Origin of the sequence: Marinoscillum sp. MHG1-6 (assembly GCF_024714475.1) — a bacterium.
Classification (GTDB): domain Bacteria; phylum Bacteroidota; class Bacteroidia; order Cytophagales; family Cyclobacteriaceae; genus JAMZMI01.
This window is the reverse complement of record NZ_JAMZMI010000002.1, coordinates 57,672-288,357: the sequence shown is the minus strand read 5'-3', so window position 1 is coordinate 288,357 and position 230,686 is coordinate 57,672. Positions and strand designations below refer to the sequence as shown.

Sequence of the window (230,686 nt, the reverse complement as noted above, 5' to 3'; positions counted from 1 at the left end):
GCGAGGGTGTTCATAAGGCAATTGAGATAATGCCCAGTTTGATTATCAGTGATATCATGATGCCGGAATTAGATGGGTTAGAGCTATGTAAAATTCTAAAACAAGACCCCAAAACCAAACATATTCCGATTGTATTGTTAACTGCAAAAACCGCATTTGATCAAAAAATGCAGGGTTTGCAATTTGGAGCAGATGAATATCTCACTAAGCCATTTAGTATCACAGAATTAAATATCAGGATAAACAACATCATTGAGTATCAGAGATCGGTTCGAAAACGCGTACATAAAGAAGAGTTCCTTTCGGTAGAAAATCTTAATGAATTATCAGCCGATGAGAAGCTTTTAGATGATTTGGTAGCGCTCGTGAAGGAAAAAATGGCGGATACCAAAATTAGTGTGGCCTCACTAAGTAAGGATATGGGAATCAGTAGGGTGCATCTTTTTAGAAAAATTAAGCAGCTGACAGGTATCGCTCCTGTTGAATTGATTAGAAAGATTCGGTTAAAAGCTGCAGCGCATCTTCTTGAGCAAAACAAGCTAAACGTTAATGAAGTTTGTTACAAAACCGGATTTCAGGATACCGGATACTTTAGAAAATGCTTTAGAAAGGAGTTCGGAGTTTCTCCGACCGAATACCTGCAATCCAATAGAGTCACCCCTGAGAACTTTACTATTCGGGAAATACTCAATAAGGATTAAGGATCATTTCTTTCGATTTATTAAAACCAATCAAGGAAACAGTCTTCCTTGAAGATTGAGATAGAGCATTTCTTTGGCTTAATTATAGTTTTATGTCAACAAGCCTCAAAAACCAAAGGGTATATAAGGTCCCTGAAAAAGGTAGCTCATCTAAAAATACTGATAATCAAAAAAGCCTGAATGTCTTGCAGGCATGGTATAACTAAAACATATCCAATCAGAAACCTGCAATAACTTTTGAGTGTTGATCTTCAAGAATAGGAGTCAAAACAATTTTTCACAGTGTGCAAATCAATTCACTGTATTGATCAGTCGAATTGTGCGATGTATCGAAATGTTTCAGCTTTTATTAATACGGCTAACTAAATTCTAATCTATGGGGAAGGTATGAATTGATTTTTTCTTAAAAACGCACGAAATATTAGGGCTAATAGTGCTAAAAAAGCAATCAGGATTCAAAAAGACCGATTTCGGAAACAAAAGTACCTGATGAAAACCTGGTTTTGAAGGGAACTTGCTGGTATTCTAAATTAAAAATTTACAACATGAGAAAACCATACAGTTTATGCAAAAAGCTAAAAAGATACAGGTTGGTGTTAAGCACCCTTGTATTAATAGTGCTTGCCGTGAATTCGGCTTTTGCACAAGCAAGTGTTATCAAAGGTAAAGTCACAGATGCTAGTGGCATTGGGTTACCCGGTGTTAGTATTCTTGTTGAAGGCACCACTCAAGGAACGGTTACGGACGTTGATGGTAATTATTCCATCACTGTGTCAAGTGACCAGGATATTTTGGTGTTTTCTTTTTTGGGCTTTATCAGTGAAAAGCGGGCGGTCGGAAACAATTCACAAATTAATGTCGAATTGGCTGAAGATCTCCAGGAATTATCCGAAGTAGTAGTAGTCGGTTATGGAGAGACCAACCGGCGTGACCTGACGGGCTCGGTTGGTTCTGCTCCACTTTCCGAAATGTCAAAGGCTCCTGCTGGGTCAGTTGATCAGGCGCTACAAGGTAGGATAGCTGGTGTACAGGTAACCACAAGTTCAGGACGACCAGGTACCGCTGCAGATATACGGATCAGAGGAGCAAGCTCTATTACCGGTTCAAGTGCTCCACTATGGGTGGTAGATGGTTTTATTTTACCGGATTTTGATCCTACAACGATAGATCCATCAGATATTGAAAACATGGAGGTTCTGAAAGGCCCTTCAGCGATTGCCATTTATGGAACAAGAGGTAGTAATGGTGTGATCATGGTCACCACCCGGACCGGAAAAAAAGAACAGGTTAATGTGAACTACAATGGATTTGTGGGAGTTCAGGGTGTTACTAAAACACTGGATGTTCTTACTCCTTATCAATTTGTCGATCTGCGATATGAGGTAGATGGTGAAACAAATGCTATGAGAGCTTTTGGGCCGCTGGAAGGCTATGAAGCAGTTGAAGGTGTTAACTGGCAGGAAGAGGTGTTTAGAAATACACCGGTTGAAAGTCATACGTTTACTGTTAATGGTGGTAATGAAAGCACGAGGTATGCTTTGGCTGCTACCTCTTATAATACAGAAGGTTTGATTGAAGGGAGTTTGTTCAATCGAAAATATCTGAAGTTGAAAATAGATCAGGATTTGTCGGATAAATTGGTTGTGGGGACGAATATTTCTTACTCAAAGTCACAAACTGATGGGATTTTTACCTCGGCCAATATTTTGAATAATGATGGAAGTGGGTCGAGCAACCGCTTTGGGTATTTAAAAGATGTAGTACAGTCGAGACCCACAGGAGGATTGGCACTGACGACTGAGGAGCTACTGACACAGCAACCTAATCAGGATCAGGCTGGTACTGCCTTCGTATTGAATCCACTCGTTACGGCACGAACAATGGATCGATTCCGGGAGGATAACCAGTTAATTTGGAATGGCTATGTGGATTATAAGATTATTAAAGGACTTAAAATGCGGGTCAATGGGGGGCTTTCACGAAATGTAAGGGAAAGTAGAGCATTTAATCATATAAATAGCCCTCGCTACATTCGAGATGGTTTTACAAGTGGTTCGGTTGAAAATCGTGTCCGTGAATATTATAATGTTGCCAGCTACTTGACCTACAAAAGGAACTTTGGTACGGAGCATGAAATGACCGCCATGTTAGGTACAGAATATAATGAGTCCGTTGGGACGAACGTTGAGGTGTTGGCACTCGAGTTTCCAGATGTAAATAGTGGTCTGGATAACCTTTCTGCGTCACCATCGGTAACCGCAGATTCTTACAGGTTACGAACTAATAAATTGATTTCCCAATTCACCCGGGTGAATTACATTTTTAGAGACAAGTATTTGTTTACAGGTACTTTGCGACGTGATGGATCATCCAAATTTGGTTCTCTTAATAAATTCGGAATTTTCCCTTCTGTATCCGGAGCCTGGAGATTCGGGGACGAAGATTTTGTTCAGAACCTGGGAATATTTGCTGACGGTAAGTTGCGCGTTGAGTGGGGTCAGGTAGGTAACGACCGAATTGCATCGGGATTGTCCGGATCCTTATTGGGATCATCAGGATACGGATTGAATAATTCAATTGCAGCGGGTGTAACAGCCCTTAACAAAGCCAATCCGGAAGTAAGATGGGAAAAACAGGAGCAAGTGAATATTGGACTGGATCTTGGGTTTGTGAACAATAGAATAACTACGGGGTTTGATATTTACAGAAAGGATTCTAAAGACCTTTTGCTAATATCTCTTCTACCACCGAGCTCAGGTTTTTCGGATATCACAGAAAATGTTGGAAAAATACGAAATGAGGGTGTAGAGCTGTCTCTTAACGCTATTATCATGGATAAGGAGTTTAAGTGGACAAGTAACTTGAATATCAGTAAATACAGAACTGAAACTTTGAAATTGACGGGTGATCAGGATAGCCTTTTGCATTCTTCTGGCTGGGATGCCAGACCAGATGAAAGTGCTTACGCTGGGGATTATATCACCATATTAGGACAGCCTTTTGGTCAGATGTATGGTTATGTGGCAGATGGTTTATTCCTGCCGCAAGATTTTGATACCGAAGGAAACCCCATTTTAGATATAACAGCTGTTGCAGGTGAAGCCGCTCAAACGGGATATCGCAAGTATGTGGATATGAATGGCGATAGCGTGATTAATAGTGAGGACAAAGTAGTGCTGGGAAATACCGTTCCAAAATTCTTTGGAGGTATTACTAACAACTTTTCCTATAAGGGAGTGGATTTGAGTGTGTTTTTGACTTTCTCCGTGGGTAACAAAGTATATAACGCCAATAGAATTCTCTACACTTCCAATTTGGAAAGAAACCGAAATGTGTTGGCTGAAGTAAACAATCGCTGGAGGACAGATTTGACGGTAGATGAAAACGTGGCTAACAATCCTACATTTAGAAGTGCAGATGATAAATCGGCTGTTCTTACCAATGAATACATTGAAGATGGTTCTTTCTTGAGACTTCAGGTAGTATCGCTAGGCTATACCTTTCCTAAGGCAATTACGAGCAAAGTCAACTTGAACAAAGTACGGGTCTACGTAACAGGGCAAAACCTGGTAACCTGGACTAAATATTCCGGATTTGATCCTGAAGGCAATAGCAGAGGTAATGGTTTAACCTCCGGTGTGGACTATGGTGCTTATCCAAGGTCCAGAGCGCTAATAGGAGGTGTTTCAGTTAGTTTTTAAGATTTTAAAAAGATAAAAATGAAAAGTAAGAATAAAAGAGGCCATTTAGGTGGTATTTTGGAAAATCGCCTTTTCAGGTTACTGGTTTTGGTAGCCGTCTTTACCGGTATTTCATCTTGTGAAGACAGTTTACAGGAGGAAGCACCGAGTGAATTTGACTCGTCTGATTTCTATAAGGATGCTGCTACGGCTGAGATGGGTGTGATGGGGATATACAATGCCATATCTCATGAAGATTTCTATGGCAGATGGATGAGCTATGAGCTACAGGGACCCACTGATATCAGTAGGTTCAACCGATCCAACAGGGATAGAAATGCTGCTCATGGTCAGGTAAACGATCATATATTTACTGAGGATAATCAGGCCATATCTCAGGCTTGGGCCAAAGGATACGAAGCGATTTATGCGGCAAATCTGGCAATAGATGGGATTAGACCGCTTTATGAAACCACATCGGATGAAGACATCAAATTTGCATACGCAGAGGCTCATTTTCTAAGGGGTGTTGTTTACTTCGAAATGGTGAAAAAATGGGGGGATATACCCTTGAAGACGACAACTATAGAGACTGTAAGTGAAGCCAAAGTAGTAGCCCGGACTCCACAGGTTGAAATCTACGAGCAAATCGAGAAGGATTTGAAATTTGCTGCTGAGAATCTGCCATGGGCATCATCCGGTAAGTTGGGAAGAGCCAGCAAAGGAGCTGCTTTAGGTATGTTGACGAGGGCATATCTGGCATGGGCTGGTAAGCCGATAGAGGATGCGACCAAGTATGAAGATGCTCGGTTGGCAGCCAAGGAGATCATCGAAAGCGGTGAGCATCAATTATTGACTGACTTTGAGTTCATTGAACCTACTGCTGATGGTTTTAGAGGCGATCGGGCAGAGATGTTTGATAACTACCCTGAGCTTTGGTGGAATATTGCCCTGGGAGTTACCGATGATACGGAGATCATGTGGGCGATTCAATACTTGTACACTGCAAATCAGGATGATAGTGGGTGGATTGGTGCCTGGCATGGAGTTGGTACTGCGGATAAGAGTGCCGGCGGTCCTGGAAGGGGTGACAACAGAATGCCTCTGACCTGGTCGTTCTATGATTCGTTTGAGGCATCAGATTCCATTCGTAGAGATTATTCATGCTTTTTATTTCGAAGCCGGGGTTCGGGAGGCGTTAATGCCTGGTACGATCTTCCTACAAATAGTTCGGAAGGTACCCCATACTATTGGGGTATAGGTAATGGTAAATTCAGAAGATACCTGATGCCAGAGGTCTCTGAAAACAACAACAAAGAGAGTATGGACTGGCCGGTGATCAGATATGCAGATGTGTTGCTCATGTATGCTGAGGCAGCTCTCATGACCGGGACAGATGTGGCTGATGGTTTGGAAAAACTCAATATGGTGCGAAGAAGAGCTCATAACCTTCCTGTCAATACAGCTTCAGCTATTGATAAGGGGTCATTGACCCTGGATGTGGTGATTGATGAGCGCGCATGGGAGCTTTGTAGTGAAGGGCTGAGAAAGCATGATTTGATCAGATGGGGGATTCTAAAGGAAAGAATCATGGCAGCCGGAGCAGCATTTGAGACCAGATGGTCCGCCATGGCTCCTGCAGATAATGGATTCTATGTGGGACATCTCAACTTCAAGGATCATCATGTTTTGTGGCCTATACCGAATTCAGAGTTTGTGCCGAACCCATTCATCCTTTCAACCGATCCAACGAATAATGGATACAGGTAGTGTTTAATTATAATTCGAATGAATATGAAATACATTGAAAAAAATTATAAAATGCTTGTACTGGCCCTGTTGGTCATTGGTCTGGTCCTACAAGCTTGTGAAGTAGATCGCGATATTCTTGCGGACACTAGTAAAAATAATGAACCGCCTGCTGGGCTGGGGGTGGGAGCAAGTACCCTTGTGGCACTGGAAGGTGAAGCGACTGAGTTTTATATTTCCAGTACCAAGACCTTGCTAACGGATCACACTTTTAACATTGTAGATAGTACCGGCAGGGGAGGATATACTTTGGTGGATGAGGACGGCTCAACAGGACCGTTTACGCTTCCGGCAGGAGAGAAGTCCCTAAAGCTGTTTTTTACCTTTACAGATGATGACAACTGGACTCCAGTGTCTTCTGCGGATACGGTTATTTTAAAGTTGGATGCATTGGAAGGTGAAGGGGCCTTCCTGACAACGGTTCGACTCGGTGATGAAGATGATGGAAATGAGACTTATTTTACCACAACGGTAGTTAAATTGGAACGTTCACCATCACCTCCTACAGTAAACATGGCAGCGACTTCAGCTTCTTTCAATGAAGATGATGGTTATGTGCTGCGTCTTGAAATGAGTAAGCCAAGTGGTGAAGATGGTACCATTGATTTGGTTCCTACTTTTGTGTCTGATAAGGCCAAAGTCAACGATTACACCACAAGTGCGTTTGCGATTGATGGGAATGGCGTTATTACCGTTAATGTTGCCAAAGGAGCTGAGTATGTAGATATTCCATTGACCACTGCTGATGTTTTGAAGGAATATAATGATGTGATCAGTTTTGAACTGGCAAATCCTGTTAAAACCAATTTGGGTGCTAACAGAACCATAGAGTTGACCATTATGGATGATGATCGTGCAACGGATTATCGGGAAATTCCGGTTTCATCTGACGGTACAGGCAATGGTTCTAATACAAACAATGAGGGTATGGATGGTAACTTAGAACCAGCTAGAAGAGATGCAACAGCAGATAATGTTGACTCTCCAAATGACAATCGATGGTCTTTCCTTCAGTACCAATTACCTGCTGAACTGGACAAGTCTAATGTGATTTTCGCCAGGATATCTATTACTTCTGCAAGATCTGGTGATGTTCAAGGTATCCTTGATGCACTTGAGGTAGAAAGTGTTCCAATCGGTGTGACTACCGTTCCGGATATTTATGATGTTACTGATTTCGATGATGCTGGTTTCAATTATCAGGTTTTCAAAGACTGGACTAAGGGAACGCTTATAACTACTTTCGATTTTAGAGCATATGAGGACCCAAGTGCCGAAGTGAAAGTTAGTTTCTCAACTGATCAAATTGATGTAAAGGCGGGCATAGAGGCTGATGGAAATGATATTTTTTCCATATCCCTTTATCCAGAAAGAGATACCCATGTGAGACCGGATGGTTCAACTGGTAATCCAAGAATGTTCATGGCAAGTGAAACTACTGATGACCGTAGTGTGCTTTACTTGAGCTGGTACACAGAGGGTGTAGAAGAGTAAGGTTTGATTTTAGTTTGGGTTTTTGATTGATTATAAAAGAGAGCAATCATGATTGCTCTCTTTTTAAAACCCATGTTAGGGTTTGCCCAGTTAAAATCCTAAGTTATAGTGCAAGACATCTCAGGTTAGCATGGTCCAATCGTGTGGGTTTTGACTATAACAATAGGTAAAAAATACATACTGAATTGTTTCCTGTAAAATATTGAGGAATAGACAGAACCAGTAAAGGAGAACGTTAATTGGCAATTTGGAAAAATGTTTCCCCAACGTTTAATAGATATGATTATGAGATATTTGGAATCCCGTTTTTTAAGGTGTGTTATATTCTTATTGGCGTATTGTGCCATGTCATCAAACCTGCTGGCCCAGCTATCCGGCACCCGATATCCTCAGCTAAAAGAGACGCTCACCCCGTTTAGGTTACCGATGGCGCATCCGGATTCAATAAGCTATATTTTTCTGGATGATGATAAAGATCCCGATGGGATCAAAGCAACCCTTCTAAACGGCAAAAAGGTCCTTTGGATTGATGACGATGATGATATGAAAATTGGTGATCTCGAAGGGGACATGGACAATGATGCCTTGCTTATTGATATAAACAATGATGGGCTTTACAGCGATGAAGAAGATATTATTCTGGACTATTTGGATGAAGATGGAGATGGGAAAGCAGATTATATGGCTTTGCTTGAAAATGGGTTGAGAGAATTTGAAACCGAATGGCTGACCTGTCACTATATATGGATGATTGATGAGGATCAGGATGGGGTTTTTGGTCATATGAACTGGGATACCTTCACCTTCGAAGCATGGGATCATGCAGGTCGGGCTAATTTCTTTACCGATTACAATGGAGATGCCATCTTGCTGAAAGCCCACAATGAGCCATGGAATATGGAAAACTTATCCTACAATTGGGAAAATCCATTTTTACATTTTGACGAGGACAATGATGGTTTATCTGAAATGGCCATTCGAATGCTGGATAGACCTCAGGCAATTGAAAATACAAAAGACTTCATCACACTGAAGTTCAGTGAGAGCGTGTCTTCCGTTCAGATGGGATTTGATCTCGATAATGATACTGAGCCCGGCAATGAGCTGGATTTTGATATGAGTTTGAAGTTCTCAGGAAAGGGTTTCCAGTATCAGGATCAGGTTCACCCGTTCAAATCTCACCCTATTGCTGAGGGTTCTGACCAGTTTTTTACCGATCCCCGGTATAGACATTTGACCGAACTCATTTACCCTGGACGAGAAAATGCTTATGACTTGACTTTTGATCGAGGAGAATGGGAATATTGTTGGTTTGTTTTTGATGAGGATGATGACTGCAACAGATGGGAGCGTGTGGAGTTTTACGACCCTAAAGATCCATTTAAGATAGGCTCTGGAAACGGAGGCCTGGATGATAATCCACAGGCGGATGCAGCAGGTGACAGAGGAGAATGGGATAGTGATTTTTCAGGAAAGGGAAATTTGTACATCTCACCACTCGACGGAAAAATTCATTTGTATGGAGCAGAAACCGGCTATTGGAGAATAGATCAACATGCCTTGTTTTTCCAGGGTTGGCAGGGCTGGAGAGGGGATAACCTGCAGCCAGAAGATACTGATCCTGTGGAGCCGGAGAGATTTGCTACCGTAAAATATGAGGACACGGATAACAATGGTTTCTTTGATAAGATTAGCTATGATATGGATGGCGATCAGGTGTTTGAAGAAAGCTTTTCTCTTTGTGATGCAAAGCAGCCTGACAAAGGAGAGATTTTCGTTACCGCTGATATGGAATATGAAGACTACAGCAATCTGTTTAACAAGGTCGCCAGGGTTCAGTCTACAAAAGCAGTCCAGATGCTTGCTCTTGCCAGGCAAGCCGGGTTAAATACAGATTATTACAATTTCTACAAAAACCCACGAAGCGTCAATGAGCAATACAATCATGGATATTGGTTGTCCTATTACTTGCTTAGAGATATAAAGCAACTGAAGGTCATCAATCCAAAGGTCAAGGGCATCGACGAGGATAGGGTGTATTATAGTTTACCAGAGTGGACAAGAGACCTTTAAGAGGAAAAAGGACTCTTATCATTTGTCAGTGCTATTGGTAACATCTGACATCCTGAAAGGTTTCATCCTCCGGTAACTTTACATGGTTGTTTGAATGATGGTCTCTTAGGCTTTTGATGAATCTAAATGGCGAGAATTAGATATAAACGTCTATTAATAATGAACAAAATATTATTGAACAATAAGAGTAACCCTATGTTTCGCATGCTGGTAATGTGTTTAGTTGGGTTGATTAGCCAGGGAGCGTTGATCTTCAATTTGCAAGCTCAATCACGACCGACTACTACTCAACTTCTTGAATATGCACCTAAGCTGGCGGGAAGTCCCTCAATAGCGATACACGATGGTTATGCTTACATGCTTTATACCGATGGAAACGACTTTATGGGTAAGATAACCCGATATAACCTTTCGGATGGTACATCGGCAAATTCAGGTCCTTTGTTTGAGACGATTGGCGAAAATGATGCAGGGCACAACGATGCTGCCCTTGCCGTAGACGGGAATGGTTATTTACATGCGGTGATAGGTGTTCATAATGATAAAATCAGGTATTATAAATCTACCGGGCCAGGCACTTACGACAGTTTTGAGGAATTGAGTTCCAGCATGCCAGGATACAATGATACAGGTGTAGATATAAAGGAGTACACCTATCCCGTGGCAGAAACTGCGTCCAATGGTGATGTGGTTTTTGTGATGAGAAGAAATGGTTATTACGTTGATGGAGGCGGTTCCCAGCATTTTGAGAAGCAGGATCTCTATCACTACGACTTGTCCACGGGTCAGTGGAGCATGCTTTGGGTTAAGGGAAAAAATTCAGACATCAGTAATGAAAGATACAAAAACGCCTACATGAGTAGAATTCATGCTGACGGTGATAATAATATTCATATTGTCACGGCCTGGTCATGGTATCACAATGGTTCGAATACATTTCAGAGAGGTACATATTTGAAGTATGATGTCGATACCGGCAAATGCTATAAAGCCGATGGCACGGACGTTACTGCTAACCTGCCAATCTATGTAGACGACACAGATGGTTCAGTAGACTTTTTCTTCAATAGTGGTTTGGAGTGGGGTAAGCTGACCATGGAAATCCAAACACCTCATGTGACCTTAAATCAATTTGGGCACCCTGTTGTTTCGTTTGCCAGAAACTGGGAGCCTGGCTTAACCAAAGAAGCAGATGATAGAGACCCCGATCTCCCGGAACCGATCATGGAGCGAACGATATCGGCATGGGATGGGACTCAATGGGTGTTGAAGGACCATTTGTCAGGAGAGAAACCCGGTGGCCGACCATTGATCGCTTACACCGGGGAGCAATTAAATACCTATTCAAGAGATAACAATGGTACACGATACATTCTAAGTTCAATTGACGGAGGTTTTTCATGGCCTGGAAACTACGAAGAGGGAGGTACCTCATGGATGCCTGCAGTGGCCAAACTCAGTGAAAATATCGATTTACTGTTGGCTGGTTTTAGGTTATTTAAGGTTGAGTACCCTGAAAAGAGCCCGCCACCAACACTGGTTATAGATACTCCGGTTGATGGAGAACGATTTCTTGCACCTGATCAGGTTGCCACTATTCAGGCTACAGCTACAAGCGAGGCGGGTGTAGATTATGTTGATTTCTATATCAATGGCGTACTAGCGCATACTGACGCTAGTAGTCCGTATGAATACGACTGGCAGCCCTCGGGGTATGGTAGTTTTGAGATCAAAGCTATTGCCACGGATATCAATCAAAAAGCTTCTGATCCGTTTGCATTGGATATTATTGTTGACTCAAGAATTAACCTGGCAGCAGGTGAGAATGGAGGAAGCGTTTCAGGGCTATCAGGAGAACAGAACGATGCCAACGGCTATTACCCTGCAACAAATCTTATAGATAATTCAGCAGTTGAAACGGATCGTTGGTCGGTAACAGGTTTTCCCAATTGGGTGGAAATTGACCTTGGATCGAATAAATTCATAAGCAGAACAGAACTTATTGCCTATGAGGACAGGGCCTACCAGTTTATCATAGAAGCCAAAGTAGATCAGGGAGAGTATGTGCAAATTGTTGATCGCTCTGCCAACGTCACGGCGGGTGCGGTGGATGCTCCGATTGCGGATGAGTTTAGTCCCACAGAGGCCAGGTTTGTGAAGCTAACGGTGCAAGGGGTTAACCAGAATATATCCACCTGGACTAGCATATTGGAATTCAGGGTTTTCGGCAAGGAAAGTGTTGATTCAAACCCAACATTATCATGGAACAGCCCAATACACAATCAACTGTTTTTCGAAGGGGATGATGTGACGCTGAGTGTGAATTCATATGATGATGGTAGTGTCACCCAGGTTGAATTCTTTAACGGTTCAGAATCGCTAACAGTAGATACTTCAGCACCTTACGAATACAAATGGACCAATCTGCAAAGTGGTTATCATGTTGTCAAAGCCGTGTCGACCGATAACGATGGAAATAAGACTTCCAATCAGCTTAATATCAGGGTTGAGATCATTCCCAATGCGGCACCGGAAGTGTCTATTTCAAGTCCATCAGAAGGAGCCGTCTATACCACAGGAGAGACCATTACAGTGTTGGCCACAGCCACTGACAGCGATGGTTCGGTTTCCAGGGTTGAGTTCTATCTGGGCACGGAGTTAATAGCTACAGACAACACAGCCCCATACTCGATGGATATCGAAAATGCATCCGCCGGTTATTATAACCTGAAGGCAATTGCCATAGACGATGATGGAGCATCGGGAGTCTCTGTTCCTGTTTTGATAACCGTGGTGGATCCACTTCAGGTAAGTAGTGAGTATATCTACTCATATTGTGTATATCCTAACCCGGTTTCAAACGTTCTAAATATTGAATGGAGGGGACAGCGCGATCAACATGTTCTAAGTAGGATCGATGTAGTGGGAATGGATGGTAGAATTGTTAAAGCAATAACACCTCAAAATGAAATGGATGTAATTAGGATCGATGTTTCAAATATGCCGGTTGGGTTATATATTCTGAACATTGTTGGCTCAGATAACAACATTCTGGGACATTATAAATTCCTTAAGAACTACTAATGGGATTTAATCAATTATTTGCGGTTTTACTGGTTGGGTTAGTTGGGCTTTTAGGCTGTAATGCGCCAGTAAATTCCAATGAAGGTTTATCCCAGCCAAACATCCTTTTTATAGTAGTGGATGATTTAAATGACTGGGTTGGGCATCTGGGTGGCCATTCACAGACGATCACCCCTAATTTGGACCAATTGGCTGCGAGTGGGATGGTATTTAACAATGCACATACCAATGCGCCTTTATGTGGACCTTCCAGAGCCTCTATGCTTACTGGTCTCCGGCCATCCACCAGTGGAGTTTATTTTCATATATCAGATCATGACCTCGTTAGGCAAATTGAAATGGACTCTATCAGGGCCGTTTTGCTACCCGATTATCTCGAACAAAATGGGTACAAGACGATGGGGGTAGGAAAGGTCTTTCATCTGGGCGATGGCGGTGGTGTTTTTGATGAGTATGGTGGTTTGGCAGACTTCGGTCCACGACCAGAAAAGCATTTTAAGTATGATCCTACCTGGCTGGATAAACCAAAAGGCACTTCGACTGACTGGGGAGCATTCCCCGAACACGATTCCCTTACATTTGATCAGAGAATCGCAGATTGGTCGATTGAAAAGCTTGGAGAAAAACATGATAAGCCCTTTTTTCTAGCAACAGGGTTCATGAGGCCTCATGTGCCCTGGTATGTGCCTCAAAAATGGTTTGACCAATTTGGCCTGGACACGATTCAAACTCCTCCCTATTTTCAGGGGGATTGGGATGATATTCCTGAAATGGCTGGCAAGATTACGGATTGGCCCATGATGCCCGAGATGGAGTGGATGTTGGAAGAAGGCTACTGGAAGGAGGCGGTGCAAGCATACCTAGCAAGCGTGCACTTCGTGGACTATCAAATTGGGCGCTTACTGGAAGCTCTGGAAGCCAGCGATTATGCTGACAATACCATTATTGTGCTGGTTTCAGATCATGGATATCACATGGGTGAAAAGGGACTGTTTCAAAAGGGAACCTTATGGCAGAGATCAACGCACATTCCCATGATATGGTCAGGGCCAGGCATAGCAAAAGGCACTACCAATGAACCGGCATCCTTGTTGGATATTTATCCCACGCTACTTGATTTTTGCGGGTTGGAACAAGCCGACCAGCTGGAAGGTGCTTCACTTGTGCCCATACTGGGAGGAGAGTCTGAAACAATCAATAATGTAGCAATAACCACCTATGGTCCCAATAACCATTCAGTGATTGATGGTAAGTGGCACTATATCAGATACAATGATGGGGCGGAAGAGCTTTACAATCTGGTTGATGATCCTAATGAATGGAGCAATCTGATTGGTCAGGTGGGTGCTATTAGCGATGAAGAACTTGAACATCACCTACCTAAAAATAATCAACCCAACAATCCGGATAGTCATGTTCAATCCACACCCTATTATGCTGAGTATTCCACCGCAAACTGATGGATGAATACGTTTAGATAAAGTTAAAATAAGATAACTCAATCAACGATGAGAAAGATATATAATCACATGCGCAGGGTGATTGGCCTGGGTGCGATAGTGATGTTGGTTTTTGTATTTAACAAATGTGGGGTTAGCCAAGGCGAACCAATCAAAAAGCCAAACATCCTTTTTATTATGAGCGATGATCATGCGGCTCATGCAATTACTGCATATGGAGGTATTTATGATGAATACCTTCAGACACCAAATATAGATCGTATAGCCAATGAGGGAATCAGGTTCAATAATGTTTTTTGCACCAATTCCATTTGCGGTCCCAGCAGAGCAACCATCCTTACAGGGAAATACAGTCACAGGAATGGCTATTATAAAAATGAAGGTGGAGGAAAATTTGATTCTTCTCAATGGACATTCCCACCAGTCTTTCAGGAGAATGGATATACTACGGCCTTATTTGGAAAATGGCATTTAGGAACGCAACCGGCAGGTTTTGATTATTTCAAATACCATGATAACGCAACACAACAGGGGTATTATTATGATCCTGTTTATAATGAAAATGGCCAAAAAGTAATTGAAAAAGGATATGCAACAACCCTCACTACCGATTTCGCTATTGACTGGCTTGAAGGTTTTGATAAGGATACAAAGCCATTCCTGATGATGCTTCAATATAAAGCGCCTCACAGAAACTGGTATCCCGAGGAAAAGTACGTAGATCTATTTAACGGTATTGAAATGCCTTATCCGCCAACATTCGAAGATGATTATCAAGGCCGTGAGCAAACTGCCGGTGATACCGACATGACCATGGACTTTTTCAATAAAAAGGACATGAAGATGACGCCTCCTGAAGGTTTGAGTACATCTGAAATGGAAAAATGGGTAGACTGGGGTAATAGACGAGGTTTTGGAGAGGGCTGGTTGCCACATGACTCCATGTCCGTTGAGGAGGCCAGAAAATGGAAATATCAGCGATATATCAAGGATTACCTGGCTTGCGTAAAATCTGTTGACGATAATGTGGGACGTGTGCTTGATTATCTCGATGAAAATGGTTTATCTGAAAATACCATTGTTATTTACACTTCCGACCAGGGGTTTTATCTTGGTGATCACGGTTGGTTTGACAAGCGTTTTATGTATGAGGAATCCTTACGGATGCCATTCCTTATGAGATATCCACAAATTGTTAAGGAGCCAATTGTAAACAATGATGTTATCTCAAACATTGATTTTGCTCCTACATTATTGGATTTGGCAAGGCTGGAAGTACCATCAGATGTGCAAGGAAATAGCTTCAAATCTCGCATTGCCGGCGATACCTCGGAAGAATGGGATCAGTCAATGTACTACCATTATTATGAATTTCCAACCTGGCATCATGTTCAGCCACATTATGGAATTCGAACCGATCGCTATAAACTGATTCACTTCTATTACAACGTGGACGTGTGGGAGCTTTATGATTTGGAAAATGATCCCCATGAATTGAATAACCTGAGCGGTCAACCTGAGTATTCTGGGATTTTGGATAATCTAAAAATGAAGCTCCTTAAACGGCAGGCCGAATACGGAGATTATGGATCTTTGGAATATTTCAGGGAGATAACAGATAAAGATTTTGGTAATATTTCAGGATAAGGCCATTAAATCATGCACCATAGTTATGGTAAAAGTTGAATGTTTTGGTGGTTGGTAGAAACTAAAAACCCTCTAAAAATTAATTTTAGAGGGCTTTGAATGATCTAGGGATTTAAAAGTCGGGGTGACTGGATTCGAACCAGCGACCTCCCGCACCCTAAGCGGGTACTCTAACCGGACTGAGCCACACCCCGTAAGCTCAAAACAAATCTCTCTAAAACTGGTGAGATATCCATATCTGAATTAGCATAAGTGGTGATAAAAGAAGGTGCCTAAAAGGGGAAGTATTGTTAAGGCGGTAGGATTACTTTATAGTGATTCATTCTTTCGAAAATTCCGAGAAAAGTCTGCCTTTACATGGCACTTTTTCTTTTTACTCGCTCACTCAATCAAGCTTGAATCGCTGTAAAAAGAAAAAGCCCGAAGACTTTGTCTTCAGGCTTTTCTCTTGTCGGGGCGGCAGGATTGAACGCGCATGGCTAGTGCTGCGACCCCGGTCACAAGAAGATAATATATTCTTTCGATCCATTCTTTCGAAAATTCCGAGAAAAGTCTGCCTTTACATGGCACTTTTTCTTTTTACTCGCTCACTCAATCAAGCTTGAATCGCTGTAAAAAGAAAAAGCCCGAAGACTTTGTCTTCAGGCTTTTCTCTTGTCGGGGCGGCAGGATTCGAACCTGCGACCCCCTGGTCCCAAACCAGGTACACTAACCGGACTGTGCTACGCCCCGAACAATTTCCCCCAGACATCTGTCTGAAACGGAGTGCAAATGTAGAATTTTTTCTAATTAATAAAAGACCCCCTTTAGAGATTTTCTAAAAAATTATTTCATGCAATAAAGTTGCATAAGTACTACCTTTGTAATCATGGAATTAAATGTGCTAAAAGGCATACTGAAACAGCATGATTTAAGGATTACAGACTGTCGTTTAGACGTGCTGGATTTCTTCATTCAATCAGAACATGCCATCTCCACACGAGCATTAGAGACACAGTTTGGCCAGTACGATCGCGTAACCCTTTATCGTACGATTAACTCATTCACCGATAGTGGAATCATACATAGTATTCCTGATGACAGCGGATTTGCGCGTTATGGCTTATGCCATGAAACCTGCAACCCTAAGGACCATACTCATGATCACGTCCACTTTAAATGCATCCGGTGTGGCCAAATCGAATGCCTACCTGATCACCACGTACCCACAGTTTCAATTCCGGGGTATACGATCCGGAATACTGAATTAATTATTAACGGAATTTGTAAAAGCTGCAATTCATAATTCAGATAGATTCTTGAGAGGTTTATTTATCATTTTGGGAATTCTTCTGACATGGGTTGTTGAAGCTCAGGTTCAGGACTCATGCCGCCAGGCGGTGAGTGGTTATGTATATGATATTACGACTAAGGAGCCATTGCCCCTGGCGAGTGTTCGGGTGGTAGGAGAAAATCGAGGGGCCAATACCAATACTGAGGGTTTCTTTGAATTTAGTACCAGGTGCAATGAGGAGCTTGACCTTGAGTTTTCTTACCTGGGATATAAAGCTGTCATCCATCATCACGACCCATATCACGAGATTCCAAATATTTACCTGGCAGAGGAGGGCGTATTGTTGGAGAGCGTGGTTATCGAAGGGAAGGAGGAAGCGTTTATGAACTCCACCAGTAGTTCATCTTTGGATATAAAAGAACTGGATGCTAAGAGGTCGGGTAATCTGGGACAATTGGTATCGGAACTTTCCGGTGTGACAACTTTATCTTCCGGTCAAAACATTGTAAAGCCGGTAATTCATGGGTTACATAGCAATCGAATTTTGATCATCAATGATGGAGTGCGCCATGAGTTTCAGAATTGGGGTGTAGAGCATGCGCCTGAAATAGATCCGGCCCAGGTGGATAATTTGGAAGTAGTAAAAGGAGCTGCCACTGTTAAATATGGACCTGATGCACTTGGAGGAGTATTGTTGATCAATCCTCCGCAACTGGACTTAAGTGCTCCATGGGAAGGTCATGTATTGACCAGTGCGAGTAGTAATGGCGGGGCAGGTCATGGAGAAATAGCTTTGCAAAAGGGATTAAGGCACATGGCCATGTATCTTCAGGGGTCGGCAACCAAACAAGGAGATCTACATACACCGGCTTACAACCTGACTAATACTGGCAAAGAAGAATTTGGATACTCAGGGGCTCTACGTTGGCATGAGGGGAAATTTGACCTGACATGTCGATATTCCAGGTTCAATCAGAAACTGGGCCTCCTGAAGGGGTCTGTCAACGGTAATCTAACAGATCTTCAATTGGCACTAACGAGCGAGCCACCTCATGAAACAAGATCTTTTTCATACGGCCTTCGTCAGCCCTACCAGTGGGTGGACCATCAGATTTTTCAGGCCGAGGGCGGCTACCGATTGGGAGGTCATTTATTGAATGCCAGGTATGCTTACCAGGTTAATCATAGACAGGAGTACGATTTGAGAAAAGGGACATCCAGCCCGACTCCTAACATCGATTTACAGCTTGCATCGCAGTCTTTGGACCTGGATTGGGTCCACCCTCGAATAGGACGCTTAAATGGTCAGGCAGGCTTGCAATGGCAGTACCAGGATAATGATAATATACCGGGGACGAGAACTGCGCAGTTTATTCCTAATTACAATTATCAGCGACTGGGCGTGTTTGCCATTGAAAGTTGGGAAAGGGACCGAATGACCATAGAGGCCGGATTGCGTTATGACTATCACCATACATCTGCACGAGGTGTGTTCCAGGCCAGGAGATATTCTCAGGAGCTATCTTATCATAATTTGACTGCCAGTTTTGGTTTTAAAAACCAGGTTTCGCAGCGTGTAATTTGGAGAATGAACCTGGGAAGTTCATGGAGGCCGCCTAATATGGCAGAGCTGTACAGCTTTGGCAGGCACCAGTCCGCATTTGATTACGGTTTTTGGACCTATTCTATTGATGAAACGGGTCAGCCATTGATTGCTGAAGAGGCGTTAACCAATCAAGAAAAAAGGGTGAATCCAGAGTCAGGGTATAAATGGATTTCTTCCATAGAGGTAACCGGGGAACGATTACAATATTCATTTACTGTTTATACTAACTACATAGCTAACTACATCTACACCAGGTCCGCAGGGGTCACTCAAACCGTGAGAGGGGCGTTTCCATACTTTATTTATGATCAGGACAATGCATTCTTCACTGGATTTGACGCTGAGGCAAAATTGGACCATAATGAGTTGCTTTCCAGTCAGGCGTCAGCAAGCTATGTCTACGCACGTAATATGGGGCAAGGTGGTAGCTATTTTGTGGGTACGCCACCTGCTCAGATAAACTATTCATTGTTTATAGAACCAGATTTGCCTTTTGGAGATTTGACCAGGTTAACCCTGAAGGGGAGGTATTATTTTCATCAATGGTTGGCTCCACGAGTGATTTCAGTAGATCAGATTTTGGAGGCGGATGCTAATGGTGAAAATCTGTTTTCGAGCGATAATAGTGCCTTTGATTTAATGAGTCCCCCTAAAGGCTATTTTTTAATGGACCTTGGGTATAAAATGGTTTTTGGCAAACTTCATGTTTCGTTCGTGGTAGCGAATGTACTCGATATTTCTTATCGAAATTACACGGATCGCATGCGGTATTTTGCTGATGAAATGGGTAGGAACCTTACGCTATCCTTGAAATGGAAACTTTAATATTTATCATTCCACAATTTTGAATGTAGTATAAATGCAATAATATTGCATCTTCAAAAAAAAGGATTCATAGATGTCTAAATTCTGGCCCATTGTCGCCCTTACCTGCATTTTATTTTACTCTTGCTCAGATAATGATGAACCGATTATTGAGAATGAGGAAGAGATCATAACTGATGTCATTCTAACGTTCAAAAGTGACTCACAAACAGTAACTGCAAGTGCGATTGATCCCGATGGTGTGGGTTTTGGAAATCTGGAGGTGGTTGATACGATTCGATTAATTTCAAATACTGACTATTCGCTTACAATTGAACTGGAGAACAGTGTAAATCAGGAAATCATTACTGAAGAGATCAAAGCTGAGGCGGATGAACATCTTTTGTTTTTTGGGTTCACAACCGATTTTTTCACAAGTCCCGGAGGCGATGGAAATATTGATGACCGATCTCATCCTATCAATTACCTTGATGCCGATGATGGTGGATTACCCCTGGGATTAAATACGGAATGGACGACCGGGGCTGCTAATAGTGGCATTTTTAGAGTTGTCCTAAAGCATCAGCCAGGATTGAAATCGGCGGTAAGCAACATACAGGATGGTGAGTCTGAGGTAGATATACAATGGGTGATTGAAATTGCCGACTGATTATTCAGGTATTGGTCTGCGATTAGCTTTAATGATTGTTTCACTACGTTTTCGGTCGAGTTCGGCCTTGAAGTCATCATTAAGCTTTTTGATCTCCTTTTTGTTGTTCTTAGCACCAATGCTGCTAACCACACCACTGAGTAGCGCTTTAGCCCAATAATTGAAAATAGCTTTGCTTCCGTCTCGATGATGGAAAATATCACCTTCACGTACAAATAGGAGGTGAGGGTTTTTCTTACTGACGACGAAAGTGTTGGCAAAGAAGGATTTGATGGATGCGCCATGTCCTTTGTTACCCTCATCATCAGGATTGAGTACCCGTATCTTGAGATCGTCATAGTAGAACTTCATATCGCCAATCGCATAATCCTCATTGGCTTCAAAGTTGAAAGTGACATGCTTATTGTATCCATCCCTTATTCGAACGAAAGCTGTATGCTCAAGTAACCTGTTCAACTCCGTGAGGTCCATATCGTTTAGAGTGCCCTGAAAGAAAAAGAACTGCCCTGCATCAAGTAGGTCGAAGTCGACGGTAACATCAAAATTTCCCGTATTCATCATTACCCCTCGAGAATTAAACGTCATGATGCTATTCAAGGCCAAACGGTTACGGTCATTCGAAATATTCTTTAATTCGGCATCAATGTCCCTAAAGAAAATATTTCCGGGCCGTGTACCGCTCTCGGAAAATTCAGAGTGCGATACAAATCCGTTTTTGATCCTGACTTTATTGATGAAAAAGGGTTGGTCAATGTTCATGAGCATTTCCTGAGGTAATGGACGCTGAACATCTGGCTCAATAGGAAGGCGTTTATCCCTGTGAGTATCCAGGTTTAAATTAACGATTTCAATTTCCTCAAGCTCGAGATAATCCTCTTCAATCATTTTCCTCTGATCCATATTCTTGAGCCGAATTTCATCGATGTGTAAGTCCAACCAATCCTTTTGATAGGTAATATGGCGTTGGAACTGAGAACGACTATAAAGCGGGTCGAGTAGGATATTGTGTATGATAAATTCATTTGTTTCACCATCGTAGTCAATACCTGCTACCCTGAACTCGTAAAGGCTGTCAGGGGTAGTAATCGCGATCTGGCTGGTAGATAAAGAACTACTTGGGAGTAGTTCCGGTAGGCTGCTCATGGTAGTGGTAGAATCGATCGAGAGATCATCGACTGCAAATACAATGTCTCCAATGGACAGTGGTTGTGCGTGATTAAGCCCTTGTTTGGTCACAGAAAAACGTCCGTGATCCAGTAAGAAATACTTTGAGGTGATCGAAGGGATGCCAGGGTTAGTATTTTCGTCTTGTTGGTCAGGTTGCTTTCTCAAGTCCAAATCTGCTGACGGATTCCTAATGATTAAGGAATCCATTACCAGGCGTTTCTCGTGTGCGAGTATCTCCGGATCTAAGCCTGAAATTCTGATTTCCGGAATATCAAGGGACGAATGGCTGGTTGGATTGAGGGAAATGTTTTGGATTTTGATATCCCCTTCTTTCGTGTTGATAAGGGCAGATTTGATATTAACCGAGTCTTCCTTTCCATAATGTCTAATGGAAAGGTCCCTAACGTCAGCCAGGTAATTCTTCGCAGAAAAAATGGTAGAATCTTTCCCCAGATCAAAATTGGCAATGAGCAGATTGAGATGCCTGACATCAGTCATTAAGCTTCGATTCTTAATGTGGTTTTCGAAGTGAATAGATCCATTGGAAACATTTAGTGATCCAAACTTGAGGAGGTCTTTCTCCAGGTTTGTTGGCTTCTTTGCCTTCTGATACAACTTGATATTCGCTTTTGGGGTAAGTACGTACCCCGTGTAGAAATGGAGCTGTTTTTCATTGATCAAATGATGAAAATTGATCTGCCTAAGCTTAAATTCATGACTGCTGACATTGATTTGGTTGGAGGAGGTGTCTGAAAGGGAGATCAATTCCAGTTGCTTGATATCCAGTGTGCTGTCTTTGATAGAAATGGATAGTTCGTACCCGGTCAGTTGGTGGTTGATTTTCGGTAAAAACATGTACAGTGAATCACTTCGGTATCCTATGGTAGTGAAATATTCATCCTGAATGGAATCGTAATGAAAGTGGGACAGTTCAGCGTCGAAGTTGTACATATGGGCCAATACCTTTCCATCAGGAGAATGGTGGGTGAGCATGCCATTAGTGAATTTCACCTCCCTAAATTCCGTGTGATGAGCCCAGTGAACTAATTTTTTTCTATCGGATTCTGATTTTTCGTGAGGATGTATGGCAATATTTGGCTGGTCAATGATCAATGTATCGAATGCCAGAAGTTCATTTCGCAAGAAGTGATCAAGATCAAATTCGGTGACACTTACCTTTCCAAATGTAAATGGCTCATCCATTTCTTTGGATTGCATAGAAATATTGGCAGCATGTAGTGTTTTCCAGTCAATTAGGTCTAGTCTGTGCAGGTCCAGATCAATTTTATCAGAAGAAAGGTTAAGGTCCTTGAGGGTGATGTGTGCGTTTTCGGTAAGGTTGCTGAAGTAGAAACCTATGGAGTCAGCAGTCTGGTAGTCAATTTTGGAAAGACTGGCTGAGGCGTGATTAACTAAAAGTGAGGTTATACCATCATGCAAACGAATATTTCCATCAATATATCTGAGTTCTTCTATGTTGATGTTTCTTAAAAAACCCAACCCCTTACCGGTTCCCATTGATTTGTTTCTGATATCAATATTGGTAATTGGTTTCACGATCTCCAGTGTTTTGGCCATAATGTTACCATTGATCAGCTCATCCATGGTTGCCATTTCCAGCACTCTCAAACTATCTATTTGAAAGTTGATTTCAATATCGGAGGATCTGCCAACCGGGGTAACAGCCAATCCGGCAAGGTTTGCACTGGACGTTTTATTTGAATACTCGAAATGATTGATCTTAACCGTATGCGAGCTGTCGATTATGTGAGCGAAGAGTTCATTCCCATCCAGATACATGTATTTATAAATATTGGCGAGGTCAGAGAGGGAGGAGTGGGTAGAGTCGATATGTAGATTATCTAGACGCAGGTTGATCTCCTTTCCACGATAGCTGGCAAGATGTTGCTTGTCGGGAAGGTCCAGAAATAGGGTTGCTTTATCCACATAAAGACGCTGAACTTTAATGTCAGAAAAAAGTACTGTGGATAGTTTCATGAGATTGAGCTCTTCCTTATCCTCGAGTTTTGCTTCTTTACCCGACTTAAAGACTTTAACTGTCGGACTAAGTACTCTAACAGAATCCAGTAGGAGCGCATTATTTGAATAAGCACTTCCAAAGTCCAGTCCTCTAAAGTTGAATTCCGGAATGTCTATATCATAGTAGGTATCTAATTCTTTAATGTCTATCCCTTTTTTCGGATTAAGGCTTAAGTTCTTGAAAAGGACGTCACCTGTTCCTGTAGAGATATGAAATTCATCAAATGATATATTATGAATACTGTCCCCCAGGTTGAAGGTTTGATCGGTAATGATCAACTCAATCTTATCTGTATATAGGAACTTAGAGCTGTCGCTTACAGACGAAGCACTATCAAGCTGGAAGTTTTTGATCAGGAAGTCAATTTGATCTACCTGAACACTAAAGTCATTACTTGGCTTTTGATAACGAATGGTAGCATTGTCAATTTCGAAATCTTGTATGCTGAACGACCTTAGATAATCAGAAATGCCTTCATATAAAGATCCTGTCTCAATTGAAAGGGTAGATCTCTGACCTTTTGAATTGGTTTTATTTATCCCAATTTTGGGGTCGTAGATTTTAATACCGGTTATTTTCAGGTCACGATCAAAGTAAAGGTTCCAAACAGATCCGAAACCAATTTCGATTCTCGGAATATGAATGTCATAATTTGTAGTTGTATCTAATAAAGTCGTAGAATCTCGGTGGATATGCAACTCACTAATGTGAATATGCTTAGCCAGCAGTTGAAGATTGAGTTCATTGAAATCTACAAGGTATCCATTCTTGCTTTTTTGGGCGATTTGCTCCTTGATAAGCATTTCAACCAATCTCGTTCCATACTGAGACAAAAACACGATTAAGCCTGTGATTACCACAGTGAAAGCTGTGGTCAGGATGATCCAGGTATATGATTTCTTTCGTGTTTTGATAGGTGGTGAGTTTTGAAATTTGAATTTAGAAATATTATTTCTAATAATCAGAGATGACTTTTTCGTTTGAAGGCGAAAATAATATCACTTTCAGTGATTCTTTTACTTTTGTTCTTAACTGTCTGATAATGAATGTGTTTTTGTTGTTAGTAACGGAACATTAAAGTGCTTTGATTTCTACGTAATATCAAATGATATAAAATTGACACTTAAAAATTTTGAAAAACTATCAAATGATAGTATCATTGTAACGGAATAGAGAGTATCTATTTTCCATAGCTGGTTCTTAATGAGGGAGGGTTGCATCATGTAACCCTTTCTTTTTCTAAATCGTCCTATATTTGAACCTTAATAGTTGTTGATGGAAATAAATGACAGAATTTCGGAACTTATTACGACACTACAATTGAATCCGAATTCATTTGCAGATGCGATAGGAGTGAAAGGGACAGTCATTTACAACATTGTTAAGGGGAGAAGAAGCAAGCCGAGCTACGATGTTCTTCAGAAAATATTATTGGCATATCATGGAATCAATGCCAATTGGTTGTTGAATGGCGAAGGTGATTTATGGAAGGACGGAGTAGAGATTCCTGCGGAAGTTCAGCCGGGATATGTTCTGATAGAAAACAGACTGGAAACCCTGGCAGCCCAACTTCGAGAGGATTTTGGCGAACATCCGGCCATTGATGAGATAGAGGAGCTTTGTTCAAAACTCATCGAGGAAAATGTTGAGCAGCGTTATAAGATAATTTCTCTCTATGAGAAGCAGGATCAGATTCTTGATGTGATCCGTAAGAAGCTCTCAATCGATCTTTAATCTCTTTTTTTAGTGGTAGATGCTTTTCGCTTGTTTCTTAACAAACAGGTACTTAAAGCTATTTCCTGAGGCTGCCGCCAATCCTCCACAAATCCCGCCGATAGCACCTGATATGATCAAAAGATAAATGCCATTGTCTACAGGGAAGAGTTCAATCATTTTCTGAGTGAAGTCTGAGTTGGATTGATAATCCAGGATAGCGGCATATGAGATCCAAACCAAACCCGCTCCCAAAAAGCCACTTACAAAGGTGCTTACACCAGATCCGTGAATAAGGAATCCAACGATGAAAGAAACCACCATCAGAATCCACCAGGGCAGATATATTGACAATAAATAGGTCAGCACAGCAATGAGTAATATTCTGATCAATAACTTCATCTCTTTGGTAGTAAGGTGACTGTTTGCTTAATGTTTTTAGAATCTTTTACCTGCGGTCCGAAGGTGAGCTTGTAATACTTACCGGCAGCCCAATCATTGATCATGCCTCCATAGGATTCGTTTCCGGGGTTTCCGGATTGGCTTCCAGGATAAATTCCCCAGGCTTCCGGACCATCAGGTCCCATATCCACAATCATTCGCCACGAAGGGCCGGCAAATTTACTCGCCGCATTGACGATGCTTTTGCCTCCACCAATTTTCACATTCTTAAAGGAGAAAGGGTCTAATTGAAGCAGGTGATTGATTTCTGTTCCCTTTACCAGGTACCAAACAAAATCAGTTTCGTTTGCCTCATCCCATGCCTCCAGCGAATCTACTGCCTGATCGAACGATATTTTGATAAGATCGGAGGCGTTCTCCTCTTGAGGGGTTGATAGCCGGTTGAAGTATTTTAGGTCAGGTTGATTTTTGATAAGGTACGAAGCAATAAACTTGTCGGGATAAGTAATCGCAGAGGTAATCGTATCCAATTCGTCCCATGTATTGCGATAAAGTATGTCCCACCACAACTTATACATAGAAGGGGCTTTCAATTCAGCTTCATTGAAGTAATCCCACTTTGAAAGTGCCTGGTAATAACTCCAGTGTCTCGGAGTGAATGTGGTGGTATCCAGGCTGTCCAACAGCGTAGGGAGAATTTCTGAAGCGTGATAGTTGTAGTTATCGTTTTGTAGCTTCTTAAAGTCTTTCACATCTACCTGACCAAGTTTTTCGAGTCGGTCGTTTACCCTTCTATTGCGATAGAATTCATAATGATGATCATAATAATAATAGGGGTAGGTGGAATCTGCAGGATGTTGGTTGGCGGAGCTTAAAAAGCCTTTTTCCGGATTCTCATATTGCAGCATGTGTTCGAAAGGAATCATTGTTGAAAATTCCTGTGAAGGTGAGGAGCCATCCATGAGAAATTTACCCGCACCTCTGGATTTGATTGGAAATTTTCCAGGCAGATAAATGCCAATATCTCCTTGAGCTGTCCCAATTAAAATGTTGTTAGGAGGACCCTGAAAGGTTTTTAGGGCATTCTTAAAATCTGCGGCACTTTGAGAGCGGTTGATGTTATAGAGTGTTCTGTAAGAGTTTCCTTCTAAATGAGCCACCCATCGCATGGCACAGTTAAGCTTTCCATGATTGGAGTAGAAATTTCGGTCATACACTACCGGGCCATGATGCACATAGACGACCGTGTCCATAAAAGGGTCTGAACCCCTGATCTTAATTTTTTCAATAACCTGCTCAGTTTTAAACCACTGATTGTTGTACCAGTACTCCTTTCTTTCATCATTTTTGAACTGAACAGTATACCAGTCGACCTGATCTCTTGGGCTATTCGTTAGGCCCCAGACGAGTGAGTCATTGAAACCTATCAGAATAACCGGAGTTCCGGGTACCGTAACCCCCATTGTATTGATGCCATCAGCGTTTAGATGCGCGGCATGCCAGATCGAAGGCTGATCTAGTTTTAGGTCTGTTTCATTGGCAAAAAGTACGTTGCCGTTTGTTGTTTTTTGACCTGATGCGACAAAGTTGTTACTGCCGTACAATGGGCTTGGTTTATCGATGGTCTTTTCAATGGAGGCCATCGGATTACGAACAGTGGAACTGAATGTTTGTGCCGGATCAAAATCCCATTTAGTTCCTGTAGGAATGATGGGGTCAAGATTACCGAGCTGATCCGGAAACAGCAGGTCAAAATCTTTTTTGCCCAGCACTTTTAAGAGGTTGGTATTTTCTAAATCGGATTCACTTCTGCTGAGCGTATTGCAAAGCATGGCATAAGCCATGCACGATTTGAGCGGAGACCACTTCTCAGGTTCATAGTCAAGCAGTTTAAATTCGATTGGATATTTAGCGTAGGAGAGCTGATCAATATAAGCATTGACGCCATCCGAATAGGCCACGATCATTTCTCTGAGCTCCTCGTCCTTTTGGACCGTTGACCATAGATCATGGGTGATTTTCTTTAGTCCGATCCGTCGGTTAAGTCTATCGAAATTAAGTGCTCGTTCACCAAGGACTTCTGATAATCTTCCCAAAGTCATTCGAGCAAAGATGTCCATTTGCCAAAGTCGATCTCGTGCAGTCAGGTAACCTTGAGTGAAGTAGAGGTCGTGATTGTTCTTAGCATAGATATGCGGGATTTGAAGATCGTCAAATTGGACTTTAACTGATTCGGAAAGCCCATCAATATTCAGTGACTCATTAATAGAGTAGGTAGATTCAATGTTTTGCAGGTATCCTTCAAATGGGCTCAGAAGCTTTGCGAGAGGAGGAGTTTCTCCGAATTTGGAATTAAGACTGATAGCCACGGCTAAGGTGATAGCTAACAGAATAAGGAATCTAATCGTCTTCATTAAAGGTGTTCAGTGTCCGCTTTTTATACTTTCTCGGTAGGCAGGTGAATGCAGCCACAATTTGCAAATTATTCTGCGTATTTTCCATTATCTGGCTAAATAGAAATGGCCATAGTACATTTGATCAATGAACCAGTCACCCGGATCAGTTTATGTTCGGTTTTGGAAACCGTTAATCGACCGTTTTTTTGCGTTGTTAGGGCTGGTGCTGTTTTGGCCGTTACTGGTGCTTTTGCTGGCGATCAATTATTTCATCGGACTGCCGGGGCTGTTTATTCATCAGAGACCAGGAAAGAATAGCAAGCCCTTTTTACTATTGAAGCTATGTACGATTCATCCGAAAACAAGTGAGATTTCTCGTTATGGGCAGTTTCTCAGAAATTGTTCACTAGATGAATTACCCCAGTTAATTAATATCCTCGCCGGTCATATGAGTTTCATTGGTCCGAGGCCACTGCTGATGGAGTATCTCGAAGCATATGATGAACGTGCACAAAGGAGGCATCAGGTGCTGCCTGGGATAACAGGGTGGGCGCAGGTCAATGGGAGAAATGAATTGTCACTGGAAGCGAAGGTTGATTTGGATCTGGAGTATGTTGATCAGCTTTCATTTGCTTTAGATGTGAAAATACTAATGAAGACATTTGTCCAGATGCTTCGATTTGATCAGGCTGATGGACATGATCGGAAAGTGGGGCATGAAAGCAGGTCAGCCGCCTGAACCTTTTTTGAATAGAGGGCCATTGCCACTCAGTAGATCCGGGGGTAAATAAAATTCTAGCTGAAAGTTGATGAACAGGTAGGAGTCCTTTGTTTTTGGGTTACCTCTGCGACCACCTTCAATTAATATGTTGTCGTAAGCGTCCTGGTTGATCACAGGTATTTCATCTTTTCTATTCGATACCAACTCAGTGGTCAGGTCAGGGTATGCGGAAGGGTAGCGCCGGGATACATCATCCAGGTAATCTGATGTGGTAAAGTGATAACTAACCTCTGCGTTTAGGTTCATGAACGTATTAAGTCTCAGCTTAACACCCATCCCTACAGGAAATGAAAGGGCCCATTGACTATAGTCTACACCTTCAGTCTGTAATTCTGCAAGAGCTATGGTTTGCTCCGAAATGCTGGTTTTAGGGTTAAAGTGGCTAGCTCCTACTCCTGCGAAGAGATAAGGTTCAGCGCCTTTTCTTCGATAGTAGTCCCCCGAATAGTTAAAAATATAATAGACTCCCTGTAGGCTGATCTCCCAGTTGTTGCCGTTGAAGGAAAGATTTCGCTGGCGAGCATAGGTGCTGTCCTTTGCTTTAGCATCTGTACCTTTCAGTCCAAAATAAGCAACCTGAGCACGTGCAGAGACTTTACTCAGTAGACGAGTCTCAAGTCCGAAATTGAGGTTAGAGGCCGCTTTACGAATGTGGCTATCGTGCTTGAGGTCTCCAAAGTATGTAGCGGAGCCAGTTCCAATATGCAAGGAAAAGTATCGGTCGTTAAGCTGCCATGACAGAAAGTCCTGGGCCATCAGCGAGGATGACAACAGAGTAAAGCAAATGAACAGCCGAATGTTTTTCATAAGGGCTCAAAATAACTAAACCTTACAAGCTTTCAAATAGTGCTCGTTAGGTTTAGTTGGAGGTTCCGGGCAGATGAGTATTCTCAAACGATGCAATTTGTAACAATACTTGAAAAACGAGGTTGTCGCATCAACGTTCAGAAAGTAAAAACCCCGATTTCTGTCAGAAATCGGGGTTTTGTGTGTTTAGAGGTTCCAGGCGGATTCGAACCGCCGTAAAAGGTTTTGCAGACCTCTGCCTAGCCACTCGGCCATGGAACCATTTTAGGATCGCAAACTTATGCGAAGTTTAGAAAACAGGGAAGCGAATGCTTCCCTGTTTTTCAAATATTTAATCTTCAGAAGTCTCTTCTCCTTTTTCTTCTTCTTTTGGAGCTTCTTCAGCTTTCTTTTTAGTCGCTTTTTTAGCGGCTGGCTTAGTAGCTGCTTCCTCCATTTGCTCTTTTAGAGCAGAAAGTGCTTCGATATCACCTAGAGTTGATTTCTCTGACTCTTTGTTGATTTTAGCAAGTGTGTTGCCACCTTTTGCTCCAGCTTTCTTCTTAGGAGCTGGCTCAACTGGCTGCTCTGCACCCTCTTTCCAGATAGAAGTGTGAGAAAGAACGATTCTCTTGTCGTCTTTTGAGAACTCAAGCACTTTGAAGTCTAGTGTTTCACCTTCACTCGCGTAAGACTCATCTTCTTTTTGAAGATTTTTAGAGCTTACCTGACCTTCAAGACCGTAAGGAAGTTCTAGGAATGCTCCTTTATCGTTCTTAGAGATTACAGTACACTTGTGAACAGAACCTCTTGTGAATACAGTTTCGAAAGTATCCCAAGGGTTTTCTTCAAGATGCTTGTGGCTAAGTGCCAAACGTCTGTTATCAACGTCTAGTTCCTGAACTACTACCTCAAGGTTTTCACCAACTTTCACAAATTCAGATGGGTGTTTAACCTTTTTAGTCCAGCTAAGATCAGAAACGTGTACCAATCCGTCGATACCTTCTTCCAATTCGATGAATAGACCGAAGTTGGTAAGGTTTCTAACGATACCAGTATGCTTGGTTCCAACAGCGTATTTAGTTAATAGATCTTGCTTAGTCCATGGATCTTCAGTCAATTGCTTGATACCTAGAGACATTTTTCTTTCTTCTCTGTCGATAGTCAAAACAACTGCTTCAAGCTCATCACCTACATTCATGAAATCCTGAGGATTTCTTAGGTGCTGAGACCATGACATTTCAGATACGTGGATAAGACCTTCAACACCAGGGATGATCTCAAGGAATGCACCATAATCAGCAACATTTACGATCTTACCTTTTACTTTAGATCCTATCTCGATACCAGCGTCAAGTGAATCCCAAGGGTGAGCAGTCAATTGCTTCATACCCAAAGAAATTCTCTTCTTATCATCGTCAAAGTCAAGTACTACAACGTTCACTTTCTCATCTAGCTTAAGCACTTCCTCAGGGTGGTTGATTCTACCCCAGGAGATGTCAGTGATGTGAAGTAGACCATCAACACCACCCAAGTCGATGAATACACCGAAGTTGGTCATGTTCTTGATCACACCTTCTAGTACCTGTCCTTTTTCAAGGTTGTTAAGGATTTCAGCTTTTTGTTTCTCAATGTCTTTCTCGATAAGGACTTTGTGAGAAACTACAACGTTATCGTTAGTGTAGTTGATTTTCACAACTTTCACTTCCATTTTCTTACCTACAAATACATCAAAGTCTCTGATAGGCTTAACGTCAATTTGTGATCCGGGAAGGAAGGCTTCAACACCGTAGATATCTACGATCAAACCACCTTTGGTTCTTCTCTTAACCAAACCTTCGATCACACTATCATTGTCAAGAGCACCCTGGATGTTCTCCCATGCCTTAACGATTTTTGCTTTTCTTCTAGAAAGTACAAGCTGTCCGTTAGCATTTTCCTGCTCTTCAACGTACACCTCGATTTCGTCGCCTTTTTTCAAGTCAGGAAGATCCCTGAATTCTGAAAGGGCTACCAATCCGTCTGATTTGAAGCCGATGTTTACAATAACATCTCTGTCAGTGATACCTACGATGGTACCGGTCATTACTTCTTTCTCTGTGATTGAATTCATGGTAGAGGCATAAAGCTCTTCCATTTTCTTTCTGTCTGCTTCTGAGTATTCTTCACCAAAACCATCGTCAGATGAGGTGTCCCATACGTCAGTTTTTTCTGGAGTGGCCGGAGCTACAGGAGTTTCTTCTACTGCAACTTCTTGTGCTTGAGCTTCAGTGTTTTCAGTTGTCTCCTGAACCTCTTTTTTTTCTTCTTCTGCCATAATAATTGTGACTCTAATTATACACTACCAACTGCGAGTCTACAGTACGAGCGTTTTTGTTAAACATTGTTGAATGGTTGAACCCAAACAACCCATTCACTCGAATGGAGGCGCAAAGTTAGTGATAATATTGATTAAATAATGAGCTGAATTCATTTTTATAAAGGGTTTTGAGCAGGGGAAACCCTTCAATGGCAATATGAGTAATTGCTAACGTTATTTTTTGTGAACTCAGACAGCAAATTTAATTCTCTGACTACTTTTGGCGGAGATACTCCTCAACTAACTACTATAGTCTTGCTAGAAGAACGCCATGCCAGCTTAAAAGCCTACAATACCTTTCGGTTAGATGTTAAGTCGGATTATTTGATGCGAATTACCGATGTCAATGATTTGTCGGAAATCTACGAGTCTCAACAATATAAGCGACTAAAAAAGCTGATACTGGGTGGAGGATCGAATGTGCTTTTTACCCGTAATTTTTTAGGAATTATTCTAAAAATGGAGATTAGTGGTATTAAAGTAGAAGAAGATTCGAGCGACTCCGTGATCGTGAGTTTTGGGGCCGGAGAGAACTGGCATCAATGTGTGCTGTGGGCCATCGATCAGGGACTAGGGGGAGTCGAAAACCTTTCTTTAATCCCGGGAACAGTAGGCGCAGCTCCAATTCAAAATATTGGGGCGTATGGAGTAGAGCTCAAAGAGGTCTTTCATTCGTTGGAGGCTTACGAGGTTAAAACAGGAAAGATTGTTCGGTTTTACAATGAAGACTGCAAGTTCGGTTATCGCTATAGTGTTTTTAAAGGAGCACAGAAAGGAAAATACGCGATCACAAGGGTATATCTGAGACTTTCGAAAAAGCCGACGTTCAACATAGAGTATGGTAACCTGAAGCAAAAGCTGGAGGAAATGGGAGTGGAGGAGTTGAGCTTGAAAAGTGTTAGCCAGGCAGTGATTGATATTCGACAATCCAAACTCCCTGATCCTATGGTCATCGGCAATGCCGGAAGCTTCTTTAAAAATCCGGTCATTGAAAATGAACATTTTGAATCGTTGAAAGCGGCCTTTGATGATATACCGGGCTACCCTGCCGACGAGGAAAGCACGAAGGTTCCTGCCGCGTGGTTGATTGATCAATGTGGATGGAAAGGCAAGCGCTTTGGTGAGGTTGGCGTACATGAAAAACAAGCATTGGTACTGGTGAACCATGGCAATGGAAAAGGTAGGGACCTTGTTCATTTGTCGAAGGATATTCAGAATTCGGTATTCAAGAAATACGGGATCAATCTTGATCCTGAAGTGAACGTCATTTAGTTCCGCTCAAAATTTCATCAGAAACAAGCCCTATTTTTGAACCTGATGAAACTCCTGATCATAGAAGATAATCCATCACTGAGTGATAATATCAAAGCATACTTATCCAGGGAAGGGTATGTATGTGAAGTGGCACTAAACTATAGAAGCGCCAGCGAGAAGTTGTATGGCTATAAATATGACCTGATTGCACTGGACCTTATGCTTCCTGATGGGAATGGTCTGGACTTACTCAAAACGATTAAGGGCAATTGGCCGGACATGGGAGTGCTTATTATTTCAGCTAAAAACGCTCTTGATGATAAGATTAGTGGACTGGACCTTGGAGCCGATGATTACCTTCCAAAACCTTTCCACCTGGCAGAACTGAATTCGAGGTTGAAGGCGATATTTCGGCGTAGAAATCAACAAGGCGAAACCAAGGTAGTATTTGAAGAGATCGTTATTAGCGCTGAAACGTTCGAGGTCCGGGTGAACGACCAAGTGCTGGATCTGACTCCTAAAGAATTTGATCTTATTCATTATTTCGTAGTCAATCAAAACCGGGTTTTGACTAAACAGGCCATTGCCGAACATCTATGGGGGGACTATATGGATGCGGCAGATTCTTTTGATTTTGTTTATCAGCATATCAAAAACATAAGAAAAAAGATCACCGCAGCGGGAGGTGAGGATTACATTCATACGGTTTATGGTCTGGGCTATAAATTCAAAAAGGAGTAACCATGCGACTGATCTTAAAAATCACACTGCTTTATGGGCTCATTGCATTGATTGTATTTCTGATTGGAGCCTACATCAACTTTCGGGTGATGAGTCGGGAAATTGATAAGGAACAGCGTTTTTATATCGAGGAGCGGCTAGAGAAAGTCATCGAGCGCATTGAACGTCGACCTCCGACGTCTGAATGGGTACGGGATAAACTAAAAGTTACTCCGTTGCCAGAATTGGTACCTGATGGCAAACCGCAGTACTCGGATACCCTGGTCATGCACAGTGGATTACAGCGGATAGAGCCACATATCAAATTGGAACTCATCAAAAACATCAATGACCATAGCTATAAGATCATGTTGTATGATTTGATCGTTGAATCAGATGATATCGAAGATGCCGTAAGGGAGTCCATGATCAAGACTTACCTGATTCTCATGATTGCCGTGATAGTCCTTGGTTTTATCGTTTCCTACTTCTTTTTTAAGCCGTTTTATCAAACCCTGGAGGTGATTCGATCCTTTTCGATTAAAGATAACCGACCTTTTAAACTGGATAAACCTACTACCTGGGAGTTTAGAAAGTTGAATCAGTTTATTGAGGATATGGGGCAAAAGGTGAAGCAGGATTATCAGTCCCTAAAGGAGTTTTCCGAAAACGCTTCACACGAAATTCAGACGCCACTGGCCATTGCCCAGGGTAAACTGGAGCTGCTGATGAGTACCTCCGATCTGACCGAAGAACAGTTGGGGTTGATCACATCTGCGCAGAGCTCTTTAAGACGCCTGAGTAAGTTAAGCCTGTCACTGGGTCTCCTCACAAAGATTGATAACCAGGAATTTTCTGATTTGGGGACAGTAGATCTCTCAAAAATTACCAAATCAATTCTTGCTGAATATAAAGAGTTGATTGAGTTGAAGGAACTATCTCTCGAAGTTGAAATTGAAGAGCAGATTACTGTTACAGGCAATGTCGCACTTTTAGAAATCATGATCTCCAACCTGCTGACCAATGCGGTCAAGCATAACACAAAGGAAGGATTTATCTATGTCAAGCTAAATTCTCATCAATTAGTGATTGAGAACTCCGGGGAGCCCTTAAATGCACCTGCGTCAGAGCTCTTTGGTAGATTTAAAAAGGGATCAGATAACCCGGATTCCTGGGGGCTCGGATTGTCTATAGTGAAGAAAATTGTAGATCAGCATGGGTTTGAGATAAACTACAGCACTCAGGAACAAAAACATTTTGTGGTTGTTGCCTTTAAAGAATCTTAGACTTCAAAATTGCTTCAGGTATGGTCACTAAATTTGGGCCTGCAATTAGATATTAGATGCTTAAAAAATTCTTTTTTCCTTTTTTTCTGTTTGTATTCACCGTGGAACTTTCAGCGCAGAGTGGTTCGCTTGTAAGTGGTCAGGTCGTTGATGGTGATACAAAAGAAGTCCTTGAATATGCGACAGTGAGCCTATTGGCTTCGGAGGACGAGTCTTTGGTTACAGGTGGAGTTACGGATGCCGATGGACAGTTTTCTATTTCGATTGAGCCGGGAAGCTACATTGCCAGAATTCAATTCATTACTTATGGGTCTCGTGATATCCCGGTTACTGTAGCTAAAGGGAATCAATCGTCTCTGGGGATGATTGGTCTGGAGTCAATGAGCGAGGAATTGGAAGAAGTGGTTGTTCGAGGTGAAAAGACACAAATGGAGTTGACCCTTGACAAGAAGGTTTATAATGTAGGTCAGGATTTGAGTAACCTGGGAGGAAGTGCGACGGATATACTAGCCAACCTGCCGTCTGTGACGACCGATGTTGAGGGTAATGTTGAACTGCGTGGTAGTTCGAATGTGAAAATCCTGATCGACGGTAAGCCCTCAGGACTTGTTGGTCTGAGTTCAAACGATGCGTTGCGTCAGTTACAGGGAAACCTGATAGAGCGAATAGAAATCATTACAAACCCTTCCGCCAGGTATGACGCAGAGGGAATGGCCGGAATAATCAATATTATCCTGAAAAAGGATTCGAAGAAGGGAGTGAATGGTAGTTTTCAGGTAAATACCGGTTACCCTCATAATCATGGGGCTTCTGTAAATATGAACCTCAGAAGAGACTGGATAAACTTTTTCATAAATTATGGAGTGAATTATCGCAACGCTCCCGGTGGAGGAAGTGCGAAACAACGCTATGATCTTGATGCACCGGCGACTACAACTGGCCTGTCACAATACACCACAGATTTGAGAAGAAGTCACGACAGAGCAGGTCTGAGCAACAATGTGCGATTTGGGGCAGATTTCTTTATCGGAGAACAAAGCCAGATTACAGCAGCATTTCTTTATCGCTACTCAGATGAATTAAATGAGACCGTGCTCAAGTACTATGATTATGACCTGAGTGGAAACTCGATTGGTTATACGAGAAGGAATGATGAAGAGAATGAAGGAGACGAAAATCTTGAGTATTCGATCAATTATACGAGAAACTTCGCAAGAAAGGAGCATAAACTAACCGCGGATATTCAGTACCAAAACAACTATGAGGTCGAAAAATCGGATATCATTCAATATGTAGGGATGAGTTCTGCGGATGCTACAGCGTCACTGTTCCAAAAAGTAAAGAATGATGAGGGTGAAGATCGACTCATGATCCAATCCGATTACATTCATCCATTTGGTGCTGACGGGAAGTTTGAGCTAGGCTTCAGAAGCACCATTCGAAACGTAAAAAATATTTATGATGTCGCTCAAAAGGAAAATGAGGTGGATGCTTATACTCCTTTGGCTGCTTTTAGTACCGATTTTGCTTATGACGAACGTGTTCATGCTGCTTATGGAATTGTGAGCAATAAGTATGAGAAGTTCTCATGGCAAGTGGGGGTAAGGTCGGAGATGACTGATATAGGGACTATCCAAAAGGAAAGTGAAGTGGAGCGCTCCTGGAAGTATGTTAATTTCTTTCCTAGCGTATTTGGTACTTATAAAATCGGGAAGGATTTACAGCTTCAGCTCAGCTATAGCAGAAGAATCAATCGCCCCAGATTCAGAGAACTAAATCCATTTAGTTCCTTTTCGGATAACAGAAATTTCTGGGTGGGTAATCCTGAACTTCAGCCGGAATTTACAGACTCTTACGAGTTTGGGCTCCTGAAAAGCTCGAATAAATTCACCCTTTATTACGGCGTTTATTATCGCTATACAGATGACCTGATCAGGCGTGTTACGCTTGTTCCTAATGAGAACGGCGAGCGATATCGAAGGCCGTATAATATTGGGGAACGCTCGGATTTAGGGCTGGAAGCCAATCTTTCTTTTGAGGCGAGTTCGTGGTATAGAATGGCGGGCAATTTCAATTTCTATCATGGGCAGACTAAAGGTGCAGTAGGAGATTCCATCAACTTGTCTGCCAAAACCATCACCTTCAATACGCGATTAAGTAATAATTTCAAACTTGGACCTCAAACTGATGCCCAGTTAAATATTAACTACCGTGCCCCTCAAAAAGTCTCACAGGGGAGAAGGGACTATATGGCCTCTGTGGATATGGGAGTATCCAGAGATGTGTTCAATAAAAAAGGAACGTTAGCTTTCAGTGCTACAGATCTTTTCAATACCAGAAAGTACCGATTTGAAACCGAGATCGAGGGTTTCTATGAGCGTGGTACCTGGCAATGGCGAAGGGGGCCTTCACTTCAGCTGACGTTCACTTATAGACTCAATCAAAAAAAATTAAGACCTCAGAGAGATGGTAATAATGGTGGGTTTGGAGGCGATGATGGCTTTTAGATCATAGCCGTCACATGGCTAATCTCTCCTTCATATTTTTCAACAGTCACCCCAAATTTCCGCAGAAAGTCGACACCCTCATCATTTGAGATGCCCTTATACTCGGCATAAGATTTTAGGAATATAACTTTCTCTATGCCTGCACTGTAGATGATTCTGGCGCAGGCCAGACATGGGGAAAGTGTTACGTAAAGTGTTGCTCCCTCAATATCTGTTTTGTTCTTTACTGCATAAAGGATTGCATTTTGCTCGGCATGGATAGCCAGAGAACAGCCGCCTTTCGAGTCGCGAGGACATCCTGCCTCCGGGTATTCGGTGTCGCAGTTATGTGTTCCGGCAGGAGGACCATTATAGCCGATGGATATGATGCGTGTATCCTTTGTTAGTACCGCTCCAACATGTCGTTTGATGCAGTGACTTCTTTTGGCCAGGTTTACGGCCAACTCCATAAAAATATCGTCGAATTCTGGTCTCTCCATTTCAAAGGCTAAGGTAATGCCTTAGATAAACAAAAGACAGATATGTGTATTTTTAGACAGGGTAAATTAAGCTGATCATGAAAACTACACTACTGTTTTGGCTTTTTGGGCTGATGTGTTTCTTCACTCATAGTCAAAGTCTGATGGAGCTGGATACCACGGAATATTTCGATTTCTGGGTAGGGGAGTGGCAGGTCGCCTGGGATGAAGGGAATGGTGTGGAGGTGTTAGGAACTAATACAATTGCCAAATCCCTGGATGATAAAGTAATCATTGAAAATTTTCGAATTACCCGGGGTAAGAGTGCCGGATTTAAAGGGATGAGCATGTCAGTTTATCAGAAAAGATTCAAACGCTGGAAGCAGGTATGGTCTGATAATCAGGGTGGGTATTTTGATTTTACCGGCGCTGTTGATGGGGACAAGAGGATGTTTGCAACGGCAGTGACTGAGAAGAACGGAAAACAACAACAACAACGAATGGTGTTCTATGATATCGAAGAAAATAGCATGACCTGGGATTGGGAAAAGACCGAAGATGGAGGAAAGACATGGTCATTGCTGTGGAGGATATTCTATACCAGAAACGATTAGCTCAAATAGTTAAAGAACTGATTTTTGTCAGGAAGTTGGCTTTCGGTAGTCATTGGGCTCTGCTCTCGCTTTCCCAATCTTTGAAAGATGGAAAGCAATTTGATTAGAAAGTATAATATTCCCGGGCCTCGATACACCAGCTATCCAACGGTTCCCTTCTGGGATTCAGAGTCTTTTAGTATCGAGGGATGGAAGGATGCGATTAACCATACATTCTGGACTTCAGGTAAGGAAGTGAGTATCTACATCCATTTGCCTTTTTGTGAGAGCTTGTGCACCTATTGTGGATGCAACACACGAATAACAAAGAATCACGAGGTAGAAATTAAGTATATCAATGCCGTTCTGAAGGAATGGGCAATGTACGTGGCCAGTTTTCCGTCCAAACCGGTAATTAAGGAAATTCATCTTGGCGGAGGTACACCAACATTTTTCTCTCCTACACATCTTGAACAATTGATTCTGGGGATATTAAGCTTTGGTAATGTGTCGATGGATCATGAGTTTGCTTTTGAAGGGCATCCTAATAACACTACACAAGAGCACTTGGAAACGCTTTACCGGTTAGGTTTTCGTAGAGTCTCTTTTGGTATACAGGATTTTGACCCGTATGTTCAAAAGCTAATTAATCGTGTTCAGCCTTACCATAAAGTCAAAGAAGTTACGGAGACAGCCAGGGAAGTTGGTTTCACTTCGGTTAACTATGACTTGATTTATGGTTTGCCGGGTCAAACATTAGAAACGGTTAGGAGGACTATTGAGCAGACCTTGAATTTGAGACCTGATCGAATAGCCTTCTACAGCTATGCACATATTCCTCATTTAAAACCTGCGCAGAAATCATTTGAAGAGCATTTACCTGATAGTAGTGAAAAATGCAGTTTCTATGAATTGGGTAAAGCAATGTTGACTGAAGGAGGTTATAAGGACATAGGAATGGATCATTTTTCCTTGTCTGATGATGCGTTATTTAAGGCATATGAGCAAGGAAACTTGCATCGAAATTTTATGGGATATAGCCTCCAGCATACAGAACTGGTTATTGGGCTTGGAGTAAGTGCGATTGGTGATTCTTGGGCTTCATTTGCTCAGAATGTGAAGAACGTGGAAGCCTATTATGAAAAAATAGAAGAGGGGCAATTGCCTATTCTGAAGGGACATCACCTGACCACGGAGGACCTGATCGTCAGGAGCAAAATCCTGGACTTAATTTGTCGTTATCAGGCTTCCTGGACTGAAGAGGAGCTTCATGGGTTTGGGCTCAACATCAACTTTGAAATGTTGGATAATCTTAAAGAGGATGAATTAATTGAACTCAAAGACTTTGGTATAGAAGTAACAGATAAGGGAAGGCCTTTTATTCGGAATATATGCATGCCCTTTGATGTCAGAATGTGGAAAGCAAAAGATAAAAAGTTACCAACCTTCAGTAAAACAATCTAAAAGAGTAAGCTGAAGATAAAAGCCAGAGAGATGATTTCAGATCTTTTGAGTACTTCCCGAAAGGTCTGTAAGGCAAGTGTGAGATGTGATTCGACGGTTTTTACGGATATGCCCATCTTATGAGCAATTTGTTTGTTTGTCAGGCCCTCAAACCTGGACATTTCCAGTACCAACCTGCGTTTATCAGGCATTTGTTCCAGTTGAGTTCTGATCAGGTCCTTAAGTTCGTTGAAGATTACATCATTTTGAGTACTATTAACAGGCTGAAGTAAATGAAGTTGATGTTCCTCTGCGGCTTTTTGCTTTATCCTGCGCCTAAATTCATCAAGTATGGTGTTTTTGGCTATAGAATAAATGTAGGATTGGATATTGCCCTGGGCATTCAAAGAACTACGAACTCTCCATAGCTTAGTAAACACCTCCTGAACAATTTCTTCGGCGCTCCCCTGATCTAATCCCTTTTGAATACAGAAGTAGAAAATCTTTTTATGGTAAAGATGAAAAACATGGTCAAACCCACGTTGGTCATCGTTCTTAAGTTTCTCTATGGCTTCTTCTAAGGTCAATGCTGCAAACGATTGTTCTGTGAATGTAGCGAATATATTTTGAAGTGAGATTTGAACAGGCTCACCTGGCTGGCGATTAAATTGGCTAGTCATTGTGACTACATGTTAATACTTCATCTTTCGTTGATGGAATTTCAAAATTCGGTACAAATTGAGATGAATTTCGTAAAAAAGACTGCACCGGAAATTCGATAAAAACTGTGTAGTATTTTCGTGGAGCTTGCGAATTTGCGACATGAAAACATCACTTAAAGCAAGGGTTTATTCTTTGAAAATATTTGATTGGAAAAGGATTTATTTAAGTGAAATCATAAAATATGGATAAATCGGATCGATTTTTTTGTCATATTTGAATGTTGCTAACTGAGCGAAAATCGTGAAAAAAGTTCTCACCGTTAAATACAAAAAGCCCAACCTCGAGGATAAAAAATACTTCGAGGAGGTGTATCGTGAGTACTTTGATAGACTCTTTGCCTATGCGCTTGTGATTACCAGATCTGAGTCGTTGGCAAAGGATGTTGTATCCGATGTATTCTTTAACCTTTACAACGCTCAAACTAATCTACGCTCAATCAGAGAGCTGAAATCCTATCTTTTTACGAGCACAAAAAATCAGGCAATCCGATGCCTTTCTCAGGACCCGCTGCAGTTCGAAAGTGAAAACTTCGATCAGGTTGCTAATTCAATAGATAAAGTCAACCCTGAAGATTTAATGGTGGGCAAAGAATTGGATGAGTTTTTACACCAGGTGATAGCTGATCTCCCTGACACCTGTTCACTGGTATTTTCTCTTGTTCGTGAAAAAGGGATGAAATATTCGGAAGTAGCAACAGAATTAGGAATATCCGTAGACACGGTAAAGTATCACGTCAAGACCGCATTGAAGAAAATTAAGAGTGAGCTGGAGGGCAGGTATGATGACTCGAAGGTAATTGACTGGTATAGTACAGGGCTAATGATGCTTATGATTGGTTCTGATAGTGTTTTGAATTCCTGATAATATTTCCCTGAATAATCGCTTAAACATTATGTTATTTTTAAATAACACTCATTTTATTGATGTGATTTTTAAATAAGAATTCTTTTTATTGAAAAGAGTACATTTCTTTTACCTCAACCTACCCGCTTAGTCCCTTTCAGACTCTTACTACCGAGTTTCGTCATATCGAAACGACAGTTTGCAGAATGGAAGATATAATTATCAAAGAATGTACGAATGAAGGGTTGACTGCTGTTGAGCGTTTGCAGCTCGATAGATGGTTAAGTAGTAGTACTGCAAACCGAAGACTTTATCATCAGATCAGGTTGGCGGTAATGAATCCTCCTGCCGAAAAAAGAGCTTCGATTAAAGAAGAGCTTTGGAACGGGCTGAATGAAAGAATAAATGGAGATCATATCATCAGCAGTCCTTCGACCAGACCTATGGTTTCCTATTGGATGAGAGCAGCAGCGGTGATTTTGCTGGTTTTGGGAATGGGGGCATTGAGCTTTAGTCTATTAATTGATCAGGCCTCACCAACTCAGGTGGTGGAGGTCAAGCTCATTGAAAAAATGTCGATGCCTGGTCAAAAGATAACTACCTATCTGCCGGACGGGACTATGGTGAAGCTCAATAGTGGGAGCCGCCTGATTGTTCCGGATATCTTCTCAGGGGACGAAAGAAGAGTAGTACTCCATGGTGAGGCGTTTTTTGATGTCAAAAGAGATGAGAGCAAGCCTTTCATTATCGAAACAAAAGACGTTGGTGTCAGGGTGTTAGGGACAAGTTTTAATGTGAGATCCTATGCCAGTGATGAATCTTCCACGGTGGCTGTTGCAACGGGTAAGGTAGCTGTTAGTCAGGGTAAAAGCACTGAATACCTGATCCCAGGAGAGAAAGTGATTTACTCAGTTGAAAATGGATTAGGAAGCAAAACAGCTTTCGACAAGGATGAGGAGTTTGGATGGAAAGACAACCTGCTCATGCTTGATGGAAAGAACCTCGATCAGATTATTGATATACTGGAAAGATGGTACGGGGTGGAGTTTCAGGTTGAGTCAGATCAACTAAATCGAGAAAAAATATTTTCAGGAAAGTATAAAGACCCTAGTTTGAAAATGGTACTGGAAGGACTTTCCTATGTCTATAAAATGAATTACGAAATCAACAACAAAACCGTCACAATAAAATGAACAGCACTTAAAAAGACCCCATAAAAAAAGCCCGGAAGTTACTGCATCGCCAAATGTCAAAATAGCTCCCGGGCCAATCACAATGATAAATTCTTACCAAAAATGATTAATTCATGAAAACAAAATTACTACAAACATTTCTGAAAATGTCCAAGTATGCGTTTTATTGCATGATTCTACAGAGTTCACTGTACTCTTTTGCGCTTTCGCATATTTCCGAAGCTCAGAATAAAAAACTGAGTGAGATTGATCTTAAACTGAATCTGATTGAGGTTTCATTATCTGAATCCTTTGAAAAGATTGAGGGTGAAACTGATTTTATATTTGCCTATTTGCAAGAGGATCTTCCTGACGCCAAGGTTACGATTAAATCAGGTAAAAAATCGATGGAAGATATCCTGTTATCTCTATCTACTCAATCGGGAGTGTCATTTCGACGTGTAAATGAAACTATTCACGTGAGAAAAACTAATGAGGGTAACGATCGCCTTGAGGAAATAATTGAAGCCGTTCAGCCAATTAAAATTACTGGTAAAGTATTGGATGAAAATGGTTTGGGGCTTCCCGGTGCCACCGTCGTGGAGAAGGGCACCACCAATGGAACCATTACTGATGTAGATGGAAATTACTCCATTAATGTTAGTGAGGGGGCCACTTTACTGATTTCATTTGTGGGGTATAAGTCAGTTGAGGTCGCAGTAAATGGTCGATCCTCAATTGATGTTCCGATGGAAGTAGATGCCGAGCAACTTGATGAAATTGTTGTGGTAGGTTATGGGGAGCAAAGAAAAGAGACGTTAACCGGTTCGGTTGTCAATGTCTCAGGTAAAACTATTGCAAAGAGTCCTGTTCCAAACATTACAAATTCACTTCAGGGACGACTTCCTGGAGTAATAGCAACGAATGGAACAGGTGAACCAGGGCGAGATGATGCTCAAATTCTGATCCGTGGTCGAAGCACATTTGGTAACACGCAACCACTATTGGTTGTAGATGGAGTGATTCGGCCAACAGAAGGTTTAGGAAGAATTGACCCTCAAAACATAGAAAGCATCACAGTTTTGAAAGATGCATCAGCGGCAATTTATGGAGCCAGAGCTGCTAATGGGGTTATTTTGGTGAAAACTAAGAGAGGAAGCACTGGAAAACCTGAATTTGGTTTCAGCTTTAATCAGGGATTCAGTCAGCCGACAAGAATTCTGGATGTGCTTGATGCAGCGACTTACGCCGAAGTGCGAAACGAAGCTGAAATGAGAAATGGAGGAACCACTCCGATCTATACCGCCGATGATATCCAGAAGTACAGAGATGGTTCAAGCCCATTAACACACCCTAATACTGACTGGGTGAAGGAGACGCTTAAACCATGGTCGCTTCAGAATAAAATGAACCTTTCGGTTACCGGTGGTAGCCAGGAAGTACAGTACTTCATAGCATTAGGGTTGCAAAACCAGGAAGGCCACTTCAAGAACAACCCTACGAGTTATAACCAGTTCAACTTAAGGTCTAATATCGATGCGCAGATCACTGAAAACTTCAAGGTGTCATTGAACATTGCCGGAAGATTGGAAAAAAGAAACTATCCTTCTACTGGCACATGGGTGAACTTCGTTAATATTCTATCAGCCGAGCCGACTCTTCATGCCAAATATCCAAATGGATTGATTGCAGCGGGTAGGTTTACAGAAAATCCGTTGTTAAGGGATCAGGTTGGTTACATCAAGCAGGAGAGTAATCCAATCCAAAGCACTTTAGTATTGGATTATAAGCTGCCATTCTTAGAAGGCCTGTCGGTTACTGGTTCATATAGCTACGATTTTACTAACCAGTTTAATAAAAAATTCGAAAAGCCTTATTACTACTGGCAGTATGATCAGGCTACTGGTGAGTATGAAAGATTGCTGTCAAATGTAATCTCAAGTCCTACTGTAACTGACGATTTTAGTCGTTCTTTTGTAACTACCTATAATCTGAGATTCAACTATCAAAGACAATTTGGTGATCATGGGGTAGGATTTATGATTGGTGCTGAAAGGGCAGAAAACAAAGGAAATAGCGCTTCTGCTTTCAGAAAAAATTTCCCTACAACAGCGCTTCCTGATATCAACTTTGGTAGCTCAAGCCTTGCGGATCAAAGCACGTCAGGGTCTTCTTATATAACAAGACGTGATAATTACTTCGGTAGAGCTAATTATAACTACAAAGAGAAGTATCTCGCTGAATTCCTTTTCAGATATGATGGATCACCGGTTTTCCCGGAGAACAAGCGATACGGTTTCTTCCCTGGTTTTTCTTTGGGATGGAGATTGTCAGAAGAGGATTTCATGAAGGGAATTGCAGCAATCGACAGATTGAAAATCAGAGGTTCATATGGACAGCTGGGTAATGATAATATTGAAGAGTCTTATGCTTACCTAAGTTCTTATTCAATTGGAAATGCTTACACCTTTGGAGGGGTAGATGCACTGGGCTTATACCCTGGAGTGTTGCCTAACCCTAATTACACCTGGGAGGTATTGAAAACAACTAACCTTGGTTTGGATGCCTCCTTCTGGAACTACCTATTGGGAATCGAGCTGGATCTATTCAAGCAAAACAGAACCAATATTCTTGCACAAAGACAGTTAAGTATCTCAAGCACCTATGGTTACCCTGGACTTCCACCTGAAAACATCGGAGAAGTTGAGAACCATGGTTTTGAATTGACATTGTCACACGAGAATCACATCAGTGAATTTGGTTACCGACTAAGAGGTAATATGTCCTTTGCGAGAAACAAGTATGTGTATTTTGATGAGGTACCTGCTGGTGAGGATTATCAGAATCAAACAGGTAAGCCAATCGGGGCTTATCTAATCTGGCCGACTGATGGTATTTATCATACACAGGAGGAAATCGATGCTTCTGTTCACCTGGACAATGCGAAACCTGGTGATGTGAAATATGTAGATAAGAATGGTGATGGATTCATCAATGGTGATGATCAATACAGAACTGATCTGTCAAACACACCTGAAATCGTATTTGGTCTGGACATGAACTTCATGTACAAAAACTTCGATTTCACATTGTTCTTCCAGGGACAGGCAAGAGCAATTTATTTCCCGGGAGTTACAAGTTTGGGAGGAGCAAGCAACAGTGCAGTGATGAGAGCTAAAGACAGATGGACCTCGGAAAATACAAGTGGTTCAATGCCTGCTTCAGGCGGAAATTTTGCTCAGCTTAGTGAATTCAACATGTACAGTGCTTCTTTCGTCAGATTGAAAAACATGGAAATTGGTTACACTTTGCCAAAGTCACTGGCTGATAGAGTGAACCTTAATGATCTGCGTGTTTATGTGAATGCGTTTAATGTTTTCACCATTAGTGAAATCGATTTCATGGATCCGGAAGGTAGAGCGGATGGAAGTGATCCAAACTCTACACGTACAGATGCCAACTACTACCCACAGTTAAGGGTGTTCAATGTTGGAGTTAATTTCTCATTTTAAAATTTGACTAACATGAAAACGAAATTATTATACATCATAGTTCTAAGTACATTTCTGGTTAGTTGTGATAAAGATTACCTGGACATTACACCTAAGGATCGAATTGTATCGGATGCAGTTTGGTCAGATGCAAATCTGGTGGAGCTTTATGTAAACGGCCTTTATCAGGGAATTCCACACGGATTCGAGCGACATATGTGGGCCAAATACACTGACGAAGCTTACGGAGATAACACCTGGCTAACCGGAACATGGAACCCAGATAACATTTCAGGATTCGGACAGAACAGTAATTGGATTGATTATTACGAAAGGGGATATCAATACATTCGTCAGGCCAATGTTTTTCTAAGCGAAATAGAAGGGTCTGCAGTTGATGCTGCAAGCCAACCTGAACTGATTGCCCAGGTTCGATTTATCAGAGCTTTTATTTATTCAAATTTAATCTGGAGATACGGTGGTGTGCCGATTGTTGAGGGTGTTTTTTCATTAGGAGATGAGACTACTTTTAGCAGAAGCACCTACGATGAGGTGGTAGACTACATTGTTGCAGACCTGGATGCTGCTATGCCAAATCTTCCCGATATGTATGCAGTTGGCGATGCCAATTTAGGTAGAGCTACACAGCATGCAGCTATGGCCCTTAAGTCCAGACTTTACCTTTATGCGGCGAGTGATCTGGCCAATACAACAGCGGATGTAACAAAGTGGGAGCTGGCTCGTGACGCAGCAAAAGCGGTGATTGATCTAAATGCCTATAGTCTAGAGGCAGATTATGGAAGCACATTCCTGCAGGAGAATAATGAGCAAATCTTTGTTCGTACATTCAATACCACTACAGGTCACCTGGTAACATTTCTTAATACCAACCATACTTACGGAGGTTGGGGAGGCTGGGGAGGCCGTAATGCTCCTTCTCAAAATCTTGTTGAGGATTATGAAATGACCAATGGCGAATTGCCTTATCTGGATGATGGATCTGTGAATCCGGCATCAGGATATGATCCTCAGAACCCGTATGTTGACAGAGATCCTAGATTCTACGCAACAGTGATTTATCAGGGAGATGAGTTTAGACCTGAGTTGAGACCAGCGAGTGATCCTGCATACGATGTAAGCCAGGAGGCTAGTGGTCTGGATGGAGATGGAAATCCTATTGTAACTGGTACTGTTGGTATAGATTGTTACAAGGTGAATGGGGATAACTCACGAACCTCCTACAGCATGAAGAAATTCATCGATCAAAGTCTACCAATCAGTAGATCTAATGGTGGCTACCCGCAGCCATGGATATTCTTCAGGTTGGCAGAAATCTACTTGAATTATGCAGAAGCTCAGTTTGAGTTAGGAGAGCAGGATATCGCCAGACAATATGTGAATATGGTGAGAGCCAGAGTTGGAATGCCTGATATACCGCTTGCCGTTGTAGACGCAGAGTTGGAGGATCGCATTCGTCATGAACGAAGAATTGAATTGGCTTACGAAGGACACAGGTTCTTTGATGTAAGAAGGTGGAAGATTGCTCCTGATGTGGAAAGCAAGGATTTGAGAGGAGTGGACATCTTTAAGATGCCGGACAATTCATTACTATATGTTGATAAGGTGCTTATCGAGAGACCGGTTTGGGATGATAAATTCTATTATATACCTATTCCAAGATCTGAAATCAACAAAGACACAGGTGTCACTCAGAGCCCTGGATGGGACTAAGAATCTAAGTAGTTGTTAGATGTGGTTTGATAAAAGTAAGGGGGGAGTTTCTCCCCCCTTGGCTTTTAAACCTGTGAGCTTATTGTTGATTATTCAATTTTAAATTCTGTATGAGAATAACTTTACATTCATTTTTTGCGGTCGCTTTCTGTACAATTCTATCTTGTAGTCTTCAAAAGGAGCCTAAAGACCAATCTTTGAAATTGTGGTATGATGAGCCAGCTAATAATTGGAATGAGGCTTTGCCTATTGGGAATGGTAGATTAGGAGCCATGATTTTTGGAGGTGCAGAAATGGAGCACCTTCAATTGAATGAAGAAACTATATGGGCTGGAGAGCCAGGGAATAACGTGATCCCAGAACTCAAAGAACAATTGCCGGCAATTCGAGAACTCATTTTTGCGGGTAAATACAAAGAAGCACAGGAATTGACGATGCAAACTGTTCCAAGACATGCATCCGAGGGTAACAACTATGGTATGCCATATCAAAGCCTGGGAGATTTATTCATTGAGTTTCCGGGACACGAAAAAGTGGACAATTATTACCGGGATTTAAACATCTCTGATGCCGTAGCCAAAGTGTCATATGACTTAGACGGAGCTACCTATAACCGTGAATTTATCTCCTCATTCACCGATGATGTCCTTATCATCAAGTTGACTTCCACGAAGGCCAATAGTATCAATTTGGTGCTGGGAATGGAGAGTCCTCAAAAAGAATTTAGGGTAAAAACCGACGACAGCCATTTGATATTTCAAGGTGTCTCCGGTGGTGTCGATAATAAGAAAGGTAAAGTGGAATTTACAACACTGGTTAAGCCAGTGGCGGATGGCGGCGTATTAACCTTCGATGATAATAGCATTAGCATAGAGTCGGCCAATTCAGTGTTGATCTATGTTTCCGTGGGAACCAATTTCAGGAACTATAAAGACCTTTCTGCTGATGCAAGTGAATTAGCGCTTCAGCGACTAAATAAAGCTACGTCAAAACCTTATGGTCAGGCACTAAATGATCACATCGGTTTTTATAATAAGTACTTCGATCGGGTCAGTCTTGATTTGGGGAAAACGGACGCCATCAATAAGACCACCGATGTACGCGTGGTCGAGTTTGCCCAGGCGGATGACCCACAGCTGGTGTCCCTGTATTTCCAATTTGGCAGATACCTACTGATCTCCAGTTCTCAACCTGGCGGCCAGCCTGCAAATCTGCAGGGTATCTGGAATCACATGATCTCTCCTCCATGGGATAGTAAATACACTATCAATATCAATACAGAGATGAATTATTGGCCGGCTGAAGTGACCAATCTCAGTGAAATGCATGAACCCTTATTCGATATGTTGAGAGACCTCGCAGAAACTGGCAAGGAGAGTGCTTCCCAAATGTATGGAGCAAAAGGGTGGTGCGTACATCACAATACGGACCTGTGGAGAATTACCGGCCCGGTAGATGGCGCATTCTATGGAATGTGGCCTATGGGTGGAGCATGGCTCAGTCAGCACCTATGGCAGCACTATTTATTTACCGGGGACAAAGCCTTTTTGTCTGAGATTTATCCTATCCTGAAAGGAGCGGCTGAATTTTACCTCGATGTACTTCAGGAAGACCCTGAGTCAGGATGGTTGGTTGTTGTCCCGTCAATGTCACCGGAGAATTCCCATCATAGCGGAGTTTCCATAGCTGCGGGTACAACTATGGACAATCAACTCGTCTTTGATGTGTTCTCCAATGTAATGTCAGCCGTAGAGGTGCTTGGAAACGAGCCGGAGTTCAAAGAAATTATTTCCGCTAAAAGAGCGCAACTGCCCCCAATGCAGATAGGTCAATTGAGCCAGCTTCAGGAGTGGTTAAAAGACTGGGACAGGGCGGATGATAAACATAGGCATGTCTCACATTTATACGGACTTTATCCGTCAAATCAAATTTCTCCTTTTTCTGATCCTAAGTTGTTTCAGGCAGCTAAGAATTCTTTGGAATACAGAGGAGATAAGTCCACTGGCTGGTCTATGGGATGGAAAGTTAATTTGTGGGCCAGATTACTTGATGGAGATCGTGCATATAAGCTAATAGCCGATCAACTCACCCCTTCACCCGTTGAAAAGCAAGGTGAAAAAGGAGGGACATATCCAAACCTTTTTGATGCACACCCGCCATTCCAAATTGATGGAAATTTTGGTTGCACCGCGGGTATTTCTGAGATGCTTTTGCAGAGTCACGACGGAGCTATTCATATTCTTCCCGCGCTCCCTTCCAACTGGAAAAATGGAAGTGTGAAGGGGCTTCTGGCGCGAGGAGGATTTGAAATTCAGGAATTGACATGGAAAGAGGGACAACTTCAAAAACTGGTGATCAAATCTGGTATTGGCGGAAATATGCGGCTGAGGGTTGCTAATGAAATTAACCTGATGGGAGAAGGAAAATTGATAGTCGCTGAATTGGCTAATGAGAATCCATTCTTTCAGAAGCCTGCGATCAAGGAATTTTTAATCGCTGAGGAGGCCAATATGGAGGGTATAAATATGGGACAGACTATCCTCTATGATTTGGATACAAAACCAGGAGGGGTGTACACTTTTCAAAAATTGGATTGATTTAATGTAGAATATATATAACATCGACCAACATGCTTAAACTCATTCAAAATAGATATACCGGCACCACAGGAGGTATTTTTATGCTACTTCTGACGATTTTCGGTTGCCAGGTTGCTGAAAACACTGAGACTTCAGTGAGTGCTGAAGCTGTATTTAAGCTTCTTTCAGAGGAAGAATCAGGTATTGATTTCAAAAACCAGCTTTCTCCTAATTATGACCTCAACATCATAGAGTTCAATTACTTCTATAATGGAGGAGGCGTGGCCCTTGGTGACCTTAATGGCGATGGGAAAACAGATGTCTTCCTTACTGGCAACATGGTGAGTTCCGAGCTTTACTTAAATCGAGGAAACCTGAAATTTGAGAAGACGACAACGGCCTCCGGGTTAAAAACTGAAAGATGGGCTACGGGTGCCACGCTTGTTGACATCAATCAGGACGGCAAGTTAGATATCTATTTATGCTTTTCAGGTTTAGGTGAGGCACAGGCTAGAAGAAATAGTTTCTATATCAACCAGGGAGTATCACCCGATGGTATTCCGGTGTTCAAGGATATGGCAGATGAGATGGGTTTAGCTGACGAAGGTTTTTCCACTCAGGGGGCCTTTTTTGACTATGATAAGGACGGTGATTTGGATCTGTACCTGCTTACAGCCTATCACGACAAGTCCAATCCCAACTTCCCCAAAAACAAGCAAAATGATGGAACATCTCCGAGTACGGACCACCTCTATCGTAACGATGGTCTGTCTGAGTCGGGCTTACCAAATTTCACAGATGTTTCCAGCGCTTCTGGCGTCATCTATGAAGGTTATGGATTAGGAGTGGCCATCAATGATATCAATGGAGATGGTTGGGAAGATGTGTATGTATCCAATGATTTCATCTACGATGATCTCCTCTACATCAATCAAAAAGATGGAACATTCAAGGAAAATGCTGCGGGATACTTGAGGCATCAGAGTCGATTCTCTATGGGTTGCGATGTAGCTGATATCAATAATGACGACCTGGTGGATATCGTGGTGTTGGATATGTTGCCTGATGATAATCATCGCCAAAAAATGATGAGCACGGCAACCAGCTACGAAAAGTTCAAAATGGAACTTAGCAGGGGATATCAGCCACAATACAGTCGAAACGTATTGCAACTGAATGCCGGCGCCTCCAAGTCAGGAGCCATCAACTTCAGTGAAATCGGTTATTTGGCAGGTGTTTACAAAACAGATTGGAGTTGGTCACCCCTTCTGGTTGATTTTGATAATGATGGTTATAGAGACCTGTTCATTACCAATGGTATACCAAAAGATATTACGAATAATGATTATATCGCTTATCGCGAAAATCACATCAACCCCAATGCGGATTATGATGAACTGAAAAAGGACTTTCTGGCTCAGATTGAGCATCTTCCTGATACTTATTTTTCTAACTACATATACAGAAATAATGGGTCGGACAGTGCAGGAGTTGCATTTAAGTTTACAGATATGACCCGGGCATGGGGTCTTGAAGGATTGACCTGCTCAAATGGGGCAGGGTATGCAGATTTGGATGGAGATGGTGACCTTGATCTGGTTGTCAATAATGTCAATGACAGATCCTTTGTATATGAAAATAAAAGTACCAACAACAAGTCATTAAGAATCCGGTTGAAAGGAACCGAAGCGAACCCGGATGGATTAGGGGCTGAGGTAAGGATTAAATGCCAGGATCAGGTCCAATCTCAGCATCAGGCTGTGGTCCGGGGGTTTCAGTCTTCCCAGGAGCCGATTATGCATTTTGGATTGGGAAAAGCAAGTCTTGTGGATACGCTAGAAATCATTTGGTCTGACGGCAAGACACAGGTAGTAGAGTCCGTACCATCAGGAACTATTGAGTTGTTGTATAGCGAAGCATCTTTTGAAAAGTTAGCGGAACCAACTCCGCCGCGGCCTTTACTGCGTGACGTTACGGATAATATCGGCGTACGGTATGTACACCAGGAGAACAACTTTGATGAATTTAAAGTAGAGTTTTTGTTGCCTCATTTATATTCCAAAAGTGGGCCGGGAATTGCCTCTGGTGATGTCAATGGCGATGGTCTGGATGACTTTATTGTAGGTGGAGCAAGGGATGAAAAAACCATGCTGTTTACTCAAAGTCCGGATGGAACATTCAAACAAAAAGCCCTGGATAGCAATCATGCATTGGAGGATATGGGCATGTTGTTGTTTGATTGCGACGGCGACAATGATTTGGACCTTTATGTGGTGAGCGGAGGAAGTGAGTTTCAGCCGAATACGCCACCGTATCAGGATCGTTTATTGATCAATGATGGTAAGGGGAACTTCAAACATGATCCAACCGCATTACCGAACAGGTTTGTCAGCGGATCATGCGTAACCGCGGCTGATTATGATCTGGATGGAGATTTAGACCTTTTTGTTGGAGGAAGAACGGAGGTAGGAAAGTATCCGCTACCTGTAAGCAGCGCTATCCTGAAAAATGATAATGGTCGTTTTATAGATGTGACGGCACAACTGGCGAAGGCCCTTACTGATCTGGGGTTGGTTACTTCTGCGATTTGGACGGATTTTGATAATGATAGAGATCCTGATCTGATCGTCGTTGGGGAATGGATGCCGGTTACTTTTTTTAGAAATGATGTTACAGGGTTTACCAATATTACTGAGCAAGGCCAACTTAAAAATGAGACTGGCTGGTGGAACAGTATTGCAGGAGGGGATTTTGACAAGGATGGCGATATCGATTATATCGCCGGGAACCTTGGTCTGAATTCGAAATTTCAAGGTTCACAAAAGGAGCCTGTGGAAGTGTTTGCAAAGGACTTTGATCAAAATGGAAGTCTTGACCCCATTCTTACCAAGTACAATCAGGGCATTAGTTACCCCGTGCCTGGCAGAGACGAATTAATCAGCCAAATGATGATTTTTACCCGCAAGCGTTTTCCTAATTACATTGGTTACGCTGACATTACCGTTCAGGAATTGTTTTCAGAAAAGGAGCTTGAGACTGCTTACCGTGCAAAGGCAACTAACTTCAAAAGCTCCTACATAGAAAATCTTGGAAACGGCAGGTTTAAGATGCATGACTTGCCAATGGAGGCTCAGATCAGCCCGGTTTTTGGGTTACTCATACGCGATATGAATGAGGATGGCAACTTGGACGTGCTACTTACAGGAAATTCATATGCTTCAGATTATATGTCCGGACAATACGATGCAGGAAACGGGCTATTCCTTCAGGGCAATGGAAAGGGAGAATTTGATGCGATGCCTTTAAGCAAATCAGGGTTTTATGCTAATGGGAATCAGAAAAGTTTGGCGGAGTTGATGTTGTCATCTGGTGCAACTGCGGTCATTTCACTGGCTAATGAAGGCCCACTTAGGGCTTTTAGCTACAGCGCGGATTCGGAGCAATTGATCAAGTTGGGGGCGACTGATACCTATGCGAGCATTTCGTTTGATGATGGCAGCGTGATGAGAGAGGAATTTTATTTTGGTTCAGGTTACTTGTCTCAATCATCGCGATTCTTTCGCATGCCTTCGACCGCCAGCTCCGTTGAGATTTACAATCTCTCGGGCAAACCAAGAAAAGTGAAGTGATTTAGTTTTTGGAAGAAGTAGAATACGATATTTATTGAGTGATGATGTTTAGGAAAATACAGAAAAGCCGCATACTTATATTGATGGTGATAGCTTCATTGTTTTCATGCAATGAGAGCAATGAAGTTTACAAAACAACCTTAAATGACCCGGAGACCTATCAGGCAACCGTGAAGAAACTCACAGATGTTATCGTCTATGATATTTTCTCTCCACCCATTGCGAGTAGGATATATGCCTATTCCAACATGGCGGCCTATGAGGTAATGGCGCAATGTTATCCTGATTCTCTTTTTTCTCTCACAGGGCAGGTTAATGATTTCACGGCTCCCCCCAAACCTCAAGTTAATGTTGAGCCTCATCTTGCGGCGTTACATGCTTTCATGATTGTGGGTAAAGCGCTCGTATTCTCAACAGAAAAGCTTCAGGTGTATCACGACAGTCTTCTTCTAAAATTGGACAACCAGGGCATTGGTAAGTCGGTTAAGGAATCTTCTCTTGCCTATGGAGAACAAATGGCTGCCCACCTTTTGCAATGGGCGAATGGTGATATGTATAAGCAAACCCGCTCTTTTCCAAAGTATCAGATCCAGCACGATACGTTCAAATGGAAACCAACACCACCGGACTATATGGAGGGTATTGAGCCAAACTGGAAGAAGATAAGACCCTTGATTTTAGATTCAGCTAATCAGTATATACCGAAGCCACCTCATCAATTGACGATGGACCGGGACAGTCCTTTCTTTAAGGAACTGAAAGAAGTTTATGATGTAGGTGTAAATCTGGATTCTGGTCAGACAGATATAGCCAAGTTTTGGGATTGTAACCCCTATGTTTCTCATCATAAAGGTCACTTTATGTTTGCGACTAAAAAGATCACTCCGGGAGGACACTGGATGGGGATCACCTCAATTGCAGCCAGAAAATCCGGTAGTAACTTTAAGGAAACGGTTGAAGTATTTACTCGTACATCCATTGCATTGTTCGATGGGTTTATCAGTTGCTGGGATGAAAAGTGGAGGAGCCTGGTGGTGAGACCTGAAACATTGATCAATCAATTTATGGATGAAAACTGGAGACCGCTATTACAAACTCCGCCATTCCCGGAGTATACAAGTGGGCATAGTGTGATCTCCAGGGCGGCTGCTGTGACACTTTCGGATTTTTACGGAGATAATTTTAAATTCCATGATGATACCGAAGAAGAATTTGGTCTCCCACCGAGAGATTTTAAGTCATTTTTTGAGGCTTCTGAAGAAGCAGCCATTAGTCGGTTATATGGGGGCATTCATTACAGAATGGCCATAGAAAATGGTGTTGAACAAGGGCATAAAGTTGGAGAATATGTGGTGGCAAAGTTGACGACTACTAAGTAAACCAGGACCAAAACAGCCTAATGATGGAAAAGACATTCAGTAAATGTTGCAAGTTATTAGCATTCGTGCTGATGATAATGATGGATCAATCCTATATAAACGCCCAGGGCTGTGTTGCGATACGTTCAGGCTGCGGAAACCACCTGGCTCGAGGAGCAATTCTTTCCAAAGGTGATTTTGAGTCTGGAACTAACTTTCGTTATTTTCATTCTTACAAACATTTTAGAGGGAAGCACGAAGAAACTGAGCGGGTTGAAAATGCTACTGAGGTAATCAATGACTCCTTTTTTCTAAATTTCCAATTGAGGTATGGTGTTACTGATCGGCTGACCGCAAGCGTGATATTGCCATTTGTTTACCATGAAAGATCATCGATGTACGAACATGGTGGTAACCCTCCTGGTGGATTTGGAGATCGTCATTCTACATTTTCGCATGGACTGAGCGATATTAGGTTGAGTCTGGGGTATTGGCTGTTTGATCCTGGGACCTCCTCTAATCCAAATTTGAGCATTGGTCTTGGTCTTAAGCTACCTACCGGTGACTATCGATATCAGGGCAAATTTTACAATCAGGGTCCGAGTGGGGAAGCGATCACTTCCGGCGTGGATCAATCCATACAACCTGGGGATGGGGGGCTGGGGATGACCATTGAAATGGAAGGTTTTTACTTGCTGAATGACCAAATTACCCTGAGCACCAATCTTTATTATCTTATCAACCCAAGAGAGCAATATCAAACAACCAATTTCAGGGGGGCTACTTCTTACCTTTCTGTACCAGATCAGTATGCGGCTAGAATTGGGGGGCTTTACATGTTGCCGGTAAAGGGGCTGAGAATCTATGCCGGATCGCGTATCGAGGGCATTCCTTCCAGGGACCTGATTGGAGGAAATGAAGGATTTAGAAGGCCAGGATATATTGTGTCTTTAGAGCCTGGAATTAATTACTCTGTTAGAAATTTCACATTTAATTTGACTGTTCCGGTAGCCATTGAGCGCGCCAGAACTCAGAATTTTTCTGATAAACAACGAACCAGGGAGACTGGGGTTTTTCGGAACGGTGATGCTGCCTTTGCAGACTATTTGATAAACGCTGGGTTTAGCTGGAGATTTGGTCGCAAGAAAATTCCTGCTATCGATGCACCTCTTTCAATTTGAAACAAACGTGTATGGCACAAATAACAGATAATTATAAGGAGGTATAGGGGAGCAGTTGTAGCTTGAATAACAACGGCGGATCAATGGGAACTTTGTATTTAAACTATTTTCAATTTTATTTGCGCATACGATTGCGCTTAAATTAGCATACCCAAAATGAAAACCCCACTTTTTTACTTCATGCTTATACTCCTGGGACTTTGCGCCATGAGCCAAAATGCCGGACAAATCCCGAGAGACACTTCTTATACCCTGTCCAGTGCTTTGGAGAAGGCCTTGCGGTACAATATTGAAGACGACATTAATATTTCGGTGGCTACATCTGGTGTTTCGGGATCAATCGAATCCGAAAAGAGTATGATCTACCAATCGATCGGAGAGCGAAAGCTTTTGGCTAATCTTTTTTATCCTAAAGTATCTCAGGGGAAAAGACCTGCAGTACTGATCATTCATGGGGGTGGCTGGCGGTCAGGTGACCCATCATTGATGACCGCAATGGCAGAAAGGCTGGCAGCCAATGGGTATTTTGTGATGGCCCCTGAGTATCGCCTGTCTTTAGAGGCACAATATCCAGCCGGAGTACTCGACCTGTATGATGCGTTGGAGTGGATGACCCAAAATGCAAAAAAATACCAGATTGATACTGATCAATTAGTCGTGATGGGATGCTCAGCCGGCGCACAGCTAGCGGCGCTGGTGGGCACCACTTACAACCAGAAGGACAACTTTTATGATATCAATGTAAAAGGCAGGATCGCGGCCATTGTAGTAGTTGATGGAGTATTGGCGTTCAAACATCCTGATTCTGCTGAGGGGGAGGTGGCTTCCTGGTGGCTGGGAGGTACATGGGAGGAAAAGCCTGATATCTGGACGGAGGCATCGGCACTTACCCATGTAGATAAATGGACTCCACCCACCATTTTTTTAGCGAGTAAGTATCCCAGGTTTCTGGCAGGAAGACAGGATTACATCGCCAAACTTGAAAAGTATGGGACGGCTTCGAAAACACATTTCATGGATGGGGCACCACATTCGTTCTGGTTGTTCAATCCATGGTATGAACCGACTATGTCCTATGTCTTGAGCTTTTTATCTGACAATTTGAAATAGACAATTTATCATAATTCATATAACATACAATAACCCTTAGTCAAATGATTACCAGATTCAAACAACTGACCTTAATGATCACCGTGGTGGCAACGCTCAGTTTCGCCTGCCAAAGCAAAAAACCACAAGCCCAGGAGGTGAAAGAGGAAACCAGACCATGGTCTCAGCGCATGGCTGATTCAGAAATGAAACGCAATCCTTCCGCCTGGCAAATTGACTTCCAAAAGAGACCTAAATGGGCCTATGTTAATGGGCTGGTTTGCGATGCCATATTAAGGGTTTGGACCGAAACCGGGGATCAGAAGTATTTCGATTATGTATTGACCTATGCCGATAGTTTAATTGATGAAAATGGTGAAATCTTAAGATATAAAAAGGAAGACTTCAATATTGATAAGATTGAGTCAGGTAAAATGTTGTTCCCGCTTTATAAGCAGACAGGGGACGAACGATATAGAAAGACTATCGAAATACTTTTTGACCAGTTAATGGATCAGCCGAGGATTCCGGAAGGAGGGTTTTGGCACAAGCAGATCTATACTAATCAAATGTGGTTGGATGGTATCTACATGGGAACACCATTTTATGCAAAGTATGCGGTGAATTTTGGGGACAGTGCCATGTTCGATGACATTACCCTACAATTCGATCTATTAGGTAGCCATGCAAAAGACCCCGAGACAGGTTGGTACTATCATGGATGGGATGCCACCAAATCGGTCTATTGGGCTGATCCGGAGACCGGGCTCTCTAAAAACTTCTGGTCCAGAGGGGTGGGCTGGTATTACATGGCTCTCATCGATGTTCTTGACTATCTGCCAAACGATCACCCAAAGAAGCAAATACTAATCGATCAGTTTAAGGGATTGAGCGAAACGATCGTCAATTACCAGGATTCGGCGGGTCTGTGGTATCAGGTTCCCAATTATCCTGATCGTGAAGGAAATTATCATGAGTCTACCTGTGCGGCCATGTTCGTTTACGGGATGATGAAAGGGGTAGATAAGGGAGTTCTGGACAAATCTTATATCAAACCGGCTATGAAAGGATTCAATGGGATTGTCAATGAACTGATCATTGTGCACCCTGACGGTGAGGTGGAACTCACGAATTGTTGTGCCGGAGCTGGACTGGGACCAGCGGACAACCCGGTTCGGGATGGAAGCTACCAGTATTATATTGAGGAGACGGTTCGCTCCAACGATGGTAAGGGGACGGGTCCGTTCATAATGGCGGCATTGATCCAGGAAAATTCTGAGTTGTTTAAAGGACAAATAGTAGAAACGAAGTAAGAAATGAGAGTAGCGCTAATCGTATTATTCATATCGATCCAATTCGGAGCATTCTCCCAGGTTAAACCTTCTGAGTTTGTATCTAAAGCATGGTCACCGGATAATGGAGACGGCACCTATAAGAACCCAATCATTCATGCGGACTATTCAGATCCTGATATTTGCAGGGCCGGAGATGATTTCTACATGACCTCATCTTCATTTAATTCAGTTCCAGCCCTGCCGATCCTCCACTCCAGGGATTTGGTCAACTGGGAGATTATCAACTATGCAGTTCCACAATTTCCGGATGCTTACTACGATACCCCTCAGCATGGAAATGGGGTATGGGCTCCATGCTTCAGGTATCATGACGGGCTTTTCTATATCTACTGGGGTGACCCGGACCGTGGGATCTATATGGTTCAGACAGAGGACCCGGCAGGCGAATGGTCAGCTCCTGTTTTGGTGAAAAAGGCTTACGGAAACATCGATCCAAGTCCGTTATGGGATGATGATGGAAAAGTGTATATGGTGCATGCCTTTGCTCATAGTCGTGCTGGAGTGAAGAGTCTCCTTCAGGTGGTTGAATTGTCAAAGGATGGATCTCAGATCATGGATAAGGGTGTAATTGTTTTTGATGGACACAAAAATCATCCGACGATCGAAGGGCCCAAGTTCTATAAACGTAATGGCTATTACTACATTTTCGCCCCGGCCGGTGGTGTCCCTACCGGATGGCAACTCATCCTAAGGTCAAAAAATATCTATGGCCCTTATGAAGAAAAGATTGTGTTGGCACAGGGTGACACCCCAATCAATGGTCCTCACCAGGGAGGTATGGTAGAATTAGATAATGGCGAGAGTTATTTTGTTCATTTTCAGGATAGAGGTCCATATGGCCGTATTGTTCACCTTCAACCGGTAAAGTGGATCGATGACTGGCCGATCATGGGCAAAGATAAAGATGGTGATGGAACAGGCGAACCATACCTCGTTTATAAGAAGCCGGGATTACCTGTGCAAAAGCCTCACAATCCGGTAGATACAGATGAATTTAATAGCAATACATTAGGTCTGCAGTGGCAATGGAACGCGGCACCCCAAAATGGCTTCTACAGTCTGAAGTCCAATCCGGGGCAAATCAAACTGAATGCTCAGCCCTATGCAGATGGAGCTGTTAACCTGTGGATGTCTCCGAGTTTGATGCTACAGAAGTTTCCGGCCCCTGAGTTTTCAAATACGGTAAAGGTGGATGTAAGTAACCTGAAGGAGGGAGAAGAGTCAGGTTTGATTGTATTGGGTCATGATTATGCCAGTATCGCTGTTAAGAAAACCGACGATGGATACTCTGTGCAACAGCGCGTGTGTGTGAAGGCAAGTGATAACCGTCCGGAGGAGACCAATGCAAAAGTGGATATCGGCAAGTCAGAAGTTTGGTTGAGAGTAGAGATTGATCAGGATGCCAAGGCCACCTTCTCCTATAGCAAAAACGGTAAGAAGTTCGAGGTACTGGGAGACTCCTTTGCAACACGAGAAGGACATTGGGTAGGAGCGAAGACAGGTATTTACACAAAGAGATCAAAAACAACAGGTTTGTGTGGATACGCGCTGTTTGATTATTTCCGTGTGGATTAGGAAAAACGATTCAGCCAGGTTTTAAAAGTGGCTGTGAATAGTAAGATTTAAAAGAATGAGAAAAGTAGCGTTGATTTTGAGTTGGGTATTCCTTTATGGGATCGCATTGGCACAGGAGTATGACTTCACAGTAGCCAAAGATGGCTCTGGTGATTTTTTGACGGTCCAGGAGGCCATTGATGCAGTGCCCCATTTGAGGAAAAACAGAACTGTCATTCTGATCAAATCAGGAGTTTATAAAGAGCGATTGATTTTGCCAACGACTAAAACCAACGTGACCTTCATTGGAGAAGGGGCAGAGAAGACCGTCCTGACTTACGACGATTATGCGAGCAAGCCAAATCGATTTGGAGAGAATATGGGAACTTCAGGATCTTCTTCATTTTATATCAACGGTGATGGTTTTGAAGCCTATAATATCACCTTTGAAAATAGTTCAGGCCCTGTTGGTCAGGCCGTAGCGGTGAGGGTAGATGGGGATAAGGTGAAATTTGAAAATTGTCGCTTTCTCGGTTTTCAGGATACATTGTATCCACATGGGAAGAACAGCAGACAATACTATAAGAATTGCTATATAGAAGGTACAGTTGATTTTATCTTCGGGTGGTCAACTGCTTATTTTGAAGGATGCGAGATTTTTTGTAAAAGTCCGGGCTATGTGACTGCGGCATCAACGGAGCAGGAATCCGAATATGGGTTTGTGTTCAGGAATTGTAAAATTTCCGGATCTGCAGATAAGGGAAGTGTATACCTTGGACGCCCCTGGAGACCGTATGCGCAAACAGTCTTTATCAACTGCGAAATGAGCGAAGTGATCAATCGGGCAGGCTGGGATCCGTGGGGATCAGAAGAGAAGAAGAAGACAGCCTATTATGCTGAGCACGGAAGTAAAGGCAAAGGAGGTAAAGTGAATGAACGTGTGGATTGGTCCTTTCAGCTAAGTGCAGACGAACTGGATAAATATACGGTCCAAAAGGTGTTAGGAGGTTGGGATCCAAATTCAGATAGCGGTGAATAAATCGGTTTTAATAGTCGTAATACTGTTGGTATATGGCTGTCAGGCCGTAGCACAGCAAATTCCAAGAGATAGCTCTTATAATGTTCAGCGTGTATGGGAGGGGGTAGTCAAAAATTACCCTGATGCAAAGATTGCATCCACAAAAATTCCCAAAGGAGTCAAAGCCGATTTAGACGTCGTTTACCTCACGATTCCTGAGACGCCATTTGGTGAAAGGGAACTTCATGCAGATATATTTCAACCCAGGAAGAAAGGAGTATACCCTGCGCTTATTATGGTGCATGGAGGTGGCTGGAGGTCCGGAGATAAATCTTTGCAGCATGCCATGGCAGTCAGATTGGCAGCAAGGGGGTTTGTGACAATATGTGTAGAATATCAATTGCTCCTCGAGGCCAAATATCCGGCGGCTCTTCATAATGTGAAGGCTGCTGTACGCTGGACCAGGGCAAATGCCAATGAATACGGAATAGAGGTTGATAAAATAGCCATTTCCGGATGTTCTGCGGGTGGTCAATTGGCCTTGCTTACCGGATTAACGAGCGGTGTGGAAGAGAAGGAGGGTGATTTGGGGTATGCGGCATACTCCAGTGAAATTCAGGCGATCATCGACATTGATGGGGTCGTGGACTTCATGGCGCCATGGTCATTGAACCTGAAAAGAGGACCGGACTCACCGGACGTTCAATGGATGGGAGGCACCTTCGCCGAAAACCCAGAGGTGTGGAAGGATGCTTCCCCCATCTTCTGGGCAAACGAGCAGTCTCCACCAATCCTATTTGTCAAAAGCGGATATCCACGGTTCACAGCTGGTCAGCACGAGCTTACAGGGATGATGAATCTTTGGGGGATTTACAATGAAGTTCATCAATTTGAAATTGAGGTTCACCCATTTTGGCTATTGGACCCATGGGTGGATCAGGTGGTAAACTACATGGACACATTCCTACAAAAGGTGCTATCTCAATAAAACCATGTTTTTTCGCAGAAATATATAAAAAGATCGAAATAAAGCTGTTGGCGAACTTGCATAGGTTACATTTGCCGGGACTCATTTTAAGAGAGTTATGTGATATAAAATCACATTTCTTTTCAATCAGCAACGAGGAGCCTCAGGGTTCCTTGTTTCTTTTAATCCCACTACTACTGTTTCATTCAATAAATATCCTTTTTATTGATGATTTATTAATTAAATTGCTCATTTCATTGAATAAAATATAAATATTTAGTTTCCACTAGGGGTTGTTTGGGGTTCGGGAGTATTATATATACAAACGAGACAATAAGTGGATAACGAACTATTAAATCGGTTTTTTAAGGGAGAGTGTTCCTGGGAAGAGGCACAGCGAATTTCTATATGGATCAATTCCAATAGAGGAAGAGGGGAACTCTTTGAAGGATTCGAGGCCTTTGACCCTAAGGACTATGCCAGCTCTGATAATCTAAATAGTCGGGCGCTCCTGCAATCCATCAAAAATCATATTGTTACGGAGGATCTTATTCAGTCAGTCATTGATGAAGATGCTCGTCCTACAGTTAGGTTAATCAGCAATCAAAGGAATACTGGCTTTAGGGCCTGGAGAAAATATGCCGCGGCCATCGCATTGGCAGTAATGTCGTCAGTGCTGGGGTATTTTATTCTGCAGTCTCAAATGAAGCATTCGGCACATACAATTGCCGATGCAGGCTGGATCACCAAATCAACTGAGGCAGGGCAGAAGCTTACCCTGCATTTTAGTGATGGTTCCATGGTCATCCTGAATTCAAATAGCTCGGTGACTTATCCGGCGCAATTCTCAGATACGATGAGACTTGTTCAGATGAGTGGTGAGGTATTCTTCGAGGTGGCAAAAGATCCGTCAAGACCTTTCATAGCCGAAACACCACTACTTAAAACAATGGCATTGGGTACTTCATTTAATATCAATGCCTATTCCGGTCAGTCGGAGGAGGTGACTTTGTTAACAGGTAAAGTGAAAGTGTCCTCTACACGTGAAAGTGCTAACAACGCCATACTTCTACCCGGGCAAAGAATAACAACAGATAACGTAATACTTAATAAATCAGAAGTGGACCTGAAGACGCAGGCACTATGGAAGGACGGCATTCTCTATTTCAAAAATACCCCAATGGATGAAGGTTTGAAATCTTTGGAAAGATGGTATGGGGTTGAGATAGAGGTACTTAATCAGCCTAACCTTTCACTCAAATTGACTGGTACTTTTAATAATGACTACCTCTCAAATGTGCTGAAAAGCTTGAGTTACACGGTAGGATTCGATTATAAGATCAATGAAAAGAAAGTGACGATAGAATTTGAAGACAACTAAGAAGAAAAATGATATGCCTATGATGATATAGAAACTACAACAAAAAAGCCTGAGGTGATTGCTGCAACAATCGCTCTCAGGCAAAATTTCAGCGAATATTTCATTCACTTTTAACAACCCAAATATATGAAAAACAAAACTTTACGATGGTTTTCTCTTATGGGAAAGATTTCCATTTATCTAGCAGTTATAGTGCTGGTGGCTTTTAACACCCTACTAGCCGATAGCACCCGCGCACAGGGAGTCGTTAGTGTAAAAGACGCGACGATCAGTATTTCGATGCGCAATGTATCCTTGCGAGATGCTTTTAGAAGTATCGAGGAGCAGTCAGATTATACATTTGTTTACAGCGAGGATGAGTTAGATCCAACTCGTCAGGTGACTCTCAACATTAGAAACAAAAGTGTGGAGCACATGTTACTTGAGATATCCAAGCAAGCCGGCATTAGCTTCCGACAAGTCAATGATCGTATTAGTGTTAAGACCCTCGAAAAAGGCAAATTCGATGATGAGATTGAAGTAATTATTCAAAAAACCACGATTTCAGGGGTAGTTTCGGATGAAAATGGTGAATCTCTTCCGGGTGCAACCGTGCTGGAGAAAGGAACTACTAACGGAACGATCACGGACGTAGATGGTAAGTTTCAGTTAGAGGTTGCAGATAATGCAGTCTTGTTATTCTCTTTTGTGGGATATCAAAACCAGGAAATAGCGGTGAACGGACAGAGCACCATTTCCATTCAAATGGCTCCGGATACTAAAAGCCTGGAAGAAGTAGTGGTAGTCGGATATGGTACCATGAAGAAAAGTGACCTGACGGGATCGATTTCTTCTGTGGGAAGTGATGATTTCAACCAAGGCCCTCAGCTAGCGACACAACAATTGATTCAGGGAAAAGTAGCCGGTGTAAACATCAGCAAAAACAGCGGTAAGCCGGGTGGATCTAATACGGTGAGAATTAGAGGAGGTACTTCCATTTCAGCGTCTAACGAGCCTCTTTATGTAATTGATGGCGTGCCAATCTCTACAAGTGCTGGGGTCGGGTCAGCCAATCTTGTTACATCGGAGAGCAATAACTTCTTCGACCAGGAACCGATCAATCCACTAATGACATTGAATCCAAATGACATTGAATCAGTGATTGTTTTGAAAGATGCTTCAGCGACAGCGATATACGGATCCAGAGGTGCCAACGGTGTGATTATGATCACGACCAAAAAAGGAAGACAAGGTAAGGCGCAGGTGACATATGATTTCAGCACAGGTATTTCTAAGGTGTCCAATACATTGGATGTGCTTACTGCGGATGAGTTCAGAGCGGCCATCAATGACCTTGAGCTGCCTTTAGATGATAAAGGAGCGAATACCAACTGGCAGGAGGAAATCTACCGAACAGCCAGCCAGCAGAATCATTACCTGTCAATGGCGGGCGGTTCTGATAATACCACCTACCGTGCATCATTAGGCTACGGAAAACAACAGGGAATAATGCTTGGGTCAAATCTATCACAGGCCAATGCTCGCGTGAACATCAACCATTCCGAAATGGAGGGCAAACTGGATTTTGATTTGAGAATGAATTACGGCGAAAATGCCGGAAATCAGGCACCAATTTCAAATACAGTAGGAAGTGAGTTAGGATCCAGCATGAACTATGAAGCATTGGTTTTCAATCCAACTTACCCGGTAAAAGATGCGAATGGCGATTATAACCACGTGCCCCCATTTAGGGTAAATCCTGTATCGTTCTCTGATGAGTTGGAAGATGTAAGAGTCAATAGAAGGTTCATCGGAAACTTTGCCACAACCTATAAAATCATTGAGCCTCTAAGTTTCAAAGTGAATTTGGGTTATACCCGTCAAAGTATTGACAGGAACAGATACATCAGCAAGGATAATCCACTCGGTCAGGGATTTGTAGGCTACGCAGGTGTTCAGAAACTGGCCGATTACTCTAAACTATTAGAGACAACCCTTTCTTTCAACAAAACTTTTGGAGCACACAAGATTGATGCGGTAGTAGGATACTCTTACCAGTATTTTGTTGAAGAAGGAACCAACACCGTGGCGAGCGGATTCCTGTCAAATGAATTCAAATGGTATAGTTTGCAGGCTGCATCTACCGTTTCTACGGTTTCCAGCTTCATTGGTAGCAATACCTTGATTTCCACTTACGGACGTATCAACTATAATTTTGATAATCGCTATTTCTTCACTGGTACAGTTCGTAGAGATGGTTCCAGCCGATTTGGCTCAGGTAACAAATGGGGAACGTTCCCGTCAGCAGCTGTTTCCTGGAGAGTTTCGCAGGAGCGTTTCTTTGATGTAGGTCCAATCTCTGACCTGAAGGTTAGGGCTAGTTATGGGATTACGGGTAACCAGGAAATTGGTAACCTTAATTCCATCACCACACTGGGAGCAAGTACTTCGGGTTATTTGGTAGGTGGTCAGAGGATCACCATTGTATTGCCACAGCAATATGCTAACCCCGACCTTCAGTGGGAGCAAACAGCCCAGTTGGATGTGGGATTGAACTTTGGTCTTTTTCAGCAAAGATTATATGGTAGCTTCGACTACTACGAGAAGAAAACCACAGAACTGTTGCTTCAGATAGCTGTTCCTTCACCTTCAGTGGTTAGTACTCAGTTGGCAAATGTTGGTAGCGTGGAAAACAAAGGAGTGGAAGTAGAATTGGGTGCTGAAGTCCTAACCGACGGAGCCTTTAAGTGGAATACGAGCTTCAACTACAGTAGAAACAGAAATAAGGTACTAAAACTTTCTAATGGAGAGTTTTCTGCTGACGACATCGGATCAGCTCCTTTAAGAGGTGCTGGGTTAAGTGGCTATTCTCAATTGATTACACCGGGTAAGCCATTAGGAACATTCTATGGCCAAAAATTCATTGGAGTAATAGATGGCGTAGAGCAGTTTGCAGAAGAACTTCAGTATATCGGTAATGCCAGACCAGACTTCACCTTTGGGTGGAGTAACAATTTCACCTACAAAAACTTGAGCCTTGTCATGAACATGAGAGGGTCAGTCGGCAACGACGTACATAACCTGACTGCCAATAACCTTGCATACCTGACCAATCTACCTGGTAGAAATGTGTTGGCAACAGCATTGGAAACTGATGTTGCAAGAGACCAGCCTAAGGAGTATTCTTCCAAGTGGATCGAGGATGCTTCATTCCTTAGAATGGATAATGTGACCTTGTCATACAATGTGCCTGTCAATGGTATTTCATTCCTGTCAAATGCCAGGATTTACCTGACTGGTCAAAACTTGTTCGTGATTACGGGTTATTCAGGATTGGATCCGGAGGTGAACTCCGAAGTGTCCGGTTCAGGAGTGGCTCCGATAGGGATAGACTACTTGAGTTATCCAAGAGCAAGGACATTCATTATTGGTGCAAGTGTCTCATTTTAAACAACCTAAAAGATCATAAAGATGAAAAATATATATAAGCTTTTTATTTTGATCCTTTCAGTGTCAACTGTGGGTTGTACTGATCTGGATGAAGAACTATACGGAAGACTATCTCCTGATAATTATTATCAGACAGAAGCTGAGGCACTCTCTTCAGTGGTCGGGGTTTACCAGAAACTTGCGAGCATTACCAACAATGGAAGTGCCTGGAGAGTGTCGGTCATGGGAGCGGATGAGTTTTTAGTTCCGGCACGAACTAACGGTGGTTGGTACGATGGTGGTATATGGGTGGAGTATGCCGAGCATAATGTGACCCCGAACAATATCTTCAATGTCCGTGCCTGGACAGAGCTTTTTGGGACGATTGGAGCAGCAAATGCGGTAATTGAAAGTTTGGAAGCATCTCCTAATGCTGAAAACCTGACAGCCATGATTGCTGAAACTAAAGCCCTTAGAGCTTACGCATATTTCTATGCAATGGACTTTTGGGGAAATGTTCCATTGCTGACTGAGGCAAGAGTTGACGCGCAAAACCTTCCTACGAATACTCCGCGTGCGGAGGTATATGATTTTGTGGTAACGGAATTGGAGGCTGCTTTAGCAGAATTGCCATCTATCAACGACGTAGATAGGATGAGCTATTATCCGAGATGGTCTAAAGAGACCGTTAATACGGCTCTTGCAACTATATACCTCAACGCTGAAGTGTATACCGGTACCGCAGCTTTGGATAAGGTTCTTGAGCATACCAATGCGGTGATAACTTCAAGCGCCTATAGTTTGGAAGCTCAGGTAGTTGATTGCTTTTTAGCCACCAATGAGGAAAACTCAACGGAAATTATTGCGTCCTTTTCATGTGATCCAAATCAAAACGCTGGTAACAACCAGTTCATTCTATATGTGAACCATGCTCTTGATAAGGATAAATATGACTTACCATTTACCCCGGCAGGGGGATATAGTGTGTTTCAGGAAGCGCTGGATAGGTATGCTGACGGAGATGAGCGTAAAGACCTCATTGAATACGGCCCACAAACACATTTGAATGGTGATCCACTATTGAAGGAGGATGGTTCTCAGTTGGTGTTGACCGAAATTCAGGACATACTGGCAGCGGAAAATGATGAGGGATATCACTTGTTGAAGTATGCTCCTCAAGGAGTAAACTGGGCTGGATTCAATGCGGACAATGATTTTATCCTGTTCCGTTATTCTGATATTCTTTTGATGAAGGCAGAAGCACTTTTCCGTCAGGACGCAGCTTCTACGGAAGCGCTGGCATTGGTTAATGAAGTGAGAGATAGAAGCAGCGCTGATCCATTGTTAAGTCTGACCCTTAATGATATTGAAGAGGAGCGAGCAAGAGAGTTTATCTGGGAAGGTCATCGAAGAAGAGATATGATTCGTTTTGGTTCATGGTTTGACGGCACCTGGAAGTTTAAAACCTCCACAAGTCCGGATTGGAGAGGTATCTACCCAATTCCAGGGGATCAGATCAATGCCAATCCTAACCTGAAACAGAATCCAAATTATTAATAGTACTGTAGTGGTTGGTACACAGCGCAGTAAGTAGTGTTCAATAGATGGGGCCGCCTGCTGGCGGCCCCTATCTTGTCCGATCTTATGAAGACATTCCTTTTTTTTGTTTTAATATCTGCTATGGTTTTTGGGAGTTATTCCCAGGATAAACCGATACCAAGAGATACCTCCTATACGCCTTATTCCTCCTGGGTAAATATCAGAGGGGCATATCCGGAAGCTGTAATTGCCGGACCAAACCTGCCTGAGGAGGTCACTGAATTTAGAGAGGTTATATATACCACATTGCCAGATACTCCATACGGAGATCGTGATCTTCATGCCGATGTTTTTGTGCCCAAAGCCAATGGAAAGTTCCCGGCGATAATCATGGTACATGGAGGGGGCTGGGTGTCCGGTGATAAGGCCATGCAAATTCCGCTGGCTCAGCGCCTGGCAGCAAAAGGATATGTAACCATAGCCGTGGAGTATCAACTGGCTGGAGAAGCGATGTTTCCGGCAGCAGTTCATAATATTAAATGTGCCATACGCTGGGCTCGTGCCCATGCCGAAGAGTATAAAATAGACCCGGACCAAATTGTGATCTCCGGATGTTCTGCTGGCGGCCAATTGGCTGCTTTGGTGGGACTGACATCCGGAATAGAAAAGTTTGAGGGAAATCAGGGATATGGTCAATATTCAAGTGATGTTAAGGCCATTATAGATATTGATGGGATCGTTGACTTTCTGGCGCCAGCCTCGCTTTGGGTTAACCGAAAGCCTCTGACCTATGACAGTAAGTGGTTTGGAGGTAGTTTTTTTGAAGTACCAGAAAAATGGATGGAGGCGTCACCCATATTCTACCTGAAGGAGCAGTCTGTTCCAATGTTGTTCATCAACAGTGGTTACCCCAGGTTTCATGCCGGAAGAGATGAGTTGCTGGGTATGACCAATCGGTGGGGTATCTATACCGAAGTGCATGAGTTTTATATGAAGGTTCACCCGTTTTGGTTATTCGACCCATGGGTTGATCCAACCATGGATTACATGCATGGATTTCTGAAGAAAGTGATTCCAATGAAAAACGATCATTAGACTAAAAGCACATGAAAGACATCTGTCTCCAAGATAAATTCAATTGTCTTATTCTAGCCGTCATGGTGTTGTTGTTGAACGCCTGTCAATCCAGTAAGCCGGATAACTATATCAGTTTTCCTGAAAATGGGGCAAAGAACGTAAACCCTGACACTCATCTGGTTTTGAATTTTAAGAGTAAACCAACATTAGGAGCAAGGGGAAAAATAAAGGTTTATGATGCGTCCACTGATGAACTGGTGGATTCACTTGACTTAAGTATCCCGGCGGGTCCAACAATACCTAACAAAGTAAAGGTTCCCTACATTCCTTCACCCTACGTATACGGTCCCAGTACCAGGACGAACGCGAATACTGTGCCTGGGACACCTTCAGGAGGGGCCGAGCCTAATTTGAATGAATACCAATTGACGATCATCGGAGGTTTTACAGATGCCTTTCATTTTTATCCGGTAATTGTTAGCGATACCACGGCTACGATCTACTTACATCATAATCTTCTTGAGTATGGGAAGACCTATTATGTACTCATTGATCCGGAGGTACTGGAAGTTCATGATGGTAGTTTCAATGGGATCTCTGACAAAAATGAATGGCGCTTTACGACTAAACCTTCGGCTCCTTCGGAGGAACTTACTAAGATCATTGTATCTGCGGATGGATTTGGGGACTTCAATACGGTGCAGGGCGCCATTGATTTCATTCCGGACGACTACGAGAAACGGATGACTATTTTTATTATGAATGGCGTTTATCAAGAAATAGTCTATTTCCGCAATAAGTCCAATGTGACATTTCTCGGGGAAAGTCGGGATGGAGTGTTAGTTCAATATGCCAATAACGAAGTCTTCAATCCACATCCACAGAACATTGCAACGAATGAAATGAAAGGAACATTTCCGTCAAGAAGGGCGGTGTTTGCAGCTGATAATTCAACAGGGATTCACCTCATTAACCTGACCATCCTTTCATTGAATGATAGACCTGCTCAGGCCGAAGGGCTTTTGATGAATGGAGAAAGGAATATTGTTAAGAATGTAGTCGTACATGGCTCTGGTGATGCCTTGCAGGTAAATGGCGCGGTTTATTTAGAGGACGTTGAGATTAAAGGTTTTGGAGATAATGTGCTGGGAAGAGGGCCTGCTTTTTTTAGAAACTGTGAACTCATAACAACTCATGGTCCACATATGTGGATTCGAAATACTCATGCAAATCATGGAAACGTATTTGTGAATTGTATTTTCCGGATGGAGGGTGATGAAGAAACTACCATAGCCAGAACGAATGACAACCGCAAAGGGGGGTATCCCTATTGTGAGGCTGTTTTACTGAATTGCAAACTCCATGGCATTCGCACTGAAGGGTGGGGTATCGATGGAAAGGGAATATCTAATATTCACTACTGGGAATATAACAGTGTCAACCTTGATGGGTCTCCTACGGATGTGAGTCAGCGTCACCCACTTTCCAGGCAACTCAAAATGGACGAGGACTCCCTTATTATAAAAAATTATAGCGACCCAGCGTATGTACTGGGAGGTTGGAATCCGAAGCTGGATATGCAGGATGCTGCACTAAATGATTTTTGATTATTCTTTAAGTTGGTTTGTTTTTGGGCCCGTCTTCGGATGGGCCTAATTATTTTGATTCAGCCTTAGGGGCCTTACCAAAATACCTGATAATAAGGTAGAGGACTATCACCGAAATTGGAATAGTAATCAATGAGCTTACCTGAAAAGATGCGGGCAAAATTCCAAAGACTAACGCCACGCCACCGACGGTAAGGGCATAGGTTATTTGAGTATTCACATGGTTGATATGGTTGCATCCTGAAGCGAGCGAACTCAAAATAGTGGTGTCTGAGATAGGCGAACAATGATCTCCGAAAACTGCACCTGCGAGCACACTGGCGGTAGAGATCAAAAAGATATCCATAGCGTGTTCAGGTGCCAGACCATATTCTATAGAGAGCACATAGCTGGTAGGTAGCATGAGTGGGTAAAGAATGGCCATAGTACCCCATGATGTTCCGGTTGCAAAAGCTATGATTCCTGCTAAAACGAAGGTAATGGCCGGTATCAGGTGAGGAGGGACATTTCCGGTCAATAAAGAGATTACAAAATCTGCAGTGTGCATTTCTTCTGTCAGCTGGGCTAAACACCATGCCAGTACTAAAATTCCTGAAACCGGCAGGACGTCTTTGAACCCCGCCAGGGCAGATTCTATACTTTCATGGGCTTTCATCCTTTTACTAAGAATACTCATCAATATGGCCAATGTCAAAGCAAGGAAGGAAGACCAAAGCAGCGCCCTGAAGGAATCTGAGCTTCCCATGATGGCTGAGATACGCATTAAGCCGGAAGAGCTGTTCCAGGCTTCAGCAGAGTAACCGGTAATGAGTATTCCTGCCATTACAGTTATGATAAGCGTTAAAATTGGGAGCAGGGCGAACCACTTATTAGGGTGTGAGGCATTGACCTCATTGGGCTCATACGTTGAGTCATTGAGGGCATTCTCTGTTTGATCATTTAGATAAACACCCGACCGGGCCCGGTTTTCAAAGTGAAGCATAGGCCCATAATCTTTTCCTGAGAGTATGAGCATTAACACAAAGATGAGTGTCAAAATCGGGTAGAAGCTAAACTGTAAAGAGCTTAACAGAATTTGATAGGCACTCATTTCAATAGGTTGATTCCCATTATTGATGTTCACCAGTCCACTTTGGATATAATCCAGTTCAGCCCCAATCCAAACACCAATGAGGGAAATGGCCACAAGCGGAGCCGCCGTTGAGTCCACGATGTAGCTGAGTTTCTCTCGTGACACCTTCATCTTGTCCATTATAGGACGCATCGCATTTCCGATAACTAACGAATTCATGTAATCATCGAAAAATATGATCAGTCCTAGTAAATAAGTGGTTAGCTGACTGGATCGATTATTTTTGGCATATTTAGATATGACCTTGACCATGCCTACTACCCCACCATTCTTAGAAATGACGGCGATCATCCCACTGATGAAAAAGGTGAAAAGCAAGATTGCTATATGATCAGGGTCTGTGAGCGCCGGAACCTGATAATCAGTGATGATTTTGAAAAAGGCATTAAATATTCCCGTCAGGCCATTCGAATAGAAACCTATCGTTGCCGTGCCAATGAAGATACCTCCAACAAGTGAGAGGATAATTTCTTTGGTTAAAAATGCCAGGAAAATAGCCAGAACAGGAGGGATGATCGAAAGCCACAGAGGTATGGCTCGTGCAGATGATTTATAGGTCTTCCCGTCAATGGAAATACTTGCCTGCTTGCCCGGAGCACTTTGGTAGTAAATGGTGCTTGTTCCTACAGTAAGGGCTTGTTGCCCGTTAGGGGTTTCGAGTATTGCAGTTGTATTGGTGGTGTTCTCAATTTTGATTTCCTGACTTATGTTGGAAACCAAAATAGCGGGAAACTCAACAGTGAGGTTTTGGGAAAATGTGAGAAATGGTAAGACAAAGAATATGGCGGTGAACAGGTGATGTCTCATAGGTGGTGATAGGTGTACGTCATGTAAAATAACCCTTTCTGATTATTTTTTGAAGCACACTTCTAAGGCGATACCCATCAAGGATTTCTTGACATCAGTCGTGATAAACCAAATACCGGCCCTATAGCCAGTATCAAATAGAGATAAGTTGGGTTGAGTGAGGTAGATAGGAAAGTCACCAGTTGAATGCTTAGGATGGTGATGGCAAAACCAATACAATTCACAATGGTCAGAGCTGTTCCCTTTACTTCTGGTTGTGCATTTTGGGCGACCAATGTAGAGAAAAGAGGGGAGTCAGCGATCACCACCGTTCCCCAGAAAAGAAGGAAGATCAAAAAGACGATTTCATTGGGAAATGAGAGGAGTAACGGTGAAACCAGACAACAGCACCCTGATAATAAGAGGGCAGAAAATGCTACAGACTTCGTGGGCCATTTTTGAGCAAGGTATCCGCCAATTACACAAGCTACTCCGCCAATACCGATGATGAGAAAAGACCATAAAGGGACGTTGAGCCCGTCGACCTCATTCATATTGATGAAGTTCTTGAGCATGATCGGAACAAAAGCCCAAAAAGTGTAGAGCTCCCACATATGTCCGAAATAACCAAAGGCTGCAGCTCGGAATGGTGGATGTTCAAATACCTTTAAGAAGGCAGAAAGATTGAAACCCTGTCCGCGTTTTCGATGTGGTCCATTGGGCACCAGCACCACCATCATTACTCCACCTAATAGGGCCAGTCCGGAAGTTGTTATCAAACCCCCCCTCCACGGCAGGGACTCAGAAGCCCCCTTTAGTAAATGAGGGAAGGCTGTTCCGAGCACCAGGGCGCCAACCAGGAAACCCAGTGATTTGCCCAACCCTTTTTCATAGTAGTCTGCCGCAATTTTCATTCCTACCGGGTAGATCCCTGCAAGAAAGAAGCCGGTTCCAAATCTTAGGAGCAGGAGAGAAGCCATGGTATTGCCTTCCAATATGGTTCCCGCATTGAACAGCGATCCCAATACAGCGCTGACAAGGAAAACTCTGGAGGGAGAAAAACGATCGGCGATGGTTAGTATGGCAAAAACCAGGGTTCCGGAAATAAACCCAAACTGAACAAAGGAGGTAAGGTGTCCGAGTGCATTATCTGATAAACTAAATTCAGCGACCAGGTTAGACATCACTGCATTTCCTGCAAACCAAAGCGAGGTACAGCAAAACTGCGCGATGACAATGACAGGTAGTATTCTTTTCGGTGCTGTCAAGCGAGGTTAGTAGGTAGTTCTATCACAATAATAGAGGTGTCCGGTGAATTTGATAGCAATTCGAAAGGTAATTGTCTTTTTCCGGTGGTAATTGTCTAGTTATCTCGTCAGGTCTTTCGACCTGAAGAAGCCTTTCTATTGCCCTAAAATCTTGGCATCCACAAAGAAAATGGAATGAACATCAATGTGGTGGTCCGAGGTGATCAATTCATCCGTGACGGTGTTTACCCGCAATGAGAAATTATCCTTTTTAATAAATTCTTGTAAGTCAGATGGCGTGGTCTCCAATTCCATGTACTTGTCGATCGTAGAGGGGATATTTTCTTTCCAGGCAATTTTTACTTCTGAAAGACCATCTGCCGAAATAAATATTTCTATCGACTTGAGAAAGCCAAAATCTCCATTGGAAGGGGAGGTCAAGGTCAAATCCAATTGAGTCAATTGAATTTCTTCAATCAGATCTTTGCGTGTATCGTTGACGGCGAAAGTTGATTCGGAATTGGACTGTACGTCTGGCGTGAACAGGTTGAATGGAAGGTTAATCCCTGTAGAGGAGGGGATAATGACTGTTTCATCATATTCCATTTCAAACTGTGTCAGCTTGGCTATTTTATCGCACCCGGTAAAGATTACCAGGACAATGACAAGTAAAAGGGTTCTGATTCTAACCGATCGTTTCATATTAATGGTATCTAACTGCAAACCTAAGGAAACAGCGGATATACGTGTTCCGACTTCTTTTTTTGATTCGAGCCGCGTAGGCCTTTTGATAGGGATGCCTGGAGCGAGCAAAAGAATTTGCCTCTCCGGCATGAGGAGGGTAATAAAATAATGTATAAGCTAGAGATTGCTTCACATTCGTTCGCGATGACGAGCTATTGTTGCCGTCATTTCAAGGGAAGTCGACATTTCGACTCCTCGGAGATCATCCTTTATACGTCACCCGATAGATAGTTCCACTCTGATCATCGGATATCAGCATAGAGCCGTCTGGAAGAATCAGCACATCTACCGGCCTTCCCCAGGAACTTTGTGTGGCTTCATTGAGCCAGCCGGTGATAAAGGGCGTGTAGCTCTGGCCAACTCCATTCCTTTCCTTGACCATGGTTATCCGGTAGCCAATTTTTTTCGAGCGATTCCAGGAGCCGTGCTCGGCGATGAAGATCGTGTTCTTATATTCGGCAGGGAACATATTCTCCGTATAAAATTTTAACCCCAGCGGAGCCACATGGGGTCCCAGGTTCTGAACGGGCTTCTTAAAATCGCTACACGGATACTTGTCCCCAAACTCCGGATCTTTGATGGAGCCACCATGACAATACGGGTATCCAAAATGCTGTCCGGAAGTGGTTGCGCGATTGAGCTCACAAGGAGGAATGTCGTCGCCTAGCATGTCCCGTCCATTGTCAGTAAAGTACAGTTCTCCCGTGGTAGGATGCCAGGTGAATCCAACTGAGTTTCTAATTCCCTTGGCGAAGATTTCCATCCCCGTACCATCAGGATTTATTCGGGTGATAGAGGCGTAGATTTCGTTTTTGCTTTCACAGATGTTGCAGGGAGCTCCCACTGGTACGTAGAGCTTGCCATCCGGTCCGAAGGCAATGTATTTCCAGCCGTGATGCCCATCCTGCGGGTAATCATCATAGATAATCTCCCCATAAGGATTGTTAAGGGTGCTTTCGATATTGGGGTAGCGCCAAAGCTTGCTGATCTCAGCGATGTAGAGGTTCCCATCCTTGAAGGCCACGCCATTCGGATTTCTAAGTCCTTCAGCGATGGTATAAATCTCATCGGCTTTGTAGTCGCCATCCGTGTCCCTAACGGCATAGATTTTATCATGTCCACGCGTTCCGATGAACACCGTTCCATCTGATCCCAAGGCCATCGATCGGGCACTTTTTACACGGGCATAAACATCGATTTTAAAGCCTGGGGGAAGTTTCAATTGATGCAGTTCTAACCCCTCCGTCGAAGTCAATGCTTTTTTGGCTTCTTCCGGGTTGGTGGATTCATTTCCGGAGTCCTTGGAAGAACAGGAAAAACTGAAAATGAGTAGGCCGGCCAATAGACAATAAGGAGTGACGAATTTTTTCATAGCGATCCGGGTTTACCTTCCAATACTAAGGAGGACACAAATTGTTGCAAATGATCCGGCTTATTTGATAAATCGTTCCGTACTGCACTACTTTTGCGCCTTTGTGGTAGAAGTAAATTAGTGAAGAAATGATCAGCATCAACAACCTTTCATATTTCATCGGGGACAGACCGCTTTATGACGAAGCATCGCTATTCATTACCCCTAAGGATAGGATTGGTCTGATCGGGCTGAACGGGACCGGAAAATCTACCCTTCTCAAGATGATGGTGGGCGATATTCCGCCGACCTCGGGAGAAATTAACAAGAGCAAGGAGACAACCATAGGTTTCTTAAATCAGGACCTGCTTTCTTATCAGACGGACGATTCCATTCTTGAGGTGGCCATGCAGGCGTTTGGGGAGACACTGAAACTCCAACATCAAATCGATGAGATCCTGAAAAAAATGGAAACCGACTATGATGACAGTTTGGTCGATCGCCTATCAAAACTTCAGGAGCGTTTTGAAGCCAATGATGGGTATACTCTTCAGGCTAAAGCGGAAGCTATCCTGGAAGGTATTGGTTTTAGCACCAGTGATTTGAAGAGACCCTTACGGGAATTTTCTGGGGGATGGAGAATGAGGGTAATGCTGGCAAAGCTATTACTTGAGAAGCCATCGTTGCTCATGCTCGATGAGCCTACCAACCACCTTGATCTACCATCGATTCAATGGATAGAAAACTATCTTCAGACCTATGAAGGCGCCATTATTGTCGTTTCTCACGATCGACGCTTCCTCAATAATACGGTCAATAAGATTGTGGAAGTCACGGGCGCGCAATTGCATTCCTATGCGGGCAACTATGACAAATACGAGGAGGAAAAGGAGCTTCGAAATGAAATCCAGCAAAATGCCTATGAAAATCAGCAGCAAAAGATCCGTCAGGCAGAGCGTTTTGTAGAGCGATTCAAGGCCAAGGCAACGAAAGCTAAACAGGCCCAGTCCAGGCAAAAGATGTTGGATAAGATGGACCGCATCGAAGCGGTGGTCGATGATACCCAGGTGGTCAATTTTAAATTCAATTTTGGAGTAAAGTCAGGGCGTCACGTCAAGAGGCTACAGCATATATCCAAGTCTTATGGCGATCTGAAAATATTGGAAAACAGTGACGCGCATATTGAGCGTGGAGATAAGATCGCATTGGTCGGAGCCAATGGTAAGGGGAAATCCACCCTGCTTCGGATCATTACCGAAAACGAACCCTTCCAGGGGAAGGTGGAAACGGGCCACAACGTGATCAATTCATTTTATGCACAGCATCAGCTGGAATCGCTTGGTGTACAGAACGAGATTCTCGAGGAGCTAAAGCAGGCAGGGTCTGGTAAAACCGATCAGGAACTTCGTGGTGTACTGGGATGCTTCTTGTTTTCGGATGAGGAGGTTTTTAAGAAAATCAAGGTGCTTTCCGGAGGTGAGAAATCCAGGGTGGCACTGGCTAAAACATTGATTTCCGAGGCTAACTTCCTGTTACTCGATGAGCCCACTAACCACCTTGATATGCTTTCGGTGAGCATATTGGTGCAGGCCCTACAGCAATATGAGGGAACATTTTTGGTAGTATCTCACGATAGGGACTTCGTTTCTAAAATTGCCAATAAGATCTGGTGGATAGAAGACCACAAGATCAAAGAATATCCGGGTACCTTCGAAGAGTGGTCGTGGTGGTATCAAAGGGAACAGGAGAAGAAACTGGCGGTATCTACCGGCCAAACTCAAACAGCAGCACCTAAGGAGAAAAAGGAAAACACCAAGCCCAAGACGGTGGAGCCCAATAAGGAGGACAAAAAGGAGTTGGAGAGGGTAGAGGCATCAATCGAAAAGCTGGAAGAAGAGATTGCTTCCTACGAGACCAAGTTAGCTGATCCTGACAATTTCAATGATCCACAAAAGATGCAAAAGCTCAATAACAAGTATCAGAGCAAAAAAGCAGAACTGGAGAAAGCCAATTCCCAGTGGGAGCAGTTAGTTGAAAAGATTGGGTAATTCAGAATCACCTGGTTTCCTTGTTGTTTTAAGTGTTTCATGAATAGCGACACTTAAAATGAGGAATGATAACGCGTGTCTACGACACGGTCTTATTTAATCAATTCTATACTCTGCTTACAGAAAGATTGCTTGACCCCTTATTTCAGGATAAAATTCCGAAATACCACTGTTTTCTCTGGAATGTAGCTGTCAACAAGAATTCACGAATAGAATATTTTGTTCACTACTCAATCTGATTGGGTTTAATGGCTAATTTTGCCTTTCCTATGAAAAAAGAAAAACGGATTGTAGTCAAGGTTGGAACCAATGTGCTGACAAAACATGATGGCACTTTGGACAAGCCTATTTTCAGACAGGTAGTTGTACAGTTGGCTCGCCTGAAAGAGATGGGCTGGTCGCCGATTTTGGTGTCATCCGGTGCGGTTGGTGCAGGAAGAAGCATCATAGGAGATTGTGATATACAGGATGAGGCCATCCGTCGGCAAGTACTTTCTTCGGTAGGTCAGGCGTCACTCATGAAACGTTATTATGAGCTTTTCCATGAATATGACATTGTCTGTTCACAGGTATTGGCTACCAAAGAAGACTTTGCTACCGGAGATCATTATCAAAACATGATCAACTGTTTTGAAGGTTTGCTGGGGCAAGGTATCGTGCCCATTGTCAATGAAAATGACGTGGTATCTCTGGTAGAGTTGATGTTTACAGATAATGATGAACTGGCAGGTTTGACCGCTCAAATGGTGGAGGCGGAAAAGCTGATCATTCTGAGTAATATAGACGGACTATTTACCGGTATGCCTGGTGAGGATGGTTCAGAGTTGGTGAAGGAAGTTGGGTTGAATGATCAGGCGGCCAAAACGTTTGTTTCCAGTAATAAGTCCGGACAGGGTCGTGGGGGTATGGAATCAAAGCTTAAGGTGGCCTGTGAAGCAGCTGCCAAAGGAATAGAAACATTTATTGCCAATGGTAAAAGAGACCACGTGGTCATTGATATCGTGAATGGCAAGCAAATAGGAACCAGATTTTTGATAGGAGAAACAGTAAACGAGAAATGATGACATTGCTAGAGTCAGCCATTGCAGCGGGGCTAAAGACTACCAAAGAAGCGAGCCGAAAATTGATTTCACTGACTGACAAAGAGATTGGTGAAATTCTGAATAAGGTAGCGGATTTGGCGATTGACAAACAGGATAAAATTTTGAAGGCCAATGCGCTGGACCTGTCAAGAATGGAGCCTGGCAACCCTAAGTATGATCGTCTATTGTTGAACCCTGAAAGATTAAAGGGTATCACCGATGATATGCGAAGGGTGGCAGAACTAGCAAACCCACTCGGAACGATACTGGAGGAAAGAACCCTGGAGAACGGACTGAGTCTTCAGCGTGTATCTGTTCCTATTGGCGTGATGGGTATCATTTACGAATCCAGACCAAACGTGACTTTTGACGTATTTGCGCTTTGTCTGAAATCCGGGAATGCTTGCGTATTGAAAGGTAGCCGCGATGCACATGATTCCAATATTGCCATTGTAGATATCATTAAAGAAGTGCTTGCTGAATACGACTTACAGGATACGGTGTTTTTGGCACCTTCAGAAAGAGAGGCGCTGGCGCACATCCTGGAGGCGGATGAATACATTGATTGTGCCATTCCTCGTGGAAGCCAGGGGTTGATCAATTATGTGCGACAGAATGCCAGAATTCCGGTTATTGAAACTGGCGCTGGGATCGTTCACGCCTATGTGGATGAGAAAGCGAATTTGAAAAAGGCCAAAGGGATCGTTTATAATGCTAAGTGCCGAAGGGTGAGCGTATGTAATGCGCTGGATTGTTTGGTGATCCACGAAAGCAGGTTAGGCGATTTGCCGGAGATTGTGAAAGGCATGGACGCTGATCACCAGGTAGAGATATACGCGGATAAACTGGCGTACGAAGTGCTGGAAGGAAACTATAAGCCAGGGCTACTTTTCAAATCTAAAGAAGCAGACTTTGGCGTCGAATGGCTGGATTATAAGATGTCTATTAAGACGGTAAAAAGTTATGAAGAGGCACTGGATCATATCTCGAACTACAGTTCGAAGCACAGCGAGGTGATCGTTACGGAGGAGCAGGAGGTAGCGGAGCACTTCCTTAAACATGTAGATGCAGCCTGTGTATACGTTAATGCCTCAACGGCATTTTCGGACGGCGCTCAGTTTGGCCTGGGAGCGGAGATTGGGATCAGTACACAAAAGCTTCATGCACGTGGACCAATGGCATTGCGCGAACTAACTAGTTACAAGTGGGTAGTTCGTGGCGATGGGCAGGTGAGAAGTTAAAAAAGGCTAAAGTGAATAGGTAAAAGTTTAACCTGGTTTGGTCGATTATAGGAAGCTCAAAGTTTGGGAGAAGGCTCATCGGTTGGTGTTAGGTATATATGATGCTTCAGCCGACTTACCAATAGAGGAGAAGTATAATATTTCATCTCAATTATAAAGGGCGGCGGTTTCGATTCCATTGAATATTTCAGAAGGAGCTGGAAAGTTTTCTAATGCCGATATGGCCAACTTTTACCAAATAGCCCTTGGTTCTACCCATGAAGTGGAGTATTTGCTGATTTTGATACAAGATCTGAATATGCTTAGTCTTGAAAAAATTGAAATTTTAAAATCTGATTGTGGAGAAGTGAAAGCTATGCTAATAGGATTGATAAAAAATGTAAGAAGTAGATGATTGGAACCCTAAGAACTTTAAACTTTGACCTTTTATTCTTTCATCTTTCATCTTTAACCTTTCTACTCTTTCACCTTTTTACTCTTTCCCCTTTAATCTTTTGTAAAAAATGAACTTATTTAATGTATATCCACTATTCCCAATCGAGATCACGCATGGTCAGGGGAATTTTGTGTTTGATAAAGAAGGCAATAAATACCTGGACCTTTATGGCGGGCATGCGGTGATATCTATTGGTCATACCCACCCTCATTATGTGAAGAGAATCACCGAGCAGGTCAATAAACTTGGGTTTTATTCCAACTCCATTTTAAACCCATTACAAGAGGAATTGGCGGAGAAGGTAGGTGTGCTTTCCGGTCGCGAGGATCATGCGTTGTTTTTGTGCAATTCAGGAGCAGAGGCGAACGAGAATGCGCTTAAGCTTGCCTCCTTCCATACAGGCAAACGCAAGGTCATTTCTTTCTCCAAAGGGTTTCATGGAAGAACCTCTCTGGCGGTGGCCATTACGGATAACAAGAATATTGTTGCGCCAGTCAATGAAACGGATAATGCGTTGATCCTGCCACTGAACGATGAAGCAGCACTTGTTGATGCATTCGCTCAAAATGAAGTTGCAGCCGTGATCATTGAAGGTATTCAGGGAATCGGAGGGATTAATATCCCGGATGCATTATTCATTAGAAAGATCCGATCGCTCTGTGATCAGCATGGATCAGTCTTTATTGCAGATTCTATCCAGTGTGGCTATGGCCGAAGCGGCAAGTTCTTCTCCCATGATTACTTCGAAGTTGACGCTGACCTTTATACCCTGGCAAAAGGCATGGGCAATGGTTTTCCTATCGGAGGAGTTATGATTGCTCCAAAGTTTGAAGCCAAGTTTGGAATGTTGGGAACCACATTTGGAGGGAATCACCTGGCTTGTGCGGCTGCCTTGGCGGTTGCGGAAGTGATCGAGGAGGAAAAACTGATGGATAATGCGGCAGAAGTTGGTAGCTATATTCTTAGCCAGTTGCAAGGAATGGAAGGCATCAAGGAGGTAAGGGGACGTGGATTGATGATTGGTTTTGACCTTGAGACAGAAGCGGCTCCTTTAAGAAAGAAATTGCTATTCGACCACAAGATCTTTACGGGTTCAGCCTCCAGCAAAAACACTATTCGTCTATTGCCGAGCTTGGCATTGAAAAAGGAAGAAGCAGATGTATTCCTTGAGGTTTTACAAAAAGAACTCTCGCTGATACAAGCGTAAAAGAGTCAATTGACTCATTGATTTAATCACAAAGCCATCATTAATACCGACGGGCTTTGTGATTTTTTTTTGTCTTCATAGTTTTAAACCAGAATGGTACAAAACAAAATATCTGAGATGAGAGCATTCCTATACTCAAGTGTAATAGTTGTTTTTTTGATGTCATGTGGTGGATCTCAAAATATTGAGGTGCCGGTTGATAGTGATGTTCCCGAGGGGGTTGAGCTGACTTCCTACGAAGACGGTAGTGGTTTGGAGAAAGTGATCAAGAAGGCAGGGGATATCACTGTGCTTGAAGGAGAAATGCTGGATGGGGTTAAGCATGGTGCCTGGGTAGCGTATGATCACACAGGAGTGCCCACTTCTATTACTACTTATCATAAAGGAAAAAAGCAAGGGGTATCAATGAGCTTTGATAGCCAAGGGTATGTAAGCATTAAGCAAAACTATCACAATGGTGTATTGCATGGTGAAAGCAAGGTTTATACCCGTAAGCGGGTGACAGAGGTGAAGAACTATGTAAATGGTCAATTGGAGGGAGTGGTGACGAAATATTATACCTCGGGAAAAATCATGCAGGAAGCGCCTTTTAAAGAAGGTAAAATGCATGGAATAGCCAAGTGGTATGACGAGGAAGGTAACTTATCCCTGGCTTATGAATACGAAGAGGGAGAGTTGGTTGATAAGGAACCCGAGGTTGATTAAAGGCTAAACCTTTTTGTCTTCTTCTTTTAGCTGCTTTTCCATCGAGTTGATCTTTTTATGGATTGAGGAGAGGTATTGGAGCATTTCCTGATGTTCCTGGTGCATAAAATCTTTCACCCTTTCTTCTTCATCCTTCATCTCTGCTCTGTTGATCTCATTCATAGTGTTCACAACTATGGCGATGAATACGTTCAGTGTGGTGTAGGTCGCCAGGAGTATAAACGGAATAAAGAAAATATAAACATAAGGTATCTCCTGCATCATCGGTCTGGCAATACCGGATGACCAACTTTCCAAAGTCATGATCTGGAACAGGGTAAACATGGTTTTACCCATATCTCCAAAGTATTCCGGAAACCTGTCCATATACAGGTCGGTCCCGATGACTGCGAAGATGTAAAAGATCATAAACAACAGAACTGCAATCCATCCAATGCTGGGGATCGATTTGATCAGGGACTCTATGATCAACCTTAGCTTAGGTACATTCTTGATAAGGCGTGCGGTTCTAAGAATCCTAAGCGTCCTCAAGATATGAAGGGGTCCTGCCGCAGGTACCAAAGCAATTGCCACGATCAGGAAATCAAATACGTTCCATGCATTCAGGAAGAATCGGTGACGATAAGCAAAGACCTTAAGAGAAATTTCTATTGTGAAAATGATAAGAATGAAATTGTCCAGGTGCTTAAGCCAATCTCCTAATGTACTCACAATGGCCGGAGATGTCTCCATCCCAATGGTAATGGCATTAATGATGATCAGTGAAAGGATGGTCCACTGAAAATAACGGTGTTCCAAAAATTCCTTAAGTCCGTCAAGTGTTTTGAGCTTATATACTACTAGTCCTAAAGGTGAGCGATCCTGATCTGCCATGATTATTGAAAGCACAATTATAAAAAATAGGAACTAGAATCGAATTAGAAAGCCCTTATAAATGGTTTCAAAAAATGCATCACTGGGCTTCAAAGCATGATCAGGTGTATTGTCAATTTTGATGGAGAAAATTTGACGACTTTTGTGGGATCGCTGTTGGTAAAAATTTCTGAATTGATAGTGCCCGATCAACTTTGATTCAAAACCCCAGAATACCTCAAAATGGGTATTTGTCAATTATTTCTTGATTTCGTACAGTCTTTCTAGTGCAAATTGTTTGCGTGGTAAAACAGATTAGCTATTTTCGATATCATTTAAATAACGCCAATTACATGAAAAACTTACTACTATCAATTTTGTTACTTTCGATTCTGGTCGCATGTGGTGACTTTGATGTCGAGACGAAGAAGCCAAAAATTAGTGTGGACAGCAAGACCGTGAAGGTTAAGCTGACAAACATTCCGGATGCTGGTCTGGAGCAAACAGTGTACATTTTCACATTGGACTCTAAAGACTCTATCTATTCGACTGAGCGGTCTGTTGCATTTGAAGACACCTCAGTTGTTATCCTGCCACCTCCGGGAATTTCGTCCTTTACAATTATTGCCTTTATCCCTACCGGTGATGACTGGGATATGACTGATCCTTTTGTAAGTGGTTATTATGCTGCAATTACCGGAGCTACGAATAGGACAGGCGCATATATTGTGACTTCCTGGGACAATGCTGACAGTTATGAAACTTCCTCTCAGACGGGGGCGTCACTTGCATTGGATGTGGCTTTGACAATAGATGGAGGGTCGACCAAAAAGACCTACACAACTTCAGGAGCTATCATTTCTCTGGCAGCAAGTGTTACCAGTGTTGATGATGTAGAAAGCGTTGGATTTTACCTCAATGGAGATCTGATTCAGGAATTGAATGCTCCAACGTACGCTATAGATCTTAATGCGCAAGGACTTGCAGATGGTACTTATTTGGTGTCTGTTGTTGTTGTCGATGAAAATGGATCTGAGGCAACAGATGAACTGGCCTTTGTAATAGATACTGAGGTTAATAATTCAGCACCTACGATTAGTTTGAGTGGTATTACCAATGGGAATACTTATGTTCGAAATGAAGGTGATACACTCACGCTAGTAGCGACTGTATCAGATCCGGATGGAGCCGGAGACATTTCAGGAGTAGATTTCACAATAGCCAATGACTTGAGAACTACGGTTACCTCTTCTCCTTATCAATACAAGTGGGCTTTAGTGAGTACTCCGGCTGGTAGTGTAACTGTAAAGGTTACCGTTAAGGATCAGGCAGGTGAAGAGAGAAGTGCTTATGCAAACGTGACTTTAGAAGATCCTGTCCTCTAATCTTTGTTGCTCAAACAAACTAATAATGAGTATCTATTAAAATAAGACACACATGAAATTAATATATAAATCCGTTCTATTATTGACTACAGCCTTGCTCTTGACAGCGACAGCACAGGCTCAACTTCTTACACGTGAAAATGTTCAAAGCCAAATCGTTGCTGGCACAAGGCCAGTTGCAGGTGATTTCGGTTACTCTCTTGGAGCGAGCTTTGTGGAGATCAAAGAAATGATCAATGACAAAATAAATGTCAGAGGCCTTCCTTTGATGAATTTCAGATATTATTTATTTGATGATTTGGAGCTTCGTTTAGGTGCTCAGATCTACAGCAAGTCTCGAAAATATGAGGGTGAGCTAGAGAACCAGATTGGTAGAGAAGACTTTACAGATAAAGAGTCTTATATGAGATTAATGCCAAGTGTTAACTATCACTTTGCAAGTAACAACTGGTTGGATACCTATGTAGGAGCCGGAATCATTGTTGGTAAGGAAAAAGATGAAATTGTCACCAATGACAAAACCAACCTTACAGGTGATTTCTATGCAAAGAGCATGTCAAAAAGCACTTTAGATTTAGGTTATAATCTGATGTTCGGTGTTCAGATGTTTATTGCAGACCTGCCATTGGCACTGGGCGTTGAAACATCTATCAGAGGATTGAGGAAAGGTAAAGTAGAATATCAGACAGATGTTCAATCATCTGTTGGAGGTGTTACTACCAACCAGACTTACTACCAACTGGATGAGACCAGCACGGTCCAGTACAAATCCCTTAAATATTCAAAAAGTGAAGTTGGAGCTGACGTAAGAGTGGCGCTGACATATTTTTTCAGAAATTAATTCTTGAGGCATGAGAAACTTATTTATAGCCATATTCGCAATTCTGGCTCTATCATCGTGCAGCAACTATCTAACACTGAGTGAGAAACGTACGATGTCACTGACACCGGATTTTGTTAGACTAGATGTTAGACTGGATGATTTTGAATACCTCGGGACAACGGAAATCTCTGTTCAGTCAAGAGAGTATTTTGGGTTCATTCAGAAAATCGACTCAATTAACAATAGAGCCTACAATTATAGAGATGTACGTATTGTAGATCTTATGGGAAAACAGGATATCAGACTAAAAGGAGAGATGAAAAAAGCTCTTTACAAAGTAGTTGATGAATATCCTGAAGCTACCTATTATATGGTAGAGAGCGACTATCAGCAAATTAGCCGTTCTTTTATGGGAAGACAAACCGTGCGGAAAATGCAGATTCAGGCATTTAAGTACAAGATTAATTAGTGATATCCCTGGGTGACTTTTGATTATTCAGAGCATATAGTAATATTCGTGCTGGAAATTAGGAATAAAACAACTAGATGAAAATTATTCGTTGGAACCTCATCCTCATTGTTTTGGGGATGTTCGGCATGTCGTGCTCTCAGGATAATCAGGAGTCACCCATTATTGTAAACCTCAAGCCGGTTGATATTCAACTGGAGGCTTCCAGTGGTGATTTGCTGTTCATTACTGTTGAGGCCAGAACCAATCAGGGTTCAGAAATTCTCCTTAATATTGAATCACTGGATGATCAATACGGTATTCTATCGCTGCTTGATACCTCCTTTTCTTTCCGATCAATCAATTTCCGATACGCTTACAGGGTACCTGATTATGAAGATTCGACAGAAGTGACGATGATTTTTAGCTTGGCCAATGATGTGAATGACCAGATTCAGGTAGCGAAAAAAATTCTGGTGAATAAGGGAAGTAAGTTTATTGAGGAGACCACAGGTCATAATATGTTTTCTACATTATCAGATAAGCCAAATGGCTTCTCATTGGCTGAATTAAGCACGGGATATACCACTGACTCTGCAACCTTCGAGGCTGACATATATGATGGCTCAGTAGTTGAAGATGATGGTGATACCCTTTCCAGGGTTTGGATGAGTCAATCAGATATTGGTTTTGTCCAGTTCAATGGATTTGATTTTGCCTCGGCTACAGCTTCTTCGATAAGCAGTGCCTATAAAAATGGGTTGTCGGTATCTAAAGCTATTGAAATCAAAGATAATGACATCTATATTGTTGGGAGAGGAAGTACTGCCTTGGCAGCCATTCAAGTTATAACCGTAGTTGATCAGTCAGGAGTTAATAACGATAAGTACACGTTCAGTGTAAAATCGATTCAGACTAATTAATCATCTAAAAATGGCCTGATCCAAAGGGAAGCTGCGAATTGCTCGCACATAATGATTGCTGTACTTGTCAAAATCGTAGGTCTTTCCCGATTCAAAGCTCAATCCCCATGCATTACTGTAACCGCTTTTGGACGAGCTCCAATAGGTATCCAGCATAAAGTCACCAATTCCTTCTTGCTTGAGGTTTTGGTACATGGTGATGAGTTGATCTTTGTTGGGGAGCACCCAATCGTCGTACCCTTCGAAGACTAATTTCTGGCAGGATTCAACGGCTTTTTGCCAAGGAACCTCGGCACCTCTTCCCTGATCGAAGGTCATCATCACATATCCCAGATTACTATCTTCATTAATGTCGAAGATCATTCCTCCCTGGTAGGGTACGCCGTAGAGATATTTTAACGGAGCACCCATGTCCAACAGTTGGGTGACTGAAACTCCAGATTTTAGCACGTCTTCAATGTGCACTCTTGCCTTGAAGGCAGACCCCATTTGTCCACGATCAAGAGTCATTGGTTTATTGGGGTCAGATTTGGGGATGTTGGCAGCTACTTCCTGTAGCTGATTATCAAAGTCATCTGCCTCAGATTCGCTATTCCCATTAAAGTAAAACTTTCCGGTAAGTTGTGACCACTCCTGTGGATTTTGAGCATTGTTGCTGAGGTCTCTGACCTCAACTCTAGTCTGGATAAAAACATCTTCTATTCGTTGAGGCTGTTTCATTTGCTCGCTGAGAACAGAGGTATATAAGCCATTTCCCCCATCACCATCCGACGCGGTAGCACCTGCACTGGTAGCAAATGCGATAATGGTTCCACTGGGGGCAGGCATGGCGTTAAATCCTGATTCTCCGCCTCGCGACCATGTTTTAAAAGGATCGTTTCTACAGGCATCCAGTATGACAATGTTTACATTATCCGGGTACCGTTCGAACTGGGAGACTACTTTGGATACATCCACCGCCTCAAACTGAGCGGCCAGCTTATCTTCCAGTTTTGCATCAACGGGTAGGAGGTAGTTTACACCATTGACCTGAATACCATGACCGGCGTAATAGAATAAGGCTACATTATAATCCTTGAGGAGTTTGCTGTATTCATAAATGGAAGTTTCCATTTCGACTTTGCTCGCATTTTCTTTCTTGATCACCTCAAAGCCCAGATCGCTTAATGTTTTTGCAATGAGTCGGGCGTCATTCACAGGGTTTTTCAATACCCCGCTATTCTTATATTCTGAGTTACCAATAATAAGGGCAAGTCTTCTTTCCTGTGCGATAGCAGAGAGGGTTAGCACAGTTAGAATGGCGTAAAGTACTTTTCGTAGCATAAATATGCATTTAATGGCGGATAAATATAAAGTTAGTGGTGATGGTGCAGAATTTCAATATACCTGCCAAAAACAAAGCCAATGAAGATGTAAGGAGAGATAAAGGGTTTGCAAAAAAAGAACTGGAAAAGGAATTGCGAGGGGGTGCTTGATACCTTAGGGAACTACTCTCCATAACATAAGTACAGTATCATCCTGTGGATTAACAATTTGATGAAGAGTCTCATTAAATAACCCTTCTGACCATTTCTTCAATCTTCTTGACCAGTTAGTAAACCTGATCCCTCCTCAGCGATAATAATTTTGGAATGCTAATTAATCACTTTTTGAATTTATGAAACTACAAAAGCATTCGGCTAATCCTATATTAAAACCAGAACCAACCAATGCATGGGAGGAACTGGTTGTTTGTAATCCTGGTGTTTATAGGGATGGAAATACCTTCTATATGTTATATCGCGCAGCCGGGAATGATGATGAGCACGTCATTCGCTTTGGATTGGCAACGAGTGAAGACGGAGTTCATTTTGAAAGACAAAGTAACGAGCCAGTTTTAGGACCAAGTGATCATGGTCCGGACATGGGTTGCGTAGAAGATGCACGAATCGTGAAGTTTGATGAATATTTCTATGTGACCTATGCTTTTCGACCATTTCCTCCTGGGCAATACTGGAAGTTCAAACATGATCAGGTACTTACACAGGAGCATGGTGCCCTTGCACCTCATTTCATCAAACGAAATATGGCCAATTCAGCATTGGCCATGACGAAGGACTTCAAAAGCTGGATCAGACTTGGAAGGATCACGGATTCCAATTTAGATGATCGGGACGTCATTCTTTTTCCTGAAAAGGTCAATGGAAAATTCGTCATGCTTCACCGCCCAAAAGAGTGGGTAGGTGAAAACTGGGGTGGTCATAAATATCCTGCAATTTGGATTCGTAGTAGTGATGATATGTTAGTATGGAATGAACCAAGCAATTTATTGCTAAAGGGGACACCAAATAGCTGGGAAGAAAAGGTTGGAGGAAGTACACCTCCATTGAAAACGGATAAGGGTTGGCTCGTGCTTTACCATGGAGTAGAGACTGGTGGAACTGGTTACTACCGGGTTGGAGCATTGATGCTTGATTTAAATGACCCCACTAAAATTATCGGCAAAACCAGGCACTGGATTATGGAGCCGGAGTTTGATTATGAAATTGATGGGTATTACAAAGGTTGCGTTTTCCCTACGGGTAATGTGATCGTGGACGACACGCTGTATGTCTATTATGGTGGTGCAGACAAATACATAGGCTTGGCCACATGCAATGTGAATGAACTGATTGACTTCACTCTCTCTCAACCATTTTGAAAAGAATAAATAAAATCAAGTCGTAATGTACCTATTTACAAACGGTCCGGAATGGGCAACAGGGTTGGCCTGGGTGGATGTCATCCTAATACTCATCTATTTCATTTTTATTGTCATGCTCGGTGTGAAATACGGAACGAGCAAGGATACGGATAGCTACTTTCTGGCCGGGCGGGGCATGACATGGCCCATAATAGGGTTTTCATTATTTGCCGCCAGTATCTCTAGTTCCACGCTAATCGGGCAGGCAGGTGATGCTTACAGCACCGGCATTGCCGTGTTCAATTACAATCTTATGTCGGTGATTGTTATGGTATTTTTTGCATGGTTCATCCTACCATTTTATATCAAGTCAGGCATTTTCACCATTCCGGAATTTCTTGAGAAGAGATTCAGTGTTCACTCACGCTATTATTTCTCTGCTATTACTATTGTGGTGAACATTTTCTTAGATGCGGCGGGATCATTGTACGCTGCGGCTATCGTTATGAAGCTGGTATTTCCTCAAGTTTCCTTAATGCTTTTAGCAGTCATTTTTGCAATCATTGTGGCGGCCTATACCATACCAGGCGGACTGTCTGCAGCCATACGGGTTGACTTGTATCAAGGGATTTTCTTGCTTGTCGGATCTATAATTTTGACCTACTACGCATCAGTAAATGGCGGGGTCGATTACATCAAAGACTTAGTTGCTCATGGCGACTATCTAATGAAATTGTTACGACCGATGGACGATAGTTCGGTTCCCTGGTTGGGGATGCTTGTTGGTATTCCAATTCTGGGATTATTCTTTTGGGGTAATAATCAACAGCTTGTACAGCGTGTCCTTACTGCAAAGTCAGTGGACGAAGGGCGTAAAGGGGTTTTGTTAGTTGGGTTTCTCACAGTAATTACCCTGTTTGTCATCATCATTCCGGGAATTATGTCTATCAAATTGTTTCCCAACCTTGATAAACCTGACATGGTTTACCCGAACATGATTTTGAATTTAATGCCTAACGTGCTTATTGGTTTTATGATGGCAGCTATGGTTGCTGCACTCACTTCTTCATTGAGCGGATTATTAAACTCAGTAGCTACACTGTTTACGATCGATTTTTATAATAAAATGAGCCCTGAGGCATCAAGTCAAAAGCAGGTTAAAATTGGTCGGATAGTGTCTATGATTGTACTGGTCATAGCCGTTTTTTGGGCACCTCAAATTGGACAACGCTTTGGTACATTACTCAAATACTATCAAGAGATGCTTTCGATTATGGCACCTCCGATTGTTGCCGCCTTTATTGTTGGTATATTCTGGAAAAGATCCAATTGGAAAGGGGCTTTCTTCGGCCTGATAGGAGGGGTATTGCTTGGTGTAGCCAATCTAATCTTTAAGATCGGTACCGGCGTTTCACTCTTTGGAGATATTCATTTCCTTCTTACTGTGCCGATTTATTTTCTATGGAGCTTGCTGCTTATGATAGTAATTAGCTTGATGACAAGTCCACCGGAAAAAGAAAAGGTAGAAAACCTGACATTCAGGCTCTCTGATTTCAAAAAGGAAACTGAGGAGCTGAAGTCGGTGAGTCTGAGTTCAAATTATCGCTTTTGGTCTTATCTTCTGTTAATCTTTTGCTTGATCATATTATGGATATTCAAATAATCACGAAGCATTTGCCCGCATTGATACTGGTCATTTTTTGTTCCTCTTGTGCTCAGGTTAAAAATGGGAATGATAACGATGATCGACCCAATTTCCTTTTCATTTTGGTGGATGATCAGCCGTTTGACGCACTGGGAATTAATGGACGTTATTCCTTTTTGCAGACCCCAAATATGGACCGGCTAGCAGGTGAAGGAGTTTTGTTCAACAACTTTTTCTGTACGCAATCTATTTGTTCCCCATCCAGAGGATCGTTTCTGACCGGAACCTATCCGCATGTGCATGGTGTAAATCAAAATAATGCCCATGTGGATCCAAATTGGAAAGAACTGCCGCCAATAAGTGTACATCTTCAAAAATCCGGATATCAGACGGCTCACATAGGAAAAATTCACATGGCTCATCTGAAGGGAAAGGATCACATCAGGCCTGGATTTGACTATTGGTACAGTTTCATAGGACAGGGAGCGTATTTTGATCCGATGGTAAATGATAACGGGGAAGAATACCGGGAAACCGGATACATGACGGATATTTTGACCGATAAGGCAGTTAACTGGTTGGAAAAGAACAGAGATTCCAATAAACCATTTTACCTTAATCTTTGGCATAAAAGCGTACATGAAGATCATTCTCCTGCTCCCAGGCATGAGCAACTTTATAGCAGCTATTCATTACCAACGCCCCCATTTGACAGCCATTTAGAAACCTTTTCGGGCAAACCGGAGTGGCAGAGAATTAAAGCTTACGATAGTGAATGGAAAAGCTACATGCCAGTACCTTCTTTGCCGGTAAAAGACTGGCCAATTAAGGGAGATAAGTTTATGAGGCTCCTGAGATGTCTAAAGTCCGTAGATGAATCTTTGGGGAGAGTGCTAGCTAAGTTGGAAGAAATTGGAGAGTTGGACAACACAATCATTATCTTTAGTAGTGACAATGGTTATTTTATGGGGGAGCACACCTACTGGGACAAACGGATTGCCTATGAGAATTCCATCAGGATGCCATTGATTATGCGCCATCCAAAAACCATTGCTCCGAATAGTAAGATAAATGACATGTGTCTGAATATTGATATGGCCCCTACGATATTGGATTACGCAGGTGTTGAAATTCCTGCTTACATGCAAGGAGAATCGATGAGGGAATTATTAGCTGGCAAATCAACTGACTGGAGATCATCATTTATGTTTGAGTATTATGTGGACGATGAGTATCCATACGCAGGACCCAATATGCTGGCTATTCGTACAGATCAATACAAACTGGTAGATAATGATTTAGAAAATGATATAGATGAGTTGTACGATTTGGTCAATGACCCGGGTGAAATGAACAATCTGATAGAAATAGCGGAATATGATTCGCTTGAGGCCTCTTTAAGAATGCAATTAGAGCAGTTAAAGGAGCAATATAAATACAACCCTGATAGGGATTGGTGGCTAAGACAAGCACTGAAGGAATAGAATTTTTGGTTTCATCAATATTGAAAAATGAGAGCTCTCCTCGTATTGGTATTTACCGTAATACTCCTTACAGGAAATAGCCAGCCATACTTTCAGGTAAAGCATATTTCTGTCTCGGATGGCCTCTCAAATGGACGCGTTTATGACATAGAGCGTGATAGCCTTGGTTATATGTGGTGTGCCACAGCAAATGGCCTGACAAGATTCTCGGGCATGTCTCTCAAGAAATATTGGTTCGATTTGGATCAGGTAGCTTCAGATCCCAGTGTGATGAAGTTGATTCATTTTCAAGGGTATTTTTTGGCTGTATTCAAAAGCGGACAGATCTTCCAGTACGACTATAAGGGTGATCGCTGGGAACAGAAGCTCAATTTACCCGGAGAGACGCTGACTACCCTTTCCGGGTTAGATGATCAGTTATTAATTATCGGCACTATAGATGGGTTTTATCTATATGATTTCCAGACAAGCCAAGTCAGTGAAAAGAAGCACCAAAATCTGACCTTTATTCGGCGGATTGAGCAGGTCGGTTCAACAATCTACCTCTCAACCTCCAAAGGTCTACACAGAATGGTTCGAAATGAAGACGGTGATTTGTCGTCCATCGAGATACTCTTAAAAGGCATTGATATCCTTGATTTTGAAATTGACCCTAACGGAGCCATTTGGATCGGAACGGAAAACAATGGACTCTATCGTCTCAAAGATGGTCAGGTAAACAAGGTTAACTTCACTAGTGAAAATCAGCTTTCGGTTAGAGATATAGCCATTGATAAGCAAGGCGATGTTTTGATCGCTGTGGATAGAAAAGGATTTTTTATCACTGATCGACTAGGTCATCTGAAAGCAGAGGTGTCATATGACCCTGATGGAGAAAACGCATTGTCTCAAAACAGCATTACCACCATGTTTGTTGATGATCAGGATGGAATATGGTTGGGCATTGGCGAGATAGGGTTGAATGTCCTTTACCGACAGTCAAATCGGTTTATTAATATTTTTCATCAGCGGTACAGTTCTAACACCATTAACAATGACGCTATCCGATCCATCTATCAGGATAATTATGGTAATCTCTGGTTCGGTACCGAGGACGGGCTAAGCCGAAGGGATCTCCAGGGCAATTGGGAGAATTTCAATGTAGGCCAAAAGGGGGCCATTTTGCCCGTACTGAGTATCGCATATTATCGAAATAAAATGCTACTGGGCACTTACGGGGAGGGGGTCATTGAATTTAAAAATGGTACAACCAGACCTTCCAACCTAAAGTCACTTAAGAGAGTGTTTGCCACCTACGTGGATGATGATTATTTATGGGTAGGAGGTAACGATGGTCCGGTGCATCAGTATTTGGGTGATTCACTTGTGGCTACTTACCGAACAGGGCAGGTGAAAACATTTTCTAAAAAAGATCATCGAACAATGCTCGTTGGCACAGTTGAGGGAGTGTACCAGATCGATACAGAGACTCGAACGGTTGAAAAAAGTACATTCAACAACTCATTGGTGAGTAATATCTACTCCTTGTATTTTGATCCAAAAAGTCAGGTACTTTGGATTGCTAACGATAATGGACTCTCAAGATATGACTACAGAACCAACACTTACAACCAAATCGGAGTATTAAGTGATGCGTCGGGAGCCGTTTATTCTGTGTTACAATATGGTGAAAATGAACTTTGGGTTGCTGCAGAAAAGGGGCTTTTTAAATATAAAATCAGGGAGGATTGGTTTAGGAAATATGGAAAAGAGGATGCGCTAACTGTTGAGGAGTTTGGGTTCGGTGCTGGTTCAAAACTTATGGATGGAAGATTTGCCTTTTGTGGTCCGAACGGCGCCGTATTATTTGATCCTTATCAGATAGAGGTTGACAATAGTGAGCCGAAAATTTTTGTTTCAGACCTATTTATCAATGGCAGCCTTGTTGATGACCTTGGTTTTGGAAGAGTGAATTTTTCCGAGAATATAGAGCTTTTGCATAATCAAAACACCTTGAGATTTAATATCGATTACCTGAAAATGCACGGGTCTAAGGATTTTGTGTTGAACTGGAAATTGGATGGGTTTGATGACCAGGAGCAAATGGCCAATAATCAGCAAAGCATTGTTTACAGAAACCTAAGTCCCGGAAAATATGAGTTGAGAGCATCTGTAGTAAGTGCAGACGGTGTTCAATCATCGAACGAGGTTTTTTTAAATATTAAAATCAAGCAACCCATCTGGTTGAAATGGTGGGCCTTCGTGATTTATGCCGTCATCGTATTTTTACTGACCTATGCCGCGAGATCCGTCATTATATCCCGACATGAGCGAAAGATCAGTGATGAGAAAATAAAATTCTTCATCGATGTAGCACATGATATTCGTACTCCTGTTTCCCTTATTCGCCTTGCGTCTGATCAAATTTTGAAAAGACAAAATGTGGAGGAATCCGTACAGGTTATCAACAGATATACACGCAATCTGAATGAATATGTGACGGAATTGTTGGATTTCCAGAAGTCAGAAAGAAAAATGCTGACCATTCTGGCGACAAGTTTCAATCTTTCTGAATTGATCAAATCTACGATTCAGGATTTCCACATCATGATCGAACAAAAGGAAATTGAGTTGAACGTAGATGTGCCTGATGATTTAACCATTTGGGGAGACAAGGTGCAGGTCGGTCGGGTGCTCACCAATTTGGTCTCCAACGCCATCAAATACAATCGCGATAAAGGCTCAATTAATTTGTATGTAGAGCGTACCGAAACAAATACGAAGGTTTTCATCAAGGACACAGGGGTAGGGATCCCTGACAACCAGATTGATAAAATTTTTGAGCGCTTTCACAGGGCAAGCAATGCGCTAGTCAATGAAGTACGAGGAACTGGTATTGGACTGGTGCTCTCCAAGCGGATTATTGATTTGCACAAGGGGAGTCTTACTTGCACATCTGAGGAAAGCAAAGGGTCGACCTTTTGCATGGAGATGCTGAATGGAAAAAATCATTTCGCTCTCAATGAACTAAAATTGGAGGACAATTCAGAGGGCATTGCCCGTCTAACAGAATCTAACATCAAAGGGAAAAAGTCAATCCTGGTTATTGAAGATAATCCCGATATCCTTTCTTACATCGAAAAATCTCTTTCTACTGACTATTTCGTGATCACATCCAATAACGGAAAAGAGGGGCTATTCAAATTCTTCGATCAAAAACCGGATATGGTCATTAGTGATGTGATGCTTCCAGGAATGAACGGAAAGGAAATTTGCCATATGATAAAATATGACAGTCATTTTCGCCAGACGCCTGTCATACTAATAACAGCTCTCGCTGGTGCAGATGATAAAGTTGCAGGCCTTGAGGTGGGTGCTGACTATTATCTGGAAAAGCCATTTGACATTCAGGTGCTTATACTTGCCGTGAAAAATCTGCTTAAGAGGAAGCAACTCAACCAGGAAATAGAACCCAGTCAATCCAATCGGGGGGTTGAAAGCCCTGAGGAAAACTTGCTATCCAGTGTGATTGCAATAATTAATGGAAACATTTCCAACCACGAATTTTCAATTGACGAGCTCTGCGAAAAGGTAGGATTAAGTCGATCCAACTTGTTTAGAAAGGTCAAATCTATCTCCGGGTTATCTCCTTCGGATCTTATCCAGGAGATAAAAATGAATAAGGCTAAGGAACTATTGAATAGTGAATTACATGCTCGTATAGACAATGTGGCCTACAAGACGGGCTTTAATGATCCTCGTTATTTCAGTACGCTGTTTAAGAAACATTTCGGAATGACACCGACCGAATATCAAGCCAAACAGAGGGCTTAACGCCCATTATGGTTCATTTATCAACCTATTAGGTCAGCTTTTAAACTCCTTAAAAGAGACGTCTGATCAATTTTGAGTTATGAAAAAGGTCAGATTATTTTTTCCAATTGTCGCGATAGTGCTTTTAGTATGGTCAGTAACCTCTTTCAATTCTGAAGAGAAACGAGGCAATGAGATATTAGAGAAGGGCCTTAAGGATTTTAATTATGCCATTGGCACTCAAACTGTAGGACCTAAATACAAGTTTACTAAGGAAACCAATTTGGTTGAAACTGCTGATCAAATATTGAATATGGGATCCAACCTGCTCAAGTTTTCCATGCATCCCAGGTATTGTTCTGAAAATTATGACTTACCAAAAAATGACGAGATCAAATCACTTACTGATTTGGCCATCATGGAGCCTTCAATGAAAAAGGTGCTGAATATGGATTTTAAATATTACCACATTTGGGTGTATGGGTTTTCTCAGTATTCGCCTGAACCTGAGGGGGAGAAGAACGACACCACGCAGATCAAATTTATAGGCGGCTATCCTGAAAATTATCAGCAGGCCCTCTATGACGAATTATATGAATTAACCAAACATCTCCTAACTACCTATGCCGGAACTGGTAAGGTTTTCTATCTGGGAAATTGGGAGGGTGACTGGCATTTAAGATGGCATTACGACAGAACCAAACAAGTTGATCCTAAGACACTTGAGGGGATGATTCAATGGGTACGAACTCGACAAAAAGCTATCTATGATGCTAAAAGAGATTTTCAAACTGAGGGTGTAGAAGTGTATTTTTATGTTGAAGTGAACCTGGTAAAAAAATCCATCGAAGAGCCGGGTAGCCAAACTGTCGCTAATTCCATTTTGGAGGCTATCAATCCGGATTATGTCTCTTATTCTTCTTATGATGCAACTAACCCATACGATTCGCCTGAAGAATTAAAAACGAATTTATCTGAAGCGTTGGATTATTTATCGTCCAAGTTAGCTCCGAAGGAGGAATTGCCACCGGGGAAACGTGTTTGGATTGGTGAATATGGAAGTCCCTCGATTAAGTATTCGGATGATGAGCAAGATGAAAGATCGAAATGGGTGATGAGGACCGGGTTGGAGTGGGGCACCCCATTCATTTTATACTGGGAAATATACAATAATGAAGTTGACAAGAATACGAACGAGCATGTTGGCTATTGGATGATAGACGATGAAGGCAACAAACAAAAGGTTTGGTATACCCATGCAGCATTTTATAAAGAGTCAAAAACTTTTATCACCAATTACTTTGAGGAAAACGGTGAGTTACCCTCATGGGAGGTGTATCGGGCTGAGGCATTGGCGTTTACCTGTTTAAAACCCTAAAACAGAAGATCAAAACACGTTAAACTGAACAACGAACCAAAATACAGTATGAAGAAGTTTACTATAATACTCTTATTTATCCCCATTGTCTTGTTTTCGCAAGAAACAACGGTGACAGGGATTGTGCAGTCTCCCGACCTGCAGGAGACATTGCCAGGAGCATCTGTGCAGATTAAAGGTACCAGTACCGGAACTACTACCGACGTGGATGGTAGGTTTGAACTGGCCGCCAATATGGGAGATGTGCTAATCATTTCTTTCATTGGGATGAAAACGATTGAGGTGCCCGTGACCGGTCAGGAATTGAAGATCGTCATGGAAGAGGATTATGAGGAACTCGAGGAGGTCGTGGTGGTCAGTCAGGGATATTTTGATGTAGCCAAGGAGGATTTGAATGGTTCTGTCGTAGGCGTTGATGCCGACCAACTTAAGCAAGCCAGAACGAACTCCATAGAAAGTCTCATTCAGGGACAAATGGCCGGTGTGGTTGTAAGTGAAAATTCAGAACCCGGAGGAGGAATTGGTATTGCCATCAGAGGGACTAATTCCATTTTGGGAGGAACACAGCCGCTTTATGTGGTAGATGGAATACCTATCAATCCTTCAGAAGATGCCGAAGGCAATTCTTCGGGTGGCCAGACACAGAGCTCGCTAAGCTTTTTAAATCCTAATGATATTGAAAAAGTAGAGGTAATGAAGGATGCCTCTGCCACGGCATTGTATGGTGCACGAGGGGCCAATGGAGTGGTTATTATTACTACAAAAAGCGGTAGTCAAGAAGGAGGAAGCCACACGTTCAATGTAGTAATCGATCATACGATGTCGCAGGTTAGTAATGAATTGGCAGTGCTTACAGGCCCGCAATTTGAGGAATACCTGAATCAAGCCGCACTCAACCAACTATATGTAAGAATCACAGATCCGAATCGCGCTGGAGTGGTATTCGACGGGACACAGGAAATTAATGAGACGAACTTTTCTGAGCTCTCCACTTTCTCGCTTCCTTTTCCCGAGACTACCGGTATCAACAACAATTGGCAAGATGCAACTTATCGAGTGGCGTATTCAAATGCTTTAAACGTTGCCTATAGAGGTGGGTCAAAAGATGGCGATGCGTCCATCAGTTTTGGATACTTGAATAATCAGGGGGTTATTCTCAACTCCAATTTCAACCGTGTCACTTTCAATGTGAATGCCTCGAGAAATGCGAGTAGAAAACTTAAAATATACTCCAAAACCAACCTGGGAACGAGTTGGGGAAATGCTTCTTCAACGTCGAATGGAGAGTATTTCAATCAGAGAAGTGTTGTTTCCAGTGCAATTCTTTTTCAGCCGGTATATGATTTGCTCGAACCCGGACAAACAGATGAACTTTACTCGTCGCTGAATGACGGGAATGATGTCTCTAATCCCTACACACTTGCTACCCAATTGGTTGATCAAAAGAAGGGAATCAACATGCTGCAGTCTCTATCAACTGTTTACAAATTCAATCCCAATTTCACCGGAACGTTAAAAGCTGCATATAACTATCAGCGAAATACTCGTGATACCTATTATCCTACTACAACAACTCGCGGAAGAAGAAATAATGGGGAAGCCTCCCAGGCATATTTCGATAGAGCCAAGGGTTACATTGAGGGGAACCTCAGGTATCAGAAAAACATTAAAAAACATCATTTAGATGGGATTGTAATTGGTACATATGAGCAGACAAATGATAGGCGATTATTCAACAAGGCATACGGTTTTGGAACAGACGAAACATCTTATTACACTTTTGAGTCGGCCACTGATATCCTTGTGCCACGTAGCGTGTTTAATGAATTTTCACTTCTTTCCGGGCTTGGGCGGGTCGGCTATAACTATAAGAAAACCTATTTCATTGATTTAAACGCAAGGGTGGATGCTTCCTCAAAGTTTGCTGAGAATCAGCGATCTGCTTTTTTTCCTTCGATAAGTGTTGGTTGGATCGCCTCAAAAGAAAAGTTCATGAAGGGTTTAAAGGCCATTTCTTATTTAAAATTTAGAGCCTCATATGGACAAACAGGAAGCAATCCGATAGCGCCATACCAATCGCTTTCGTTACTCAGTCCGATCCGTTACAATTTTGACAACACCTTATTTGCCGGCTATTATCAGAGTAATTTGAGCAATCCGAATTTGACGTGGGAAACAACCGACCAGTACAACGTTGGAATGGATTTGAACCTTTTTGAATCGCGATTGAGAATTATGGTCGATGCCTACCTCAAGAACACCAGAGACTTGCTGCAACTGGTCAAGTTGCCTGCTTCAAATGGTTTCGATGAGATTGTTGACAATTTCGGGGAGATCACTAACAAGGGAATTGACCTGTCGATCCGGGGGGATATCTACGTATCCAAGAAGTTTGAGTGGACAAGCTCCATCAATTTTTCAATCAACAAAAATAAGCTGGTGGCCCTTAATTCAAACGTAGAGTACCAGCTGGGTCCGGTAGTTGGTTTCACCAGGACGAACCCAATTATTTTTATGGAAGGTGCACCATTGGGTATTTTCTGGGGGGCTGAAACCGACGGAATTTATGCTGATTGGGAAGAAGCTAATGCCAGCGGAATACAGGGGGCTGCACCGGGAGAAATAAAATTTGTCAATCACTCAGTAGAGGTAGACCAAAATGGGGATCCACTTCCGACACAACAGATCAATTTTGATGATTATGTAAAAATTGGGGACCCAAATCCGGATTTCACCTTCAATATTGGCAACAATTTCAAGTATGGCAAATGGGATTTGTCTGTCCTTGTTACCGGTCAAAAGGGGGGAGACTTATTTTGGGTAGATTCCTGGCAATTATATGGAATGCAAGGAGGGAAGAACGTCCTGCAGGCTCCCTATGAAAACGCATGGAGATCACCGCTTACCTACACGATGGGTGATGGAGGTGTTTTCACCTATGATCCTTCATTCGCCAGAATGGAAGGAGCATTAAATCCAGCGCCATTGGCTGATCCTGGGACAAGGGTGTTATCCTCTGATCGTCAGGTGTTTGACGCGTCATTTATTCGAGTGAAAAACGTCAATTTCGGTTACACACACGAACTAAAGGGAGGTCAATCTGTAAGAGCCTATTTCTCTGCGCGCAACCTCTTTACAATTACAAAGTACCCGGGTTACGATCCTGAAAGTCAAAGTTTCAACAAAGATCCTCAGAGAAGGGGTGTTGATTTCGGAGGCTATCCTGTAGTCAGGTCATATGTTATTGGGTTATCGATGAACTTTTAATTATCAGGTCATGAAGAATTTCAATATTAAATCATACAATCTTGTTCTCTCATTCTTTCTTCTACTGGCTACCGTAGCTTGCGATGGTCTACTGGATGAAGATCCATTGAATCAAATTGATTCTGATTCTTTTTATCAAAATGACACAGATGCACTTGCCGGATTGACAGGTGCATATGCTCAGCTCAAAAATGAAACTGGCTATTACAGGCAACTTTGGCTGTCAAACTTATTTGCCGCATCTGATCAGGGCCTTTCCGATAATCATGGGAATTTCCATCGAGGAACGATAGCTGACACGGATCCCAACTTACCTAACACATGGATTCATATCTATGTGGCCATAAGAGATGCGAATTATGTTATTGCCAATGTTCCAAACATAGATGGTATAGATGTGGAATTGCAGAAGCGAATCCTGGGAGAAGCGAGATTCCTGAGAGGGCTACATTACCTAAATCTGGTAAGGGCGTTTGGGGCCGTTCCACTCAGGACGGAACCCATCGAGCCCGGTGAATATGAAGGACTATCGGTTTCCTCGGTCTTGGATGTGTATGAGGTGGTTATAAATGATTTGGAATTCGCGGCGGCCAACTGCTGGGCACGTCTGGAACTTCGCAATGGCTACACCAATCATCTGGGCAGAGCTACCGGTGCGGCCGCGCATGCGCTGTTGACCAAGGCATACCTTCACATAGCCTCGGCTAAGCGAACGGCTCTGGCTGGAATTGAAGGGAATCAAGCGTACCTCGATTTTCCTGAAGATGTGAACTTTTACTACCAAAAAGCAGTGGATCACGCAGATGCGGTGATCTCCTCAGGGGACCATCAGCTGGTGGGGACCCTTCAAGAATGGGTTTACTTGTTTGATGCCGATAATGGCAACAACGCTGAGATGATTTTTGATATTCAGGGATCCAATTTAACCGAACAGGGAACAGCCCTGTCCAACCTCTTTTCTCCGAGAAATGCGGGACTGAGTGGTGGTGGTTGGGGTGGAACCAATAAGACTGTTGGCGCTTTCGTACTTAATCAAATTGATAAAAATGATCCCCGGTTTTTGAATTCTATAGTTCAGGAATACGAAGATGAGACGGTTTATTACGTGCTTAATCCGAATATGAATGGCTATTTAAGAACTGAGAAAGAGACAGGCTCATCCTTAAGCACCCAGTTTCGAGTGTTCTCTGCTAAATATATTGACCGGTCTGCGACTACGGAGTACACAAGTCGTCAAAATTGGCATGTCATCAGGTTGGCTGATGTACACCTTATGAGAGCCGAGGCTTTAGCTGAAATCAATAGTGATCCTGCCTTGGCGAATACCGACATCAATCTGATCAGAGGGAGGGTTGGAGCCACTGCGTTTGATGGCACAGGCATGACCATGGAGGACTTCAGGACTAGTCTTCTCAGGGAAAGGGGGGTAGAGTTGTCATCCGAGGGGCATAGATTTTTCGATTTAACCAGAATGGGCGTTTACGATGAATATTCGGTAACCGTTCGTGGTGCGACAGATGGTGCCAGAGGACCAGAAGATTACACCTGGCCAATACCTCTGATCGAATCTTCAGCCAATGAAAACATCGAATAGAGTAGACTGAAAAATGATGTTAAGGTACCTCTTTCTCATTTTGCTTTTGTTGTACTTGTTAAAAGGCACAAGTCAACCCAATGTGCTCTTCATCCTGGTTGATGATTTGGGATATGGAGAATTGGGTAGCTATGGCTCTCAAAATACTCATACCCCTGCTTTAGATGATTTGATAAGTGATGGTGTGCAATTTTACCGGGCCTATGCAAACAGTACCGTTTGTTCTCCAAGTAGGGCTTCCATACTCTTCGGGGATTACCCGGATCTATTGGGCGTGCCGGGTGTGATTCGGGATATCCCACTCAACACATGGGGCAATCTGAGAGATGATGTCGTCTCCATGCCTGCCAATTTTAAAAAGCTCGGTTATCAAACGGCTTTGGTTGGCAAATGGCACCTGGGGTATGAGTCTCCTGATTTACCAAATGATCGAGGGTTTGATTTTTTTAAAGGCTTTGTTGGCGATATGATGGACGACTACTACACCCATCTTAGAGCGGGAGTCAACTGGATGAGACAAAATGAAAGGGTCATCGAGCCGGCGGGTCATGCTACTGAATTATTCACTCAATGGGCAATGGATTTTATAGATGAAAAAGCAGCCTCTCAGCAACCTTTCTTCTTATTTCTTGCCTATAACGCCCCTCATGATCCTGTCCAGCCACCAGCGGAATATTTAGAACGAGTGCAGGAGAGGTTGCCCAATGTTCCACTGAAGAGGCAAAAAATGATTGGTTTTATTGAGCATTTGGATGCTAGCATCAGAGAAGTAGTCAATAAACTGAAGGATCTTGGTTTGTACGAAGAAACCATTATTGTTTTTACCTCGGATAATGGAGGGGCACTTGGCCATGGAGCTAATAATTTTCCTTTCAATGGAGGAAAGGGAGATATGTTGGAGGGTGGAATACGAGTGCCTTGCTCGCTTATATGGAAAAGTCGAATGGAATCAGCCAAAATCCACCGACCTTTTATTCTGATGGATTTTTATGACTTGTTACCCAGGCTGGTTACGGGTGAAATTACTAACAGCAATGGGCTAGCACGGTTCATAGACTCCGGGAGTGATGAGATGATCTGGGTGAGGAGGGAAGGTCATCGTTTCGGGGGTCTGGCATATTACGCCATTTCTGACGGCCGATACAAAATCCTGCAGAATTCGCCTTTCGAGTCTTTCAGATTATATGATCTGGAAAAGGACTCGATCGAGTTAAATCCCTTGCAAATGAGGGAGATGGAACAACGACTTTTAAAGTCAGTAACCGAACACATTCAAAAATCAGGGAACATTCCCTGGCAATAACATTTTATGAAAATGAAAAAAGCATTAACCTGTCTCGTTATCGTTATTTGGTCCTTTTCCGGCGCCCTAGCTCAACCGGAACCACCAAAACCTTATAAGTTGGCCGATTACAATTTTGTCGTGGGTACTCAAATGATCGGCGGAAAATACAAATTCACCAAGGATAGCTACCTGGAGGAGCAGGCCAAGCACATTCGAGGAATGGGTTCTAATATTCTCAAGGTGTCGCTAGGTAAGAGTTATCATACCAGCTATCCGGATATGAGGCAAAATCCAAGACTCAATTCGACGGTCGATATTTTGAAAACTGAGAAAGAGTTTCAAAAGATATTTGACATGGACTTCAAATACATTTTTATGTGGGTTCATACCCTAACCGGAGTGAAGTGGCAAAAACCCATGAGCCCTCAGGATAAGCTAACGATTTACCGGGAAATGTATGACTTTACTGAATATCTGCTCACCCAATACAGCGGGACCGGTAAGGTTTTCTTGATTGGCAATTGGGAGGGAGACTGGCTCCTGCATGGGCAAGGTCATAGAAATGATGATCCCGGTGACGAGAAAATTCAGGCTATGAAGGAGTGGTTTCAGATACGTCAGGCAGCAGTGGATGAGGCTAAGAAAAAGGTAGAATATTCAGATGTTGAAGTATACTATTACGTAGAGGTGAATCTTGCCAAGAAGGGAATGGAAGGAGAGCGTTGTATCACGGAAAGCATCCTCGCAGATGTCAATCCCGATCTCGTCTCGTACTCAAGCTATGAAGCTATCAAGAAACATCCCAACTACGATTCCCTTAAAAACACGGTCTCTCGCTTGATGGATTATATGGAGTCCAAACTTCAACCTAAGGAGAATATTCCTTTTGAACGACGTGTATTTATTGGTGAGTATGGCTATCAGACCAACAAAAAGAACACAGATGAAGATCAGTGCCAGCAGACCAGGGATATCATGCAGTTGGCATTGGAGCTTAATTTACCATTTGCTCTACACTGGGAATTCTACAATAATGAGTACAGTGAGAAAGGGGAATCCAAGGGCATGTCTATGATAAGTGAAGAGGGAGACATAAAACCTGTTTATCATCTTCATAAGGATTACTACCGAATCATGAATGACTATTTGTTTGCCTACAAAAAGGAGAACGGAGAGTATCCATCCAATTCGGAGTTCAGGGAAAAGGCTTTGGCGACCTTGAGCTCTCTCCAAATTGATCAATCAGATCAATGAAAGGACAGATCTCCAATAGTCAGGTTTGTTATTCAATCAATCTGACCAGAATTAAAACCTCAATGGGTTAAACTCCTGATAAATTGGGTCTAGGATTATGTTAGTCACTTGTATATGAGATTCATTTTTTCTTTGGTTTTATGTGTTTTACTTCTCCATGGGAAGGGACAGACCATTAGCAGTGCCACAAGTGGGAACTGGAGTTCTCCATCGACCTGGCAGGGTGGCGCTGTACCAGGTTCAACGGATGATGTGCTCATTGAGGGCGGTCATATTGTGGTGATTGATATGAACTCAGCGGGCACGACGCTTGGCTTATGTAACAATCTTACCGTTCAGATGCAGGCTGAGCTTAGGCTTGGGTATAATGGTAGTGAAGCTTATAACAAACTCGCTATCTCAGGAGATATTCTCTGCGATGGAACAATCAGCGCGGGTAGGGAAGTGCCGGCAGACATCAACCTTGGGGAGGGGCTGATCTATGATCAGAATAGTGCTATCATCCTCCAGTTATCTCAAGATACTACATGGGTCACTGGGAAGGGGTATCTCCACCCAAAGAGCTTAATCATTGAGAACCAGGGCTCAGATCGACAACTTATTATTGATCATTATAACCTTATTACAGATCAAAGTATTATTGTCAAAGGGCAGGCGACTGTCAATCTCATCATAGAAAAATATGCCTATATTAATGTAGGAGGAACTCTTGGAATAACTGGTGAAACATTTGCTGGAGCCCCCACTGGTGTTTCTGCTAATCTCACTAATCACGGTATCATCTTCGCCAGTAACGTTAACTTATTTACAAAAAATGCTGGCATTCAGAGTTCCATTACACTTGAAGCGAATGGTGTTATTTCGGCGAGTCAGCTTAATGGGGGAGTCTCAGCAAGTTCATCGGCTGGTGGCTTTAACTTAGAACTCAAAGCCAACTCTGTTTTTAGGACAGGTGAAGGAACCTCCAGTCCTGTGGATATTGCGGCAGGAGACGTTAATTTTTCTGTTGTCAATAATGGGGTCATCAAAGTGCATTATGCGTCGACGCTGAGCACTGGCGCAGAAGTGTCTGGTCAGGTTAGCGCATTCGACAAATCTAATCGTGATGCTATCCATCCGATGAAAGACAAAATAGGAGCCACGCACATTGCAGGTTGGTACCACTTCACCCAGGATCCATTTATGGAAGAAGGGATCAGTCAATTCAAGAAGTGGGGAAGCAGAAATATCAAAACCACAATTTCTGCTAATAATGGTAAAATGTATGAGGCTTATCCTTTCAATCACAACTGGCCTACTTTCAATGAACCTGCCGAGGTGGTTGTGCATCCTGCCATGGATACACTTTTTTCAGATCCTTATTTCACCACCCATGCTTTTTGGGCTCCATCTAAGGGAGTCAATGGCTATTATAAAAATGGAGCCGACCGAAACCATGATCGATTTCTGGATACGGAAGAACAAATATATCAGGCCGCCAGTGCCATTCTTTCCAACTATGGTCATCTCGATAAGACCTTTATTTTCCAAAACTGGGAAGGTGATTGGATGCTTCGAGGAAACAATCGTCAATGGGAGGACAATGCTGCGAATATACCAGATGATGTAATGTGGCAAATTGAAGGTATGGCGAGGATGTGGCGGGCACACATGCGGGGCATCGAGCGGGCTGTTTCTGAGCATCCCGGCGCGATTGCCAAAGTTCAATATGCTGTAGAGTTCAATAAACTCTTTTACAATACAGGTGGGTCAAGGAAAACCATGATGGAATTGGGTGTTCCCTGCGTGATAGCTGATGTGCTCCCAAGAGTGAGAAGCCATCTTTCCTCATGGTCCTCCTATGATGGGAATTTTGAAGAAAGTGGGAAACCTTACCCGACGGGACTTTGGAACGGAGTCGAGATCGCCGACTATTATACCAATGATACAGATAACCTGGAAGGTGTTCCTGTGCAATTGGGCGAAATTGGAATGAATGAAAATCCTGTTTTTAGTGAATTATCTGCTGCTGATATCACCGATCGGTATGACAAGATTGTAGCGATGGTGGGTCAACTTGGGCTTGCTAATGTCTATCTGTGGAATCTTTATGGTTCGGGTGCACAGAATGTGACATTGGAAAAAGGAGTGGAATACGATACTCAGTATCTTTATGATGTTTTGGATGGTAAATGGGTCATAGAGCCGGACAATACGTTTGGAATTGCCGGTGGTCACATTAAAGATACCTATTTCTCCAGCCTGAATCAGGCTCCGGAGTTAGTTAACCCCCTGGCCGATTTGATTTTGAATCAAGGATTCGGCAGCTATACCATCGATTTGGGCAACCTGTTTGAGGATGGAAATGGAGATGCGCTAACATTTAACGTTTCATTGTCCGATGAGACATTAGTCAATGCCGAAATTGTTGGTTCAGAATTGACCTTGACTGAATTAATAACAGGGAATCTGGAGATTACCATTGCTGTAGATGATGGATATGAGGGAACTGCCACTGATGATTTTGAACTGACCGTTGTTCCTACAGTTAACCTCGAGGTTTTCATTGATCAGACTACTTATGGCAGCATAGCCGAAGCAATCATGGCTGCCATAGATGGAGACGTGATTGAGATTCGTGGTATTCACACAGAGGTATTAAATATTGAAAAAAGCGTAACGCTCAGAGGACAGGATCCCAGGTCGGACAAAATTCAGGCTGCTGAGAGCCTGGAAGCATCTACTTCAGGTGTGATTTATATTGCCCGGCCTGATGGGATGACCGCTGACATGAATGTGGCCATTGAAAATTTAGGAATCAGATTTGGTAAGGCAACTGAAAACGGAGGAGGAATCTTTGCCGATAAATTGCAAGGTAAGCTCACCTTACAAAATCTAATCATTGAGTACAATCAGACGGACAGAAACGGAGGTGGGGTAAGCGTAGCTGGTTCAGACCTGGATATGATAGAATGCACGCTGGCTAATAATTTCTCTACTCTAGATGGAGGAGGAATGATTCTCGCACCAAATAATGCGGTTAGTAGGGATAGTAACATTAAGATTATCCGGTCACTTATTGACCGGAATGAGGGACGTAATGGCGGTGGAATTTATATTAATGGGAACAAAGATTTTGGCAACAGCCATTTTATAGATGTCAATCTGGAAAATACTACGATTGCGCACAACATTACCTTTAGTAATGTAGATGGAAATGGAGGAGGAGCTATTTGGGCTAGAAGTGCACTCTGGACAGGTGATAACAGTACCGTCAACGTGAGCTTGCAAATGACTCATTGTACGCTGTATAGAAATTCGCACGCATCTCTCACCAAAAATGGCATTCAATTTACAGGTACACCCACAAGTGCCTTGACAAATTTCAGCATTTATAATTCCATTATCATAAGCCAGAATGATATCAGCGAAGTGTCGATGAACTTCGCAAATGCGAACACGACAAATGCTGTGAACAATATTTTTGGAGCCGTAAATGATGCGCCTATATGGCTGGAGGACGCTTTGAAAAATAATACTGTGAGTATCACTGCTGCCACGGCTGGATTGGCCAATTCATTATCCAACGAAGGAGGAACTGTATATGTCCTACCTCTGGTTTCTGTTTCACTGGCATTAGATTATTGCAGTAATAAAACCGGAATATTACTACCCCTCGATGATGCCAGGGGAGCTTCTCGAGACGAATTGCCCGATGCAGGAGCGTATGAGTGTACTGGAACTTGTATGAAAAATTCTGCGCCTGTTGTGGTTAACCTAATTCAAGATATCACATTGAGCGAGGGCTTTGAATCCTACACCATTGATCTTTCCAATGTATTCTCTGATGCAGATGGGGATCAACTGAACTTATCAGTTGGTGTTTCGGATGAACAGGTTGTTACTGCCAATGTCGACGGTGTCATAATGACTTTATTGGAGGTTGCAGCCGGAACCGCCACGGTCACAGTAACAGCTGAGGATGGGAAAGGTGCAAGTATTTCAGAAGCCTTTACGGTTAATGTAGAAACTGTTTTAAGGACAAATTTCATCGACAGGTTCACCTTATATCCGAACCCTGCGATAAACAGTTTTCAGGTTGACCTTGGTAATAGGAAAGCCCAGATTTCTGTACTTAACAATTCAGGAATCTCGGTTTTTGAGGGGAGTTATCAAGCAAATTCAAGGTATGATATTGGTATCCTATCTCCTGGGCTTTATGTGGTTTTGATTGAGCTAGATTCAGGTCAAATACTCAAAACTAAAATGGTAGTCATTCAGGAATGACCTCTTTTCAAGTTCCATTGAACTTTTTAAAAATTGATTTATGCTCAAAATTCATTGTAGTGCTTTTTTGGTTTTAGTCGCTCTTTTTGCTTTTGCTCAGGAAAAGAAAAGGGACCTACCCAATATTGTCTTCATTATTTCGGATCAGCACAAAAAAGATCAAACAGGGGCCTATGGAAGTAAAACATCTATCACGCCGAACATTGATCAGTTGGCCAAAACGGGAGTCACCTTTCAGAACTGTTACACCCCGGCACCTGTGTGTGCACCTGCCCGTGCCGCGCTGATTACAGGCATGTACCCTTATGCCAATGAGGCGATTTACCATAAAGCACCAGTTAAAATGCCCAATGGTAAGATAAAAAACGTCGGGTCGGGTTATTTGAGGGAGACGGGATATGCAGAAGGGATTGTGACCATGGCTGAATCTCTGAAAACTGTGGGATATAGGACTGCTGCACCGGGAAAAATGCACGTTCATGGTGAATTGCAGAAGAATGTTGATGAGGATCATCGGCAGGGTAACTACATGGGATTTGATGAAATTAGTGCACGCTACTATACCTATTTTCCCGGTGGGCATTACGAAGATTTGGTTGGAACCGACGCCTATCAGCGCTACCGGCAATTCGAAAAATATAGAGATGTCTACCCTAAAGGCCCCATGCATTTGAATCAGGAATACGTCCCCACATTGGTGGAGAATGAGGAAGATATTTTTGATATGGTTGTGGCCAGGGGAGCTGTGGACTTCATCAAGAGATCATCCAATAAAGAGAGTCCCTTTTTTATTCATGTGGGTTTTGAAAAGCCACATGCACCTTTTACAACCACTCAGAAATATTTGGATCTGCATGATCCTGATTCTTATGAGCTTCCGGAAACATTTGATGACTGGTACAGCAAGGGTAAATACCCGTGGGTACCAAATTGGATCCACTCGGGTATTCCGAAAAACCTGGATGAAGCTCAAAACGTGATGGCCGCTTACAATGCCTGTATTACAGAGATGGATGATATGGTAGGAAGGGTTGTTCAGGCGCTAAAGGATAATGGTGAATATGAAAATACAATTATCATTTACACTACCGATCATGGAGAACATCTATTCGAGCATGGTCTGCGCGGAAAACATTGTATGTATGAGGAGGCAGTTAATATTCCTTTCATCGTATCATTTCCTAAACTTTTTAAGCAAGGCGTTATGGTGAATTCTCTGGTGAGCCTAATTGATGTGTATCCTACGCTGTGTGAATTGGCTGGAGCTGAGATTCCGGAGACTGTTCAGGGAAAATCCTTGATTCCGATTTTGACAAAGGCCCAGGAATTTGAAGATCGCGTAGTATTCTCTGAATTCCGGGGAGCAGATTATGAGTTGATCCCAAAAGTTAGAAATGTACCTTCCCGGATGTTAAGAACCGGAGATTTCAAATTCATCTATACCCATGGTATTGTGCATCAGCTTTATAATCTAAATGATGACCCGAATGAATTGGTTAATCTGGCTATGAATCCGGCGAACGCCGATATGGTGAGGGACTTCTACTTTCAAACCATGGCTGAATGGAGATTCCAGAAATATTTTCCTATCAAAGCAAGTGCAAAGGATGGGATGCTTAGGTGGCCGGAAAATGAAAATATGGCGAGTTTTTCCATTTATTATTCCGATTCAGCTGATCCTCAGACCGCAACAGTTATCGAATCAGGCCTCAGCGCAACAGAATACCAGATGAAAAAGTCCGGGTGTTATTGGATTTTGGCTGATCCTTTGTTTTCGAAAACCTCAACCCGGTTTGGCGACACACCGGTGGCCGTCGAGAATTATGACTTCAAGTTGCCTATATCAGATCCAATCGAATTTTAATTCCATAAAGTAAAACCCATTTCAAATGAGCCGATTTTTAAAGTTTCTGGTCGTTATATCAATGCTTGTTTGGTCCTGCCAGGAAGTTACTAAACCAACTAAGCCAAACATTCTGTTCATTATGACTGATGACCATGCTTCCCATGCTATTTCAGCTTATGGCGGGATTTATGATGAAATTGCTCCAACCCCTAACATTGATCGACTGGCGAAGGAGGGTGCTTTACTTCAAAATGTGTTTTGTACGAATGCCATTTGTGGTCCGAGCAGGGCTACCATCCTGACCGGAAAATTCAGCCATCTAAATGGCTATTATAAGAATCATTTAGGTGGAAAATTTGACTCCACGCAGTGGACTTTTCCGTGGGCCTTTCAACAGAACGGTTACCAAACCGCACTTTTCGGAAAATGGCATCTGGGGACAGAGCCGGTAGGCTTTGATTATTACAAATATCACAATAACCAGGGGCAGCAAGGCACCTATTACGACCCAATTTACAATGAGAATGGTGTCAATAAGGTAGAGAAAGGCTACGCTACGACCCTCACAGCAAACTTTGCAATTAATTGGCTGGAACAGAGGTCTGTCCAAACTGGTCAGCCTTTTATGATGATGTTACAATTCAAAGCCCCCCACAGAAAATGGCAGCCTGAGGAGAAATATATGGATTTGTTTGAGGACATAACCATGCCAATTCCTAGGACATTTTGGGATAATTACGAGGGTCGGGAGCTGACAGCGGGTGATACGGATATGACCATGGATAATTTCGATCCACGGGACATGAAAATTTCACCCCCAGATACGATCACTGACTCACTTGCACTAAGCAGATGGGGAGAGATGGGGTACAAACGAGGGACTGGAGTGGGGTGGTTACCCAACGATACTATGACGATACAGGAGGCGAGAGAATGGAAGTACCAGCGATATATCAAGGATTATCTCGCCTGTGTCCGATCCGTAGACGATCAAATTGGGCGTGTACTGGATTATTTGGATGAAAAAGGATTGGCCGAAAATACCATTGTCATTTATACATCTGATCAGGGCTTCTATTTGGGTGATCACGGTTGGTACGATAAACGATTTATGTACGAACCATCACTTCGGATGCCATTCATAATGAGGTATCCCGGTGTCATTCCTGCAGCATCGGTCAACCATGACCTAATTACGAATGTTGATTTTGCGCCTACGCTACTGGATTTTGCGGGCATTCCGTCACCCGATGAAGTTCAGGGGAAAAGCTTCAGAGCGAATCTAATTGAAGGACGCAATTCAGACTGGCGTGAAGCAACTTATTATCATTATTATGAATATCCATTCTGGCACCATGTACAACCCCATTATGGAATCCGAAATGAAAGGTATAAACTCATCCATTTCTATTACGACATTGATATTTGGGAATTCTATGATCTAAAACAAGATCCCGATGAGTTGAATAATGTTTATGGAAATCCAGAGTATGCCGATTTGATCGATCAGTTAAAATCGGAACTTCAAAAACTTCAGCAGCAATATGAAGATGATATTTCCCTTGACTCCATGCGAGTCCTGACTAAGACCAATTTTGGAATAATAGGTGGTGGGGATCACTAATTTGTGATCTATGACCTTTTTCTTTCTGTGATATTTGGGTTTTTACTAATCAAACACGAAAACCACTCTCTAGGGCCTTAATAACCAATATTTAAAGGTTTTTGATCAGGGTTTAAACGTAGAAGAAGGAGCTGTTTTGGAATTTTGAGTCAGCATTAACTCTAGAAAATTATGAATTCCTTTTTTACCAGAACACTCTTCTTCACCCTTGCTCTTGTCTTGGTTGTCTTGTCATATGGACAGACAGTTGAAATCAATGGTACAGGCTATGGTTCGATTTCTGCAGCTATTACAGCTGCTACAAATGGCGATGTGATTGATATCACGGGCATACACACTGAGACGATTTCAATTAGCGACAAAAGCATCACATTAAGAGGAACAGATCCTGCAACTGACATCATTCAGGCAGCAGAAACTGCAGGAACAGCAAGCGGTAGGGTGATTACTATTGCTGACCCTTTGGAGACAATCAATGTGACAATTGAAAACCTCGGAATAAGATACGGAAAAGCTACTGAGAATGGAGGTGGCATTTCTGTAGATAAGATTCTCGGCAAATTGACACTGAACAATTTGATCATTGAGCAAAACAGTACAGATAAAAATGGTGGTGGTTTTAGTGCGGCAGGTTCGGATGTGGATATAATTGAATGTTCTATTATTAACAATACTTCATCGTTGGATGGCGGGGGTATTATTTTGGCTCCGAATAATGGAGTAGCAACCGACAGTGATGTTAAATTTTTTCGTTCGTTGGTGGATGGAAATATCGGTAGAAATGGGGGAGGTATATATATCAATGGAAACAAAGGCTTCGGTGATAATAACCAAATAAGTGTGTATCTGGAAAATACCACCATTTCGAATAATACCTCCTCAAGCGGAACCAGTGGTAATGGCGGAGGGGCCATTTGGTCAAAGAGCGTGTTGTGGTTAGGTGACAACACCAGCGGCAATGTTACACTACAACTGGTTCATTCCACTTTATATAAGAACGTTCACTCATCGGCACTAAAAAATGGTATTCAATTTACCGGTGTTGATGGTTCCCTAAACAACTTCAGTATTTACAACTCAATTGTTGTTAGTGCAGACGATATTGCGGAGAAGGCCTTAAATTTCGCTAACACCAATACAACCGCAGCAATCAATAACATTTTTGGAGGATTGGAAAATGTACCTACCTTGGTTAATGATGAGGCAAATAACAACTCAACCGGAAAGACCGCAACATTTATTGGTATAGCATCGACCCTATCTGATGAGGGTGGCAATGTACAAGTGTTCCCGTTAGTGAAAGGGGCTAGTGCTATTGACTATTGTACTGTATCGACCGGTATTACCCTGCCAACGACTGATGCGGTAGGAACAAATCGTGACGGATCGCCGGATGCGGGCGCAACTGAATATGTTCCGAACAATCCGCCTGTGGTTGAGTCTACATTGGGTGACTTAGTATTTGATGTTGGATTCACTTCTCACGAAGTGGATATAACTGGCCTTTTCTCTGATCCCGATGGTGATCCGCTGACGATAGATGTAGATGTCGAAAATACTAACGTTGTGAGTGCAAACTTGTCCGCAAATACGCTGACCATTACTGAGGTGGGGACAGGAACAACTTTGATCACCGTCATAGCATATGATGAGGAAGATACTGTTTCGGAGAGCTTCAGCGTGACAGTTGGTACCAACAACGCACCAACAGTAGTAAACGCTATTTCTGATAAGGAATTTCAAGAAGGCTTCTCATCGAGTACTATTGACTTGTCCAGTACTTTCTCAGATGCTGATGGGGACACAATAACTCTAGTTGTAGAAGTCGCTGATGAAACTGTGCTTACTGCTTCCCTGGATAGCACATCCCTGACTTTGACAGAAGTAGCATTAGGTTCAACGACCGTCACAGTGACAGCTAGTGATGGAAACGGCGGCAGTGTATCGGAAACCTTTAATGTAGTTATCAACCCAATTCCATTGGCTTTAAATTCAAAACAACTTGACCTAAAGGTTTATCCTAACCCGACGATCTCTGAAATAAACATTTCTGTCGATGCAACCATGAGGTTAGAGGCAGTTTCGGTTTTGGATTTAAATGGGAGAAAATGGGTGCTTCCGATGCAATTCAGTAGAAATCAGACACAGGTCGATGTAAGCAGTTTGAGAACAGGTAAGTACTTTTTGGTTATGCAAATCGATGGTAACGTAACCGTAAGACCATTTATTAAGAAATAAACAATATACTAAGGCAGCTTGTCGAGGACGAGCGAAAGTGGGCTTTCTAATTGAAAGTCCACTTTTAATATTTTACAAACTAGTAGTCATCAGATGTTGGATTTAGCAATTGTAGCAGATATAGGTGGGAGTCACATTACTAGCGTGGCAGTAGACATTGACTCTCATTATATCATGAAGGAGTCTTTTTCGCGGGTACCTGTAAACAGTCATGCCCCGATCGGAGAAATCATATCGACTTGGTCGGAAGCCATAAATGATACCATTGCCAAAACTAATGGTCATACTATTTCAGGGGTTGGGATTGCTATCCCAGGTCCATTCGATTATTTAAATGGAATTTCACTCCTCGATGGATCAAATGGTAAATACGGATCAACCTGTGGGAGGGATATTGGTCAACTTCTCAGTGAATCATTGTCTGCCGATTATCCGATTAGATTTATTAATGATGCCACGGCTTATGGGATGGGTGAGGATGTCTGCGGCGCTAGCAAGTTATACGCTTCCTCAATCGCCCTCACACTTGGTACAGGGCTTGGTTCTGCCTTTATTACTGATGGTTTGCCGGTTGTTAACGGAGAAAAGGTGCCGGAAAATGGATGTCTTTGGCACCTACCTTTTCGTGATGGAACCGTGGAAGATTACTTCTCCTCTCGTGGCTTGATTGCAAGGTATGAGGCCCAATCCGGTCATAAGGTGGCTACAGTTAAGGAGATTGCAGAACTTGTGATGGTGGATGAAACGGCCAGGTCGGCGATGGAGGATTTTGGTCTTAGATTGGCAGAGTGTTTGGCACCTTGGATCAAAGTTTTTGAACCTGATTGTGTCGTGATCGGGGGAAATATTTCCCGTGCTTTTGAATACTTTGGGCCTAGTATGCAAAAGGCCACCAACAAGTCTGAATTGAAAATTGTGACTACAGCGCTTTTTGAAGAAGCCGCCCTTATAGGGGCAAGTCGGCTGATTGAACCTGGTTATTTCGAACGAATTTATCCATTGCTCCCACATCTTAAGTAATTATTACAAATCCTTAAAAATATCAGAGCTGAACCTTTTTAACTTGGACGAAGTTGAATTTGGGAAAAATAGATAAAGATAGTCGAGAGGGTTTTTGGCTTTCTTCCAAATTAGGCGCGCAAATTATGTGGTGTTGAATAACCTGGGGGGAGTCTTTGCATGAAGTTATGCGAAAATAAATCGATGATGCGTTGGATCAGCATGCGTATAGAGGTTGAGGAGTGAGTCTATGAAAATTTTGATTCAATGAACTTTTACCCCATAAATGAAAAAAGCAGTCACATTTTTGAGACTGCTTGATTTTCAAGTAGCGAGGGGGGGAATTGAACCCCCGACCTCCGGGTTATGAATCCGACGCTCTAACCATCTGAGCTACCTCGCCATATCTTTCAATTTTTGGAGAACTCCCGGCCTCCAGGTTAGTTTGTTTAGGTCCTATGTCCGACGCTCTAACCATTCGGGGCGCGCAGCCTGAGCTACCTCGCCATATCTTTCAGTTTTGGAGAGCTTTTTCTCCTTGAAGGACCATGAATCCAACGCTTCAAGTACCCATTGATTTGGCTAAATCCGCTTGACTTAGCTCGCCCTCCCTGAAAAGGAGTGCAAATCTAAAAAGTTTTCTTTTTTAACCTAGCATATTGTGCATTTGAATTTTTTTTTTACCTTATCCTAAAATTGATTTTCATGGCTAAGGAGTTATTTGTCGGCGAATACCCAATCAATGCGTCTAAAAAAATGTTGTACCCTTATATCAGTACAGCATCGGGTTTGTCTCAGTGGTTTGCGGATGATGTGAATATTAACGAAGACAAACAATACACATTCATATGGGATGGCGATGAGAACAAGGCCAAAATGGTTGGAAGCCGGGTCAATTCATTTGCTCGTTTTGAATTTGACGGTGAAGATGACGATGAGCCACCTTACATTGAATTTCGACTTGAGATGAACGACCTCACCCAGGAAGTGTTTATCCGAATTAGCGACTATTCTGAGATAGATCAGGATGAACTTCAGGAGCTCTATGAGAGCCTGGTTCATGACCTGAAGGAAATTGTGGGCGGTTGATGTAATACTTTTTCTATTACCCTTCTCGTTACACACTCACATTCTCCATCTTTGTGTCTGGATGAGAAAACTCGACAGATTTATAATAGGCTCTTTTATTGGCCCATTCCTGCTGACTACAGGGCTTGCCACGTTTGTACTGCTCATTCAGTACATGATGAAGTATTTCGATGATCTCGTGGGCAAGAATCTAGGGTTTGCGGTATTTGCGGAACTCTTGTTTTACTTCAGCCTTAATATGTTGCAAGTCGCCTTACCTCTTGGGGTATTGGTTTCATCGCTGATGACCTTTGGGAATCTAGGTGAGAAGTTTGAGCTGACTGCTATTAAAAGTGCCGGTATATCCCTCGTAAGAGCCCTTCAACCCGTATTGCTTTTTGTGGTTGTGCTTGCCTATCTGGCTTTCAACTTTAATAATTATGTAGTCCCCTCAGTCAACCTGAAAGCTTATAGCCTGCTTTATGATATTAAGCAAAAGAAAGCAGCTTTGAACATAACAGCAGGGGTGTTTTACGATGAGATTCCGGATTACAGTATCTATGCCAAAGAGAAACTACCAGACAATAAGACTTTAAAGGATGTTATGATCTACGATCATACAACCGGAAACGGTAATAAGCGGGTGATTCTGGCTGATTCGAGTCTGATGTATACCATTCTCAATGAGAAGTATCTAAAGTTGGAGCTGTTTGATGGGTACTACTTCATGGAAGAAGAAAAGAAGCGGGAAACGATCGATCAGTTGTTCAGATCCAAGTTTGAAAAGATGGACATTGTATTTAACCTGTCCAGTTTCGATTTGCAACGTACAAAAGAGGAGTTGTTTCAGAACAACCGCCAAATGAAAAACCTCAAGCAACTTAACTCGGATATTGATTCGTTAAAAATTGTGGCGGTTCAGACAGGGCGAGGAATGTTCGCGAATATTTGGCCTTCATATAAGTACTTCTTTAACGATCGAGGCAAAAAGCTCCAGGATATTTTTAAAGTTGAGGAAAAGCGGGATAGTGCTCGACAGGCACTTGGGGAATCAATTTTGATGACTGCAGGATTGATGCCGGACTTTATGCAGGACAAACCGATCAGATCAGTCATAGTTGATAGAAAGCCAAAAATCCTTGCAGCCAGGGAACTGGCGGATTCAATGCGCGTGGCGGAAGATTCACTTTTAGCACAAGATTCACTGGCAGTTGAGGATTCACTGGCCAGTTCGATTGTTCTGGATAAGAAAGTAGCAGATTCTGTTAAAGCAGAATCAGTTAAAGATTGGGCCTATCTGGACAGCTTTCAAAAGTCTAAGGATCATGATATTTTGCTGTTTGCGAAGAACAATGCCCAGAATGTCAAGGTGAATTTGGGGAGCACCAAAATTCGATTGTACAACCTTCATAGAGATATCAGTAAATACACCATTGAGAAGCATAAGAAATACAGTCAGGCGGTGGCGTGTATTGTTATGTTTTTGATAGGGGCTCCATTGGGGGCTATCATTAAGAAGGGAGGACTAGGTGTTCCGGTGATTATATCTATTGCTTTCTTTTTGAGCTACTATGTGACTTCGATCATGTGTTATAAATGGGCCAACGAAGGATTGTTAAATCCGGTGGTTGCCGCCTGGCTGGGGAATGTAGTACTTTTGCCTTTTGGCTTGTTCTTCCTAAGACAGGCCAGAATCGACGCCAGGTTGTTTGAGGTTGATTTTTACAATATTTGGATCGATAAATTAAAATCGAGGTTTGCAAAAAGATAAGAAAGTTTTATTGCTTTTAAAATACATTCCTTCTAAATTTGCGCCTTGATTTAAGCGGAAAAAATATAATTTAAATATTCGGATGTATTTAACTAAGGAAGTAAAAGAAGGTTTTTTCAGTAAGTACGGAAAGGGTACTAACGACACAGGATCTTCTGAAGGCCAAATTGCTCTTTTCACTCACAGGATCAATCACCTTACAGAGCATTTGAAATCGAATAAAAAAGACCACTCGTCTCGACTTGGTCTTCTTAAGCTAGTAGGTAAAAGAAGAAGACTACTAGACCACTTGCATGAGTCTGATATCGAAAGGTACAGAAGCATCATCGCAGAGTTAGGAATTCGTAAGTAATCGAATTATTAAAAACATTACGGGAATCATCTTAGGATTCCCTTTTTTATTTTCAGGCGCCTGGGGAAAATAGAGGCTCCTGACATCATTTTAACATGAATTAATATGAAGCCTCAAGGTATTACCAAGGTGATTTCTCTTTCCGATGGAAGGGAAATTTCAATCGAAACCGGCCGCCTGGCCAAACAAGCTGATGGATCTGTTGTAGTAAGAATGGGCAAGGCAATGATGCTTGCCACCGTAGTTTCTAAAACAGAGGCAGGAGAGGGAGTTGACTTCCTTCCATTATCAGTTGACTATCAGGAGAAATTTGCATCAGCAGGAAAGATTCCTGGTGGATTTCTGAAAAGAGAGGGTAAACTCTCTGACTATGAAGTGTTGATCAGCCGTTTGGTTGACCGTGCACTTAGACCATTGTTCCCGGATGATTATCATGCAGATACTCAGGTGGTGATCTCTTTGATCTCTGCTGATCCTGAGGTAATGCCTGATTCATTGGCGGCCCTGGCTGCGTCATCTGCTTTGGCTGTTTCTGATATCCCTTTCAACGGACCGATTTCGGAAGTAAGGGTGATCAAAATCAATGGCGAATTCAAAGTGAATCCTTCGCCGGCAGAGGTAGAAGCTGCAGAACTTGATTTGATTGTTGCTGGTTCAGCTACCGACATCAATATGGTGGAAGGTGAGTGCAAGGAAGTGAGCGAAGCAGATATGCTTGAAGCAATCAAAAAGGCACACGAAGAGATCAAACTTCAATGTGCTGCACAGGCTGAGCTTACCGTAGAAACCGGAAAAACAGAGAAAAGAGAATATAATCACGAGCCGAAAGATGAAGCATTTGAGGCAGTGATTCGTGAGAAATGCTACGATGCTTGCTACGCGATCGCGAAGGAAGGTCTGGCGAATAAAAAAGTTAGAGGGGAGAAATTCGAAGCTGTTCTTGAGTCTTTCCTTGAGGGATATACAGAAGAAGAGAAAGAGGAGCTGGATAGTTTCCTTCTTAAGAAGTATTTCCATGATGTTCAAAAAGATGCGGTTAGAAACTGTGTTTTGGACACAAGCCTGAGATTGGATGGTAGAAAATTGGATGAAGTAAGACCAATTTGGTCTGAAGTGGATTACTTACCATCAGCACACGGTTCAGCTGTATTTACACGTGGTGAAACTCAGTCACTATCTACTGTTACTTTAGGTTCTAAAATGGATGAGCAGATGATTGATGGAGCAATGTTCTCCGGATACAACAAATTCATCCTTCATTATAACTTCCCGGCATTTTCTACCGGTGAGGTAAGACCAAACAGAGGTCCTGGACGTAGAGAAGTTGGACATGGCAATCTGGCTATGAGAGCCCTTAAGCCAATGATCCCAACCGAGGACAATCCATATACCATCCGAATTGTTTCAGATATCCTTGAATCAAATGGTTCGTCATCTATGGCTACTGTTTGTGCGGGTACACTTTCACTTTTGGATGCAGGTATTAATATCAAAGCTCCTGTTTCTGGTATCGCTATGGGAATGATCTCTGATAGCAAAACAGGACGTTATGCGGTGCTATCTGATATCCTTGGTGACGAAGATCATCTGGGTGATATGGACTTCAAAGTTACTGGTACGGAAAATGGTGTTACGGCATGTCAGATGGATATCAAAGTGGACGGACTGTCTTATGATGTTTTGGCTGAGGCACTTGATCAGGCTAAAAGAGGTCGACTTCATATCCTTGGAGAAATGAATAAGACCATTTCAGCTCCGAGAACAGAACTTAAGCCAAATGCACCAAGACTTGTTCAGATCAATATCGAGAGAGATATGATCGGTGCGGTGATCGGACCTGGAGGAAAGGTAGTTCAGGAAATCCAAAGAGAATCTGGTGCTACTGTAACCATCGAAGAAGTAGATAAAGGTGGTGTAGTAACCGTATTTGCTGCGAATAAAGAAGCTCTTGACGATGCCGTAGGAAGAATCAAGGCGATCGTTGCAGTGCCGGAAGTTGGTGAGATCTACAGTGGAAAAGTTAAGGCGATAATGCCTTTCGGTGCCTTTGTGGAGATTCTGCCAGGAAAAGACGGCTTGCTTCATATTTCTGAAATCAAATGGGAACGTCTTGAAAAAATGGACGGTGTTCTTGAAGTAGGAGAAGAGGTAAAAGTGAAGTTGGTAGACATCGATAAGAAGACTGGTAAATACAGACTTTCTAGAAAAGTTTTGTTGCCGAAGCCTGAAAAGCAAGCTAAAGCTGACTAAATTTAGTGGTGGTTGGATATGCTTGAGAGCTTAATTCACTCTTGGGCACAAACACGCACCGCTATGAGACAGCTCAAGATAAGTAAACAGATTACAAACCGGGAGAACGCCTCTCTCGATAAATACCTACAAGAGATAGGTAAGTATGAGCTAATTTCACCCGATGAAGAGGTGGAGTTAGCTCAACGTATTAAAGGGGGTGACTCCATTGCTCTTGAGCGTCTTACCATGGCCAATCTCCGGTTCGTGGTATCGGTAGCCAAACAGTATCAAAATCAGGGATTAACATTGGGTGATTTGATTAACGAGGGAAATCTTGGTTTGATCAAAGCCGCTCAGCGCTTTGACGAGACGCGCGGGTTTAAGTTTATTTCTTATGCGGTCTGGTGGATTCGTCAATCGATACTTCAGGCTTTGGCCGAACAGGCAAGGATAGTAAGGCTTCCGTTGAATCGGGTGGGCTCCCTGAATAAGATTAACAAAACCTTTGCAGAACTCGAACAGAAATTTGAACGTGAGCCGTCTCCTGACGAAATGGCCGAATTTCTGGACATGACAACCCTGGAGGTGGTGGATACGATAAGGATCTCCGGCAGGCATATTTCTGTAGATGCGCCATTTTCAGGAAGCGATGAGGGAAGTTTACTCGACGTCATGGAAGATGATTCAGAGGAAACACCTGATGGTACTTTGTTGTCAGATTCCTTAAGAACGGAGGTGAAACGGGTGTTAGCCACACTTACACAGCGTGAAGAAGACGTTGTTGCACTGTACTATGGACTGAATGGAGAGACCATGACTTTGGAAGAAATTGGTTCCAGGCTGGGCCTGACGCGAGAGCGGGTAAGACAGATTAAGGAGAAGGCAATACGCAGATTGAGACATAATACAAGAAGTAGGTCATTAAAACCATATTTAGGTTAGCCAATATGGCAGAATGATCCATTTTGGATATAATTTTGTTAACCCTTCTGACGAGACACGTTTTATAGAAAAACATAATTCGAAATGGCGATAGAAAAAGTAAAAGTATTGATCATTGGTTCAGGTCCCGCAGGATATACAGCGGCGATTTATGCTTCAAGAGCCGGACTTACTCCTGTATTATATCAGGGAGGACAGCCTGGTGGACAGTTGACCATCACAAATGATGTGGAAAATTACCCCGGATACCCTGACGGTGTAATGGGTCCGCAAATGATGGTGGACTTCCAGAAGCAAGCAGAACGTTTTGGAGCCGATATCAGATACGGAATGGTAACGTCAGTCGATTTCTCAGGATGGCCCCATAAAGTGACGGTTGATGAGAAAGTGGAGATCGAGGCGGAAGCAGTCATTATATCTACCGGAGCATCTGCCAAATGGCTGGGAATAGAAAGTGAGCAAAGACTGAATGGTAAAGGAGTGTCTGCCTGTGCGGTTTGTGATGGATTCTTCTTCAGAGGACAGGATGTTGCTATTGTCGGTGGTGGTGATACCGCTGCGGAAGAGGCGACCTATCTCTCTAAGCTTGTGAATAAAGTCTACATGCTGGTAAGAAGGGATGAATTAAGAGCATCTCAGATCATGCAGCACAGAGTCATGAATACACCGAACATTGAAGTGCTTTGGAATACACAAACGGAAGAGGTACTTGGAGGTGAAGAAGTAGAAGGTGTGCGTGTGAAAGATACTGTGACCGGGGAAACCAGGGAAATTCCAGTTCAGGGATTCTTCGTGGCAATTGGTCACAAGCCAAATACGGATATATTCAAAGACTATCTTGAACTTGATGAGAGTGGATATATTAAGGCCATACCAGGTACTTCGAAGACTAACGTTGAAGGTGTATTTGCAACCGGTGATGCCCAGGACAAAGTTTATCGTCAGGCGGTTACTGCAGCCGGTTCAGGTTGTATGGGAGCCCTGGATGCTGAAAGGTTCCTGGCTGAAAAGGAAATGGAATTAGCTGAGAGCACCTCAGCTTGATCATAAAACAAAATCATCTAAGCCATTGTGAATAGTTAGGTTAAAACTGTTTGCAATGGCTTTTTATTTAAAATCTAACACATGAGTACCCCAAAAATTCACGCGACTACCGTTCTGGCAGTGAAGCACAATGGACAAATTGCTATTGGTGCTGATGGACAAGCTACCATGGGTAATACAGTAGCAAAAAGCCATGTCAAGAAGATCAGGAAGCTAGCTGATGGTAAAGTAGTCACCGGTTTTGCCGGATCCACAGCCGATGCTTTTACGCTCCTGGATCGGTTTGATGAAAAACTGAGTGCCTATTCGGGAAACCTGAAAAGGGCTGCCGTAGAGTTGGCGAAAGATTGGCGTACAGATAAGTACCTGCGTCAATTAGAAGCTATGATGATTGTTGCAGATAAGAATGAAGTCTTAGTGGTCTCCGGAACCGGAGACGTACTAGAACCCGATGAAGATGTAGCCTCTATTGGAAGTGGAAGCATGTACGCGCGTTCTGCTGCCCTCGCATTGAAAAAACATGCTGCGCATCTCACGGCAGAGGAAATGGTCAAGGAAGGGCTGACAATCGCTGCAGATATCTGCATCTATACCAATCACAATCATGTGATTGAGGTGGTTTAAATACAAAAAAAAGGAGGCCGAGGCCTCCTTTTCTCTTGTATGCTTAATTAGCTCGTTTATTTCGCAGCAACGATGCTTACGCTAAGCTCAAAATCATCGTAGATAGTCTTGTCACCCAGGTCGTCAAAGAAGCTACCAGAACCGTATTTTACGTTAAATTTAGAACGGTCGATTACGATGTTGGCTGTACCAGTTACCTTGTCATCAGCAACTACCAACTGAACAGGAAAGTCAATAGGTTGTGTAATGCCTTTAATGGTGATCTCTCCTGTAACGTTATATTTTCCAGCGCCTAATGCCTTCGCTTTTTTGATCACAAAGTTTGAAGTAGGATACTTCTCTACTCCAAAGAAATCATCAGACTTTAGATGTCCTTCTAATTTTGATTTCCACTCGCCCTCAAGATCTTCGCTAACTAAAGAGGTCATATCAACTGTAAAAGATCCGCCAACCAGTTTGCCTTCTTCCAATTTTAAAGTTCCACTTTGAACCTCAATTGATCCATTGTGTTGTCCTGTCACTTTTTTACCTACCCACGCAATGGAGCTTTCCTCTGTGTCTACTGAATAAGTTGCATCTGTTCCATCTCCTGATGAAAGTAGCAATGAAATTGATAATAGAATTGTTTGTAACATGTTCGTTTGAATATTTTATACCTCAAATTTAAATATATGTATATACATATATGTATAAACTTCTAACGAATGTCAGAATAAATGGTTCCATTTTGTTTCTAATTTTTTTTCAGAACTCACTTCTGGCCGGGCTAGCTTAACTTTGTGACCTCAAAACCATTCATTCATGATTCAAATTGGTAAAACACTCATTTCGGATGATATCAAAGAAGAATTCTTCGTTTGTGATCTCGAACGGTGTAAAGGGGCCTGCTGTGTAGAGGGAGATTTGGGCGCTCCATTACTGGAGGAGGAGCTACCTCAGATTGAAGATGTTGTTGAGGTGGTGAAAGATTATCTTCCCAGGGGGGCCATTGACGCATTAGAGAAAAACGGACCCTACCTACTAGATGAAGAAGGCGACTTTAGTACCACAACCATCGATAATAAGGAGTGTGCTTTTGCTTATTATGATGAGAGGGGGATATTAAAATGTGGAATAGAGCAGGCGCATAAGGATGGTAAGACTGACTTTAGAAAACCCATTTCCTGTCACCTGTACCCTATCAGGGTGGTTAAACTTCATGATCATTTGGCACTGAATTATGATCGTTGGCAGATATGTTCCCCAGCCTGTGAGCTGGGTGCATCATTGAAAGTTCCCGTGTACAAATTTTTGAAGGAACCTCTCATTAGAAAGTTTGGAGAAGTGTGGTATCAGGAGCTGGTTGAGAAGATTGAAGCTTCCTGATTGAGCTCTCTAAGGACATTGCCGTGGAACTGGTCAAGAGCTTTGGTGTGAAAGATAGGATAGAGGTATTTATCTCTGATTTTTGAGTCCCCTTTATACCTGGTTTCATGAACGATTCTGGTGGTATGTTCATCTACCTCCACCAATTTTATCCATTGTGAACCCTGAGATTTTCCCTTGTCCACGTAACAGCTTTTGATCACCTTGTTTTCATGATCTACCTCGTTGATCTCATGGATGACAGGAATCTGAAGTAGAGAGCCAAGAATATTCAGACGAATAAAGTACAGCTGACCTTTTTGTAACTGATCGAAATCACTGTCCCTGTAAAGCACTTGATCATCGGGTCTTGAATAAACAATGCCCAAAGAGATCATGGCACTATCCCAGCATGCAGTCGGATGAAGGAAAATGTATTTCTCCCAAACGTTATTGATGTTGAATGGGAAAGTATATTCTTTACAGTGATAAAAATAAGGTTCCTCAGTAGGGGAGTAACATACCGGAATTAACTCTTCAAGAGTCTTTAATTTTGAGGTTTTCAGGAACTTCCTGATAGCCCGTTGTGGGACCCTTGAAAAGTCAATCTCCGATACTAACAACGATGTTTAGTTTTCTTTTAAAGAACTAAAATCAAATGTCTCCAGAAACTTAGTGGTGAATTTTCCTGACTGGAAGCCCGGATCATCCATCAACTTAAGGTGGAAAGGAATAGTCGTTTTGATTCCTTCAATGACCATCTCAGACAGGGCTCTTTTCATACGAACAAGGGCCTCTTCTCTTGATTGTGCTGAGACGATCAGCTTGGCAATCATAGAGTCATAGAACGGCGGAATCACATAACCAGCGTACACATGGCTATCCACACGCACACCATGCCCACCAGGAAGGTGAAGGTTTGTGATTTTACCCGGACTTGGTCTGAAATCATTTAATGGATCCTCAGCATTAATTCTGCACTCAATGGAGAAAAGCTGAGGGTAATAGTTTCTACCGGAAATCGGAATGCCGGCAGCTACTTTTATTTGTTCTTTGATCAGATCAAAGTCTGTTACTTCTTCAGTAATTGGGTGCTCTACCTGGATACGAGTATTCATTTCCATGAAGTAGAAATCACCATGTTTATCTACAAGGAACTCCACTGTACCGGCACCTTCGTATTTGATGGCCTCGGCACCTTTGATGGCAGCCTGTCCCATTCTTTCTCTGAGTTCCTGAGACACAATTGGAGAAGGTGTTTCTTCCGTTAGCTTTTGGTGTCTTCTTTGGATAGAGCAATCTCTTTCAGACAAGTGACACGCTTTTCCGGTGCTATCGCCGATGATCTGTATTTCTATATGTCTAGGCTCCTCAACAAACTTCTCAAGGTACAGTCCATCATTACCAAAAGCGGCACCAGCCTCTTGTCTGGCGTCATCCCAGGCTTTCTTGAAGTCCTTGTCTGTTTTTACCAGTCTCATACCTTTACCACCACCACCGGCAGTTGCTTTAAGCATGACAGGGTACCCAACATCACTCGCAAGCTTCATTCCCTCTTCGATAGATGCCAATAGGCCATCGGAACCGGGGATGGTAGGTACACCTGCTTTTTTCATGGTTTCCTTAGCCGTAGCCTTGTCACCCATGGCGTTGATCATTTCAGCGGAAGCACCGATGAATTTGATACCGTATTCTTCACAAACGCGTGAAAATTCAGCATTCTCGGCCAAGAAACCATATCCCGGATGGATCGCATCGGCATTGGTGATTTCTGCTGCAGAAATGATTTGTGGAATTTTCAGGTAAGAGTCTTTACTCGCAGGCGGTCCGATACAAACAGCCTCATCAGCAAATCTCACATGTAAACTATCCCGATCTGCTGTTGAGTAAACGGCCACCGTTTTGATGCCCATTTCTTTGCAGGTACGGATGATTCGCAGGGCTATTTCACCCCTGTTAGCAACTAATATCTTATTAAACACGGGCCTTAAGTTTTATGCTGGCTCAACCAGGAATAATGGCTGATCAAATTCTACCGGCTGAGCATTTTCAACCAATACTTTTACGATTTTACCTGAAACCTCAGATTCAATTTCATTGAAGAGTTTCATGGCTTCTACGATACATACAGTATCACCAGGCTTAACCATATCTCCAACTTTAATGAAAGCTCCGGATTCCGGATTCGGGCTATCATAGAATGTTCCAATCATTGGAGATTTGATGGTTATTGTTCCCGCATCAGCAGCCGGTGCAGCTTTAGCTGCTTCAGGGGCAGCCTGAGCAGGAGTTGAAGGTTGTGGAGCTGGAGCTGCAGCTACCACCGGAGCAGCAGCAGGAGCTGATGCAGCCGTTTGATTAGGGGTTCTTTTTACTTTTATTTTGAATTCCTCTGTTTCGATGTTGACCTCTTCAAGGCCTGTTGCAGATATAAAGTCAATTAAGTCTCGAATTTCTTTTGCTTTCATTGGTTTTTATTTTCGAATCACGAAGGTAAGCCTTAAACACTTTGCCGTCAAATAATATTACCTGTTTGGTCACTGGTAATAGCAGATGGGGAGGTGGGTTATGTGGCTTATTTAGTTAAGTAAAAGCTAATCTAGTTTATTTTACCCGTTCTACGTAGGAACTCGTTTGGGTATTCACTTTGATGATTTCGTCCTGCTCGATGAATAAAGGAACCTGGATGGTAGCTCCGGTTTCTAATTCTGCAGGTTTTGAAGCGTTAGTGGCTGTGTCTCCTTTTAGCCCAGGCTCTGTGTAAACTACCTGAAGGACAACATGCTGTGGCAACTCACAACCCAATACTTTTTCTTCTTCCGCATGAAAAAGTACTTCCACTTCCTGTCCGTCTTTTAAAAATTGAGGCGCATTGATCAATTCTTCCTGGATCGGGATTTGTTCGAAAGTGTTACTGTCCATGAAGTTGTAACCCAGATCATCTTTATACAGGTATTGATAATCTCTGCGCTCTACGCGTGCAGTGGTTACTTTATGACCAGCAGTAAAGGTGTTGTCAATAACTCTTCCTGTAGTCAAACTTTTTAGCTTGGTTCTAACAAAAGCAGGACCTTTTCCGGGTTTCACATGCTGAAACTCCACGATAGCGAACAGGTCATGGTTGAATTCGATGACAAGTCCATTTCTAAAATCTGCTGTAGTAGCCATTATGTTATAAGTTGAGTTGCTTATTTAGGATCGTATGCCCACTTGAGCCAGATAGCTCCCCAGGTGAATCCTCCACCAAATGCCGCTAAGATAAGGTTGTCACCCTTTTTTAGCTGAGATTCATAATCCCAAAGACAAAGAGGAAGGGTACCAGCTGTGGTATTGCCATAGCGCTCAATATTGAGCATTACTTTTTCGTCACCAACACCCATTCGACGGGCGGTGGCATCGATGATTCTTTTATTTGCCTGGTGAGGAACCAGGTAGCGGATATCGTCTCCCGTGAGGTTGTTTCGTTGCATCACCTCTGCAGAAACATCTGCCATGTTAGTTACCGCAAATTTGAATACGGTAGAGCCTTCTTGATAGGCAAAGTGCTCACGGTTTTGGATGGTTTCAGGGCTGGCAGGTTTCAAACTACCTCCTGCTTTGATGTGAAGATATGGCGCTCCTGATCCGTCGGATCTAAGAATAGAGTCCATTACTCCAAAGCCTTCTGTGTTGGGCTCAAGAAGTGCAGCACCACCACCATCTCCAAAAATGATACAGGTAGTTCGGTCAGTGTAGTCAATGATAGAAGACATTTTGTCGGCTCCAACCACCACTACTTTTTTGTACATTCCGGACTCAATAAAGCTGGCAGCAGTTGCTACCGCATAAAGGAATCCTGAGCAGGCGGCACTCATATCGTATCCAAATGAGTTGACCGCACCTACATTAGCTGCAATTAAGTTAGCTGTAGCAGGAAAAGGCATATCCGGAGTTACCGTAGCACAAAGAATCAGGTCAATGTCTTTCGGATCGGTATTGGTTTTTTCCAGCAGGCCTTTTACAGCTTGCGTACCAATCACTGACGTTCCCTGATTATCTCCTTTAAGTATTCTTCTTTCTTTGATACCGGTTCTGGAGGTGATCCACTCATCAGAGGTTTCCACCATTGTTTCGAGTTCCTGATTTGTTAAAACGTAATCAGGAACCCAACCATGTACTCCGGTTATAGCTGCTCGTACTTTTGACATTCTTAAGAAATTTAGCCCCTAATTAAGCTAAAACTTCTTTCTCCATTACAACTTTACCTTTATAGTAAAGTTTGCCTTCATGCCAAAAAGCTCTGTGTGGTAGGTGAGCTTCACCTGTAGTCTGACAAATCACATAACCTTTAGGATCTGCTTTGTAGTGAGTTCTTCTTTTGTCCCTTCTGGTTTTCGAAATTTTTCGTTTAGGATGCGCCATCGCTTTGTTTAATTTTAATCTTTAAGTTTTTTTAATGCTTCCCAGCGAGGATCTACTTCATCGTCTTTCGACTCTTCAGGAGATTCTTCACCACCGGAAGTATATATTAAGTCTTCTTGTTCGTCTTCATCTGCAAACCTGGGATGCAGCTTTTTCATCGGAACGGCCAGACTAATAAATTCATAAATAAAATCACCAACGTTAAAGCTTGGAGAGTCCTTCCTGATCACAAAAACTTCTTCACTTAGCTCGTAATCATCCTCACCAAACTTGATGATAATATCTTCTTCAATCGCAATCGGGTATTCAAATGGATCAAGACTTCTGTCACAAATCAACTCCACTTCTGCATTAATTTCAAAGTGAAGGTTCATCATGGTCTCAGACTTCTTCAAACTCAACTTGCATTGCCCTGAGCCCTTTTCTACCAGGCTATTCTCTTTGGCTGCAAACAATTTGTTGTCAATTTCAAACTCAAATTCATGCAGCTTATTAGATAAGCCGAAAATGTTGATCTGAAATTCTCTAAGATGCTTGAATCCCATAGCCTCCCTTTCGCTTAAAGAACCGCAAATTTAGGATAAATAAGTGTATAAAAAAACAAATTTGATCAGCGTTTTACCCTTCGGTTTCTGCTCTGTTTAAAACGATATCTTTTGCGTAAAATAGTGCGTTTCTGAAGGAGGTCGGATCGGCTTCATTTTTACCCGCAAGGGAGAAAGCTGTCCCATGATCGGGTGAGGTTCTGACGAATGGAAGTCCTGCCGTGAAATTCACCCCTGACTCGAAGGCCATATTTTTAAAGGGGATCAACCCCTGGTCATGGTACATCGCCAGAATTCCGTCGAAGGCCTTGAATTGCGAGCTACCGAAAAAGCCATCAGCAGGGAACGGCCCGAATACCAGATTACCCTGATTTTTCATATCTTCAATAACAGGTGTGATAATATCATTTTCTTCAGAACCTAAAAGTCCGTTTTCACCAGCATGAGGATTCAATCCCAGGATGGCAATTTTGGGCTTTTTAATCCCGAAATCCTTTTTGATTGACTCCAAAAGAATCTTGAGTTTGGATTTCACTTTCTTCTTCGTGATGTTCTCTGAAACCTCTTTGATCGGGATATGACCCGTAACAACACCGACTCGGAGATCTTCATTTACCAGGAGCATCAGACTGTCCTGGGCTTCTCCTTGTTGAGTGAGGTACTCAGTATGACCCGGGAAATTAAATTCATCTGATTGTACCAGATCCTTACTCAAAGGTGCCGTGCAAAGGGCATCAATTTTTTTCTTTTTAAGATCTTCCATCACACTTTGTAGCGACTTAAGGGCATAGGAGCCACTTTGCTTGTCACCTTGTCCGGGTGTGATTTCCAGTTCTCCCTCGTAGGGCACGTTGAGTAGATTGAACTTCCTGTGTTTTATCTGGTCAGCGGAGTTGATTTGATTGTAATTGAGGTTCTGAATACCAAGCTCCTTTCGGTAAAATGCCATAATGCGTGCATCACAGTATACTACCGGGGTCACGAATTTATAAACTCGGTTATCCATCAGGGTCTTCAGGATTACCTCTGGTCCAACCCCATTATAATCACCCACAGAAATACCGACAATCGGATTATTGTTTTTACTATGAGAAGAATCACGCATTTTATGTCAATTTTGCAGGCGCTAAGATATAAATGATTTCGGTCTAACACTTTGGATATTGGAAAGAGTAAGAGCAAAAAAACACCTGGGACAGCACTTTTTGAAAGATGAAAATATAGCTTTCAAAATAGTCGAAGCCCTTGATGCTTCCGGATTAGGGTCCGTTTTGGAAGTAGGACCTGGGACAGGTGTGCTTACTAAATATCTACTGGAACGAATGGGGGATGAGTTCAAGGCTTATGATGTTGATCAGGAGTCTGTTAGCTACCTAAAAAAGCATTATTCAGACCATGAAGATAAATTCCTTTACGCGGATTTTTTGAAGTCGGATTTGTCAGTATTGAAAGGGCCAATTGGTGTAATTGGAAACTTTCCTTACAACATATCTTCTCAGCTTTTCTTCAAGATATGGGATCATCGTGATGAGGTCAAGGAAGTGGTGTGCATGATTCAAAAGGAAGTGGCAGATAGAATTGTTGCGAAGGAGGGAAATAAGACTTACGGCATCCTGAGCGTGCTACTACAAGCTTTTTATGAAATCGAATATTTATTTTCCGTACCCCCTCATGTATTCAGCCCACCTCCTAAGGTGCAATCAGCTGTAATACGACTGGTGCGTAGACCAAATGAAAGAATAGGATGCGACGAAAAGCTATTTAAAGCGGTGATCAAAGCTGCCTTTGGAAAGCGACGCAAGACGTTGCGCAACGCCTTAAAAGATTTAGCTTTGCAGATCGAAGATACTTCGGAAGAAGTCTTTGATAAGCGAGCGGAGCAACTTTCCGTGCAGCAGTTTATAGATCTCACTAATAAACTCTCAGCATAATGGAAGCAATCATGCAATTTGAGCTTTCCAAAGAATTTTTGGAGCGTTTTCAACAAGCGCTTGATGAGAGTGATGAATCCTTTATCAAACAGAGTCTGGAAGGAGTAAACCCTGCGGATATTACTTCATTACTCTATGAGTTTGATGCCGATCAGTGTAAGTACGTCTTTGGCCTACTACCTCTGGAAGCAGATGCTGCCATTCTTCAGGATCTGGATGCCGATGTACGTGAAGGCTTTTTAAAGCACTTTACGCCAAAAGAGCTTGCCGGCTATCTGGAGCATATGGATTCGGATGATGGAGCGGATATTTTGTATCAGCTGCCGCTAAAGGTACGTGAGGAAGTTATTAAGGATATCGAAAATGAGGAGAAGGCCAGTCACTTGCTGGATCTTCTGAGGTATCCGGAAGATGTGGCCGGTGGTCTGATGGCTAAGGAGATGATCCGTGCCAATGTGAACTGGACCATTTTGCAATGTATCGATGAGATCAGAAAGCAAGCGGAGAACGTGCAGCGGATCTATTCGGTATATGTCGTGGATGATAAGGGAAAGTTGCTCGGTCGTGTGAGTTTGAAGAAAATCATTCTTGCAGATGACAACACCCGAATCGCAGATATATTCGATGATGATTTGGTGGCCGTAGAAACCCACATGGAGGACGAGGAAGTGGCTGCTATGATGACTAAATATGATTTAGATGCTGTGCCGGTAGTCAATGCCAGGGGAAAGCTGGTGGGACGTATTACGATTGATGACATTGTAGATGTGATCACGGAGCAGGCAGAAGAAGAGCGACAGATCATGGCGGGTATCAGCTCAGATGTCGAAGAAGATGACTCTGTTTGGGATCTTTCCAAAGCGCGCCTGCCATGGCTGATCATAGGTATGGCCGGAGGTTTTCTGGGAGCGCAGTTTTTAGGGCTTTTTGAAGGAGACATTGCTATAATACCTGCATTGGCCTTTTTTATTCCGTTGATTACCGCAACGGGCGGTAATGTGGGAATTCAATCATCTTCGATCGTGGTTCAAAGTTTGGCCAACCCAAATGTTTTTGCCGGAACGATGCTTCAAAGGTTGTTCAAAGTATTACTCGTTGCCATCGTAAATGGGGTGATCCTGGCGCTGATGGTCTTTGGGGCGGTGATGTTGGTGAACAAAAATCAGGAGCTCGCTATGACGGTTTCACTAGCCTTATTTAGTGTGGTGCTGCTGGCGTCCTTTATGGGCACGGTCACTCCCTTGATACTGGATAAATTTGGAATCAATCCTGCTCTGGCATCCGGTCCGTTTATAACTACCGCGAACGATTTACTGGGTTTAGCCGTTTATTTCTCTGTCGCACATTTGTTGTACAATTTATAATTCATGAAGAAGGTACTTATTGCCGATGATATGCACTTGAGCATAACTGAAATGCTTATTGAGGCAGGTTTTGATCCCGATTATCAACCCAAAATCACGCGAGATGAAATGCTTAAGGTGATAGGGGAATTTCATGGTTTGATCATTCGTAGTAAAACGAATGTGGATCGTGAAATGCTGGATGCTGCTACGAAGCTGGAATTCGTTGGTAGAGCAGGGGCAGGAATAGATAAAATTGACTACCCATACCTGACAAGTAAAAATATTCGGCTGGTGAATGCGCCTGAGGGAAACCGTGATGCGGTAGGGGAGCAGACCATTGGGGTTTTGCTGTCCTTGTTACATCGAATCAACCTGGCCAACAGGGAGGTGAAAAATGATATTTGGGATCGTGAAGGCAATAGAGGTTTTGAGCTGAAAAACAGAACGGTGGGTGTATTTGGCTATGGCTTTATGGGTAGTTCATTGGCCGGCAAGCTAAAAGGGTTTCAATGTCGGGTGATCGCCTATGACAAATACAAGTCAGGATTCAGCAATGAATTCGTTGAGCAGGTGGACCTGGATACCTTCAAAGCTGAAACTGAGATTCTTAGTATTCACGTGCCATTGACTGCCGAAACACGTCAATTATTTAATGCGGATTTTTTCAATGCGTTTCCAAAGCTGAAAATAGTACTAAACACAGCCAGGGGGGAAGTGTTGAACTCTGCTGGTCTGCTTGAGCTACTTGAAAGTGGCAAGCTATGGGGAGCAGGGCTTGATGTACTTGAAAACGAAAAGATCAACAAGTTGAGTTCTGAAGAACAGGAGGTTTTTGATCGGTTGAAAAAGCTGGATAATGTGATTCTGACACCTCATGTGGCAGGTTGGACACATGAATCTTATGAGAGAATCAATAGAGTGATTGTAAATAAGCTTCAGGAAGCTGGTTTGGCCGTAGGTTAAGCGGTCTTTTCTATAGGAAGCATTATATTTGCTGAAATTTTAAGGGAAAAAGAAATTTAAAGATAGAAACGGTTCCGAAAGGGCCGTTCTTTTTTGTTTAACGGAGTAGATACATATGTCAGAACTTAATTATTACACTAAGGAAGGTTTGCAAAAACTCAAGGATGAACTAACTGAGTTGAAGACCAAAGGACGTGCAGATATGGCAAAGCAAATTGCGGAGGCAAGGGATAAGGGAGACCTTAGTGAAAATGCTGAGTATGATGCGGCCAAAGATGCGCAGGGTTTGCTGGAGCTTAAAATCTCCAAATTGGAAACTGTTGTAGCAAATGCTCGTGTAATAGATGAGTCGAGCCTTGATACTTCCAAAGTTGGGATTTTGGCAAACGTGAAAATCAAGAACAAAAAGAACGGGGCTGAGATGAAGTATCAACTGGTTTCTGAAGAAGAGTCTGACCTGAAACTGGGTAAAATTTCTATCAAATCTCCAATTGGAAAAGGTTTGGTGGGTAAAAAGGTAGGTGATGTCGCCATGATCGATGTGCCTGCCGGTAAAATGGAATTTGAGATCCTTGAGATATCTTTCTAATGCCAAGTATTTTTTCCCGTATTATTTCCAGAGATATTCCCGGATACATTGTTGCCGAGGATGATAATTATCTCGCCTTTCTTGATATTAATCCATTGGCCGAAGGACATACGCTGGTGATCCCTAAACTGGAGGTGGATTACATCTTTGATTTAGAGGATGAGGTGCTTGCGGGCTTGCATGTCTTTGCCAAGAAAGTGGCCCGAGGCATTGAAAAGGTCGTTCCTTGCGAAAGAATAGGAGTGACCGTCATAGGTCTGGAGGTTCCTCACGCTCACGTACATTTGATCCCTATCAATGGCGTACATGACATGGACTTTAGCCAGATGAAACTTTCCTTCTCCAATGAGGAATTTGCTGAAATAGCCAAAAAGATCAAAGCAGCCATAGAAGAGGGCTAAGAAAATAAAACACCCTAAATAAAAAATCCCCATGAGCTACTCATGGGGATTTTTTATATCTAATCAGTAGCTGCTTGAAAATGAATCCCCCGGCTTTCAGCCACCCCCTTTTGAAAGGGGGCGAGGGGAATTTTAAAGATTGATCAAATCGCTGGTTTTAACTGGTAATTTGATAGCGATGTTTGCAAAGGAATCCCCTGGCTTTCAGCCACCCCCTTATTAAGGGGGAATCTCTCAACTAAAAAAACCTTATCTACTTTTTAGTCACTTTAAATTCATGGTTAAAGGTTCCTTTTGAATCTGTGAATCGGATGAAATACATTCCTGCTTTCATTTCTGTCATATCCAGACTCGTGAAATGCTTACCCTGAATATGATTCACCCATGATTCAAGTATTTTGGCTCCGGCTATATTGATCACCTCAATTTTCAAATCTTCAATATCCCTGTAGACCAGGTATTCAATGGACAAAGGTCCCTCAGTAGGGTTAGGATAAATATTGACTTCCTTCACATAAGGTTTCCAGTTGAAGAGGATCTCTGTTTGTGTAATCACAATACCCAGTTCTGTGATCAGGGCATCAACCTCGAAAACCTGATTTTCTTTGTCCGGACTGATTTCGAACTCCACCGCGGAAGTAGTATCCACCGGTACTCCAGGGAATTCTATATTGATCAGATAACTTCCCGGCTCGACTCCTGTGAAGTCAAAATAACCTTCATCATCAGACTCAATGTAGTAGGCAATTTCGGTTTCATATTCCTGTAATGGACGTCCCTGAGATTTGAAGCGACGCATAGAACAGGCTGCCTTTCTTACTTTTCTTCTGGCCTCTGTTCTCGTGGTTGCTTCCTCATCCGCTGGAGCCGTATCATCATATTCTAATTCAACGGAACCTGAGATTCTTGCCCCGGTTGCGACTTTTTGCGCTGGTGCATAGAATAGCAAATCAATATTGATTCCGTCAATAACATCCCTCAGCTCAAGGATGTCAGCCTCACGATAATTTTCCGCACTGGTATAATAGGTTTGGATGGTCGTAGAGTCAGCTTGTCTGTTGGGTTTCACCTGAACTACAAAGTCACCCAAAACGACATCCGCAAAATTGTAACTTCCGTCAATGGTACTTATACCAGTACTGTCTTCCTTGATGAATGGTCCAAGCGGTGTTCTTCTCCATATAAAAATTTCTCCACCGGTAGTTAAAGGAGAGCTGTTTTTATTAACCGTTCCAAATAAATCCGTTTTAGCTACCAGGTTGATGTTCCTGCTCTGGATTGTGAGTCCTGGGACCAATGGGTGTGTGACATACACCCGATAGGTACCCTGAGAGGCGAAGTTTACTGAATCAATGGCTAAAAGTCTGCTGTTACCTCTTACCGCCAATGCGTCATTGTTAAACAACTGCCCCGGACGGTATTCACCAAACCTCCACTCGTATACACTTCCCTTGCCCAGGTTGTCTATTTCAAGAATGATATTGGTGCCTGCGGCAACTGTGTCATAAACGGTCTCACCATACCTTCTTTGAGGAGCGTAAGTCACATCTGCAGTCGCAGCGAGTGGGATATTTGGAAGTATATGTGTAAATGCTAGCCTGTTTAAGGCCACATTAAGTGTTTTTATTCCAGTAGCCCGTGTAATATTCGGGAATGATCTTAATTCGTGTCCCGCAAGGTTCACAGTTTCCAATCCTGTCATATCTGCAAACTGCTCCGGTACCACACCAGTCCAATGACGATCAGGCGTTCCCGGAATTACTATCCCGGTAACTCGATTATTGAGAATGGTAATTCCTTCCCAGTTGCCTAAACTAATATCATTCGCCGCAGACCAGTTATTAGGAATAAACCCTGCTGTGCTATCGAGCAATGCCAACAAGGCAGCTTTATCACGTTCGAGTGAAGAAAGCTTTAAGATAAACACTGACGTCTGTAATGTGAGTGCAGGATACAGAGGATTAGTAATCACCAGTCGATAGGCTCCCTCGTCAGACAAAGCAGGATCCACATTGGGTGTAGGATTATTAAAAATCAGGCTATCCGCAATTCGTCCACTCAGAGGCGTGAAACTAAAAGAACCATCTGTTGACAAGGTGGCCTTTTGCCATGCGTAAACATTGCCTGTGCCACCAATGCTATATTGAATCGCTAACGAATCTCCAATATTATGAAGGGAATCTACACGCTCAAAAAGATTACTTTGCGGGCTGTAAAGTACGCCTGCACTGGTAAGTACATCTCGTCCTCCGGCACCATCCAGATCACCAAAGTCCAGCCAGTTATTTCGTATATCGATTTGTCCAATAATATTCAATGACGTGATGTCATCGAGTTTGTTATTGTTTAACCTCAGGAATGCAATAGATCTTGGAAGGTTTACCGTACTTCCAGTTAACTGGTTCTGACTGAGATCCAAATAACTTAGGGTATTCAGGTCAGCTATATCAGCGGGAATTGGTCCCGTAAAGGCATTATTGCTTGCGTTTAGTGTGTCCAGTAAGGTAACACCCGCCAAACTCGGAAGTGAACCACTCAACAGGTTATTGTTGATTCCCAGATTTTTCAGATTTGGCATGTTAGCCAATGGCAATACCACTTCTCCTTCAAAAAGGTTGTTCCCCAGTCTCAGTACCTCCAGACTTGGATATTGCCCCGTTGATGGCAGCTTGCCATAGAAACGGTTGTTATGTATTTCAAATACACGCCATGGCGCTACAAAGGCTCCGTCCGGGCTTGGGAATGGACCCGCGAGGTCGTTATTCCCAAACTTGATGATCTCCAGCGGAAGGCTAAGTATTTCTCCCGGAAGACCACCGATGAGATTGTTGCCTTCCAGGTTTAGTTCTTTTAACCCAGTTAGATTCGTGAACAACCCCTGATTCAATTGTCCCTTGAGGTTGTTATTTGGGAGAATAAGTCTTTCAACTTTACCCGTGCCCGTATTAACGATCACACCATTCCAACTAGTGGCAGTGTTGTCCAGCCATCCGGTGTTATCGGTCCATCCGGCACCTCCAAGGCTATTGTATATTTTTACAAGGGCAGCATAATCTGCGGCATTAATAATGGCACTGAAATCGGCTATGGTATTGTTGTATACAATCCTGCTGCTTGCTTGTTTCTCTGTGGTGAACAGATCAATGTCATTGTCTCCATCCAGATCGCCGGCAACCGGCCATGCTGAAGAAATGCCTACATTTCCTCCATAAGAAAAGGTGCCGCTACCGGAATTGAGCCATACTTGATCATTGGGTAAATATCCTTCTCCCTGATCTATATCCAGGTAGCTCCCACCTAAATAAATATCCAGGTCCCCGTCATTATCGAAATCTTCAAGTACCAGTGACCCATGCGCGGTTGAGCCAAAAAGAATGGATTCTCTTACTAATGCCGTGTCGGCACTATTTCGGAAGATGAAGTTGTCATAACTGGCAGAGCTAAAAGCACTTAATACAACGATGTCATTATCTCCATCTTTGTCAATGTCTCCAACCCCTATTTGAGAAAATGGTCCGGAATAATTATAGGAATAGGGTCTGTTATCTAGTCTCCTGATATAAGATGAAGCTACTGTTCCTCCAGTATTTTCAAAGGTGGCTACCCCATGCTGTCCTCCTGAAATGATTTCAGGAAAGAGATCACCATCAATATCATCTACTACAAATGAGTTAACGAAGTCGTATCCATTGTAGAATGTATACCACATATGTTCATAGAATGAACCCGTGCCATAATTTTTAAATACACCCATAAATGGGTTGACTCCATCTCCGGAAAATGCACCAGTTAGGACAATATCCAGATCTCCATCAGAATCAATATCAACAAGTTCGAATTGATGCAAACGAGTTATTCCAGATGTTCTGCCACCAAGGCCCACAGGGTCCCAGTAGCTGAATTGTCCCTGGTTATTCTGGAACATTTGAAGAACATTATCCTCGATTTTCAGAGTAATTAGATCCTGGTCACCATCTTTATCCCAGTCCCCAGCCCGTACTTCTATCGTTGGCCCGTCCAGCAGACCAGACAGGTTTGGACCCTTTGAGAGCTGACCGGAACCATCATTGACCCAGATACGCGTGATACCGGAGCTAATGATATCGAGGTCGCCATCTCCATCAATGTCCACCACGTCGGAGTTAAATCCGTAGGCGACATCTATGATCGTTTGATCTAATTGAACCAGACCACTTACCCCTTCATTTCTCCAAACAGCGATGTCATAGATGTTGGATACAATCAGGTCTTCATCTCCGTCCCCATCCATGTCCAGTGAAATAAGTTGGTCGGTACGCCCCAGGTTGGTAGATACCGGAAGCGCAGCCAGGTTGAAGAGGTCAGAGTTGTTGCGCAAGGACACTAGCCCGTCTCTGGATTCCTTATTATAGTAATGATAATAGGATTCCCTTAAAACGATGTCCAAATCCCCATCAACATCAATATCAATGAGTTGAGGTCTGTCAAAACTACGATCTATGTAAAAACTAATGTAACCATCATAAATGGTGGAACTGGAAAACCCGGCAATTGGGTCATTCGTAATTTTCTGTACCTGATCGTTGTAATTCGTAATAATGAAGTCCTCGTAGTTGTCATTGTTGACATCCCCAAGGATCACATTATCACTGTAGTCGTAGAAATAGCCCAGGTTTACGGTAAGAAAGTTATCCTGAGGAGCATCAAATACCCCGGCATTGTTTGCGAATACTCTGATGTTCGTGACATACCCACTTGAATAGACTAGGTCATAATCCGTCCTCAGTTGAACGATATCCAGGTCTCCGTCCCCATCCATATTACCTACGAAAATCTTATAGGTTTCATAGGATTGCCCAAGTAGGATGGATTGATTTTGCTGGGTTCCAGGATCCTTGAAGTCATTTTGCCCACTTGAATTGAAATTATTTAGGAATACCTGGGCATATGGGTAGTTCCCCTGAAAATAGAACTGATTCCATTTTTCGTAAGAAGAAGCCAAGACGATGTCCAAATCTCCGTCTCCATCTAGGTCTTCAAGAATGGGGGTTTGCCTCGCGTTAAAATCTATGAGATAACTTGACTCCGAAAAGCTACCGTTGGTATTGGTAAAGGCTGTAATTAAACTGGATCCAGCATAATAAGTACCATAATAGGTACTGACGGTACGCGTACCTGATTCTATTAAGATAATATCGGTATCCCCATCTCCATCAATATCTCCAAATGCAATTTCCTGAGGATAATAGCCATCGTGAAAATTGATCGTTAAGCTCTGTTTAGAACCGAATAATCCCTGGCCATTATTAGGGAAGAAGTAGATCCCACCATATTCACTCGCCGTAATCAGATCCTGATCGCCATCTCCATCAATATCTCCACTATACTCTATTGCTTCCTGAAGCAGCTTCTCACCCAGGTATGGCCCGGGAGTGAAAAGGTTGTTTTGTTGTGCTTGAGCTTGTGCCGCAACCGTTGTGATAATACCTAATGCCAGCGCCATGGCCCAGTGCTTCAGTCGTGTGGTGGAGCGAAGCCCCAACTGTCCTTCCAGCTCTTTGAGCCGTTCTACCAGTCGAAATTTTTGTCTTCTGCTTTTGTCTTCAAATGATTTGGTTCGAAGGCTCTTTACAAAACGATCTTTAAGCTTTTCGTATGAAGCCTTTTTACGATCCTGAAGGATTTGTTTTAAATCTTGCATGGCTCAAGATATTGTTAGGTATTTTCTTCCGTTGGTTGTTTTTGTGCTTCCTGCCAGTACACTTTCTCTTTGGTAGTGACAGTATTAAGGTGAACGCCTTTCTGTTCATTCAAAATATTCGGCCGAACGGTTCCCGCGAGGGCTTTCACCTCAAAAAGTTCGTCCACCGATGTATTGTAATGAATATATCCGACCTGGTTGCCAGTTGGTAAATAGATGATGCTGACTCCGCATCTTACTGATTCTTTAGCGATAGGGGCTTCCCTGAATAGCGAGCTGGATTGTCTTAACTTGGACATGGCCACAAACAGGTAGTCGCCTACGCGGTCCATTCCTCTTAGGAATCCATTGACACGAGTAATTTCCTCATAAGTGCCTTTTTCCGGATCTACCTTCACAATTTGCCCGGTTGCGGAAAGCAACAGGATCAGTCCGTCATCATAATATCTTGGAGAGTGGGGGACCGCAAGTTCATCAAGAATAATTTCATTGCTTTCGACATCCATCAGGATGCCACCGTTGAGCATATTTTCTTTCCAGCTTCTACTGGAATCTCCTTTTCCCAGTGCTGTTACATATTTGATTTTTCCGTCTTTGATTGCCAACCCATTAAGGTGACATCTGTCTTCCGGTTCCAGCGCCGAAATAAAAGGCGGCTTCCAAATAGGCTGAAAGCTCATTTGTTGACTCATCGTCATCAGGCATGAGAAGGAAGTGTTGACAGCAATCAATCCTGTATCGGTCCAGGATAGATCATGAATATCCAGCGTGCCCGTGTAGAAGCTTGATCTGGGAATATACATTGCATCATAGACACCAGGATTGGGCGGATAGTTGGCTGCCAGCCCGGGTGTATTGGCAGTGATCAATATTTCAGAATTGAGTGCAATGGCCAGCATGTTTTTATAAGTGGCCATTCCCATTGGTCTCGGGAAATTCCTGGGTAGCTGAATTAATGCATCCTCATTTTGAGGAGAGAACAACACCACCTTTCCCGTTTGATAGGTACTGATCGCCAGGGAACAATTCAGGCCTTTAAGTATCTCAGGAACATTGGGACTGTAATAGTAGCTAAATGGCTTTGGCGGTTCGCTCATAATATGCAAGTTACGGTTTTGCCTTTCAAAAAGCAATCGCTAAAGTTAGGCATATTTATATTAATTCTTTGTTTAATTCTATTTAATTCTTCTCGGATTTTCACTCAAAAAAGCTCCCCAACTTTTGAAGTTTTTAGTCGTTTTTCCACCCTGAAAATGGTGACAGAGTGCAACAGCAAGGGCATCGGTGGCATCTAATAGTTTGGGAGCTTCCTGGAATTTAAGCAGGGTCTGTAGCATAGCTGCCACTTGCTCTTTGGAGGCATTTCCGTTTCCGGTCACGGATTGTTTGACCTTCTTGGGAGCGTATTCGGTGATGGGAATATCACGGGAAAGCGCCGCTGCCATAGCGACTCCCTGTGCACGTCCCAGCTTGAGCATGGATTGAACGTTTTTCCCAAAGAAAGGCGCTTCCAGCGCCACGTGATCGGGGTGGTAATCATCGATTAGGCTGAGTACCCGCTCGAAAATCTTTTTGAGCTTCAACTCGTGATTTTCATACTTTTTCAAGTGGATGACGCCGAATTGAAGCAAGGTGATTTGTTTTTTATGGACTTTGATGATGCCATAGCCCATAACAGTGGTTCCAGGGTCGAGACCGAGGATAATGGTTTCGGGAGTTTCAGCTTTTGACATCATACTGACAAATTAACCCTGCAATGATCAGTTTTGAAAGTGCTAAAGCATTATTCATTTCCAATGAAACACTTCAATCTTTTAATTGGGTGGGGCCAACCAGTCATACGATCAAATTTGGAAAATGCATAAATAGATATTTCTGCAGAAAGATAAGATTCATTACATAGAGGTATTAAAATGACCTCATGTAGCTTCTATTTCATTCACAATTAACTCTCATTTTCTTTTGCTTCTCCAAAAGAAAACAGAGGCAAAAGAAAAAGAGACCAACCTAGCCGGTCGCACGCCAAAAACTATTTTGACAGAATAATTTAAGTATTTCAAGATAAGTTTCTAGTCAAAATAGTTCACGCTGGCCTTGGATGCCCACCCGTAAAAGCACAACCTTAATATTTCATGGCGCGAATTATTCTATATGAATTGGATTCTAATAATGTTCTCCAAATATTTTTGATTGATCCGTAATAAGACGCTTTGTTAACTAGAAGTTCCACTACCAGTACCCATAAGGCCTCGCCTTTCGTGGGGACTTAGTCTAACTATTATGCAAAATTGATAGCTATTTGATATAATCACAGCTGCAATACTACTTTCGGATGACTTTCGACTGTTGGATACGGTTGCCCGATTCATCAGAAAAGACCATGTGGTAAACTCCTACACTTTGGCTTGTCATGTCCAGTTCAATATTCCAACTACCTTTTTGGTGATTGATTGGTTGCTCATAAATCACCTTCCCTTCATTGGAAATGAGTTGCATAAACAAGCTGTTCAGATGACGGTATACGGTATAATCGACGGAGATTTTCCCATCCGATGGGTTTGGGTAAACAACTACGTCTTTGAGATAAGGTTTCCAGTTAAATAATATCTCATCCTGATACACCTGTATGCTGTTTTCACCAATCAAAACGCTCACATTGATCACCTGATTTTCCTTATCTCCACCAATGTTAAAGACCACTTCAGAGGTGCTGTCCATCGGAACACCCGGGAATTCGATGTTCAATAGGTATTTACCTTCTTCGACGCCTTCGAAATTGAAATAACCGTCATCATCCGTCTCGATGTAGTAGGCGATCTCAGCTTCCACGCTATCCTGAAAATCTTGCGTCGGGCGTCCCTGAGATTTAAATCGACGCATAGAACAGGCTGCTTTTCTGACCTTTCGTCGGGCATTGATACGGGCATTGGGGTCCTCTTCATCAAGAGTGGTTTCATCGAATTCGGATTCCACCGTACCATAGACAATCGCTGTTCCTACCGGGTCAGGACTGTAATCCAAGAGGTTGATATTGATACCGTCGGTGATTCCATCAAGTAAGAGCTCATCGGCTTCAGAGTAGGTCACTGCATTGATATAGTAGGTCTGAACAGCATATTGGTAGGCCGCTATTGACTGGTCAGGCCTTGCCAGAACAATAAAGCTTCCAAGGACCACATTTTCCAGCAGATATTGGCCGGAACTATTTACGACCGCACTATCTTCTCTGACAAAAGGCCCTGAAGGTGTCTTTCTCCATACCACCACATCTGCACTGGTGACTGGTTGTCCGTTGAGGGTCACGGCTCCGAAGAAGTCACTTTGAGCCAGGATATTTCGGTTACGGCTTTCAATGATCATTCCCGGTATGTCAGGATGAGTGGTGATCAATCGGTAAGTTCCCTGGCTGGTGATGTCAATGTTTTGAATGTTATAGAGACTGCTGATAGCTCCGGAGATCGGTGAAACATCGTTATTGTATAATTTTCCCGGGATCAATGGCCCGAAATTCCACTGAAGTTCGGTGTTGCTATCGAAAAGTGGGAGATCAGCGCCCAGACTATAATTGCTACCTGCTTCCAGGGTATCGTATTTAGTCGTTCCAAATCGTTTTTGATTGGAGTAGTTAACCCCTGTCACATTTCTGTTTGGTACGATATGCTTAAAGAGTAGCTTGTTTGCAGAAATATCTAGAGCCGTCAGGTTAGGAAAAAAGGAGATATCAGGAAATCCAGTGAGGCTGTTATCTTCAAGGTTGATCGTTGTGAGCCCGGTCAAATCACCAAAAGATTCTGGGACCTCTCCTGTCAGGTTGTTACTAGGGAGACTTAAACCAGTAACGCGGTCTGCCGATACTGTCACCCCAAACCAATCTGAGGAAATGGGGTTTAACTCGCTCCAATTTGTGTTTTGCGTCCAGTTTGGACCATCGGTAGCGTTGAATAATTCTAGCAAGGCCTGCTTATCCCTGGCTAGCGTAGTCACCCGAATGCTGATATCTGTATCTGTGGTGAAACTACCATCGGTCACACTGATAGACAGGGTGTAGTCAGATTGGATATCGTAATCAATAGCGGTGGTGTTATTGATAGTTAAAGCTCCGGAGTTGAGCCCTATGGCAAAAGCATTATTGACGTTTCCGGAAAGGATGGAAAAGGTGAGAGGGTCTCCTTCAGGATCCGTTACGCCAACTACACCTATTTGTGAGCCATTGCTGCCTCCCTGATCTACCCGGTAAACCCTGAGGTTGGTGTAAGCAGGTGCTTCATTTACATCGGTAATATTAATGGTGATGCTCGCTGTATCTATTACCGTTCCATTGTCGGCCTGTATAGCAACAGTGATTGATGGGTTCAATTCATGATCCAGAATGCTTGTATCCATGGCGAAAAGGTTATTTCCGCTGATTGAAAAATCGTTTACCAGGCTGGTGTCCGCAATGTTAAACGTCAACGGTAGGTTGTTAACATCACTAGCGACCAAAGTGCCGATCAAAGTTCCGGAAGATACATTTTCGGGAATGGAGAAGGATTGGTCATTGAAGGTTATCATCTCTTGAACGTCCGTCAAATTGATCGTGATGATAGCTGCATCGGCAAACGTTCCGTCCGAAATGTTTACGGTTAGGGTGATTTGCGGTGTAGTCTCAAAGTCGAGCAGCAGATAGTCCAGTACGGTAAGCTCTCCGGTCGTGCCATTAATGCTGAAAGCATTTGAAGTGATGCTAAAGGTCAGATTTCCTTCCGGATCATTGGCCTGGACGATCCCTACAATTGTGCCATTAGGACTATGTTCTTCGATAGTAAAACTTTGATTGCTGATGGTGGGTGGTTCATTCACATCGGTAAGAGAAACAGTGATGGTGCCCTCAGCAGTTGAATAGCCATCAAAAACCTGTACGGTAAGGTTGATGGTTGGGAAGGTTTCGAAATCGAGTATTGCATTGTCAGCAATGGTGAGCTTGCCTGTTGCACTATTCAACTGGAAGGTCCCGGAAGAATTACCTGAAATTATTGCGAAGGTTAGCACATCCAACGGATTGGAGTCTGTAGCTGTAATGGTACCTACAGAGGTACCGATTGGGGAATTTTCAGCTATCGTAAAACTTTGTGGTGAGATGAGTGGCGTGGCGTTGTTGAGTGCCTTAACCACAATTTGCATTTCATCGGTCACAGTACAGCCGGCGGAGTCGAGCGAATAGGTCAGGTTAAACGTGCCAATTCCTGAATTTGACGGACGGAAAATCCCATCTGCGCTTACAAAGGTGCTTCCTGACCACGTTCCTCCTGCCGGATAACTATTATTGAATAGTTGGATACTATCTATCGTAGGGTAAGTTTCTATGTCAGGTCCGGCAAATATTTCAACGTCGCTTACAGTTACAGAGGCCTCTACCAGAGCACTTTCACATCCCTCTCCATTGGATTGAGCAACAAAAACTGAAGTAGAGGAGGATACATTGGATAGCTGATAGGTGGTAGAGGTGCTGCTTTGGAGCAGGTTGCCATCTACATCATACCAATTGACTGTTTCGGTGACATTCGAGGCCGCAAGGGTGAAATTATCTCCCTTACAACCGGAAACTGAATTAACTACAGGAACCGAAGGAAGGGTAGAACAAATGGTAAAAGCTTCCGGCTGCCTCATTGACCAGTTGCCACTCTCGTCTTTTACTTGTAAATAAAGTTGATGCGATCCATTCGCTAACCCGGAAATATCAACCGCCAATGATTCATCCAAACTCATAGCAGGAGTAATGGCAATTGGAACTCCCTGACCAAGTCCCGGTAGGCTGTCGAAGGCATATTCAGCATAGATAATATTTCCACCATAGGTGAGATTGGCAAGCGGGTTGCTTTTCAGTATGTAGAAATACTTTTTGACGGCTGGACCCCAAAGTCCGTTTTCATTTTTGGCTCTGACGTAGAGTTGATGAGACCCTTCACTGATTCCCGTAAAAGTAATGGGACTGAGAACCGAAACGGCTGGACTATGGTAGGTGTTGATGATGTTTCCCTGACCCGGTCCGGGGTCCGCATCTATGAAATACTCCAGCGCCACAAGACTATTTGCAGTAGTTGCGGCATCCTGGATCGTGTAGTTGAATGTTTTTGTTTCCAGAGGTGTGATCAGGTCAACTGAGTAATTGCCCGCTGGCAGGTTTGCAACCTCCGTGACATCTTGAGGACCGTGTGACCAAATGATACTGACCGGAAGCCCATCAGCGTTGATCGAGTCCAGTCTGGCTGCGCCATTGCTCAGACCACCAGTGGCATCGTAAGTGGTGAGACTGGCAGTGATCGGTTTGAAGAAATGGGTATTGACCACTTTTGTTCTGAAATTCACCTCGCCATCAGTCAGGTAAGCATAGAACTCTCCGGATCGGGTTACGCTCAACTCCTGGGTAGTATCCCCCGTATTCCATTCGTAGGAATAACCCGCAGCGGCTGTGATCGTCAAGGTATCACCAACAAGTAAACTATCACTTCCTGAGAGCAACAGTTCACCCGGGATGTTTCCAACCACTAAAACATCCCTCACTATGCTGGTGAAGCAGCCCTCAGTATTGGTGACGGTCAACCTGATGGGATAAACTCCTTCTTCAGTAAAGCTGGTGTCGTAGGTTGGGGAGGTGCTTTCGATGATGCCATCGCCATAGATATCCCATTTGTAAGTAGCTCCTCCAAGTACATTGGTTGACAGGTCGGTTAAGCCTATGGTGGTGTTGATCCCTACAGAATCGAAGGTGAAATCGGCTTTCGGCAGGTCGCAGGAGCTGGGATATAGGAATACCTCCGTTTGTCGGACCACGTTCCATAAACCATCCTGCGTTTTCACCCTGAGGTAAAGCTTATGTTTGCCTTGCTCCAGGCTGTCGGTTGCTGCTGACCATGGCCGATTGGTAAAAAGATCGGTCTTTTGGATAGGAATAGGAGTTCCTTTGCCGATACCAGGATCTTCGTCAAAGAAGTATTCTGCTGCAACCATGTCCTTGCGGAAAATCAAGACATCATTCTTCGCTGAGTCAAGTACAAAAAATCCTGTTTTATTTGGAGGACCCCAAAGTCCATCGCTTTGATGTGTTCGGAGGTATAAAAAGTGAAGTCCTGGTGTAATGTTGGAGGTGTTCAAAGCGAAATTCTGATCCACTGATTGAGCCGAATCAAATGCTATTGGAGTACCTTTTCCAATGCCCGGATCGCTGTCAATGAAATATTCAGCTTTTGTCAGCTTTCGATCTATTTCTTCATAGACCCGTGCATTAGGATCCAATACGTAGAAATAACGTGTTTTCGGCACTCCCCAAAAGCCGTCGGCTTGTTTTGTGCGGAGGTATAACTTATAGATTCCTACCTCCATTGTATCCGTGTTTACGATGAAGTCAAAGTCCACCGTGTCAGCCTGGTAGATACTGATGGGAACCCCATTTCCGGGACCGGGGTCTGCATTCAGGTAGTATTCAGCCTGAACAATTTCCGTTCCTACTGGGGCTGACTGACCGATACTAAATGCGAAGGATAACGTATCCAGAACAGTACGGATTTCAACATTGTAAGCACCCTGTGCTAATCCGGTCTGGGAGGTCTCATTGTTGATGCCATTCGACCAAATGATTTCATAGGGAAGACCATCGGTATTGATGTTGGTAAGTCTTGCGGCCCCATTGTCAAGTCCCGTGGTGGCATCATGAACAGAAAGATTGGCACTAATGGGATTGAAATAATAAACGGCGAGCGACTTAGATTTATAGGTGATTCCATCTGCTGATAACCAGACATAATAGGTGCCTGAAACGCCTACTGTTAGTGTTTGAGTCGTATCCCCGGTATTCCATTCGTAAGCAAAACCGGCAGGGGCGGAAAAGGAAATTGAATCTCCAACTAATAGACTGTCTCCTTTGTCAGCAGTTATTTCGGTTGGCAGACCATCCGTGATATAGATGTCTTTCACAACACTTGCGAAGCAACCATCTGTATGGTTATAGACTGTCAGCTTAAGTGGATAGACCCCGTTAGCAGCAAACGTGGTGTCAAAATTTGGTGAGGTACTCTCGATAACCCCATCTCCGAGGATGTCCCAGGCGTACGAAGTGCTATCTGCGAGGTTAGTGGACAGGTCCGTGATTCCTATAAGGGTCTCTACACCTACCGTGTCAAAGGAAAAGTCTGCCACTGGAGGAGTGCATGGGTCTTCATTGATAGTAAAGATTTGTGAACTGATAGTATTCCAGGTACCGTCCTGTGATTTTACCCTGATGTTTAATGTGTGATCCCCGGGAAGTAGTCCATCGGTTTTGGCCGCCCACGGGCGATTATTTACATTGGAGTCCTTTTGAACAGGTAGCCGAACACCATTACCAACACCAGGATCACTATCAATAAAGTATTCGGCATCGACAATATCGGTTTTGAATGTAAGGATGTTATCATACCTCATGCCAATCACAAAAAAGGAAATAGTGGAACTTCCTGACCACGTCCCTGCGTCGTTCTGAGCTCGAACATATAAAAAGTGAAGACCGCCACTCAGGTCGTTCACGAGATGAGCAAAATTGACATCTACTGATTTACCACTGTTCAAAGCAATAGGGATACCATTTCCGGGGCCCGGGTCATTGTCAAAGTAGTACTCCGCATTGACGATGTTGTAGTCAAACGGCTCATAAATTTTTGCTGCCGGATCAAAAACATGGAAGTAGCGATATTTTGGGACACTCCAATAACCTGAAGCATTTTTAACACGGGTATAAAGTTTATAGGAGCCAATAGCCAGGCCAGTTACATCCAGCTCAAAGTTGATGTTAAGGGTTTCAGCCTGATAGACGGCAATTGGGGTTCCGTTTCCCGGCCCGGGATCACTTCCGATGAAATATTCGGCAGCTACAATGGTTTCATTCGTTGGTGTCGTATCAATGATGGTAAAAGGATAGTTGTACACCTCCAGTGGAGTCGTAATCGTTACCGAATAACTCCCCGGTGGCAGTCCTGTTTGATAAAGTACATTAGAAGCTCCGGTAGACCAATTAATGGTATAGGGAAGGCCATCACTGTTGATGTTTTCCAGAATGGCTGCTCCATTGTTTAATCCAGAGGTGGCATTATAAGAATTGAAATCAGCAGTAAGTGCTTCAAAAAAGCTGACCTTTATTTGCTCTGACTGATAGGTAATGCTGTCTGCAGTTAGAAAAACGAAATAAGTCCCCTCTGAGTCGATCGTAATTATTTGAGTCGTATCGCCTGTATTCCATTCGTAGTCGTAACCTGCCGGGGCAGTCAGATCGACTGTATTTCCAACAATAAGGCTATCATTTGCTGATAATGTGATGCTCTTATTGAACCCGGATGTGATATAAACATTTTTGATGGCACTGCCCGAACACCCATCAGGGTTGGTGATGGTCAATTTCAATGGATATAAGCCTCTGGTAGCAAATGAAGTGTCAAAAGAGAGGTTACTGCTTTCTACCAATCCATCTGCCAGAATATCCCATTCGTAAGTTGCTGCAGGGTCCACATTGGTCGAAAGGTCAGTCAATGCAATGCTTGTGTTGATATCTACCGTGTCAAAAGAGAAATCAACCTGCGGCACCTGGCAAATTGTATTATTGATGCTGACATGAGCTGTGTCCGGTCTACCCCAAAAGCCGTCAACAGATTTGGTTCGAATGTATAATACATGATTCCCGGTATCTAATTCATCTGTAGGGGCTACCCAGTTTTGGTCTATGCTTGAAGATTTTTGAACGGGAATGGCGGTTCCCTTTCCAGGCCCGGGATCATCATCATAGAAGTATTCAGCCGCTATGATGTCAGTTGAGAATCGTATGATTTCTTTACTTACCGTGTCGGCAACATAGAAAAAGGAGGGCTTTGCTAGACCCCATAGTCCATTATCCTGATGAGTCCTGACGAAAATCCTGTGAAGCCCGATAGTAAGACCATCCGTATTTAAAGCGAAATTTTGATCAACAATCGTATCTGGATTGATTGATATTGACACACCATTCCCAATACCGGGATCCTGATCCAAAAAATACTCCGCCCGATCAATATTTTGACCAATGGCTGTATTAAGGGTCAAACCCAAAGCCCAAAAAAGGAAATGTCTAAAAAAACGCTTCATATCATCGCCATAGGGTGAATGATGTCATGGGGCATCAACCCCACATTGCAGCCTTATGGCAATGATCAATTTCCGGACTGAGCCTTGAAATTGAAGTTGATGGTTCCGCCAACCGGTACAGAGGACGTTCCATCCTGAATCGTAATTTCAGTCACCTGAGGTACAGGAGGATTAGCACCCACAGCAAAAGGATAGGCTCCTCCATAAATCCCCACTTCTCCACCACCAACTGAAGCCGTAAGCGCAGGAGAGCCGGCCTGTATTCTATAGTCGTGGCTGTAGCTAAATGCTGCCGGAAGTGCCGGGTAGTTCGTGAATTGTGGGTCCACACTGATCAGGTTGTTTGCCCCGACGTTATCATTGGTAAATAGGTTACTCACTGCCTGATCCACCAGGTAGAAGACATTGTGATTCCAGGTAATTTGTGCGTAGTCACTGACATACAATTCATGTCCAAAGAAGATGTTATCTTCGAAAACCATCCCAACCGCCTGATCTAATAGTCCGGTTTCATAGTTGAGAAACAAGCTATTAAAAACCTTAACATTGGATAGATCCTGATAGCTTCCCAGGACCCCGCCGGATCTGGTTAATGACCCATTAATTTGATAACCATTAAAAATGCAGTTGGAAAAAGTCACATCTTCAATGTCTTCATAGACGTAACTCTCAAAGGTTACTGATACCTCCAATATGGAATTGATGATGTTAATGTTCGTCAAAGAATCCACGGTAGAGCCATCCGAGAAATAGATATAGTCAACAACATTTCTAAGCAAAGTAATGTCGCTTAGAATCCTCTGAGCAGCGGTTGCTCCTGAAAAATAGGCTTGAAATGTTATGGTACCCACATCAAAACCCATGATGGTTGTACCACTTGCGCCTAAGGTCCCATCGAAGTTTGAAATCGTGACTGTTCCTAAATTACAAACCAGATTAGTGTTGGGATTGTAGCCTTCCCCAATGAGGACAATCGGTTTGTAAACACTGATGTTACCATAGGCGGTGGTGGCTCCGTAAACCAGGATGGTGTCTCCATTGGCTGCATCGTCAATGGCAGGTTGCAAATTGGTATATTGAGCAACTCTATTCGGGTCCTTGCTGACGGTGAACTGGCTTGCATAGGCCATTCCAATACAACTCATCGCGATAAAAGTGATGAGAGTTTTTAGTATAAAAGATTTCATAACTGACACGGTGGTTATGTGAAAAGAATAAAAGGCGAGGCGGGTATATTATTAATTAAAGATAAAATATTAATGTAGGCGGAGCAACCTAAAAGCTACCGAATTTAGATCCTTCACGTGGATTAGCGATTACTGCTTGTGCATGTGCCGGTTTCGAAATTCGGTTCAAAGTATTATTTTCCCATCTTGAAGAAGTTTGAAAGCACATTTACTAATCGTCTCGATAGCCCGCCAATCAAGCGGTTATTGGTGGCTGGGCAATTAATGATCTCCGTCGCATGTTTGTACTTTGTTTTTCAAAAAGTAGCTCAAACACCTTTTGTAGATTTTGCACATTGGGTTTCGGGAAATATACTCTGGGTCTTGATTTTAGTCACGGTCTTAATGGCTGTCAACTGGGCCCTGGAGGCATTGAGATGGCAACTTTCTGTCCCGGAAGAATCTCTGACTTTCTGGAATGCGCTTCAAATCATTTTAAGAGGGCAGGCGTTGAATTGGGTGCTTCCATTTACTTCAGGAGATGTTGGGAGTAGACTGATTTCGTCCAAAGACCCTAAATCAGCTACCGTTGCTTTGATGCTTAATCGCATGATCATTCTGGCAATCACAGTTGGTTACGGTGCTGTAGGCGTAGTATCATTCTTTGGTGTTGGAAGTCAACTTTGGGGGTTATTGGCAGTCGGAGCGGCTTTGGTTGGAAGCATCCTTTGGATAGCCTTCAAACCTAATCTTCTGGGCACCTCAATTTCAGACTTTAATTTCGAGAGGTTAGGAAGGATTTCCCTGATAACCCTATTGCGGTATGGCGTATTTACTTTCCAATTCTACATTGTCATATCAGCATTCAATCCAACACTTGAGACAACCTTGATCTTCTTGGGCATAGGATGGATTTTTGTGTTTAAGTCGTTTATTCCGGCTGTTCTGGGAAACCTTGGGGTGCGTGAAGCAAGTGCAGTATTGTTTTTCGAGTCCTATGTCCCCGATATTCAGCTGATTATCTGGCCATGCACATTGATTTGGTTGATTAATATTGTGATTCCCTCCATTATTGGAGCCATCCCCTTCAATAATTTTCAGCGTAAACTTGCGGCATGATCGTATTTCTCGTGCTGTCTGTGATTCATGTGCTGGCCTTTGCATGGATTTGGTTTCATTGGGTTCGGATACCTGAAATAAGTATTGAACAGGGAGGATTCGATCAAAGATTCTCTGTTATCATCCCGGTTCGCAACGAGGAGGGGAATATTGGAAACCTACTTTTTCAGATTGACACGCAGAACTACCCCAAAGATCAATTTGAGGTGATTGTTGTCGATGACCATTCGGAGGATGGTACCGCAGAGGTGGTAAAAAGATTAATCCCGGAGGTTGGCTATCAATTGAAATATTTCGAAGCAGTTGAAAATAAAGGAAAGAAAGCGGCGATTACTTTGGGTGTTGCGAAGGCGTCGTTTGAATACATTGTCACCACAGATGGCGATTGCCGGGTAAGTCCGGATTGGCTTGGGTCTTATGCCAGTGGCTATCAGAAAACCGGGTGCTCAATGTTGACCGGATCCGTAAAAATGACCGGTTCAGGTTGGTTAGCTGCATTTCAGCAAGTGGAGTTCGGTTGTTTGATAGGGATGGGGGCGGGAGCCCTGCATTCAGGAAACCCCTCGATGTGCAATGGAGCTAACCTGTCCTATAAAAAGGTGGCTTTTGAAAATGTGCAGGGATATCAGGGGAATGACCAGATTCCATCCGGCGATGATGAATTTCTGTTACAAAAGGTTTATGGTCAATTCCCGGGCAAAATATCCTTTTTACGGAGTCCGGAGAATATCGTTTTTACTCCATCAAAACTCACAATAGGTGAATTGATTAATCAAAGAGTGCGGTGGTCCGGCAAATGGAAATATCATAAAAGCTGGTTCGTAAAATGGACAGCCATCTATGTTTTTTTTGATTTTTTGTTCTTGCTGACTGCCCTTTTGCTGGCAGGGTCAGGATTTTTTGATTGGAGATGGGTTGGATTGATCGCAGGAATCCGCTGGTTGATTGATCTGGGTTATATCCTTAGCGTTGGTAGATTTTTTAGCATATCGGCAATGAAGTCCACGGGAGTGTCGTTAGGCTTGCAGATTATTTACCCGGTATTTGTGTCATTCTTGGGTATAGCTTCTATTTTTGGAAAGTATTCCTGGAAAGGTCGGAGGTACTGATGACAGATGATGAATTTAATGTGTTGGACGAGCTCTATTTCGTGATCTCTTTTGATCAATTATTGGATCAGGTAGATTACGATGAATTACAATTGCTCGAAATACTAAAAAAGCTCCAGTCGCAAGGTTGGGTCAGATGCCACAAAACTGTAGATGAGGAGTGGGAGATTTCTGATTTGACTAATCAGCAATTGAAGCATTCATATTTTCTTGCCACTAAAACCGGTCTTTTGGCTCACAATTCATGACCATGTCTGGAACCCTCGATATAAAAGATCTGGAGCTTAACGCTTTGCTTGAGGTTACGCAGGCTATTAATAATAACCTGTCAGAAAAGGATTTGTATAAGATTTACAAATTCACTCTGCTTGGCGATCTAAAGGTCCGACGTATGGCGCTGTTTGTTGGGGACGCTGGCTGGAAGTGTATGGTGCACTTTGGTACCCAAAAAAACTGGGACGGTCAGGAACTCGATCCTTACTTCTTATCCCTGAAGAAGACCACTCACCTAGATGATAAAGTAGCGGAATTCGATAAAGCAATCCCCGTTTTTCATAAAGATCGCTTGTTAGCGGTGGTACTCATGGGAGGTGAAGAGATCGTTGAAGGAGGAGGTAGCAGCACCTTTTTACAGGCACTGACCAATATTATTATCGTTGCGATTGAAAATAAACGACTTGCCAAGCAGCAACTTGAGCAGGAAGCATATCGAAGGGAATTAGAGATTGCGAAGAAGGTTCAAAACTTCTTGTTCCCTAAATCACTCCCGAAATCCAAGAAGTTGAGCATCGAGGCTGTCTACCTGCCGCATCATGATGTAGGAGGGGACTACTATGATTATCTGGCCATCGATAATGACCGGTTTTTGGTATGCGTGGCTGACGTTTCAGGCAAGGGAGTTCCTGCAGCTTTATTGATGTCCAATTTTCAAGCGTCGCTACGCACATTGGTAAGAAAGACCTTGGATCCGAAGGAAATTGTTGAGGAGCTAAACCATGTCATTTACAATAGTGGTAATGCGGAGAATTTCATCACATTTTTTCTCGGTATTTATGATTTTAAAGCATGCACTTTCGAGTACATCAATTGTGGTCATAATCCTCAATACCTCTTGTCAGGGGGGGAATTAACCGAGCTGAATGAAGGAACCACGATATTAGGTATGTTTGATCCATTACCTTTCGTGGAAACAAGAAAAATTGAGGGGCTTAAGAATTTCTTCTTCTTTGGCTACACGGATGGACTCACAGAGACATTCAATAAGACAGGAGAACAGTTTGGTGAAGATCGGGTGAAAAATGCACTTCAGACGATTGAAGAGAAGGATCTACAGGCGTTCCATAAAGATCTTTTTAAAAAATTGGATGAGTTCAGGGAGGATGTATCCTACAGTGACGATATCACCATGCTTTCATGTTCAGTAAGCAATTGATCATTGTATACTTTTCGCCCCACACTTATTCAAAAACTCTTTTACCCTCAATTACAATGGAATGAGAAAAGGGAAGGTAAGTTTCTTTATTTGACCTTTGATGATGGTCCTGACCCTGAGGTAACCCCATGGGTACTCAGAAAACTGGCAGAATATGATGCCCAGGCAACGTTTTTTGTGGTTGGAGAAAATGTAGAGAAGTACCCCGAGCTCATTGATTTGGTGGTTAACGAAGAGCATGCTATTGGTAACCACACTTACAGCCATCTAAATGGTTGGAAAACCGACCTTAAAAAGTATGTCCTTGATATTGAAAAATGTCAACTTCTTTTGCAAGGCAGGGGATATTCGACCGATCTTTTCAGACCTCCCTATGGAAGAATAAAGTTCTCACAGTTAGCTGGGCTGAAGACATACCGAAAGGTGATGTGGAGTATTTTAAGTGGTGATTTTGATCCTGCCTTAAATCAAGACAGGGCCAGACGCAAATTGTTATCAGCGAAGAGCGGGGACATCATGCTTTTTCATGATACGCAAAAAGCTCAGGTAAACTTAATGGAACTGCTACCGGTGGTTTTGGATTTTTATGCAAAAAAAGGGTTCAGATTTGAGCCTTTAAAACAGATGAATGATGAATTTAGTTGATTCGCACGCCCATATTTATTCAGAAGAGTTTGACATCGACCGCGAGGAGGTATTAGCACGTGCAATAACTGCGGGGGTTAACAAGATTTTTATGCCAAATGTGGATCATGAGTCGATAGACTCCATGCTGGAACTTTCAGATAAACACCCCGAGCTCTGTGTGCCTATGATGGGGTTGCACCCCTGTTCGGTTAAAAAGAGATTTGAGAAGGACTTGTATGAAGTGGAGGAATGGCTGGATAAGGGTGATTTTTGTGCTGTTGGAGAGATAGGTACTGATTTATATTGGGACAAAACCTTATTTGAAGAGCAAAAGGAGGCTTTTAATATTCAATGTGAGTTGGCTTTAAAGCACCAGCTACCTGTAGCTATTCATTGTAGGGATTCCATTGATGAGACCATTGAACTGGTTAGGCCCTTTGCTGACCGCGGGCTTTCAGGTGTATTTCACTGTTTTACAGGTAACCTGGATCAGGCACGACAGGTGACTGAGTTTGGATTCAAGCTTGGTCTTGGGGGAGTGGCAACCTTCAAAAAGGGAGGGTTGGAGCCAGTCATCGAGAACATTGATCTTAGTCATATTCTACTGGAGACAGATTGTCCATATTTGGCGCCTGTTCCGAATAGAGGTAAAAGAAATGAGCCTGCATGGGTTAGAAATGTGGCGGATAAAATAGCTGCGGTTTTAAATAAGGATGTTGAGGAAATTGGTGAAATTACCTCTGCAAATTCTCTAGCGCTCTTTGCTAAATGAAGAATTATAAAATTGTAAACATAAGAACCACTGTCAAATCCGATCCGGTTGAGTCAGTGTTGATCATATATACAGGAGGGACTTTTGGGATGGTGGTAGATGAGGATGGCGCTTTGGCTCCATTCAACTTCGGCCGCGTGATTGATCGCATTCCGGAACTGAGGTCACTGGAACTGAAATTAACCGTTATCTCTTTCCCTGAGCCGAGGGACTCTTCAAACATCACCTATCTGGATTGGCAGGATATGGCTTATATCATCTATGAGAATTATGCTCAATATGATGGCTTTGTCATTTTGCATGGTACAGATACCATGGCTTACACGGCTTCGGCATTAAGCTACATGCTAAAGGGCTTAAATAAACCGGTTATTCTTACCGGGGCACAGATTCCTATAGGATATATCAGGTCAGATGCGCGTGAAAACCTAATTACGGCTTTAGAAATAGCATCAAAGAAGGAAAATGGTATACCTGTCATCAACGAGGTCTGTATCTATTTTAATTATTTTCTGCTCAGGGGGAATCGATCCCAAAAAATACGAAGTAGCACGTTTGCAGCGTTTCAATCACAGAACTATCCTTATTTGGCAGAGTCCGGGATAGATATTGAATACAGAAAGAGCTATCTGATGCCACATGATGCGGATGCCAGCCTTGAGATCAAAAACAAATTTGATGATAACGTGATTATTGTTAAAATGTTTCCAAGCATGAATCGAGCGGTATTGGAGACCATGTTTTCGGTAAAAGGCTTAAAGGGCGTTGTGCTGGAGAGCTATGGATCGGGTAATACCATGAATTTTGACTGGTTTATTGAATTGGTAGAAAAGATGATCAAAAAGGGTGTGGTAATATTCAATGTAAGTCAATGCAGTGGAGGGGAGGTGATCCTGGGACGCTATGAGACAAGCAAGAAACTGAAGGAAATTGGCGTGATCAGTGGGGGCGATATAACAACAGAAGCAGCAGTAACAAAACTGATGTTTTTGTTAGGACAGGAGAAGAGTCCTAAGAAGGTTGCGGAAAAATTGGCGCAGCCTCTTGTTGGAGAGATGGATGTACAGAAAATGCCTTGAGATCATATTTAATTTGGATAAACTTAAATTTTGTCATTTATTTGTTGCCCTGCTGAAAAGGTGGGCCTAGAAAGTATATTGGAGAGGTGGCCGAGTGGTTGAAGGCGCACGCCTGGAAAGTGTGTATACTCCTACCGGGGTATCGAGGGTTCGAATCCCTCTCTCTCCGCAGACGAAAGGAAATTACTTTATATTTACTTAGAACTTATATTCAATACTTAACCGATAGACGATCAAAGACAGATTATGAAAAAGTTAGTTACTCTTTTGATGATAGCAGGTGTTTTCACCTTTACTTCAGTGAAATCATTCGCTCAAGGTGATGAAGATGCTTTTGCCGATTCATCAGTGGTTACGGAAGCAGAAGTTGCTGAAGAGCCTGTAGCAGTTGAGGAAGTTGCTCCTGCAGCACCCGTAGAGGAAGAAGCAGAAGTTGAGCAGTCTTTCCATCAGGTAGTAAAAGAACAATTTATTGATGGTGGCCCAACCTTCATGGGAATTGTACTTCTATGTTTGATTTTGGGTTTGGCAGTAGCCATTGAAAGGATCATTCACCTAAACCTTGCTACAACGAACATTAAAAAATTATTAGCAAACGTTGAAAGCGCACTTGCCAGCGGTGGTATCGAGGCAGCAAAAGAAGTTTGTAGAAACACAAGAGGTCCGGTTGCATCCATCTTTGTACAGGGTATGATGAGAATGTCAGAAGGAATCGAAATGGTTGAGAAGTCTATCATTTCATACGGATCTGTTGAAATGGGTAAATTGGAAAAAGGTATGGTTTGGATATCCCTATTCATCTCTTTGGCTCCAATGCTTGGTTTCATGGGTACGGTAATTGGTATGATCGACGCCTTCGATGCGATTGCAGCGGCGGGTGACGTTTCTCCTTCACTTGTGGCCGATGGTATCAAAGTGGCCCTTTTGACGACTGTAGGTGGTTTGATTGTTGCGGTTATTCTTCAACTTTTCTACAACTACCTTATCTCTAAAATTGATTCACTTGTGAATAGCATGGAGGATGCTTCTATCTCAGTAGTTGATATCCTTGTGAAGCACAATCTTTCTAAATAATCTAAATCTGTAGAAGAATGGATATCATAGATATAGGATTATACGCGAGCTATTTACTAATTATTCTGTGCACCATTTCTGCTGTTGTTATTCCAATTGCTCAGTCTTTTGGAAGTCCTGAAACCCTGGTAAAATCAGGTATTGGATTAGCGGTGGTAGTGGTAGTATTCCTAGTTGGATACCTAATCGCAGATGGGACATCAGATGTAGCTTCAGAGGCTACCGCTAAGCTCGTGGGAGCAGGCATCATTACGATGTATATTTTCTTGGTTTTGGCGCTTGTCGGAATCGTTTATACGGAAATTTCAAAAATGATTAAGTAATGCCTAGAGGTAAAAAAAGGGCAATACCTGAGGTAAGCTCAGGATCCATGGCGGATATTGCATTCCTTCTCCTCATTTTCTTTTTGGTGACTACAACCATTGCGAATGATAAGGGGATTATGATGCTACTTCCTCCGAAAGTGGATCCTAACGAACCTCCGCCCGATATAACGAAGAACGATAGAAACATCTACAAAATATTGGCTAACTCAAATGATGATCTTTTGGTGGAAGGCGAGCCCTACACCTCATCAATGAGAGAGTTGAAAGAAGATGTTAAGAAGTTTATTTTGAACTTTGGAAAACCTACTGAGGAGGGGATAGAATTATATTCAAGTTTACCTCCTTCAATGAAGTCATTTATCAATACTAAAGGTAGGAGAGACGATTCATCTGATGATCCTACTGAGTGTGTTGTGTCGTTTAAAGCTGGACGTGGTACCAGTTATGAGCTTTACATAGAAGTTCTTAATGCTATTACGGCAGCTTACAACGAAATCTATGCTGAAAGAGTAGGGATTACTGTTGACGAATGGCTGGCTTTGGATCGCAGCGACGACATCCAAAAGGACATGTACGAGCGCGGCAGGCAAAATATACCAAAGGCGATTTCAATTGCTGAACCTGATTAATTGAATAATTATGTCAAAGTTTAAGAAAAGCTCAGGAACATCACAGGATATACCTACGGCTGCATTGCCAGATATTATTTTTATGCTTTTGTTTTTCTTCATGGTAACGACCGTGATGAGAGAAGATGATATTCTAGTTAAACAGCAGTTGCCGAAGGCTACGCAATTGACCAAGATTGAGAAAAAATCTTTGGTTAGTTATATCTATTTAGGTGAACCAAAGAATACTAGCCTTTTTGGAGTTGAACCGAGGATTCAGACAAATGATGTGATGGTTACTACGGAGGACATCATTCAATTTGTCAATCAGGAAAAGGATAAGCTATCAGAAGTTGAGAGAGATCAGATAACAATGTCAATGAAAGTTGATGTTGATGTAAAGTTTGGTATTGTATCTGATGTTCAGCAGGAGCTCAGAGAAGCAAATGCCAGAAGGGTACTTTACAGTTCTGTGAAATCAACTGAAGAATAGAATTATTAAAATAATAATATTGAAAAGGCTTTAGCATCTGCTAAAGCCTTTTTTATTATTCTCTTTGCTGCTCAAGCCATTTAGCAAGGTCTCGGCTATAGTTTTCTAACTCTTTATTCAGAACGGGTAAAAACTTGTTTATTTCTGTTGAAAGGTCTTCAAGTGTATTTTCAGTTGACTTTTTGATCTTGGCAGTGGAGCGCTCAAGTTTTTGCTTTTGAAGTTCAAGTTTTTCTATGGCCTCATCTATATCGATTTCCTCATTTTTCTTGCTTTTCTCTTCGGCTAGTACCTTTATAGACCTGTCAATCTTATTTTGAAGGGTTGTAAGATTCGTTAATATTCGTTCTTTCTTTTCACTGAAGGTTTCTTCCTTTGTCTGAATCTGACAGCCAGTTAGAATAATTGATAGTAGGGTGATCAATTGAAAAGATCGGTAAATAGTCATAGGTGCTAATTCTGATAAATGGATTTAATATTGACAAATTCGTGTATTCCAAATGAGGACAACTCACGGCCATATCCGCTTTGTTTTATACCTCCAAAAGGGAGTCTTGGGTCGGACTTGACATTGTCATTAATAAAACAACAGCCCGCTTCCAATTCGGTCTCTGCTAACTTAGTGGCTCTATCAATATCCTGACTAAAGATGGCAGCTCCCAATCCATAGTCGGTATCATTGGCTATTTGTAAAGCTTCTTCCTCGGTCTCTGCTTCAATAATCACGGCAATTGGCCCGAATAATTCTTCATCGAAAGCCGGCATACCTTTGGTTACTCCAGTCAATAATGTGGTAGGGAAATAGTAGCCTCTTTCTGTGCTAACCTTTTCCTGATATTCAAGAACTGCTCCTAATTTCAATGATTGCTGCAGTTGGAGCTCCAGTTTGTCTGCTAAATCCTTCCGGGCCATAGGACCGTTTTTTGTTTTTGGGTTGAGAGGGTTCCCTGAAATGTAGGATGAAATCTCGGACTTCAAGAGCTTAGTAAAGTGCGAGACATTTTTTTTGGTGACAATGAATCTTTTAGCTGCAATACAACTCTGGCCAGAGTTGATCATTCGTCCTGTTAAGCATTTCTTTGCAGCATCTTCTAAGTCAGCATCTTCAAGTATGACATAGGGATCACTTCCTCCCAGTTCTAAGACGCTCTTCTTTAAATGCTTAGCGCTTATTCCTGCCAGCGATCTCCCCGCTTCTGTTGACCCGGTCAGTGTACAAGCCACGATTTTTGGGTTCGATACCACCGACTCGATGTCAGGTATATCTAATAGAATTGTACTGAAAAGATTTTCAGGAAAACCTGCCTCCTTAAAGAGCTTTTCTATGATCAGTCCGCACCCGGTGGTGTTTGGCGAATGCTTAAGAATTCCTCCATTTCCTGCCATCAGTGCAGGTGCTGCAAACCTGAATACCTGCCAAAATGGAAAATTCCAGGGCATTACTGCGAATACCACTCCCATGGGCTGGAAGCTGATGAAACTGTTTTGAGCTTCTGTCTGAACAGGAATACTTGTAAGGAATTTTGCTGCCTCGTTAGCATAGTATCTACAGACCCAGGCACATTTTTCCACTTCCTGAACCGCCTGACCTACCGGCTTTCCCATTTCACTGGTGATCAGTAGCCCCAGTTCGTCTTTTTTTGATTCCAGCAAATCGGCCATTCTGTGCATGTAACTGGAACGTTCTTCTATCCCTATCCTGCGCCATTGAAGCCAGGAAGAATGGGCTGAATCAATAATTTGTGCAACTTCATCCTTGGTGTAATACTGATATGACTGGATGATTTCTTCGGTCGCAGGGTTTATGGTTTGGAAAGTATTCATGCTCATGCACTCTTACGTTCTAAAAATGGTTTCCAGTCCTCTCGCAAGTCTTTAAATGCTTGCTTAATGAATGTAAGGTATGTAGGTCTGGAAGGCTTTTGTCTTAAGGTCATTCCCATTTCCTCAGGAGAAAAGTCTCCTTTTTTAGAGTTGCAATGCTTGCAGGCAGTCACAAGGTTGCTCCATGTGGATTTGCCTCCCTTCGATCTGGGAATCAGATGATCCAGTGTGAGATTGTGGTTGGTGCCACAATATTGGCATTCGTGGTTGTCTCTACGAAAAATATTGTGTCTGGTCAGTACCACGCCCTGATAAGGGATGTGGATGTATCGTTTAATCTTGATTACTGAGGGGAATGGATAGCTTTGATTAATGGTTCTTAGTGACAGATCAGGGTTCTCGGTAAGTAGTTCCGCTTTGTCGAGATAGATTAGCAAAAATGCACGCTCTACAGAACAGATGCTAATGGGTGAGAAATCCTGATTTAGCACTAATACCGAATTCATGTGAGTTTCATTCTCTTGAGTTCTCTATCCTGGTCCTTTTTCTTAATACTGTCACGCTTATCAAAGAGTTTTTTACCTTGAGCCAGTGCAATTTCCAGCTTAACAAGTCCTCTGGCGTTAATGTACAACCTGACCGGTACTAGTGTCAGTCCTTTTTCTTCAGTTCTGGATTTGATCTTCAGAATTTCCTTTTTATTTAAAAGCAGCTTGCGATCCCTAACGGGTTCGTGGGCATTAAATGAGCTTTTGGTATAAGGGGAGATATTCATTCCCTTAATGAAAGCTTCTTCTTTGCTTATAAAGCAGTAGGCTTCAGTTATGCTGGCTTTTCCCTCTCGAATTGATTTTATCTCAGATCCTTTCAATACCAATCCAGCTTCAAATTTTTCAATGAAGTTGAATTCGTAAGAAGCTTTGCGATTCTTGATTTGTATGTTGTTGGAAAAGCGTTGCATAATTAGCTAACTATAAAAATATTAAATATGATTCGATCAGTGAAAAAAGGGCTTTAAAATCCCATGCGCGGTTGAGGGCTGTCTTTAAGGGTCCCAAATAGATGATCACGGTATTTAAAGTATCCTGTCATCGCAACCATTGCTGCATTATCTGTGCAATACTCAAACTTTGGGATATAGACCTGCCACCCCAACTTTTTTCCTTCTTCATCTAGTCGTTTTCGAACGCCCGAGTTGGCCGATACCCCCCCCGCAATAGCAATATGCTTAATTTTGGTTGTTTTGGCTGCCTTTTTAAGTTTTATGAAAAGCATGTCTATAAGGGTCTGTTGCAGGCTGGCCGCTAAATCATTCTGATGCTCTTCAACGAAATTTGGGTTCTTTTTAGTTTCATCCCTGATAAAATATAAGAATGCGGTTTTTATACCTGAAAAGGAATAATTCAAATCGGGAATATTGCTGTGAGGGAAAGTAAAACGCAAAGGATCGCCTGATTGAGATAGTTTATCAATCCTGGGGCCTCCAGGGTAACCAATATCCATCACCTTGGCACATTTGTCAAAAGCCTCACCGACAGCATCATCTATGGTTGTACCGATGACTTCCATATCATGATAGCTTTTGACCTTAACAATTTGTGTATGCCCTCCACTGATTGTAAGGCAAAGGAATGGAAACTCAGGTTGAGGATCTTCAATAAAATGAGCGAGTACATGCGCCTGCATGTGGTTGATGGGGATAACAGGAACATCCAATGCAGCCGCCATTCCTTTTGCAAATGAGCTACCGACGAGCAAAGCACCTAACAATCCCGGACCCTGAGTATAGGCAATTGCACTAATTTCTCTGGCATTGATATTGTTCTCTTCCAGGCATGCGTTAATTATGGGGACGATATTCTTCTGATGGGCACGCGATGCAAGTTCAGGAACTACTCCACCATACTTTTCATGAATGGACTGGGTAGCGATATTATTACTTATTATTTTTCCATCTTTGCAAATCGCAGCGGCGGTCTCGTCACAAGATGACTCAATACCCAGTATTATTTCACTCATTTCACCTAAAAAACGTTAGCTAATTGAGCGGCAAGTTAACAATAGGAAACATACTTAACACGCTGGGAAATGTACTCTTTGCATTGGTTTTGAGTATTTTGACACTACTGACAGTAGTTATTCTGCTTCTTCAAACTGTCACGTTTCAAAATTTCCTGGTAGAGAAAATTCTCACGCGATTAAATAAGGATCTTGTTGAGGAGGTGTCATTCTCGAGGATCAAAGTCAAGTGGTTTGATTCGATTGTCCTAAAAGGAGTAGAGTTAACGGATTACCGGGATAATCAAATGGCCAGGTTAGGCTATTTAAATGTCAATTTTGACCTTGTCAGGATTATCAAGAGTGGAAATATCAAGGTAAGTCAACTTGAATTGAGTGATGTTGATGTAAACCTCAGGAAATATGATGACTCTCTGAATATTAATTTGATTGAGTTCGTGAATCGTTTTGAATCCAAAAAGGAACCCAAACACAAAAAGGATTCAATAAAAAAGGTAAGCCGTTATACGCTTTCTTATGCCTACATGGAGAATGTGGTAATATCTTATATCAACGATCAGAAAGATGGTGCACAGCCGGGCAGGATTGATTTTGCAAATATTGATTTGAAGCTCGATCAGGGAATCTTTGATGATATTTCTCTGGTAGGAGATTCCATTAATTTTCAAATTGGCTCTTTCAAAGCACAGGAAAGAAATTCAGGATTAACAATTAATGATTGGCAGACCCAAATCACATTTACGCCGCAATCCTTATTCCTTGATGACCTGAGCCTGTCAGTCAATGATTCCTACCTTGGTGAGCAAGTGCATCTTATGTATTCAGATTTGAAGGATTTTGGGAATTTTATGCAGGCCATCAATATGGATCTTCGCCTGAAAAAAACCAGAATTAACCCCCGGGATTTAAAGTATTTTGCGGATATCAATAGCGAACTTCCAATTGTTGAATTTGATGGCAGGGTCTCCGGTACTGTAAGTGCACTATCAGTACGTGATATGGTGCTAAAGGCTCGTAAACGGACTCAATTGAAAGGTTCTGCAGATATGTTTGGCCTTCCTAATATTGATGAAACTTTCATTGATCTTTCAATCACAGATGGAGATGTCTGGACCGAAGATTTCAACGACTTACTAAATGACCTTCCTGCTCAGACAGGAGTGAAACACCTCTCCTTGAAAGGGAATTTTTCAGGGTTTTTAAGTGATTTTGTTGCCAAGGTGGATGTGCAGACCGGGCAAGGGAGTCTTGTTTCAGATTTAAATTTGAAACTCCCAAAAAACTGGGAAGACGCTCAGTACTCAGGCAATTTGAAGGTGACCAATTTTAATGCAGGGGCTTTCTTAAATGATAAAAGGCTGGTTCAAAATGTCAATTTTCAGGGGTTTATTAAGGGGAGTGGTCTGACCATTGATAATGCGAATTTTTATACAGAGGGTGAACTGAAGGATGCTGGAATCTACGGATATCAATACCAGTCAATCAAGGCAAAAGGTGAGTTCGCCTCAAGTTATTTTAATGGATCACTGCGGGTGATAGACCCGAATTTGTTGTTGGATGTAGATGGTACCGTGAACCTTGCGTCCAAGCCGGAAAAGATCCAAATAAAGTCCAATGTTAAAAAAGCCAACTTTTATCAGCTTGGTTTGGCAAGCGAAGACTATCGATTAAGTACGAAAATCGATTTGGTGCTTAATGGTTTGAATATTGATAGTCTGACCTCAAATACCAGGATTGAAAATACCATAATAAGTCATAAGGAAAAGGAATTGCTCGTTGATTCTGTCATATTTACGACTCAAAACACTGGTTTGGGGAGAGATATCCTTTTTGCCGTTCCGAATTTTCAAGGACGCATTTATGGAGATTTCTACTATTCACAATTGACACAGGATCTTGCTGCCTTTGCAAAGGATCTTTCTACGTATTTTGATCCGACTGTAGGTCGTGATTCATTGTATCAACCAAATGAGGGTAGTGACTACAAGGTAAAATTTGATCTAAAATATGGTGATTTAAATGAATACATTAGATTCTTTACCCGCAGGCTTTATGTTTCTCCTAAGGGAACAGTATCTGGTGAATTCCTTCAAAGGAAGAATGCTACTATATCCTTTTTCGCAGAAGTAGATTCAGTGAATTTTGAGGGAATTGGGTTTAATGATAATTCAGTTGATGTAAACATATCAATGGACCATGCATCCAAAGGAATTCTGGGTATGGCCTATTTCAACTCCAGGGATCAATACTGGCGGGCTATTCCCAATAGCTCGGATCTTGCTGTTGAAGCAGTTTGGGAAAATGACCACCTTGATGTGAATACCACTATTGAGCAGGAGGAAACCAATTCAAGGGCATCTGTCAATTTGGGCATTGATTTCTATGAGCACAGTCTGGCGTTCGAGTTCAGACCTTCAGTATTGACGATTTTGGGAGATGAGTGGTCCTTCAGTAGGCATAACCGGATTGAGTATGATGGAGCCACGACTATTATAGATCAGTTAGAGCTTTCTCAAAACGAACAGGTTATTGCTCTGAGCGGAGTTTATTCTGATAGTCTGACCACGGATGTTTCTTTATTCGTAAGAAATTTTCAGATGCCGAACCTTAATACGGTTTTGCCTGTACATCTCGAGGGTGTTTTTGATGGAGATGTGGATATCTACAGGGAAATTGGAGACACTACTAATCTGATTCGTGGTGATATCAATATAGGAGAACTCTATGTGGACGATATTTTCGTTGGAGACATCAATGGGGAGAGTGAATGGAGTGATGAATTAGGACGTCTATCGATTGATTTTGCGATAAAGAGAGAATCAATTAATACCATCGTGCTGGCTGGTGATTTCTATCCCGACCGACGAGAAGATCAGTTGGATATGAAGCTGAACTTTGATCAGGCCAACCTTATTTTATTATCTCCGATTGTGACAGGAACTTTATCTAATGTGTCTGGAACAGCGGATGGCGAAATAACAATCAAGGGAATAGCAACGAGTCCGTTGTTAAAGGGGTTTTGCAGGGTGTCTGATGCAAAGTTTACCTATGACTATCTGGGTGTTACCTACATAGCAAACGGAAGGTTAAATGTTGATAATGAATCTATTGTCATTGATTATCTGCTCCTTCGAGATAAGGACAATAACCTTGCACGGGTCAAAGGACAAATCGATCATACTGGATTTGAGAACATCCGACCGAATATCACGCTGGATACCAGAAGGTTCTTGTTTCTAAACACCCCATCAACCACTGAAGAGTTGTATTATGGGACGGCTTATGCATCAGGTTCTGTGGGTGTTTTGGGATCTTTGGATGACCTGCTTATAGAAGCGAAGATTCGATCAGAGAAGGGTACGAAGGTATATATGCCTCTTGAAGAGGAGGGCCAGGTTGAACATAAGGAGTATATCCTTTTTAGAAATTTTCAAGATACCACCTCGAAGAGTGAAGTGGAGGATGTGATCAAAAAATCGATTTCCGGAGTTCGACTGGATTTTGATATGGAAGTGACGCCTGATGCTTATGTCGAATTGATTTTTGATAAACGAGCGGGTGATATCATCAAAGGTTCAGCAAATGGAAATCTCAATCTTGTTTTGGATACCAATGGAGAGTTTGAGTTGTTTGGAGATGTGAGTATCACAGAAGGAGCTTACAATTTCACCTCTAGCATTAAGGGTAGAACGTTCCTCTCCAAAGAATTTAGTGTTGAACCCGGAAGTACTATTACCTGGTATGGAGACCCATTTGCCGGGATTCTGAATCTTCGAGCCATTTACAGGCAAATGGCCTCGTTATCGGATTATCGAAGGACAACCGATGAGGGAGCAGATTCTCAGCGTTTGCCTGTTTTGGTGGTACTGGCACTCAAAGGCGAGATGTTCTCCCCAAGTATTTCATTTGAAATCAGATTGGATGACACGCAATCACTCGCCTCTAATCAGGATAAAGCTGAAATATCTGCAATCAATAGTAATGAGCAAGATCTTAAAACGCAGGTATTCAGCTTGTTGATGATGAAAAAATTCACTCCTAAAGGTGATTTCAGTGTTCAGGGCGGAAATACCGCAGTATCCAGTCTTAGTGAATTCGTATCTAATCAGCTGTCCTATTATGCCAGCCAGTTCAATGAGAATTTGGAAGTGGATCTGGATGTTAACTCAATGGACAACAATGCATTGAATGCGCAACTCCGCCTTTCATATACCTTTCTTGATGGTAGGTTAAAGGTGAGTGGAGCCGGTGGATTTAATCAAAATTCAACCAGTAATCAGGTGAATAATGGAAATGACAATTCATTTATCGGTGATTGGAGTGTCAGGTACCTTCTGACGTCAGACGGCAGACTACGCTTGAGGGCATTTAGCCAGTCTGAACAGGTGGCAGGAGTACAACAACGTGAAACGGGGGTGAGTTTGCAGATGATCAACTCCTTTGATGATCTTCGTGAATTACTTAAAACCAGCAAAATCAGAGATCTGATAAGGCGACGGGAAGAGGAAAGTGAGAGTGAAGAAGAAGCCTTGTAATTCTTAAAAACATCCCGGAGAGTTCATGGTTTAGCTTTTATGCAAAAGATCAATGTGTTTTGGTTTAGAAGAGACCTTCGGCTGTATGACAATGCCGGGCTTTTCTACGCTTTGAGTGATCAATATCCGGTTTTGCCCGTCTTTATATTTGATCGAAATATTCTGGATGAACTACAGGATGAACATGATTCCAGGGTCACTTTTATCCATGATCAGGTTACTCGCTTAAATGAAGAACTCAAACAATTTGGTTCCGGTCTTAAAGTCTTGTATGATACTCCTGAGCATGCTTATCAGCAGTTGCTGGATCAACATGATATCAACGCGGTTTTTACCAATAGAGACTATGAACCATATGCGAAAGAGCGGGACAAGAGGGTTGAGGATGTTCTGACGAAGAAGAATATCAGTTTCTTCACTTTCAAGGATCATGTGATCTTTGAGCAGGGAGAAATCCTTAATGACCAGAATGAGCCTTACAAAGTCTTTACACCCTACAAAAGGCGCTGGCTGTCAAAGTATTATGCCCAAAAAGGTCATTCTTACCATTCGGAAAATCAGGTTAAGCAGTATTGGCAAACAGATCCTTTGGAGGTTCCTCCCTTGTCATCTATTGGTTTCAAAAGAAGTAATATAGCAGTGCCTCCATGTGAGTTGAATAAGAACATTGTAAAGTCATATGCAAAGGATAGAGATTTTCCTTACAAGGATGGAACTTCCAGGTTAGGAGTGCACTTGCGTTTTGGAACCCTGAGCATTCGCAAGGCTGTCGATTTTGCCAATCGATATTCGGAGGTGTGGCTAAGTGAACTGATCTGGCGGGAATTTTACTCCATGATCATGGCACATTTCCCTCATGTGGTTCATGCTGCATTCAAGTCTCAATACGATCGGATCGAATGGATGAATGATTCGGAGCATTTCCAAAGATGGTGTGACGGTACTACTGGGTATCCTATTGTAGATGCGGGTATGAGAGAGTTGAATGCAACCGGATATATGCACAATCGTGTTAGAATGATTACGGCTAGCTTTCTAACCAAGCATTTATTGATTGACTGGAGGTGGGGTGAAGCCTATTTTGCAAGTAAACTGCTGGATTTTGATCTGGCTAGTAATAATGGTGGCTGGCAATGGGCGGCTGGTACGGGGACAGATGCACAACCGTACTTTCGGGTTTTTAACCCCTACAGCCAGCAGGAAAAATTCGACCCAAAAATGGAATATATCAAACAATGGGTTCCTGAATTGGGAACCGCATCCTATCCAGAGCCAATAGTGGAGCATAAGTATGCCAGAGAAAGGGCCATAAAAACCTTTAAAGAATCCATTAGCTGATTTTTTTTTGTACCTTTCCCTAATAACTTATAACTATGGATTTTTCACTATTTAATAAGAAACTGGCCAAGGATATTAAGGCAGAGCATACGGAGTATGACGCCAATCATTCAGTGTTTATTGTTCCGCTAAAAGGTGCAAGATTTCAGACGGTAATCGCCCAACTTCTGGATCATCCTAAGTTCAATAAGAAGGTGGTCAAAGTCAGCACTAAGATTTGTTATACCAGTGAGGACATCGATTATCCTTCGGTACTTGCAGGAAGTGCAGATTTCGTTCATACCAGATTCATTGTTGAAGATGATCTATTGAAAGCTGAGGCTTCATTCTTTTTCGAAGCGGCCAATGAAAAGATCATGAAAGAGATGATTCTGGAAGTGGCTAACACCGCCGATGAGTGGGAATTCAAGATTACCGGAAAAGATGTCTTTTAATTTTATAATTTTGCAAAGCAAGCCGGCCCATCGTGCCATTTAGGTGGTAAGGAAAGTCCGGGCAGCATAGAGCAGCGTACTTCTTAACGGGAAGGTTCGGGCGTTTTGCGTTCGGGCAGATAGTGCCACAGAAATATACCGCTCTTATGGTTTCCATAGGAGTAAGGGTGAAAAGGTGAGGTAAGAGCTCACCGGTCCGGTAGTGATATCGGGCGTCCAGGTAAACCTTACGCGCTGAAAGACCAAATAGGTTCTGCATGGAGTTGCTCGCTCCTTTTGTAGAATGGGTAGGTTGATAGAGCTGTCTAGTGATAGGCAGTCGAGATAAATGGTGGGACTTGATGCTCGTCATCAATGACAGAACCCGGCTTACAGGCTTGCATTTTTTTTCTTTTTATTTATGGCTCACATTCTAATAGTAGATGACGAAAAAAGTATTCGGGAAACTTTAAAGGAGATTCTTGAATATGAAAAATACGAAATCAGTGAAGCGGCAGATGGAGAAGCCGCCTTTAAAATCTTGGATAAAGGCGGGGTAGATGTCGTTCTATGTGATATACAAATGCCTAAAATGGACGGCCTGGAGCTTTTGGAGAAAAGCATGGAGGCTGGTATAGACTCCCAGTTTATTATGGTTTCTGCTCATGGGACGATAGAAACTGCTGTAGATGCGACCAAAAAGGGCGCATATGATTTCATCCAAAAGCCACCTGATTTAAACAGGCTCCTGCTCACAGTCAGAAATGCGCTGGACAAGACGAACCTGCAGACGGAGACAAAACGTCTTAAGAAAAAGGTGAGCAAGGCGTTTGATATTATTGGGGAGTCAAAAGAAATTCTTGATATCAAAGGAACCATCGAAAAGGTGGCACCCACGGAGGCGCGAGTCTTGATAACGGGGGAAAATGGTACCGGAAAGGAGCTTGTTGCCAGATGGTTGCATGAAAAGAGTAATCGCTCGGGATCTGACTTGGTAGAGGTGAATTGTGCGGCAATACCTTCAGAATTGATTGAAAGTGAGTTGTTTGGTCATGAGAAAGGATCGTTTACCTCGGCCCATAAGCAACGAATTGGAAAGTTTGAACAGGCTACAGGTGGAACGCTTTTTTTAGATGAAATAGGGGACATGAGCTTATCGGCTCAAGCCAAAGTATTGAGGGCCTTGCAGGAGCATAAGATTACCAGGGTGGGCGGAGATAAGCCCATAAAAGTCGATGTACGTGTGCTTGCCGCTACCAACAAAGATTTGAAAAAGGAGATTGCAGATGGTAATTTCCGGGAAGACCTTTATCACAGACTAAGTGTAATGATCATTCAGGTGCCTGCCTTACGTGACCGGGCATCAGATATCCCATTATTAGTGGATCACTTCCTTGAGAAAATTGCAGAAGAATATGGAACAGCCAAGAAGAAAGTCGACAAAGCGGCCATAGAAAAACTGTCCAGCTACCAATGGACCGGAAACATACGTGAACTTAGAAATATAGTCGAGAGACTGGTGATAATGGCGGATAGCACCATTTCAAAAGAAGACGTAGAGAAGTACGTAGAAATCTAACCCCTACAATCAGATGTTTTGCGCCTCTTCTGAAACGTCAGCTTTAGCGTAAGTAGGGCATGTTTTCTGTGTGCAAGCGGATAGTCCAACTAGTACAAGTGCGATTATGATCAGTTTTATTTTCATATGCGGTGTGCTTTACTTTTTAATGATGTAAATTCCGATATACCTATTCCAAAAGTAGGGCGGTTTTTGATGTAAAACAACAAATTGCAATTAATAATTCATTGCATTAAAAACTCTCGGCCATCAGGTTACAACCTCTGATATCGGAGTTGTCATAACGCCCCAAAACCTCGAATCGCTCTCCATCAACTAATCGTCCAAGGTCTTTGGTTTCAATGAATGCACAGGAATGAATATTGCCAAGATCAATGATGTTTATTCCACCTGTTTTTTGATTTGGCTTGTACGAAAATGGGTCATTGATATCACGAATAAGGACTTTTGACCAGGCGGGGAGTTGAAAAATTGCATTGGAGGAGTAAGCCTGCACGGTCAATTCAGTCATGCCGTATTCCGAAAGAATTTTGCCCGGATTTAAGCCATTTCGAATTTTTTCATGAAGCTCATGCCTGGTTATCTCTTTTCGGCGGCCTTTCATTCCCCCGGTTTCAATAACGGTAAGATTGGGGAATTGACCATGATGTTGCTCGATGAAATCGAGGAGAGCAAATGATACCCCAAATAGATACACTTTTTCATGTTGATTTTGGTGGAGCGTTTCTGCTAACTTATCGAATTGGGGAGCTCCAAAATAGTGATTTCCTCGCCCACTCTCATTCATAAAATGATCAACCATAGCGATCAGGGAGGATCCCCCCTGGTCTTGATAGGATGGAAGTAGTGCGAGTATTAACTGCTTCTGGATTGGTCCTACAAGCTTTTCAAAGGTATCTTTTGCAAGGGTTAGGTATTGATCATTGTATCGTACAAAATGCTGGCTTCTTACGGATGACGTTGTAGCACTACTCAGGTAGATTTTGTTCTCCTTCCATTTTCCAGTCTTGATTTGATGTGATTTGAAGAACTCAATAGGCAAAAAGGGAATACCTTCGAGTGTTTCGGTATTTGAAGGAGTTCGGTTTAATCCAGAACAATATTCACGGTATAACGTGTTATTATTCCATTGGTATTTGAAAAGCTCAAGTGCAGCCATTTGAAAGGAATGGCTGTCGAAATTGTTAAATTGGTTAATGAAATTTTCAGAGTCGAACATCCGTTGTACTACTAATGGAAAGTGTTAATACATTTGTAAAGATATGAACAGAATACTCCTGCAAATATGCTTAATAATCTCTGTTGGATCATTTCTGACAGGTTGTTTCGATCCTCCTGAGTATTCGGATGTTCCTAAGATCAAGTTTAAGGAACTGAGATTTATTGATTCATCGGTGGGTGCGGATTCACTCACAATCACCTTTGACTTTGAAGATGGGGATGGGGATATCGGCCTGCGCGAAATTGACACTTATCCACCCTTTCATCCATATTACTTTGTTGTAAACTCTGAAGGTTTTGGGGTTACCTACACGATGCCTGATTCTCTCGTAAAGCCGCCATTTTATTTGGCAGATCCTTTTGATGAGGTATTGTCCCAAACAGATTTTTTTAGCGATACGGATAATCGACCGGAATTCAATTGTGATGATTACTACTTTGGAGACGGAATCGAGGACACATTTTTTATTGTTCAGAACAAGTACCACAGCAATCTGATTATTGACTTCCTGTTTCGAAAGAATGGCATTTACCAAGAGGTTACAATTGGTGATTTTTTAGGTCAGAGTGACTGTAGCCAGGAAGTTGATAATTTGCGTATTCCTATTTTTGATTACGAAAGGATTAATAAACCGACAACAGGTACGATTAGCTACTCTTTTGTATCCCAGGGACTTAAGCTATTCCTGGCTCAGGATACATTCAAGCTGAAATTCTTTGTATACGACCGGGCTCTTAACCAGAGTAATGAGGTAGAAACTCCGGAGTTTACTCTTTCGGATATCTTACAGTAAAGCTTTTGATTAGAAAATATCCTTGAACCTTTCAGGGTCTGCTTCTACAAACAATCCGTAAACGGCTTCAAAAACATCTTCAATATTCGGTTTTGAGAAGTAGTCTCCATCCGTGCCGTAGGCCGGACGATGCTCCCGAGCTGCCACAGTGATCGGTTTCGAATCCAGGTATTGATAACCACCGTCTCTTTCGAGAACATTTTGCATCATATAGGCCGTGGCACCGCCAGGCACATCTTCGTCGAGAAATACTATTCTGCTGGTTTTCTTCAATGATTCTAGAACCACCTGCGTACGATCAAAAGGCATCAATGTCTGAACGTCAATGACTTCACAGGAAATGCCGATTTCTTCAAGCTGAGTAGCTGCCTCCATTACGATCCGACACATTGAGCCATAGGTAACCAATGTCACATCTTCACCAGAACGAAGAATTTCCGGGATGCCGAGAGGCACACAAACCTCTGAAAGATTTTCCGGCATCTTTTCCTTTAATCGATAAGCATTTAACGGCTCAACGATGATCGCAGGATCATCTCCTTTCAACAAGGTATTATAAAACCCAGCAGCCTGGGTCAGGTTTCTTGGAACACATAGATGGATTCCTCGAACCGTTCCCAAAATCATGCTCATTGGTGATCCACTATGCCAGACTCCTTCAAGTCTATGTCCACGGGTTCTGAGGATAATAGGGGCAACCTGTCCACCTTTAGTTCGGTAATGTAGACATGCCAGGTCATCCGATAAGGTTTGGATCGTATAAATGAGATAGTCTAAATATTGAACCTCCACAATAGGACGCAGGCCTCTCAGCGCAGAGCCAATTCCCTGTCCGATGATTGTTGGTTCGCGAATGCCTGTGTCAGTGATTCTCAGTTCTCCGAAAATCTCCTGCAAACCGGCAAAGCCCTGATTTACATCCCCGATTTTACCCACATCTTCGCCAATAGCGAATACACGCGGATCTCTTTTGAAAATTTCTTCAAAACCTGCTCTAACGACTTCTCTTCCATCAACCTGCTTCGAATCCTCTTTGTAAACAGGCTTTACTTCTTCTACAAGTAGGGGAGAATGGCCATTTTCAACGAATAATGTAGAGCTATATTCTTCAGTGTACTTGGTCCTTTTTTCATCAAACCAGCTAAGCAACTCTCTTTTCTCTTGGCTAAACTCATTTCGGATCAGTCGGAGCGTTTTTCTCACTGTCCGAAGAATGTCTGCCTTGGTAGGATTGAGGGTGCTTTTTAGCTCATTTTTGAGCAACACGAGCTCTCTTTTGCTGTCATGTTTTACAGCAACCTTATTGAGGATTTCAAGAGCACTGTCAAAATCCACCTTGATACTTTTGGAATACTCTACCCATGCCTTTTCGCGACCTTTTTTCGCCTTGAGCTTAGATTCCTTTTCAATTTTCTCTAATTCCTGAGGAGTTGCGATGCCTTCTTCCAGAATCCACTCCTTCATTTTCTTCAGACAGTCAAACTCGTGTTCCCACTCAAGTCGTTCTTTAGACTTGTATCTTTCATGCGACCCCGAGGTAGAATGACCTTGCGGTTGAGTGAGATCCTCAACATGAACCAGGCTAGGTACGTGTTTAGTCCTTGCCAGATGTACTGCTTTTTTGTAGGCCTCAACAAGTTCCACATAGTCCCAGCCTTTTACCGCGAATATCTCAATTCCTTCCTCGGTTTTGGTTCTTTGAAAACCGGCTACGGCCTTCGAAATGCTTTCTTTTGTAGTGTGATATTCGTTTGGTACGGAAATCCCAAATCCGTCATCCCATACGGAGAGGACCATGGGGATTTGGAGTACTCCTGAAGCGTTAATGGCTTCAAAGAAATGCCCTTCCGAAGTAGAGGCATTACCTATGGTTCCAAAGGCAACCTCATTTCCATTGATGGAAAAGTCTTTAAAGTCAGCAAGCTCCGGATTATTTCGATACAATTTAGATGCATAGGCAAGTCCCACCAGACGTGGAATCTGAGCCGCGGTGCAGGAAACATCCGATGCAGAGTTTTTCATACTTGTGAGGCTTTTCCACTCACCATTTTCATCCATTGACCTCGTTCCAAAATGACCGTTCATCATTCGTCCACCTGATGCCGGTTCATGCGCTACATCAGTATGTGCATATAGTTGTGAAAAGAACTCCTGGACGGTTAGTTCACCGATGGCCATCATAAAGGTTTGATCCCTGTAGTATCCCGATCGCCAATCGCCGTTTTTAAAGGCTTTAGCTTTGGCAATTTGAGCTACTTCTTTTCCATCTCCAAAGATCCCAAATTTAGCTTTACCCATAAATACCTCCTTACGGCCTATAAGGCTCATTTCACGGCTTTCCACTGCCAAAGCATAGTCTGCAAGGATTTCACTTACGGAGAGGTCTAATTGCTTTTTGGTCTGTGTAGTACTCATGAATTAAGGCTTAATATTTAGCGGTTTGGGAAGGCTGAACTCACGCTCAAATATAGCCAAAATTCAAAAGAGCTGGTTGAAAATTATTCGTATCGGGCTCATTTTAGACTTTTAGTAGGCCAAAATATTGGAATTATATTCTGCGCAGAAATAGGAATTCAAAATAAAAAATATGTCCTGAAAGAAATGATTTTTACGATCTATCGAATTTTGAAAGCCATGTTTTTTTGGTGGTTGTCAAACTTATCTTTGTCGTGTTAAACACCCCAAAAATGACAAAGAAATGATCATAGGAGTACCTAAGGAAATTAAGAATAACGAAAACAGGGTTGCCCTCACTCCGGCAGGTGTGACCGAGTTGGTCAAGCATGGTCATAGTGTTATGGTGCAATCAGCCGCTGGACAGGGAAGTGGGTTTACTGATGACGTTTACGAAAAGGCGGGATCCAAAATTATTTCCACAATTGAGGAGACTTATGGTTTGGCGGAGATGATCATCAAAGTGAAGGAGCCCATTGAAGCGGAATATGGTCTCATTAAGAAAGATCAACTGGTATTTACCTATTTTCATTTTGCCTCCTACGAGCCGCTCACAAAGGCTATGATGAAATCAGGAGCTACCTGCCTGGCATATGAAACAGTTGAAAAATCAGATAGGTCTCTTCCGTTATTGATCCCGATGTCAGAGGTAGCAGGTCGGATGTCAATTCAGGAGGGAGCGAAGTTTCTCGAGAAACCTAGTGGCGGAAGAGGTATACTCCTTGGTGGAGTGCCTGGCGTAAGGGCAGCAAAAGTGATGATACTCGGAGGCGGAGTTGTTGGGACGAATGCGGCAAAAATGGCTGCGGGTATGGGGGCAGACGTGACCATACTCGATGTCAATCTGCCACGACTCAGATATTTGGATGATGTCATGCCGGCCAATGTGGATACGCTGATGTCCAACGAGTACAATATCAGAGAGCTCATTAGTACACATGATTTGATTGTAGGCTCAGTACTAATTCCGGGAGCTAAGGCACCGCACCTGATTACCAGGGATATGCTAAAGGATATGAAGCCGGGTACCGTACTCGTTGATGTGGCTGTGGATCAGGGTGGTTGTATTGAGACATGTAAACCTACGACCCACGAAAGCCCAACTTATGTGATAGACGATGTGCTACATTATTGTGTGGCCAACATGCCGGGAGCAGTTCCATATACTTCAACCCTGGCATTGACCAATGCAACCCTTCCTTATGCTATTCAACTGGCAAACAAAGGTTGGAAAAATGCTTGTTCCGAAAATAAAGAATTGAAGTTAGGGTTAAATATTATAGAAGGTGAGATCGTTTATAAAAGTGTAGCAGATGCCTTTGGACTGGACTACACAGAGGTAGATCACTTTTTATAATTGGTTTGGAAAATTGGGGAATTTAGTTTGTTGAGTGTATTCCCCATTTTCCATTTTCCAGATAAAGTGCTTGAGCCCATTTGTCACAGCTATGTATTGGGCCTTTACAACTTTGTTATAAGTTGAAATTTGATTGAGGGTCTTTTGATCAATGTTAACGTCTGCGGATTTACATTCAACCAACAAAAAAGGATTCATTTCGCGGTCCAGCAAAATAATGTCACTTCTTTTTCCTGATTTAAAATAGCTCAGTGGAAACTCCAGTTTGATCAATGATTTGGGATAACCCAAGTGATTGATCATGAGGTGAATAAAGTGCTGGCGTACCCATTCTTCAGGGGTGAGGATCACATATTTTTTACGGACAATATCAAAGACATATTCGTTGCCCTCCTCAGACTTGGTTTTAATATTAAATGGAGGAAGGTTAAGCGCTTGCATTGTTCTTCTTAGGCATTTTCACCATAATTAAAAGCACAAAACCCAGTATGAAATAGGAAGCTAGTGCCAGGGTACTATTACGCATGCTTCCACTAAGGTGTTCAATAAATCCATAGCTAAAAGTTCCTATTACAACGCTGATATGAAAAGTTACATCATAAAATGAGAAGTATGATGCATGATCAACGGTGTTTGAAGGAAGTAACTTAGAAAAGGTCGCTCTTGACAAGGATTGAATCCCACCCATCATTAGACCAACCACTACGGCTATGATGTAAAATTGAGTTACGGTTGTTACGGTATAAGCAAACAGGCACAGCCCTATCCAAATAATGATCATAGTACCAAGGGAAAAGATATTTCCTTTCCTCTCAGACAAACGAGCAAAGAGAATAGCACCGCCTATTGCCACGAACTGGATGATAAGCAATATCGGAATAAGCTGACCCGACTCCATTTTGAGTTCTTTAGACCCAAACAGCGTTGCAAGCAGCATGATGGTCTGCACCCCCATGTTAAAAAAGAAAAAGGCCAGGAGGTACTTTCGGAGGTCGGCCTGCTTTTTTAACTCCACAAATACCTTTTTTAATTCAAGGTATCCGTTCATTAAAATTTTCCCAGAGGGCTTTCTGTTAAATACATTATCCGGCAAATTTTTGAATGGGATTTGCGCAAAACCGATCCACCAGACACCTACTAACAGAAAGACTGTTCGCGTAGCATCTCCTTTGGTGGGAAAACCCACCACATCATAAAAACTGATAATCACCAGGCTGGCAATCAAGAGAAGGGCACTTCCCGCATATCCAAATGCATATCCACGTGCGCTGATACGGTCAGTGAGTGAGGCAGGAGCAATTTCAGGTAGGTAAGCATCATAAAACACCAGACCTGAACTATACCCTACACTTGCCAGCACGACACAAATAATTCCAAGCTCCAGGGTGTCTCCATTGAAAAAGAACATGGTCATACAGGCCAGGGATCCAAGCGTGGTAAATATTTTAAGGTATTTTTTCTTCTCTCCGGTATAGTCTGCAATTCCCGATAACAAGGGTAGCATTAATGCCGATAGTAAGTAGGAGATAGAGATGGCATAGCTATACAGGACCGAATTGACGACTTCAAATCCAAAGAAATCAACGCGGTCTCCACCGGCTTCATTGGCAGTGACTGCGGTATAATAGATAGGGAATATGGAAGTGTTGATTACGAGATTATAAACTGAGTTTGCCCAGTCATACATGCACCACGAATTGATGACTTTTTTGTTGGATTCCATTCGGGAAAATTATTTCAAATAAGTTGATCCTGAGGGGATAAATATCGTTTTACTTTGTGTTGTCAAAAAAGGATAATTGAGGGTTGAAAAAACCTCAAAGGTGAAAACTCAGGATTAAAAGTAACGCAAATTTGGAAGCTCAGACCAAAAAAGAAATCAAGCAAGACAGAATCAACGAACGAATACCAAAAACTGATATGATGCGGGTGGTCATCATTGGAGGTGGCTTTGCTGGTATTGAACTGGTGAGGGAGCTGTCTAAAGCCGATGATATTCAAATAGTTCTAATTGATAAGCATAACTATCATACCTTCATTCCACTACTGTATCAGGTGGCCACGGCAGGGTTGAGCCCGGGAGATATTTCCAGTCCTCTTCGGGAATTTCTTCAGGACAGTAAGAATTTCCATTTTCGTATGGCGAAGGTGAAGGAGATAGATGCACCGAGCAAAGAGATTCATACCGACCTTGGGACATTGAGCTATGACGTGCTGGTTATGGCTTCAGGCTCCAGAACCAACTTTTTCGGAAATAAGCAGATCAAGAAGAACGCGAACAACCTACGGGAGATCACTGATGCCATTGAGCTTAGAACCAAACTGATCAATAACTTCGAAGAGGCTTTGCAGTTGGATAACGAGGAGGATCTGGAAAAACACATGAATATTGTCATCGTGGGGGCGGGTCCTACTGGTGTGGAGTTGGCAGGAGCGATTGGAGAGTTGAGAAATCAGGTACTACCAAAGGATTATCCTGAACTTGACTTCAGAACCATGAGGATAACGTTGGTTGAAGGGGGAAATCAGGTGCTAGGGGCCATGTCCAAGGCTTCCGGAAGAAAGGCAGCCAGATATCTTGAGAAATTTGGTGTGGAGGTAAGATTGGGAACCATCCTTAATTCTTATGAAGATCGGGTTGCTGTGCTTAGCGATGGTACAGAGATCAAGACCAATTGTTTGATTTGGGCCGCTGGGGTACAAGGGAATTTGGTGCCCGGTTTGAATATGGATGCGGTGATCAATGGTCGGATCAAAGTGAATGAGTTTAACCTGATCGACGGACATAAATATGTATATGCCGTGGGTGATGTGGCATTGCAAGTAGATGAAAAGCACCCAAAAGGCTTGCCGATGCTGGCTCCTGTTGCTATACAGCAAGCCAGACACCTGGCGAAAAACATTGTTCGACTCAATCAAAAAAGGCCAATCAAGCCTTTCAAATACACGGATAAAGGAACAATGGCAACTATTGGTCGAAATAAAGCAGTGATTGATCTTCCGTTTAATATTACCATCGGAGGCTTTTTTGGTTGGTTTATCTGGATGTTCATTCACCTTTTCTCAATCATAGGATTCAGAAGAAAGCTCTTGGTTTTTTCCAACTGGGTATTAAATTATCTAACCTATAAGCAAGGAAATCGTCTAATAATCAAAAAAGACATTGATGACTAACTAACAAAGTTGAAAACGTCGGATAAGTTGGGTATCAAAACCTTGAGTTTGGATATCCACGCACAGCCCAACGACGAAACATGTGGGCCTACCTGCCTTCAGGCAGTGTATCAATATTTCGATGACCAAATTTCACTTGATCAGGTTATCCGTGAGGTCAAAACCCTGAAAACGGGCGGGACTCTTGCGGTGATGCTGGGAAATCATGCCCTGTCCCGAGGCTATGATGCTACGCTGTATACTTACAATTTGATGATGTTCGATCCGACCTGGTTTAATTCAGGAGTAGATCTGAAATCAAAACTTGAGGAGCAAAAGGCGTTCAAATCATCCAGGAAATTTAGACAGGCAGCCAATGCTTATTTGAATTTTCTTTCTTTAGGCGGATCTATCAAATTTGAGGAGTTAAGCACCCACCTGATCAGGAAGATCCTCAATGAAGGAACTCCGTTGCTTACCGGCCTTAGTGCTACCTATCTATATGATTGTGCCAGAGAGATTGGCGAAACAAATCAATATGATGATATCCGTGGCACCCCGGCGGGACATTTTGTAGTTGTTCATGGATATGATCAGGCCAAGCGTATAGCCAATATTGCCGATCCTTTGGATACCAATCCAATTAGTGATACACATCACTACCAGATTACCTTGAGGAGGTTAATCAATTCGATCCTGCTTGGGATTGTGACTTATGATGCCAACCTGCTCGTCATTAAACCAAAAAATGTCATCCAAACTAATCATAACTGACACACCAGAGGAGTGGCAAAGTGCCATTCAGGATGTCGAGATTATCACCCCGGCTCAGTATTTCTCTGAAGAGTCTTTTCAAAGATCGAGAAAGTACAAGGTGATCAATTTGTGTAAGAGCTATCAATACCAAAGCCTTGGATACTATGTTTCGCTACTTGCGGAGGCTCGCAGACATAAGGTGATGCCCGAGATCGCGACGCTACAGGATTTTAGGTTTCCTTCCATTGTAAAGGAGGATGCAGAGGATTTTGATGAGGTGATCCAGCAGGGACTAAAAAAACAAAGGGAAGATCGCCTGGACCTGTTTATCTGCTTTGGAAAGGCACATCAGCCTGAACTGAATAAAATAGGCACGTTGATTTTCAACCTGTTTCAGGTACCCATTATGAAAGCGGTATTCTTAAAAAAGGATAAATGGATACTGACCAACCTTAAGCCACTAAACCTCAATGAGTTTCCTGATGATGCTCAGGAGTTCTTGAAAAATGCGCTTAATGAGTATTTGCTAGGAAAAAACAGGTTAAATAAACAGTATAATAGAAAGAAATATGATCTGGCCATTTTGGTGAACCCGGAAGAAACTACGCCTCCTTCCAATAAGAAGGCCATCCAAAATTTCGTGAAGGCGGGTGAAAAGGTAGGGTTCAATGTTGACCTGATAACAAAAAACGACTTCGCCAAGATTATCCAGTATGATGCCTTATTTATAAGAGAGACAACAAATGTTAATCATCACACTTTCAAGTTTGCTAAAAAGGCTGCTTCAGAAGGCCTGGTCGTGATGGATGATCCCGATTCAATTTTGAAATGTACTAACAAGGTGTACCTGAGTGAGTTGCTGCGGGCCCACCAGGTGCCTACACCTCAATATTGGATCATTAAAAAGGATAGGATAAGCCAAATGAAGTTTTCGAATCTGGAGTATCCAATTATCCTGAAACAACCAGATGGATCGTTTAGCAAGGGAGTAAAAAAAGCTAAGAATGAAGCTGAACTGGTGGAGGTATTGAAGGACTTTTTTCAAACCTCGGAGTTGGTGATTGCCCAGGAATTTATCCCGACTGACTTTGACTGGAGGGTAGGGATTCTGAATAACAAACCACTTTATGTCTGTAAATACTTCATGGCGCCGGATCATTGGCAGATAATGAATTGGAAAGGTTCCGGGGGTATGGAAGAGGGGGACACCGCCACACTTGATATCGCGGAGGCTCCAAGAGCATTGCTGGATTTGGCGGTTAAGGCAACAGCATTAATAGGCAATGGGCTGTATGGAGTTGATATCAAACAGCATGGTAAGAAATACTACATCATTGAAATCAATGATAATCCGAACCTGGATGAAGGTGTAGAGGATCTGGTGTTGAAGCAGCAACTATATGTGCAGGTAATGCAGGAATTTATGAATCGTTTGGTCTGACTATGGCAACGAAAACAAGGCTCCACCTTTTTGAAGCATTTGGGGTTGAGCTTGAGTATATGATCGTCAAGGACGATTCTTTAAATGTGACGCCTCTGGCTGAAGTGTTGCTTAGAGGTGCAGAGGGTATGATTCAGGGTGAGATCGAGCATGGTGATATTGCCTGGAGTAACGAATTGGTGAGCCACGTCATTGAGCTAAAATCAAACGGGCCAAAGGCGGATTTGATGGCTTTGAGTAATGCTTTTCATGAAAATGTGGTTTGTATTAATGAGCAGCTAGGTACACAGGGAGCCAGGTTATTACCCACTGCTGCACATCCCTGGATGAATCCTTCGAAGGAAACAACACTCTGGCCTCATGAAAGTGGTGAGATTTACGAGGTTTATGATCGAATTTTTAATTGCAAAGGACATGGGTGGTCCAACCTCCAGAGCACCCATATCAACTTGCCGTTTTATGATGATGAAGAGTTTTCAAAACTTCATACGGCTATAAGGTTTATAATGCCTCTGATACCTGCCTTAACTGCCTCTTCACCAATTCTAAATGGGAAGTATACAGGCTATCAAGATCGAAGACTGTATTATTATGAGCTCAATCAAGCAAGGATTCCTGCAATCACTGGGAAGGTAATTCCGGAAAGGATATTTACGAAGCACGGCTATCAAAAGCGTGTTTACGATAAAATCGCCAGTGCTATTGAGCCATACAACTCCGGGGGCTTGCTTGATCCAATATGGCTCAACAGTCGGGGAGCGATTGCTAGATTCGATAGGGGAGCAATAGAGATTCGTGTCATCGATATTCAGGAATGTCCCAAAGGAGATTTGGCCATTGTGGCTTTAGTCGTTGCGGTTTTGAAAATCCTGGTTGCTGGAAAATGGATATCATTTGATGTTCAACAGGCTCATGGAACCTCGGAACTCTATCATGTTTTTAAAGAATGCGTTAAGAATGGTTCTGACGCCATTATTTCTGATCCCGAATACCTTAAGGCATTAGGTTATACAAATCATCAGAAGGCCCACACTGTATGGTTGGACTTAATTGATCGCACCATGGAAGCTTATCCGTCATGGATGCAGCCCTGGAGCGATGTGCTCAGAAGTATCGTGAATCATGGAACCTTAGCTGAAAGAATAATAAAATCATTGAATGGAGATTTCTCAAGGGAAGAGTTACATGCTGTGTATAAAAAGCTATCCGGCTGCCTTCAAACGAATTCTTTGTTTGTTCCATGAAACGGCGATCCTTAATCATCACTTGTGAGCACGCTGGAAATTATGTGCCTGAGAGGTTTGAACCGTATTTTGAAACAGCCGAAAAGGAGCTGAGTTCTCATCGAGGTTGGGATATTGGTGCGCTCTTGGTTGCAGAGAAAATGTCTGACTACTTTGGTGTTGAGTGCCATCATTATGATTACTCGCGTTTGCTCATTGAGGTAAATCGCTCGATCGGCCATCCACAGCTTTTTTCAGAATTTACTGGTCATTTGCCTCCAGAAATAAAGACTGTTTTGGTTGAAGAATATTATAACGTCTATCGAGAGCGAGTGAGAAACCAAATTGATTCATTGGTTGATGAGAGGCATTCCGTGGTCCATATTTCCGTCCATAGTTTCACACCAGTATGGGAGGGAAAGGAGCGTGAAGTAGATATTGGATTACTCTATGATGAGGTGAGAATCGAGGAAACAGCCTTCTGCAAAAAATGGGGAAATGCCATATTGACTCAATCTCCTGCATTTAATATTCGGATGAATGAGCCATACAACGGGGCTGATGACGGTTTTACTACAACCTTGAGAACCATTTGGCCGGAGGAGAGTTATCTGGGAATTGAATTGGAAATTAATCAGAAGCATCTTTCCGGGAATAATCAGTTGCTGATCAAATTGATTTGTACCGGGCTAAAAAGTGCGATTGAATCGTGGAAGTAAGGTGATGCTTACCTATTCAATTCTTTAATTAGTTTTACTGGTCTAGCAAGCAGGCCTATGCATTTTACAATCAGTCCGAGAATATTCAACACGACCTCTGTGGTTGGTGGAGTGATCATGCTGGTTTATGCTATATCGACTTTGATCGCTACCATAAGTCTGCAAGATGCGAGTAGAAAAAACGAACTGGAGGAGATTGCCAAAAACTTTCGGGCGCATCAACATTATCTTGACGAGGTACTGGAGGGTGGATTTGCTGAAATCTCATGTATCCAATCTTCAGTTGAACAGTTTCAGGTTTCTGACAAACGTCTGGTGTCAAGGGATCTGGTTAACCATCTATTAAAGTCTGTGACCAGGAATAATCCCGCTTTTCTCGGATTCTGGATGGTTTGGGAACCTCAGGCATTCGATAGTTTAGATCATATTCATACTTCGGGTAATGGGACCAATGGAGATGGCAGGTATGTTCCGTATTGGCATTGGGATGAAGATACGGTCGTAGTTGAAAGCTGCATTTTGTTTGAGGTACATGATTACTATCAACTCCCAAAGAAAAATCATCTTCCTTATTTGCTGGATCCGTTCTATTACCCCGTGGGAGGTGAAAATGAACTGCTTGTAAGTATAGTTAGGCCTATCCTACGTGAAGGTACATTTCTTGGGGTTGTCGGAGCAGATTTGAGCTTAAACTCCTTATCCGAGTTTGTGAAAAGGGTAGCGGAAATAGAAAAAGGTCATGCTTCCTTGATAGGTGGTGATGGTACCTATGTGGTGAATGATGAGCCTGAAAATATTGGAAAATCAGATAGCATATCGACTTATCTAATGAAGACGGCAACACGCCATTCAATGGATAGTATCCGAATTGAGAAAATTGTTGATGAGTTTGTTTTCACTGCTAATATCGGAGGGAAATATGCAGAGAGCCCGTGGTTATTTACGCTCAAAGTTCCGGAGGAGGTTATCAATGAGGATTTTATTTCCCTCAGAGCTAACCTATTGGTATTATCTGCGATTTCAGCGTTGATCATTGGTTTTTTGCTGGTCTATAATGTTGTGCAGCGGATAGAAAGTGACGAGGAGCGAACGAAAGTGCGGGGTGAACTTTCCAGTGCGGATGCGAGAATAACTTCTTTTATCGAGGGAGGAGATACTCCTGCGAGTATTTATTCACTGGATAATGAATTTCGCTATACCGGCTTTAATTCCATCCATAAAAAGGAGATGCTAGAGCAATTTGGGGCGGAGGTTGAAGAAGGAAAGTATATGCCGGATCTGGTGCCGGATCATATGGAGGAACATCTGGTCAAGAATTTAAAGAGAGCCATTAGGGGAGAGCAATTTAGTGTGACAAATATGTTTGGGGATCGCTATTACACCCAGACGTTCAACCCGGTTTATGGACAAACCAGTGAAGTGGTAGGGCTGACTAGTAGTGTGGTGGATGTTACTTCCAGAATAAAAGCGGAGCAGGAACTGGAACAATATCGAGATCAGCTAGAAGAATTAGTTGAGGAGCGGACGCAAGAGCTAACTGCACAAAAGGAGTTTCTCCAAAGAATTATTGATGAAATATCTGCAGTGATTTTTGTTAGAGATGAGGATGGGAAATATATACTTGTCAATAAAAAGGCAGCAGATTCATTTGGCCTGCCTATTAACGACATTGTTGGAAAGAGTGTAAATGAAACTCATGTAAGTGCAAAGGAAGCTGAACGTTTCCTTAATGAGGACAGGGAATTACTATCCAAAGGAGGGATGTTACAGGACGAAACATTTTTTACCTGGCCGGAGAATAATTCAAAAAGTTGGCTGCTTTTAACCAAAATGAGAATTTTCCTGAATGATCGTCCGCATATATTAGGGGTCCATGTTGATGTCACCCATTTAAAGGAGACAGAAATGAAGTTGATGGCCGCCAATAAAGAGCTGCATACAACACTGGAAAATTTGAAATCCACTCAATTAAGGTTGGTGGAATCTGAAAAGATGGCCTCCATCGGACAGTTATCAGCCGGATTAGCACATGAAATAAATAACCCTATTAATTACGTTGCGGGTAACCTCTATCCGATCAGAAGGGATTTGGAGGAGGTGAAAAGCCTGATTATTGAAGAGGCGAATAATTGGGGTGCTGGCGGAAAACATTTGGTTAGACGGGTTGAGGAATTGTTTGTAGAAATTGAGAACCTGATGGACGCTGTTAATGAAGGTACCAGCAGGGTGAGTAATCTTGTAGGTGACCTAAGAGCCTTTGCTCGTCCCGGTGAGATGAATGAACAGGGGCCGCTAGACATTAACATCTGTATAAAGTCCACCGTAAACCTGGTGCGTCATCAACCTGAAAAGTATATTCAATTTGAACTAGAGCTTGATGAACTTCCCCCAATTAATGGGACAGATAGGCAGTTTAAGCAAGTTTGCTTGAATATTTTATCTAATGCATGCCAGGCCATCAAAAAGAAAGGAATCATCACGGTTCGAGCCTTTAAAGAGGAAGAGAAGATTAAAATTCATTTCATAGATACTGGCTCAGGAATTCATAAAGACCATTTAGGACGTATTTTTGAGCCTTTCTTTACTACCAAGGATGTAGGTGAAGGTACAGGGCTGGGGCTCGCTATTTCCTACAATCTCATGAAGGATTTGGGCGGAAATATTTCGGTTCTTTCCACATCATCCAGGGGCACAACTTTCGAATTGATCCTTCCATTACCGACTTAAACTTAAAATCACAGGTTCAAGTACTTTTATTCCTGTTCATTCTCCAAAAATCTAAATTGATTGAATGATTTAGGATATTTGATATGAACGGCTGCTATGGTAAATCATTTATCTCAATTTCTATGCGGGAAATTTGAAGGGAAGTTAATTCAATCGGGAAGTGAAGAGGTTTTGTCAACCGATATTTTGGTTGAATCACTAAATGATCTTCTTGTGAAAGTTTCCTTCAATTTGGACGGTGAAAAAGTAGTTTTCAGAGCAATGCTTACGGCGAAAGCGGAAAATATACTTATGACTGTTCAGCAGAGAGTCACTCGAGGGTATATCCTTGATGGCAAAAGTGGGTTCCTGTATGGTGAATCAAATACCCATGGAGGTTTTTTAAAGGAGATGGACTCTTTTTTCTTCCATGTGAAAATGGCCTTTTTTGACGGTGAAAATAAGGAGGTTTACTTCCTCGGAAAGGATCAGCGATTAATAAATACCAACCAACTAAAGATGAAAAGGGTTGAGCAAATGGTGTAAGACCAACTTTTCAAAATCTTTTCAATCAAGCTTATTAGCCATCGACAGCCGGTGGCTAATTTTTTTTGATCCAATCAAGAATAAGCCGTGGTATCATTTCTTTACCCAGGTCATGGTGTGCTTCATGATATACGTCCTGCAACGGATGCCATTCAAAGAGTGAGCTGTTGGTTTGAGCCAGTTTTTCGGTAGTGTGGTAATCGATAATCCGGTCCCCGGAACCGTGATAAATAAGGGCAGGCTTTTTTATTTTTTCGATCTGATTAAATACCCTTTCGGTACCCTTATTAATAATATTGAATAATCCCGCGGAGATTTTTCCATGGACTAAAGGGTCATCGTTATAGGCCTGAACTTCCTCGGGGATACGACTGAGCATATCAGTGTCCAGCCCATTGTCTTCAGAATATGCCGGCCAGAGATTACTCATCATTTTTCCAAGGGCCAGTTTAATGGCCGGCGGCTCAAAGGCCAGCTTTAGCCACGGAGAGGATAGAATAAAACCGGAAAGCTCATTAGAATTATCCTGAGTCATGTAATTAGCCACCAAATTACCTCCCATACTATGGCCCATAAGGTACATGGGTAGGTCATTGTACTTTTCACGAGCGGTTTTGAGCAACTCTTCTATATCACCCATCAATGCCTCATGAGAGGGGGCATGTCCTTTTTTTCCGGACGACAGTCCATGACCTCTAAGGTCCATGGCAAAGACAGCAAAGTTTTCTTTTACAAGTTCGCCTGCTAGCGCTTCATAGCGACCTCCATGTTCTCCATGCCCATGTACAATACACAGTATCTTCTCAGGCTTTTCGCCAAACCAGTGTAAAACATGTAAAGAAATGCCTCCAAACCCCAGGAAATAATCTGATTCGCTGCTCATCTGATTGAGTTTGGTTCGAAATTATATAAATTAATTGGTGAGTCAGATTGAATAGTCATATATGCCAAAAAGAATCGAAAAAGTGTTGTATAGTTTTCCTGTGCAATTGCTTTTCGTGCATATCAAACAAAATCCGTCATTAGTTCTCATATGGGTGTTGCTGGTGGCACTCTTTTCCGGAGGTATCGGAAAAATTTACGGGGTTCATTTTCTCTTTTTGGATCCGGAATACCTCAACAAAGTTAATTTTCTCAGTTTTTTCATTGTTGGTGTTTGCCTTGGGTGTTTTATCATGGCTTTCCATATCACCTGCTATATACTCAATAGTCACCAGTTCCCTTTTATTGGGATTCTGGAAAGGCCCTTCCTAAAATTTGCCCTAAACAATAGCGTAATTCCATTTCTGGTATTGATCGTGTACCTCGTTCAGATCGTCAGGTTTCAGGTGAGCAATGAATTCACAACAGGAATTGTCTTATTTCAAAATCTGCTGGGCCTGTTGGCGGGAGGGGCTATAATTATCGGGTTGTTTTTTTTCTATTTCAGCTTTACCAATAAGGATATTTTTAAATACCTGACGGGAAGTGTAGACAAGCGATTGATGAGAGCCGGGATTTCCCGAAAAAGGGTTCTGGATAAGTACAAAGAATCAAGGAAGGCTGAACGGAAGGTCAGTTCTTATTTTGATACAAAATTTCGAGTCAGGTCTACTGCCGGTTTAAATGATTTTTTCGACAAGGAGACCCTCTTGAAAGTTTTTGATCAAAATCACTTGAATTCAGTGATTTTCGAAATTGGGATCATTTGTATTGTTATCCTTTTGGGCAATTACATGGAAGAACGAATTTTCCAGATTCCAGCCGCCGGGAGCTCTCTTCTTATGATGTCATTCCTTTTCATGTTGATCGGTGCGATATCTTATTGGTTGAAAGAATGGGGGTTAATTTTTACTATCGGGCTATTTATTCTCGCGAATGTTTTGATAAAGACTGAGGTGATCAAAGGGATTTATGAAATAAGAGGTTTGGATTATCAAGGAGAAAAGGCGGCATACAACCTTGAGAATCTGAGGTCATTAGTCAATTCAAAAACGCTCAGCCAAGATTACGATATGGGTATTCGTATGCTGGATGCCTGGAAGAGCAAACAAAAAAGTGAACGTCCCAAAGCGTTAATTCTGTGTGTTAGTGGTGGTGGCCAGCGGGCAGCCTTATGGACGGTCAATGCGCTTCAGCGTGCAGATGAGGCTTTGGATGACAATCTTATGAATCGTACAATATTGGTAAGTGGGGCATCTGGAGGAATGATCGGGGCTGCCTACTACAGAGACGCCAAAGCGGCTGGCGTTCCAAAAGAAAAGCAGCTAAAGAATATGGGTAAAGACAATCTCAATTCTGTTATCTATGGCTTGATGGTCAATGATGCCATTTTCAGGTTGAGAAAATTCGAGTTTGAAGATAAAGTGCATAAAAAGGATAGAGGATATCTTTTTGAGGAAAGCCTAGATAAGAATCTGGGGCATGTTTTTAAAGAAAAGCTATCCGATTATAAGCATGATGAGTTGAATGCAAATATTCCGGTTTTACTCCTATCGCCTGTCATAGCCAATGACGGAAGAAAGATTTACGTATCGAATCTCCCGGTGTCCTATATGAATGTGAGCAGGATGATAGAGGACGAGGGCAATCGAGATCATAAAATATGGTCGGTAGATTTTAACAGGCTGTTCAAAAAGCAGGATGCAGGAGATGTTTCTTTTATTTCAGCACTTCGAATGTCTGCATCATTTCCCTATATCACTCCGGCCATTTCTCTGCCCAGTGAACCATTAGTAGAGGTAATGGATGCAGGAATAGCTGATAATTTCGGAGTCTCCGATGCTACAAGGTTTTTGACGGTATTTAGGGATTGGTTTGAAACTAATACGTCTGGGGTGGTGGTGCTGGTTATTCGGGATACAAGGAAATCAGCTCCTGTGGAAGCCCAGTCCAATCCTTCTCTTATAGACCGCGTGACCTATCCGATTGCGAGTGTATACAACAACCTTGGAAACATTCAGGACATTAATAACGATAAGCAAATAGAGGAATTGAGAGCATCGCTGAAGGTTTCATTGGAGACAGTAGAACTGGAGTACAATACCTACACCAATATCGAACAGGAGTATCTGATCGCTTCAAAGGAAGTAGACCGGAAGCGATTGGAAAGAGCATCGCTTAGCTGGCACTTAACCACCCGGGAGAAGCAAAATATTATTCAGAATATTGAATTACCCAATAATCAGAGGGCGCTTAAAAAGTTGGCGGATGTGATGGAGGAATAAGCTATTCTCTGGTGATTCGAGCTAGGTATTGATCTTGCTCATCGGTATGAAGAATCTCCGCGAACAATCCCATTTTAGTAGTGATTTTCAATAGGCTGTCCTGATCCAGATATAACCAATTAAACCAGTCTCCTTTTTCATCCTGATATTCATATCGGTATTTGATTTCCCCATAATACCCGGAAGGCTTCTGCAGCCCATCCTCATATAGATAGCTTATGTCGCTGGAGTCAATTAATAGCTGGCCTTTCGGATGGAGGAGATCCATGCATTTTTCAAGGAATCTTGGAACTCCGGCGAGTGTTCCTGCCAAACCTAATCCATTCATCAGGGCCAATACGGTGTCGTATTTATCGAGATGTTTCTGATAGTCTGTATGGATCACATTTGACATTCCTGATTGTTTCAGGACCTCTACACAGCCGGGAGAATTTTCCAGAGCGGTGACATCAAAACCTTTGGCTTGAAGAACAAGGGCATGAGCTCCGGCGCCGGCGCCAAGATCGAGGACTTTTCCCTGGCATTCGATCAATGCGAGATGTTCCAGGGTGCTAAAATCTTCTTCCTCTCTAAAGAAAACCTCGACTGGCATTTCCTCAGGTTCACCATAGCTATTATGTAGAATAAGGGCCTTGTCATCCTCACCCCGGTAGTAATCGTAAATGGCCTGACCATGCAGATCTTTCATGCCGCAAAGAAAGTCATATTAAGATCGGGATAGATAGAAATTATGGTGTAATCTCAACGTAGGCATTTTTTGAGGTGAAGGTGGCCGACAGCGTTCCACTTCGGGGAGCCTGGATAGTTGCAGAGGATCTTCTCCTTTTTAGTGTGATTTTAGCCGTTCCCTCGAATTCATTGTCCAGGGTATTGGCAGCGATTAGAATGTTTTGACTTCCGGTGCTTGTATTAGATGTTGAATAACTAGTTGCTCCCACACTTATGGTTATCTGAACAGATTCGTTGGTACCGACAGGTTCACCTTCCCAATTGATCAATAGATCTTCAGATATGGAAAACTTACTGATGTTGGATGGGAATTGAATAGAGTCGGGCAATTGTACATAGTTGATGTAAATATTATCATCAAGATCAATGTACTCAAATGTGACGGAGGAGGTGTATGCAGAGAAGGTTCTTCGGTAATCAACCACTCCCAAAATCTCATGTTCGCTCATACCAAGCTCGTTGGCGGTAACATGGGCCGGGGATGATAACCTCAAAGGCGTGCTGCCAAACCAGAAGGAAGCAATTGTGGCAGTCTCCATGGTATTATCATCATAGTCGATACTATAATGTGTTTTGATCCGATCCTGGCTTACGGACTCGGAGTCCTCAGGATCACAACCAGCAAGGGAAATTCCTAACAGTCCGATCAGGCTACCTATGAGAATATTTGTTTTCATTGGGTTTGACTAGTGTGCTAACTACCAGACACATTATTGATCCATTTCGTGGCAAAGTTCATGATCTATCTTAGTGAAAGAAAAGCATCAGGTGGTGGCAGGGGCCACCACCTGATGAAATTACTTCACTCGTACCCGAATAGTTCATTCAGGCTTAACTCTTTTACAGGGCCATACGCTTCCAGACTTTTAAAATCGATATTATCTCTCGAACCGATCAATGCCGTGGTAAAGGTTTTGCCTTTTATATGGGCTTCATGGAAGGACCTTAGGTCTTCAAAAGTCATGTTTTTCACACCGTCATAGATGTCTTTCCTAATGTCATGATCAATTCCGGCATCCTGAGCCCTTATATAATTCCAGATTACTCCACCACGGGTGACCCGTTCGCTTTCGATTTGATTTAATATACCTTCCTTGGCGATTTGAAAAGCTGTCTGGGATTCCGGGAAGGAGGTCAATAATTCCATCATGGCTGTCATGGCTTCTGACTGCTTATCAGACTGAGTTCCGATGTAGGAAAAGAGATACTCGGATTTTTCCTTATCCATAGGCTGACTATATCCGGCAAACACAGCATAGGCCAGACCCTGCGATTCTCGAATTTCCTGGAAGACAATACTGTTCATGCTTCCTCCAAAATATTCATTGAACAGGTGTACCTCGGGTTCAAGTTCAGGGTTATACAGACCTGCACGGTGAACGAACAATATCTCACTTTGAACCATATCATAATCAGTCCAGAATACTTTTTCATCATCGGTACTAAGTTCTTCAAAGCTTACCTTTTCAGGGAGCGGTAGGAAGTCTTTAGGTACCGGGTGATAAGCATCAAGAAATGATTTCAGCTTTTCCGTATCTCTGGGGCCATAATAAAGGACCCTGTGAGGCATTTTTGGGATGGTCTTGATGATTTCGGCCATCTCCTCTGCTTTAAGATCTTTTAATTCCGAGTTGTTCAATGAGTTCCTGAAAGGGGAGTCAGGGCCATATTTCGCATAATTGAATAATCCGGACCACAGGATGGAGCCCTTGTCCTTCATGCTATTTTCTCTTGCCTGTAGCTTTCTGTCTACCAGTTTGTCCAGGGCCTCCTGATTGGAGGCCGGGTTGGCCAGCAAGTCTTCAAATAGGGTCGTGGCTTTTTCCATGTATTCGTCCAGCCCTGATAGCGTCACATAGGTTCGTTCTTCTGAGGCACTTACATTGAAACTACAACCCAGCTTATATAACTCCTTTTGAAAATCTTCCGCACTCATCGTAGATGTTCCGGCGTATTCAAGGTATTGAACTGCGGTCTCAAGTTTAGGAGACTCATTCCTTCCCCGATCTAAAAGGTAGGTTAATGAGAACAATTCGTTTTCCTCATTTTTCTTAGATAGCACATTGATTCCCTTCATATGAAATTGCTCAACATCATCGGCATAGTTGACATAAACAGGTTGTAGTTTTTCAACTTCTTTACTCAGAAGCATCTCTTGAAAATTGGATTTTTGATCCCTGTTGAGAGGTACTTTGGTTATTGATGGCTTTTCTACCTTTTGCTTATTGGGGTCTTCTCCAGTTAGTTTATATACTACGGAATAGTTGTCATTGTAATGCTCATTGGCAAATGCAACAATCTCTTCTTTAGTGATTTTTTCAAGCTCATCAATCTCGGAGAGGTAAGTGGCCCAGTCAATGTCATTGGTAAATGCTGTGACCATTTCGCCGGCGCGGGATCGGTTATTTTCGAGGGATTTCATACTGCTTTTCTTAAAGTCCGCAATCACCGCTGGCATTAACCAATCCTCAAACTCTCCTTTTTTGACCAATTCAATTTGTTCCAGAAGTAAGTCCCGCACCTCTATCAGCGTCTGGCCTGGTTTAGGTCGACCACTAAAATTATGAACGGTATAATCGTTCATAACCCACGGAGAGCAACCTGCACCAAGTACCTTTTGCTGTTGATTCAAGTTAAGGTCGATCAGCCCGGCGGTGGAGTTGCTTAAGATCATATCGATCATTTTGACATATCGGTTTTCTTTGGAGCCCTCACCCTTAAAGCGGTAGGACAGGTAAAGCATTTCTGCTTTTGGACCCCAAACCGTGTCAATGATAGGTTCGGTAATTGGGTCTTCTTCGGGTGACAGCCATGGTTTCAGGTTTTCGTTGGGTTCCCAGTCCCCAAAGTATTGATCAATCAACTTAATGGTTTCACTGTATTCAATATCTCCGCTAATGCAGATGGCCACATTATTTGGCTTATAGTAGGTGTCAAAATACGCTTTGATAGCCGTAATAGAAGGGTTCTTCAGGTGCTCAATGGTTCCTATGTTTTTTTGCGTTCCATAGGTGTGCTTTTTGAATAAGGCCTGAAGGGTGGTTTCGTACATCTTGCGATCATCACTATCCAGCGCTCTGTTCTTTTCTTCGTAAACTGCTTCTAACTCGGTATGAAACAGTCTTGGAACAATTTTTCTAAACCTGCTTCCTTCCAGTTCCAGGAATCTTCCAATTTCATTAGACGGTATGTCAATAGTATAAACCGTCCGGTCCTTTGCAGTGTAGGCATTCAACCCTTTAGCCCCAATGGCCGAAGTCATCTTATCGTACTCATTTGGTATGGCATATTTGGCGGCTTCATTAGAAACCTGATCTATTAATTGATAATAGGCTTTTCTTTCCGCCGAATCCTCAAGGGTGCCATAGTAATTGAACATGGCTTCAATGCTGTCGAGGTATACTTTTTCCGTCTCATAGTCCAGTGTTCCAAATTCGTCATTTCCTTTAAACATAAGGTGCTCCAGGTAATGAGCTAATCCGGTATTGTCTGCTGGATCATTTTTTCCTCCTGCTTTTACTGCCAAATAAAAATGGGCTCGTGGCTCATTTTCATAGTCACTGAGATAAACTTTTAGTCCGTTTTTCAGAGTATAAATACGAGTGTTCATAGGGTCACTATTCACTGTCTGATAGGTATACCCGTCTTCAGTGACTGTATTCGTTTGATAAGGTTGCTCTGGTGAACAGGCCGCTAAAAGGCCGGAGAGTAGCAAAAAGGTGAGTCTTTTCATCATTGATTGAGAATAGGTTTTAATGTGAGCTTTAAGATAGTTACTACGGCGGTTATGCGTAAGTGTTATTTCTTTTAACGGCCCCAAATTTTGATTGCAAGTGTTAATAATTGATCTGTTCTAAGTATCACTAAGTACTTCTACCTAAAAAGAATGTGAGATAATCGTGTTTTTTAGCCGCGAAACTTTATTCCATTTTTCAAATTAGATAACTTCGCAGCAAAATTTTGTATTGGTAATAAGCAGATCATACGTCATTTGATTTGTTTGAATAGAAACGGCATTTTTTCAAATTAATTTAATGAACAAACGATCGTTTTAATTCGCCTTTAACATTGAAAAGACTTCAAGCATGAACACCTACAACGATTACATTAAAGAAATTGAAGAACGTAAAGCTCAGGGCCTTCATCCCAAGCCCATTGATGGTGGCGAATTGTTGAGTGAGATCATTGACCAGATCAAAGACCTGAACAATCCACACCGAAAGGATTCACTAAATTTCTTTATTTACAATACCCTTCCGGGAACAACAAGCGCTGCTGGTGTAAAGGCGGAATTTTTAAAGGAAATCATCCTTGGAGAGTCTGTTGTTGAAGAAATCACTCCTGCATTCGCTTTTGAACTGCTCTCACATATGAAAGGAGGGCCTTCTATCAAGGTGTTACTTGATATGGCACTTGGTGATGACAACGCGATTGCTACGGAAGCAGCAAAGGTGCTGAAGACACAGGTGTTCTTATATGACGCAGATTATGCTCGCTTAAAGCAAGCATTTGAAGCTGGTAACGGAATCGCGAAGGAACTACTGGAAAGTTATGCTAAAGCAGAGTTCTTCACAGAACTTCCTGAAGTTCAAGAGGAAATCAAAATTGTCACCTTCATCGCAGGGGAGGGAGATATTTCTACAGATTTACTTTCTCCGGGTGCCGACGCACACTCAAGGTCGGATCGTGAGCTGCATGGTCAGTGCATCTTCGAGCACAACAAAGAAATGCAACAGGCACTTTCAGAGTTAAAAGCACAACACCCGGACAAGCGTGTTATGCTGATCGCTGAAAAGGGAACGATGGGAGTAGGTTCATCAAGGATGTCAGGTGTAAACAACGTGGCCCTTTGGACAGGTATTCAAGCAAGTCCTTATGTGCCTTTCATCAATATCGCCCCGATTATCGCGGGCACCAATGGGATTTCTCCGATCTTCCTAACCACAGTTGGTGTAACGGGAGGAATTGGTATTGACCTTAAAAACTGGGTTAAGAAAAAGGATGCTGATGGGAATCCTGTCCTTGATGCAAACGGGGATCCGGTATTAGAACAAGCCTATTCTGTTGAAACAGGCACTGTTTTGACTATTAATACCAAAAAGAAAAAACTATATAACGGAGATCAGGAGTTGATAGATATCTCTGCTTCATTGACACCACAAAAAGTGGAATTCATAAAAGCAGGAGGTTCATATGCAGTAGTATTCGGTAAGAAATTACAAACTTTTGCTGCTAAGACTTTAGGTGTTACGGCACCAGTTGTTTTTGCTCCTTCTAAAGAGATCTCTAATGAGGGACAGGGGCTTACGGCAGTTGAAAAGATCTTCAACAAGAATGCTGTAGGAACTACGCCAGGAAAAACTTTGCATGCTGGGTCAGATGTTCGCGTAGAAGTGAATATCGTTGGTTCTCAGGATACTACCGGTCTGATGACCTCTCAGGAACTGGAGTCTATGGCTGCCACAGTCATCTCTCCAATTGTGGATGGCGCCTACCAGTCCGGATGTCACACTGCTTCAGTATGGGATAAGAAAGCGCAAGCTAATATTCCGAAATTGATGAAGTTCATGAATGATTTTGGTCTGATCACGGCCCGTGATCCGAAGGGTGTTTATCACTCTATGACCGATGTTATTCATAAAGTATTGAATGATATCACGATCGATGATTGGGCTATTATCATTGGAGGTGACTCTCATACAAGAATGTCTAAGGGTGTTGCGTTTGGTGCCGATTCTGGTACCGTAGCGCTTGCACTTGCGACAGGAGAAGCTTCCATGCCAATCCCTGAATCTGTGAAGGTGACATTCACAGGAAATATGAAGAGCTACATGGACTTCCGTGATGTGGTACATGCTACTCAGCAACAAATGCTTAAGCAGTTTGGAGGAGAAAATGTATTCCAGGGTAGAGTGATAGAGGTTCACATCGGAACCCTTACTGCAGATCAGGCTTTCACATTTACAGACTGGACAGCAGAGATGAAGGCTAAAGCTTCCATCTGTGTTTCTGAAGATGAAACCCTCATCGAATCACTTGAGATTGCCAAGTCTAGAATCCAGATCATGATAGAGAAGGGTATGGATAATGAGAAGCAGGTACTTCAAGGTTTGATCGATAAGGCTGATAAAAGAATTGCTGAAATCAGATCAGGTGAAAAACCAGCCCTTACTCCGGATGCAAATGCCAAGTATTACGCTGAGGTAGTGGTTGATTTGGATCAGATTTCTGAGCCAATGATTGCTGACCCTGATGTTTATAATGACGATGTTTCGAAGCGATATACTCACGATACCATCAGGCCTCTTTCTTATTACGGTGGCAATAGAAAAGTTGATCTCGGATTTGTCGGCTCATGCATGGTTCACAAAGGTGACATGAAAATTCTGGCCCAGATGCTTAAAAACATTGAAGCACAAAAGGGTAAAGTTGAGTTCAATGCTCCTCTGGTAGTGGCTCCTCCGACTTACAACATCGTTGATGAGTTGAAAGCTGAAGGTGACTGGGAAGTGTTGCAAAAATATTCCGGGTTTGAGTTTGATGACAATGCTCCGAAAGCTGCGGCTCGTACCAAATATGAAAACATTTTGTACCTGGAGCGACCAGGATGTAACCTGTGTATGGGTAATCAGGAAAAGGCCGAGCCAGGGGATACTGTGATGGCTACATCTACTCGTTTGTTCCAGGGAAGAGTGGTAAAGGATTCCGCAGAGAAAAAGGGTGAATCATTGCTTTCTTCTACACCAGTAGTAGTGCTCTCAACCATTCTGGGTAGAACCCCAAATATTGAAGAGTATGAGGCAGCAGTAGAAGGCATTGACTTGACCAAGTTTAAGCCATCTAGTAAGCTGTTGGCAGTATAGTATCAACGATCTTTTATAGATTTCAAAAGCTCATACCCACGGTATGAGCTTTTTTTATGACATATGATTTGTTAATCATTATCCATTCAACTGATGGATCTGCATTCTGAGTTGTAATAAATTGTGAGAGGATGAATTAATCTGATAAAGTTCACGTTTTTTAAAAACTTGAACTTTAAGCCTTATATTTAAATAAACTCAATAAAACCTAATTATTAATTCTAAAAGCAGACCATATGGCATTTGATATTGAAATGATAAAAGCCGTCTATAGTACCATAGGTGAGCGAGTAAAAAAGGCGAAGGAAGTAACAGGTAATCCTCTGACCCTTTCAGAGAAAATTTTGTACTCCCATTTATCAGCCGGAATGCCAGGTGAGGTTTTTGAAAGAGGAGCAAGCTACGTGGATTTTGCTCCGGATAGAATTGCCTGCCAGGATGCTACTGCTCAAATGGCGCTTTTGCAATTTATGCAGGCGGGTAAGCCGCAAGTAGCTGTACCAACGACCGTTCACTGTGATCACCTGATTCAGGCCAAAATAGGAGCCGCGGCGGATCTCCAGAACGCGTTGAATACTTCCAATGAGGTTTTTAACTTCCTGGAGTCTGTTTCTAACAAATATGGCATTGGATTCTGGAAACCAGGTGCGGGTATTATTCACCAGGTTGTACTGGAAAACTACGCTTTCCCTGGCGGTATGATGATCGGTACTGACTCGCATACGGTAAACGCTGGTGGACTTGGAATGGTTGCAGTGGGTGTTGGGGGTGCTGATGCAGTGGATGTAATGGCAGGTATGCCATGGGAACTGAAATTCCCTAAATTAATAGGCGTGAAGTTGACTGGCAAAATGAACGGTTGGACAGCTCCCAAGGATGTGATATTGAAAGTAGCAGGTATCCTGACTGTTAAGGGCGGAACCGGAGCCATTGTAGAATATTTTGGCGAGGGTGCAAAAAGCCTTTCTTGCACAGGTAAGGGTACAATTTGTAACATGGGTGCTGAGATCGGAGCTACGACCTCAACATTCGGTTATGATGAGTCAATGGAAAGATACCTGAGAGCCACGGATCGTGCTGATGTTGCGGATTTGGCCAATGGGGTGAAAGAACATCTGACTGGTGATCCTGAAGTATATGCTAATCCTGAAAAGTACTTCGATCAGGTGATTGAAATTGACCTGTCTACACTTGAGCCACACGTAAATGGGCCGTTTACGCCTGATTTGGCAACACCAATTTCCGAAATGAGAAAAATGGCTGAGAAAAATGGCTGGCCGACTAAAGTGGAGTGGGGTTTGATAGGTTCCTGCACCAACTCCTCTTATGAAGATTTATCAAGAGCCGAATCCATCGCCAAGCAAGCTGTGGCTAAGGGCCTTAAGCCAAAAGCAGATTTTGGAATTAACCCGGGATCAGAGCAGGTGAGATACACTGTGGATCGTGACGGCATACTGGATACTTTTGAGAAACTGGGAACTAAGATATTCACCAATGCCTGCGGGCCATGTATCGGGCAATGGGATAGAGCTGGAGCCGATAAAAAAGAAAAGAATACGATCGTCCACTCTTTCAATAGAAACTTTGCAAAGAGAGCGGACGGCAACCCGAATACACACGCATTTGTAACATCTCCTGAGATGGTTGCGGCCATCGCGATATCCGGTAACCTTGGGTTCAATCCAATTACAGACACCTTAACCAATGATAAGGGTGAGGAGGTGAAGCTTGATCCGCCAACGGGTTGGGAACTACCTCCAAAAGGTTTTGCAGTAGAGGATGCTGGTTATCTGGCACCTGCAGAAGATGGTTCTGGCGTGGAAGTAAAAGTTAGTCCTGACTCTCAAAGACTACAGCTTTTGGAAGGTTTTGAACCATGGGATGGACAAAATATTACTGGCGCTAAACTTCTGATCAAAGCCCAGGGTAAATGTACTACTGACCACATTTCAATGGCGGGTCCTTGGTTGAGATTCAGAGGTCATTTGGATAATATCGCTAACAATACCTTGACGGGTGCGGTAAATGCTTTTAATGGTGAAACTGATAAAGTAAAGAATCAGTTAACCGGCGAAATGGGCGGTGTGCCTGACGTACAAAGAGCTTATAAGGCTGCAGGTATTCCTACAATTGTAGTAGGTGACCACAACTATGGTGAAGGTTCGTCAAGGGAGCATGCTGCAATGCAGCCTCGTCACCTGGGCGTGAGAGCGGTTTTGGTCAAGTCATTTGCACGAATTCATGAAACCAACCTGAAAAAGCAGGGAATGTTGGCATTGACCTTTGCCAATGAGGCGGACTATGATAAAATTCAGGAAGCAGATACTGTCAACTTCCTTGACCTGACTGAGTTTGCTCCCGGCAAGTCATTAATGCTTGAGTTTGTACATGAGGATGGTTCTAAAGATATCATTGAGACAAACCATACCTATAATGCCGGTCAAATCGGTTGGTTCAAGGCTGGTTCTGCATTGAACCTGATCAAAGAGATGAACAAGGCTTAAAATATAATAATAAAATTTACTCGTAAACCCATTTGTCTGTAGACGAATGGGTTATATTGTCTGCCTATCCTATCAGTTATAAGCAAATTGTTTTGAAAAAGTTCTTATTACTAGCTGCAATATTTTTTGGTTTGCATCAATGTCTGGAAGCACAAACCCATGCCGTTTATGGAGAATTAGCCGGCCAGTCAATATTGTATTCAATTAACTATGAATTACAGCCATTCACGTCACCAAATGTTATTCCTTTTGGCAGAATTGGTTTCGAGTATATCCCTTCAATAAGCTTTGATGATTATGTTGAAAGTCCAAGGCTCATGTTACCAATCGAGGTTGGAGGTTTTTTAGGAAAAGCCAATCACTTTTTTGAGTTTTCAGCCTCAGTACTCATTGTTAATGAAAAATTTGCGTACGAATCCAACTTTTATCGAAGTTATTATTGGTTTGGAAGAATTGGTTATCGGTATCAGAAAAGGGATGGAGGTTTTTTAATTAGAGCAGGTTTCACACCTATTTTTGCGTACAAAGAGGAATACAGTCAATTACAACCAAATTGGGTTCCCTTTGGTGGTATTTGCCTTGGGTACGTTTGGTGAGATGAGTCTTGTCTGAATCCCTTGCCTGGATAGATATCCAAGAACTGCATATTATTTTATAGTTATGATATTTTAAACCATCTCGCCGAGGTGGTTTTTTGTTTGTTGAGAATTACAATGCTGCTAAAAATTTTAGGGTATCCACCTTGTCGGCGTAATCCCAGAGCTCAGGGAGTTGAGCTTTCCCAAAGGGGATATAGTCCCGACCAACTACACATTGTATTTTGTCTTTATGGGCATTTAGTATATCCTGGATTTCTCCGGTACTTTCATATTCTTGCGCGTACATTACCGAGATAGGGGAAACCAGTTCCTCGGTTTTTCTCCACATCAAAAATCCTGTATCGAGATGAGGCTCACTATTAACCAGGTAGATGGATTTATTATAATCGTAGTTGTTGCGGTATTTATGATGATGAATAACTGGCTCGAACTCCTGAATTGACTCGAATAGAAAGTCCGGTTTGTACCCCTTTGGTACAAGTAATTTTGAAATGTTTCTACATCCCAGGCCAAAATACCAGAATATGTCTTTTCCCAGCGCCTTCAGCTCCTGAGCAGTTTCATTACCCGTTAAAACCGCAACAGATGACCTGTTTTTGCGAATAATGCTGGGTATATCCTTAAAATAATGTTCAAAATAGCGTGCGGTGTTGTCACTTCCGGTGGCGATTACCGCGTCAATTCCTGTCAGTCGCTCCCTGAGCTCAAGCGACTTTTTGAACCCGGGCTCAATTTCGAGGAGCCAGCTAATAATTTTATTGATGAGAAACGAATCCTGACTTGAAGCTTTGATGGCAGCAAAATGACCTGAAATTAAGACGCATAGTAAGTCATGAAAACCAACTAGCGGGATATTTCCGGCCATCACAATCCCGACGATCTTTGGAATTTCAGGCTCCAATTGATACTTGGATAGCCATTGATTGAGTTTGTCTTCATCCAGTTGGTAGCTGATGCCGAATAGCGCACGTTCGATATTTTCTTTGGTAAACCAAGCGTTTTCTGCCTCTGCCCTGGAGTAGAGATCTTCTAATTCGTCATTAGATAATCTTTTTATTTTGTCAGCTAGCTGAATAAATGCGGAAATACGTGCTTCGATGTTCATTTATCTGTCTTTTGCTTTTGGCTGCAAACTTATTGTGAATATTTTTGTTCCCTTATTGACAAACGCAATTAAAGAGTTAAGGAAATGGCGATAATGATAACAGACGAATGCATCAACTGTGGTGCATGCGAACCGGAATGCCCAAACACAGCCATTTATGAAGGTGGAGTAGAGTGGAAATGGTCTGATGGAACAGATCTTAGCGAGGTAGAAATGGAAGATGGCACGGTAATACCTGGAGATGAAGACCAGGAGCCGGTTTCGGACGAATTTTACTATATAGTGTCTGGCAAATGTACAGAGTGTACTGGTTTCCATGAGGAGCCACAATGTGCAGCGGTATGTCCTGTAGATTGCTGTGTGCCAGATCCGGATTATGAAGAAACCGAAGAGGAATTGCAAGCCAAAAAGGAATGGCTTCACGTTTAATAGTAAGAATTTAAAAGCGGGTAAGACCCGCTTTTTTTATTTCATTTTCTTTCTTTTGATCAGGTAGGCACCCAAAACCTTATCAAAAGGGTCGGAGGTATCCGCTTCGATATAATCAATTTTAAACTGGCCGCAGCGCAATTTTAATTCCCGATACATTTCCGCTGTTTTTTGCTGGTAGAACTCCTTGACGTCCCTTGGGTTGACTTTAATGGTCTGCTTCGTTTCCAAATCGATGAACTGATGAGGTCTGTCATCAAATTCAAAGTTTAGTTCCGTTGAATGGTCGGTCACATGAAAGATCAGAATTTCATGCTTATTATGCCTCAGGTGCTGCAATGATTTGAAAATTTCGTCCAGGTTCTCTACGTTTTGGAACATATCGCTTAGAATGATCACCAGCGAACGTTTTGTGATTTTATCGGCTATCTCATGAATGACATCTGAAACACGGGTTTGGGTAGCAGAGGGAGAAGCATTGAGTGCATGATCCAAAGCCTTGATTATCAGTCCGGTATTTGATGCTGTGGAGCTTTGTGGTGACTGGTATTCTATTTTATCCGAAAAGGTAGTTAAACCTACTGCATCTCTTTGAGTAGTTAATAAATGGGTGAGCGCTGCTGCGGTGAGCGCTGCGAATTTTATTTTAGTTTTATCGGGGTGCGGATAGTACATAGACCCCGAGACATCCAGCAATATCTGACACCTTAAGTTGGTCTCTTCTTCGTATTGTTTAGTATACAACCTGTCAGTGCGGGCATATACCTTCCAGTCTACGTGACGGGTGCTTTCTCCACTGTTATAAACCTTGTGTTCTGCGAATTCAACTGAAAATCCATGGAAAGGAGATTTGTGTAGTCCGGTGATGAAACCTTCGACAAGTTGCTTGGCCAGAAAATCCAGTTTATCAAATTGTCGGATGTCCGAAAGTTTAAGACTCATAGAATATTGTTACCCCCATATTAAATACATGTAGTTGTATTTATAATTTGACATAAATTTAGGGTGTTTGCATTTGTCAAATTTAAAATGCTATATTTAAAATCATTTTGTTCACATAACAAGAGATTTACTAACAGATAACCAAAAGAAAAGAAGGAAGTGGAAGATAACAGCGAAAAAGGAAGAGATGAGATTTATTCTGAAAGAGTAAGAGCTGGTAAGCGTACGTATTTCTTTGATGTAAAGTCAACCAAATCCAACGACTACTATCTTACAATTACAGAGAGCAAAAGACGCTACAAAGATGATGGATATGTGTATGAAAAGCACAAGATTTTCTTGTACAAGGAAGACTTTCACAAATTCATTGATGCCTTGAATGAGACGGTGAATCATGTTAAGGAAGAATTGTTGCCAGATGTCGACTTTACGCAATTCGACAATGTTGATGAGGAAGTAGACGTGAGCACTGGTGATGCGGATACTGAACTTAAGTGGGATTAAAATCTTCTAAAATATTAAGTTAGCCCCCCTTTAATCGAATGGGGGCTTTTTTATTTTTGAGAAATGAGAAAAACGTTAATTGCCATTGGTTTGTTCGTTGTTGCTCTTGTGGTGGCAATTTGGTATTTCTCGAATATCTTTTTTTACATCACCTTCTCTCTGGTCATTGCGACGCTCCTTCGTCCCTTAACTAACTGGGTACTTAAACTTGAAGTTTCAGGGAGAACCATCCCAAGGGGGTTGGCGGTATTCGTATCCTTTCTTGCTGTAGCGGGGGTTATAGGTGCCTTTATTACGCTGTTCATTCCTTTAATATCCCATCAGGTTGATGTCATCTCAAGGATTGATTTTGAGATAGTTTTTGAAAAGCTTTTTCAGCCTTTGCGGAGCATAGAGGATTTTCTAATTGCGAAAGACCTTGTTTCTGAGGACTCGGGTTTCTTAAAGGAGGCGATTCATGATGCGGTTTTCAATTATGCCGGCAGGGTGAAGCTTGGGGATGTGATTAATAGTTTGTTTTCTGTAGCCGGAAATTTTTTCGTGGGTATTCTGGCCGTGGGCTTCATTACTTTCTTTTTATTGTACGAGAAGGGGATCATTAGACGTGTATTTATTTCCATAATTCCGAATCAATATTTTGAAGTGTTTATCAATGCCCTTTATAAAATGGAGAAGCTGTTGTCTAACTATCTGTTAGGCTTACTTTTTCAGATGATTTCCATTTTCACCATAGCTGGGGTGGGGTTGAGTATTTTGGGAATTGACTATGCCGTGACGGTTGCGGTATTTGCAGCTGTGGCTAACCTCATCCCATATCTGGGACCTTTGCTGGGTGGGCTGTTTGGTATTTTGGTTGCCGTTTCCGCTTCCGGTGACTTTGCGTTCAGCAATGAAACGATCATATTAATAGTTAAAGTTTTTTCTGTATTTGCAGTCGTTCAGGTGACGGATAATGTGCTTCTTCAGCCATTAATTTTCTCTAAAAGTGTTAAAGCTCATCCTTTAGAAATTTTTGTCATTATTTTTGTCGGCGCTTCGATAGCCGGCATACCCGGTATGATCGCAGCGATCCCTGTTTATACCATTTTAAGGGTCTCTACATCAGAGATTTATGCAGGGTTTAATCAATACAGAGTCTTTAAAATCAAAAACTAGATCATGGGTTTACAGTGCGGTATTGTTGGGTTGCCAAATGTTGGTAAGTCTACTTTGTTTAACGCCCTTTCCAATGCCAAAGCAGAGGCAGCTAATTTTCCATTTTGTACCATTGAGCCTAATGTGGGGGTGATCACAGTTCCAGATCATCGGTTGAAAACATTGGAAGGTCTGGTAAGTCCTGAAAAGGTCGTTCCGACTGTAATAGAGTTTGTGGACATAGCTGGTCTGGTAAAAGGGGCTAGCAAAGGAGAGGGGCTTGGAAACCAGTTCCTTGCTAACATACGTGAGGTTGATGCTATTATCCATGTGATCAGGTGTTTCGAGAATGACAATATCATTCACGTTGACGGTAAGGTTGATCCTATTTCTGATAAAGAGGTTATTGATACTGAATTGCAGTTGAAGGACCTGGAGTCAGTTGATAAAAGAATTCAGCGTGTTGAAAAGATTGCTAAATCCGGTGACGCGAAGGCTAAAAAGGAACTAGAGGTACTTAAAACATACAAATCCCATCTGGAGGAAGGTAAAAATGCTCGATCTCTGGAGATGGACAAAGAAAGCAAAGTATTTGTAAGAGAGCTTCAGCTTTTGACGGATAAACCGATCATTTACGTTGCAAACGTAGAGGAGGAGAACGTTGTTGGCGGAAATCAATATTCCGAGAAAATTGCAGAGGTAGCAGCCACTGAAAACGCCATTCAAATTAATGTATCCGCAGCTTTGGAGGCCCAAATAGCAGAGTTTGATAATGATGAGGACAAATTAATGTTCCTGGAGGAATACGGCCTGGAAGAGTCAGGTTTGAACCGACTGATAAGAGCTGCTTACTCGCTTTTGGATTTGATTACTTATTTCACTGCGGGAGTTCAGGAAGTTCGTGCATGGACAATCAAAAAGGGCTGGAAAGCACCACAGGCAGCAGGCGTCATTCATACGGATTTTGAGCGAGGGTTTATCAAGGCTGAGGTAATTAAGCTGTCGGACTACGAACAATACAAAACCGAACAGGCTTGTAAGGAAGCAGGTAAGTTGTCGATAGAAGGAAAAGAATACGTGGTGCAGGATGGAGATATCATGCACTTCCGTTTCAATGTGTAAATCCCATCAGAAATTACTCTTGACTTTTTGATACCCTACCAGCTCATCATAATTTTTTGTTGGGTTACGGTAGTAAACGAGAATCTCGTATTCATTTCGAGTTTGAAAGAAGTCTCCCTCCAGACTGTTGGAGCCTTCGGATTCATAGGCATAATTGTAGAATCCCTGTTTTAAAAGCAGTTTGCCACGATAGCTTTGTCGATCCTCATCATAGCTCATCTGGTTGGAGATTTCTTTGGCCCAATTGTTAAACCGGCCAATAATGTACACAGGCTTTGATACTTTAGGTGTGCTAAGCTCGAAAAAGACGTGTGCATATTCACTGTTCCTGGGAATATCTCCGGGGTCAGTATTTTGTAAATAGTACGAGCCGTTTATGTCCTGATTGAGCTGTGAATAGGCGAGATTTCCCCTTGGTTTGTCCAGTGCGGTGAAAGCTACAATTCGGTTGTCCTCCTGAATTACGTTACTAATGTTCATCCCTCGATAATCTACTGATCTGAAATCAATGAATCGGTATTCGTTCCCGCCGGGGAATTCGTTTTCACCGGTAAGGTGACTATATTCCTGGTATTGCTGATCAGCCCTAACCTGGGTGGGTTGCAAACCGAAATTAGCCGTGGACCACCGATGGTTTTGAAGGATTACAATATTCAGGTCCTTCAGGGGATTTAAATTTCCTAACCCCTTATAAGCAACTCCAAAGTCTATTTGCTGTTTTTCCGATCTGCGAGAGACCGATGGGCTCATTTTTACTTCTGCCGCTACCGACGCTCTGGATTCAAAGACCAACACCCTTCTTGAGAATAAAATGTCACGTTCATTACTACCATTATATGCTACTATGAGGTAATTACCAGAAATTTTTGGGGTTGGAAGGATAGCCGTATAACTAATATAAGGTATTCGGGTGTTTGAAGAATATTGATAGTCCGGCACGTTAAAAGAATTGTATTCATCCAGAAACCGGATATCGGCCAGGCCAGATGGGGTCCAGCGGTGATCGCAGTGAATGAGCTTTAAGCTGATAGGGTGATAGTTATCCTCGAGCAAATCGAAAACTACCTGAATACCATTGGTCTGTCCTAACTTAATGACAGGGTTTTCAACCTGGGCATAAGGAGACGAAGAGGCTGAAAATACCTGAACAAATCCAACGTAGGGCTCATATTCCTGATCCTCATAGGTTAGCTGCTTATTGGTAGTATAGGTAGTGGTACTTACTGGTACACAGGAGAATAGGTAACAACTCAGAATTAAAAGTAGTGAGTAATATTTCATAGATTTGTTAGTGCAGTTGCAACGATTCGATAATAACGTGAGTCTTAAGAAAGCAAAACTAAACTGAATGGCCATCAGTGAAGAAGAGTTAATTGAAGGATGCTGTAAAGAAAACAGCAAAGCTCAACAGAAATTGTATGATGCATACAGTTCCAGTATGTATCCTGTGGCTTTGCGCTATTCTAAAATGCAGCAGGAGGCTGAAGATATTCTTCAGGAGGCATTTATTAAGGTTTTTAAAAACATTAAAACATTTAGAAAAGACTCGTCTCTTGGTTATTGGATCAAGAGAATAGTAATAAACACCGCTCTTAATTATCAACGTAGCAAACTATATCTCTACCCTATGGTGGATGTGACTGATCTGAGAAAACATTCCGGCACTGAAGTTACCTTATCTTCTTTTGGATATAAGGAATTGATGGTCATGATACAAAAGCTTCCAACCGGTTGTCAGATCATTTTCAACCTTTACGCCATTGAAGGGTATAAACATCACGAGATAGCGGATATGCTTGAGATCAGTGAAGGTACTTCCAAATCTCAGTATGCCAGAGCGAAAAGTTTGCTTCAAAAATGGATTTTAGAGAATAACCCTGAGGAATATGAAAGAGCAGGAGGAAACTGACGGTTTGTTCGAACGTGAGTGGAGGGAGGCTTTTGCTAATGCAAACGAGGAGCCACCGAAGATCGTATGGAGTGAAATTGACCGTGAGCTGGCTCATGGTCGGGTTGATGGATATAAGAAGAGGGCGGCCTATTATCAATGGGCTGCGGCAGCTGTATTGGTTATTGCCTCGACGTTAGGTTTGGTAGAGATATTTTCAGGAGACACAGAATCCAATTCAGTTGAACTCGCATCAAACTATAACGCAGAAAATGAGGTTTTGGAGGCTAAGGGAGGCGATGAAACCAGGGCTTCTTATAATTCAGGGTCAGCAATTGATGATTTAGAGAGCTCAGGCTCTTATAATGCCTTCTTAAGAGCTGCTGAAGGCTCCGGATATGGTGCGATGGGAGAAGCCGGGTTTGGTCAAAATAAAACATTCCAAACATTTGCTACAATTACAGTATTTGATTCCAGGGATGGGAATAACTCCATAGATGGCGACGGAGGATTAGGTGAAGATCCCGACGAAAACATTTATTCTCTTCAGTCCAAATCTCCTCAACTGGTAATGGATGACCCTCAATTGAGAGATCAGTTATATATGGTTGCAAATACGTCCAATGCCGTCCATAACAAAAGACGTTCTTCTCAAGATAATGTTGAAGATCGTTACTGGGCTGGATTGGATGTGAATTCCGGTACTTTCGATCCGAATTTCCAAAACGCTTCCAGTTCGCTTAATAGTAGTTTGTTGCTAAACCCGGGCTCCCAGTTTACCCAGGTAGAAAGTGATGTATTGAGCTCAGTGGATCCTGCTGTACAGGAAACCATGTCATCAGGTCAGATGATGGCCTTTGGTATAGATATGGGAATGCGCCTTTCTGATAAGTGGTCTGTACACGGTGGCTTCCAATACATGCAGGCAGATGCCACCAACAACACCAATATGGTCGTTGCCAGTACGCAGATTGTGGAAACTATTGCCGTTACCAAACAAGTTAGGGGAGTTACACAGGTACAGGATATTGTTCAGCAGGAAGAAATAGTAAGGTATAGCTATGAAGATATTGAACTTGATAACCAGTTTCAATTTGCCTCTATACCGGTAAATGTGGGTTACCGACTATTAGATAATAAGGTGAGCGTGGAATTGAATGGTGGAGTTGCGGCTAACATCTATTTGGGAAATAAGTTGAGTGATTCGAATGATCAGGTTGCTGATGTGACAATTGGTCCTGGATCAAACTCTCCATACAAGCAATTCAGCTTCATGGGGCTTGCCGGAGTTCAATTTGGCTATGAGTTTATCAGCCACTTTGATATCCTTGTTCAGCCAAATTATAGGCATTCTCTTAACAACCTGACCAAGGGGAGTTCGGACTTTGTGGCTTCTCCTTCCGGGTTTGGATTGCAGACAGGTATTCGATACCGATTTGACTAATTGATCCTTTCCTGATTTTTGATAAACCCATTACTCTTTGGAGGAAAATTGGGTTAGATTTATTTTGCCATAGGGTGATTTAGATCATATTTGCGACCAAAAAAATCAGAGATGTCAGACAAGCCAATTACCTCATTTATTGAGAAACATTATTTGCATTTCAATGCCGCAGCTTTGCATGATGCTGCAAAGGGTTACGTTGCTCACCTCAAATCCGGGAAAAAGATGCTAGTCTCTTTGGCAGGTGCTATGAGTACCGGAGAGCTCGGAATTTCGCTAGCAGAGATGATCCGTCAGGATAAAGTTCAGTTCATATCTTGTACGGGAGCTAACCTCGAAGAAGATTTAATGAACCTGGTGGCGCATAGCCATTATAAGCGTGTTCCTAATTATCGCGACCTAACTCCTGAGCAGGAGCGAGAACTGTTGGATAAAGGCTTGAACAGAGTAACAGATACTTGTATACCCGAAGAGGAAGCATTCAGGCGTTTGCAGGAACATATTTATAAAATCTGGAAGGATGCCGATGACAATGGTGAGCGGTATTTTCCCCATGAGTTCATGTACAAATTACTTTCCTCAGGAGTGCTAAAACAATACTACGAAATCGATCCGAAGAATAGTTGGATGCTCGCGGCCATGGAGAAAAATCTACCGATGGTGGTACCGGGATGGGAGGATTCTACCATGGGGAACATTTTTGCCTCCTACTGTATCAAAGGAGAGTTGAAGGCTTCTACCATGAAATCAGGTATAGAATACATGATGTTCTTAGCTGATTGGTATACTCAAAATGCTGAAGACAAAGGAATAGGTTTCTTCCAGATTGGAGGAGGAATCGCAGGAGACTTTCCAATATGTGTGGTACCTATGTTATATCAGGATTTGGAGATGGAAGACGTGCCATTCTGGAGCTATTTCTGTCAGATATCGGACTCTACCACAAGTTATGGTTCATACAGCGGAGCGGTGCCAAATGAAAAAATTACCTGGGGAAAACTGGATATAGATACACCTAAGTTTATTGTGGAATCTGATGCGACTATTGTTGCACCATTGATATTTGGGTACGTACTAGGTTGGTAAATCAGGGCTTTTTATCCCCCGGAGGATCCAAAAGTCCTCGCATGAACAGGTTGTAGTCTTCACAAGATAAATAGGATTCACCTTGAGAATAAGGGCAGGTTTGATAGATGTTATCAAATTTGCCTTTTTTTATGATTACGCCGTCTCCATGACAAACCGGGCAAATCATTTTTTTCAATCCTCCGCAATCGTAGTCTTCTCCGGAGAGTTCTGTGGTTAGGTCAATGGGTTCCTTTCGGGATATCTGAAGAAATTGATCTTCTGCTAATTGAAGGTACTTGTTAGCTTCCTGATAAAATTTACCCTGAGTTCCTTTTAGCTGAATGTATTTATTGAGCCAGTTAATGCTTTGTTTATACTTTTCCAGGTGATAGCTGTTTCGGCCAAAATAATAAGCCATATCTGATGGAAGTGCCTCCATTTTGCTCATAATCGCACGAAGAGCTTGATCGGCACCGATATAGTCACCTTTGGTTATTAAGGCTACCGTGCTGTCAATTTCTTGTAGTACCTGATTGTCTACAGAATCTTGCGCAAGTGCATTTAAACCAATAATTAGCCAACCAATAAACAGTGCCTTTCTCATACTAAATTTTGCTTCAATCGAAACGTAAAGATGTTAAATAAATTGCTGCTCCGTAGCCTTTGCATGCAGATCATTTGAATTGCCCAACTAAGAGCAATAACTTCGCCACAACGACATAATAATTTTCGAATTTGTCGTTGAATCCAAAAAAGCTTTGTGAAATGATTCTTAGAAGCATTTTATTCTTCACGTTTATTCTCATTTTTATTTTATTGACTGAGGCCCAAACGACCAGGGACGTTGAGCCTATCAAGCCACCTGCTCCAGCTTATCAGTCGCAAAAAAAGCAAGAGAAAAACTTCTTTAGCAGAATCTTTCAGAAAGAGAATTCTGCAACGTACGACGAGGATGTGATTGAGTTTAGGGAGCGGATGAAGGATGTTCAAAAGAAAAAGAAGAAGGAAGCAAAGTTGGCTGAAAAGCCTCAGTATTCTAACCCCCTCTATTTTGGGCATAAGAAACCACCTAAAAAACGGCCTGTTGGAAAGCGGAAGTTCTGTGATGAATGTGGTTTAGTTCACTGATCTTTGAATCATGAGAAGTGTCAGCCTTAAATGTATTGGGAGGGTTCAGGGTGTTTTCTATCGTGCATCCACAAAGGCGAAAGCTGATGAGCTGGGGTTGACCGGATGGGTGCGAAATGAGCCAGATGGCAGCGTTCAGATAAGAGCAGAAGGAAGCGTGGACGCGATTGAGTCACTAATTACCTGGTGTAAGAAAGGACCGGAATTTGCAGCTGTGAGGAGTGTGGAGGTGAAAGAGGTCGAGTGGGAAGACTTCGAGAGTTTCGAAATCAGGCGCTTTTGATCATTTTGTTGCGTCCCAGTTCTACATTGAAGTGGGTGAGAATGATTCTTCTCATGGCGTAAAAAAGAAATTTGGAGCTGGTTCCCTGCTTCAGAACACATATCTTAATGATAGCTCTATAAAATTCAGGTAGATTACAGAAGTAGTCCAGCCATTTATCAAACTCATCCTTCCAGCTTTCCGCATAAACTTCGTAATGGCTACGCCCATCCCAGATGAATTCAAGTTGGTTGTTTCCCTTTTTGAGGCGATAGATGGCAGCCAAAAGTTCATAAAGATCTCTCAGGAAAGCGGTGTCATAGTTCTCTATGGACTTGAGGTGAAGAATGAAGTCGTCCTCTAATCCGAGTGGATTTTCATTCGCATGAAAGCACTCGATTGCATATTCAACCCAGTGTTTTAGGAATTGTGGTTCAACAAACCCTTGTGCCGCACGCAGAATACTATTTTTATCCTGCTTGAAGTATTTATCCTGATATGTACGGCTTGTTACCATTTCTACAAAAATAAAAAAGGGGATGACTAGTCATCCCCTTTTAACAAGATATTTTACTCGACTTAGAAGGTAAATACCCACTCGCCATCGAAGGCTGCAGCTCTTGCACCAGTTCCTGATCCAGTCACATCAAATGTGATTGAAACAGTTGATGCAGAGGTACTAAGCGTGGCAGTTTTTCCATCAAGATCAATTGTACCAGCACTTTCACCAGGGAAAGACCAGCTTCCTGAAGAAGCCCAAACTGCATCCGCACCAGTATCCGCAGGAGCACCAGTTACGGTGAACGTTCCTCCAAGTGTACTTGGCTCAAATGTGAAAGTGAATTTGGTAGCATCCCATTCTGTTCTGTCTACACCATCTTTAGTGACGCTGATTGGTGACACATTAGCGACAACAACTTTCACGTTCTCACCAGCGGTAATTCTGGCGTCTCCGGGATCATTTTTTTTGTCGCCACCGCAAGATGCGAATACCATCAATGAACAAATTACTAAGGCATTTAGTAGTTGAGTGATTTTTTTCATTTTTCGTATCTGTTTCTAAATTCTGAAGTTAAAGTTAATCAAATTCAATTGCAAAATAGTAATAATTAGTAAATGTATAATCTACACCATTAAAAATTCGATAATTATCGTGTTTTGTTAGACGAATGTTTTGATGATTTCATTTTTATATATCAGTTAATATGAAATTCATCATCACACATCGCAATCTCCTCGGCCAGGTTCGAAGCTATAACGAGGGTTCTTTTTTCGTATTGTGTGTCGAACAAATTTTTAAACCAATTAATTCCTGATCGGTCAAGATTGGTGGTCGGTTCGTCCAATAAAACCACATCAGCATCAAATCCAAGGGCTAAAATCAGTTTTACACGCTGTTTCATGCCCGACGAAAAATCTTTAACAAATTTTGATCTGGCTTTATATAAACCTGAGGTTTCTACGAGTTCATCAATATTTGAAGTGGGTTTTTTAAACTTTTCATGAAAGGACAGTAGCTCGCTTAAGGTGTATTCCTCAATTAGATGGTAGTACGGTGCTGCGAAGTTGAAGGACAATTGACTGTCATCTTCATGCTTTAAGTCTTTTTGGTCAAGAAGAATTTTACCTTCCGTAGGAGTCATATACGATCCCATTATTCTGAGAAGGGTAGATTTTCCAGCTCCGTTTGATCCGGTAATAGCCAATCGCTCTCCTGAAACTATGGTCAGGTCAACCCCTCGAAAGATCCATTCCTTCCCGAATTTTTTACCAATATTTTCTAATTGAATTTGCATAAGGAATGGTTCTGGTGTTAAATCAGGTGTTTCGGATAGCTAATGTAGTGCTTAGTGACAATCTTACTGATTGCCTTAATATTGGGTAGATCAGATGCTTTAGCTACATCCATGATGCTGTCATCTTTCATAAGGATGTTGATGCTCTGATTTTGTACAATGTAAGCAGCATTACTAATGGTTCCTGTTTGTAGATAATATTTAAGATCTTTTTTGGCTACTCCGGCTTTTTCGAGCTTTGCAGTAATGTCTGCAATCAGCGCCTTGTCCGGTTTGTCGCTACTGAGTATGATTTTATTCAACCTGCGACTTAGTAAATCGTTACTAAGCTGGCTTAGAATGTCATCCTCATGAAATAACCATTGTTTGATGCTCCCCCAGATATCGGTATCATCCAGTCTGGTGAAAATCTCCAATAAATCTTGATCCTCGAAAAAATCTTCTCTGGTAATGTCTCTTTCCAGAAAGATATTCAATGCTGGTGTGGCGGGGATGTTTTTTCCTTTTTGTGTGAGTTTCTTTGCTCTTTTTAAAAGAGCGAGAAGCATTGTCTCAGCGGCCACAGACGTCTTATGCAGGTAGACCTGCCAATACATCAGCCTTCTGGCGTTGAGGAAATTTTCAATACTGTAGATTCCTTTTTCTTCTACTACCAGCTGGCCCTCATATACATTAAGCATTTGAATGATCCTATCGGCTCCAATGGTACCCTCATGAACTCCGGTGAAAAAACTATCTCGTTTCAGATAATCCAACCGGTCAACATCTAATTGGGAGGACACCAGTTGATGGAGGAATTTCCTTTGATAGGTTCCGGTAAAAACTTGTTTGGCCAGTTCAAGTCGTCCGTTGAATTCCTTGTTCAACTTGTCAAATAGCCATAAAGAAATTTGTTCGTGATTTACACCTTTAAATAAGCTGAATTCCAGCGTATGTGAAAAGGGCCCATGGCCAATGTCATGTAGAAGAATAGCAATAAGTGCAGCTTCATATTCCGTTTCAAAAATCATTACCCCTTTTGCTCTCAGATTATCCAGCGTTCGCTGCATGAGGTGCATGGCTCCAATTGCATGATGAAATCGCGTGTGGTGAGCGCCGGGGTAGACCAATTCCGTAAGACCCAATTGTTTGATCCTTCGTAATCGCTGAAAATAGGGGTGCTCTATTATATCATAGATGAGGTCATTGTAAATGGTGATAAACCCATAGACCGGATCGTTGAGAATTTTCTTTTTATTCAAAAGGGAAATGGGTTTGATTTTTGTGCGACGTGATCCAAAAATAGGTCAATGAAACACGCTCTTAAAATTTTTTAACAAATCTAATTTCAGAAAAGACAGTATTTCTGGTATTTGTTTCGTTGAGTGATAACTATATTCCAAATTGTAATTGAAAACGATAAATATGAATTATAAAATTCTTTGGGCAGACGATGAGATAGATTTGTTGAGGCCGCACATCCTCTTCTTAAATCAGAAAGGATATGATATTGAGGCTGTGAATAGCGGAGCAGATGCCCTTGAGAAAATAGATCACGAATCTTTTGATCTGGTTTTCCTGGATGAGAATATGCCGGGAATGACAGGACTCGAAACGCTCAATTACATCAAATCCACTCATCCCAACTTGCCGGTAGTAATGATCACTAAAAGTGAGGAGGAGCAAATTATGGAAGAGGCGATTGGTGCCAAGATTGCCGATTACCTGATCAAGCCATTAAATCCTAATCAGATACTACTTTCTGTTAAGAAAATACTGGATAACAAGCGGATCATTAGTGAGAAAACCAACCAGGGTTATATGCAGGATTTCCGAAGGTTGAGCATGGATGTTCAGGATATTTACGAACCGAAGGGGTGGGCAGATCTGTACAAGAAATTGGTTTACTGGGAGCTGCAGCTAAATAATGCGGATGATAAAAGCATGCAGGAGGTCTTCACCACACAAAAGGCTGAGGCAAACAGGCAGTTTTGTGATTTTGTGGAAGAGAACTATGAGGATTGGTTGGATGCAGGAGATGAAGCCCCATTGATGTCACATCAATTGCTGGAATCCAAAGTCTTCCCTTTGCTGAAGTCAGAGAAGCCTGTTTTTTTAATTGTGATAGATAATCTCAGGTATGATCAATGGGAGGAAATAGAGCCGGAAATCGCTGATATCTTCAATGTAGTGGAGAAAGATAGTTATTATTCCATTCTTCCGACGACGACGGCCTATGCACGCAATTCACTTTTTGCCGGTATGTTGCCCATCGACATTGCGTCCAAATACCCTCAGTACTGGTCAGGTGAGGATGAAGAAGGCTCAAAAAATAATTTCGAAAAGGAATTGTTAGAAGTTAATCTCAAAAGAAAAAAGCTTCAGGGAAAATTCAGCTACCATAAAATCATCAAGGCATCAGAGGGCAAGCAGCTGGTTGAGAATTTTAACAATCTTTTGGTGAATCAACTCAATGCGGTGGTATTCAATTTTGTGGATATGCTTTCTCATGCAAGGACGGACGTGGCCATGATACGCGAGCTGGCTCCCGATGAATCCGCTTACCGCTCATTGACGAGGTCTTGGTTTGCCCATTCTTCGCTTTTCGATTTCTTAAAACTTATTGCACAGCAAGACGCCAAAGTAATGATCACAACAGATCATGGCACTATCAGAGTAAGAAAACCTTCGAAAATTGTTGGAGACCGAAATACCAATACGAACCTAAGGTACAAGCAGGGCAAGAATCTGGCTTTTCAGCAGAGTGATGTATTTAGCTCACGAAGGCCTGAAGATCTTGGGTTGCCAAAAGTGAATGTGAGTACTTCCTTTGCATTTGCACGGGATGATTTTTTCTTTGCCTACCCAAACAACTTCAACTATTATGTGAATTATTATAATGACACATTTCAGCATGGAGGTGTTAGTTTGGAAGAGATGATAATCCCTTTTGTAATATTGGAGCCTAAATGAGAAAATTTGAGGTTAGATCTCTCACGGATCTAAAGGAACCTGCCCTTTATTTGATTGAATTACTCGATAGCACCCCCGTAGTATGCTTTTACGGAGAAATGGGAGCGGGAAAAACCACGTTTATTAAAGAAGTTTGTGAGCTTTTAGGAGTTGAAGACAATACAAGTTCTCCCACATTCTCCATTGTAAATGAATATCTGGATGAGCATGGTAACTCTGTTTATCACTTTGATTTTTACCGGATAAAAGGTATTCGAGAGGCTCAGGATGTAGGGGCGGAGGAGTATTTTTATTCCGGAGATGTCTGTTTCATCGAATGGCCGGAGCTTATAAATGAATTGATTCCTGGCGAACACCTTGAAATTAATATTAAATTAGTAGGAGAGAATAATCGGGAAATCATCATCAACTCCCCGGGTTAACAAGACATGGACGAAAAAAAGAAATCGGGGTTTGCCGATCTGGCCAGAGGGCATAGTTTATATACTCAGGAAGCACCCGCAAAAATCAAGAAAGGGAAACATTCTTTATTTATAGGTATTCCAAAGGAGATTTCCCTTCAGGAAAGTAGGGTCGCCTTGAAGCCAGAATCTGTTGATGTGCTAGTTAATAATGGTCATGAGGTGTGGGTGGAAGCCGGTGCCGGAGTTTCATCCAATTTCTCTGATAACGAGTACAGTGAGGCAGGAGCCAAAATAGTTTATTCCACCAAGGAAGTTTACAAGGCAGACCTTATTCTCAAAGTAGAGCCGCCTACATTGGCTGAGATCGAATGGATGCAGGATGGCTCTTCTGTAGTGTCGGCATTTCAGACAGGAAATCAATCGGTGGACTACATTCATGCGCTGAATAAGAAGCGAATAACTGCCCTGGGCTACGAGTTTATTGAAGATAAAGTAGGTGGATTGCCTCTGGTTCGTGCGATGAGTGAGATCGCTGGCTCAGCGGTGATGTTGATTGCAGCTGAGTTGTTGAGTAATACCAACGAAGGGCAGGGGGTGATCCTTGGAGGTATTACCGGTGTGCCACCAACACAGGTGATGATTTTGGGTGCCGGGACGGTGGCGGAGTATGCAGCAAGAGCTTGCATCGGTCTGGGAGTAGATATTCAGGTTTTTGACAATCACATATATAAGCTAAGAAGGATCAAGCATGCGCTTGGTCACCAAATCCATACATCGACGATTGATAATGCTACCCTAACAAGAGCTTTGAAAAATGCTGATGTGGTTATCGGGGCGATCAGACCGGAAAAGGGGAGGAACAAGTGCGTGGTGACAGATGAGATGATTGCTGAAATGAAGCCGGGCTCTGTGGTGATTGATGTCAGTATCGATCAGGGCGGTTGTATAGCTACTTCAGAAATGACCAACCACAAGAGACCAACTTTTAAGAGGTATGATGTAATACATTATTGTGTGCCAAACATTGCTTCAAGGGTAGCGCGAACAGCTTCATTGGCCATTTCTAATATCATGACCCCGATCTTACTTGATATTGGAGAATCAGGCGGAATAGATGAGATGATTTTTAACAATCGTTGGTTTATGCGAGGGGTATATACCTACCGGGGCAGCTTATGTAATATCTATCTTGCGAGAAAATTTAATCTGGCCTACAGAGACCTCAATCTGTTAATAGCAGCTAGGATATAAATAAAAAAGGGGCCAATGAGCCCCGTTATTTTTGTCGTGAATTCGTTCTTATAGTGCGGCTAAGCTTTCCTCAATTGCCTTGATTTTAGCCTCCGCATCAGCTTTCTTCTTCTGTTCATTTTCTACCACCTTGGCAGGAGCACCATTCACAAACTTCTCATTGCTCAATTTCTTGTCTACCGACGCTAAAAAGCCTTTGGCGTATTCCAATTCCGTACGCAGTTTTTCTTTTTCCGCTTCCACATCGATCTCTATATTAAGCGGGACAAAGAATTCATCTGCTCCCTGGACAAAGCTCACACATTGCTCGGGTTTATCTGCTCCAAAGGTGATATTGGAGACATTGGCCAGTTTTTGAATTGAACTGATAAGGCTTTGGAATTTTTCCTTTTCCGAAGTTTTAATAATTAGCTCAAGCTCTTCTTTAGGGGATAGTCCTTTTGAGCTTCTCAGGTTTCGGATATTGGATACCAGTTCAAATAAGTTATCAGCTGACTTCAACAGGCTATTATCAAAACCTCCACCCGCGGGCCAGCTGGCAACAATGATCGGTTCGTTATTTCTTTCCTTGATGTTATTCCAGATTTCCTCTGTAATAAACGGCATGAATGGGTGCATCAACTTCATAAGTCGCTCCATTATAGAAATGGTGCTATCGCAAGTCTTTTGATCAATAGGTTGTTCAAACCCGGGCTTGATCCACTCCAGATACCAGCTACAGAAGTCATTCCATGCCAGCTTATAAATGGTCATGAGGGCATCTGACATTCTGAACTTACTGAAATGATCTTCCAGCTCGGTCGTGGCTTGATTGAGTCTGCTTTCGAACCAAGCTACCGCCAATGCATTTTCTTCCGGCTGCTCAATTTTTTCAACTTGAAATCCTTTGATCAGTCTGAATGCGTTCCAGATTTTGTTCGAGAAGTTTCGTCCCTGCTCAACCAGCTTTTCATCAAAAAGAAGGTCGTTACCTGCTGGTGAGGAAAATAACATTCCTGTTCTCACTCCATCCGCTCCATATTGTTTGATGAGATCCAGTGGGTCAGGAGAGTTACCCAAAGACTTGGACATTTTCCTTCTTAGTTTGTCTCTAACGATCCCCGTTAGATAAACATTTTTAAAAGGCTTCTCCTCGTTGTATTCATAACCTGCGATGATCATTCTAGCCACCCAGAAGAATAAGATTTCCGGTGCTGTTACTAATGTTGAGGTAGGATAGAAGTAATCCAAATCAGCATTCTTTCCTTTGATGATCTTACCGGTTTCCTTGTCGAAACATTCATCGTTAAAGCCATCAAAAACTGCCTGAGGGAAGAGCCACGATGAGGCCCAGGTGTCAAGCACGTCCGGATCTTGCTTCAGGTCTTCCGCTGACAAAGCACCATTGCCCGACTTAACTTTTGCAAGTTGCAGGGCTTCTTTATCTGTTTCAGCTACCACGTAGTCGTCCTCGCCATCGCCATAGAAATACGCAGGGATACGCTGTCCCCACCAAAGTTGTCGTGAGATACACCAGTCTCTCACGTTTTCCATCCAGTGGTTATAGGTGTTCTTGAACTTTGATGGAAACAGTAAGATATCATCTTCCATTACGGCTTTATGAGCCTTTTTGGAGATATCTTTCATATTGATGAACCACTGAAGGGAGAGTTTTGGCTCTACGACGGTGTTGGTTCGCTCTGATCGACCTATCCGGGTAATGAACTCCTCGGTTCCTACTAAAAGTCCAGCTTCCTCCAGGTCTTTTACAATGAGTTTCCTCACCTTGAATCGATCCAATCCAATGTATTTATCTACGCCGCATGCCTCATTAAGCGTTCCATCAAGATTGATGGTATCTATGACTTCCAGTTCATGTCTTTGCCCAATTTCATAATCGTTTGGGTCATGAGCAGGAGTTACTTTCAGACAACCCGTTCCAAAATCCAATTCAACGTAATCATCTGCAATGATTGGGATTTCACGATTGATAAAAGGAACCAAAGCCTTTTTACCAATGAGATGAGTGTAACGCTCGTCTTTTGGGTTTACCGCGATCGCCGAGTCACCTAGAATGGTTTCAGGTCTAACCGTAGCGATGGTAACATATTCGTCGCTATCCTTAATTTGATATTTAACGGAGTATAGTGTCGCTTTTTCACCATCCTCTTTGTAGATCACCTCTTCATTAGAAAGGGCCGTTTGGGCTTCAGTATCCCAGTTGATCATTCGCAGACCACGATAGATATACCCCTTTTTATGCAGGTCTACAAAAACGCGGATTACGGCCTTATAATAACCTTCATCCATGGTAAAGGCCGTTCGATCCCAGTCACAGGAGGCGCCTAGTTTTTTGAGCTGCTCCAGAATGATTCCGCCATACTTTTCCTTCCATTCCCAGGCATATTTCAAGAACTCTTCTCGTGAAAGGTCACTTTTTTTGATCCCTTTTTCCCTAAGCATGGCAACTACCTTGGCTTCCGTGGCAATGGAGGCATGATCTGTCCCGGGAACCCAGCATGCTTCTTTTCCTTCCATTCTGGCCTTTCTGATCAGGATGTCCTGGATGGTGTTGTTAAGCATGTGACCCATGTGCAATACTCCCGTTACATTAGGCGGAGGGATGACAATCGAGTAAGGTTCTTTATCAGGGTTTACAGAGGCTTTAAAATAGCCTTGATCCATCCAGAATTGATACCATTTGTCTTCTACCGATGATGGGTCGTACTTGGTTGATATGCTCATTGTTAATTGTCTTTCCAGCTTCTCAAAAGGAACCGCAAATCTATCGTTTTTGACTAAAAGCGATTTGAGAATGGTAAAATATTTCTACCTGTCAGGAATGCTGTATATACATACTTTATAGGTCTTTTTGAGCTATATTTAATATTTTTCTAATATAACGTTAGAAAAAAAGAATAAACTTTTGAATCCAAAACCTGTTACCTGTTCGTACATTGAGCATCTATAACCAAAACCAATTATCGTCTATGGACAACTCACTAGCATTAGACTACGAGAGCAACTCAAAGTTGAAATACGTATCAAAAGAGCAGGTGCTTTGGAAGCAACTACTCTCACTAACGCTTTTATATGCTTCTGTCATTATCGGGTGGATTGCCTACTATAACTATCAGCCAATATTGTTAGAGAAGTATAGTTTCAAAGACTTAACACTTTTTCTGTTCATTTCTCAAGGGATCATTATGGTCCTTACTCCTCCAATTGCAGGTATGATGGGGGACAAGTTTAGGAGAAAAGCCGGGCAGCGGCTTCCAATTATCTCGGCGGGGGTCAGCTTTGCGGCGATGATCTTTATGGCTACTGCTTTTACCCTTTTCACTGATCCCGGGCCGGTATTTAGATGGATATTACCGGGTTTGATTGTGTTATGGTTATTTTCCATGGCCTTGTTTACCAGTCCCGCGATTTCAACCATCGAAGTGTTTGTGCCCGTCAACCGGTTGCCGACCGCAATGGCTTTACTGACAGTAGTTTATGGATTGCTTTATGCTATCGAACCGGTCATTGTTGATTTGATAAATTTTTTGGGAGCTCCCCTGACATTTGTAGTTGGTGGGGTAGCAGTATTGGGAAGTGGCCTGTTGATGAGGTCTAACTCCAGGTATATGCTCGACGTACCTCCGAAGCAAGAGGTTGGTAAATCTGACTTTACTTATGCGTTCGCCTTAGGGGCTTGCTTTGGAATCGTCACCACCATACTCTTCAATCTATTCCCTGACTGGTTTACCAATAAGAATTTTTCCGTGATGGGGATTAGTGGAAGTGGAATCATATCAGCTGTTTTGGCCGTGGTTGCTTTGGTGGGATATCCGATAGGAAGGTTGGCAGAAAAGCGTTCGGTATATCTTTCCATACTCATTTCCATATTAGGTGTCACAGCGCTTACCGTAATGATTTACTTTACATCTAATCCGGTGTTGTTGACCATTGAACTGATCCTTTTCGCAGTTACTTATGCGCTCATGTCAGTGACTTTTCTTCCTTTGGCGCTAACAGTTGTAAAGGATAAAAATAAAGTACTCGGAGTTGGAATATTTTTCGCAGGCTTTGAATTGCCAAATGGAGTTTTGGAAGCGATTTTGGTGAAAATGGGGCTTTTCTGATTTGCTAAGAGAATTAAGGCATAAAAAAAATCCTCACTTTTTAGAGAGGATTTTTTTTATAAGCTCTTAGAAAGAGAATTGAGCGCTAAAGGCTTTCATCTCTTCATCAAAAGTTGCTATCGGCTTGATTTCCAAATATTCTTTGAGTTTCCAGTCGGTACTTACCGAAATAGATTTAAGGTTCAGGTGCTGATTAATAAAGATAAACTCCAGTGGAGGATTGATCGCCTTAAGTATATCTACAATGTCCATCATGGTCATGTTTCTTTCGACCAGATTGTAGGTTCCTGAAGGGACATCTTTAGTCAGTAACTGATCAAACACGTCACAGAGTACATCGATATTTAAGAATGCCCGACTTTGTTTTCCGTTTCCATGAATGGAGATCTGGTTATTGAAATTGCTTTCAAAAATCCATTTGTTGATTACCGAATCAAACCGCATTGCTCTGCTATATCCATAGACATTACCACATCGGATAATGTGTGTCTTTATTTTCCCCTCGAGTCTACGAACATGCTCCTCACCACGAAGTTTTGAGATGGCATAAAAGGTACGTGGGTTAGGTTCCGTATTTTCATCAATTTCTTTGGTAGATGATGAACCATATACCCCGATGCTACTGATGTAGACGAAATGTTTCACGTCACTTTCTTCAACCGCATATACCAATTCCGCCGTACCCCAATGATTCACTTGCTCGAAGTAGTGTGCATCAACATTTGCGTAAGGAGTAGTCACTTTGGCAGCCAAATGGTAAACCACATCTATACCTTCCAGTGCTTTTTTCAGTTTCCTTGAATCAAGTAATTCAGCCTCAATAAATGTGAGTTTTTCATGATGCTTGTACTTAGGTCCAGTAAACAAGGCATGAGTTCCTCTGCTGAGATTATCGTAGATCACTATTTTTTTTACCTCCGGGTTAGCCGTCAGGTTGATCAACAGTTCTGTTCCGATGTATCCGGCACCTCCGGTAACAAGTACGTTCATTCTATCTGGGTGTTAATTTTAAGTAAAGCTGGGAATCCGGATCAGATTATTTTTTAACAAGGTCTGTATGGAGTCCACATTCCACTTTATTCATACCATACCATCTGGCTTCTCGCTCTTGCATTTCAGGGTCAAGCTTTCGGGTACAAGGCTCACAGCCTATACTCATATAACCTTTTGCGTCGAGTGGATGCCTTGGTAGATTATGTTCGCGAATGTAAGCAAATATCTCCTTCATTGTCCAATCCAGCATTGGATGAAAACGTAATGTTCCATGAGGAGCGGGTTGTTCAGCAGTGAAGGATTTCCTTACAGAACTTTGATCAGCCCTCACGCCATTAATCCATATATCATGGTTTCTAAGCAGATGATCCGTAGGGGCTGTTTTGTTAATATAGCAGCAATGGTCAGGGTCTGACGTAAAAAGAAGTCTGCCCTCGCTGTCGCGTTGCATATATCTGGGCATAGAAGATTTGACCTCCTGCACATTTAAGCCGAATTCCTTTCCAATCTGATCCTTGAACGCTACTGTCTCTGGGAAGTGGTAGCCGGTATTGAGGAAGTAGATAGGAATTGTATTGTCTATTCTGCTCAGGATATGAAGCATTACCAAACTATGTGTCTGAAAAGAAGATGTAGTGAACATCTTTTTTCCTTCACTTTTGTACTTCTCTATCTGTTTTTTAATTTCTTCTATTTGCATGAGGGCAATTTTAAGACACAAAACAACCTAGTGCCGGATAAAATTCAAAAGAACTGATAATAAAAAGCAAAAAGGGATTAATTCCACATTTTTGCAGACCGTAAGAACAAAAGCAGTTGAAATTGAGTTTCAAGAATCGAGTTGCAATTGCTATATTCTAAATAAATCCCATTGAATGAGGACATCAGTCTACAGAAAAGAACATTTTAACGCGGCTCACCGTCTGCACAATCCTAACTGGAGTGATCAGAAGAATCAGGAGGTTTTTGGTAAGTGCAACAATCCTCACTGGCATGGTCATAATTATGAGGTGGTGGTGAAAATTACTGGTGAGATAGATCCGGATACGGGTTTTGTGGTAGATATGAAAGATTTGAGTGGCATCCTTAACGAGGAGGTTATTCGTAAATTTGACCACAAAAACCTCAATTTAGACACAGAAGAATTTAAGAATCTCAATCCCACGGCAGAAAATATTGCGGTGGTTATTTATGATAAAATCAGGCGAAGGGTTGACCCAAAGTATGATTTGAAAGTTACGCTTTACGAAACAGAAAGAAATTATGTTGAATACCCCGCAGAATAGAAATTTGGATGAGTATGAAGATGATCATGTTGGGTCCTCTGATAGAACTCCACTGAGAGCAGATGCTTTTAGCATGGATGATGATCTTAAAATGGAATTGATTGCAAAGCATTTTAAGGAAATCATGCATATCCTGGGATTGGATCTTGAGGATGATAGTTTAAAGGGAACCCCAATGCGTGTTGCCAAAATGTATGTGCAGGAGGTATTTAGTGGGTTGAACCCAAAGAATAAGCCGAAGGCCAAGCTCTTTGAGAATAAATACAAGTATGATCAGATGCTGGTGGAAAAGGATATTACCTTCTACTCGCATTGTGAGCACCATTTTGTGCCTATCTATGGAAAAGCACACGTTGGTTATTTTTCAAGTGGAAAAGTTGTGGGGCTTTCAAAGATTAATCGAGTGGTACAGTATTATGCTAAACGTCCACAGGTTCAGGAGCGTCTTACCATGCAAATTGCTAATGAGTTGAAGGAAGTACTGAAGACCGAAGATGTGGCCGTAGTACTGGATGCTACCCATATGTGTGTTTCTTCAAGGGGGGTAAGTGATACCAATAGTATGACCGGAACCGCTTATTTTGATGGAAAATTCCGAGATCAAAATGTGAAGAGTGAGTTCCTTAACTATATCAATTCCAAGATAGATTTAAGATAACGATTTATTTGAAGGACCTTTATCTCGTCAAAAGGTCAGCCTCAAATTTCATCGAAATGCTTGCATTTATTCCGCTTAAGAGATTCGTTGCTTTGATTAAGGACAGGGTATAGGAGTATTTCATTGTGAATACTTATTTCTAGTCCTAGGAAATGGCCCTCGCACATTTCCATTCCCCAGATTTCGTATGATTGGGTAAACTTTATGATCCCATATCAGAATTAGAATCATGCTGTAATAGGCAGTTTTTTATTTATGGGGGTATTGCTTTTGTGAAAATTTTCAGTTGCCGCAACGGTAGAAAAACAGTGCATACGACAAGGAAAGTGTCCGGTCTTTAATGGTTTTAATAACTGTGTGAAAATCACACAGTTATATTCTGGCTTGAGAAACTGATATAAGCGTTTTTATAGTATGCCAACTCTTATATCTTTGCGAATCTTTTAAAAAATCAACTTTATTAAATGTCTTATATAATTTATCTGGTGCCAACGCTTGCACTGATTGGAATACTCACAATGATCGTGAAATCCATTTGGGTAAATAAGCAGGAAGCGGGGGATGCCAAAATGGCGGAGATCGCACAGCATATCAGAGAAGGTGCTCTTGCCTTTCTGCATGCAGAATATCGTGTGCTGGCCATATTTGTGGTGCTTGCCGGTTTGCTTCTTGGACTTGTTTCGACTATTGTAGAGACCACACACTGGTTTATTGTAGTAGCTTTTGTTATTGGCGCAGTATTTTCAGCCCTTGCGGGAAACATCGGAATGCGAATAGCTACCGCGTCAAATGTACGTACCGCACAGGCAGCAAGAACCAGTCTTCCTTTTGCTTTGAAGGTTTCTTTTACCGGAGGAACGGTAATGGGTCTTGGTGTTGCCGGCCTAGCCGTTTTTGGGTTGAGTGTTCTTTTCATTGTGCTTTTTCAATGGTTTATGGCTGGTACCTGGACTTCTACGGATGACATGACAATGATTCTGGAGGCGTTAGCAGGTTTTTCTTTGGGAGCAGAATCAATTGCATTATTTGCTCGTGTAGGCGGAGGTATTTATACTAAAGCGGCGGATGTTGGTGCTGACCTTGTAGGTAAAGTAGAGGCTGGTATACCTGAGGATGACCCAAGAAACCCGGCGACAATTGCGGATAATGTAGGAGACAATGTAGGGGATGTAGCAGGTATGGGAGCCGATTTATTTGGTTCTTATGTGGCGACTGTGTTGGCCTCGATGGTGCTCGGTAACTATGTGATAAGAGATATGGGTGGAAGTATCGATGATGCTTTCGGAGGTATTGGTCCGATATTATTGCCATTGGTAATTGCCGGGATGGGAATCATCTTCTCAATTATCGGGACTTTGTTTATTAAGATTTCAGATAATTCTGCTAGAGAGGCCACCGTGCAAGGTGCTTTAAATAAAGGAA

The 230,686-nt window shown here is 42.5% G+C and carries 168 protein-coding genes, 5 tRNA genes, 1 other RNA gene and 1 pseudogene (2 of these 175 only partly in view); 120 read left to right on the top strand and 55 right to left on the bottom strand.

Going from position 1 to position 230,686, the window contains the following annotated elements; all coding sequences use genetic code 11:
- The 8 genes from NXR94_RS04975 to NXR94_RS04940 all read left to right on the top strand — a co-directional run.
- A protein-coding gene (locus NXR94_RS04975; protein ID WP_258103478.1) for a two-component regulator propeller domain-containing protein crosses the window boundary here: on the top strand, positions 1-701 show its 3' portion. It extends 3,448 nt beyond the left edge of the window; 701 of the gene's 4,149 nt are visible here — the last part of the coding sequence; the start codon falls outside the window, past its left edge; it ends in the stop codon at positions 699-701.
- A gap of 545 nt (positions 702-1,246) precedes the next feature.
- The gene (locus NXR94_RS04970) at positions 1,247-4,402 is read left to right on the top strand and encodes a TonB-dependent receptor (protein ID WP_258103477.1); all 3,156 of its coding nucleotides are present in this window, start codon (positions 1,247-1,249) and stop codon (positions 4,400-4,402) included.
- A gap of 18 nt (positions 4,403-4,420) precedes the next feature.
- Positions 4,421-6,151 (top strand): RagB/SusD family nutrient uptake outer membrane protein, encoded by a 1,731-nt coding sequence (locus tag NXR94_RS04965; protein ID WP_258103476.1) that lies wholly within the window; start codon positions 4,421-4,423, stop codon positions 6,149-6,151.
- 24 nt (positions 6,152-6,175) lie between these two features.
- The gene (locus tag NXR94_RS04960) at positions 6,176-7,684 is read left to right on the top strand and encodes a hypothetical protein (RefSeq protein WP_258103475.1); all 1,509 of its coding nucleotides are present in this window, start codon (positions 6,176-6,178) and stop codon (positions 7,682-7,684) included.
- Between the two features lie 345 nt (positions 7,685-8,029).
- Entirely contained in the window at positions 8,030-9,757 is a 1,728-nt protein-coding gene (locus NXR94_RS04955; RefSeq protein ID WP_258103474.1) for a hypothetical protein, read from the top strand.
- A 159-nt stretch (positions 9,758-9,916) separates the two neighbouring features.
- Entirely contained in the window at positions 9,917-12,841 is a 2,925-nt protein-coding gene (locus NXR94_RS04950; RefSeq protein WP_258103473.1) for an Ig-like domain-containing protein, read from the top strand.
- Complete coding sequence (locus NXR94_RS04945) at positions 12,841-14,301, top strand: sulfatase (RefSeq protein WP_258103472.1); 1,461 nt, start codon at positions 12,841-12,843, stop codon at positions 14,299-14,301. Before NXR94_RS04950 ends, NXR94_RS04945 begins: the two co-directional genes overlap by 1 nt.
- Before the next feature lie 48 nt (positions 14,302-14,349).
- Positions 14,350-15,948, top strand: a complete 1,599-nt coding sequence (locus NXR94_RS04940; protein WP_258103471.1) for a sulfatase — start codon at positions 14,350-14,352, stop codon at positions 15,946-15,948.
- Positions 15,949-16,067: 119 nt separating this feature from the next.
- On the opposite strand, the gene NXR94_RS04935 is transcribed toward NXR94_RS04940, so the two are convergent.
- Both NXR94_RS04935 and NXR94_RS04930 read right to left on the bottom strand, forming a co-directional pair.
- A tRNA-Pro gene (locus tag NXR94_RS04935) sits at positions 16,068-16,142 on the bottom strand.
- A 463-nt stretch (positions 16,143-16,605) separates the two neighbouring features.
- A tRNA-Pro gene (locus tag NXR94_RS04930) sits at positions 16,606-16,680 on the bottom strand.
- A 136-nt stretch (positions 16,681-16,816) separates the two neighbouring features.
- On the opposite strand from NXR94_RS04930, the gene NXR94_RS17170 reads away from it, so the two are divergent.
- The 3 genes from NXR94_RS17170 (at position 16,817) to NXR94_RS04915 (ending at position 20,301) form a co-directional block, all read left to right on the top strand.
- Entirely contained in the window at positions 16,817-17,233 is a 417-nt protein-coding gene (locus tag NXR94_RS17170; RefSeq protein ID WP_374987995.1) for a Fur family transcriptional regulator, read from the top strand.
- A gap of 13 nt (positions 17,234-17,246) precedes the next feature.
- A complete protein-coding gene (locus NXR94_RS04920) occupies positions 17,247-19,652 on the top strand; it encodes a TonB-dependent receptor (RefSeq protein ID WP_258103469.1) in 2,406 nt (801 codons plus the stop codon).
- A 73-nt stretch (positions 19,653-19,725) separates the two neighbouring features.
- Complete coding sequence (locus tag NXR94_RS04915; RefSeq protein WP_258103468.1) at positions 19,726-20,301, top strand: hypothetical protein; 576 nt, start codon at positions 19,726-19,728, stop codon at positions 20,299-20,301.
- Here NXR94_RS04915 and NXR94_RS04910 read toward each other — a convergent pair whose 3' ends face one another.
- The gene (locus NXR94_RS04910; RefSeq protein WP_258103467.1) at positions 20,302-24,342 is read right to left on the bottom strand and encodes a hypothetical protein; all 4,041 of its coding nucleotides are present in this window, start codon (positions 24,340-24,342) and stop codon (positions 20,302-20,304) included. It lies immediately after the preceding gene.
- Positions 24,343-24,784: 442 nt separating this feature from the next.
- Here NXR94_RS04910 and NXR94_RS04905 point away from each other — a divergent pair, with 442 nt between their 5' ends.
- The gene (locus tag NXR94_RS04905) at positions 24,785-25,243 is read left to right on the top strand and encodes a helix-turn-helix domain-containing protein (RefSeq protein WP_258103466.1); all 459 of its coding nucleotides are present in this window, start codon (positions 24,785-24,787) and stop codon (positions 25,241-25,243) included.
- A gap of 9 nt (positions 25,244-25,252) precedes the next feature.
- On the opposite strand, the gene NXR94_RS04900 is transcribed toward NXR94_RS04905, so the two are convergent.
- A complete protein-coding gene (locus NXR94_RS04900) occupies positions 25,253-25,624 on the bottom strand; it encodes a hypothetical protein (protein ID WP_258103465.1) in 372 nt (123 codons plus the stop codon).
- Positions 25,621-28,038, bottom strand: a complete 2,418-nt coding sequence (locus tag NXR94_RS04895; protein ID WP_258103464.1) for a penicillin acylase family protein — start codon at positions 28,036-28,038, stop codon at positions 25,621-25,623. Before NXR94_RS04895 ends, NXR94_RS04900 begins: the two co-directional genes overlap by 4 nt.
- A gap of 127 nt (positions 28,039-28,165) precedes the next feature.
- On the opposite strand from NXR94_RS04895, the gene NXR94_RS04890 reads away from it, so the two are divergent.
- Complete coding sequence (locus tag NXR94_RS04890; protein WP_258103463.1) at positions 28,166-28,759, top strand: sugar transferase; 594 nt, start codon at positions 28,166-28,168, stop codon at positions 28,757-28,759.
- Here NXR94_RS04890 and NXR94_RS04885 read toward each other — a convergent pair.
- The 3 genes from NXR94_RS04885 to rpsA form a co-directional block, all read right to left on the bottom strand.
- Positions 28,748-29,608, bottom strand: a complete 861-nt coding sequence (locus tag NXR94_RS04885) for a DUF6089 family protein (protein ID WP_258103462.1) — start codon at positions 29,606-29,608, stop codon at positions 28,748-28,750. The genes NXR94_RS04890 and NXR94_RS04885 overlap by 12 nt on opposite strands.
- Before the next feature lie 190 nt (positions 29,609-29,798).
- A tRNA-Cys gene (locus tag NXR94_RS04880) sits at positions 29,799-29,869 on the bottom strand.
- Between the two features lie 70 nt (positions 29,870-29,939).
- On the bottom strand, positions 29,940-31,904 hold the full coding sequence (gene rpsA / locus NXR94_RS04875; RefSeq protein WP_258103461.1) for a 30S ribosomal protein S1: 1,965 nt from the start codon (positions 31,902-31,904) through the stop codon (positions 29,940-29,942).
- 225 nt (positions 31,905-32,129) lie between these two features.
- Here rpsA and murB point away from each other — a divergent pair, with 225 nt between their 5' ends.
- From murB to NXR94_RS04855, 4 genes are read left to right on the top strand one after another with little or no spacing between them, the layout of a single operon-like run.
- Positions 32,130-33,218 (top strand): UDP-N-acetylmuramate dehydrogenase, encoded by a 1,089-nt coding sequence (murB, locus tag NXR94_RS04870; protein WP_308706257.1) that lies wholly within the window; start codon positions 32,130-32,132, stop codon positions 33,216-33,218.
- Between the two features lie 45 nt (positions 33,219-33,263).
- A complete protein-coding gene (locus tag NXR94_RS04865; protein WP_258103460.1) occupies positions 33,264-33,941 on the top strand; it encodes a response regulator transcription factor in 678 nt (225 codons plus the stop codon).
- A 2-nt stretch (positions 33,942-33,943) separates the two neighbouring features.
- Positions 33,944-35,206, top strand: a complete 1,263-nt coding sequence (locus NXR94_RS04860) for a HAMP domain-containing sensor histidine kinase (protein WP_258103459.1) — start codon at positions 33,944-33,946, stop codon at positions 35,204-35,206.
- Positions 35,207-35,262: 56 nt separating this feature from the next.
- Positions 35,263-37,713 carry an outer membrane beta-barrel family protein gene (locus NXR94_RS04855; RefSeq protein WP_258103458.1) on the top strand — a complete coding sequence of 817 codons (2,451 nt, stop codon included), beginning with the start codon at positions 35,263-35,265 and terminating at the stop codon, positions 37,711-37,713.
- On the opposite strand, the gene NXR94_RS04850 is transcribed toward NXR94_RS04855, so the two are convergent.
- Positions 37,710-38,192 carry a dCMP deaminase family protein gene (locus tag NXR94_RS04850; protein WP_258103457.1) on the bottom strand — a complete coding sequence of 161 codons (483 nt, stop codon included), beginning with the start codon at positions 38,190-38,192 and terminating at the stop codon, positions 37,710-37,712. The two genes, NXR94_RS04855 and NXR94_RS04850, sit on opposite strands and share 4 nt — an antisense overlap.
- A gap of 77 nt (positions 38,193-38,269) precedes the next feature.
- Here NXR94_RS04850 and NXR94_RS04845 point away from each other — a divergent pair, with 77 nt between their 5' ends.
- Positions 38,270-38,785, top strand: coding sequence for a hypothetical protein (locus NXR94_RS04845; protein WP_258103456.1), 516 nt, complete (start codon positions 38,270-38,272; stop codon positions 38,783-38,785).
- Between the two features lie 87 nt (positions 38,786-38,872).
- On the top strand, positions 38,873-40,228 hold the full coding sequence (gene hemN / locus NXR94_RS04840) for an oxygen-independent coproporphyrinogen III oxidase (protein WP_258103455.1): 1,356 nt from the start codon (positions 38,873-38,875) through the stop codon (positions 40,226-40,228).
- Here the strand turns inward: hemN and NXR94_RS04835 are convergent.
- Positions 40,225-40,887 carry an RNA polymerase sigma factor gene (locus NXR94_RS04835; protein WP_258103454.1) on the bottom strand — a complete coding sequence of 221 codons (663 nt, stop codon included), beginning with the start codon at positions 40,885-40,887 and terminating at the stop codon, positions 40,225-40,227. The genes hemN and NXR94_RS04835 overlap by 4 nt on opposite strands.
- A gap of 283 nt (positions 40,888-41,170) precedes the next feature.
- Between NXR94_RS04835 and NXR94_RS04830 the strand changes: the two genes are divergently transcribed.
- The 18 genes from NXR94_RS04830 to NXR94_RS04745 all read left to right on the top strand — a co-directional run bounded on the left by NXR94_RS04830 (position 41,171) and on the right by NXR94_RS04745 (position 71,909).
- Entirely contained in the window at positions 41,171-41,791 is a 621-nt protein-coding gene (locus tag NXR94_RS04830) for an RNA polymerase sigma factor (protein WP_258103453.1), read from the top strand.
- Between the two features lie 188 nt (positions 41,792-41,979).
- Positions 41,980-42,966 carry a FecR family protein gene (locus NXR94_RS04825; protein WP_258103452.1) on the top strand — a complete coding sequence of 329 codons (987 nt, stop codon included), beginning with the start codon at positions 41,980-41,982 and terminating at the stop codon, positions 42,964-42,966.
- Between the two features lie 113 nt (positions 42,967-43,079).
- Positions 43,080-46,457 (top strand): TonB-dependent receptor, encoded by a 3,378-nt coding sequence (locus NXR94_RS04820; RefSeq protein WP_258103451.1) that lies wholly within the window; start codon positions 43,080-43,082, stop codon positions 46,455-46,457.
- Positions 46,458-46,469: 12 nt separating this feature from the next.
- The gene (locus NXR94_RS04815) at positions 46,470-48,167 is read left to right on the top strand and encodes a RagB/SusD family nutrient uptake outer membrane protein (RefSeq protein ID WP_258103450.1); all 1,698 of its coding nucleotides are present in this window, start codon (positions 46,470-46,472) and stop codon (positions 48,165-48,167) included.
- Positions 48,168-48,277: 110 nt separating this feature from the next.
- A complete protein-coding gene (locus tag NXR94_RS04810; protein ID WP_258103449.1) occupies positions 48,278-50,764 on the top strand; it encodes a glycoside hydrolase family 95 protein in 2,487 nt (828 codons plus the stop codon).
- Positions 50,765-50,796: 32 nt separating this feature from the next.
- Entirely contained in the window at positions 50,797-54,375 is a 3,579-nt protein-coding gene (locus NXR94_RS04805; protein WP_258103448.1) for a VCBS repeat-containing protein, read from the top strand.
- Between the two features lie 83 nt (positions 54,376-54,458).
- The gene (locus tag NXR94_RS04800) at positions 54,459-55,754 is read left to right on the top strand and encodes a vanadium-dependent haloperoxidase (RefSeq protein WP_258103447.1); all 1,296 of its coding nucleotides are present in this window, start codon (positions 54,459-54,461) and stop codon (positions 55,752-55,754) included.
- A 20-nt stretch (positions 55,755-55,774) separates the two neighbouring features.
- Entirely contained in the window at positions 55,775-56,914 is a 1,140-nt protein-coding gene (locus NXR94_RS04795) for a transporter (RefSeq protein ID WP_258103446.1), read from the top strand.
- 156 nt (positions 56,915-57,070) lie between these two features.
- Entirely contained in the window at positions 57,071-58,024 is a 954-nt protein-coding gene (locus NXR94_RS04790; protein ID WP_258103445.1) for an alpha/beta hydrolase, read from the top strand.
- A gap of 44 nt (positions 58,025-58,068) precedes the next feature.
- Entirely contained in the window at positions 58,069-59,316 is a 1,248-nt protein-coding gene (locus tag NXR94_RS04785) for a glycoside hydrolase family 105 protein (RefSeq protein ID WP_258103444.1), read from the top strand.
- Between the two features lie 3 nt (positions 59,317-59,319).
- The gene (locus tag NXR94_RS04780) at positions 59,320-60,933 is read left to right on the top strand and encodes a glycoside hydrolase 43 family protein (RefSeq protein WP_258103443.1); all 1,614 of its coding nucleotides are present in this window, start codon (positions 59,320-59,322) and stop codon (positions 60,931-60,933) included.
- A 55-nt stretch (positions 60,934-60,988) separates the two neighbouring features.
- Positions 60,989-61,951 (top strand): pectinesterase family protein, encoded by a 963-nt coding sequence (locus NXR94_RS04775; protein WP_258103442.1) that lies wholly within the window; start codon positions 60,989-60,991, stop codon positions 61,949-61,951.
- On the top strand, positions 61,944-62,918 hold the full coding sequence (locus NXR94_RS04770) for an alpha/beta hydrolase (RefSeq protein WP_258103441.1): 975 nt from the start codon (positions 61,944-61,946) through the stop codon (positions 62,916-62,918). Before NXR94_RS04775 ends, NXR94_RS04770 begins: the two co-directional genes overlap by 8 nt.
- Positions 62,919-63,234: 316 nt before the next feature.
- Positions 63,235-64,278 (top strand): FecR family protein, encoded by a 1,044-nt coding sequence (locus tag NXR94_RS04765; RefSeq protein ID WP_258103440.1) that lies wholly within the window; start codon positions 63,235-63,237, stop codon positions 64,276-64,278.
- A 126-nt stretch (positions 64,279-64,404) separates the two neighbouring features.
- A complete protein-coding gene (locus tag NXR94_RS04760; protein WP_258103439.1) occupies positions 64,405-67,707 on the top strand; it encodes a TonB-dependent receptor in 3,303 nt (1,100 codons plus the stop codon).
- Between the two features lie 21 nt (positions 67,708-67,728).
- On the top strand, positions 67,729-69,243 hold the full coding sequence (locus NXR94_RS04755; RefSeq protein ID WP_258103438.1) for a RagB/SusD family nutrient uptake outer membrane protein: 1,515 nt from the start codon (positions 67,729-67,731) through the stop codon (positions 69,241-69,243).
- Between the two features lie 87 nt (positions 69,244-69,330).
- Positions 69,331-70,320 (top strand): alpha/beta hydrolase, encoded by a 990-nt coding sequence (locus NXR94_RS04750; RefSeq protein WP_258103437.1) that lies wholly within the window; start codon positions 69,331-69,333, stop codon positions 70,318-70,320.
- A gap of 11 nt (positions 70,321-70,331) precedes the next feature.
- Positions 70,332-71,909, top strand: a complete 1,578-nt coding sequence (locus NXR94_RS04745; protein WP_258103436.1) for a pectinesterase family protein — start codon at positions 70,332-70,334, stop codon at positions 71,907-71,909.
- A 49-nt stretch (positions 71,910-71,958) separates the two neighbouring features.
- Here the strand turns inward: NXR94_RS04745 and NXR94_RS04740 are convergent, their stop codons facing one another.
- The 4 genes from NXR94_RS04740 to NXR94_RS04725 all read right to left on the bottom strand — a co-directional run bounded on the left by NXR94_RS04740 (position 71,959) and on the right by NXR94_RS04725 (position 77,190).
- Positions 71,959-73,848 (bottom strand): Na+/H+ antiporter NhaC family protein, encoded by a 1,890-nt coding sequence (locus NXR94_RS04740; protein WP_258103435.1) that lies wholly within the window; start codon positions 73,846-73,848, stop codon positions 71,959-71,961.
- A gap of 77 nt (positions 73,849-73,925) precedes the next feature.
- Positions 73,926-75,095, bottom strand: coding sequence for a nitrate/nitrite transporter (locus NXR94_RS04735; protein WP_258103434.1), 1,170 nt, complete (start codon positions 75,093-75,095; stop codon positions 73,926-73,928).
- A 135-nt stretch (positions 75,096-75,230) separates the two neighbouring features.
- The gene (locus NXR94_RS04730) at positions 75,231-75,776 is read right to left on the bottom strand and encodes a hypothetical protein (protein ID WP_258103433.1); all 546 of its coding nucleotides are present in this window, start codon (positions 75,774-75,776) and stop codon (positions 75,231-75,233) included.
- A gap of 244 nt (positions 75,777-76,020) precedes the next feature.
- The gene (locus tag NXR94_RS04725) at positions 76,021-77,190 is read right to left on the bottom strand and encodes a sorbosone dehydrogenase family protein (RefSeq protein WP_258103432.1); all 1,170 of its coding nucleotides are present in this window, start codon (positions 77,188-77,190) and stop codon (positions 76,021-76,023) included.
- 128 nt (positions 77,191-77,318) lie between these two features.
- Here NXR94_RS04725 and NXR94_RS04720 point away from each other — a divergent pair, with 128 nt between their 5' ends.
- The 6 genes and pseudogenes from NXR94_RS04720 to NXR94_RS04700 all read left to right on the top strand — a co-directional run bounded on the left by NXR94_RS04720 (position 77,319) and on the right by NXR94_RS04700 (position 83,888).
- The gene (locus NXR94_RS04720) at positions 77,319-79,217 is read left to right on the top strand and encodes an ABC-F family ATP-binding cassette domain-containing protein (RefSeq protein ID WP_258103431.1); all 1,899 of its coding nucleotides are present in this window, start codon (positions 77,319-77,321) and stop codon (positions 79,215-79,217) included.
- A gap of 269 nt (positions 79,218-79,486) precedes the next feature.
- Entirely contained in the window at positions 79,487-80,278 is a 792-nt protein-coding gene (proB, locus tag NXR94_RS04715; protein WP_258103430.1) for a glutamate 5-kinase, read from the top strand.
- On the top strand, positions 80,275-81,540 hold the full coding sequence (locus NXR94_RS04710; protein ID WP_258103429.1) for a glutamate-5-semialdehyde dehydrogenase: 1,266 nt from the start codon (positions 80,275-80,277) through the stop codon (positions 81,538-81,540). The genes proB and NXR94_RS04710 overlap by 4 nt, the downstream gene beginning before the upstream one ends.
- A gap of 37 nt (positions 81,541-81,577) precedes the next feature.
- Positions 81,578-81,934 (top strand): annotated as a pseudogene (locus tag NXR94_RS17165) (four helix bundle protein).
- 109 nt (positions 81,935-82,043) lie between these two features.
- Positions 82,044-83,183, top strand: a complete 1,140-nt coding sequence (locus NXR94_RS04705; protein ID WP_258103428.1) for an aspartate aminotransferase family protein — start codon at positions 82,044-82,046, stop codon at positions 83,181-83,183.
- A 117-nt stretch (positions 83,184-83,300) separates the two neighbouring features.
- Positions 83,301-83,888 (top strand): toxin-antitoxin system YwqK family antitoxin, encoded by a 588-nt coding sequence (locus NXR94_RS04700; RefSeq protein WP_258103427.1) that lies wholly within the window; start codon positions 83,301-83,303, stop codon positions 83,886-83,888.
- Between the two features lie 3 nt (positions 83,889-83,891).
- On the opposite strand, the gene NXR94_RS04695 is transcribed toward NXR94_RS04700, so the two are convergent.
- On the bottom strand, positions 83,892-84,776 hold the full coding sequence (locus NXR94_RS04695; protein WP_258103426.1) for an ion transporter: 885 nt from the start codon (positions 84,774-84,776) through the stop codon (positions 83,892-83,894).
- Positions 84,777-85,093: 317 nt separating this feature from the next.
- Here NXR94_RS04695 and NXR94_RS04690 point away from each other — a divergent pair, with 317 nt between their 5' ends.
- The 4 genes from NXR94_RS04690 to NXR94_RS04675 all read left to right on the top strand — a co-directional run bounded on the left by NXR94_RS04690 (position 85,094) and on the right by NXR94_RS04675 (position 88,319).
- Positions 85,094-86,125, top strand: a complete 1,032-nt coding sequence (locus NXR94_RS04690; protein WP_258103425.1) for an Ig-like domain-containing protein — start codon at positions 85,094-85,096, stop codon at positions 86,123-86,125.
- A 52-nt stretch (positions 86,126-86,177) separates the two neighbouring features.
- Entirely contained in the window at positions 86,178-86,966 is a 789-nt protein-coding gene (locus tag NXR94_RS04685; protein ID WP_258103424.1) for a hypothetical protein, read from the top strand.
- 10 nt (positions 86,967-86,976) lie between these two features.
- Entirely contained in the window at positions 86,977-87,417 is a 441-nt protein-coding gene (locus tag NXR94_RS04680) for a hypothetical protein (protein WP_258103423.1), read from the top strand.
- 77 nt (positions 87,418-87,494) lie between these two features.
- Positions 87,495-88,319 (top strand): hypothetical protein, encoded by an 825-nt coding sequence (locus NXR94_RS04675; RefSeq protein WP_258103422.1) that lies wholly within the window; start codon positions 87,495-87,497, stop codon positions 88,317-88,319.
- Here NXR94_RS04675 and NXR94_RS04670 read toward each other — a convergent pair whose 3' ends face one another.
- Positions 88,320-89,642: a caspase family protein gene (locus NXR94_RS04670; protein ID WP_258103421.1), complete on the bottom strand. Its 1,323-nt coding sequence runs from the start codon at positions 89,640-89,642 to the stop codon at positions 88,320-88,322.
- Between the two features lie 334 nt (positions 89,643-89,976).
- Here NXR94_RS04670 and NXR94_RS04665 point away from each other — a divergent pair, with 334 nt between their 5' ends.
- From NXR94_RS04665 to NXR94_RS04600, 14 genes are all read left to right on the top strand, one after another.
- Positions 89,977-90,999, top strand: a complete 1,023-nt coding sequence (locus tag NXR94_RS04665) for a hypothetical protein (RefSeq protein ID WP_258103420.1) — start codon at positions 89,977-89,979, stop codon at positions 90,997-90,999.
- A 25-nt stretch (positions 91,000-91,024) separates the two neighbouring features.
- Complete coding sequence (locus NXR94_RS04660) at positions 91,025-92,644, top strand: sodium:solute symporter (protein ID WP_258103419.1); 1,620 nt, start codon at positions 91,025-91,027, stop codon at positions 92,642-92,644.
- Complete coding sequence (locus NXR94_RS04655) at positions 92,629-94,110, top strand: sulfatase (protein WP_258103418.1); 1,482 nt, start codon at positions 92,629-92,631, stop codon at positions 94,108-94,110. Before NXR94_RS04660 ends, NXR94_RS04655 begins: the two co-directional genes overlap by 16 nt.
- A 27-nt stretch (positions 94,111-94,137) precedes the next feature.
- Positions 94,138-97,923 (top strand): hybrid sensor histidine kinase/response regulator transcription factor, encoded by a 3,786-nt coding sequence (locus tag NXR94_RS04650; RefSeq protein WP_258103417.1) that lies wholly within the window; start codon positions 94,138-94,140, stop codon positions 97,921-97,923.
- Between the two features lie 79 nt (positions 97,924-98,002).
- Positions 98,003-99,280 (top strand): hypothetical protein, encoded by a 1,278-nt coding sequence (locus tag NXR94_RS04645; RefSeq protein WP_258103416.1) that lies wholly within the window; start codon positions 98,003-98,005, stop codon positions 99,278-99,280.
- A gap of 48 nt (positions 99,281-99,328) precedes the next feature.
- Positions 99,329-102,547 carry a SusC/RagA family TonB-linked outer membrane protein gene (locus tag NXR94_RS04640; protein WP_258103415.1) on the top strand — a complete coding sequence of 1,073 codons (3,219 nt, stop codon included), beginning with the start codon at positions 99,329-99,331 and terminating at the stop codon, positions 102,545-102,547.
- A 10-nt stretch (positions 102,548-102,557) separates the two neighbouring features.
- Positions 102,558-104,141, top strand: a complete 1,584-nt coding sequence (locus NXR94_RS04635; protein WP_258103414.1) for a RagB/SusD family nutrient uptake outer membrane protein — start codon at positions 102,558-102,560, stop codon at positions 104,139-104,141.
- A 13-nt stretch (positions 104,142-104,154) separates the two neighbouring features.
- Positions 104,155-105,444, top strand: coding sequence for a sulfatase (locus tag NXR94_RS04630; protein WP_258103413.1), 1,290 nt, complete (start codon positions 104,155-104,157; stop codon positions 105,442-105,444).
- 12 nt (positions 105,445-105,456) lie between these two features.
- Positions 105,457-106,680, top strand: coding sequence for a hypothetical protein (locus tag NXR94_RS04625; RefSeq protein WP_258103412.1), 1,224 nt, complete (start codon positions 105,457-105,459; stop codon positions 106,678-106,680).
- A 114-nt stretch (positions 106,681-106,794) separates the two neighbouring features.
- The gene (locus NXR94_RS04620) at positions 106,795-110,946 is read left to right on the top strand and encodes a T9SS type A sorting domain-containing protein (protein ID WP_258103411.1); all 4,152 of its coding nucleotides are present in this window, start codon (positions 106,795-106,797) and stop codon (positions 110,944-110,946) included.
- Between the two features lie 40 nt (positions 110,947-110,986).
- Positions 110,987-112,810 (top strand): sulfatase, encoded by a 1,824-nt coding sequence (locus tag NXR94_RS04615; RefSeq protein WP_258103410.1) that lies wholly within the window; start codon positions 110,987-110,989, stop codon positions 112,808-112,810.
- 25 nt (positions 112,811-112,835) lie between these two features.
- On the top strand, positions 112,836-114,416 hold the full coding sequence (locus NXR94_RS04610; RefSeq protein ID WP_258103409.1) for a sulfatase: 1,581 nt from the start codon (positions 112,836-112,838) through the stop codon (positions 114,414-114,416).
- 171 nt (positions 114,417-114,587) lie between these two features.
- Positions 114,588-116,654: a T9SS type A sorting domain-containing protein gene (locus NXR94_RS04605; protein WP_258103408.1), complete on the top strand. Its 2,067-nt coding sequence runs from the start codon at positions 114,588-114,590 to the stop codon at positions 116,652-116,654.
- Between the two features lie 93 nt (positions 116,655-116,747).
- Entirely contained in the window at positions 116,748-117,674 is a 927-nt protein-coding gene (locus NXR94_RS04600) for an ROK family protein (protein WP_258103407.1), read from the top strand.
- Between the two features lie 308 nt (positions 117,675-117,982).
- Here the strand turns inward: NXR94_RS04600 and NXR94_RS04595 are convergent.
- Positions 117,983-118,056 (bottom strand) — tRNA-Met (locus tag NXR94_RS04595).
- A 302-nt stretch (positions 118,057-118,358) separates the two neighbouring features.
- Between NXR94_RS04595 and NXR94_RS04590 the strand changes: the two genes are divergently transcribed.
- The 7 genes from NXR94_RS04590 to hslV all read left to right on the top strand — a co-directional run bounded on the left by NXR94_RS04590 (position 118,359) and on the right by hslV (position 125,686).
- Entirely contained in the window at positions 118,359-118,742 is a 384-nt protein-coding gene (locus NXR94_RS04590; protein WP_258103406.1) for an START-like domain-containing protein, read from the top strand.
- Between the two features lie 61 nt (positions 118,743-118,803).
- Positions 118,804-120,492, top strand: coding sequence for an LptF/LptG family permease (locus tag NXR94_RS04585; RefSeq protein ID WP_258103405.1), 1,689 nt, complete (start codon positions 118,804-118,806; stop codon positions 120,490-120,492).
- A gap of 82 nt (positions 120,493-120,574) precedes the next feature.
- Positions 120,575-120,844, top strand: a complete 270-nt coding sequence (rpsO, locus tag NXR94_RS04580; protein WP_258103404.1) for a 30S ribosomal protein S15 — start codon at positions 120,575-120,577, stop codon at positions 120,842-120,844.
- Positions 120,845-120,949: 105 nt separating this feature from the next.
- Complete coding sequence (gene pnp, locus NXR94_RS04575) at positions 120,950-123,094, top strand: polyribonucleotide nucleotidyltransferase (RefSeq protein WP_258103403.1); 2,145 nt, start codon at positions 120,950-120,952, stop codon at positions 123,092-123,094.
- Positions 123,095-123,157: 63 nt separating this feature from the next.
- Positions 123,158-124,018 carry an RNA polymerase sigma factor RpoD/SigA gene (locus tag NXR94_RS04570; RefSeq protein WP_258103402.1) on the top strand — a complete coding sequence of 287 codons (861 nt, stop codon included), beginning with the start codon at positions 123,158-123,160 and terminating at the stop codon, positions 124,016-124,018.
- A gap of 84 nt (positions 124,019-124,102) precedes the next feature.
- Positions 124,103-125,062 (top strand): thioredoxin-disulfide reductase, encoded by a 960-nt coding sequence (gene trxB, locus NXR94_RS04565; protein ID WP_258103401.1) that lies wholly within the window; start codon positions 124,103-124,105, stop codon positions 125,060-125,062.
- Between the two features lie 81 nt (positions 125,063-125,143).
- On the top strand, positions 125,144-125,686 hold the full coding sequence (gene hslV, locus NXR94_RS04560; RefSeq protein ID WP_258103400.1) for an ATP-dependent protease subunit HslV: 543 nt from the start codon (positions 125,144-125,146) through the stop codon (positions 125,684-125,686).
- Between the two features lie 56 nt (positions 125,687-125,742).
- Here hslV and NXR94_RS04555 read toward each other — a convergent pair whose 3' ends face one another.
- Positions 125,743-126,321, bottom strand: coding sequence for a YceI family protein (locus tag NXR94_RS04555; protein ID WP_258103399.1), 579 nt, complete (start codon positions 126,319-126,321; stop codon positions 125,743-125,745).
- A gap of 166 nt (positions 126,322-126,487) precedes the next feature.
- Here NXR94_RS04555 and NXR94_RS04550 point away from each other — a divergent pair, with 166 nt between their 5' ends.
- Complete coding sequence (locus tag NXR94_RS04550; RefSeq protein WP_258103398.1) at positions 126,488-127,051, top strand: DUF3109 family protein; 564 nt, start codon at positions 126,488-126,490, stop codon at positions 127,049-127,051.
- Here the strand turns inward: NXR94_RS04550 and NXR94_RS04545 are convergent.
- The 8 genes from NXR94_RS04545 to pdxA form a co-directional block, all read right to left on the bottom strand.
- The gene (locus NXR94_RS04545) at positions 127,018-127,653 is read right to left on the bottom strand and encodes a hypothetical protein (RefSeq protein WP_258103397.1); all 636 of its coding nucleotides are present in this window, start codon (positions 127,651-127,653) and stop codon (positions 127,018-127,020) included. The genes NXR94_RS04550 and NXR94_RS04545 overlap by 34 nt on opposite strands.
- A 6-nt stretch (positions 127,654-127,659) precedes the next feature.
- Positions 127,660-129,012, bottom strand: a complete 1,353-nt coding sequence (gene accC, locus NXR94_RS04540) for an acetyl-CoA carboxylase biotin carboxylase subunit (protein WP_258103396.1) — start codon at positions 129,010-129,012, stop codon at positions 127,660-127,662.
- 12 nt (positions 129,013-129,024) lie between these two features.
- Positions 129,025-129,498 carry an acetyl-CoA carboxylase biotin carboxyl carrier protein gene (accB, locus tag NXR94_RS04535; protein WP_258103395.1) on the bottom strand — a complete coding sequence of 158 codons (474 nt, stop codon included), beginning with the start codon at positions 129,496-129,498 and terminating at the stop codon, positions 129,025-129,027.
- A 136-nt stretch (positions 129,499-129,634) separates the two neighbouring features.
- The gene (gene efp, locus NXR94_RS04530; RefSeq protein ID WP_258103394.1) at positions 129,635-130,198 is read right to left on the bottom strand and encodes an elongation factor P; all 564 of its coding nucleotides are present in this window, start codon (positions 130,196-130,198) and stop codon (positions 129,635-129,637) included.
- Between the two features lie 20 nt (positions 130,199-130,218).
- On the bottom strand, positions 130,219-131,217 hold the full coding sequence (locus NXR94_RS04525; RefSeq protein ID WP_258103393.1) for a beta-ketoacyl-ACP synthase III: 999 nt from the start codon (positions 131,215-131,217) through the stop codon (positions 130,219-130,221).
- 22 nt (positions 131,218-131,239) lie between these two features.
- Positions 131,240-131,431 carry a 50S ribosomal protein L32 gene (gene rpmF, locus NXR94_RS04520; protein ID WP_258103392.1) on the bottom strand — a complete coding sequence of 64 codons (192 nt, stop codon included), beginning with the start codon at positions 131,429-131,431 and terminating at the stop codon, positions 131,240-131,242.
- Positions 131,432-131,445: 14 nt separating this feature from the next.
- Positions 131,446-131,976 carry a DUF177 domain-containing protein gene (locus NXR94_RS04515; RefSeq protein ID WP_258103391.1) on the bottom strand — a complete coding sequence of 177 codons (531 nt, stop codon included), beginning with the start codon at positions 131,974-131,976 and terminating at the stop codon, positions 131,446-131,448.
- Between the two features lie 73 nt (positions 131,977-132,049).
- Positions 132,050-133,081, bottom strand: a complete 1,032-nt coding sequence (gene pdxA / locus NXR94_RS04510) for a 4-hydroxythreonine-4-phosphate dehydrogenase PdxA (protein ID WP_258103390.1) — start codon at positions 133,079-133,081, stop codon at positions 132,050-132,052.
- Between the two features lie 58 nt (positions 133,082-133,139).
- On the opposite strand from pdxA, the gene rsmA reads away from it, so the two are divergent.
- The 5 genes from rsmA (at position 133,140) to NXR94_RS04485 (ending at position 137,206) form a co-directional block, all read left to right on the top strand.
- On the top strand, positions 133,140-133,907 hold the full coding sequence (gene rsmA / locus NXR94_RS04505) for a 16S rRNA (adenine(1518)-N(6)/adenine(1519)-N(6))-dimethyltransferase RsmA (RefSeq protein WP_258103389.1): 768 nt from the start codon (positions 133,140-133,142) through the stop codon (positions 133,905-133,907).
- Positions 133,907-135,271, top strand: a complete 1,365-nt coding sequence (gene mgtE / locus NXR94_RS04500; RefSeq protein WP_258103388.1) for a magnesium transporter — start codon at positions 133,907-133,909, stop codon at positions 135,269-135,271. Before rsmA ends, mgtE begins: the two co-directional genes overlap by 1 nt.
- A gap of 3 nt (positions 135,272-135,274) precedes the next feature.
- Positions 135,275-136,216: an NAD(P)-dependent oxidoreductase gene (locus NXR94_RS04495; protein ID WP_258103387.1), complete on the top strand. Its 942-nt coding sequence runs from the start codon at positions 135,275-135,277 to the stop codon at positions 136,214-136,216.
- Between the two features lie 115 nt (positions 136,217-136,331).
- On the top strand, positions 136,332-136,805 hold the full coding sequence (greA, locus tag NXR94_RS04490; RefSeq protein WP_258103386.1) for a transcription elongation factor GreA: 474 nt from the start codon (positions 136,332-136,334) through the stop codon (positions 136,803-136,805).
- Complete coding sequence (locus tag NXR94_RS04485; RefSeq protein ID WP_258103385.1) at positions 136,805-137,206, top strand: HIT family protein; 402 nt, start codon at positions 136,805-136,807, stop codon at positions 137,204-137,206. Before greA ends, NXR94_RS04485 begins: the two co-directional genes overlap by 1 nt.
- Before the next feature lie 253 nt (positions 137,207-137,459).
- Here the strand turns inward: NXR94_RS04485 and NXR94_RS04480 are convergent, their stop codons facing one another.
- From NXR94_RS04480 to NXR94_RS04460, 5 genes are all read right to left on the bottom strand, one after another.
- A complete protein-coding gene (locus NXR94_RS04480; RefSeq protein WP_258103384.1) occupies positions 137,460-142,886 on the bottom strand; it encodes an FG-GAP-like repeat-containing protein in 5,427 nt (1,808 codons plus the stop codon).
- Between the two features lie 14 nt (positions 142,887-142,900).
- Positions 142,901-143,983: a TIGR03032 family protein gene (locus NXR94_RS04475; protein ID WP_258103383.1), complete on the bottom strand. Its 1,083-nt coding sequence runs from the start codon at positions 143,981-143,983 to the stop codon at positions 142,901-142,903.
- Positions 143,984-144,061: 78 nt separating this feature from the next.
- A complete protein-coding gene (gene ruvC / locus NXR94_RS04470) occupies positions 144,062-144,619 on the bottom strand; it encodes a crossover junction endodeoxyribonuclease RuvC (protein WP_258103976.1) in 558 nt (185 codons plus the stop codon).
- A gap of 589 nt (positions 144,620-145,208) precedes the next feature.
- Positions 145,209-153,008 carry a cadherin domain-containing protein gene (locus tag NXR94_RS04465; RefSeq protein ID WP_258103382.1) on the bottom strand — a complete coding sequence of 2,600 codons (7,800 nt, stop codon included), beginning with the start codon at positions 153,006-153,008 and terminating at the stop codon, positions 145,209-145,211.
- Positions 153,009-153,073: 65 nt separating this feature from the next.
- Positions 153,074-154,195 carry a hypothetical protein gene (locus NXR94_RS04460; RefSeq protein WP_258103381.1) on the bottom strand — a complete coding sequence of 374 codons (1,122 nt, stop codon included), beginning with the start codon at positions 154,193-154,195 and terminating at the stop codon, positions 153,074-153,076.
- Positions 154,196-154,381: 186 nt separating this feature from the next.
- Here NXR94_RS04460 and NXR94_RS04455 point away from each other — a divergent pair, with 186 nt between their 5' ends.
- The 12 genes from NXR94_RS04455 (at position 154,382) to NXR94_RS04400 (ending at position 162,813) form a co-directional block, all read left to right on the top strand.
- The gene (locus NXR94_RS04455) at positions 154,382-155,293 is read left to right on the top strand and encodes a flippase-like domain-containing protein (protein ID WP_258103380.1); all 912 of its coding nucleotides are present in this window, start codon (positions 154,382-154,384) and stop codon (positions 155,291-155,293) included.
- Positions 155,290-156,402 carry a glycosyltransferase gene (locus NXR94_RS04450; RefSeq protein ID WP_258103379.1) on the top strand — a complete coding sequence of 371 codons (1,113 nt, stop codon included), beginning with the start codon at positions 155,290-155,292 and terminating at the stop codon, positions 156,400-156,402. Before NXR94_RS04455 ends, NXR94_RS04450 begins: the two co-directional genes overlap by 4 nt.
- Positions 156,402-156,650 (top strand): hypothetical protein, encoded by a 249-nt coding sequence (locus NXR94_RS04445; protein WP_258103378.1) that lies wholly within the window; start codon positions 156,402-156,404, stop codon positions 156,648-156,650. Before NXR94_RS04450 ends, NXR94_RS04445 begins: the two co-directional genes overlap by 1 nt.
- Positions 156,651-156,652: 2 nt before the next feature.
- A complete protein-coding gene (locus NXR94_RS04440) occupies positions 156,653-157,834 on the top strand; it encodes a PP2C family protein-serine/threonine phosphatase (protein ID WP_258103377.1) in 1,182 nt (393 codons plus the stop codon).
- 3 nt (positions 157,835-157,837) lie between these two features.
- Entirely contained in the window at positions 157,838-158,479 is a 642-nt protein-coding gene (locus NXR94_RS04435; protein WP_258103376.1) for a polysaccharide deacetylase family protein, read from the top strand.
- A complete protein-coding gene (locus NXR94_RS04430; protein ID WP_308706256.1) occupies positions 158,463-159,233 on the top strand; it encodes a TatD family hydrolase in 771 nt (256 codons plus the stop codon). Before NXR94_RS04435 ends, NXR94_RS04430 begins: the two co-directional genes overlap by 17 nt.
- Positions 159,230-160,312 (top strand): asparaginase, encoded by a 1,083-nt coding sequence (locus NXR94_RS04425; RefSeq protein WP_258103375.1) that lies wholly within the window; start codon positions 159,230-159,232, stop codon positions 160,310-160,312. The genes NXR94_RS04430 and NXR94_RS04425 overlap by 4 nt, the downstream gene beginning before the upstream one ends.
- Before the next feature lie 80 nt (positions 160,313-160,392).
- Positions 160,393-160,481, top strand: a tRNA-Ser gene (locus NXR94_RS04420).
- Between the two features lie 77 nt (positions 160,482-160,558).
- A complete protein-coding gene (locus NXR94_RS04415) occupies positions 160,559-161,386 on the top strand; it encodes a MotA/TolQ/ExbB proton channel family protein (protein WP_258103374.1) in 828 nt (275 codons plus the stop codon).
- 17 nt (positions 161,387-161,403) lie between these two features.
- Positions 161,404-161,709 (top strand): hypothetical protein, encoded by a 306-nt coding sequence (locus NXR94_RS04410; RefSeq protein ID WP_258103373.1) that lies wholly within the window; start codon positions 161,404-161,406, stop codon positions 161,707-161,709.
- Complete coding sequence (locus NXR94_RS04405; RefSeq protein WP_258103372.1) at positions 161,709-162,341, top strand: biopolymer transporter ExbD; 633 nt, start codon at positions 161,709-161,711, stop codon at positions 162,339-162,341. Before NXR94_RS04410 ends, NXR94_RS04405 begins: the two co-directional genes overlap by 1 nt.
- Positions 162,342-162,351: 10 nt before the next feature.
- Positions 162,352-162,813 (top strand): biopolymer transporter ExbD, encoded by a 462-nt coding sequence (locus NXR94_RS04400; RefSeq protein WP_258103371.1) that lies wholly within the window; start codon positions 162,352-162,354, stop codon positions 162,811-162,813.
- Positions 162,814-162,868: 55 nt separating this feature from the next.
- On the opposite strand, the gene NXR94_RS04395 is transcribed toward NXR94_RS04400, so the two are convergent.
- From NXR94_RS04395 to tsaD, 5 genes are read right to left on the bottom strand one after another with little or no spacing between them, the layout of a single operon-like run.
- Positions 162,869-163,261 (bottom strand): hypothetical protein, encoded by a 393-nt coding sequence (locus tag NXR94_RS04395; RefSeq protein ID WP_258103370.1) that lies wholly within the window; start codon positions 163,259-163,261, stop codon positions 162,869-162,871.
- A gap of 5 nt (positions 163,262-163,266) precedes the next feature.
- A complete protein-coding gene (locus NXR94_RS04390; RefSeq protein ID WP_258103369.1) occupies positions 163,267-164,637 on the bottom strand; it encodes an NAD-dependent succinate-semialdehyde dehydrogenase in 1,371 nt (456 codons plus the stop codon).
- A 2-nt stretch (positions 164,638-164,639) separates the two neighbouring features.
- Entirely contained in the window at positions 164,640-165,143 is a 504-nt protein-coding gene (locus NXR94_RS04385; protein ID WP_258103368.1) for an HNH endonuclease, read from the bottom strand.
- Entirely contained in the window at positions 165,140-165,598 is a 459-nt protein-coding gene (smpB, locus tag NXR94_RS04380; protein WP_258103367.1) for an SsrA-binding protein SmpB, read from the bottom strand. The genes NXR94_RS04385 and smpB overlap by 4 nt, the downstream gene beginning before the upstream one ends.
- A gap of 53 nt (positions 165,599-165,651) precedes the next feature.
- Complete coding sequence (tsaD, locus tag NXR94_RS04375; RefSeq protein ID WP_258103366.1) at positions 165,652-166,656, bottom strand: tRNA (adenosine(37)-N6)-threonylcarbamoyltransferase complex transferase subunit TsaD; 1,005 nt, start codon at positions 166,654-166,656, stop codon at positions 165,652-165,654.
- 23 nt (positions 166,657-166,679) lie between these two features.
- Between tsaD and NXR94_RS04370 the strand changes: the two genes are divergently transcribed.
- From NXR94_RS04370 to NXR94_RS04350, 5 genes are all read left to right on the top strand, one after another.
- Positions 166,680-171,191 carry a translocation/assembly module TamB gene (locus NXR94_RS04370; protein ID WP_258103365.1) on the top strand — a complete coding sequence of 1,504 codons (4,512 nt, stop codon included), beginning with the start codon at positions 166,680-166,682 and terminating at the stop codon, positions 171,189-171,191.
- Between the two features lie 39 nt (positions 171,192-171,230).
- Complete coding sequence (locus NXR94_RS04365; protein ID WP_258103364.1) at positions 171,231-172,529, top strand: deoxyribodipyrimidine photo-lyase; 1,299 nt, start codon at positions 171,231-171,233, stop codon at positions 172,527-172,529.
- 35 nt (positions 172,530-172,564) lie between these two features.
- Positions 172,565-172,963 (top strand): hypothetical protein, encoded by a 399-nt coding sequence (locus tag NXR94_RS04360; RefSeq protein ID WP_258103363.1) that lies wholly within the window; start codon positions 172,565-172,567, stop codon positions 172,961-172,963.
- A 14-nt stretch (positions 172,964-172,977) separates the two neighbouring features.
- Positions 172,978-173,351: RNase P RNA component class A (gene rnpB, locus NXR94_RS04355), an RNA gene on the top strand.
- 12 nt (positions 173,352-173,363) lie between these two features.
- Positions 173,364-174,521, top strand: coding sequence for a sigma-54 dependent transcriptional regulator (locus NXR94_RS04350; RefSeq protein WP_258103362.1), 1,158 nt, complete (start codon positions 173,364-173,366; stop codon positions 174,519-174,521).
- 232 nt (positions 174,522-174,753) lie between these two features.
- Here NXR94_RS04350 and NXR94_RS04345 read toward each other — a convergent pair whose 3' ends face one another.
- Complete coding sequence (locus NXR94_RS04345) at positions 174,754-175,740, bottom strand: acyl transferase (RefSeq protein ID WP_258103361.1); 987 nt, start codon at positions 175,738-175,740, stop codon at positions 174,754-174,756.
- 43 nt (positions 175,741-175,783) lie between these two features.
- Between NXR94_RS04345 and NXR94_RS04340 the strand changes: the two genes are divergently transcribed.
- Positions 175,784-176,536, top strand: coding sequence for a hypothetical protein (locus NXR94_RS04340; RefSeq protein ID WP_258103360.1), 753 nt, complete (start codon positions 175,784-175,786; stop codon positions 176,534-176,536).
- Positions 176,537-176,545: 9 nt separating this feature from the next.
- Here the strand turns inward: NXR94_RS04340 and NXR94_RS04335 are convergent, their stop codons facing one another.
- The gene (locus tag NXR94_RS04335; protein ID WP_258103359.1) at positions 176,546-178,951 is read right to left on the bottom strand and encodes a thiamine pyrophosphate-dependent enzyme; all 2,406 of its coding nucleotides are present in this window, start codon (positions 178,949-178,951) and stop codon (positions 176,546-176,548) included.
- Positions 178,952-179,234: 283 nt separating this feature from the next.
- Between NXR94_RS04335 and ald the strand changes: the two genes are divergently transcribed.
- Positions 179,235-180,347, top strand: a complete 1,113-nt coding sequence (ald, locus tag NXR94_RS04330) for an alanine dehydrogenase (protein WP_258103358.1) — start codon at positions 179,235-179,237, stop codon at positions 180,345-180,347.
- On the opposite strand, the gene NXR94_RS04325 is transcribed toward ald, so the two are convergent.
- Together NXR94_RS04325 and NXR94_RS04320 are read right to left on the bottom strand one after the other, a co-directional pair.
- The gene (locus tag NXR94_RS04325) at positions 180,342-180,788 is read right to left on the bottom strand and encodes a type I restriction enzyme HsdR N-terminal domain-containing protein (RefSeq protein WP_258103357.1); all 447 of its coding nucleotides are present in this window, start codon (positions 180,786-180,788) and stop codon (positions 180,342-180,344) included. The genes ald and NXR94_RS04325 overlap by 6 nt on opposite strands.
- Positions 180,775-182,070 (bottom strand): MFS transporter, encoded by a 1,296-nt coding sequence (locus tag NXR94_RS04320; RefSeq protein WP_258103356.1) that lies wholly within the window; start codon positions 182,068-182,070, stop codon positions 180,775-180,777. Before NXR94_RS04320 ends, NXR94_RS04325 begins: the two co-directional genes overlap by 14 nt.
- Positions 182,071-182,201: 131 nt before the next feature.
- Between NXR94_RS04320 and NXR94_RS04315 the strand changes: the two genes are divergently transcribed.
- The 7 genes from NXR94_RS04315 to NXR94_RS04285 all read left to right on the top strand — a co-directional run bounded on the left by NXR94_RS04315 (position 182,202) and on the right by NXR94_RS04285 (position 190,891).
- Positions 182,202-183,521 carry an NAD(P)/FAD-dependent oxidoreductase gene (locus NXR94_RS04315; protein WP_258103355.1) on the top strand — a complete coding sequence of 440 codons (1,320 nt, stop codon included), beginning with the start codon at positions 182,202-182,204 and terminating at the stop codon, positions 183,519-183,521.
- A gap of 9 nt (positions 183,522-183,530) precedes the next feature.
- The gene (locus NXR94_RS04310) at positions 183,531-184,274 is read left to right on the top strand and encodes a C39 family peptidase (RefSeq protein ID WP_258103354.1); all 744 of its coding nucleotides are present in this window, start codon (positions 183,531-183,533) and stop codon (positions 184,272-184,274) included.
- A complete protein-coding gene (locus NXR94_RS04305; RefSeq protein WP_258103353.1) occupies positions 184,249-185,697 on the top strand; it encodes a RimK family protein in 1,449 nt (482 codons plus the stop codon). Before NXR94_RS04310 ends, NXR94_RS04305 begins: the two co-directional genes overlap by 26 nt.
- A gap of 2 nt (positions 185,698-185,699) precedes the next feature.
- Positions 185,700-186,941, top strand: coding sequence for a glutamate-cysteine ligase family protein (locus NXR94_RS04300; protein WP_258103352.1), 1,242 nt, complete (start codon positions 185,700-185,702; stop codon positions 186,939-186,941).
- Complete coding sequence (locus NXR94_RS04295; protein ID WP_258103351.1) at positions 186,938-187,639, top strand: N-formylglutamate amidohydrolase; 702 nt, start codon at positions 186,938-186,940, stop codon at positions 187,637-187,639. Before NXR94_RS04300 ends, NXR94_RS04295 begins: the two co-directional genes overlap by 4 nt.
- A gap of 57 nt (positions 187,640-187,696) precedes the next feature.
- Complete coding sequence (locus NXR94_RS04290) at positions 187,697-190,366, top strand: ATP-binding protein (RefSeq protein ID WP_258103350.1); 2,670 nt, start codon at positions 187,697-187,699, stop codon at positions 190,364-190,366.
- Positions 190,367-190,462: 96 nt separating this feature from the next.
- Entirely contained in the window at positions 190,463-190,891 is a 429-nt protein-coding gene (locus NXR94_RS04285; protein ID WP_258103349.1) for a hypothetical protein, read from the top strand.
- Between the two features lie 55 nt (positions 190,892-190,946).
- Here NXR94_RS04285 and NXR94_RS04280 read toward each other — a convergent pair whose 3' ends face one another.
- Entirely contained in the window at positions 190,947-191,774 is an 828-nt protein-coding gene (locus NXR94_RS04280) for an alpha/beta hydrolase (protein ID WP_258103348.1), read from the bottom strand.
- Between the two features lie 61 nt (positions 191,775-191,835).
- Here NXR94_RS04280 and NXR94_RS04275 point away from each other — a divergent pair, with 61 nt between their 5' ends.
- A complete protein-coding gene (locus NXR94_RS04275) occupies positions 191,836-194,097 on the top strand; it encodes a patatin-like phospholipase family protein (RefSeq protein WP_258103347.1) in 2,262 nt (753 codons plus the stop codon).
- A gap of 1 nt (position 194,098) precedes the next feature.
- On the opposite strand, the gene NXR94_RS04270 is transcribed toward NXR94_RS04275, so the two are convergent.
- The 3 genes from NXR94_RS04270 to NXR94_RS04260 all read right to left on the bottom strand — a co-directional run bounded on the left by NXR94_RS04270 (position 194,099) and on the right by NXR94_RS04260 (position 198,562).
- A complete protein-coding gene (locus NXR94_RS04270) occupies positions 194,099-194,785 on the bottom strand; it encodes a bifunctional 2-polyprenyl-6-hydroxyphenol methylase/3-demethylubiquinol 3-O-methyltransferase UbiG (protein WP_258103346.1) in 687 nt (228 codons plus the stop codon).
- A gap of 40 nt (positions 194,786-194,825) precedes the next feature.
- Entirely contained in the window at positions 194,826-195,503 is a 678-nt protein-coding gene (locus NXR94_RS04265) for a hypothetical protein (RefSeq protein WP_258103345.1), read from the bottom strand.
- 125 nt (positions 195,504-195,628) lie between these two features.
- Positions 195,629-198,562: a pitrilysin family protein gene (locus tag NXR94_RS04260; RefSeq protein WP_258103344.1), complete on the bottom strand. Its 2,934-nt coding sequence runs from the start codon at positions 198,560-198,562 to the stop codon at positions 195,629-195,631.
- A gap of 349 nt (positions 198,563-198,911) precedes the next feature.
- Between NXR94_RS04260 and NXR94_RS04255 the strand changes: the two genes are divergently transcribed.
- The 3 genes from NXR94_RS04255 (at position 198,912) to NXR94_RS04245 (ending at position 204,789) form a co-directional block, all read left to right on the top strand.
- A complete protein-coding gene (locus NXR94_RS04255; RefSeq protein WP_258103343.1) occupies positions 198,912-201,689 on the top strand; it encodes a bifunctional aconitate hydratase 2/2-methylisocitrate dehydratase in 2,778 nt (925 codons plus the stop codon).
- A 236-nt stretch (positions 201,690-201,925) separates the two neighbouring features.
- On the top strand, positions 201,926-204,193 hold the full coding sequence (locus tag NXR94_RS04250; RefSeq protein WP_258103342.1) for an aconitate hydratase: 2,268 nt from the start codon (positions 201,926-201,928) through the stop codon (positions 204,191-204,193).
- Between the two features lie 92 nt (positions 204,194-204,285).
- The gene (locus NXR94_RS04245) at positions 204,286-204,789 is read left to right on the top strand and encodes a hypothetical protein (RefSeq protein WP_258103341.1); all 504 of its coding nucleotides are present in this window, start codon (positions 204,286-204,288) and stop codon (positions 204,787-204,789) included.
- Positions 204,790-204,901: 112 nt separating this feature from the next.
- On the opposite strand, the gene NXR94_RS04240 is transcribed toward NXR94_RS04245, so the two are convergent.
- Positions 204,902-205,897: an acyl-CoA reductase gene (locus NXR94_RS04240; RefSeq protein WP_258103340.1), complete on the bottom strand. Its 996-nt coding sequence runs from the start codon at positions 205,895-205,897 to the stop codon at positions 204,902-204,904.
- Positions 205,898-205,981: 84 nt separating this feature from the next.
- Between NXR94_RS04240 and NXR94_RS04235 the strand changes: the two genes are divergently transcribed.
- A complete protein-coding gene (locus NXR94_RS04235; protein ID WP_258103339.1) occupies positions 205,982-206,326 on the top strand; it encodes a 4Fe-4S dicluster domain-containing protein in 345 nt (114 codons plus the stop codon).
- Between the two features lie 36 nt (positions 206,327-206,362).
- Here NXR94_RS04235 and NXR94_RS04230 read toward each other — a convergent pair whose 3' ends face one another.
- On the bottom strand, positions 206,363-207,268 hold the full coding sequence (locus NXR94_RS04230) for a DUF58 domain-containing protein (protein WP_258103338.1): 906 nt from the start codon (positions 207,266-207,268) through the stop codon (positions 206,363-206,365).
- A gap of 159 nt (positions 207,269-207,427) precedes the next feature.
- Here NXR94_RS04230 and NXR94_RS04225 point away from each other — a divergent pair, with 159 nt between their 5' ends.
- From NXR94_RS04225 to ychF, 3 genes are all read left to right on the top strand, one after another.
- The gene (locus NXR94_RS04225) at positions 207,428-207,772 is read left to right on the top strand and encodes a PUR family DNA/RNA-binding protein (protein ID WP_258103337.1); all 345 of its coding nucleotides are present in this window, start codon (positions 207,428-207,430) and stop codon (positions 207,770-207,772) included.
- Positions 207,773-207,835: 63 nt separating this feature from the next.
- Entirely contained in the window at positions 207,836-208,927 is a 1,092-nt protein-coding gene (locus tag NXR94_RS04220) for an AI-2E family transporter (protein WP_258103336.1), read from the top strand.
- 3 nt (positions 208,928-208,930) lie between these two features.
- Positions 208,931-210,028 carry a redox-regulated ATPase YchF gene (gene ychF / locus NXR94_RS04215; protein WP_258103335.1) on the top strand — a complete coding sequence of 366 codons (1,098 nt, stop codon included), beginning with the start codon at positions 208,931-208,933 and terminating at the stop codon, positions 210,026-210,028.
- 6 nt (positions 210,029-210,034) lie between these two features.
- Here ychF and NXR94_RS04210 read toward each other — a convergent pair whose 3' ends face one another.
- A complete protein-coding gene (locus tag NXR94_RS04210) occupies positions 210,035-211,309 on the bottom strand; it encodes a type IX secretion system plug protein domain-containing protein (RefSeq protein ID WP_258103334.1) in 1,275 nt (424 codons plus the stop codon).
- A 67-nt stretch (positions 211,310-211,376) separates the two neighbouring features.
- Here NXR94_RS04210 and NXR94_RS04205 point away from each other — a divergent pair, with 67 nt between their 5' ends.
- From NXR94_RS04205 to NXR94_RS04195, 3 genes are all read left to right on the top strand, one after another.
- Positions 211,377-211,937, top strand: coding sequence for an RNA polymerase sigma factor (locus NXR94_RS04205; RefSeq protein WP_258103333.1), 561 nt, complete (start codon positions 211,377-211,379; stop codon positions 211,935-211,937).
- Positions 211,915-213,360: a hypothetical protein gene (locus tag NXR94_RS04200; RefSeq protein ID WP_258103332.1), complete on the top strand. Its 1,446-nt coding sequence runs from the start codon at positions 211,915-211,917 to the stop codon at positions 213,358-213,360. The genes NXR94_RS04205 and NXR94_RS04200 overlap by 23 nt, the downstream gene beginning before the upstream one ends.
- Before the next feature lie 111 nt (positions 213,361-213,471).
- Positions 213,472-214,446, top strand: a complete 975-nt coding sequence (locus tag NXR94_RS04195) for a deoxyhypusine synthase family protein (RefSeq protein WP_258103331.1) — start codon at positions 213,472-213,474, stop codon at positions 214,444-214,446.
- A 1-nt stretch (position 214,447) separates the two neighbouring features.
- On the opposite strand, the gene NXR94_RS04190 is transcribed toward NXR94_RS04195, so the two are convergent.
- Positions 214,448-215,032, bottom strand: coding sequence for a hypothetical protein (locus NXR94_RS04190; protein ID WP_258103330.1), 585 nt, complete (start codon positions 215,030-215,032; stop codon positions 214,448-214,450).
- A gap of 161 nt (positions 215,033-215,193) precedes the next feature.
- Here NXR94_RS04190 and NXR94_RS04185 point away from each other — a divergent pair, with 161 nt between their 5' ends.
- Both NXR94_RS04185 and NXR94_RS04180 read left to right on the top strand, forming a co-directional pair.
- Positions 215,194-215,556 (top strand): hypothetical protein, encoded by a 363-nt coding sequence (locus NXR94_RS04185; protein WP_258103329.1) that lies wholly within the window; start codon positions 215,194-215,196, stop codon positions 215,554-215,556.
- A gap of 10 nt (positions 215,557-215,566) precedes the next feature.
- Positions 215,567-215,839 (top strand): acylphosphatase, encoded by a 273-nt coding sequence (locus NXR94_RS04180; protein WP_258103328.1) that lies wholly within the window; start codon positions 215,567-215,569, stop codon positions 215,837-215,839.
- On the opposite strand, the gene NXR94_RS04175 is transcribed toward NXR94_RS04180, so the two are convergent.
- From NXR94_RS04175 to NXR94_RS04160, 4 genes are all read right to left on the bottom strand, one after another.
- Positions 215,826-216,335 (bottom strand): hypothetical protein, encoded by a 510-nt coding sequence (locus NXR94_RS04175; RefSeq protein ID WP_258103327.1) that lies wholly within the window; start codon positions 216,333-216,335, stop codon positions 215,826-215,828. The genes NXR94_RS04180 and NXR94_RS04175 overlap by 14 nt on opposite strands.
- 62 nt (positions 216,336-216,397) lie before the next feature.
- Positions 216,398-216,862, bottom strand: a complete 465-nt coding sequence (locus NXR94_RS04170; RefSeq protein ID WP_258103326.1) for a hypothetical protein — start codon at positions 216,860-216,862, stop codon at positions 216,398-216,400.
- A 152-nt stretch (positions 216,863-217,014) separates the two neighbouring features.
- Entirely contained in the window at positions 217,015-217,614 is a 600-nt protein-coding gene (locus NXR94_RS04165; protein ID WP_258103325.1) for an ABC transporter ATP-binding protein, read from the bottom strand.
- Between the two features lie 17 nt (positions 217,615-217,631).
- Positions 217,632-218,855: an HD domain-containing protein gene (locus tag NXR94_RS04160; RefSeq protein ID WP_258103324.1), complete on the bottom strand. Its 1,224-nt coding sequence runs from the start codon at positions 218,853-218,855 to the stop codon at positions 217,632-217,634.
- Positions 218,856-219,018: 163 nt separating this feature from the next.
- Between NXR94_RS04160 and NXR94_RS04155 the strand changes: the two genes are divergently transcribed.
- From NXR94_RS04155 to NXR94_RS04145, 3 genes are read left to right on the top strand one after another with little or no spacing between them, the layout of a single operon-like run.
- Positions 219,019-220,566 (top strand): bifunctional response regulator/alkaline phosphatase family protein, encoded by a 1,548-nt coding sequence (locus NXR94_RS04155; protein WP_258103323.1) that lies wholly within the window; start codon positions 219,019-219,021, stop codon positions 220,564-220,566.
- Positions 220,563-220,988, top strand: a complete 426-nt coding sequence (gene tsaE / locus NXR94_RS04150) for a tRNA (adenosine(37)-N6)-threonylcarbamoyltransferase complex ATPase subunit type 1 TsaE (RefSeq protein WP_258103322.1) — start codon at positions 220,563-220,565, stop codon at positions 220,986-220,988. The genes NXR94_RS04155 and tsaE overlap by 4 nt, the downstream gene beginning before the upstream one ends.
- Before the next feature lie 6 nt (positions 220,989-220,994).
- Complete coding sequence (locus NXR94_RS04145) at positions 220,995-222,221, top strand: alanine dehydrogenase (protein ID WP_258103321.1); 1,227 nt, start codon at positions 220,995-220,997, stop codon at positions 222,219-222,221.
- A gap of 48 nt (positions 222,222-222,269) precedes the next feature.
- Here the strand turns inward: NXR94_RS04145 and NXR94_RS04140 are convergent, their stop codons facing one another.
- Positions 222,270-224,945 (bottom strand): valine--tRNA ligase, encoded by a 2,676-nt coding sequence (locus NXR94_RS04140; protein WP_258103320.1) that lies wholly within the window; start codon positions 224,943-224,945, stop codon positions 222,270-222,272.
- A 245-nt stretch (positions 224,946-225,190) separates the two neighbouring features.
- Between NXR94_RS04140 and NXR94_RS04135 the strand changes: the two genes are divergently transcribed.
- Positions 225,191-226,327 (top strand): MFS transporter, encoded by a 1,137-nt coding sequence (locus NXR94_RS04135; RefSeq protein ID WP_258103319.1) that lies wholly within the window; start codon positions 225,191-225,193, stop codon positions 226,325-226,327.
- A 66-nt stretch (positions 226,328-226,393) separates the two neighbouring features.
- Here the strand turns inward: NXR94_RS04135 and NXR94_RS04130 are convergent, their stop codons facing one another.
- Positions 226,394-227,317: an NAD(P)-dependent oxidoreductase gene (locus tag NXR94_RS04130; RefSeq protein ID WP_258103318.1), complete on the bottom strand. Its 924-nt coding sequence runs from the start codon at positions 227,315-227,317 to the stop codon at positions 226,394-226,396.
- A 46-nt stretch (positions 227,318-227,363) separates the two neighbouring features.
- Positions 227,364-228,020, bottom strand: a complete 657-nt coding sequence (locus NXR94_RS04125; protein ID WP_258103317.1) for a phosphoadenylyl-sulfate reductase — start codon at positions 228,018-228,020, stop codon at positions 227,364-227,366.
- 175 nt (positions 228,021-228,195) lie between these two features.
- Here NXR94_RS04125 and NXR94_RS04120 point away from each other — a divergent pair, with 175 nt between their 5' ends.
- From NXR94_RS04120 to NXR94_RS04110, 3 genes are all read left to right on the top strand, one after another.
- Positions 228,196-228,606 carry a 6-carboxytetrahydropterin synthase gene (locus tag NXR94_RS04120; RefSeq protein ID WP_258103315.1) on the top strand — a complete coding sequence of 137 codons (411 nt, stop codon included), beginning with the start codon at positions 228,196-228,198 and terminating at the stop codon, positions 228,604-228,606.
- Positions 228,584-229,264: a GTP cyclohydrolase I FolE gene (gene folE / locus NXR94_RS04115; RefSeq protein WP_258103314.1), complete on the top strand. Its 681-nt coding sequence runs from the start codon at positions 228,584-228,586 to the stop codon at positions 229,262-229,264. The genes NXR94_RS04120 and folE overlap by 23 nt, the downstream gene beginning before the upstream one ends.
- A 464-nt stretch (positions 229,265-229,728) precedes the next feature.
- Positions 229,729-230,686, top strand: partial view of a sodium-translocating pyrophosphatase gene (locus tag NXR94_RS04110; RefSeq protein WP_258103313.1) — the 5' portion only. The gene runs 1,277 nt beyond the window's last position; only the first 958 of its 2,235 coding nucleotides appear in the window; the start codon lies at positions 229,729-229,731; its stop codon lies beyond the right edge, outside the window.

Bases quoted from the DNA above. Each gene is read 5' to 3' on its own strand.
- NXR94_RS04970 (WP_258103477.1), top strand. From the start codon at position 1,247: ATGAGAAAACCATACAGTTTATGCAAAAAGCTAAAAAGATACAGGTTG.
- NXR94_RS04965 (WP_258103476.1), top strand. From the start codon at position 4,421: ATGAAAAGTAAGAATAAAAGAGGCCATTTAGGTGGTATTTTGGAAAAT.
- NXR94_RS04960 (WP_258103475.1), top strand. From the start codon at position 6,176: ATGAAATACATTGAAAAAAATTATAAAATGCTTGTACTGGCCCTGTTG.
- NXR94_RS04955 (WP_258103474.1), top strand. From the start codon at position 8,030: ATGTCATCAAACCTGCTGGCCCAGCTATCCGGCACCCGATATCCTCAG.
- NXR94_RS04950 (WP_258103473.1), top strand. From the start codon at position 9,917: ATGAACAAAATATTATTGAACAATAAGAGTAACCCTATGTTTCGCATG.
- NXR94_RS04945 (WP_258103472.1), top strand. From the start codon at position 12,841: ATGGGATTTAATCAATTATTTGCGGTTTTACTGGTTGGGTTAGTTGGG.
- NXR94_RS04940 (WP_258103471.1), top strand. From the start codon at position 14,350: ATGAGAAAGATATATAATCACATGCGCAGGGTGATTGGCCTGGGTGCG.
- NXR94_RS17170 (WP_374987995.1), top strand. From the start codon at position 16,817: ATGGAATTAAATGTGCTAAAAGGCATACTGAAACAGCATGATTTAAGG.
- NXR94_RS04915 (WP_258103468.1), top strand. From the start codon at position 19,726: ATGTCTAAATTCTGGCCCATTGTCGCCCTTACCTGCATTTTATTTTAC.
- NXR94_RS04905 (WP_258103466.1), top strand. From the start codon at position 24,785: ATGGAAATAAATGACAGAATTTCGGAACTTATTACGACACTACAATTG.
- NXR94_RS04900 (WP_258103465.1), bottom strand. From the start codon at position 25,624: ATGAAGTTATTGATCAGAATATTACTCATTGCTGTGCTGACCTATTTA.
- NXR94_RS04895 (WP_258103464.1), bottom strand. From the start codon at position 28,038: ATGAAGACGATTAGATTCCTTATTCTGTTAGCTATCACCTTAGCCGTG.
- NXR94_RS04890 (WP_258103463.1), top strand. From the start codon at position 28,166: ATGAACCAGTCACCCGGATCAGTTTATGTTCGGTTTTGGAAACCGTTA.
- NXR94_RS04885 (WP_258103462.1), bottom strand. From the start codon at position 29,608: ATGAAAAACATTCGGCTGTTCATTTGCTTTACTCTGTTGTCATCCTCG.
- rpsA (WP_258103461.1), bottom strand. From the start codon at position 31,904: ATGGCAGAAGAAGAAAAAAAAGAGGTTCAGGAGACAACTGAAAACACT.
- NXR94_RS04865 (WP_258103460.1), top strand. From the start codon at position 33,264: ATGAAACTCCTGATCATAGAAGATAATCCATCACTGAGTGATAATATC.
- NXR94_RS04860 (WP_258103459.1), top strand. From the start codon at position 33,944: ATGCGACTGATCTTAAAAATCACACTGCTTTATGGGCTCATTGCATTG.
- NXR94_RS04855 (WP_258103458.1), top strand. From the start codon at position 35,263: ATGCTTAAAAAATTCTTTTTTCCTTTTTTTCTGTTTGTATTCACCGTG.
- NXR94_RS04850 (WP_258103457.1), bottom strand. From the start codon at position 38,192: ATGGAGAGACCAGAATTCGACGATATTTTTATGGAGTTGGCCGTAAAC.
- NXR94_RS04845 (WP_258103456.1), top strand. From the start codon at position 38,270: ATGAAAACTACACTACTGTTTTGGCTTTTTGGGCTGATGTGTTTCTTC.
- hemN (WP_258103455.1), top strand. From the start codon at position 38,873: ATGGAAAGCAATTTGATTAGAAAGTATAATATTCCCGGGCCTCGATAC.
- NXR94_RS04835 (WP_258103454.1), bottom strand. From the start codon at position 40,887: ATGACTAGCCAATTTAATCGCCAGCCAGGTGAGCCTGTTCAAATCTCA.
- NXR94_RS04825 (WP_258103452.1), top strand. From the start codon at position 41,980: ATGGAAGATATAATTATCAAAGAATGTACGAATGAAGGGTTGACTGCT.
- NXR94_RS04820 (WP_258103451.1), top strand. From the start codon at position 43,080: ATGAAAACAAAATTACTACAAACATTTCTGAAAATGTCCAAGTATGCG.
- NXR94_RS04815 (WP_258103450.1), top strand. From the start codon at position 46,470: ATGAAAACGAAATTATTATACATCATAGTTCTAAGTACATTTCTGGTT.
- NXR94_RS04810 (WP_258103449.1), top strand. From the start codon at position 48,278: ATGAGAATAACTTTACATTCATTTTTTGCGGTCGCTTTCTGTACAATT.
- NXR94_RS04805 (WP_258103448.1), top strand. From the start codon at position 50,797: ATGCTTAAACTCATTCAAAATAGATATACCGGCACCACAGGAGGTATT.
- NXR94_RS04800 (WP_258103447.1), top strand. From the start codon at position 54,459: ATGGTGATAGCTTCATTGTTTTCATGCAATGAGAGCAATGAAGTTTAC.
- NXR94_RS04795 (WP_258103446.1), top strand. From the start codon at position 55,775: ATGATGGAAAAGACATTCAGTAAATGTTGCAAGTTATTAGCATTCGTG.
- NXR94_RS04790 (WP_258103445.1), top strand. From the start codon at position 57,071: ATGAAAACCCCACTTTTTTACTTCATGCTTATACTCCTGGGACTTTGC.
- NXR94_RS04785 (WP_258103444.1), top strand. From the start codon at position 58,069: ATGATTACCAGATTCAAACAACTGACCTTAATGATCACCGTGGTGGCA.
- NXR94_RS04780 (WP_258103443.1), top strand. From the start codon at position 59,320: ATGAGAGTAGCGCTAATCGTATTATTCATATCGATCCAATTCGGAGCA.
- NXR94_RS04775 (WP_258103442.1), top strand. From the start codon at position 60,989: ATGAGAAAAGTAGCGTTGATTTTGAGTTGGGTATTCCTTTATGGGATC.
- NXR94_RS04760 (WP_258103439.1), top strand. From the start codon at position 64,405: ATGAAAAACAAAACTTTACGATGGTTTTCTCTTATGGGAAAGATTTCC.
- NXR94_RS04755 (WP_258103438.1), top strand. From the start codon at position 67,729: ATGAAAAATATATATAAGCTTTTTATTTTGATCCTTTCAGTGTCAACT.
- NXR94_RS04750 (WP_258103437.1), top strand. From the start codon at position 69,331: ATGAAGACATTCCTTTTTTTTGTTTTAATATCTGCTATGGTTTTTGGG.
- NXR94_RS04745 (WP_258103436.1), top strand. From the start codon at position 70,332: ATGAAAGACATCTGTCTCCAAGATAAATTCAATTGTCTTATTCTAGCC.
- NXR94_RS04740 (WP_258103435.1), bottom strand. From the start codon at position 73,848: ATGAGACATCACCTGTTCACCGCCATATTCTTTGTCTTACCATTTCTC.
- NXR94_RS04730 (WP_258103433.1), bottom strand. From the start codon at position 75,776: ATGAAACGATCGGTTAGAATCAGAACCCTTTTACTTGTCATTGTCCTG.
- NXR94_RS04725 (WP_258103432.1), bottom strand. From the start codon at position 77,190: ATGAAAAAATTCGTCACTCCTTATTGTCTATTGGCCGGCCTACTCATT.
- NXR94_RS04720 (WP_258103431.1), top strand. From the start codon at position 77,319: ATGATCAGCATCAACAACCTTTCATATTTCATCGGGGACAGACCGCTT.
- proB (WP_258103430.1), top strand. From the start codon at position 79,487: ATGAAAAAAGAAAAACGGATTGTAGTCAAGGTTGGAACCAATGTGCTG.
- NXR94_RS04710 (WP_258103429.1), top strand. From the start codon at position 80,275: ATGATGACATTGCTAGAGTCAGCCATTGCAGCGGGGCTAAAGACTACC.
- NXR94_RS04705 (WP_258103428.1), top strand. From the start codon at position 82,044: ATGAACTTATTTAATGTATATCCACTATTCCCAATCGAGATCACGCAT.
- NXR94_RS04700 (WP_258103427.1), top strand. From the start codon at position 83,301: ATGAGAGCATTCCTATACTCAAGTGTAATAGTTGTTTTTTTGATGTCA.
- NXR94_RS04690 (WP_258103425.1), top strand. From the start codon at position 85,094: ATGAAAAACTTACTACTATCAATTTTGTTACTTTCGATTCTGGTCGCA.
- NXR94_RS04685 (WP_258103424.1), top strand. From the start codon at position 86,178: ATGAAATTAATATATAAATCCGTTCTATTATTGACTACAGCCTTGCTC.
- NXR94_RS04680 (WP_258103423.1), top strand. From the start codon at position 86,977: ATGAGAAACTTATTTATAGCCATATTCGCAATTCTGGCTCTATCATCG.
- NXR94_RS04675 (WP_258103422.1), top strand. From the start codon at position 87,495: ATGAAAATTATTCGTTGGAACCTCATCCTCATTGTTTTGGGGATGTTC.
- NXR94_RS04670 (WP_258103421.1), bottom strand. From the start codon at position 89,642: ATGCTACGAAAAGTACTTTACGCCATTCTAACTGTGCTAACCCTCTCT.
- NXR94_RS04665 (WP_258103420.1), top strand. From the start codon at position 89,977: ATGAAACTACAAAAGCATTCGGCTAATCCTATATTAAAACCAGAACCA.
- NXR94_RS04660 (WP_258103419.1), top strand. From the start codon at position 91,025: ATGTACCTATTTACAAACGGTCCGGAATGGGCAACAGGGTTGGCCTGG.
- NXR94_RS04655 (WP_258103418.1), top strand. From the start codon at position 92,629: ATGGATATTCAAATAATCACGAAGCATTTGCCCGCATTGATACTGGTC.
- NXR94_RS04650 (WP_258103417.1), top strand. From the start codon at position 94,138: ATGAGAGCTCTCCTCGTATTGGTATTTACCGTAATACTCCTTACAGGA.
- NXR94_RS04645 (WP_258103416.1), top strand. From the start codon at position 98,003: ATGAAAAAGGTCAGATTATTTTTTCCAATTGTCGCGATAGTGCTTTTA.
- NXR94_RS04640 (WP_258103415.1), top strand. From the start codon at position 99,329: ATGAAGAAGTTTACTATAATACTCTTATTTATCCCCATTGTCTTGTTT.
- NXR94_RS04635 (WP_258103414.1), top strand. From the start codon at position 102,558: ATGAAGAATTTCAATATTAAATCATACAATCTTGTTCTCTCATTCTTT.
- NXR94_RS04630 (WP_258103413.1), top strand. From the start codon at position 104,155: ATGATGTTAAGGTACCTCTTTCTCATTTTGCTTTTGTTGTACTTGTTA.
- NXR94_RS04625 (WP_258103412.1), top strand. From the start codon at position 105,457: ATGAAAAAAGCATTAACCTGTCTCGTTATCGTTATTTGGTCCTTTTCC.
- NXR94_RS04620 (WP_258103411.1), top strand. From the start codon at position 106,795: ATGAGATTCATTTTTTCTTTGGTTTTATGTGTTTTACTTCTCCATGGG.
- NXR94_RS04615 (WP_258103410.1), top strand. From the start codon at position 110,987: ATGCTCAAAATTCATTGTAGTGCTTTTTTGGTTTTAGTCGCTCTTTTT.
- NXR94_RS04610 (WP_258103409.1), top strand. From the start codon at position 112,836: ATGAGCCGATTTTTAAAGTTTCTGGTCGTTATATCAATGCTTGTTTGG.
- NXR94_RS04605 (WP_258103408.1), top strand. From the start codon at position 114,588: ATGAATTCCTTTTTTACCAGAACACTCTTCTTCACCCTTGCTCTTGTC.
- NXR94_RS04600 (WP_258103407.1), top strand. From the start codon at position 116,748: ATGTTGGATTTAGCAATTGTAGCAGATATAGGTGGGAGTCACATTACT.
- NXR94_RS04590 (WP_258103406.1), top strand. From the start codon at position 118,359: ATGGCTAAGGAGTTATTTGTCGGCGAATACCCAATCAATGCGTCTAAA.
- NXR94_RS04585 (WP_258103405.1), top strand. From the start codon at position 118,804: ATGAGAAAACTCGACAGATTTATAATAGGCTCTTTTATTGGCCCATTC.
- rpsO (WP_258103404.1), top strand. From the start codon at position 120,575: ATGTATTTAACTAAGGAAGTAAAAGAAGGTTTTTTCAGTAAGTACGGA.
- pnp (WP_258103403.1), top strand. From the start codon at position 120,950: ATGAAGCCTCAAGGTATTACCAAGGTGATTTCTCTTTCCGATGGAAGG.
- NXR94_RS04570 (WP_258103402.1), top strand. From the start codon at position 123,158: ATGAGACAGCTCAAGATAAGTAAACAGATTACAAACCGGGAGAACGCC.
- trxB (WP_258103401.1), top strand. From the start codon at position 124,103: ATGGCGATAGAAAAAGTAAAAGTATTGATCATTGGTTCAGGTCCCGCA.
- hslV (WP_258103400.1), top strand. From the start codon at position 125,144: ATGAGTACCCCAAAAATTCACGCGACTACCGTTCTGGCAGTGAAGCAC.
- NXR94_RS04555 (WP_258103399.1), bottom strand. From the start codon at position 126,321: ATGTTACAAACAATTCTATTATCAATTTCATTGCTACTTTCATCAGGA.
- NXR94_RS04550 (WP_258103398.1), top strand. From the start codon at position 126,488: ATGATTCAAATTGGTAAAACACTCATTTCGGATGATATCAAAGAAGAA.
- accB (WP_258103395.1), bottom strand. From the start codon at position 129,498: ATGAAAGCAAAAGAAATTCGAGACTTAATTGACTTTATATCTGCAACA.
- efp (WP_258103394.1), bottom strand. From the start codon at position 130,198: ATGGCTACTACAGCAGATTTTAGAAATGGACTTGTCATCGAATTCAAC.
- NXR94_RS04525 (WP_258103393.1), bottom strand. From the start codon at position 131,217: ATGTCAAAAGTACGAGCAGCTATAACCGGAGTACATGGTTGGGTTCCT.
- rpmF (WP_258103392.1), bottom strand. From the start codon at position 131,431: ATGGCGCATCCTAAACGAAAAATTTCGAAAACCAGAAGGGACAAAAGA.
- NXR94_RS04515 (WP_258103391.1), bottom strand. From the start codon at position 131,976: ATGGGATTCAAGCATCTTAGAGAATTTCAGATCAACATTTTCGGCTTA.
- pdxA (WP_258103390.1), bottom strand. From the start codon at position 133,081: ATGCGTGATTCTTCTCATAGTAAAAACAATAATCCGATTGTCGGTATT.
- mgtE (WP_258103388.1), top strand. From the start codon at position 133,907: ATGGAAGCAATCATGCAATTTGAGCTTTCCAAAGAATTTTTGGAGCGT.
- NXR94_RS04495 (WP_258103387.1), top strand. From the start codon at position 135,275: ATGAAGAAGGTACTTATTGCCGATGATATGCACTTGAGCATAACTGAA.
- greA (WP_258103386.1), top strand. From the start codon at position 136,332: ATGTCAGAACTTAATTATTACACTAAGGAAGGTTTGCAAAAACTCAAG.
- NXR94_RS04485 (WP_258103385.1), top strand. From the start codon at position 136,805: ATGCCAAGTATTTTTTCCCGTATTATTTCCAGAGATATTCCCGGATAC.
- NXR94_RS04480 (WP_258103384.1), bottom strand. From the start codon at position 142,886: ATGCAAGATTTAAAACAAATCCTTCAGGATCGTAAAAAGGCTTCATAC.
- NXR94_RS04475 (WP_258103383.1), bottom strand. From the start codon at position 143,983: ATGAGCGAACCGCCAAAGCCATTTAGCTACTATTACAGTCCCAATGTT.
- ruvC (WP_258103976.1), bottom strand. From the start codon at position 144,619: ATGTCAAAAGCTGAAACTCCCGAAACCATTATCCTCGGTCTCGACCCT.
- NXR94_RS04465 (WP_258103382.1), bottom strand. From the start codon at position 153,008: ATGAAGCGTTTTTTTAGACATTTCCTTTTTTGGGCTTTGGGTTTGACC.
- NXR94_RS04460 (WP_258103381.1), bottom strand. From the start codon at position 154,195: ATGAAATCTTTTATACTAAAAACTCTCATCACTTTTATCGCGATGAGT.
- NXR94_RS04450 (WP_258103379.1), top strand. From the start codon at position 155,290: ATGATCGTATTTCTCGTGCTGTCTGTGATTCATGTGCTGGCCTTTGCA.
- NXR94_RS04445 (WP_258103378.1), top strand. From the start codon at position 156,402: ATGACAGATGATGAATTTAATGTGTTGGACGAGCTCTATTTCGTGATC.
- NXR94_RS04440 (WP_258103377.1), top strand. From the start codon at position 156,653: ATGTCTGGAACCCTCGATATAAAAGATCTGGAGCTTAACGCTTTGCTT.
- NXR94_RS04430 (WP_308706256.1), top strand. From the start codon at position 158,463: ATGATGAATTTAGTTGATTCGCACGCCCATATTTATTCAGAAGAGTTT.
- NXR94_RS04425 (WP_258103375.1), top strand. From the start codon at position 159,230: ATGAAGAATTATAAAATTGTAAACATAAGAACCACTGTCAAATCCGAT.
- NXR94_RS04415 (WP_258103374.1), top strand. From the start codon at position 160,559: ATGAAAAAGTTAGTTACTCTTTTGATGATAGCAGGTGTTTTCACCTTT.
- NXR94_RS04410 (WP_258103373.1), top strand. From the start codon at position 161,404: ATGGATATCATAGATATAGGATTATACGCGAGCTATTTACTAATTATT.
- NXR94_RS04405 (WP_258103372.1), top strand. From the start codon at position 161,709: ATGCCTAGAGGTAAAAAAAGGGCAATACCTGAGGTAAGCTCAGGATCC.
- NXR94_RS04400 (WP_258103371.1), top strand. From the start codon at position 162,352: ATGTCAAAGTTTAAGAAAAGCTCAGGAACATCACAGGATATACCTACG.
- NXR94_RS04395 (WP_258103370.1), bottom strand. From the start codon at position 163,261: ATGACTATTTACCGATCTTTTCAATTGATCACCCTACTATCAATTATT.
- NXR94_RS04390 (WP_258103369.1), bottom strand. From the start codon at position 164,637: ATGAATACTTTCCAAACCATAAACCCTGCGACCGAAGAAATCATCCAG.
- NXR94_RS04385 (WP_258103368.1), bottom strand. From the start codon at position 165,143: ATGAATTCGGTATTAGTGCTAAATCAGGATTTCTCACCCATTAGCATC.
- smpB (WP_258103367.1), bottom strand. From the start codon at position 165,598: ATGCAACGCTTTTCCAACAACATACAAATCAAGAATCGCAAAGCTTCT.
- tsaD (WP_258103366.1), bottom strand. From the start codon at position 166,656: ATGAGTGAAATAATACTGGGTATTGAGTCATCTTGTGACGAGACCGCC.
- NXR94_RS04365 (WP_258103364.1), top strand. From the start codon at position 171,231: ATGCAAAAGATCAATGTGTTTTGGTTTAGAAGAGACCTTCGGCTGTAT.
- NXR94_RS04360 (WP_258103363.1), top strand. From the start codon at position 172,565: ATGGATTTTTCACTATTTAATAAGAAACTGGCCAAGGATATTAAGGCA.
- NXR94_RS04350 (WP_258103362.1), top strand. From the start codon at position 173,364: ATGGCTCACATTCTAATAGTAGATGACGAAAAAAGTATTCGGGAAACT.
- NXR94_RS04345 (WP_258103361.1), bottom strand. From the start codon at position 175,740: ATGTTCGACTCTGAAAATTTCATTAACCAATTTAACAATTTCGACAGC.
- NXR94_RS04340 (WP_258103360.1), top strand. From the start codon at position 175,784: ATGAACAGAATACTCCTGCAAATATGCTTAATAATCTCTGTTGGATCA.
- NXR94_RS04335 (WP_258103359.1), bottom strand. From the start codon at position 178,951: ATGAGTACTACACAGACCAAAAAGCAATTAGACCTCTCCGTAAGTGAA.
- ald (WP_258103358.1), top strand. From the start codon at position 179,235: ATGATCATAGGAGTACCTAAGGAAATTAAGAATAACGAAAACAGGGTT.
- NXR94_RS04325 (WP_258103357.1), bottom strand. From the start codon at position 180,788: ATGCAAGCGCTTAACCTTCCTCCATTTAATATTAAAACCAAGTCTGAG.
- NXR94_RS04320 (WP_258103356.1), bottom strand. From the start codon at position 182,070: ATGGAATCCAACAAAAAAGTCATCAATTCGTGGTGCATGTATGACTGG.
- NXR94_RS04305 (WP_258103353.1), top strand. From the start codon at position 184,249: ATGTCATCCAAACTAATCATAACTGACACACCAGAGGAGTGGCAAAGT.
- NXR94_RS04300 (WP_258103352.1), top strand. From the start codon at position 185,700: ATGGCAACGAAAACAAGGCTCCACCTTTTTGAAGCATTTGGGGTTGAG.
- NXR94_RS04295 (WP_258103351.1), top strand. From the start codon at position 186,938: ATGAAACGGCGATCCTTAATCATCACTTGTGAGCACGCTGGAAATTAT.
- NXR94_RS04290 (WP_258103350.1), top strand. From the start codon at position 187,697: ATGCATTTTACAATCAGTCCGAGAATATTCAACACGACCTCTGTGGTT.
- NXR94_RS04285 (WP_258103349.1), top strand. From the start codon at position 190,463: ATGGTAAATCATTTATCTCAATTTCTATGCGGGAAATTTGAAGGGAAG.
- NXR94_RS04280 (WP_258103348.1), bottom strand. From the start codon at position 191,774: ATGAGCAGCGAATCAGATTATTTCCTGGGGTTTGGAGGCATTTCTTTA.
- NXR94_RS04275 (WP_258103347.1), top strand. From the start codon at position 191,836: ATGCCAAAAAGAATCGAAAAAGTGTTGTATAGTTTTCCTGTGCAATTG.
- NXR94_RS04270 (WP_258103346.1), bottom strand. From the start codon at position 194,785: ATGAAAGATCTGCATGGTCAGGCCATTTACGATTACTACCGGGGTGAG.
- NXR94_RS04265 (WP_258103345.1), bottom strand. From the start codon at position 195,503: ATGAAAACAAATATTCTCATAGGTAGCCTGATCGGACTGTTAGGAATT.
- NXR94_RS04260 (WP_258103344.1), bottom strand. From the start codon at position 198,562: ATGATGAAAAGACTCACCTTTTTGCTACTCTCCGGCCTTTTAGCGGCC.
- NXR94_RS04255 (WP_258103343.1), top strand. From the start codon at position 198,912: ATGAACACCTACAACGATTACATTAAAGAAATTGAAGAACGTAAAGCT.
- NXR94_RS04250 (WP_258103342.1), top strand. From the start codon at position 201,926: ATGGCATTTGATATTGAAATGATAAAAGCCGTCTATAGTACCATAGGT.
- NXR94_RS04240 (WP_258103340.1), bottom strand. From the start codon at position 205,897: ATGAACATCGAAGCACGTATTTCCGCATTTATTCAGCTAGCTGACAAA.
- NXR94_RS04235 (WP_258103339.1), top strand. From the start codon at position 205,982: ATGGCGATAATGATAACAGACGAATGCATCAACTGTGGTGCATGCGAA.
- NXR94_RS04230 (WP_258103338.1), bottom strand. From the start codon at position 207,268: ATGAGTCTTAAACTTTCGGACATCCGACAATTTGATAAACTGGATTTT.
- NXR94_RS04220 (WP_258103336.1), top strand. From the start codon at position 207,836: ATGAGAAAAACGTTAATTGCCATTGGTTTGTTCGTTGTTGCTCTTGTG.
- ychF (WP_258103335.1), top strand. From the start codon at position 208,931: ATGGGTTTACAGTGCGGTATTGTTGGGTTGCCAAATGTTGGTAAGTCT.
- NXR94_RS04210 (WP_258103334.1), bottom strand. From the start codon at position 211,309: ATGAAATATTACTCACTACTTTTAATTCTGAGTTGTTACCTATTCTCC.
- NXR94_RS04205 (WP_258103333.1), top strand. From the start codon at position 211,377: ATGGCCATCAGTGAAGAAGAGTTAATTGAAGGATGCTGTAAAGAAAAC.
- NXR94_RS04200 (WP_258103332.1), top strand. From the start codon at position 211,915: ATGAAAGAGCAGGAGGAAACTGACGGTTTGTTCGAACGTGAGTGGAGG.
- NXR94_RS04195 (WP_258103331.1), top strand. From the start codon at position 213,472: ATGTCAGACAAGCCAATTACCTCATTTATTGAGAAACATTATTTGCAT.
- NXR94_RS04190 (WP_258103330.1), bottom strand. From the start codon at position 215,032: ATGAGAAAGGCACTGTTTATTGGTTGGCTAATTATTGGTTTAAATGCA.
- NXR94_RS04185 (WP_258103329.1), top strand. From the start codon at position 215,194: ATGATTCTTAGAAGCATTTTATTCTTCACGTTTATTCTCATTTTTATT.
- NXR94_RS04180 (WP_258103328.1), top strand. From the start codon at position 215,567: ATGAGAAGTGTCAGCCTTAAATGTATTGGGAGGGTTCAGGGTGTTTTC.
- NXR94_RS04175 (WP_258103327.1), bottom strand. From the start codon at position 216,335: ATGGTAACAAGCCGTACATATCAGGATAAATACTTCAAGCAGGATAAA.
- NXR94_RS04170 (WP_258103326.1), bottom strand. From the start codon at position 216,862: ATGAAAAAAATCACTCAACTACTAAATGCCTTAGTAATTTGTTCATTG.
- NXR94_RS04165 (WP_258103325.1), bottom strand. From the start codon at position 217,614: ATGCAAATTCAATTAGAAAATATTGGTAAAAAATTCGGGAAGGAATGG.
- NXR94_RS04155 (WP_258103323.1), top strand. From the start codon at position 219,019: ATGAATTATAAAATTCTTTGGGCAGACGATGAGATAGATTTGTTGAGG.
- tsaE (WP_258103322.1), top strand. From the start codon at position 220,563: ATGAGAAAATTTGAGGTTAGATCTCTCACGGATCTAAAGGAACCTGCC.
- NXR94_RS04145 (WP_258103321.1), top strand. From the start codon at position 220,995: ATGGACGAAAAAAAGAAATCGGGGTTTGCCGATCTGGCCAGAGGGCAT.
- NXR94_RS04140 (WP_258103320.1), bottom strand. From the start codon at position 224,945: ATGAGCATATCAACCAAGTACGACCCATCATCGGTAGAAGACAAATGG.
- NXR94_RS04135 (WP_258103319.1), top strand. From the start codon at position 225,191: ATGGACAACTCACTAGCATTAGACTACGAGAGCAACTCAAAGTTGAAA.
- NXR94_RS04130 (WP_258103318.1), bottom strand. From the start codon at position 227,317: ATGAACGTACTTGTTACCGGAGGTGCCGGATACATCGGAACAGAACTG.
- NXR94_RS04125 (WP_258103317.1), bottom strand. From the start codon at position 228,020: ATGCAAATAGAAGAAATTAAAAAACAGATAGAGAAGTACAAAAGTGAA.
- NXR94_RS04120 (WP_258103315.1), top strand. From the start codon at position 228,196: ATGAGGACATCAGTCTACAGAAAAGAACATTTTAACGCGGCTCACCGT.
- folE (WP_258103314.1), top strand. From the start codon at position 228,584: ATGTTGAATACCCCGCAGAATAGAAATTTGGATGAGTATGAAGATGAT.